The organism is Acinetobacter sp. 16 (assembly GCF_033439925.1).
Taxonomy (GTDB): domain Bacteria; phylum Pseudomonadota; class Gammaproteobacteria; order Pseudomonadales; family Moraxellaceae; genus Acinetobacter; species Acinetobacter junii.
This window is the reverse complement of sequence record NZ_CP137746.1, coordinates 57,672-288,357: the sequence shown is the minus strand read 5'-3', so window position 1 is coordinate 288,357 and position 230,686 is coordinate 57,672. Positions and strand designations below refer to the sequence as shown.

The window sequence follows — 230,686 nt, the reverse complement described above, 5'->3', positions numbered from 1 at the left end:
ATCAATTACAACAACATTATGGCAAACAACCTATTTTCTATATTTCTAAGAGTTTTTATCACATCGTTTTGATGGGGAGCTTTAACGATACGCCGCTATGGGTTCGTGATTACGAAGCTAAACCAGAATTAAAAGACGGACGAAAATGGCTATTTTGGCAACACACCCAAACTGGAAAAATTGATGGGATACCTAAAGCTGTTGATTTAAATGTGTATGCGGATTCACCACGCCAGTGGCGTATCTTCCTTGAGCAGCAAGGCATTCAAGATGGCAAATGAGTTACGCAAAATCATTCATATCGATATGGATGCTTTTTTTGCCTCAGTTGAGCTACGTGATCGTCCTGAACTTAAAGACTTACCAGTGGTCATTTCCTCACACCATCCACGCGCTGTCATTGCCGCTGCCTCCTACCCTGCTCGTGTTTTTGGTCTACGTTCTGCGATGTCGATGGGACAAGCAAAAAAGCTTTGTCCTCAAGTGGTGGTGATTGAACCTCATTTTGAGAAATATCGCGAAGTTTCAGCACAAATTCATCAAATTTTTCAGCAATACACACCACTCATCGAACCATTATCTTTAGATGAGGCTTATTTAGATGTCACTGAGAATCTAAAAAACATCCCGAGCGCTACTGAAGTTGCGACTCAAATTCGCGCAGATATTTTTGCCGTCACAGGACTAACAGCCTCCGCGGGCGTTGCACCTAATAAGTTTTTGGCTAAGATCGCATCTGATTGGAATAAACCGAATGGATTATTTGTAATCAAACCCCATCAAATCCAACATTTTATTCAAGACTTAGCACTGAATAAAATCCCAGGCGTTGGCAAAGTTACACATGAAAAATTAAATCAATTAAATTTACACACCTTGGGCGACCTACAAAAAATAGAAGAGAACGTACTCATCCATCACTTCGGAAAATACGGTAAACAACTATATTTATACGCACAAGGTATTGATCATCGTCCCGTCAAAGCAGAACGTGAACGCCAACAAATCTCGAAAGAAATTACCTTTGATGATGACTACACATTGAATCAATGTACTCATGCTTGGCAGCCTTTAGCAGAGCAAGTCTGGCGCAGTTTGCAAAAAAAACAACTGACTGCTCGTGGGGTAAACGTCAAACTCAAACTCAAAAACTTTCAAACCTTGCAGCATAGTAAGAGTTTTAAACTCCCTCTGCGCTCGCAGCAAGATTTAGAACAAGTGGTTTTGCAATTAATCGAAGAAATACATATTGATCAAAGTTTTCAGTTCCGTTTAGTCGGTGTAGGCGTTTACCAACTACAGACGCATGAGGAAGAATCTCAACTTTCCTTGTGGTAACGTTGCTTTTTTATGCAAAAGCACAATTCTCGTTCAAATTTATGTTTGCTTTTTATGCAGTTTTCAGTACTCTAAGCATCGCAGTGACATTATCCTTGTCATTTGCTCTTGCTAAAGAAATCCTCGCTTTTAGCATTTGCTCCTGTGGTTGGCGTGACGATCAAATCCGAATATTACAGGGCACTTCAAGTGTCCTTTGCTTTATTAAATAATTATAAAAATGAGTATTCCTAGTTTTCTCAACCACATCTTCCGCTAAACTAACCCAATAAAATTAGAAAATATTGATTAGTTAATCATGATGAATCAAAAACAAATTCTCTGTGTTGAAGATGAAGCTGCGATTATTCTTCCGCTACGCTATGCACTTGAGCGCGAAGGCTGGAGTGTAAGCTGGGCAAATACAGGGGCTCAAGCACTACAATATCTTTCAGAACAAGCTTTTGATTTTATTATTTTAGATGTTGGTTTACCTGATCAGAATGGTTTTGAAGTCTGCAAACAGCTACGCCAAAAATATCAAACACCTTTATTATTCCTCACTGCACGTGATGATGAAATTGATCGGGTTGTCGGTCTAGAAATCGGCGCAGATGATTATTGTACAAAACCTTTTAGTGCAAGAGAAATTGTGGCACGAATCAAAGCCATTTGGCGCAGAATGGAAATACAGGCGCAAAATATCTCATCACAACCATCAATTAGCAAAGTAGAAATACCCCTACAATCTGCAACATGGACGTGTAATCCGCAATCGCTACAGATTCAATATCATGGGCAAATACTGCACCTGACACGCTATGAATATCGTTTGTTATTTTTACTGATTCAGCATCCTGAACAAGTCTTTAGTCGACAACAACTGATGGATCATATTTGGGAACATCCTGAGCATAGCCTAGAACGTACAGTCGATACCCATATTAAAAGTTTAAGACAAAAGCTTAAACAAATTACCCCTGATGATGATCCCATTCGAACACATCGAGGGTTTGGGTATAGTTTAGTGAAGTTAGGTTAACCAATGTCCATCTTTATCCGCATTTGGTTTTTCTTTAGCTTAGTGGTTGTGCTGAGCCTGAGCTTTATTGCATACACGTTGAATCAACAGGTTAAACCAAATGTACGTCAAGTGGTCGAAGATACTCTCGCCGAGAATGCCAATATCATTGCCCAACTGATTGCAGAAGATGTGGCACAACAAAAAGTCAGTACACCTGAATTTGATCAAAAAATTCAAGCAGCATTATCACGCCAACTCAATGCCACAATTTGGCAGCATCAAAAAGATGAAATTAACCAACAACTGTATATTACAGATCAGCACGGTATTGTCATCTACGACTCCGAAGGTCAAGCCGTTGGGCAAGACTATTCTAAATGGAATGATGTTTATCTGACTTTACGCGGCAAATACGGCGCACGTTCTACTGCAACCAATCCTTATGATCGAAACAGCAGCGTGATGCATATTGCTGCACCCATTATTTACAAACAACAATTACTTGGTGTAGTTAGCATTGGTAAACCAAATCAATCCGTACAACCGTATATTGCTCGTGCAGAACGTCAACTGATTCATCAGGCGCTATGGATCGCCGCATTGAGTTTATTACTCGCAAGCATGGTGGCATATTGGTTAAGACACAGTATTGATAAGGTGCGTCGCTATGCTCAAGCACTAGCACCCGTCAATCAAGCTCCATTTTTCTATTCTGCAAAAGAGCTCAACCAAGTGACACAAGCGCTCAGTGAAATGCGAGAGAAACTCGAAGATCGTGCTTATGTCGAAAATTATGTCAATACGCTAACCCACGAGTTAAAAAGCCCACTCACGGCAATTCAAGCCAGTGCAGAACTATTACAAGATGATTTACCCTTAGCAGATCAACAACAATTTGCAGCACATATTGTTGAGCAAAGTCATCGCTTACAATCTTTAATCGAACGCATGCTACTGCTCACACGCTTAGAGAAAAATCAGCACGCCTTAGAGTTTCAAAACATTGATTTATCAAAATTAATTCGGGATTGTTTGATACAACAACAGAGTGCTCTCCAAATTAAACAAATTCAAGTAGAGCTGAATATTCCTGAATATTGCGCAATCTATGCTGATCCCTTTTGGCTTAAACAAGCAATCAATAATCTTTTAGATAACGCAAGAGACTTTTGCTCTGAACAAGGTCTTCTCGCAATTCAACTCAGGGCAAATACCATCACTATCACTGGTGGTATTGAAATACTATTATTCAATGAGGGTGAAGCCATCCCTGAATACGCTTTAAATCGTGTCTTTGAAACCTATTTTTCATTACCTCGTCCCCAAAATCAGCAACGAAGTACAGGTATTGGTCTGAGTATCGTGCAGCAGATTATCCAACAGCATCAAGGTCACGTCACCATTCAAAATATCCCTGAAAATTATTTAGATTTCTTAGAGCAACACAAATCAGGAGTACTGGTAAAAATTATACTTCATCGAAACTTCACATAAGCTTCAATTACAACTCATTTAGAACGCATATCGATTCGAGATACTTGTCATACCACAATGACAATGGAATCCACCATGCGCAGAAACTTTATTAATCTGAAAATAGGAGCGATTTTGTTCCTGATTTTGATTTTTTATATTGGTCTTTTTTTTATCTCTAACTTAGTAGATGAGCGCCAAAGCTATCAACAACAAGTGATTCAGGACATTGCAAAAGAACAAATTCGCCCACAACAAGTGATTGCACCCTATTTAAAACTTCCCTATCAAATTCAAACTACATGTACCGATGAACAAAAGAAAACTTACGATTGCACGCAAACAGCATTTATTACCTTAGGTGCAGAAACAACAGACTGGACAGCTGAATTTAAAGTTTCAGACAATACCTACAAACGTAGTATGTATAAAGCGATTAGTTATCAAAATCACATGCAAGGAAAAGGCGTATTTAAAGGCGCTACGATTGAACCTCAACACAACTATCTTTGGGATCAAGCTGAAATCATTTTTCCTATCCAAGATGCTCGCGGTCTAAACGCAAAGCCAACATTTAATATTGATGGAAAAAATTACAAATTTGACTTTTCTGAACAAAGCCAAGGACAGCATGGCTTTGATCTACTACATATCACCAGCAAGCAATATCCTGAACTGATTCAAAAATTCCAAAAAGGTTTTAGCTTTAGCCTACAATTTGATCTAGAAGGTTTAAGCGAATTTGCCTTTATCCCAACCAGTTACGAGATGACATATCAAGCTAAAGGCAATTGGGGTGATGTGAAATACGATGGTCAAAGTTTACCGTTTAAGAAACTGAGCAAAAGACAACTTTTTGAAGCGGACTGGAAAAATATTGCTTTAGGTAAACGTAATTTAGATCGTCTCTCAACCTGTGAAAATAGTCAGTGTTTTTACCAAGCTTTAAATACTCAAAGCAATCTGATCAGTGATGTTGAAGCTGCTTATGCTACTTCAAATACATCTTCAAATAACATTTCTGGTATTTCAACGCAATTTTTAGAACCCGTTAATATTTATACCCAAACTGATCGTGCCATCAAATATGGCATTATGGTGATCATTATTACCTTTGGTTGCTTCTTTTTATTCGAGGTTTTGAAGAATCTCAAAATTCATCCTGTTCAGTATGCTTTGGTTGCCATGGCACAAGGCGTGTTCTTCGTCTTATTACTATCAATCAGTGAATATTACGCTTTTTCCCTTGCCTATCTGATTGCGGCAGTTGCATGTATTGGCTTGATTACTTGGTATTTATACTTCGTCGTTCAAGGTTTTAAAGCCGCCATACTCTTCGGTGTTTTGCTCAGTGCTTTATACGGCATGATGTATCTATTACTACAATCCAGCGGAAAAACTTTCTTGTTTGGCTCCATTTTGTCTTTCATTTTAATTGCATGCGTCATGTACATCACACGCCACGTCAATTGGTATCAATCCGAACAACAAAACATATAAACGAATCGGGCAAAGTCATATCTTTGCCCAATTTTTAACAATGATGATAAGGAATAAGATCATGTATCACACGACCACTTCAGCTTTGAGCCAACTCAAACAACTGTGTCCCAACCAGAGCTCTATTGCGAGCTGTTTAAATCAACTTCGATAAGCCAAAATTCAATTTCTGAATCTAGGCAATATTATTATTTGCCCACAATCCCGCTCTATTTTGATTTTCAAACAACGTAAATTAATGGAAATAGAAACTTTTTCAGCCTAATTTAAACAAATTTACACTGCATCAGAATCGTATCAAGTACAATCTTTTCTATTGTTATTCATTCAGGTAAATCTTATGTCTGTGCAGCGTTTGCATGTCACTTCTCGTTACTGCGAAGTCGCAATTTCAGGAAATTTGGTTCATTTAGCAGGTCAATTAGCTGATGATACCAGTGTAAATGTAACTGCTCAGACACAGCAGACTTTAGATAATATCGATCGTTTACTAGCGGAAGCGGGAACAGATAAAACCCATATTTTGTCAGTGCTTATTTTTCTTAAAGACATCGAGAAAGATTATGCCGCGATGAATGCGGTTTGGGATGCATGGATTGCTGAAGGTCATCCCCCAGCACGTACCTGCGTAGAATCTAAACTCTATGCACCTGACGTACTAGTAGAAATGACCGTTACTGCTGTTCTTCCAGATTAAGACGATTTTGCAGCAAACATACTGTACTTCATCATACGTTCTGTTTGAGGCAATGAGGTAGATGAAGTTGTCATAATGGTATTTGATTCATAAGGATCAGATACCAAATCTTCACGTAATTCATGTTCTGTTGGAATACTACCGTAGCGTAGAACTTTATAACCAGCCAGCTCCAACAAACTATCTTGATAGTATTTTTGATTTAAACGATTAATTGAAGACTCATCTGCAATCTCAATCACAGCGAGAACCTGATATTGTTGATCAAGCACCACAAAATCTGCCACTAGTCCTTGATACTTACGGCGTGTATGCGCATATTTTGTTGTCAATAAAGCATCAAAAGACACGTGTGCAAGTACAGTATGACGTGGCAAAACAGCCTGTAAGCGCATAAGTGTAATTTGTTCAGAAATCGTGAGAATGCCGCGGCGTTTTAACGGGCTATCTTGACGTTGATTTTGATGCATACGCCGAAGCGCGAGTGCTGCAATTATTAGCAACCCAGCTAATGTAATGAAATAATACATTTCTAACCAATCCCTTTAGATTTTTTATAATCATTTGGCTTTATGCCATTTTTTAATCAATAACAGCGATAGCAAAGTCATTTTAGCAGTGCAACTTTAAAGTTTTTAATCGTTTTCTACTAGTCGACCAAAGTCGTAAAAGCTGTTCTGCTCTTTATTTATAATCATCATAGCTTAAATTTTCAAGTTGATATTGTCAGTATATGTTTCTATAAATTGTAGTTTTACACTTAAATTGTGATTATTTTGACATTTTCAGACAAAAAGAAAGGGAAAGCATGTTTCCCTTTCTTTTAAATATTAACGATGAGCTTTAGCCTTAGGTTTACTCTTTCCTGAAAATGGCTTTTTATCACCAGTTTCACGCGGTGGTAAACCTGTATGTTGCGTTAAGATTTGTCCTTTTTGTGGACGTTTCTGACTCGATTGAGACTGCGGACGAGACTGTTGACCACGTTTTACAGAATCACCAGCCACGGTCGAGTTTTTCTTACGAGCAGACTTATATTCACCTTCAGCCGTGCCTTGTGGCTGATAGGTTGGAATCAGATGCTGTTTCGAATTACCAATTAAATCCGAACGCCCCATTTCTTTCAGTGCTTCACGTAATAAAGGCCAGTTATTTGGATCATGGTAACGCAAGAAAGCTTTATGCAAACGACGACGTTTTTCGCCTTTCACGATATCGACATTTTCAGTATAACGCGCCACTTTAGACAATGGATTCTTGCCTGAATAATACATAGTGGTCGCAGTTGCCATTGGCGATGGATAGAAGGTTTGTACCTGATCGGCACGGAAACCATTCTTTTTCAGCCAAATCGCCAAGTTCATCATGTCGTAATCCGTTGTACCCGGATGCGCAGCGATGAAGTAAGGAATTAAATATTGTTCCTTCCCTGCTTCCTTACTAAAACGCTCAAACATTTGTTTAAAGCGGTCGTAAGTTCCGATCCCTGGTTTCATCATCTTGGATAATGGACCATGTTCGGTATGCTCAGGTGCAATTTTCAGATAGCCACCAACATGGTGCTGTACCAACTCTTTGACATATTCAGGGTTTAATACTGCGAGATCATAACGCAGACCAGAACCAATCAAAATCTTCTTCACGCCTTTGATTTCACGTGCTTTACGATAAAGCTGAACCAATGGCGCATGATCAGTGTGTAAGTTTTGACAAACACCTGGATAAACACAAGACGGTTTACGGCAGTTCTTCTCGATTTCAGGGTCATTACAATGCAAACGGTACATGTTTGCCGTTGGACCACCTAAGTCTGAGATAATGCCTGTAAATTGAGGTGCAGTATCACGGATCTTTTCAATTTCACGCAGAATTGATTCTTCAGAACGGTTTTGAATAATACGACCTTCATGTTCAGTAATCGAACAGAACGTACAACCACCAAAACAACCACGCATGATATTCACAGAGAATTTGATCATATCAAATGCAGGGAAACGCGCATTACCATAAGCTGGATGCGGTAAACGTGCATAAGGTAAATCAAAGACATAATCCATTTCTTCCGTTGTTAACGGAATTGGTGGTGGATTAATCCAAACATCACGTTCGCCATGGCGTTGTACCAATGCGCGAGCATTTCCTGGATTGGTTTCCAGATGCAAAATACGGTTGGCGTGCGCATACAGCACTTGATCATTGGCGACTTCTTCAAAAGAAGGCAAACGAATCACAGCGAGTTCACGTGGAGGTAACTTATGTTTAATCGCTTTGGATGGCGCAGGTTTTAACTGTACGATCTGCGTATCTGGATCAAGTTGATCCCCTTCACGAACGATTGGATTGGTCACAATTTCTTTTTGGAAATTTTGATATTGTGCGAGTGAGTTGCCTTTTTCTTTTTCAACTTCACAGCCATCAATATCTTCAGTCATGACATATGGATTGATAATTGGGTCTACACGACCAATCGTATCCACATCATTACTTGCGATTTCAACAAATTGTGCTTTTGATGCTTTATTGTGTTTATTAATAATAAATGCAGTACCACGAACATCAGTGATGTCATGAACTTTCTCACCTTTAGCTAAACGATGCATCACTTCAATGATTGCACGCTCACCATTTCCATACATTAATAAATCGGCTTTAGAATCCATCAAGATTGAACGGCGAACCTTGTCTGACCAATAATCATAATGAGCAATACGACGTAGGCTACCTTCAATCCCACCGAGCAATACTGGCACATCAGGAAAAGCCTCACGGCAACGCTGACAATACACCGTGGCAGCACGATCTGGACGTTTATTCGGTTCATTATTTGGCGAATAAGCATCATCTGAACGGATTTTACGATCTGCCGTATAACGGTTAATCATCGAATCCATATTGCCCGCAGTTACGCCCCACGCAATGGTTGGTTTACCTAAAACACGGAAACTTTCAACATTGGTCCAATCTGGTTGAGCAATAATACCTACACGGAAGCCTTGTGCTTCGAGCACACGCCCAATCACACCCGATACAAAAGATGGATGATCAATATAAGCGTCACCACAAACTAAAATAAAGTCACACGCATCCCAACCGAGTAGATCCATTTCTTCTCGTGACATCGGCAAAAATGGTGCGGGTTCAAAACACGACGCCCAATATTTGTCGTAATCAAACAGCGCTTTAGGCGCAGTCTGCTTGGTATAGGCAGTAGACATAGCTTGCGAATCTCGGCTAGCAGATGAAGGAGAGACATCTAAAGATGAAAGCCGATCATTTTAACATGAATTCAATTCATTTTCCCTGTTTATAAAGCATTCAAGAACAAGGAGATAACAAATTATTTGTACAAAGTTTATTCAGATTTAATAATTTAGGCTGAACGTTGTAATTTACCAAGATATAAAGCGGATACTAACCCAATCACCAAAACCACACTAACACTCAAATTAATTCCAATCCAGCCAAACTGCTCCCAAACCAATCCACCGAAGCTGCCGAGCAAACTTGAACCAATGTAATAGCAGAATAAATACAGCGAGGATGCCACTGCACGATATTGAACTGCTTGTACTGAAACCCAACTACTTGCGGTCGAATGCGCTGCAAAAAATGAAAAAGCGAAGATAATCAAACCGATCAAAATTGACCATAATGATGGAATGAGTGTAAACCACAAGCCAATCATCATCGTCATTAACATCATCGGCAGAACTTTAACTCGTCCATACTTAAAGCCCCATTGCGCGGCTTTAGGCGAACTATAAATACCTGCTAGATAAGCAATCGAAATCACACCAATCCATGCTTGTGATAAGTGAAATGGTGCTTCTAATAAATGATAGCTAATGTAGTTAAATACTGTCACTAAACAGCCCATTAAGATAAAACCTTGGGCAAATAAAATCCTTAATTTTGAATCTTTTAAGTTTTGTTCAAATGCATCCTTAAAGCGAGAAAACCGAAAGGGATACGGTTTAAAGTGCTGCGATTTGGGCAATAAAAAATAAAATAAACAAGCGATAATCAGATTTAGAAAACCAATAATATAAGTAGCAGATTGCCAAGAAATAAAATCAACTAAAACTCCCGCGATTAAACGCCCTCCCATTCCACCAATTGCCGTACCTGAAATATATAGCCCCATGGCAAAACCGATATCTTTTTGTGCGATCTCCTCTCCAATATAGGTCATTGCAACCGCTGCGACACCACTCACTGCTAAGCCAATAAAAATACGAGTAGTCAGAAAAATTTCCCAAATCGGAAATGAAGCACTAATCAGCAATAATATGGAAACAAAAAATAAGGCAAACACCATAATCCTTTTGCGTCCATAACGATCAGATATGAATCCTGTGAACAACAAACCAATCGCGAGTGCAATGGTTGAAAAAGATAAAGGGAAACTACTGTGGGTCGGTGTGACCTGAAAGAATTTTGCAAAGATTGGCATCATCGGCTGTACACAGTACAAAGATGAAAAGGAAGCAAAACCAGCAAAGAACAAAGACCATAAAATCGCGGTAAACGATTTTGAACCATATTCAATATGGGTTGGGCGTGTAACTGATTCAGACATGAGGACTCCTTCTGCCTGATCAGTATACGCTTTCAACCGAAATGAGGAATGACCATTTCGGCTAATTTTACCCGACGTTTAAAATAATGCTTTCGGCAAACGAATCTGGATAATTTCGTTGTCGTCCGCAAGTTTGGCATTACGTCCCGAAGAACCTGGGAAATTATTGTCATTCAATACAGTTAATGTCGTTCCATTTTCAATAATTACATCTTCAATCGTTTCAAATGGGAAAGCAAAGACCTGACCTGTTCCAATATCCCCTTCACGCGCTGTGCCATAGAGTAAATTTGGATTGGCAATTTTGATTAAATCCAACAAATCTTCACGCACTACCATTTGTTTAGGCTCGGTCAAAGTAACTCGTATCAGCTTTTTATACCCACCTAAATTATTTTGGCTCGCATCACGTTCGATGATGATGCCATCTTTATCACTAAACAATTGGAAATCACCGATATTGGTTGCCTTGCTATTTAAAGCGAACCAATAATATTGTCCCGTATAGCTTTTCTTCTGAATATCAAATTGAGAAATCAGAAGTTGACCTGTAGCATCATTCAGCAATGGCTTTTCCAGTAAAGGATATAGATATTTGCCATCTGGAGAAATCGCCATTCCCTCAAAGCCCCCACTGCGCTGTACCAAAGGCTCAACAAAATTGATGTTGGCTTTGTTGAATTGGTTTTGAGGGGAACGTAGTTCTTGGGCTGAATTTAAAGGATTAGGCAATCCAATTGGTGCATCCAATAAAACTCCTTCTGCTGAGAAATGTAATAAGTAAGGGCCAAACTCATCACCGATCCAATAGCTCCCATCTACTGCACGTTGCATCGACTCAGGATCAAAATCGGCACCCGTTAATAATCGTTCTGAAGTACTTCCATTCACAATTTCAAATGGAATACGTTTATTGGGATCACGTAATTGAATAAAGCTTTGGACTGAAACTTGCCCTGTACCTTTATTTTTTGTTCTGAAATCGGCTTTGATTTTATAAATACGCAATAAATAATCCGCTGAATTGTCTTGCGTACCAAAACCATTATCAGACATCGCCATATAACTACCGTCTTCATTTTTCAAAGCAGCCGAGAAACCTTGTACAGGTTGCCCTTTAAATGGTGGATAAATACCATTACCGCCACTGACAGCATTGCCAGAATCAGGTCCAATCGCATAGGTTTCTACAGGCAGCTTAGCAAAAGAAATCAAGGTCGGCTCAGTCACTTGATCTACCGATGTTTTTTGATCTTGATCATCATCATTACATGCCGTTAAAGCCAAAGCACTACAGCACAATAAAGCCAATAAAGTTTTCTTGTTCATGGTTTTATACATTTGGTAAAAATTAAGAAAAATTAGAACAAGTTTTTATGAAGCTTTGACTTCAATAAAATGACATCTTTATGGCGATGCAATCAGATGCTTTCTCCTTAAAACTCTGTTTTGTTTTAGAGTTTTGTGGGCTGATATTCACCTGCAATCGCAGCTTTTAAAAAATTCTGAAAAGTCGGACATTGCATATGATTTTCTGCGGGACATATCGCAGCATGTCTCAATCCTTCGCTAATAAAATGTAAACGTCGTGTCATTTGTTCTAATTGTTCTGCCTTATCATTCAGCATTTTCCGATCCAACTCAGGCTTTCCATCCTGCCCAAACATGCTTGCAATTTCATCCAATGAAAAGCCTGCTGCTCGACCTAATGCAATGAGAGCCAGTTGATCCAAAACTTGTTTACTGTACTGACGACGTAAGCCATGACGACCAATCGATTTGATTAACCCTTTCTGTTCATAAAAGCGCAATGTCGATGTCGTGAGCTTTGCTTTTTTTGCGACTTCACCAATATCCATAAATCCCCCTTGACTTCAAGTTGACTTGAACTTGCACAATCAATTTATCAGATTTTATTGGTAAAGGCTCAAGGTGATGAAATGAATGTGTTGGAACGATTGATCTACATTTTTGGACTTGGTATTGGTGCAACCATCATCATGGATATTTGGTTGTTGATATTAAAAATATTCAATATCCCAACGTTAAATTTTGCTTTACTTGGACGTTGGATTGGCTGGATTTTGCGTGGAAAAATCCAGCATCAATCCATTTCTCAAAGTCCAGAAATTCGACATGAATACCTACTTGGCTGGATTGCTCATTACAGTGTGGGTGTCATTTTCTCTTTCAGCTTTATTTTAATGGTAGGCCAAAATTGGTTGGCTGAACCTCAATTTCGTTCTGCACTTTCCTTTGGTGTGATCACTGTTTTGATCCCTTTCCTGATCATGCAACCCGCGATGGGTTTAGGTATCGCTGCCTCAAAAACACCTCAGCCTTTTATTAACCGCATCAAAAGCTTGATCAATCACAGTATTTTTGGGGGTGGCTTATTTCTCACCGCTGAATTATTTAATTTTTTCTAATCGAGGACGACTCCATGAAATCTATCGCAATTATCTACCATAGCCGCCAAGGTCATACTCAATTTATTGCAGAGCAAATTCAAATAGGTGCTGCACAAGTAGAGAATATTCAAATTGATTTGTTTACAGCAGAATCATTGATGGCTCATCCAGACCTCATCACCCAATATGATGGACTCATTTGGGGTAGTCCAACTTATTTAGGCGGTGTTTCAGGCACCTTCAAACAACTGATGGATCTCACAGGACCATTATGGAAAAAGCAAAGCCTAAAAGGAAAACTCGCGGCAGGATTTACGGTTTCATCACTTCCTGCTGGAGATAAACAGTCGACACTCATTTCACTTTTCACCTTTTGTATGCAACACGGTATGATATGGATTGGTAATCCTGTTCTACCTGAACAACATCAAGGTATACCTTATACTCAGGCACTCAATCGTCTTGGTTCTTGGTCAGGTTTAATGGCACAAGCTGAACATCAAAGTGCAGCCAATGCGTTTGATTTTGGTGATATTAAAACCGCCCAATTATTCGGGCAAAATTTTGCATTAAATTTAAATGCAATTCAGAGGTGATTACGTGAAGGCAGCAAGTCTTTTATTTCCATTCATATTATCTTGCATGATGTCATTTCTCATCTCAGGAATTACTACCTTTAAAGCGGTAGGTTTAATTGATAACTTCTTTTCAATGTGGATGTCAGCTTGGATTGTGGCGTGGATGTTTGCATTTCCAAGTGTATTAGTCTGTGCACCGATTGCTCAAAAGCTAGTAGCATGGATAATAAAGACAGCCAATTTGAAACATTGAGATATTCAACTATGTAAGCCACAGCCTACACGAAATCAAGTGATTAACGCATATACAACATGCCAATACTTACCTAGAATGCAAGACATAGAGACAGGATGTCTCATTTAAAATAATAAAAAGCACAGGACGTGGTCATCGACAGGAGTTGGTGATAGCACCAAATACGAAGAAGCCTCGACAGGAAGTCGAGGCTTCTTTTTTTCTAAATTAAGTCAAGCCTAAAATATAAAAACGAACGATTTTGCCTATGAACCATCATTGACCCGCAATAGGCCTCTTTTTTACTATCCGCGTGCTTTTATAGAATGGACACACTTTTTTCACGATGATAACGCGATACAGATTTTCTTTTACTCAGTTTCAAAACAAATGTCTTAAACTCAGCTTTATAGTTATTAGTGCCTACTTCATCGTTGCATGTACAACAACAAAATCACCAACAATCAACCATTCACAACAATTTTCACAAGGCATTCAAACGGCTTTTTCTGTTCATCCAACGACTGCAAATCGTGTCGCACCGATGATTCTGCAAAGCGCTGAATCTTATAATATTTCTCCACATTTACTTGCTGCACTGATTCGACAAGAATCTAGCTATATCGCCAATGCCAGATCATCAGCAGATGCTGTGGGATTGACCCAAGTACGTCCCAAGTTTTGGCAACAGACCTGTTCTGGAAATCTTTATGATGAACAGATTAATATTAATTGTGGCGCATACATTCTTGCAAAATACTATCAAGCGACTGGTGATTGGTTCAAAGCACTTGGTTATTACAATGTCGGACCAACCGGTTATAAAAGAAGCCTCTACATGCGCAATCAAGCACATCGCTACGCCAACTCAGTAAAACGCCATGAGCAAGCTTTAAAAGAAGCATTATGATTACATCATGTACGCATATACGTACATCAGTTTCGGTGATTAGCGAATATACGACTAAAGTATAAAGCTCTATCATAAGAATCATAAAGAGACAGGAAGTCTCATTCAGAACAACAAGAAGCACAGGACGTGGTCGTTGACAGGAGTTAACGGCAAGAAACCAAATATGAAAAAGCCTCGACAGGATGTCGGGGCTTTTTTTATGTCCAAACAATGCTCTTCACATGATCGTAAAATAACTATTATTGACTCATTTACATGGTGTTAATACCATCAATTCATCTTGGTACTTTTGGTTTATTATTTTGCAATTCTTATTCAATCATACTGATCAATACAGTCGTATCAATAAATTTAATAGAATGATTTTAAAAATTAGTTTGAGCATGATAGCGATCAGTATGACAGCATGCAGTAGTTTAAGCGGATCATTTGCAAACCGATCTAATCAATTGTCTTCAGGTTTGCAAAATGCTTATTCTGTTGCTCCAAATACTGCCAATCGTTTATCTCCTATGATTGTGCAAAGTGCTGAACGTTATGATGTTTCACCGACTTTACTTGCTGCACTAATTCGCCAAGAATCAAATTTTAATAGCTCAGCGCGCTCTCCTACAGGTGCGATTGGTCTAACTCAAATTATTTCTAGTTATTGGAGTACGTCTTGCCCTGGCAATTTGTATGATGAAAATACCAATATCAACTGTGGTGCTTATATTCTTTCCAGCTATTACAAATCTGCTGGAAGTTGGTCTAAAGCTGTAGCGTATTACAATGTTGGACCGACAGGCTATGAACGTAGTTTTTGGACTCGCCATAAAGCGAAGAAATATGCACGCTCAGTTAAGCGCCATGAAAAAACCTTAAAAAAAGCCTTATAATAGAAGTAATAAAAAACCATGCGCTTAGGCATGGTTTTTACTCACTCAACAATGCAATCAAGCTTCGTCAAATAAACCTTCAAATAAAACAGAAGATAAATAACGCTCACCACTATCAGGCAAAATCACCACAATGGTTTTACCGGTATTTTCAGGACGTTCTGCAATTTGAGCTGCTGCTGCTAAAGCTGCACCACTTGAGATACCAACCAAAATGCCTTCTTGAGTTGCACACTTTCTTGCCCACTCAATCGCATCAGCACTATTCACTGGTACAACCTCATCCACCAAATCCAAATCTAAGTTCTTAGGAATGAAGTTCGCTCCAATGCCTTGAATCTTATGCGGTGCGGGTGAAATGCTTTCACCATTTTTAGTTTGAGTAATGATTGGAGATTCAGCAGGTTCAACTGCGACAGAATAAATTGGCTTATTCTGAACTTGCTCAAAATAACGAGAAATGCCAGTAATTGTCCCGCCCGTGCCAACACCTGCAACTAGAATATCAACTTGCCCATTGGTTGCCTGCCAGATTTCTGGACCTGTGGTGTCAACATGAATCTGTGGATTGGCTGGATTTTCAAATTGTTGTGGTAGAAAATAAAGCTTTGGATTTTCCGTTGCTAAACGAACCGCTTCATCTACTGCACCTTTCATACCTTTAGCAGGTTCAGTTAAAACAAGATTCGCACCTAAAGCTTTTAATACTTTTCTGCGTTCTAAACTCATACTGGCTGGCATCGTCAAAGTGATTGGATAACCTTTTGCCGCTGCAACGAATGCTAATGCAATTCCTGTATTGCCACTGGTTGGTTCAACAATATGCATACCCGCTTTCAACACACCACGCTTTTCCGCATCCGCAATCAAAGCTGCACCAATACGGCACTTCACTGAGAATGCAGGATTTCGACTTTCAACTTTTGCCAATACTGTTGCGCCAGTTTTAATCAGACGATTGATACGAACCAATGGTGTATTACCAATCGCTTCAGCATTGTTTGAATATACTGCTATCCCTAAGTTTGCAGGCGTTGGAAATTGTTGATCGGTCGACATGTTATTTCCTTATTAGATTTGGAATGATTCTCAATCATTATAGGCTTGTCAGCTGAGTAGGAAAGTAGAAAACGTAGGATTTATGAAAAGTTATATTTTAATGAGCTAACTCTACTTCATCATCCACTAATATGTGTGTTGTATCACTCAACAAGATTGCTACACGGCTACAGTGAACCATAAGATGTTCCAACCATCTTTGCCGCAGCTAAGAGCTCTAAAGTATAAGTCGCAGGAATATTCTTGTTTGCAGCATCTTCTATCAGTTGTTGTCGAACAAATTCTTGTTTCTTTTTCAGCTCTTCGACTATTTCAGTTAATTCATTTACCAATGATTCAGGTAAATTTGAAAAAGGTTGCTGCAGTAAATAAGAAATATTCTGCTCCAAAACTGTGGCGAAACGCTGTGCTAAATCATAAATAATGCTTTGATTTTGAACAAATTCAATTTTAGAAACATCAGCTAAATCATTTTTAAGCACTCGAACATACACAACTAACCGTAACAAAATAATAAAGCGCTGCTGATCAATATTCGACTGTGGAATCGACATTTCTTTTAGATACTGCTCAACTTTTACAAGTGTATGATCATATTCACTTATATTTACAAGTGAAGGAATAATCTCGTTTCGGATACAACGAACCAATACACTGTACATATCTGCAATCGACTTCAATAATGCTCGTTCTACTGCTGCAATTGCCAATGCTGGAACGCTATAAAGTGACTCATCCAAATAACAGGTCGTCACAGGCTCTTGTTCAGGTAGTAAACGGATAATCAGTTGCTCAAATTTAGGTAAAAGAGGCATGAAAATACATGCTCCCAATAAGCTAAAAGCTGTATGAAATGCTGCAACTAACAATACTTCATCTAATTGATGGATCGCATCCACATGTTGATATGCCCATACAAAGATTGGAGACAAAATAAGAAAAGCAAAAATTGCCGTAACTACATTAAAAACAACATGAACCGCTGCTGTCCGCTTTGCACTTGTGGTCGCTCCCATCGCCGCGAGTACTGCTGTTGCGACGGTCCCAATGTTCTGACCGATCACTAATGCTAAAGTTTGTTCAAAATTGATTGCTTGAGTAGATAATGCTGCCAATGTCGTTGTTATTGCTGCACTTGATGACTGTAATAGAATGGTCATCAAAATGCCTATCACCACTAAAATGACCTTCATTATAAGTGTTGGCTCTGCCCAACGAGATAAATCAATAAGTTCAGCGATACCACTCATCGCATCTTGTAATATTTGAATTCCAAAGAATAGCAGGCCGAATCCAGTTAAAGTTAATCCTAAAAAAGAAACTTTTTCATTACCTAATACTTTAAGCAGAGCTCCAATTCCGATCATAGGTAAGGCGAAACTTGCAATTGAGAATTTCAATCCCAGCAGTGCAACTAACCATCCCGTACTTGTTGTCCCTATGTTCGCTCCGATAATCACTCCAATTGCATGACTAAAACTAAGAACGCCTGCACTGACAAAACCAATTGTTGCTAAAGTAGTAGCTGTAGAGGATTGTACAACTACAGTTAGACCAATCCCTGATAAAACAGCTTTAATCGGAGAATTTGTAAATCCAACTAACCATTGTCGTAGAGCTTCACCAGCGATTGCTTTTAAGCTATCCGTCATCAGAGACATGCCTAAAAGGAATAGGCCTATACCACCTAGCAACTGGATAATTACATTCAATGCTGAATTCCTTTTTTATAATTATGAATTTAACTCGATTATAAATTGAAGTAGAGATAAAACAATTGAGATTAGTTTTAAGTTTTCTTATTTCAATAAAAAACACCCCTAACCGTTAGGTTAGGGGTGTTTTAGATTTAAAAGCTGGCGATGACTTACTCTCACATGGCAAACGCCACACTACCATCAGCGCGAAGAGGTTTCACTTCTGAGTTCGGGAAGGGATCAGGTGGTTCACTCTTGCTATTGTCGCCAGCAAACTGTTGTGGTGTTTTCGGGTCTTATTCACATTAATTAATAATGTTTGCCTTACTTACGATCCAAAGAGTTATTAACGGATTAGATAATTGGTCTGTATTGTAACTAGTTTGTACACTAAATCAAGTTATGTATTGAATTTATCTTGAATACAACAACTGTTTGGGTGTTGTATAGTCAAGCCTCACGAGCAATTAGTATTGGTCAGCTTCACACGTCACCGTGCTTCCACACCCAACCTATCAACGTCCTAGTCTCGAACGGCTCTTTAGAGGAATAAATTCCTAGGGAAATCTTATCTTGAGGTAGGCTTCCCGCTTAGATGCTTTCAGCGGTTATCCCTTCCGAACATAGCTACCCGGCGATGCCACTGGCGTGACAACCGGTACACCAGAGGTTCGTCCACTCTGGTCCTCTCGTACTAGGAGCAGATCCTCTCAAATTTCCAGCGCCCACGGTAGATAGGGACCGAACTGTCTCACGACGTTCTAAACCCAGCTCGCGTACCTCTTTAAATGGCGAACAGCCATACCCTTGGGACCTGCTTCAGCCCCAGGATGAGATGAGCCGACATCGAGGTGCCAAACACCGCCGTCGATATGAACTCTTGGGCGGTATCAGCCTGTTATCCCCAGAGTACCTTTTATCCGTTGAGCGATGGCCCTTCCATACAGAACCACCGGATCACTAAGACCTACTTTCGTACCTGCTCGACTTGTGGGTCTCGCAGTTAAGCGCGCTTTTGCCTTTATACTCTACGCGTGATTTCCGACCACGCTGAGCGCACCTTCGTACTCCTCCGTTACTCTTTAGGAGGAGACCGCCCCAGTCAAACTACCCACCAGACATGGTCCTCGTCCCGGATTACGGGACAGAGTTAGAACCTCAACATTACCAGGGTGGTATTTCAAGGACGGCTCCATTGGAACTAGCGTTCCAACTTCAAAGCCTCCCACCTATCCTACACAAGTAAGGTCAAAGTTCAATGTCAAGCTGCAGTAAAGGTTCACGGGGTCTTTCCGTCTAGCCGCGGGTACACTGCATCTTCACAGCGATTTCGATTTCACTGAGCCTCTGCTGGAGACAGCGCCGCCATCATTATGCCATTCGTGCAGGTCGGAACTTACCCGACAAGGAATTTCGCTACCTTAGGACCGTTATAGTTACGGCCGCCGTTTACTGGGGCTTCGATCAAGAGCTTCGCTTACGCTAACCCCATCAATTAACCTTCCAGCACCGGGCAGGCATCACACCCTATACGTCCACTTTCGTGTTTGCAGAGTGCTATGTTTTTAATAAACAGTTGCAGCGGCCTGGTTTCTGCGGCTGCCAACCGCTCAGGGAGCAAGTCCCATCACCGTCAGCAGCGTACCTTCTCCCGAAGTTACGGTACCATTTTGCCTAGTTCCTTCAGCAGAGTTCTCTCAAGCGCTTTGGTCTACTCGACCTGACCACCTGTGTCGGTTTCGGGTACGATTCCTGTGTAACTGAAGCTTAGAGACTTTTCCTGGAAGCATGGTATCAGCCACTTCACTGTACAAGTACAGCTTGCTATCGACTCTCAGCATAGAGCACCCCGGATTTGCCTAAGATGCATGCCTACGGTCTTCCACCTGGACAACCAACGCCAGGCTGACTTAACCTTCTCCGTCCTCTCATCGCATTACACAGAAGTATTGGAATATTAACCAATTTCCCATCGACTACGCCTCTCGGCCTCGCCTTAGGGGTCGACTCACCCAGCCCCGATTAACGTTGGACTGGAACCCTTGGTCTTTCAGCGAACGGGTTTTTCACCCGTTTTGTCGTTACTCACGTCAGCATTCGCACTTCTGATACCTCCAGCATACTTCTCAATACACCTTCATCGGCTTACAGAACGCTCCCCTACCACTTGACTAATGTCAAATCCGCAGCTTCGGCACATAGTTTTAGCCCCGTTACATCTTCCGCGCAGGCCGACTCGACTAGTGAGCTATTACGCTTTCTTTAAAGGGTGGCTGCTTCTAAGCCAACCTCCTAGCTGTCTATGCCTTCCCACATCGTTTCCCACTTAACTATGATTTTGGGGCCTTAGCTGGCGGTCTGGATTGTTTTCCTCTTGACTACGGACGTTAGCACCCGCAGTCTGTCTCCCGGATAGTACTCATTGGTATTCGGAGTTTGCATCGGTTTGGTAAGTCGGGATGACCCCCTAGCCGAAACAGTGCTCTACCCCCAATGGTATTCGTCCGAGGCGCTACCTAAATAGCTTTCGGGGAGAACCAGCTATCACCAGGCTTGATTAGCCTTTCACCCCTATCCACAAGTCATCCCCTGGCTTTTCAACGACAGTGGGTTCGGTCCTCCAGTTAGTGTTACCCAACCTTCAACCTGCTCATGGATAGATCGCCTGGTTTCGGGTCTATACCCAGCAACTAAACGCCCTATTAAGACTCGATTTCTCTACGGCTCCCCTATTCGGTTAACCTCGCTACTGAATATAAGTCGCTGACCCATTATACAAAAGGTACGCAGTCACCGAACAAGTCGGCTCCCACTGCTTGTATGCATGCGGTTTCAGGATCTATTTCACTCCCCTCACAGGGGTTCTTTTCGCCTTTCCCTCACGGTACTGGTTCACTATCGGTCAGTCAGGAGTATTTAGCCTTGGAGGATGGTCCCCCCATATTCAGACAAGGTTTCACGTGCCTCGCCCTACTCGTCATCATTATGTGTGCCCTTTCGTGTACGGGAATATCACCCTCTACGTTCGCACTTCCCAGAGCGTTCCACTAAAACACACATAACTTAATGGGCTGCTCCCCGTTCGCTCGCCGCTACTAAGGGAATCTCAATTGATTTCTTTTCCTAAGGGTACTGAGATGTTTCACTTCCCCTCGTTCGCTTCATAAACCTATGTATTCAGTTTATGATACCCGCCTTATAGCGGGTGGGTTCCCCCATTCAGAAATCTCCGGATCAAAGGATATTTGCCGCCTCCCCGGAGCTTTTCGCAGGCTATCACGTCTTTCATCGCCTCTGACTGCCAAGGCATCCACCACATGCACTTAATTACTTGACTATACAACCCCAAACAGTCGTTAACACATACAAGTGAGTGTTATCGTTGCAAACTTAATTGCTACTGGTTTGTTGTCTGTGAATTTAATCACCATACAGCTTCAATCTAAATTCATATACCAAAACGCTTGATTCAGTGTTTTTGCTAGTTCTCAGATTAAATATTAATTTAACAATTACTTGTTATCTTCCTATTTAATCGAGTTTGAACAATTTATTTCAGACTCAAATTCTAATCTGTTAATGATTAACTACCGCCTCGTCAGCGAGTAGTAAACTGTGATAAATCACAGAAGTTAATAAACTCAAATCAAAATCTCTTTTGATTTATTTAGATATTTATTAATTTCTATAATTTACTCTAGCTTTGAATTAAATGTTTCATCTAATTCGTGGTGGAGACTAGGAGAGTCGAACTCCTGACCTCCTGCGTGCAAAGCAGGCGCTCTACCAACTAAGCTAAGTCCCCAGCTTTAATCATAATGAACGACATATCTTTTTATCTAGCAGCTTGTGATTATTCATCACTTCGTCAGTAGTGGTGGGTCTGACAAGACTTGAACTTGTGACCCCACGCTTATCAAGCGTGTGCTCTAACCAACTGAGCTACAGACCCTCAGATACATCTTCGAAGAACAACTTGTTGTGGATTCTTACCGGTCACCAATCTTTCGTTAAGGAGGTGATCCAGCCGCAGGTTCCCCTACGGCTACCTTGTTACGACTTCACCCCAGTCATCGGCCACACCGTGGTAAGCGTCCTCCTTGCGGTTAGACTACCTACTTCTGGTGCAACAAACTCCCATGGTGTGACGGGCGGTGTGTACAAGGCCCGGGAACGTATTCACCGCGGCATTCTGATCCGCGATTACTAGCGATTCCGACTTCATGGAGTCGAGTTGCAGACTCCAATCCGGACTACGATCGGCTTTTTGAGATTAGCATCACATCGCTGTGTAGCAACCCTTTGTACCGACCATTGTAGCACGTGTGTAGCCCTGGCCGTAAGGGCCATGATGACTTGACGTCGTCCCCGCCTTCCTCCAGTTTGTCACTGGCAGTATCCTTAAAGTTCCCATCCGAAATGCTGGCAAGTAAGGAAAAGGGTTGCGCTCGTTGCGGGACTTAACCCAACATCTCACGACACGAGCTGACGACAGCCATGCAGCACCTGTATCTAGATTCCCGAAGGCACCAATCCATCTCTGGAAAGTTTCTAGTATGTCAAGGCCAGGTAAGGTTCTTCGCGTTGCATCGAATTAAACCACATGCTCCACCGCTTGTGCGGGCCCCCGTCAATTCATTTGAGTTTTAGTCTTGCGACCGTACTCCCCAGGCGGTCTACTTATCGCGTTAGCTGCGCCACTAAAGCCTCAAAGGCCCCAACGGCTAGTAGACATCGTTTACGGCATGGACTACCAGGGTATCTAATCCTGTTTGCTCCCCATGCTTTCGTACCTCAGCGTCAGTATTAGGCCAGATGGCTGCCTTCGCCATCGGTATTCCTCCAGATCTCTACGCATTTCACCGCTACACCTGGAATTCTACCATCCTCTCCCATACTCTAGCTTCCCAGTATCGAATGCAATTCCCAAGTTAAGCTCGGGGATTTCACATCCGACTTAAAAAGCCGCCTACGCACGCTTTACGCCCAGTAAATCCGATTAACGCTCGCACCCTCTGTATTACCGCGGCTGCTGGCACAGAGTTAGCCGGTGCTTATTCTGCGAGTAACGTCCACTATCCAAGAGTATTAGTCTCAGTAGCCTCCTCCTCGCTTAAAGTGCTTTACAACCATAAGGCCTTCTTCACACACGCGGCATGGCTGGATCAGGGTTCCCCCCATTGTCCAATATTCCCCACTGCTGCCTCCCGTAGGAGTCTGGGCCGTGTCTCAGTCCCAGTGTGGCGGATCATCCTCTCAGACCCGCTACAGATCGTCGCCTTGGTAGGCCTTTACCCCACCAACTAGCTAATCCGACTTAGGCTCATCTATTAGCGCAAGGTCCGAAGATCCCCTGCTTTCTCCCGTAGGACGTATGCGGTATTAGCATTCCTTTCGGAATGTTGTCCCCCACTAATAGGCAGATTCCTAAGCATTACTCACCCGTCCGCCGCTAAGATAAGGTGCAAGCACCTCATCTCCGCTCGACTTGCATGTGTTAAGCCTGCCGCCAGCGTTCAATCTGAGCCATGATCAAACTCTTCAGTTAAAATCATTTTGCACCTTAGTTAAGACAAGGTGCTAATTCTGGCTCATCAATTTTCTGACTAAAAATTCGCTCAAATAAACTTCGAGAAATTTCTACCATTCAATCAATGAAAATTATTTCGATCGATCAACCAGTAAAAATCCACACAAGTTGTTCTTCTATTCTCTTAATGATCTTCTCGATGATTCGTCATCATCAAGCTAGGTCGGCTATATTACTCTAAATTTCTTTAAAGTCAACAGGTAATTTAGATATTTTTAAAACTTATCAACCAACCCAAGAATCCAACCATTTTAGCCAAATCCTTGTTTCTCAATAAGTTTTTATCCGCATCACCGCCGATGGATGTGCATTCTACAGCATTTCAGGAGGGTTGCAAGCGGTTTTAAAAATTTAATTATTTGGTTGTTTTATTTTTAAACTTTAACTTATCTAATCTACTGATTTATATAATTTAAAATTTATTAATTATAAGAAAAAATGAATTTTACAAACCTAAGCCTCTGTAATTTAATAATTTTATTAAAAATTTGTTTTAATTATCGACAGAAAACTAGCTCTATTTTTATATTTAGCCTGTATTTTAGACAACATCCTGAGTTAGAAAATATTTCTTAAAGTTCAATAATGCTCAAATTTAATTCATTCAAAATAAAATAACGGCTTCAATTACTTTGAAGCCATTATTTTAATCTCTCATAAAATTATTTTTGAGGGTTAGGAAGTTGTCGTTCGTACAATATTTAAGAAATAAAGATGTCGTTCATACTGATCAATAATGTCCTGAATTAAATCTTCTTGCGTCCAATCCATTACATCATAGTTTTGACCACCTTCTCGCAAAAACACTTCGGCTTGGAAATATGAAGAATCATCAATCTCAGATCGACCGAGCATAAAACTCGGTGGAAGCGTTGCATGTGATACGACTTTATAAATAAAGTTAATTTCATGCTGATGGTCAACATGTAGCTGCAAGCCCTGTTCAGTCTCTTGAATGTCAACTTCTAAATGTCGACGTTTGAATTCTCGTTGAATGCTTTCAAAGGCTTTACGAACATCATTAGCAATATAGTTTCTCACCTCTTGTTCTGTATGCGGATAATGCATAATCAATCCTAAACGTTGCTGCCAACTTCGTGGGTTGTTGATTGCGCGTGGTGTGATACGTGCCTCTTGGATAGCTCGAGTTTTGGTTACATCCAAATTCAATGCTTTTAAAAGCCCCCAACTCATCAACAACATCACAATCGTAAAAGGCAATGCACTCATAATAATGGATGACTGTAATGCGGCTAGACCACCGACGAGTAAAAGCGTAATCGCCAATAGCGCCATCAAGACAGTCCAAAATAAACGCTGCCAAGTCGGTGAGTTTTCAGTTTTTGAGGTGAGATAATCCGTCACCAATGCACCCGAATCAGCTGAGGTAACGAAAAAAAGTATAACCAAAAGCGTGGCAACAGAACTTAAAATTCCTGAGAATGGAAGATGATTTAAAAATTCGAATAATGCAACCGAAGAGTCTAACTGTACCGCCTGAATTAAATTGGTATTGCTTTCTTGCATGATGCTAAAAAGTGCCGCATTTCCTAAAAAGCCCATCCAAATAATAGTAAAGCCTGTAGGAATCAGTAATACACCAACAATAAACTCGCGAATTGTTCGTCCTCTTGATACTCTTGCAATAAACATTCCCACGAATGGAGACCATGAAATCCACCATGCCCAATAAAGGATTGTCCATCCTCCAATCCAACCATTGGGTTGATAGGCATAAAGATTAAAAGTCATCGCAAATAAATTTGAGATGTAAGAACCTGTATTTTGAATCGTGGTCTGTAACAGATAGATACTCGGCCCTGCAATAAATACAAAAGCAAGAAGGGTTAAAGCGAGAATTAGATTTAATTCAGAAAGGCGTTTCACGCCTTTATCGAGTCCTAGAAAAACAGATAAAGATGCCAAAATACTGACAAATATAATAAGTCCAACTTGGATATTTGTACTTTGTTCTATCCCAAATAAATAATGCAAACCTGAATTAATTTGCGTTACCCCAAAACCCAATGAAGTCGCGACACCAAATACAGTTCCAATCGTTGCAAAAGTATCAATACTATCGCCCAAAGGGCCATAAATCCGTTCACCGATAATAGGATAAAGTGCTGAACGTGTTTTTAAAGGCAAATTATGTCGATACGCAAAATACGCTAGAGCTAAACCCACCAAGGCATAAATTGCCCATGCATGTAATCCCCAATGAAAAAAGGTAATTCTTAATGCTTGTTGAGCTGAGGCGACACTTTCAGGATCACCACTCGGCGGACTGACATAGTGCATGACAGGTTCAGCCACACCAAAAAACATCAAACCAATCCCCATGCCTGCCGTAAATAGCATGGCAAACCACGAACCATTTTTATATTCAGGCTGGCTGTGATCAGGTCCGAGTTTGATTTTCCCACTGTCCGAACAGGCGATGTAAATCAGTAGAATAAGGAAAACGGCGACTGATAATACATAGAACCAACTAAACGAATCAGTGATCCACTGTTTCAGTTGTTGAGTTAAAAACTCAAACGAGCTTGGGGCAATTATCACAATTGCTAAGAAAATTGCGATAATAATGACTGTGCTAAAAAACACATTTGGATTCACATTCGCAAACTGCGAAGGAGTCTTGGAAGACATAATTCACCCATATTATTTTAATGATCATGACAGACCTATAGGTCAAATAAGACATTCACTTAATGTGAACAAAAGCGAGTTCAAAACAAGAAAAACTCAAACAAAAGTATATAAAACGTGAAAAATAACGCAGTTGTAATGCTGTAACAGAATTAAAGATTAATCTTGTGAATTTTTCGGTGCATGAGGAATATATTGTAGCGCGATTAATCTCGAAACAATCACTGCAAAATACATCACACCGCCAAACATCTGTAGCATGGTTAATACTCGAGCGGCTGGACTGAGTGGCATAAGATCAGATAATCCTGTGGCTGATTGCAAACTAAAACTCAAAAAGAGTAGGTCTAACCAACGTTGTAAGGCTTCAGGATGGTTTGGATTTTGAAAACTATTCGGCAAAATAATCTGACAAATACTATATAAAAAAGCGAATGCCCAAGCGATCAAAGTAAATACGGCACCAGCCGCAAATAATTCGTCTTTTGTGAGATAACGATCTGAAAACATATACCTTAGTAAACCATACGCTGCATAAAAATAGGCTAAGGCTTCAAAACTGTATGCCGTAATCTGTATTGTATGATTGTCAAAACCGACAAAGATCAAAATAGAAAATATAAATGCGCCACTGACAAAGAACAGTCCCCAAAATGCAAATACTGGGGTTTGTCGAATGACTTTTGCAATAATAAGTAAGGCTAAAACGCCTAATGACCATGTTAATGCACGATAGGCACTATCGTCATAAGTGATTGTAGCTAAAATTAATAAAGCCAATTGCACCAATAAGAGCCAAGCTGATGGCAACAATCTAAATCCATTCCAAAACTGTTTTATTGTTTGCATTACTTTTTCCATGTCCAAATTATTGTTTTTCTGAACTCATGATATGGCATCTAAATAAGAAATAATCATATTGGTGAGTTCTTGTTGTAAGCGTTGTTCTTCGATTAAAAACGTATTCTTACTGGCATAACGCATCATTGTAAATAATGTACTGTTAATAATCACAAAGGACTTATGTTTTAAAGTTTCAAAATCCCAATGCGGATAATAACGCCCAAATAAATACATCCCTATTTCTAAAAAATGCTGTTCCAAAACTTGCGCTGCATCTGAATCACTATAAGCGTGCCAGTTTTTTAAAATTTCGATGAAAAAACCTTCATCGGATTTTAGGGACTCAAAACCAAATGCAATACTCAATCTGATGATATCTTGAATCGCAGTCTGTTGTTGAAGCATCACCAGCTGTTTCAGTGCTTGTCCTAAATTTTCACTTTTTCTTAACAGCAGTTCAGAAACAATCTGATCTTTATTTTCAAAGTATTGATAAATCGAACCAACGCTTACACCTGATTTTTCTGAAATTTTTGATGTTGTGAGTTGCAGAATCCCCTGTTCGGAAATGCATTTTTGCGTACCTTCCAAAATACTTTCAACGATCATTTTGGCGCGTTGTTGTTGTGGGCGTTTTCTCATCAAGAGGCTCTGTTAAAATGCGAATTGAATGCGAATAAACATTCATATTATGCTTTGATTAAATAACAACCAAAGGTGTTTTGCAATGCTAAGCATCCCTAAACCAAGTCGTTTAGCTGCATTTGAAACTATGGTGCAGTCCAATTTAAAAACCAAAATCTTGGGTTATATGACCAATCAACATTTACAACCAAGCTATGCTGAATATTTACAACTCAACGAAGCGCTTCAAGCAGGTGATGAACCGATGGATCAAGTGATGCGATGGGTATTACAAAATCCCAAACTTCATCGAAAATACTTTGAGACGGCGTTATATGAAGGTTTAGATAAACTGCCTCATGACGTTCCTGAACTGACACAATTTTTTAGCTTAGTTGAACGAAAACCCACTTGGTATGACCAAGTCAAAATAGATAAAGCTCTGCAATTCACTTATCGATTGGGAGCAAATAATGGTCTGATTCTTAGAGATCTCTCTTTAATGGCGGGCTATATGTATCCTGGTTTTAACCAATCGCTAATCCTCACAGGTGCATTAAAAAAACAAGCAGCTACGCGCCTTGCAGAAACCACAAAATGGTGGGTTGATATCACAGAGAAAGAGGGCTTTGAACGTTATAACAAGGGCTTTTGTTCCACAATTTATGTTCGTTTCATTCATTCTTTAGTACGGCATCAACTACAAAAATCAGAAAAATGGGATGCTGAAACATGGGGCTTACCAATTAATCAATATGATCAAGCCATGACGAATATTGCCTTTAGTGGGGTTGTGCTATTAGGAATTCGAGCCTTAGGTATCTTTCCAAGTGCTGAGGAAGTCGACAGCTTTTTACACTTTTGGAAATATGCAGGTTGGTTGATGGGAATTGAGGAAAAATGGTTGGTGGATCAGGAATCTGAAGGATGGAAACTCATCTACTGGATGCAATTCGCGCATCCAAAATCGGATGCAAGTAGTATTTCACTTGGCTCAAGTCTTTCCAAAGAACCTTTTGAACGAAAATATCGTTATTTACGCTCTTTTCAACAAAAATTGGCATATAAACAACACTTAGAACTGACTCAGTTCTTTATAGGACGTAAGAAGATGAAATTGTTGGGCTTAACCCCTCAGTCAGCCTCTTGGTTTGCCTATTATTTGATTGGCCGAAACTTGGCACTTTACTCAGGTGCTAAACATATTCCACGATTGAATCAGTTTCTTGAACTTAATGGACGCCATCTGCAAAAACTTGGCTTGTCTCTTTATCGCAATCAAGCACAACAACTGGCCAGTATGCATTAGCAATTAAAAAGCCCTCAATGATGAGGGCTTTTTAATAAAGCGTAGAATCTACTTAGTGATCAGATGCACCTGAGATTCCAATACCTGTTTGTGAGCGAACAAACTGTGCGTCGAATGCTTTGCGTTCTTTTTGAGCGCGTGCTGACTTGTCTGTTACAGAGAAGAACCAGCAGCATAAGAACGATAGTGGCATAGCAAATAATGCAGGACCATTAAATGGGTTTGGTGCTGTTTCTGAGATCGCAAGCGTATCTACCCAAACTGCTTTTGATAAGATAATCAGAGTCACTGCACCAACTAAACCAACAACACCACCGATAACCGCACCACGAGTCGTTAAGCCTTTCCAGAACATTGATAAAACAAGGACTGGGAAGTTTGCACAACATGCTACAGAGAATGCTAAACCAACCATGAAGGCAACGTTTTGTTTCTCGAACAAAATCCCCAAGATCATTGCAAAGATTGCTAAGCCTAAAGTTGCAATTTTAGACATACGCAATTCTGATTGTGGAGTCGTTTTACCTTTTTTGAATACGTTTGCATAAAGGTCATGAGAAATTGCTGAAGCACCTGAGAGTGTCAAACCAGCAACAACCGCCAAGATTGTTGCGAAAGCCACTGCTGAGATGAAGCCCATGAATAGGTCACCACCCACAGCATCACTAAGGTGAACCGCAGCCATGTTGTTACCGCCGACCAACTCTAATTTTCCTGTCATAGCAGCTTTTGCAACATCAAGGAATTGAGGGTTGTTTGCAACAAACAAGATTGCACCGAAACCAATGATGAAAGTTAAAAGATAGAAGTAACCAATAAAACCAGTTGCTACAACTACAGATTTACGTGCTTCTTTTGCATCTTTAACTGTGAAGAAACGCATTAAGATATGTGGTAAACCAGCAGTACCAAACATCAAAGCAAGGCCTAATGACAGTGCATCAATTGGGTTTGCAGCGAGTTTGCCTGGCCCCATGATTTTTGCAGCTTCTTCCCAGCTCATACCATGCGCTTGGCTATAAACACCAATCGCTTGGTTAAACATATTCGTGAAACTAAATCCAACGGCTTTCATTACCATAAATGCCATGAAAGTCGCACCACTGAGTAACATCACCGCTTTGATGATTTGTACCCAAGTGGTCGCCAACATACCACCGAAGATTACGTATGCCATCATCAATAAGCCAACGATCACAACAGCGATGTTATAGTTCAGACCAAACAATAATTTGATTAACTGACCTGCACCCACCATTTGAGCAATCAAATAGAATGCAACAACAACCAATGAACTAAATGCTGCTAAGGTACGGACTGGCTTCTCATCTAAGCGGAAAGAAACCACGTCAGATAAATTGTATTTACCCAAGTTACGTAAACGCTCTGCAACTAAGAATAATACAATTGGCCAACCCACCATGAAACCAAGTGAGTAGAGTAAGCCATCAAAACCTGAACTAAAAACAAGTGCGGAAATACCCAAGAACGATGCTGCCGACATATAGTCACCCGCAATCGCCAAACCATTTTGGAAACCGCTGATACCACCGCCTGCCGTATAGAAATCACTAGCATTTGTTGTCTGTTTTGCTGCCCATTTAGTAATAAACAGCGTAAAACCCACGAAGATCATAAACATAATGATCGCGTGCCAGTTGGTTGCTTGCTGCTCTGCTGCTCCAAGGTCTGGTCCAGCGTAGGCGATTCCAGAACTCACCAAGCTTGTGAGAGCGAAGAGTTTCGCTTTTATTGACGTCCCTTTCATCTCAGTGCATTCCTTTTTTCATGTGTGATCGCCTCAACTTCCTTGAGAGCCTCTTCATTTAAACGGTCTAATTTATTGTTGGCGATATATGAATACACACCACATAACAAAAAGGACAACACGATAATGCCCAAACCAAGAGGCATCCCCCATGTTGTTACACCACCGCTAAATGAACTTGCTAGAAATTCTTTGTTGTAGCCAACTAAAAGCATAAAGCCGACGTAGATAAACAACATGATTGCTGTTAATGTCCAACTTAAAGTACGCTTCTTGCTCACCATCTCTTGAAACTTTGGATTACGTAGAATTCGTTCTACCTGTGAATCATCCATAACCGACTCCTTATTTTTGTGTCCAACCATGGACCCCTTTTCAAATGGGATTTTTCATAATTAAAGTTAACAAGATTATGCTTGACTCGTAACTTAGACTTTGGTCTCTAAATGCACATCTCAACTCATCATGCAAGCGAAGCATCGGGTATGATAAAAAATGGAATTTGAACACGTGGGCAATATGAACAGTTGGCTTATTATCGGGGTACTCGCCCTCTATATCGTGCTACTTTTCGGCTGTGCTTTCTTCGGTGAAAAACACGCTAGCCGCTTGAGTCCACGTGGTCGTATGCTGTTGTTTAGCCTAACGCTCGGCGTGTATTGTTCATCTTGGACGTTTTATGGTGCTACAGGCGCTGCTGTTCGAGAAGGTGTTATTTTCCTCCCGATTTATCTGGGTCCTTTGCTATTTATTTGGTTTGGCTACGATATTTGGAAACGGTTGGGACGTATTCGCCAATACCATGCCATTTCATCTATTGCCGATTTTGTTGCTGCTCGTTACGGTAAAAGTGGAAGTTTGGCTGCACTCGTCACGATTTTAGCAGTCATTGCTATTGTTCCTTATTTGGCATTGCAATTACGTGCTATTGCACTCAGTGCATCGGTCATTCTAGAACAAAATGCACACGTCACTACGACAACAAACAGTGTGTTAATGCTAACTGCCCTTTTGGCTATTTTGGCAATGATTTTCGGAACACGACATATTGCACACACGGAACAGCATGGCGGTTTGATGCTGGCGGTTGCCTTTGAATCCTTTGTGAAATTATTCGCCCTCCTCTGTGTTGCAGGATTTTTCTTATTGCAATCGCCTGAAAATATTAAACAAGTCAGCAACGATGTCAGTCAACATTTTCATGACTTACAACAAGTTGGCGTTCCAGAAACCTTTTGGGTGCAAACGCTACTGGCTGGTTTAGCCATGATTTGTCTGCCTCGTCAGTTCCACGTTGCAGTGGTTGAGTTACGCGATGAAAAACATATCCGTGGTGCTCGACGTTGGTTTGCAGCGTATTTGATTTTGACCATCATCGCGATTATTCCTATCGCAAGTTGGGCATTACACTCATTGCCTGAATCATTGGGCACACCTGATATTGCGGTACTCGCACTACCGCTCAGTTATCAACAAGAATGGCTTACATTACTGGCATTTCTAGGCGGATTTTCAGCATCTACAGGAATGTTATTGGTTGCATCTGTGGCACTTTCAATCATGCTTAGTAATGATTTGATCATGCCTGCACTTTGGCGATTTAAGATCATTTCTCGTCAAGATCAACAACTGCCACGTGTTTTGAAATTAACTCGTCGGATTAGTATCGTTGGTGTCATGCTGCTCGGCTTTTTGTTTTTCCATTTTTTTAATGATATCAACCAACTATCTGTTTTTGGCTTACTCGCTTTTAGTGCAGTCGCACAATTTTCACCTGCTTTGATTGGTGGTTTGTACTGGCGAGGAGCTAGTCGTCAAGGAGTATACGCGGGACTGATTGTTGGCTTTGTGATGTGGAGCTATACACTATTATTCCCAACAGTTTTACGTAGCCTTCCTGAGCATTATCAAAATTTTGCGCAACATTTATTGCTGTTTGGTCCTTTTGATATTAATAGCTTACGCCCAGAAGCATTATTGGGTTTTGAATCTTTTGTTCCATTAACACATGGTGTTTTATGGTCTTTAGGACTGAATATCGCCATGTATATTTGGGTTTCACGCTTGTACCGCCCAAGTATTGCTGAACAAATTCAGGCTGAAAGTTTCTTTTATTACGAAAGCAAACCTCTACCTTCAGCACAGACTTCAACAGATCTCAGTGATTTACATCAAAATGCCGCACGATTAAAAGTCGGTGACCTACTCGCTCTCGCGAAAAGAATTACAGGTGAAAAACCGACAATCCAAGCATTCCAGCAATTTTGTGAACAAAATCATGTGGTTTTAAATGAAAATCATGTCGCAAATGGGATGTGGTGGCGTTTTACTGAACAATATTTAGCGGGGATCATTGGTGCAGCATCGGCGCGAACTTTATTGACCACTGCTTTGATCAATAATGGTTTAGCTTTAGGTCAAGTCGCCAATATCTTAGACCAAGCCTCCCAATGGCAGCGTTTCAACCAAAACTTACTGATGACCATGATTGATCATATGACTCAAGGGGTGAGTGTGGTCGATAAAAATATGTGTTTAGTTGCATGGAACAATCAATATCTAAAACTGTTTGATTACCCTAAAGATTTAGTTTATGTCGGCTGTCCAATTGCTGATCTTATACGCTATAACGCCGAACGTGGTGAATGTGGTCCAGGACCAGTTGAGGAACATGTTCGTAAACGTATTCATTGGATGAAAGTTGGAAGTGCTCATGAATTTGAACGGATTCGTAAAGATGGTCTTGTGATTCAAATGCGTGGTAATCCAATCGAAGGTGGTGGTTTTGTCACGACTTTCGCAGATATTACGGCGTTCCGTGAAAATGAAGCTGTTTTAGAAGAAAGAGTCCGTGATCGTACCCGACAGCTTGCAGATGCATTGACAGAACAGCAATTAGCACTTGAACAAGCCGATAAAGCCAATCAATCCAAAAGTCGATTCTTGGCTGCCGCAAGCCATGACTTATTACAACCGATGCATGCGGCTCGACTGTTTAGTACTGCACTTGAGCAAAGTATTGATAATCCAGATGATCAACTCACCCTTCAACAGCTAGACCGTGCACTCTATGGTGCAGAGAGTATGTTATCCGCACTTTTAGATATTGCTCGCCTCGAAGGTGGAACCATTCAACCGAAGCGTCAAGCCTATTCATTACATGATTTGTTGAGTGATCTCGAATTGCAATTTAAATCCATCGCAGCTCAACGCAATATTCAATTCAAAGTGTATGACACTAAATTTTGGGTAGACACTGATCCACAATGGATGCGACGAATAATCCAAAATTTTGTCAGCAATGCATTACGTTATACTGCTCAAGGTCGTGTTGTAGTAGGTGTATTACGTTCAGCTCAACGTCCGAATCATATTCGAATCGGTGTGTGGGATACAGGACCTGGTATCAATGAACAACAACGCGTAAAACTTTTCCAAGAGTTTGAACGTTGTGGACATACTTCACCATGGGGTGAACAAGGACTTGGTTTAGGTCTAGCGATTGTGCAACGTATGACGAGCTTACTAGATTTCCCTGTTCAAGTTTATTCTGAGTTGGGTAAAGGTTCTTGTTTTATGATTGAAGTACCTCTAGCAGAAGCTCCAAAAATCCAAGTCGCCTCACCACAAATGACCGCCTTACAACATACGGCTTATAAAGTTTTATGTTTGGATAATGATGAAACGATTTTGGAGGGTATGCGGACTTTACTCAGCAAATGGGGTTATCAAATCTTTACTGCCACTGAACCAGCAGAAGCATTAGAGCTGATCCAACATGAAGATATTCAGGTTTGGCTAATTGATCAACATTTAAATCATGATCAACGTGGACTCGATTTTATCGAACAGCATCGCCCTGCCCACATTCCTGTTGCACTCATCACTGCGGATTCTGACCCAGAGTTACCGCAAAAACTTAAACAACAGAATATCATCTTACTGAAAAAACCACTAAAACCAGCTGGCCTGCGTTCGTGGCTTTCGGGATTAAAAATTATGCCGATGCACAAAGATTGAGTTAGAAGGGTCAAACGCCCATTAATGATCAGCGACTAGCATAATATTTTTAGATATAGGCAGAAGTGATCAACAAAAAGCATTTTGGTTGCTAAAAAATTGACCAAAATGCTCAAACAGTAGTTGACTATGGCAAAATAAACCACTTACATTAGTGAACGTTTGTACACTTACTTACAATTATATATATCATTGATTTTAATTGTTTTTATAACATAAAAATCCACATCTACAACTTTAGTCGTATTCTACTTGCTTTTTAAATCACGCATAAATTGATCAAATTGCAAGAAACCAATGCATCAATCCTTTGGTTTCTTACTCTCGCCAAAAAGGACATTGATCATGAATAGCAATACAGCCACTTCAGAGCATACCGCATTACAATTTTATCGCCAATACAGTGCAAATGCGCTACTTCCAGAACTTGACTGGCAACAAATTTTCGAACAAAGCAAGCTCAGTGAATTACACACTCGTGCATTAAACACACTGTATCAAGCTGCTGTTCCTCTAGCGCTAAAAGTGTTTCACGAACTGAATTTTGATGTTTTTGCACCAGCTGCATATCATCCACAAGGTTTAGGGCTTTTTGATAAATTAGCTCAGCAAGAAGAGAATCTAGTTAAAGCCTTGGAAAATGAATCTGCACATTTAGATCACGATACACGCCATCAAATGTGGAGCATGCTACTTCGTGGAGGTGCAGTTCTCGTCTTTAAAGCATGGTTAGGGCACGTTAAAACAGGTACACATCAACTCGATAAATCACAATTTGATGAATTGACCGATTTACTGTTTATCAAAACACGTCCTTTAGAGCTTGCACAACGACTCAAAGTCGATGCGAATGCAGACTTAGACCATGTATTCCTGATGTATGAAAATGACGTATTTTTAGATCATTTTAATAGCTTAGAAACTGCTGCTTTATTTGTAGATTTAGGGGTTTACGATGCAGCATTCTTAAGTTTAAGAGATGATCGCGTTGCAGAATATCTCAAAGCTAAAGGCTATGTGACCCAAGAACAAATTGATGACCTACAGTGTGCTTTAAATCCTTTGTATTGCGATAGTTTGATGCCAAAACAAGATTGCTTGGCTTAATTGCAAAATAAAACAAGGTGGAATTCCCACCTTGTTTTTTTATTCCTTAGAACTTCATACTCATACGCATCCAATAATTACGTCCAATATTATTGAATTGCTCATTGGCTGCATAACCAAACATCGAAGCGCCTGCTTTATTTAAATGCTCGGTGTAAGCCTTATCTAAAAGATTATCAACGCCTACCGAAACATCGACAGTATCGGTCAATTGATATGTTCCATTGATCGCCAAGGTATTAAACGCTTTACTTTCATTCATATCATAACCAACCACATTCCCTTCATTGAGACTGATACGGTCCTGTTTTGCAACGGCACGCCATAGCAATCCTAGACTATATTTTTCATCCACATAACGAAGATTCATACGCGCTTCAAAAGGTGCTATCTGTGGCAAAGCACGATCATCTGACCTATTTTCACCCCACGCATACATTGCTGAAATATCTGCTTGGAAATGATCATTAAATTGATAACCTACCCCAGCCTCTGCCCCAGCAATTGTGGCATCAACATTACGCGCAAGTGGTTTTCTTTTATCTGGTGTATTGTATTCAAGTAGGATGAAATTTTTGATTAATCCAGCATAAACTGATGCCCAAGTACTCCATGCACCATGCTCTGCTTGCAAACCGAGATCCAATTGTGCTGTGCGTTCATTGTTCAGATTGTCTAGATTATCCACCATTTTATATGTGGTTTTACCCATCATATCTGTGGAACCTACACCATGATCTGTCGTGGTGCTATACAACTCCCAAAAGTCAGGTGTGCGTTCCACATATCCCAAACCTAGATAAGTCTTTAAACCATGTCCTGGAAGACTCTTTTCCAAGCGCACAAAACCACTTGGTACAGTATCTTTACGATTTTTAGCATTTTGCAGATTGTCTATTTTGACTTGATCGACACGCGCTCCTGCTACAACTTTTTGATCTTGATCAATCGCATAAGTCCACTCACTAAATGCACCATAAGATTGAAACTTCAAGTCTTCCGCATAAGGCATGTTCATCTTCGGCATGGCATACATCACCATATCGCCACCATGCTTATTCTGTTGCGTGTCTACACCCGAAATCACGCTAAATTTGTCCCAATCGGTTGTTACTGCTAGACGTGTATTTAAGGTACGACGATCAACACGCATCGACATTTTGTTCGGTACAGTCATCTCCATACCGTGCATTTTCATCGTGGTCATCGGAGGTGTGCGTAGACTAAAATTATCCATCACATGATCGTTATAACTGTAATCAATCTGTGCTTGAAGCTTCTTAATCACCTCACTGATATTCTTTTGTTCCGCATGCAAAGCTAAACTTTCGCGTTTAAATTGCGAACCATCCATAGTACGACCTGCATATGCCGCTTCGCCATCTGCTTTACCCGCACGAAACTCTAGCCAAGAATCTTCTGAAGGCTTCCAGCCTAAGGCAAGATCGGCATTCCAGCGCTCCCAATTTGAATGAACCGTCTGACCATCACCATCTTGATAATCATTTGAGACAGAACGATTAGCATTTAATCGCGCATATTTGCTCTCATCCCCAATCGCAGCCTCTACATTATGATCGAGTCTCCCATATGAACCGATCAAGACGCTCGCTTGTCCACGATAAGGCTGATCTTTGCTCAAATTCTCTGGTTGGCGCTCAAAAATCACCGTTGCTGCAGAGCCAGGCGTTGCGTATTGAACAGTTTGTGGACCTTTCACTACCGTAATTTTGTCAAAACTTTCAGGCTGAATATATGAAGTCGGAGCATCCATTCGTTGTGGACAAGCACCTAAACTCTCACTGCCATCCACCAGCATTTTTATCCGAGAACCAAACATTCCTCTAAATGTAACATCACCATTCGTTCCGCCATTTTTGATGGCGCTAAAGCCTAAGATGCTTTGCAAATAATCAGCACCATCAGTTGCTGGTACAGGTTGTATGGGTTGTTTAGGATCAACTTCAATGACTAAACCATTATTCTGGTTCGGTTGTTGAGCAGTCACAACAATAGGTGCAAGCTTTGCTTCAACACGTTGCTGAGTCGATAAATCTTCAGAATTTGCCCAAAGTAAGCTCGAATTTGAGGCAGCAAGAATCGCAACCGTTAAGGGTTGTAATAAAAATTTAGGCTGTGCCATGAGATGTCTTCTCTTAAAACATAAATAAAACGGGCTTAGAGTTCATACAAACCCTAAGAAAAAGTGCTTTGATTTATGCGAAAACAGGTGGGGCTCGCCCTTGTGGCAATAGAAAAAGTCGTTGTAGCGCAAAATAAACATGATGAAATGTTTGCTGAAATGCGACTAAACGTACTTGAACACGAACTAAAATTTCTTTGACACCCACATCAGGCGGCAATACTAAATTGGCATATACCGTACAGTACTGACATTGATGATTGGGATCGTGATGATCGTGCGAAGATGCAGATGCGGGTGCTTGTTCGAGTTGATGTGAATGGTGATGAGCATGATGCTGTGATTGACTTTGCTCAGCTTGTACCTGAGGTAACAGTAAAGCTTTGGTAATCGTTTCACAGACTGGTGCGATTTGATATTGCTTCGGCAGTAGAGGCTGCAAAAAGACCGCAATCTGCAAACAGACTGCGGTAAATGCGAATAATAAACCGCTGCGAAACAATAATGGCATCACGAAAAACCAACGATGAGCTTAGCGCTTCACGGCAACTTTCTCTTTTTCACGCTGGCGTACTACTTTCTCAACCTTTTCACGTGCACGCTGACGTTTTAATGGCGATAAATAATCAACAAAAAGTTTGCCATTTAAGTGATCCATTTCATGTTGGATACAAACTGCGAGAAGTTCGTCAGCTTCTAACTCAAATGCTTGACCATCAAGGTTAATTGCTTCAATTTTTACACGTGACGGACGCTCAACTTTGTCGTATATTTGAGGCACAGAGAGACAGCCTTCTTCGTACGGCTGAGTCTCTTGAGTCAGTGGAGTGACTTTGGGGTTAATGAACACCATCGGTTGATTTTTCTCTTCAGAAAGGTCCATGACAATAAGCTGAATATGATGATCAACCTGAGTTGCCGCTAAACCTATACCCGGTGCCTCGTACATGGTTTCTAACATATCTGCTGCAAGCTGACGAATATCATCAGTGACTTCTTCGACTGGCTTGGCAATGGTACGAAGACGGGGATCAGGAAAACTTAAAATAGGTAATAAGGCCATACTGTTCCTCATTTATGCCATTGATCAGAAAACCAACTGAAGGGAATGCTTGATCAAAAAATTGTGTGTAAAGTCGTTATTATAGCGCAACTACACACATAATTTTTAGGAATTATGATAATGAAAAAGGTTTTAAACGGCATACACTCATTTCATGCCTTGGGGTTAAAAAAACAACTGATTGCTGTTGCCATCTGTGCAGGATTAGGCATGACGGTAAATATAACGCATGCAGCAAGCCCTAATGTTAGCCCACCCTCTGTTAAAGCTGGGGCACCACATGTCTATGTAGTGAAAAAAGGCGATACCCTTTGGGATATCTCAGGCAAGTTTTTAAGTAAACCATGGCGCTGGCCAGAAATTTGGGCAAGCAATAAACACGTTAAGAATCCTCACTGGATTTATCCAGGTGACCGCTTACTACTCTGTAGTTTGAATGGCAAACCGTTAATCGGTAAAGATGAAGGTGATGGCTGTGACGGTATTATTCGTCGTTATACAGGTGGTGGAACAACTTTACGTCCGCAAGTACGTATCGAAGCATTGAACAATAGTGTGCCAGTTATTCCATTGGCTCATATTCAACAATGGTTAGAACGTAGTTCAGTATTACCAGCGGATGCGATTGCGAATACCCCTTATATCTTAGGCACAGCTGACAATCGCGTGCTTGCAGGCAAAGGACAAAGTGTTTACGTCCGTGGTCAAGGTCTAGAAAATGGTCAGCGTTATGGCGTTTACCGTGAAGGTGAACCTTACATCGTTGTTGATGAGCAAGGCAAAAAGCAAAACCTAGGTGTTGAATTACTTCAAGTCGCATCTGGTGTTGCTGTGCGCAATGAAAACGACATTACTACGGTTGAACTGACTGATAGCTATAACGGCGAAGTTCGTCGTGGTGATCGCGTGATGCTTGAACAAGAGGCAATGTTGCCAACCTTGTTCTATCCTATCGATGCAAAACAAGTACGCGATGGCGGTAAAGTGATTCGTGTATTAGGATCGATTGGTACAGCCGCAAAAAATGGTGTTGTCACTGTTGATCGTGGTACTGCTGATGGCGTTGAAATTGGTCAAGTCTTTAGCACCTACCAAGAGGGTGAGATCGTACAAGATCCAAAAACTAAAGAGAAAGTTAAATTACCTGGACAATATGTGGGTAGCTTGATGATCTTCAAGAGTTTTGATCGTATCAGCTATGCCTACGTTTTAGAAAGTGAACTACCAATCAAGGTCGGTTCAAACATCCAACCACCACGCTTGGATGACTAAGAACAAACTATGTTGAATCAATTATCACCCCGCCACTACCATACCGTGTTGGTGTGGTATTTGGTTCAACACTCCCTATCCAGCTTTCACAAAATTCTGAAACATTTTGGGAGTTGTGAACAAGCAACACAAAGCCACCGATTCTCTGAGTGGTATCAACTCGGTTTACATGCAAACCATCTAAAACGTTTAGAAGAATTTCAAAGTACACAAGGTCAAAAACAATTTGAACAGATAGTTCAACTGATTTTGAAGCACTGTGACTTTATCGTGACGCCACACGATATTGACTATCCCAAACAACTCATACCTTATGCAGACCATCCACCCATATTATTTGGTCAAGGTCATCTTCAAGCTTTACTGCAACCGCAAATTGCATTGGTGGGGAGCCGCAAACCTAGTCCACATGGTCGCCAAGTGGCTTATGATTTTGCTTATTACCTTAGTGAGAAAGGATTTTATATTACCAGTGGTCTTGCACATGGGATTGATGAAGCTGCTCATCGCGGTGGCTTAGCACATCATCGAAGCATCGCTGTCACAGGTACGGGGTTAGATACTGTTTATCCAACTCAAAATAAACCATTGGCACAACAAATTGCTCAATCAGGTGCCATCATCACAGAGTTTCTTCCTACGACACTCCCATTACAACAACATTTTCCACGACGAAATCGGATTGTTAGTGGCTTAAGTTTAGGTGTCTTAGTGGTTGAAGCAGCACTAAAAAGTGGATCTTTGATTACGGCGAATGAAGCAGCCAATCAAGGTAAAATGGTATTTGCTATCCCTGGTCATATTTACAGTGAATACCATCAAGGCTGTCATCAACTTATTCGTGAAGGGGCTGTTTTGGTCGATCATCCTGAACAGATTATTGAAGATTTAGCATTACCTACACATTGGCAGACCCAACAACACACTAAAGATGCTGTAGAACAGCACTCAACACTTCCACCACATTTGATTAGCTTGTATCAGAATTTAGATTGGATTGGACAGGATTTAGATTTACTCAGCCAACGCTATCCAGCACCGATCTCTGAAATCACATCTCAATTAATGGAATTAGAGTTACTAGGTTTGTGCATACAACAAGGTGGTCGCTATTTACGTTGTCGTCCAATCCATTAAACTATAGCCAATCTTTTCTGTTAGTACCCTCCTAGACATGATTACAAACTCGATTGCCGAAGCCGCTGATTGTCTAAAACAAGGACAAGTCCTCGCCTATCCAACAGAAGCCGTTTGGGGTTTGGGCTGTGATCCTTTTAATCAACAAGCATTTCAAGACATTCTTGAGTTAAAACATCGTCCAGTTGAAAAAGGCGTGATTTTATTAGCTGGGCATCTAGAACAAGTAGAACATCTACTACAGAACCTAGAATCCAACCTCCGCAACCAAGTGATTGCCAGTTGGTCAAATCGTCAAGAGACCGAACGTGCCACAACATGGCTACTTCCAACCGATCAACACATCCCGACTTGGATTAAAGGACAACACTCTTTGGTTGCTGTTCGTGTAACAACACATCCTTTGTGTGTAGAGCTATGTGATTCATTTGGTGGATTTATCGTATCGACAAGCGCAAATCCCGCAGGCTTAACTCCAGCAAAAAGTTTAGAAGAAGCACAAGATTATTTTGGTTCATCTCTGCATTATCTAGATGGTAAATTAGGCTTGAGCCAAGAACCAAGTCGTATTCTCAATGCGTTAACAGGTGAAGTGATTCGCGCTTAATTACATGAATAGCAGATAAAAAAAAGCTCAGTTATATAGGGATAACTGAGCATAAAAAGGATGTGTATCATCACATCCAGAGGGTTCGCAAATTTGGTAAGCAACTCATTCATTCTAAAACGAATCATCTTGCTGTGTTGAGTATTATGGATCAATCATTCATCTTATACAAATATATTATTTATCTAACAAAAAAAGTGAAAAGCGTACCTTTTTTGTCAGTTTTAAAGATCCAATAAAAATATATTTTTATTTTTATTGATCTTTTTCAGAATCACAAATGAGGCACTCCTTTAAAATATATTTGTAAATCATATAGAAAGAATAAACAGTTAATAAAAAAATTACGTTCGTTTGTTGCTCTTTTAAGCAAAACCATCTCATTTATGCGCAACTAAGTCGTCGTTTCCAACTGTGATTGAACAACTTTTTTTGTCTTTTTTTAAGCCAAAATAATCCCTATGAGAATCATTATACCGCCAATCGAGTGAGAAATTGTCCATTGTTCAGCTAACCAAACACTGGCTATCACTGCCGTAAATACAGGCATAAGATTCATAAAAATACTGGTTCGATTTGGGCCAATCGCTTGTACTGCCACCATCCATAACAAGGGAGCAATCAAAGATGGAAACATACCAGCATAAAGCACACTCATGGCATTCTCTGCATCAATCGCATCCAAGCCTAAATATAATAAAAATGGGACGTGATATAACAATGCAAACCCTATTTGGACATATAGACTGGTCATCAAGGGTAACTGGACTTGCCATTTTTTGAGAAACACCCCATAAAATGCATAGAATCCTACCGCAATCACCATGACAGCATCTCCCCAATATCCGCCTTGAGCAAACAAACTAGAAAGCTGACCTTGGCTCATCACATAGATCAATCCAGCAAAGGACAATAAACTACCAACGATCGCAAAACGATTAGGCTTATCTTTTAAGATCAAATATGAAATAAATATAGTAAAAATGGGAACAAATGCATTGACGATGCCCATATTGGTCGCCGTCGTATAATGTGCAGCGGTATATGAAAGACCTTGATATAACACCATACCAAAAGCACTTAGCACAGCTAAACGTCCAATCAAAGGTCGAATCAAAGCACGTTGTTGCCAAACTTTGGGTAACATGAATGGCGTCAGGATAATAAAAGCGACAAACCACCGATAAAAACTAATACTGGCAGGTGAAATATAATCTGCAACATAACGAGTCACCGCAATGTTCAATGACCAAATGAAAACAGCAATGAGAGGTAAGATAAACACCCATTTTTGATATTTGCTTAGCAGACCCATCCACTTTCCCGCATTTTCTAAGTAATGCGAATATTCTGAAAGATGTCTAAATCAATTTAAATATCGTATTTCAGACATTTATATCGCTGTTTAGACATCAAATTTAGAATAAGTCCCAGCTACGCATTGCGTGTTCAACCACCTTATGCAATTGTTGAACCGTTGCACCATCTCGTGCTTGCACAGTCAATCCTTGTAAGACTGTCGCATAGAAATCTGCTATCTCTTGTAGAGAGGTAGACTGGGCAATGTCACCATTTTCTACACCCTGTTTTAAACGCTCAAGCATTTTCTGTTTGGTCTTCAGACGCCTTTCAAGAATAGTATGCTGCACTGTCTGCGCATGATCAGAACAATTCATGGTAGCAACGACAAGCATACAACCTGTAGGTTTATTGGGTTGAACCAAACGTTGTACATTGTCATAAAGAAATAATTCAAATGCGACTTTGGCAGTTTTCGCCTCTAAGAAAATCGCTTCAATTGGACATGCTTCATGAGCCAAATAGTAGTCGATACACTTATAAAAAAGTCCCACCTTATCACCAAAGCTACTGTATAAACTTGGTGCAGTTAACCCTAAAGCTTGAGTTAAATCACTCATCGATGTCGCTTCAAAGCCATGTTCCCAAAACAATAGCATGGCTTTTTGTAAGGCTTGTTGTTCATCAAAACACTTTGGGCGACCACGTTTCTTTTTAAAGCTATTATCACAAGGCATTAGGTGAGATTCATGCGTATCTTTCATAAAAGCCACAGATATTTTCATAACGATCATTATTAAATTAATTGACGCATCTATTTTTATTTTATAACGATCGTTATAAAAATTTAACCAGTATTCGAAATTTTATTGTTATGCATCTAACAATAAAGGAATTTTATATGGAAAACTCTTACTCTCCCGAATCTAGTGGCGCATCATCAACGAAAAATCAAGGGAGTTGGTATGCGATTCTCGCAGTCGCGATCGGCGCTTTTGCACTGGTGACCAGTGAATTTCTCCCTGTAGGTATACTCAACAGTGTTGCAGCTGATTTGAATATTTCTATTGGCACAGCGGGTTTGATTATCACTCTACCAGGCGTCATGGCAGCATTTGCAGCACCCCTTCTCCCGATATCAGTGAAACAACTAGATCGTCGTTATGTCTTAATTCTACTGACTGCGATCATGGTGATAGCAAATACCATTACTGCATTTGCTGAGAGTTTTAATATCCTCTTACTGAGCAGGTTAGTATTAGGAATTGCAATTGGAGGCTTTTGGGCAACAGCAATTGCTTTGAGTGGCAAACTTGCTCCTGCTCATCTGCCCATCGCTAAGGCAACCGCAGTCGTCATGGCAGGTGTAACCTTTGCAACGGTATTAGGCGTTCCTATAGGCACATGGCTCAGCGAGTTCTACGGATGACTTAGCGCATTTGGAATAACGGCGGCAATTGGCTTAATCGTCCTCTTATTACAAATCATCTTCTTACCCAAATTAAATCCTGAATCCGCTATTCACCTGCGCGATCTTCCTACGCTGTTGAGAATACCCAAAGCACGTAGTGGCATGTTGATTGTACTCTTGATTGGTTTAGCACATTTCTGTGCCTATAGTTATTTAGCCCCTTTCTTTAAAAATATCGCAGGTTTTGATGGCACCACCATTAGTTCTCTCCTGTTACTTTATGGAATTGCTGGTGTATTTGGGAATGCATTCGCAGGTTATAGTGGCAATTTAAATGTTCGCTATACACTTGCTTTTGTGAGTTTCTGCTTTGCAGTTGTGTTCTTTGGCTTCCCGATATTTGCAGTGCATGAACTGGGTGCTGTCATCCTCGCCGCACTTTGGGGTTTTGCCTTTGGAGCTTTTCCAACTTCCGCGAATATTTGGATGTTTGTTCATGCATCCAATGCTGTTGAAAAAGGAATGCCTCTATTTGTTGGCATGTTCCAAGTCATGATTGCTGTTGGCTCATTATTAGTCGGTTATGTCGTTGATCACTTCAATGAAAATATCTTAATTTATGGTGTAATTAGCTTTGTAGCTTTAGCCTTGATTAGCATTTTTACTTTAGCCAAAGGCTTAAATAATCCCAAAGTCACTTGTGAAAATTAAAAGTTGAGAATCCAAATGAAGTTTGACGGTACCCAACAATTTCCATTCTTAACTGGTATAGAGGTGCATGAATTTCTCTATCAAAAGAATGACGTTGTTAGTCCTCACTCTTCACTTTGGGGTGACTTTAATTTTAGTTTAAATGGAACACTAGAGTTTGATATTGAAGGAAAATATTATTTATCACCGCCAAGCTATGGGCTATGGCTACCACCACGCACAGAACACCAATCACTGCCTGTTGAACATGAAATTCATTATATTTGCATCCGACTTCATCCTCGTTTCGGAAATGCATTAGGCGATGTCTGCCGCTGTTTTAGTATTCAACCTTTTTTTCGCGCCTTGGTCATTCAAATTCTAGAGCAACAAAAGCAAAATCCTGCACCCGAATATCTTGAACATTTATTACAAGTGCTATTCGATCAACTAAAACAAGCTCCAGCATATACACATTATTTGCCGCAAAGCACGCATCCAACCTTAGCTCCGATTCTCGATCAACTTGCGAATCCTGAATTATTTCATATGAGCCTACAACAGATCTTACAGCACTTTACATTCAGTGAACGTCATCTGTTTCGCCTCAGCCAACAAGAGTTACAGCTATCTTTAGCAGAATGGCGCAATCGAGCTAAGATCATCTATGCGATCAATCAAATTCGCCAAGGGATGACCATTAAACAACTTGCATTTTCTCTGGGGTATCAACACAGTTCAAGTTTTATCGAATTTTTTAAGCGCTATACAGGACAAACACCTATTCAACTCAAAAATGCATCTACCTAATTCAGCTTTCTTCTTTTGCTCATTATTTGTATTGATTACTATGAATAAGATTGCACTCTGATAAATAAGCAGTTAAAACAAACAAGTCTTGTCACAACAACAAATTAGGACGTATTCCATGAGCCAATCGGTTTATCACATTCCTGTTAAGGACATCAACGGTCAGGAAGTCGACCTTGAACAATACCAAGGTAAAGTACTTTTAATCGTCAATGTCGCATCTAAATGCGGCTTAACTCCCCAATATGAAGGTTTGGAAAAACTGTACCAAGCGAAGAAAGATCAAGGTTTAGAAATCTTAGGTTTTCCAGCAAATAACTTCTTAGAGCAAGAACCTGGCAGAAATGATGAAATTCAGCAATTTTGTTCATTGAATTATGATGTTCATTTCCCTTTATTTGCAAAAATCTCCGTTGCTGGCGATGACAAACATCCACTCTATCAAACACTAACTCAAGCAATCCCTGAACGTATTGGTGAAGGTCCTTGGTGGAAAGATTTAGTTGATTATGGTTTAACGCCAAACAATCCACCTGAGGTTTTATGGAATTTTGAAAAATTCTTGGTAAATAAAAATGGTGAAATTGTGGCGCGTTTTGCACCAGATATTACAGCGGATGATGAACGCATCGTAAATGCAATTGAAGCTGAATTAGCGAAATAAAATATAAAATTAATAAAGAGAATGGTTTAACTATTCTCTTTATTAAAATAAATATTATAATTTTTTTACTTTAATTTTAATATTTACATAAATGTTGGAACGACATGTCTAAATTTCTTAATACAAGTGCAACTAATTTTTATCTAGAAGAATTAATTAAAAATGCAAAAGAACGCCTTATTCTAATTAGCCCTTTTTTAAAACTAAATGATCGTATAAAGGAACTTCTTGAAGATAAAAATCGTCTTAAAATTGATATTCGTATAATTTATGGCAAAAGTGATTTACATCCTGATGAAATTAAATGGATGCAAAAACTTGATTATGTAAGGGTGAGTTTCTGTAAGAACCTTCATGCTAAATGTTACATCAATGAATCAACTTGTATAATTTCCAGTCTAAACTTATATGAGTTTAGCCAAGTGAATAATAACGAGATGGGGATTTTGATTGAAAAAGATCATGATGAATCGGTGTTTAAAGATGCTTATGAAGAAGCCCAACGCATTATTCGAATCAGCGATGAAGTTAGAATTTCTCTTGATGAGGTGAGAGATACAGAAATAAGCCAAGAAAATAGTGAACAAGATGATTTTAGCAAATTAACAACTTCAAAACTTGCTGCCAAACATAAACTGAAAACAAATGAGCTTTTAGAAAAATTTGTAGCTAAAGGCTTTCTCATAATTAATGATAAAGGTAGGCACCAATTAACAGATGAAGGGAAAAATATTGGTGGTGAATTTAAATTTAATAGCTACGGTGGTTATTTCCTCTGGCTTGCTGATATGAGTATTTAAATTCTTGAGCTCAAGTATCTTTATTAGAAATACTTGAGCTTTTAGAGAATGAGAATACTAATTACATGATCTTAGCAATATCAAATCTCATAACTCATTTTGATGGGTTGTATCTGATACGATGGCATAGAAACTGAAGTATTAGCTTTCTGTTTGCTTAGATTTGGAAAATCATGCCCCATTTGAGTCATCTTTTTATATTGATCTAATACAGTATTCAATTGATTAAGACGTTGCTTCAACTCAATCGACATAAACTGATCTGATTGTGCTAATGCCACCCAGCCTGCTTGCACTTTGCGTTTGGGATTGTCATGTGTCAATTGTTGCTGCATCCATTCATACAACTTTACCGCTCGATGATGCGCTTCAAACTTATAGGCAAACAACAAAGTAGAAAGAGACAACTCAGGTATCTGTCCCATCAGCTTCATTTCAATTTGTCTGAGTTGGTAAGCATATAAATCAATCCGATACTTGAGTAGGTCGTGAGTAAACCATTCCGCAAAATCAATCAACAAATCCATGACTTGGTTTCTTTGCGCAATGATTTGTTGTTTCTCATGAGCCGATTTGGTTTGTTCTTTATTCTGAACACGCCAAGTTCGATAAATCGCTAGTCCCCCAACAAAAAAAGCACCGATCGAACCTGAGACAATCCCACCGATTGCTGCTCCTAAAGCCAAACCATTTTTCATAGTAGAGTTAGACGATTTGTATTGCAGAAAAGGGCGTACTGTTTGTCTAGTTTGTACTTTATTAAAATTACGATAGACAGCAAAACCCGTATTTATTAAAGGAATTGGTAAAAAATCCTCACGTCCAACGACTTGCTGTAAACTTTGTTGAGCAGTGCGTTGTACCGACTCATAACTAAGTGCTAAATCAGCAAAAACCGATGGGTATTTTTCTTGCAAATGAGCCAGCTCAATATTCACGATGATTGCAATATGTGGATAGCTCTGAGCAAATTTTTCGACTTTTTCAGTATCAAGCGTGCATTTAACCTGCATCGGTGTACCATCCACAATAAGGTCAAATCCAGCTAAATGTGAATGCTCTACAAACTCAATGCTATGTCCCTGCTGACTCAAGTTATATGCTACTTGTTGTTTAGCCAAATAAGATGATATCTGCTGCATAGCAGCATCATGATTATAATCAGGCGCTGGAATCTGTTTTAAATTATAAAATGCTTCTGGATCACCCTTTGAAGCAGTGACAAGCGCATCTAAAACCAAAGGGTTTATATGAAAATAATTCCAAATAAATCCTAAGCTATGATTTGCAGCGTTAATCCCACTAACAAATTTTAAATCTCGCCCAGTTAATATTTTCTGTAGTGCTGCATTTGCTGCTTTATGGCGATCTAAATGCATAACCACCTCTTGGTTATTGAGCAATTTAGGGGCTTGTTCAATTCTATTTTTATAATAAGGTACAACAAACTCATCAGCTGATAGCCAATGATTTAAAGAGTATCCAACAAACTTTAGCTTATGCTGAAGATGTATAAATGTTTTTGGAGACTGCACAATATGCGAGTTGAGATTCTCAGGCAATAATAAGCCTACAGCTCGTCGTGTCAGTTCATCGTGTAGTTTTTGCTGTTGAATCTGATCAAGATTTCCTAGTCGATCCAAAGCCTCAACGATATCACCATGACCATGTTCATTCGAATAATGATTACGATTTAACAGACTTTGAATGTAATCGTAGTGAATATCTTCATGCTGTGTAGGTTGTTGCTGGAAGACACGATCATAGATTTCTATAGCTGCATGCCAATTTTCCAAACGCACATACAACTTCGCAAGATTCAATTTGATTTCAACAATATCGTATTCATCACACAATTGTTTCAAAACACTCAGTTTTAATTCACCGTCTTTGCACTCTGATAACTGCAACAAAATCGTTTGAATTTCATTTGAGCTAAATTTTTCTTCTGAATATTGCAAACGAAATGCTAAACACTGCTCTAGCCATGCATTTTTTTGTGCATGGAACTTATAAACAGGAATAAAGGTCTCTGTAATTAATTGAATTAAACGTAAAGTACAATGAATATCTTCTTTGGTGGAATGACGAAAATTCCAAATCTTGGGTAAAGTAAGATTAAATATTTGTGTGTAAATATTTGCAGTTAAATCAGGTTGGGTGAGCGTTACCAGCTTCAATTGGTCTTTGACAGATAAATGATGCCCTTGTTGTTCGATGCGATCTAAACGCAACTTTAAGACATTACTCGGTAACATATACTTCCTAATTGAATTTTTATAAGATCTATTCGTTATTGCAAATATAGAAAAATCAGCAAGCTCTTACTTCCGATCACTATTGTTAAGCGAGTTGCTAGATTGTTAAATATATCCTTAATTTATGCTTCACGCACAGATTACCAAATAAAAAAAGTTTAAATAAACTAAGCATTATTTTCTTATATCTTTAAGAATATCTATTCTTGATCGTATTGCTACTGAACCTTTTTATAAAGGCAATTGTGATAATTGTCAGATTCATAAAGCCAATCCAAATAAAAAAGCCACCTGACGGTGGCTTTTTCAATCTTAAATCTACAATTACATTGCACGATTCTTGATTTTACGGATCGTTTCAAGCTGAGCAGCTGTTTCAGCCAACGCAGCAAGTGCAGCAGCAGAATCCAAATCACTCTTTTGATTTGCTAGCAATTGTTCAGCTTGTTTACGAGCTTCCATAATTGCAGCTTCATCCAAGTTGTCTGCACGGATTGCACTATCTGCAAGTACCGTAACAACATGAGGTTGAACTTCTAACACACCGCCAGATACGTAAACAATTTCTTCCGTACCATTTTCCAACTGAACACGAATCGGTCCAGGTTGGAGTAAAGTTACAAGTGGTGCATGTCCAGGTAAAATACCTAACTCACCACCCGCACCTTTTGCGATTAACATCGTAACTTGTCCAGAGTAAATAGACTCTTTAACACTTACGACATCACATTGCATAGTCGCCATGAGATGATCTCCTTAAATTAGAGTTTCTCAGCTTTAGCAATCACTTCGTCAATACCACCAACCATATAGAACGCTTGTTCTGGGATGTGATCGTATTCACCAGCTAATAGACCTTTAAAGCCACGAATAGTTTCTTTAAGCGGTACTAATTTACCAGGAGCACCAGTAAATACTTCAGCTACGTGGAATGGTTGAGAGAAGAAACGTTGGATTTTACGCGCACGGTAAACAACCAATTTATCTTCTTCAGCTAATTCATCCATACCCAAGATTGCGATAATGTCTTTAAGCTCTTTATAACGTTGCAATACGTTCTGTACAGAACGTGCAATTTCATAATGCTCTTGACCAACAACCAATGGATCTAACTGACGTGAAGTTGAGTCAAGTGGATCGATCGCTGGATAAATACCAGAAGATGCGATGTCACGGCTCAATACTACTGTTGCATCTAAGTGAGCAAACGTTGTTGCAGGTGATGGGTCAGTCAAGTCATCCGCAGGTACGTATACAGCTTGGATCGATGTGATCGAACCAGACTTAGTAGACGTAATACGCTCTTGAAGAACACCCATTTCTTCTGCAAGTGTCGGTTGGTAACCCACCGCAGATGGCATACGACCTAACAATGCTGATACTTCAGTACCCGCAAGTGTATAACGGTAGATGTTGTCGACGAATAATAATACGTCACGACCTTTACCATTTTCGTCTTTTTCATCACGGAAGTATTCAGCCATAGTCAAACCAGTTAACGCTACGCGTAAACGGTTACCTGGTGGCTCGTTCATCTGACCGTAGACCATTGCTACTTTGTCAAGAACGTTAGAATCTTTCATTTCGTGATAGAAGTCGTTACCTTCACGAGTACGCTCACCAACACCAGCAAACACAGATAAACCTGAGTGTGCTTTCGCGATGTTGTTGATCAACTCCATCATGTTAACGGTTTTACCAACACCCGCACCACCGAATAAACCAACTTTACCACCTTTCGCGAACGGGCAAAGTAAGTCAATTACTTTAATACCAGTTTCTAAAAGATCAGTAGAAGCTGCTTGTTCAGCATAAGAAGGTGCTTGACGGTGAATCGGCAAACGTTCTTCAGTCGCTACAGGACCTGCTTCATCGATAGGGCGACCCAATACGTCCATGATACGACCAAGCGTAGCAGGACCCACTGGAACAGAAATCGGTGCATTTGTACTGGTTACATTAAGGCCACGTTTAAGACCTTCTGTAGAACCCATTGCGATGGTACGAACAACACCATCGCCAAGCTGTTGCTGAACTTCTAAAGTAGTTTCAGTACCGTCAACTTGGAGAGCGTCATAGATCTTAGGAACGCTATTGCGCTCAAACTCGACGTCGATAACCGCGCCGATGATCTGAATGATACGACCGCTACTCATTGCTGTCTCCTCAATTCAAACTTAATAATGTTAAACGGCAGCGGCACCGCCAACGATCTCGGAAATTTCCTGAGTAATCGCGGCTTGACGCAGCTTGTTGTAAATGAGTTGTAGGTCTTTAATCAATTGGCCTGCGTTGTCTGTCGCTGCTTTCATTGCGACCATACGAGCAGACTGCTCACATGCAACGTTTTCAATCACACCTTGATAAACCATAGACTCGATGTAGCGAACCAACAAACCATTTAACAATTCTTCTGCTTCTGGTTCGTAGATATAGTCCCAACCATAAGTACGGTTGAGATCATCGCCTGCTTGCGCTGGTGCTAAAGGAACAAGTTGTTCTACTTTAGGCTGTTGAGTCATCGCATTGACGAAACCATTTGAAACGAGGTAGATACGATCTAATTCGCCTTTATCAAATGCATCAAGCATAACTTGTACAGAGCCAGTTAACTGCTCCAAACTCGGCGCGTCGCCAAGTTGGGTCGTTGCACCAAGCACTTTACCGCCGTAATTCTTAAAAAACGAAACCGCTTTTTGACCAATCAAAGCAAATTCAACTTCAATTGACTGCTCTTGTTGTGCTTTGACATGCTGCACAACTTTCTTGAACAAATTAATGTTCAAGCCACCTGCCAAGCCACGATCTGAAGACACCACGATATAGCCAACGCGCTTAACAGGGCGATCAACCATATAACGGTGTTTATATTCAGGATTTGCTTGAACTAAGTGAGCAATTACACGGCGCATATTATCGGCATACGGACGGCCTTGAGCCATGCGCTCTTGCGCACGACGCATTTTAGAAGCAGCTACCATTTGCATCGCGCGAGTAATTTTCTGCGTGCTTTTGATACTAGCTACTTTGGCGCGAATTTCTTTTAAATTTGCCATACGCTTAACCTAGTATTCGAAAGCTCTTTCGAGCTTCCGAAGGTTGATCCGTGAACCAAACTTAACTAAAGATAAACTTAGTAAGTTTGAGTCGCTTTGAAGCTCTCAATACCTGCTTTGAATGCTGCTTCGATGTCTTTGTTATAATCACCAGTTTCATCGATCTGTTGCATTAACGCAGCATGTTCTGAACGGAAGTAAGCAATTAACGCAGCATCAAAGTCTACGATTTTCTTCACTTCAACGTCAGCCATGTAGCCTTCGTTAGATGCATAAACAGATACAGCTTGGTCAGCAATTGAGTAAGGAGCATATTGTTTCTGCTTCATTAACTCAGTTACACGTTGACCATGCTCAAGTTGCTTACGAGTTGCTTCATCAAGATCTGAAGCGAACTGAGCAAACGCAGCCAATTCACGGTATTGTGCTAAAGCAGTACGGATACCACCAGACAATTTTTTGATGATCTTAGTTTGAGCAGAACCACCAACACGCGATACAGAGATACCCGCGTTCACAGCAGGACGAATACCCGCGTTGAATAATGATGTTTCTAAGAAGATCTGACCGTCAGTAATCGAAATTACGTTCGTTGGTACGAATGCAGATACGTCACCCGCTTGAGTTTCAATGATCGGTAACGCAGTTAAAGAACCAGTTTGACCAGTTACTGCACCGTTCGTGAACTTCTCAACATAGTCAGCTGAAACGCGCGAAGCACGCTCAAGAAGACGTGAGTGAAGATAGAATACGTCACCTGGATACGCTTCACGACCTGGTGGACGACGTAATAACAATGAAATTTGACGGTAAGCAACAGCTTGCTTAGACAAATCATCATAAATAATTAACGCATCTTCACCGCGGTCACGGAAGTATTCACCCATTGTACAGCCTGAGTACGGAGCTAAATACTGCATAGCTGCAGGATCAGCTGCCGCAGCTGCGACAACAGTTGTATACGCCATAGCGCCAGTTTCTTCTAGCTTACGTACAACGTTTGCAATTGTTGATTGTTTTTGACCAATCGCAACGTATACACATTTAATGCCAGAGTTTTTCTGAGCGATGATCGCATCGATCGCCATTGCTGTTTTACCAGTTTGACGGTCACCAATGATCAACTCACGCTGACCACGACCTACAGGGATCATGGTATCAACTGATTTATAACCAGTTTGAACAGGTTCGTCGACAGATTGACGCCAAATTACACCTGGTGCTACTTTTTCAACAGCATCAGTTAGTTTTGCATCAATAGGGCCTTTACCATCAATTGGATTACCCAAAGCGTCTACGACACGGCCAAGAAGTTCAGGACCTACCGGAACTTCTAATACACGACCTGTACAACGAGCTTTTTGACCTTCTTGAAGGCTTAGGTAGTTACCTAAAACAACGGCACCCACTGAATCCTGTTCTAGGTTCAGTGCCATACCAAATAAGCCGCCGTCGAATTCGATCATTTCACCGTACATTGCATCCGCAAGACCGTGAATACGCACGATACCGTCAGATACCATGACGATGGTACCTTCATTCTTAGCGGTCGCGCTGGTGTCCAGATCGCCGATACGCTGTTTAATGAGCGCACTGATCTCGGATGGATTCAGTTGTTGCATTGCGCTATTCCTCAATCTTTTTTAAGTTCAGTCTTTTTGCTGTTACGCAAGAAGACGAGTCCGCATTTTTTCAAGCTTGTTAAGCGCAGAGTCATCTATCACTTGGTCGCCTGCACGAATCACAACACCTGCGATTAACGCTGGATTAACGCTAACAGTCACATGTACAGTTCTGTTAAAACGTTTTTCAAGCGCATGAGCTAAAATATGCTCTTGTGTCGCATCCATTGGAAAAGCAGATTCAATCTCCACTTCCAACGTGTTGTTGTTCTGCGATTTAAGTAATTCGTATTCTGCAGCAATTTCAGGCAATAAAACTAAACGATCGTTATCTGCAAGAAGTGTCAAAAAGTTAGACACTGATTGAGATTGATCTTCACCTAAAACTTTCGCAAAAAGACCTACTTGTTCCGCAGGAGTCAGCTCAGGGCGATTTAAATAAGCGGAAAATGCTTCGTCTTGCACCGCAGCACTGAGCAGTTGTAACGCATTTGACCAAGCGTCAGTTGCATTCTGCTCAGATGCATAAGCAAATGCTGCTTTGGCGTACGGGCGTGCTAACGTCAAGAGTTCAGCCATATTTCGCCTCGCTTATAGTTTAGCAGCCAGCTGAGTCAGCATGGCATTATGAGCTTCTGCGTCAACTTGTTGGTTCAGAATTTTTTCTGCGCCAGCAACTGCCAAAGCAGCAACTTGTTGACGTAATTCTTCGCGAGCAGCATTGATGTCTTGATCAACAGTTTCTTTCGCCTGTTGACGAATACGTTCACCTTCAGCCGCAGCCTGGGTACGCGCTTCTTCTACCAATTGTGCTGCACGACGGTTCGCTTGTTCGATCAATTGAGCCGCTTGTGCTTTCGCTGCATCTAACTCTGCCTTAACTTGTGCTTGCGCATCAGCAAGGTCAGCTTTAGCTTTTTCAGCAGCGTTTAAGCCATCAGCGATTTTACGCTGACGCTCACTAATCGCATTGATTAGTGGTGGCCAAACAAACTTCATGCAGAATGCGACGAACATCGCAAATGCAATTGCTTGACCAATCAATGTGAGGTTGATATTCATTTCGCTATTCCTCAATATGTGGATTTAGGAATTAAGCTATTAACCTACAAATGGATTAGCGAAGATGAAGAACAAGCCAATACCAACACCGATCATAGGCACAGCATCAAGAAGACCCGCGATTAAGAACATACGAGTTTGAAGTTGTGGAGCCAATTCTGGTTGACGAGCAACAGCTTCTAAGAAGCGACCACCTAAAAGACCAAAACCAATCGCAGTACCTAAAGCACCGAAAGCGATCAAGATAGCAGATGCAATTGCAACTAGACCTAAAGTGAGTTCCATGAAAAATTCCTCAGAGGTTAGGTTATTACCAAATTAAACTAAAATTTAAGCCCAACCATCAGGTGATAGTTAGGCAATACCATTAATGCTTTTCGCTTGCCATGCTCAAGTAAACGATGGTCAGCATCATAAAGATAAATGCTTGCAGCGTGATTACAAGAATGTGGAAGATAGCCCAAGGCACAGATAACGCCCACTGGATCCAGAACGGTAATAACGCGATTAAGATGAAGATTAACTCACCTGCATACATGTTACCGAACAGTCGTAGAGCCAACGAAACTGGACGAGCAAGGAAAGTTACTAATTCCAAAATCAAGTTCACTGGAATCAATAACGCTTTTGCAACTGGGTTACTTGGATTAAACGGGTTAAGTGCCAACTCGCCAACGAATCCTCCAACACCTTTTTCACGGATGCTGTAGAACAAGATCAACACAAATACCGACAATGACATACCTAAAGTAATGTTCGGGTCAGTAGATGGAACAACCTTGAAATAAACGTGGTGAGGGTCCATACCAAATACACTTGCACCAATCTGTTGAGCTAGATAAGGAATCCAGTCTACAGGAATCAAGTCCATTGCGTTCATGAGGAAAATCCACACGAAAATGGTCAATGAAAGTGGAGCAATTAAACGTGATTTGCCGTGGAAAGTATCACGAACACTTGAGTCAACAAACTCAATGATCATCTCGATCGCTGATTGGAATTTAGTTGGTACACCTGCATTCGCAGCTTTCGCAACTGTCCAGAACAACAAACAGAAAATAACACCAAGTCCGATAGACCAACCCATTGAATCCAAGTGAATTGCAGTGAACCCCATCGATTGAGCTTCTTCAGCAGTCTCAGCCAATTTCCATGTACCATCAGGCATTTTGCCATAGGTCATATTGGTCAAGTGATGCTTGATATACTCGGTCGAAGTCAGGGCATGTTCTTCAGCAGCCATAAATCACACCTGGTCAATGTCAATCATTAAAAAGAAGTTAAACGAACCATGCGTACTGCAATAATCTCGTTTCTACTTCCAAAAATCTCAAAATGTGCTTTATCCACGTTTTTGTAGACGCGACGCCCAAAACGGCGCGACCCACGACATCGCTTGTACGAGGATAAATCCACTAAACAATGCAACCGGTGACAGCGGTTTAACATTGCTTAAAATTAATATAAAACCAACGATCACAATCGCAAACTTCCCAAGCATGCCTCGATACATGTTTAGCATAACTTGTTTTGATGCTCTGGCACCTGCCGTTCTGAACGACTGCCAAGCAAAATAACAGTGTGCTAACCAACAGACCAAAGCTCCAAGCGCAGCACTTAAAGCAGCAGTTGTATCTTTAATCAGCCAAGCCAATAAAGCTGCCACTGGAATCATACACGCTTGTAAGAAGACCAAAGCTTTTGCTAATCGTCGGTCAATCATGCGACTAGTTCGGCTCATTTTTTACCCACTTACAGCGTAACTGCTTGACAAGTTTTATTGATGATCGTTTCGAATCGCAGGCATTATAGAGTTACACCCCTGAACATGCAATCTTTTCTCGACTTAAGTCTGCTTTTTTCGTTACCATATTTTCTGACGATAGAGTCAACTCAATTAATTTTTTTTCATCATTTTTGCGCACTTAATACGCACTTATCGGTTTTTGAAGCCAATTTTTTCCAAGCAACCACAAAATCATCCTCCCCTCTCATGCTTTCATCTACTGATTCAAAGATAATGGGATTTAGCTTCTGATATTGGCTTGAACTTGCCGAAGTTTCAGCCAATAGGCACATTTTTGACTTTGGTCGACTATCTTTTAAGTACTTTATTTGTGCAGCTGTAGGCGCAATATGCGGATCATCAGTTAATGCTCCAGCAAACTTCAAATTCAGCGCCCGCTCTAAATATTGATAGGCATCATGATAAGACCAATATGGTTTTGCCTTATTAGTACTCTCGTATATTTGCGAAGCCTGTAGCATTTGTTGTGCAAAGTTTTTTGCATTTGACATATATTTATTTTTATTTTCTGGATTTTGCTGTGATCGCAAAGTCGCAATAAAGAAAGCAATACGAACTGCATTATTTGGTTCCAACCAAACATGACTATCCATCGTATTCGCTAAAGCTACTCCACGTAAACTACGCTGAGGAAGTATCGTTAAAATTCCTGAGTCCAATAAAGCAATCGCTTTTCGATTTTGACCTAAGAGCTTTTCTAAAGGTGCTTCATGTGCCTTGCCTAGCCATATCACTAAAGAGGCATCCTGAATCGCTTTGCGGTGAGCAGGAGTCAATTGAACATCATGTCCAGTTTGATCATTTAAAAGTAATACAGGTTCTTCAATTCCTTGTGTTACTTCCTTAGCGATCAAATAAATTGGATGTGTCGAAACCACTAAACTTTGAGTCCACCCCCATGTACTAAACATTGAAAAGAAAACAAAGATTAAAAGGCGTGACATTACAGTAGTACTCAACTTAGCGAAGCATGTTATAATATAACAAAAGTTAAAAATTGCCTATGTCTATTTTCTACCCCCTTTGTCACCATAATCATCAAGATCACGATATAGATAGTTATAGATCATTTGCATGTTATGATATGTGCAAAACAATGAGGTCAAGTTATGAGTTCTTGTTCACATGAACATGATAATGCTTTGCACGGTGTCCACGGTCATCACGATATTAAAGCAAGAATTGCGGAAGCAGAGCTTTTATGTACTGCGGTTGGCGCACGACTAACACCTTTACGCAAAGAAGTTCTTGAACTCATTCTAAATGCCTCAGCCCCTATGGGCGCCTATGATCTGCTGGCAAAAATAAAAGGTCAAGCTGATCGCCCTGCTGCACCACCGACGGTGTATCGAACATTAGATTTCCTGCTAGAGAAAGGTTTAATCCATCGTTTAACCTCAATCAATGCTTACATCCCTTGCTGCCATCCACGTGAAGGACATCAAGCTGCTTTTTTGATTTGTACAGAATGCCACTCTGTAAAAGAAGCATCTGCTCAAGGCTTAATTCAACAGTTAGATCAATTGGCGGCATCTGATCAATTTATCGCGCAACACAGCATTATTGAAATCTCTGGAAAATGTCATCAGTGCAGCACTCGTCAATAAGCCCTTCATTGATTGAACTTGAAAATATTTCGGTTCGACGAGATGAACGAGACATCCTTAGAAATGTTAATTTTGCTTTACAAGCAAAAGAAATCGTCACATTGATTGGTCCGAATGGCGCTGGTAAGTCTACGTTAATCAAAGTATTGCTTGGCATCATGCAACCCAACGCGGGCAAAGTCACTTTTGCTAAAAAGCTAAAAATGGCATATGTCCCACAAAAATTTAATCCGTCTAGCAGCCTGCCCTTACGTGTCCAAGACTTACTTGATCTAGAAGCATGTGCAAGTGATCTTCGCAAAGAAATTATTCAGGACACTGGGATTTCAAAACTACAATTATCTAAAGTTCAGCAGTTATCCGGAGGAGAACGTCAGCGTGTTCTCCTTGCTCGCGCCTTATTACGTCAACCTGATATTTTAGTTCTTGACGAACCCATGCAGGGTTTAGACATCCAATCAGAAGCCGAACTGTATGAATACGTACGTAGTCTGCCAGAGCGTTATGGTTGTGCTGTTTTAATGGTTTCTCACGATTTACAGTGGGTTATGCAAGGTACGCATCGTGTAGTTTGTCTCAATAAGCACATTTGTTGTAGCGGACTACCTGAAAGCATTCAACAGCATCCTGAGTATCAAGCAATTTTTGGAACTCAACGCATGTTTTATCAGCATCACCACAATCATTGTGGGCATAGCGATCATGTTGAATCCTGTACGCATGACCCTCGTCCACATATCCACCCTGAACCAAAGGTCTAAGCGATGATGGAATGGTTAGAGTTACTGTTACCTGCTTGGATCATGGGGACATTGCTAGTATTTCTCACAGCACCTTTAGGTTGTCTGATGCTTTGGCGCAGGATGTCATTTTTTGCAGACACTATGGCGCATGGCACATTACTCGGTGTTGCCATAGCAGGAATGCTTCAACTGCCTTTTTGGTTAGGTGTTGGTTGTTTAGCAGGACTCTTAGTCGCTATTTTATGGGTTCTACATGATTCAAGATTGCCAAATGATGCCTTATTGGCATTGTGTTCAGCGACATTACTGTGCTCAGGCCTACTTCTAATACAGCATTTACCAAGTTTAAGACCTGAACTATTAAGCTACTTATTTGGCGATCTATTGAGTATCGAATGGGCTGATTTACCTTTATTTGCGATTGTTATCGCTGCAGCATTGGTTGTTCTTTATCGCTCATGGTCCGCACAAATTCAGATTTCTATTGACCCTGACATTGCGATCAGTGAAGGTGTGAATGCTAAATGGCAGCGTCTAGTTTTTATGTTGCTTCTCGCTTTATTTACCGTGTTGGCACTTCGCGCAGTAGGCTCTCTACTGATGGGTGCTTTGCTGGTCATTCCCGCATTGAGTGCTCGCTTACTGGCTCACTCCCCTAAACAAATGGTGATTTGGGCATTTGTGCTTGCTCAATTTGGAGTAACCGTTGGATTATGGTCAAGTGCAGCATTAAATATTGCTACAGGATTAAGCATCGTTTTGTTTATGGCACTTACATTCGCAGCTATTTTCGCAACACAAAAATTTAAATCTCTTAGCGTATCTTCAGCAAAAGATTAACTCGTTTGCTGAATTGCACTCAACAATGCGGCTGCACAACCAAACATCACCGCAAAACTTCGATTTAAATATTTTTGCTGTCGAGGTGAACGCAGTAATCTCAAGATTTTTGATGCAAGTCCTGTGTATGCTGCCATCACCATCAAATCAATCACGACCATTGTAATCGCCATGATCACATATTGTATCCACTGCGGTTGGTTTAAATCTAAAAATTGCGGGAGTACAGCCAACAAAAAAACGATAGCTTTAGGATTACTCATGTTGACGATAAATCCTTTAAACACTAGTACTAAAGCAGGTGTGTTTTTCTGCTCGGTTTGAATATCAATATTTTGAGCTGGGGCAGTCCACTGAACATAAGCTAAGTATAATAAATAAATGACCCCAAACCATTTCACCACCTGAAACGCCCACGGTGTCGTCGCAAAAAGAACTCCCACACCTGCGGCTACAATCATAATTTGAATAATCAAAGCCAGCTGCAAGCCAATCGCATTCCAATAGCCATGCTTAAAGCCATAGTTTAAACCACTCGACATTGAAGCGATCGCCCCCGCCCCTGGAGAAAGACTAATCACCCAGCATGCCAACATAAAGGCGAACCAAACTTGGAAACTCATATATAAAAGAGATAAATAAAAGTGGAATTATACTGTTTTATTGCTGAAATTTTCTGCTAATTCATGAGGTAAAAAAGAATAAATAAACTATTAAACAGTTATATCATCAGGCACAATATTGTTTTTTGCTGTATTAAAAAATAATTAAGGAGATTTTAATGACTGCTCAATCTGTCATTCTTCCACTACCTTCAGATCATGCACGCTTTATCGTGCTTCGCTTAAAAGATCTTACAATTTCTGAATTAAAACAACAGATTGAAGTTCTCCTGTCAACTCGCGACCGCCTCATCACCCAACATCCAAATGATCAAATTAAAACTGCTGTTGCGTTTGGTCCTGAGTTGTGGGCACAACTCAGCACTGAAACACCAGAAGGTTTTAAACAACTCGACCCTCAAAGTGGCGCATTTAATATGCCTGTTGTACCAGCAGATGTATTTATTCATATTGCAAGTGCACGTGCTGATATTTGCTTCTCAATCAGTCAAGCTTTCTTTGCAGGTATTCAAGACAAAGTAGAAGTCTTGGATGAACGCCATTGTTTTAGATTTTTTGATGGACGTGATATGACAGGGTTTATTGACGGCACTGAAAACCCTCAATTTCCTGACGATCGTGCTGAAGCCGCGCTGCTACCTGAGCAAGCAGGCAAATTTGCGGATGGAAGTTTTATTTTTGCTCAACGTTATGTCCACGACTTAGCGAAATGGCAACAACTCAAAGTCGATACGCAAGAGCAAGTATTTGGTCGTACCAAATTAGAGTCAATTGAACTTGATGATGATGTCAAACCTGAAAACTCCCATGTTGCACGTACAGTCGTGGAGGATGATGAGGGTGAAGAAATGGAAATCCTCCGCCACAGCTTGCCATATGGTGATGGCAAAGGTGAACAAGGTTTATTTTTCGTCGCCTATACCAATGATCTAAATATTATTGATGCAATGTTACAGCGTATGTTCGGAACTGCTGGTGATGGCATTCATGATCGCCTATTACATTTCACTACAGCAGTTGATGGTGCCTATTACTTTGCGCCTAGTGATGAACTTCTAGAGGAAATATTGGCAGTTTAAAAAAAAGGAGCGTTACGCCACTACTGTCCCATAGTTTGCTCTAAATAAAAAAACCTGAGTCTAAATAGTTAAAATATGAGTGCAAACAAACACTTTAACTATAAAGGACTCAGGTTTTGTCACATCAGAATACCGTATTTCATCAATTACTCAAACCCATTCTAAGACAAGATTTTGAACGTCTGGCTAAACTGCACCACTCTGGGCAAAAATTAAGATCAGCCACCCGCTGGGATCAGTTTGTTGCCATATTGATGTCCCAACTTTCTTGTCGGCAAAGCTTAAGAGACATTCAATCCAATCTCGAATCCCAGCAGGAAAAGCTCTATCATCTTGGCGCGAAGAGAATTGCGCGAAGCACCTTAGCAAGACTCAACGAAGAACAGCCCGCCAGCCTGTATCAGCAATTGTTCACACAGCTGCTTCAGCGCTGTGAAAACTCTAAAACTGCACATAAATTTAGATTCAAGAATCCACTGTATTCACTAGATGCCAGTCATATTGATCTTTCACTGTCATTGTGCGCATGGGCAAAAGTACATGAATCCAAAGCCAGTATTAAACTCAGTGTTGGCTTAAATCACAGCAATACCATTCCTGAATTTGTAGCGCTTGGGGATGGTATTGAAAATGATATGGTGCAAGGCAGAGCATTTAAATTTCCTGCTGGCAGCATTATCGTCTTTGATAAAGGATATGTTGATTATCAATGGTTTGCTCAGTTGACACTTCAGAACGTCAGCTTTGTAACCCGGCTACGCCCAAAGACAGTTTATCAAGTTAAATCAAGCCGCAGCGTATTAGCGACTAAAGGGATTATTGCGGATGAATGTATTGAATTGAGCAGTGCGTATGCCAAGAAAAGAGGCGCACCTGAATTATTAAGACGTATAGAGTTTTATGATACAGATAAGAAAAGAACATTCGAATTTCTGAGCAACAACTTTCATCTGGCAGCATCCACCATTGCTGCAATTTATAAAGACCGCTAGAAGATTGAGTTATTCTTTAAAGCCATCAAGCAGAATTTAAAACTGAAGTCATTTCTAGGTCGAAGCCGCAATGCGATACAAACGCAAATATGGATTGCATTAATTGCCTATTTGCTGGTGAACTTCGCTAAACACATGGCACAAGAAGGATGGAGTGTTCAGCGTTTACTGAGAATTATTCAGGTCAATTTATTTGAAAGGAAACTTTTAAGGTCACTCTTTGTGCCTGATAAAAAATGGCGAAAACAAGAAGAACCTCAATTGAGGTTCTTCTTGTGATATTTGTGGGACAGCAGTGAGCGTTACGCTCCTTTTTATTTAAAACGGGATTCGTTTATATCGACGGTATTCAGGATGCCAGAAAGATTCTTCTATTTTTTGTTGCAATAAATCATCACTGATCGTTACCGCAACACCATCTTGAATCGCAGCTTTCGCCACCTCAAAAGCAATCACTTTAGACACAGCCTGAATCTCACCTAATGGAGGTAATAAGTCTGCTTGAGCATCTGCTAATAAAGGAGAGCAATCAGCCAATGCACGACTTGAAGCCATCAACATATTTTCAGTGATTCGGGTAGCTGCACAAGCGACTACACCCAAACCAATACCTGGGAAGATATAAGAATTATTGCATTGAGCAATATTGTATAGTTGACCATGATAATTCACAGGTGCAAATGGACTACCCGTTGCAATCAACGCACGTCCTTCAGTCCACTCAATTATGTCTGCAGGTACTGCTTCAACGCGAGAAGTTGGGTTTGATAAAGGCATGACTATAGGACGTTCACAATGTGCCGCCATGGTACGAATAATTTCTTCAGTGAATAAGCCTGGTTGCCCCGAGACACCAATCAATACGGTCGGTTTGACATTCTGCACAACATCTAACAAAGAAATAATATCTTCAACTTTCGCCCACTGCTCGATGACTTCCGCCTTTTGCGCTAACTTACGCTGGAAATCTAACAAGTTCGGCTGATTCTCAGTGATTAAACCAAAACGATCAACCATATATACGCGTGCACGTGCTTCAGCATCCGTCAAACCTTCTGCCATCATTTGGGCTATGATTTGTTCAGCAATACCACAACCTGCTGAGCCCGCCCCCAAAAAGGCAATTGTTTGATCTTTTAATTGTTTTCCTGCCGCTCGACTCGCTGCAATCAAACTTCCAACCGAAACGGCCGCAGTACCTTGGATATCATCATTGAAACAACAAATCTTATCGCGGTATTTTTGCAATAACGGCATAGCATTCTTTTGAGCAAAATCTTCAAACTGAATCAAAGCTTTTGGCCAACGTCGTTTAACCGCATTAATCACATGATCGATAAATTCATAATACTCATCGCCATTGATACGAGGCTGACGCCATCCCATATAAATCGGATCATTTAATAGTTGCTGATTATTGGTTCCGACATCGATTGTAATCGGCAAAGTATAGGCTGGGCTAATTCCGCCACAAGCAGTGTATAAAGACAGCTTCCCAATCGGGATACCCATCCCGCCAATCCCTTGGTCGCCTAATCCCAAGATACGCTCACCATCGGTAATCACGATCACTTTTACATTGTTTTTATTCACATTTTGTAAAATATCATCAATAAATTCACGATCAGGATATGAGATAAAAACACCACGATGACGGCGGTAAATATCTGAGAAACGCTGACATGCTTCCCCGACAGTTGGTGTATAAATAATCGGCATCATTTCTTCTAAATGATGTTCGATGAGGTGATAAAACAAGGTTTCATTGGTGTCTTGAATATTGCGTAAATAGATATGCTTATTGATGTCATCACTAAACGCACAATATTGCTGATATGAACGCTGACTCTGTTCTTCAATAGTTTCAATAATATGTGGAAGTAAACCGTGCAAATTAAAGTTGGTTCGTTCTTCTTGAGTGAACGCCGAACCTTTATTTAAAAGTGGTAATTCTAGGAGGGTATAACCTGCATATGGGATATAAAGAGGGTGTTTACTTGGATTTCCTGTTGTCATTGCCTATCTCATTTTCCAGCTTAGAGCACAAAAGCCTCTTAAAGATCACTTCATGCTCGTGGTGTCTAATAGCTTAAGGCTATTTCGTATAAAAATGACATTTTAAACAGTGATACAGTTCAGGCTTAGTATTCAATAGCGACATACAAGAGATATTTCATAATATTTTCATACAATTATAATTATGTTGTGATAATTCATAGTTATAAATAAATCTTAAGCACATAAATTTTGATGTTATCAACCATTTCATAATTAAATAATATAAAACTCTTGAACACTTGATCCAATCCACATTCATTCAAATCAGAAATTACCAATCAAACTAAAAGCTGAGATTCAATGAACCTTTCATTCACACAGGTCATTACTTAACTAAAATTATTCACTCAGCCGCCAAATGTCTCCCCTAACAGGAGCGAAATTTGCTATATTTAGCGTTTTTCCGCGACATTTATTTCGGTAACTATGAATACGGCAATACAATCAGCTCTTGATCATGCGGTGCAATCCCTTCAACAACAAGGGATACTTCCTTCAGATTGGACAAACACGAGCCATTTAACCCGTACCAAAGACCGAAGTCACGGTGACTTTGCTTCGAATATTGCGATGATTGGATCAAAAGCTGCGGGTATGAAACCTCGTGATCTTGCTGAAAAAATCCTAGCAGCACTTCCAGAAGTTGCTGATATTAGTAAAGCAGAAATTGCTGGTCCAGGATTCATTAACTTCTTTTTAAATGCTGATCAACGCTTTGCTGTGCTCGACCAAATTCAAGCACAGAAAGATCAATATGGTCGTAGCCAAGTGAACGCTGCGAAAAAAATCCAAGTTGAGTTTGTATCAGCGAACCCTACTTCTAGCCTACATGTTGGGCATGGTCGTGGCGCTGCTTACGGTATGACTGTTGCAAACTTATTAGAAGCAACAGGCGCTAAAGTTGATCGCGAATACTATGTAAATGATGCTGGTCGTCAAATGGATATTTTGGCGACTTCTACTTATTTGCGCTATTTAGAGTTAACAGGTCAAATTCTTGTTTTCCCTAAGAATGCCTACCAAGGCGACTACGTGAAAGAAATCGCACAAAGCATTATAGATAAAGATGGCGATGCACACGTTCGTCCAGTTGCAGATATCTACAAAGATGTTCCAGAAGACGTTCAATATGCAGAAGAATTAGACGCTGATGGCAACAAAGTTGTGCTCTCTGGGGATAAAGAAAAGCATATTGATGGTTTAATTGCGAATTCTCAACAGCATTTAGGTGAAGGCTATCGCGTTTTCCACCAAGCGGCTTTGCATGCCATTTTAGATGATATTAAAGACGACCTCGCAGACTTTGGTGTTACCTTTGATCAATGGTTTAGTGAAGCATCATTGGCTGATAAAATTGATGAAGCACTTGCAACGCTTGATCAGCGTGGTTTCCTATACGAAAAAGATGGCAATATCTGGTTTAAATCAACTGAATTTGGTGATGAAAAAGATCGTGTTGTGAAACGTCGTAACGGTCAAACCACTTATTTTGCATCCGACATTGCTTATCATTTGAATAAATTACAACGTGGTTATACTGACTTAATTGATATTTGGGGTTCAGACCATCATGGTTATATCTCACGTGTTAAAGCAGCAATTGACGCGATGGGCTATGACTCGAAGAAATTGACTGTACTTTTAGTTCAGTTCGTGAGTTTGTGGCGTGGCGGTGAGATGGTACAAATGTCATCTCGTTCAGGTCAGTTCGTCACATTGCGTGATCTACGTAAAGAAGTTGGTAATGATGCGGCACGCTTCTATTACGTGATGCGTAAATCTGAGCAACATATTGATTTTGACTTAGACCTCGCAGTTTCGCAAAGCAAAGACAATGCGGTGTATTACATCCAATATGCGCATGCGCGTGTAAACAGTATTGTCAATCGTGCTAAAGAAAAAGGCATTGTATTTGACGCTACGAATGCACGACAGTTTGCTGATCTATTAACCTTAGAGACAGAAACAGAAATCCTTGCAAAATTAGCAGCTTATCCTGAAATTGTTGTACGAGCTGCAAATGTTTGCGAACCACATCAAATTGGTAACTATCTCAAAGATTTGGCTGCACTATTCCATGGTTGGTATGCACAAGATGGTGTGAAATTTGTAGATGAAACAAATACCTCATTGTCTCAAGCACGCTTACTGCTCTCAACGAATGTACAGCAAGTGTTACGTAATGGTTTAGAGTTATTGGGCGTATCTGCACCAGACTCAATGTAATCTAAACAACGTTATAATTAATAGATGCAAGCAAAGTTCGCTTTGCTTGCTTTATTATTTATATCGTTTAAGTTTAAGAAATGAGAGATTCATATTCACTTTACAGAAAAAAACACTATCTTAGGTTTTATCTGATAAATAATAAGGTGAATAACGCATTATTTTTGAACATAATGCTTTGTTTATTCAATGATTCACGTTACAAATAACATAATAGGATCAAGAGGAATTTCAGGTGTTTGGAAAAACGCAACGTGGTGTATCTGAACGACCAAATAAACCCAAAAAACCACTCATACCCAAGTGGCTCGGTATGCTTGTAGCCATTTTGGCGATTCTATGTGTTGCGGTTATGTTGATGCTATGGAAACCATGGCAACCTGTACCTGCTAAAAACCAGGTGACATCAGAGCATTATCAAGAAGAAGATACCAACAAAGACTATCGCTTCTATGATCTGCTCCCTCAACAACAAGTCACGCCAATTCCTGAACAAGCTGTTCCTGAAACCAAACAGCAAGGTAATGTCGTGATTATTGAATCCCCAGCCGCAGAGACGACAAACGCTGATGCGTCAGGAGGAATTACGCCAAGTGAGCAAACAGCTCCTGCTCAAGCCACTTATATTTTACAAGTGAGAAGCTATCCAGATCCTGATAGTGCCGATGCACGACGTGCCGAAATTATTTTAAATGGTTTATCGGCAGATGTAGTCAAAACTGTTGAAAATGGTCAAACATGGTATCGTGTTTTTTCAGGACCATACGATAGCCAAGATGCCGCTTTAGCAGCACAACAAACACTTCAAAATAGTGGTATTGATTCGATTGTCATCAAACGTTGATCGGCAAAATATCAAATAGAAAAGGAACGCTTGATCGTTCCTTTTTTATTTAAAGCAAGATGATTTGAACTAGCCACACTCAGATTCTAAACTTTTCTGTTCAGCACGTTGAAATGCCGCGCGCTCTTGTATTCGCTGTACAAAGGCTTGAATATTTGGGTATTTCCCATGTAGACGTTTTTGTAACGCAATCAATGGGAACGCCATTTGAATATCAGCAAATGAAAACTCACCTGCAAAATAATCATGCTCAGACAGATATTGTTCTAAATACAGAATATGTTCTTTTACACGAGGACGAATAAAACCACCTTTTACGCCATCTGTGATTTTCTCGGCAATTGGACGAATCACCCACGGTACATGCTTACTGACATTGTTCATGACTAAAGTCATCACCAAAAGCGGCATCAAAGACCCTTCCGCATAATGCATCCAATAGTCATATTGTCTTTGATCTTTCGCTTGTTGGGGTTTGAACTGCTGAAGTCGATCATATTGTTGCTGCAAATAATCCAAAATCACTGCCGATTCAACAATCACATCACCATCATCTACCAAGATAGGTGCTTTGCCGAGAGGATGTATGTTTTTAAGGATTTCTGGTGCTGCGTAACTGGCTGACCTTTGATAAAACTCTACTTGGTAGTCCACACCAAGCTCCTCTAATGCCCACAGTATTCGAAACGAACGGGAGCATTGCAGATAATGTAAGGTAATCATTTTGTGTGCCTGCTTGTGCTACGCAACTGTTGTTTTTTATCCCTCTAACAGTTGCGTTTAGAATTATGTTTTGCCCAAGCACAATAGCACTAAAGCCTTAAAGAATCACGGTCTGAATGTCTAAACTGCGTAACAAAGTTTTAGTGACAGGTGTCTTGCTACAGACATTGAGAAGTTTTTCTTTTAGCTCTGGTGAAACAGGTTGCTTAAAGGTGACACGACGTTCAATTCGCTCCTGTTGTTCACGATTAGTATGAAAATCCACCTCAACCGTAAACTCACCTAAGTCTATTTCTTTATGTTGAGCATACATGCGCAATGTGATCATGGTACATGATGCTAGGCTAGCTGTAAGAAAATCATATGGTGCGGGACCTGTGTCATGTCCACCGAAAGATTCAGGCTTATCTGTCAAAAATTGATGCGTTCCACTAGTCACTTCCCCTTTCCACGGATCAGGTAAAGTTAGAACTTTTGCACTTGCGATAACACTCATTTTGAAGCCCTCATTTGATCAGGTAGCGTTGGTGCTTCCAAACGTTTGCCTTGATAATCTGGAATCTCACCAAAACGTGCATCATGGTTAATCCAGTCTTCACGTGCTTGCTGCAAGTCTTCCATCGTGCGTCCTACGAAGTTCCACCACAACAAAATAGGTGATTCAAAAGGTTCACCACCAATGAGAAGCACTCGATTACCAGATTTGATTTCAACTTCGATTTCCGTCAAACCTGTTTCTAAAACCACCATATTATCAGCAGTTAATTCATGTCCGTTCACACGAGCTTTGCCATCAAGCGCCATGAAAGCATATTCAAATGCTGGATTGAGTGGTATACGCGTTTTAGTATCCGCTTGAGCTGTTAGATCAACACCAACTAAAGGTGTATGTACTTGAACTGGAGAAAGAGTATTGAGGAAGTCACCGACTAAGACTGTAAATTCAACTTGATCTTTAACCACAACAGGCAGTTCTGGGTAATGCTCAAAGTTAGGCTCCATATTGCGCTTGTTATCAGGAAGAGCAATCCACAACTGTGCCGCATGCATTTGAGTTTCAGTATCAGGCGCGACCTCTGTATGAGAAATACCACGTCCAGCTGTCATTAAGTTTACTTGTTTTGGACGAATAAGCTGTTTTGAACCCAAGCTATCGGTATGCATCATGGTGCCTTCAATCATCCATGTAAAGGTTTGCAAACCAATATGAGGATGTGGCCCAACATCTAACCCATCTCCAGCTGGAAAGCTGACTGGCCCTGCATGATCTAGAAAGCACCAAGCACCAACTAAACGTTTATGACGACTCGGCAAGGCGCGCTTGATAACCGTTCCCTTGCCAATCGTCGCTGAACGAATGGTAAATTCTTGAAGCAAGCTATCAACAATTTTTTCACAATCTTCTGAATAAGAAAGTTCGCCATCTTGTGTATTGGTCATTTTTAATTTTCCTATATTTCATATATTTAATTTGGTTAGATGGTTTCTTCCAACGAAATCCCGATCAAAAATTAGAGATAAAACCTTAGATTTTACCCATGTGTAAAAAACCATTTTGATACAATCTGCACTGAATTGCCGTATGACTTTGGGGTTTCTTTCAGATAATATAATCAGAAGATACACAAAAGAAAAAGAGCGATTTTGCCCAGCAAATTTCTATAAAAAAACAGATGCTGTTGTACTTACTTATAACTTTAAGTGAATTATTTCTTCATACAACAGCGTCAATAGTGTGGAGCAGCCTATGAATAACGGGGGAGGCAGGCACACCATATTGGGGCGTAAAGAAGGCTTTGTTTCACAAGTCAGCCATCATGATACTCAACGCGTGCCTGTAGATAGTTTTATATTACCATCGCAACTTTGTGATCCCCACAATCGCGATGCAATTGCCAATGCCTTACAAGAAGATGACGCCCAGATTCCAGAAAAATTTAAACCGTGCTATTACAACTATCAGAATGTTCATCATCGTTTTTATTTGAAACAAATCAATTTATTAGGTCAACTTTGTTTCCTTTTTTATTTTTTTGCGGATTGGTTTTTATTACCGGATATCAGCTTTATTTCAGGTCTCAGCCGTGTGGTCGCAGTACTTGGCTTTGTAATTCTTAATATGTTGATGTTCAAATATTGCAAAAATATTGTCATTCTTGATCTATTACTCCCTATTTCTAGTGCGTGTGGTGCGGCCATTTGGTTTTGGTTGCTCAGTCAATCCCATAGTCCGAACGTCAATCAATATCAATATGCTTCCGTGATTTTTTTACTATTGGGTTGTCTATCCATTCACGTTCGATTCCGTCCCGCTGTTCTCACTGCCTTGTTGATTAGCATGGTGATTATTGGTGGTATCCTGTCTATCAACAACAACCAGCAAGTTATTATTTTCCTATTGGTTTATATTCCGATTTTGTTTTTTAGTTTATACGTGAGCTGGAATAACACCTTAAATGCGCGGCGTGCATTTTTACGTTCTATGCTGGAGGAATGGGATCGACACCTGCTGCGTGAACTTGCCCATACAGATGAACTCACCCAGCTGAGTAATCGTCGCCAATTTGAGTTGATTGCAGATAAGATGATTCATGCTTGGCCGCCGTATCAATCCATCTGTCTACTGATGTTTGATGTGGATTATTTTAAAAGAATTAATGACAGTTATGGCCATGATATTGGCGATCAGGTATTGCAAAAAATTGCCGAACTTGCACGTAAGGAAATGCGCCGTGCCGATGTTCTCGCGCGTTTTGGAGGCGAAGAATTTGTTGCCTTGCTTCCCGAAACGACACTGGAAGATGCCATTATGATTGCAGGGCGTCTAAGAAAAAATATCGAGTCTCACCCTGTCTGTATTGGAAATGATATCAAAATTAGTTTCACCGTTTCGGTTGGTGTGTCAAAACTAAATTCAGACAATATCAATTTACATTCACTGATCAAAGAAGCAGATATTGCGCTTTATCGTGCAAAGCAAAACGGACGCAACCAAGTGGCCAGTTTTGACCTTCCGACTATCTAGATCGGTCTAAACTATAAAAAAGGACGCAATTGCGTCCTTTTTCGGCGTAAAACTGGCAAGCAGCTTCGTTTGGTTTAAAGCGTTGCTTTAAACACGCACTCATGCTTGAAATCCCTCTGCCGCAGGCATAGCCTTTGGCGTAAAACTGGCAAGCAGCGTTGCTGCTTGAAATCCCAGTTTTACTCCCATTCAATTGTCGCAGGGGGTTTAGAAGACACATCATAAACAACGCGTGAAACATCTTTGATTTCATTCATGATACGAGTAGAGATTTTATCAACCAACTCGTATGGCAAGTGAGCGAAACGCGCTGTCATAAAGTCAACAGTCTCAACCGCACGAAGTGCAATCACCCATGCATAACGGCGACCGTCACCCACAACACCCACTGATTTCACAGGTTGGAATACCGCAAATGCTTGAGCAGTTTTGTCATACCAACCACTCGCACGAAGTTCTTGCATAAAGATGTCATCAGCAAGACGTAGAATATCTGCATATTCTTTTTTCACTTCACCCAAGATACGCACGCCTAAACCTGGACCTGGGAATGGATGACGATAAATCATGCTATGAGGTAAACCTAAAGTTGTACCTAATTTACGTACTTCATCTTTGAATAAGTCACGTAATGGCTCAACAAGATCAAAAGCTAAATCTTCTGGTAAACCACCTACGTTGTGGTGTGATTTGATAACGTGTGCTTTACCTTGTTTGCTTGCAGCAGATTCGATTACGTCAGGATAAATCGTACCTTGTGCCAAGAATTTTACGCCATCAAGTTTACGAGCTTCTTCTGCGAATACTTCGATAAACTCACGACCAATGATTTTACGTTTTTTCTCAGGATCAACTTCACCCGCTAACGCAGTCAAGAAACGCTCTTCTGCATCTGCACGGATCACACGAATACCCATGTTCTCTGCGAACATTTGCATAACTTGATCACCTTCGTTTAAACGAAGTAAACCATTATCTACAAATACACACGTTAACTGATCGCCAATCGCTTTATGCAACAATGCTGCGACTACAGATGAATCAACACCACCTGATAAACCTAAAAGAACTTTTTCATCGCCGATTTGTTTACGTAATTGTTCTACACGTAAATCAATGATGTGCTCAGGTGTCCAAAGACCACGACAACCACAAATTTTATGAACAAAGTTAGAAAGTAATTCTTCACCTTTCGCAGTGTGAGTCACTTCAGGGTGGAATTGAACGCCATAGAAACGACGTGTTTCATCACTTACAGCAGCAAAAGGACAGCTTGGTGTGCTTGCAGTAACTTGGAAACCTTCAGGAATCGCGCTTACTTTATCACCATGACTCATCCAAACATGCAGCTGGTTCTCACGATCTTGCAAGTTACCAATTAACTGGTCACGTACCAAGATATCAACTTCTGCATAACCAAATTCGTGAACTGTACCTGGCTCTACCTTTCCACCAAGTTGTTCCGACATGGTTTGTAAACCATAACAAATACCCAAAACTGGCACGCCTAATTCAAACACGATTTGAGGTGCTCGTGGGCTACCCTCTTCATGTACACTCTCAGGGCCACCTGACAAAATAATCCCGTTTGGATTAAATGCACGAATATCTTCTTCAGACATGTCAAATGCATACATTTCAGAATAGACACCCGCTTCACGTACACGACGTGCAATCAGCTGGCTATATTGAGAGCCGAAATCCAAAATAAGGATACGATCTTCAGTAATTTGAGTATTGGTCGTCATGGGATAATCATAAAGGCAAATGAATTAAGCGCCACATTCTAACATTTTTCACGCTTTGGCGCATCGCAATTCATCATCTATCTTATTTTTTAGCTTTACTTGCTAATCCCTGCTGAAATTTAAACTAAAATTTCACAACTTTTTGCCTATTTTAGAGAGTTAAATCAACAATTCTTGCCAATTCTGCTCAACACAAAGCAAAAATTGGTGCTAAGATGATGAACTGAAAAAAGCATTACCATGGAAAGGTATTCAATAGATCTCATCGTTTCCTTTTTATGTGAATGCGATGTCCTTGATAAAAGGAAAAATTAAAAGAATCTAAAGATATTGGTGTACCACCAATGTCCTAAAACATTTCATTATCATCTATGGCTTGTCTTGTCATAAGGCAACAATTAGGACTTGAAGGACCAATACAATAATGTTTCAAGAAATGATTGCAGATTTTCAACAGAATTTCTGGTTATATATTTCAATCCCTTTTATTAGTGGCATTATTGGCTATGTAACAAAAGTGATTGCGATTCAAATGATGTTCTCACCACTTGAGTTTAAGGGGTTAAGATTATTTGGTCTTCCTATTGGCTGGCAAGGTATCGTTCCTCGCAAAGCTGAAAAAATGGCAACCACTGCCGTTGAATTGATGACCTCAAAACTGATCAAACCTGAAGAAATATTTGCACGACTCGATCCGAAACGCATCGCAAAAGAAATTGAAAAACCGCTCATGGCAGCCGCTGAAGACATCACTCGTGAAGTTGCTCAGCAATACCAACCTGGTTTATGGGAAGGGATGCCAGAATTTGCTCGTCAAAAACTGATCAAACGTGTCCAAACCAAAGCACCTGAAATCGTTGAACACATCATGAGTGAAGTACAGCGTGATGTGTCTAAATACTTCGATATCAAACACATGGTGGTCAACAACCTACTCAAAGATAAACGCCTCCTCAATGAAATCTTTAAAAAAGTCGGCAAACAAGAATTTAAATTCTTTAGTAATGTCGGCTTTATTTTTGGATTCGCGATTGGTGTCGTACAAATGCTTTGTTGGATTGTGACACAAGGAAAATATCCTTGGATGCTTCCAATGTTTGGTGGTTTTGTCGGTTTCTTTAGTGACTGGATCGCATTACAAATGATGTTTAGACCTTTGTACCCGAAAAAAATCATGGGTTACACATGGCAAGGACTATTCATTAAACGTCAAAATGAAGTGGCTGCGGACTACGCTGCATTAATCTCGAAACAGTTACTCACCTCTCGTAACATGATGGAAGAGCTTTTTTCAGGGACTCACTCAGACAAGGTAATTGAACTGGTCAGCCGCCATGTAAAACAAGAAATTGATTTACAGGCAGGTATTGTTCGCCCATTGGTGGTGTACGCGATTGGCGGCGAGAAGTATCAAAGCCTGAAAGCTGAAGTTGCTGAGCGTATTTTAAAACAGCTGCCAGATACGATGCGTTATGTTGAATCTTATGCTGAAGATGCAATGAATGTTCGTAATACCTTAGTTGATCGTATGCAACGCCTCAGCCCTGAAGAATTTGAAGGTATGTTACGTCCAGCATTCAAAGAAGATGAATGGTCATTGATTATCGTCGGTGCTGTGCTCGGTTTCCTCGTCGGGGAAATGCAAATCCACTTTATGCTCTAAGATTTTTATCAAATTTAAAAGGAAGCTAAGGCTTCCTTTTTTTATTGATGTCCGTATTTCTCAATTTTGATTACTTCGATATCTGTAGGTTTATATCGATGTGTATCAACCTCACCGATTAAACGTACAGAATCACCAACACTTAAACGTGCTTGCTGCCATAAATCATCATCAATTTCTACAACAATGCTGCCACTCTGATCTTGAAATTCATAATGATCACTGTGTAAATGTTTGCTAATTTTTCCTGTGAGCGTTACACCAGTTTCATCTGCGTATTTGACGATATCCCTCACCAGCACACTATTTTGAGCTGCTTCTTTCAAAAGTACAGCATCTTGTTTCCCAGCCCATGTGTGGCTTGCAGCTATTGATAAAAGACCGATCATTAAACCTAAGCTTATTGTTCTCATTGATTCATTCCAAACAATTTAATCCTTTAATATTCAAACAAATTTCGATAAACAGTGAGATCATTTTTTGTAATAAACGGTAAATTCAAAGGATGTAAAAAAGCCCCATCAAAAGTGGGGCTTTTTTGAAACTGATTGTTTATTTTTCAATTGCGTGATCTAAGCTCAGACGACCTGCACCATAAAGCATTAAGTAAAATAATCCGCCCGCCATTGCCAAGTTTTTCATAAAGTTGATCTGTTGCATTTGATCATCTGTCCCATGGAAGATGAATGCAGTAATAATACTAAACACTCCCAAACCCAAAGCAGCTAAACGAGCTTGGAAACCAAATAACAGAGCTAAACCACCACCAAACTCAACCAAAATTGTGATCGGTAATAATGCCACTGGAACTCCCATCGACTCCATATAGCCTGCTGTAGCACCATATGCGGTCAATTTACCCCATCCAGCAATAATGAAGATATAGGCCATTAAAATACGAGCAATTAAAGTCACTGTATTTTCTACGCCAGATTGCGTTACGATATTTTTTACAACGACATTAGGATTAAACATAATCAATTCCACACTGTTTGTTTTTTAACTTAACACCAGTTTATGTATCTTCCTATTTGCAATAAACATCATATTTATTAATACATTGTTCCATTTTAAGAACAATGGTGACTAATTTAACAGCAATTCGTTATGCTTTGCATCATTAAGTAAAGTTACTAATTAATTTGCTTTTCTTACTGACATTAGACAGACGCACTGCTAGGATTTAGCTCAAATTTATAGTGTTAAAGCCTTCATGGAACTCATTGATTTTATTCTGCACGTTGACGAACACCTTTTAGAGTTTATTAAGAATTATGGTGTCTGGATTTATGCCATTCTCTTTTTGATTATTTTTGTTGAAACGGGTTTAGTGGTGATGCCTTTTCTGCCAGGCGATAGTTTGTTATTCGCGGCAGGTGCGCTAGCAGCATCAACTGGTGCAATGGATCCTTGGGTTCTCGGTGTCTTGTTATTTATCGCTGCAGTTCTTGGTGACACTGTCAATTACCATATCGGACGTTACATAGGTCCTCGTGTATTTGAAATGAACTTGCGTTTCATCAATAAACAGCACTTGTTTAAGACTCAAGAATTTTTTGAGCGTCATGGTGGAAAAACCATTATCTTCGCACGTTTTGTGCCATTTGCACGTACCTTCGCGCCATTTGTAGCTGGTACAGGCAGCATGAACTATAAATACTTCCTGACCTATAACGTGGTGGGGGCGTTATGTTGGATCGCATCATTCATTACTTTGGGTTATTTATTTGGAAATATGCCAATCGTGAAAGATAATTTTACGCACTTAATTTTCGGTATCATTATTATCAGTATCTTACCAGGTGTAATTGGTTTTCTACGTCAGAAAATGCAAAGCATTAAAGCAAAATAATGCTCTGCCCCATTGATTAAAAGAAACGAAAAATCATTGGTAAGGTACAAATAATCAATAACATAGCCGATCCTTTGTACAAGTGGTCGGCTTTGATTCCTACCAAACTACCAGCCAATAATGCACGTCCAAAGATCATCCAAAAAATTGATACGGGTATCAACACTAAGCTAAACACAGCGAAAACCAATAATGCATTTTCAACTGAGTCCCATGTTTCTCTTGGGAAAATTCCTGCTGCCAATAACAATGTTTTAGGATTCTTTAGACTCGAAACAAATAGTCGAGGAGTTTTAATTTGTTGATGATGCTGATTGTATTTTTGAAGATGTGTACTTTTCCATAAATGAAATGCTAGCCATAAAACATAGGCAACACTACAAACATGCAAAATGATGATTAAAGCAGGCCAAATTGGGTCAAAAAGATGGATAAATAACGCCCACAATCCGATCCCATAGATATAACCTAGCCACTCTACAGGTATATATGACAACGTTTTCAGCACGCCTTGTTGATGTGTTGAACTGGCTAATAAAGCATTCGTCGGCCCTGGAATGAGTAACACTGCGATCATCGCCAAAACAAAAAACCAACTATCAATCATATAGATACCAACTGACTCAACATGCTCGCCACCTTATACGAAATTCGCTGCGACAAACAAGTTTTATGGGAAAAATGAACAATTTGAAATGAAGAAAATTGAAGATAAAATCAATTAAGACATTGTTATATATATTTTTTTAATGAAACATTTTGCTAAAATTTAATTGAGCATCACCAGCGTAAACACCAGTGATGCACATATGAAGATTAAGAATTTGCACGCTGTTTGACAATAATTGGGCAACCTTTAAACTTCGCAGCCTGAACAATTGCATCTTGTTGACCCAGTACATTCGCAAGCTCAGTATTTTTGGTGTTCATCGACTGCCCCATATTGACTGAGATCGAAGGCCCAAAGCCCCAACCACCTTTACCCCAGCCACCGCCTAGTCCAACTCCCACCCCTACGCCTGTGCGCTTCGGTGTTTGTACACCATTATCGATGTAATGCTGAATACGATTGTATTCTGCTTGTAGTTGCTGACAGTTTAATGACTGATATTGCGTTGGAGATACATAAGCAGGTTTAACCGTCGATGCACATGCACCGAGAAATAAGGTTGTTGCCAAAACTGGCAACCAATATAAACGCTTCATAAGCTTCTCTTATTTTTTTGCTTCAATCTCATTGAATAAAGTGACATAAGCAAGCGTCAATTTATGTTCAGCTGCGAGATGAACCAAAGGTAAATTCTTCTGATGTGATTCTTTCATCAAAACTGATGGCGGCAGCATACTTTCAAGTACAGGCAAACCATCATCTTTCAATTGTTGAACCACTTCACGTGGTAATTTTGCTTGAGCTTGATATTGATTGACCACAATACCTTCAATCTCTAAGCGATCATTATGATCATCTTGGGTTTCGATCACATTTTCAATCAAAGTTTGTAACGCACGTTTAGAGAAAACATCACAATCAAATGGAATTAATACACGATCTGCTGCAATTAATGCGGATAAAGTAAAGAAATTGAATGCAGGTGGTGTATCAATAAAAATACGATCATAACGTGCACTAAGCGATTGAATTGAATCACGTAATTTATAAATTTTATGTTTGCTTTCTAATGCGTGTTCTAATGAACCTAGACTTGGGCTGGCAGGAATGACATCTAAATTTTCAAATGACGAACGATGTACATAACTTTCGAGCCCTTTACCACGTGGGGCTTTCAAAATAGAACCAATTGCATTACCAATCAGTCCTTTTTGTTGTGTTGTACCTAAGACATCTTCAAAGAAGTTCTCAATGTTTGGCTCTAATGCTGTTTTATCAGCAGAATATGTCGCATCTTCACCCAAAAGGTATTGGCTCGAATTTGCCTGTGGATCAAGATCAATAACCAAGGTTCTTAGACCTTGTTTAGCACTGATTGCTGCCAAATTGACTGTGATACTTGATTTTCCCACACCACCTTTTTGGTTAAATACCACACGAGTTAACATGATTTCCCTCTACAAGATTTTTTGTAAACTGCACGCAGTTTAACCTAGTGCTAAAACAATTACTAAAACAATGTCAAATCATGCAAAAACTGGCTTGATCATAACTAAGCCCAGAATACCCACTAAGGCCACTGTTCCGATCAATAAACCAGCACGACGTTGAACCAAAAGCACCGTATCATCTTTTTTATACATTTTGATCATCGAAGACCACAGTACAAAAAATAGGATGACTTTGGCATAGAACCACGGCTCGACTTGGAAGTTCTTCATATAAACCAGCACAGCACCCGTAACAATAATTAAAGTTAACGATAAATGCTGTAACCCTACGATCGCTTTACTTGAACTAGTATTTGGCTGTTGATTATCTCGCAATCCAATAAACAAAGTTGCTGCTCGAGCGACAAATACTAGAATGAGCAAACTCACCGCTGACATATGGATAATTTTGGTAATTAAATGCGCGTCCATAGTCGATTCCTAGTTTTTTGGTGCATGGGCACATTCAGGACTTGCTGGTGCTTGTCCTTGCCATTCTGAAGGGATATAAGCATGTATAGCTAAGGCGTGAATTTTCCCAGGACTCATCAATTCCGCAGCAACCGCATAAATTTTCTGGTGACGCTGTACAAGACGTAAACCTTGAAACTCTTCACTGACCACCACAACTTTAAAATGAGATTCTTTACCTGGAAAGTATCCACCATGACCTGAAGATTCATTGATAACTTCAAGATGAGTAGGGTTTAACGTGTTTAAGCGCTCAATTAACTGTTGTTCTAAGTTCATCATTCACTCTGTAAATCAGATTGAGATAGTGCATTGATTATACATAACTACTTGCATGAGGTCTGTGATGATTTCAGAGATACAAACGCAGAGTATCTGGGCAAAATAGATTAAAACTTCGCCTCTAAAGGTGAGTTTTTCGGTATTTTCAAGATAAATGCTTTTATTTTATGCAATTAAGCAAAAACTTTGCATAAAGTTGTTGACCCTTGTTTTGCTTAATGTATTATAGCTGGCACGCGGGAATAGCTCAGTTGGTAGAGCATAACCTTGCCAAGGTTGGGGTCGCGAGTTCGAGTCTCGTTTCCCGCTCCAGATTGGTTTTTTTAAGTGTAAGTTTTAGTAAAAACTGCTCAATATGCGGGAATAGCTCAGTTGGTAGAGCATAACCTTGCCAAGGTTGGGGTCGGGAGTTCGAGTCTCCTTTCCCGCTCCAAATTCAAAAAGCCCTGATCGAAAGATTGGGGCTTTTTTATTGTTGATTTAATTGATGTTTTTCTACCTAATTAAAATTATTTACTAGAGCCTATTTATAAATCTAATTACGCCCCCCTATCTTCTGTGACCAATATGTGACCATTGAGTGCCCTACCATATATAAATCACCTTAAATGATCTTAAAGTTAACCGAATGACTTATTCTTTTTAGCCTATCTTGCCCCAAAACTAAATCTAGAAAATAAAATTTTAGTTTAATTTATGAACTTATTTTCTCAAATTTGTGACCAACTACTTTTCTAAAGTGACCATCGGTGACCAAATTTTTTACCTAAAAAAGCTCATTTGTAGGTATTCATTTAAGCTTTAAGTAAATCAATTCAAATTGTCTAGGTAAATTTTAACAAACGTTCAAAATTCATATCTACTTTTGTGACCAATCACGATTTCAATGTGACCATCAGTGACCAAACTATTATTCATTAATTTGATTATTAACATTTTTTTTGAAAATCAATAAATCACCTACTTCCACATCTAATGCAATACAAATTTTATCAATTGTCTCAAAATCAATCCGTACAGATTCATCATTATAAAGTTTATGTAAAGTAGATTTATTAATTCCAGTACTTCTCACCAAATCAGCAACCTTAAGTTTCCTTTCTGCTAATAGAACTGCCAAGTTTGAAATAATCATAAAATTTCCCAGTTAAATCATAAAAAGTACTTGCAAAGACATAAAAATATGATAATTTATGTCTTAGGAATAATTTTTCCTAGTTACCTAGTAAAAAATATGAGGCTCTATTATGTCATATACCTATCTCACAGCCCAGCAACTGGCTGAAAAAATCCAGTACGACGCTCGTACTATTCGTAACCAAATGAAGGACAGCATCTTCATTGAAGGGGTTCACTACATCCGTCCTTTTGGTGGTCGCAAGATTCTTTTTGTTTGGGAACGCATTGAAACAGAAATGCTTAAATTCACTGGTTTAAGCATGGATGCTCTGCAATAAAGCTTGGGAGGTTTAATTGATGGCTACCATCCGGGAACGAAGTGGCAAACTGATTGCCGATTTTCGCTACATGGGCATCCGTTGCAGAGAAACAACCAATCTTGAAGACAATGCCTATAACCGTCGCATTTTAAAAAAACGTCTCGAACAGCTTGAGGCAGAAATCACACTGGGAACTTTTGAATACGAAAAGTACTTTCCCAAAAGTAAACGTGTCGATGAATTTAAGGAAAAAAGAAGTCAACAAATCGCTGTACAAACCAAAGTTCCTCTTTTTAAAGAGTTTACTGCGCTGTGGTTTAAGCAGAAACAGGTTGAATGGAGAACATCCTATCAACACAAGGTTTCAATTATTATTAAAAATTATTTGATTCCTGCTTTTGGTAATCAGGTTCTCTCAAAAATCAAGAAGTCAGACTTGCTGAACTTCCGTGCATCCCTCGCCAAAGTGACTCACGGAAAAGATCAGACAAGCCTGAAAGCATCGCGGATTAATCAAATCATGACGCCTTTACGTATGATACTCAATGATGCAGCTGAACGATACGACTTTGAATCGCCTTATAAAAATATTAACAATCTGAAGGAAAGCAAGATTGAAGTCACACCTTTTTCTCTGGAAGAGGTGCATAAAATTCTTAGCACGGTGCGTGAAGACTTCCGCCCCTATTACACCATTCGCTTTTTTACGGGTATGCGTACCAGTGAAATCGATGGTCTGCAATGGAAAAATATCGACTTACAGCGTCGTGAAATCCATATCAGAGAAGCGTTAGTAAATGGTGTTCTTGGTGGAACCAAAACCTATGGTTCTGACCGCACCATCCAAATGAGTGATCGGGTTTATCAAGCCTTTCTACAACAGAAAAGCTTAAATAATGGTAAATCAGAGTTCGTATTCTGCAATCGTGACGGTGGACCTCTCGATTACCGTCTGGTGAATAAACGTGTCTGGCATCCGATCTTGCGCTTTCTAGGATTGAAGCCTAGAAGAGCCTATCAAACACGTCATACCGCAGCAACACTCTGGCTGTCGGCAGGAGAGAATCCGGAATGGATCGCACGTCAATTGGGACATTCAACGACTGAAATGCTATTCCGGGTCTATAGCCGCTACATACCCAATGTTACCCGTCGTGATGGCAGTGCATTTGAAGCCATGTTGGAAAAACTAAATACAGAGGAGCTTGCACATGAATAGTAAAGCTTTCTTTGGTGGTGTTGTGGTGAGTCCTGAAGCGGATATGGTCGCTCGTGAATTAATCCATGAGCTACACATTCCCAAACTGCACAATCTGGCATTTCTACTCAAAGTTAACAAATGCTTCGATGATCATCAGGCGTTGAGACTTTGGCTACAGCGAATGCTGGATGATGGACAAGCCCATTACGATGATTTAGCCCAACAGGCCCGCATCCGGTTAATGAGCCTGGCTCCCTGATCTAATAAATATACAAGGTCATCTACTTGATGACCTTAGCCCCTCTATACCTATAAAAAGGTGAACACATGCATAAAGATATTTCAATTTGGATGCCACTATATATTGGCGACTTACAGGCGAAATTTGCACGAATGACAGCAGAACAAATTGGTGCAGCACTGCTGTTAATGATGGATTTCTGGAAAAATGGTGCTATTCCTCATGACCTGGCGACAGTATGTAGCATCACAAAATTATCGCAAAATACCAAGGCTAAAACCTTGTTGAATACGTTGTTGGCCCTGGAATTGTTTGAAATTGAATCTGAGCAGATTCATTCAAATTTTTTAACCAGTTTAAAAAGCCAGGCATTGCAAAATCAGCAAATGAAATCTGATAAAGCTAAAAATGCAGCTCAAGCACGTTGGGGAAAATCCGCAAGTAATGCTCAAGCATCAGCCAAGCAACAAAAAGTAAATGCTCAAGCAAATCATGAGCATAGCCCGAGTATTACTCAAGCCATGCTTGAACCATGCCCTTCATCTTCATCTTCATCTTCATCTTCATCTTCATCTTCATCTTCATCTTCATCTTCATCTTCAAATTTTGAAGAAAAAAATGAGGTTTTTTTAGAAAATTCCAAATGGATTTAGGAGAAGGATCATGAATACCATGCTTAAAACGCTCCAGTTGAGCGTAGAAACAACAGAAACACTTTGCCCTATCCATCATATACCCCTGATGGAAATTGCCGGTCACAGGCTCTGTAAATTGTGTGCGAAAGAAACCGTCCATCACTCACATGCAGCCTATGCAGATGAGCTGCAACAGCGATTGCTACAACAGAAAATCAAAAACTCAGGGCTCAATAAACGCTACCTGGACCGTGGCTTCAAGAATTATGTAGTTGCATGTCCTGCTCAAGACAATGCCATAAAACTATGTCAGGCTTTTGCACAGCAAATTATTTCTGACCATTATCCAAACCTGCTGCTCATTGGTACACCAGGTACAGGGAAGACTCATCTGAGTGCGTCAATCATTCGCAACATTCTGCATAACAGTACAAAATCTGCACGCTACTATACCAGTGCAGAAATTGCTCAAAAAATGATGGACACCTGGTCAGATGCTTCACGCTCTGAAAAGGAAGTTATCGAGCATTTCTCCAATTTTGATTTATTGGTGATAGATGAATATGGCCTGCATGACCGACATGAAAAACGCCTGGAGATGGTGCATAAGGTTTTATATAGTCGTTATGACAATATGAAATCTACACTGCTGATTTCCAATTTCACAATCCAAAATATGCAGCGGGATTTAGGTGTCCGATTATGGTCACGCTTACACGAGAATAATTTAATTACGATACCATGCTATTGGGAAGACAACAGGCTTCTTCCTTAAAAGAAGCAATCATAATAAAAGTGTAAAACCATCCAATATGGTTTTACACTCTAAAATCTATTAAATCATCCATTGTAAAAATAATTATATTTAAAAAAAGTTGCTTTAAAGCAACTTTTTAAATCAACTAAAAATTAATATAATGTTTGCCATATTTATAAAAATGCAATATACTTATAATATATAAAATATTAATTTCTAGGAAAAAAGATGAAATTTACTGCGAACAAATTCTTAATTCCATTAAGTCTAATTATATTACTAATAAGTTTTTTAATCATTTTATACCGACTTTCCATAAATTAGATAAAATAATTCAACATACTTAACCTGAATCTCGGATAAGGATTTTTCTTCAAAAATAAAAAGATAAACGTTATTTTAGGATTAACTTTTACAGATATTAGATTAAATTGCAGAGCTTTTTATGATCAAAATGATCGATCAGCTCAAAGATGAATGGTCTTAACTCCTTAAGCAGGATTCAGATTACTTAATTAGATCTCTTTCATAAGTCATTTTTCACTCAATTCCATATGGTAAATTCCAGCGATTAAGTTGAATCTCAGACCGAGTCTCTTACCTCTATTTCGGTAACGGTCAGCTAGAATTTTAAAGGTCTTAAGTCGACCAAATACGTGCTCAATCCCGATTCTTCTTCTGTTAATCTCTTGGTTATACATTTTAAGCTGAGGATCTAACTTACAGTGCCGTTTGGCTTTTAACGGCAATAGGCTCTTAGTGTAAAAACAGCATAAATTCCTTGATAGCCTTTATCTGCAAGGATAAAAGTCCCTTCAGGAATTTGATTTAAATTGCGTTTGAGCAACTCGAAATCATGCACTGCACCGGGACTGCTACATAAACTCAGAATTTGCTGAGTTTTATAGTGAATCATGGCCTGTACTTTAAAGGTATGCGTCTTTTTCTTGCCACTATAGCTTTTCTTCTGTTTTTTTAGGTCTTTGTATTGGAATTTCTGTGGCATCCACGATGACAACATTCCAGTCTATACCTTCACCTGCAGGTAAATTCTTCGGTAAATTGAACAGGTTTGACTGAATTAAGCAGTCTTCCACATGACGTACAATTCGCGAAGCTGTTGGCTCTGAAACACCATAGCTTGTTGCAACGTGAAATAAAGTTCGATACTCGCCCCAATAGCTCAGACACAGAAGAACCTGGTCTTCGAGACTTAGCTTGGATGGTCTACCTTTAGCAGGAACCTGCTTCTGTAATTGTTCCACCATTACATAAAAGGTTGACCATGAGATGCCTGTATATCGCCTAAACTGTGTTTCAGAAAGCTTCTTCGAATCGATGTGTTTCATCAGCAGATTATGCATTAATGCTAAAAAATCCGGGGTACAAATATTAATCAAAAAGATGATCGCTTTTTTGATTTATGAAAGAGATCTATTAACTTGAAATTTTTACGCATCTTAAATTAATAAAATCCGATTTAACCAATTTAAAACCGGATTTTTTTATCAAATAATATCACCTAATAACGTCTGTTGTGCATTATGAGGCTTTTGATCTTCTGTCGAGATGTTACGGCACCAACTACCATCACTTTGCAATAACCATGATTGCTGATTATCCATTAAATAATTTTCTAACCCTTGCTGATAAATTCTTTTTTTGAGTCCAGTATTTTCAATAGGAAAGCACACTTCAACACGTTTAAATAAATTACGCTCCATCCAGTCAGCACTAGAACAATACACACGTGTATCACCATTATTGTAAAAATAATAGACACGAGTATGCTCAAGAAAACGCCCTACAATTGAGCGAACACGAATATTTTCTGATAAGCCAATTAGGCCTGGACGTAAACAACAAATAGAACGAATGATTAATTCTACTTGTACACCTGCTTGAGAAGCCTCGGCAGAGTAAAACTTGAAGTGCGACATAAACCACCTAATTAATTTAAAGGGTTTATGGAGTATATAAAATTGTCATACCATCATCTTAACTTTGAAGATCGTACTGCATTAATGCTTGAGTCAAGAAAAGAAGGCTTTTCAGCCAGAAAATTTGCTGAACTTATTAAAAGACATCCTAGTACGATCTATCGTGAGCTTAAAAGAAATAGCATCAATGACGTTTATCAAGCTCGATATGCTTCTGATAACACTTTTGCTAGACGTAGACGTGGTCACAGAAAACTCAAAATCGATTCAATCCTCTGGAAATTTATTGTTGAAGCGATCCGTTGTTTATGGTCTCCTCAGCAAATAGCAAAGCGTTTAAAGACATTTCCTGATTTGGATCAAACAATGAATGTAAGCCATACAACGATTTATTCAACGATACGAGCATTACCCAAGGGTGAGTTGAAAAAAGACTTATTATCCTGTCTACGTCATGAAAATAAAAAGCGAAAAGCTAACGGTGAACCTAAAAAAGATTCTATATTACAGGATATTAAAACTATTCATGAGCGCCCAGCCGAAGTTCAAGAAAGAAAAATACCGGGTCATTGGGAAGCTGATTTAATTAAAGGTAAAGACAATAAAAGTTCGATAGCAACACTTATTGAACGAAATACACGGCTCTGTATCTTGGCAACATTACCTGATGCAAAGGCAGAATCAGTGCGCAAGGCTTTAACTGAAGCTCTGAAATATTTACCTGCAGAACTGCGTAAAACGTTGACCTATGACCGTGGACGCGAGATGGCAGAACATAAAATACTTGAAGAAGATTTAGGCATAGATGTATATTTCTGTGACCCACATTCACCCTGGCAAAAAGGCACATGCGAAAATATGAATGGTTTAATTAGGCAATATTTACCTAAAGGGATTGATTTAAATCAGGCAGATCAGCATTATTTAAATCAAGTTGCCATGTCACTGAATACTCGTCCTAGAAAAGCGTTAGATTGGCTTACACCATTAGAGAAATTTGCTCAGCTTGTTGATTATCATAAGACTTTTCAAACTGTCGCACCTCATGTTTGAATTCGCCCTCATATAATTTATTTATTAATTGAACTTCTGTCAGTGCATTAACCTTAATGATAATTTTTGCAGGTTTACCTTGTTTAGCAAGGGTAATTTCATTATCAATAAATACAATTAACTGGCTATGTAGAGTAAAAGGTGCATGTAGAAGTTTCTTTAACTTAACCATCTTCCCCATACCCGTCAATTCTTGAAAAATACGATGTACATCTTCACATAAGTCTTGATTTGTAGTTAATAATCCATAGTCTGTATAAATTTTAGCATTCCCTGCATGATAATTCCCTGTGCCTAAATGTGCGTAGCGCACCAATTTTTGATTTTCTCGACGCACGACCAAAATCATTTTGGCATGTGTTTTATAGCCCACAATACCATATACCACAACAGCACCGGCTTCTTGCAATACATTAGCTACAGCAATATTGGACTCTTCATCAAACCGTGCACGTAACTCGATTACTGCAGTGACTTCTTTACCATTTCTTGCTGCTTCAGCCAAAATTTGTACAATTTCCGAGTCCGCTCCACTTCGGTACAAGGTCTGTTTAATAGCTAAAACATGCGGATCTTGCGCAGCCTCACGTAATAATCGAATTACAGGTTTAAACGACTCAAAAGGATGATGCAGTAAAATATCTTCTTTCTGCATCGCACTAAAAATACTGGCAGATTTTTTAAGTATTTTTGGTATCGCAGGAGTATGAGGTTCATAACGTAAAGATGGGCGTTTAAAATCCGAAACTAATCGAGCTAAATTAACTGGCCCATCGACACGATACAATTGATGTGCATGTAAATCGAATTCTTTGAGTAGGTATTCATAAATATGTAATGGACAATTTTTATTGACCTCCAAACGTACTGCCCGACCAAAACGGCGTGAACTGAGTTCGTCTTTTAAGGCTTCCGCTAAGTCTTCAACATCTTCAGTTAACGTTAAATCTGCATTTCGGGTTACTCTAAATTGATAGCAACCCGTTGCCGTCATTCCCGGAAATAAATCAGACACATGAGTATGAATAATTGAAGAGAGCATCACATGATGCTCTTTGCCTTCGGTCAACTCATCTGGCAAACGCACCACACGTGGCAATGAACGTGGTGCAGGAACCACTGCCAAATCGATCTGACGGCCAAAGGCATCCTTACCTTCCAAAGTCACAATGAAATTAAGTGATTTGTTGACCAAGCGTGGAAAGGGATGCGCAGGATCTAAACTTATTGGTGTTAAGGCTGGTGCAACCTGTTCCTGAAAATATTTTTTGACCCAATTAGATTGTGCTTGAGTTAACTCTCCACGTCTTAAAAAGCTGATGCCTTCTTCTCTTAACTGCGGAAAAATTTGCTCATTTAAAATTTGATATTGGCGTTCAATCGCAGCATGTGCTGTCTCCGAAATTTGATGTAAAATTTCTTGTGGGGATAAACCATCAGCCGTTTGTATGTCTCGCTCTTGAACAAAATGTTCCAACATAGTTGCAACACGAATTTCAAAAAACTCATCTAAATTTCTAGAAAAAATTAATAAAAAATTCAATTTTTCTAAGAGTGGATTTAAAGGATCGACCGCTTGTTCTAAGACACGTAAATTAAAATCTAAAATTGACAACTCGCGATTAATATATCGCTCAACTTGACCATATACCGGGGGGGAGGCTTGTGTAACTACGGAATTCATATACTACCCATATTTCTTAAAAGCAATGCCATTTTTAGTTGGCTAAAAATAAATAGAATTACAAAACAAAAACTTAAATACCATTCTAAAATATTGAAAATAAATCCTAAATTTACTGAATAACCATCCAAAGTACCGCCATTAAAATCGCCATATGCAGCATTTGTGCGGGGGCAAAATATAGAAAATATTTCCCGCCACCAGTTAAAAATGGGCGAATTCAAACATGAGGTGCGACAGTTTGAAAAGTCTTATGATAATCAACAAGCTGAGCAAATTTCTCTAATGGTGTAAGCCAATCTAACGCTTTTCTAGGACGAGTATTCAGTGACATGGCAACTTGATTTAAATAATGCTGATCTGCCTGATTTAAATCAATCCCTTTAGGTAAATATTGCCTAATTAAACCATTCATATTTTCGCATGTGCCTTTTTGCCAGGGTGAATGTGGGTCACAGAAATATACATCTATGCCTAAATCTTCTTCAAGTATTTTATGTTCTGCCATCTCGCGTCCACGGTCATAGGTCAACGTTTTACGCAGTTCTGCAGGTAAATATTTCAGAGCTTCAGTTAAAGCCTTGCGCACTGATTCTGCCTTTGCATCAGGTAATGTTGCCAAGATACAGAGCCGTGTATTTCGTTCAATAAGTGTTGCTATCGAACTTTTATTGTCTTTACCTTTAATTAAATCAGCTTCCCAATGACCCGGTATTTTTCTTTCTTGAACTTCGGCTGGGCGCTCATGAATAGTTTTAATATCCTGTAATATAGAATCTTTTTTAGGTTCACCGTTAGCTTTTCGCTTTTTATTTTCATGACGTAGACAGGATAATAAGTCTTTTTTCAACTCACCCTTGGGTAATGCTCGTATCGTTGAATAAATCGTTGTATGGCTTACATTCATTGTTTGATCCAAATCAGGAAATGTCTTTAAACGCTTTGCTATTTGCTGAGGAGACCATAAACAACGGATCGCTTCAACAATAAATTTCCAGAGGATTGAATCGATTTTGAGTTTTCTGTGACCACGTCTACGTCTAGCAAAAGTGTTATCAGAAGCATATCGAGCTTGATAAACGTCATTGATGCTATTTCTTTTAAGCTCACGATAGATCGTACTAGGATGTCTTTTAATAAGTTCAGCAAATTTTCTGGCTGAAAAGCCTTCTTTTCTTGACTCAAGCATTAATGCAGTACGATCTTCAAAGTTAAGATGATGGTATGACAATTTTATATACTCCATAAACCCTTTAAATTAATTAGGTGGTTTATGTCGCACTTCAAGTTTTACTCTGCCATGCATTGATGCTTTTAGAAAATGCATGTGCAGCCAAACCAATCATCATAGCGTAGACCAACGTCATCTGCTGTGGTGTTCCTTGCATCACCACCGTTGCCATGGCGGCATGTACTTCAAATAAAGAAGCGAAGAATGCCCCAATAATCAAACCGCTATCACCCAACACTACATTCAAGCCATATACCGCTGCTTGAATCACTGTCAGTGTTACCACAATGATTAAGGCTTCCTTAATGCTGAACATACGACTGTCCATATGCGTAATATCATTTTGTGGTGTAGCCTGTTGACCCATCGTCGCTTTGGATGAATGAATTAACATCAAGGCAATGATCAAAAGCACTGCAATGCCAATACTGCAAGGCAACAATAAAACCTTAAACCAAGCAAAATTAATCCCTGCGACAATAATCAGCAGCTGTAACAGGGTCGCAATACAGGAAATTAAGCCTGCACCAGCATTAGATTTGGCTTCTGCTTTGCCTGAACGGACTTCCATGCCCAAACTGGCAATAGTTGCGGTGCTAGAAACAAAACCGGATGCCAAAGATGACAACATCAAGGCTTTATTGTTTGGCAAGAGACGTTTAGCAATATGTGCCAAGGACTGTACGCCTAAAATCATGATCAGCAGTTTTAGAATCACATATGGATTGAGTACTGTGCCCCACATTGCCTGATCCGGCATCAGTGGCAACGCAATTAAAATCAGTGCCAGTAAAAACAAACCGTCACGCAGTTCAAAATGCTGAATCCAATTGCCAGCAAAATAATGCAATGACTGCTTGCCCATTAAAATCAGACACAACACTACCGCTAACCCTGCAGCAAGCGGCACATTAAACACACATAATGCACCAATCAAATAGGTCATCAAAAATGCCAGTTCAGTGGTCGCACCAATATCCTGTTTTTGTTTAATCAGACTATAAACACAAAAAGTCGTAACCGAAAATGCACCTAAGATACCTACTGCAAGATGCAGTAAAAAACATACTGCCCCAAGCAAGGCGCAAATGGTAAATGAACGCAGTCCGGCAAAACTGGGTTCACTTTCTTTACGATTATGCTTTTCTCGTTCTAAACCGATTAATAAACCGCAGCCTAAAGCAGATGCCATGATTCTCAATAATTCTTGAAAGGATAAATCTAGTAATACAGTATTCAATGTCTTAGCCTCAGCACAGCGGAATAAAAAACCCGAGGAACCACATTCATCAAGACTCCTCTAAAAGACGCTCATACATCACATTAGAGAAACGATAGCTATGTGCAATTAAGCGATCCATCCAACGCTGTGCAGCTAATAATTCCACCCCTTTGGACGCGCTTAATTGATTTACTTCGGTATATTCCATGACTTTTTCGCGCATTTCGGCACGATGGCTACTGGTCCATTTTTTTAAGTGATTTAAATCGGCTCTAAGACTTTCAATGACTGATTGATCTGCTAACTGTTCTATATTTGAAAAGTAACTTTCTAAAATATTGCAATAATCTAGTGCTAACTGAAAAATTGCCGGCTGTGTTCGTAGCAATATGGCATTATCTAAACGCTCTAAATCATTATGTAAGACACGTACATAGACCATTACTCGCAGTAATGATAAGAATTTTTGTTTGAGTGCAGGATGCTCAGGAATCGCTATTTTTTCTAAATACTGCTCAATATGCTGAATAATCTCATTCAGCGTATTCAACTGTTGATGTCTAGGTAATGTACCGGTCTGAAAAACCATTTGTAGAATTTTAAAAATCTCAAATATGCTGAAATATACCGCCTTTTCCGCGGCCTGTACTGCAATGGCAGGTACTTGCAAACTTGCATCATCCAGACTGTCTAAAATGGCAGGATTATTACTTGGCAACCATTGGATAATTTTCTGTTCTAAAAATTTCAGACTTGGCATAAACATACATGCCCCCAACACACTGAATGCTGTATGAAACATCGCGAGCATAATCACTTGATCAATGCTGCTGAAAAATGCACTGTGTTTAATCAACCAAAGAAAAAACGGTGCTAACAGGAAAAATGCAGCAATCGCACTCACGAGATTAAAAATCACGTTCACAGCAACTGTTCGTTTGGCATTGATCGAAGCGCCAATCACCGAAATCACGGTAATGCTGACTGCACCAATATTTTGCCCAATCACCATATATAGCGCCTGCGGCAAGTCAATCGCACCACTGACTAAGGCAGCCATAGTCGCTGTAATAGATGCACTAGAGGACTGCAGCAGCATTGCCATAATGATGCCGATCAGCACCAAAACCAATTGTGACCACAAGCTGTCATAACCAAAAAAGGATAAATCTGAGTGTACAGCAAACCCCGCCATGGCTTTTTGCAAAACATCGATGCCAAAGAAAATCAGACCAAAGCCTGCAATCACAAGGCCCAATAAGGCCATTTGGCCTTTAGCGATGAGTTTAAGCAGAGCGCCTAAAGCAATCATCGGTAATGCCAACATGGAAATGGAAAATTTCATGCCCAAAAATGCCACAATCCAACCAGTACTGGTTGTGCCGATATTGGCACCAATCACCACACTCATGGCTTGCGTGAAACTGAGTACCCCTGCTCCGACAAAACCAATGGCGGCGACAATTGTTGCTGTAGATGAATGCACCAGCAATGTCATACCCAAACCTGACAGCATGGCTTTAAACGGTGTTGCCGTAAACCTTGTCAGTAACTCCTTCAAGGTCTGACCTGCAATTTCTTTAAGGCTATCAGTCAGTAACGTCATACCAATTAAAAATAGACCGACACCGCCACATAGTTCAGAGAGAATTTGAAGCACTACATTCCCCTATAAATTTCAAAAAAATTATGCTATTCAATGACATTTATTTAAATCTTGCGCCATTGAATTATTATCAAAGAATAAAAAAAAAGTAGGCAGTCTTTTAAGGGATGGACACTGCCTGCCAAAAGGAAATTGTTAAGCCATGGTATGAATGGTGTCTTTAAAGCGTTTCCACGATATATAGAAAAATACCACTGCAATACCTAACAGCCATACAAAAGATGGCCATACCACATCAAATCCAGCATTGCGGTATAAAATGGCTTGAGCTAAGGAAACAAAATGCGTCGTTGGGGCAATCATCATCACGTGCTGTACAATTTCCGGCATACTTTCACGTGGAGTTGAGCCGCCTGATAGCATTTGCATCGGAATCAATACGAGCATCATGAGCAAACCAAACTGCGGCATAGATTTAGATACAGTTGCCATGTAAATACCCATTGAAGTTGTTGCAAACAGTGTGAGTAAGGCGCCAAAGAAAAAGAGCGGCAAACTACCATCAATCGGGACATGCAATACACCCTGAATCACGACTTTTAAGCCAACAAATACTGCGATCAATACCACAAGACTCATTGACCAGACTTTGGACATCATGATTTCAAATACCGTTACTGGCATCACCATCAGATGTTCAATGGTGCCATGTTCACGCTCACGAATCAGTGCTGCCCCCGTGAGGATAATCGAAAGCATCGCCACGTTATTAATGATTTGCATCACACTGTTAAACCATATATTTTCCAGTGTCGGGTTAAAACGGGAACGTATTGCCAAATCTATCGGTAGCTGGCTAATTTCACGATTGCGAAGTACATATTCATTTACTTCAGATTGAATGATCTGCTGAATATAACCTGCGCCAGACATGGCTTGGGTCATTCGGGTTGCATCCACATTAACCTGAATTTCTGCTGCATCACCCGACAGTACATCCGACTGGAAATTACTCGGAATATTGACCGCAAAGGTAAATTCACCTGCGTCCATGCCTGCATCCATCGTGCCAAGCGTGGTGGTTTTACTGATAAAATTAGGCGGATAAAAGGCTGAAGAAATCCGTTCCGACAAGGTAGAGTGATCCTCATCCACAATCGCAATCGGTGCCATATTCAAGGTATCTTTGACCGCTGTTGATGCGGTATATACTGAGATGGTAAAGGTGTAAATAATCAGCACCAACATGGCAGGATCACGCCACAGGCTCCAAAGTTCTTTACATCCGAGCTGATAGATATTCTGTACTTTTTTGAACATCTTATTGCTCCTGTTTTTTCAGCAAGGCAATGGCTGCAAACATGATGACTGGAATCAACAGTGCCATAATCCATATAGCGTGTGTTAGGTCTGAAAAACCTAAACCTTTATTGAAAATTCCACGGCTAATATTGACCATGTGTGTTGCAGGATAAATTTCACCAAACCAACGCCCAAAACCATCTAAGGAGGTAACAGGGTTAATAATCCCTGCAAATTGCATGACAGGTACCAACGTCCCAATCATCACCAAAAACATTGACGCAATCTGACTTTTGGTCACTGTGGATGCCAATAAACCCATCCCTGTGGCAAAAATCACAAACAGAAATGCAGCAACTGTGAGGGTAAAAAAACTGCCTTTGACAGGTACATCAAATAAAGTCACGATGATCAAACACATCATAAAGTAGTTCAACATCGCCAACACGATATACGGAATCTGTTTGCCGATTAAAAATTCGCTGCGTGTCACAGGCGTGACGTATAAATTGACAATTGAACCGAGTTCTTTCTCTCGTACCACCGATAAAGCCGTCAACATGGCAGGAATCAGTAACAACAATAAAGGCATCACTGCGGGGGTCATCGCAGGTAAACTTTTAATATCAGGGTTATAGCGATAGCGCGTTTCGACATTCACTGTACTTGATGTTGCATCACCGCTTTGTTCCAACGTCTTTTGCATGAGCCAGTAAGTGTGAATCCCCTGTACATAACCTTGTACGGTTTCTGCACGTTGTGGCATTGCACCATCAATCCACACCCCGACTTGCACCTGTTCGCCACGCGCCACATCTCGAGCAAAATTAGGCGGAATTTCTATCGCTAAGGAAATTTCACCGCTACGCATTCGCCGATCGATATCGTCATAACTTTGCAACGGTGGTTTTTCAATAAAATAGCGTGACCCCGCAATACTCATGCTGTAGTTTTGACTTAAGCTCGTTTGGTCACGATCCAGCACAGCGAATTTGAGGTCTTCAACATCCATGGTGATGCCGTAGCCCATGACCAGCAGTAAAATTAATGACCCCATTAAAGCCATGGTTGCGCGAATCGGATCACGCGCCAACTCCAAAGACTCACGCCAGGCAAAACTCAATAACCGGCGCAAACTGAATTTTTTTGGCTTGGCATTCAGTTCTTTACTGCCATTTGTTTCAGCAATACTTTCCGCCAAATCATTGGGCTGATCTTTAGTGCCTGCACCAGCATCAATCAAATAACCGATAAAAGCTTCTTCAAGTGTTTCAGCATGGCGGTTTTTAATCAGCTGTGCTGGTGACGCACTGTCAAGCACCCGTCCAGCGTGCATCATTGACATTCGGTCACAGCGCAAGGCTTCATTCATAAAATGCGTTGAAATAAAGATCGTGACCCCATCATTACGCGACAAATTGATTAAATAGCGCCAGAAATTATCACGCGCAATCGGGTCAACCCCAGATGTTGGTTCATCCAGAATTAAAATTTCAGGATTATGCACCAGTGCCACTGCGAGTGATAAACGCTGACGAACCCCCAAGGGCAAATCATCAGGCAGTTTTTCTTTCACATTCTCAAGATCAAAACGCTCGAGCATCAGTTGTACACGCGGCTCAATTTGCTCTTGTGGCACATGAAATAATTTGGCATGTAAGACCAAATTCTGCACAATGGTCAGCTCGCTGTATAGGGAAAATGCCTGCGACATATAGCCGACACGGCGACGAGTTTCAATATTGTTGCCCTCTACAGGCTCACCAAACAGCCACGCCTGACCTTCTGAGGCTTCTAAAAGTCCCGTCAGCACTTTCATGGTGGTGGATTTACCACAACCATTCGAGCCTAAGAAACCAAATATTTCACCACGCTTAATTTTAAAATTAACATGATCTACCGCAGTAAAATCACCAAATTTCACTGTTAAATCTTGCGCTTCAAGAGCATAGCTTTCTGAACCGTAGTCAGGTAAAGGCGGAATCACCACAGGCTCATAGCCGAGCTTTTTTTCTTCTGGCAATAGTTGAATAAAAGCATCTTCTAAACTGTTACATTGCGTTTCAGTCAATAATTCTTGTGGTGTGCCAGTTTTTAAAATCTGCCCATCATCCATCATCGCCAGCCAGTCAAAGCCTTGTGCTTCATCCATATAAGCAGTAGCAACAATAACACTCATCTGTGGACGAACTTTGCGAATGCGGTTAATTAATTCCCAAAATTGCGCTCGCGCCAAAGGGTCAACCCCTGTGGTCGGCTCATCTAAAATCAGAAAATCGGGATCATGAATCAAAGAACAGCACAGACTTAATTTCTGCTTCATCCCACCCGATAATTTACCCGCAGGACGGTCGAGAAAATTGTACAAGCCTGTGCTTTTGGTCAGATCATCAATCCGTTTGCGTCGCTCGGCAGCATCATGCCCAAACAGACGTGCCACAAACTGTAAATTCTCTTCAACCGATAAAGTTTTATATAGGTTTTTCCCTAAACCCTGCGGCATATAGGCAATATGTGGGCAAACACGGGTACGGTGTTGTTTATCGGCAATATCACCGCCCAACACCTTTAAGCGACCTTGCTGTACAATTTTCGCCCCTGACAGCAAAGCCAATAGACTGGATTTCCCCACCCCATCTGGACCGATTAAACCGATCATGCAGCCTGCTGGTAAGGATAGCGACACTTGATTCAGTGCAACCGTTTTTCCATATTTCAGACTAACATTTTCAATTTCTGCAACAACCGATCCTTTTTCAGATTGTTGTGTCATCATTTAACTGTGTTCTCTAAAAATGTCGGCCAAGCTGCCTGATCATCAATTTTGATATATGCCACACCTGGCAAACCTGTTTTGACTTGTTCGATATATTTGTTCAATAAAGTTGGATCAATTTTCGCTTTAACACGGAACATCAGTTTTTGACGTTCGCTTTCCGTTTCCACCGATTTTGGTGTGAACTGTGCAGTATCGGCAACAAAAGACACTGTAGCTGGAATCACCACATTTTTCGCAGCATCCAATACAATACGTACTTCTGTTCCAATAGCAATTTTACCTGCAACGGTTTCAGGCAAAAAGAACGTCATATACACATCAGATAAATCAATCAGATTGAGCACACGCCCGCCCGCTGCCACCAACTCACCCGGCTGCGCGACACGGAACTGAACACGTGCTTTTAATGGTGCACGTAACTGTGCATCATCCATATCAAATTTAATCCGTTCCACCGAGGCTTTGATGGCATCGACTTGAGAATGTGCGGCTGACACTTGGCTTTTAGACGCAACAATTGCCCCTTGGGCACTTTGTACCTGTGCTTTGGCTGCGCTTAATACCGCAATGGCTTGCTGTGCTGCGGCACGTTCATCATCCAGTTGTTGCTTGGACGATGCGCCTTCTTTGGCTAAAACTTCGGTACGCGCTAAACGATTTTTAGCCGCCATCAGTTCTGTTTCACGCTGTTGTACCATGGCTTCAGCGGCGGCTTTTTCGCTGATCCGCATCGCCACTTGTGCTTCCGCTGTCGCAATCGCATCCTGGGCTTGACGCTGTTGTGCTTCCAATTCACGTAACTGGGCTTCTAAAGTCGAAATTTTAACCCGCGCCAAGATTTGACCAGGCTCGACAAAGTCACCTTCTTTAACCAAAATTTCTTCTAACTGACCAGATAGCTTACTAGATACGTTAATTTCAGTGGCTTCAATACGTCCATTGCCACTGACTAAGGCATCAGTGTCTGGCTTATTCATATTTTTCCAGATCAGATAAGCGACCAACCCTAAAACAACGATGAACCCAGCAATGGTTATTTTCTTAAAATTCATGTTTAATTACCCAATATTTTAAATTTTTTTTGCAAATGCGGTGTCACCACCCAAGGCAAAATAAAGACTGACATAGGACTGCATTAAGCTACTTTGCGTTTCAATCCATTGCTGTTCTGCACTAAGTAAATTGCGCTGTGCATCCAAAACGTCTAAATATCCCACAGCACCGTTGTCATAACGCAGTTGTGCCAGCCGTGCAGTTTCCTGGAAAGCACTGAGTCCTTGTTTCTGAATCCGTAATTGTTGATCTAAATATTTCTGTTGAACCAGTGCATCAGAGACTTCACGGAATGCGTTCTGTACCGTCTTTTCATACTCTGCCACTGCAATCTCTTTACGCACTTCTGCTAAGGTCAAATTATTTTTTAGACGACCCGCAGTAAAAATCGGCACACTGATACTTGGAGCAAACGACCAAACACTGCTGCCAGATTTAAATAAATCGTCTAAATCTGCACTGGCTGTTCCAAAACTGCCCGTCAGTGCGATACGTGGAAAAAATGCTGCGCGTGCCGCATAGATATTGGCATGCTTAGATTTAAGCATTGCTTCCGCAGCATGAATATCAGGACGGTTCAACAATAAGTCTGAAGGCAAACCCGTTTGTAGCATACTTGTTTTAAAAGTCACTTGATCTAAATCTGTTTTAGGCAAAGAAATCGGCTGTCCCACCAATTGCACTAAATAGTTTGCAGTCAGTGCACGGGATTTCTGTAATTCAGCCACTAAAGCTTGACCATTACTGAGCATTGTTTTTGCTTGCATGTATTCCACTTTAGAGCCTGCACCCACCTCAAAACGGCGCTTAAAAATTCGTACTGATTTTTCATAATTCTGTACAGAGCGCTGAGCAAAATGGATGCGTTTATCCAGTTCAGATAACGTTAAATAACTTTGAACAGTTTGCTGCATAATACTATTGCGTGCTGCACGCACATTGCTTTCAACTGCAAGAAATTGCTGCAAAGCCGCTTCATTCAAGCTGCGGATACGACCCCACAAATCCAGCTCCCATTGGTTCATGCCAAGACCCACAGAATACTGACTGGATGTCACTTCTCTACCGACATAAGATAAGTCGGCAGGCACATGACTGCGTTCCATGCTCGCAGTACCACCTATATTCGGAAAAAGTTCAGCACGTTGAATGTTATAAGCCGCTTGTGCTTCATGCATACGTAATGAAGCAATCTTTAAATCCTGATTCGCCACTAGTGCCAGATCGACAATATTAATAAGTTGTTGATCTTTGACATAATCAATCCAAGAAAGTGCTTGGTAAGAGTGCTGAGTTTGAATCGGATAATTATGAGATAAAGAAATTTTAGGCTGTTGATAAGGATCTATTTGTTGACAACCAGTAATACTGAATATAATTAAAAAACTACTATATTTTAATTGGGTAAATTGCATAATATTATTCACCCCAAAAATTAACAGAATGATACAAATGAGAATTTGAAAACATATTTTTCAAATGAATATAAACTAACTGCTTCAATCTAATTTCAATATTAAAATTAGGATCTACCATCCAGTTATGAACTAAACCCATCAATGATGTTTTAAGAAAATCATGTACCATTTCAATATCTACATTTCGTGATAATTCCTCTAGAGCTAATGCTTCTTTAAGCCATTTAATAGTGTTTTCCTCACGAATATTACGAGATTTTACCAGACATTCATTTAAAATTTTATTTTGTTCTAAACCATAAAATCTCAACCAAAAATATGCTCTATATTTTTCACGATACAAATAAAAATCATCTGAAATACTTAAAATTAATGAATTAATAGCATCTAAACCATATTTATTATTAGTTGCAATTTTAGATTTCTCATTTAACCAGTTTTCCAAATAATTTAAAACTCGAACAAGTAATTGATCCTTAGAACCATAGCGCCTAGAAACCAAACCGCGACTGTATCCTGCATTCACACCTACTGCCTCTAATGTAACTGCATTAACGCCACCTTCTGATAGAAGCTTAATAGTCTGATTCACCATCTTAAAATCAGATTCAATTGCTCTAACCTGTGTCTTTTTCTTAAAAAAAGCATTATTCAAGTTTTCTTTATGTTCTAAAACAGTTGAAATCTCAAGACTCACAACAGCCCCCATCCAAAGACATATAAAAATATTGCTATTAACAAATTTTTCTTATAAAGAATATAAACTTAAAATAAAAAAAGGTCAAAAATTAATTTTTTAATATTTTAAATACTAATAAATATTAATAAATAACAATAACTTATATTAATAACACTAATAAAAATAATAATTAAAAAAATACCGATCTTTTTAGTCGGTTTTGTTTTACTGGCACAAAAAAAAAGTTGTTGCAAAACAACTTTAATCATAAAACAATAACATTGACTACAACTGAATTTATAATTATTTTATTAAAAATTTTTTAAACGAGACTTAAAATGAATTATCAAGACCTCTCCATTAAATTAATTCAAGAACAATATAAACTCAAGAATTCTAAATCAAAAAGTATATTAGTAATAATTGGCGGAATTGAACTAACGCGAAAAAATCAATCAATCAAAAAGCTAAGTGAATTAATGGATCCTAGATATTTAAAAATTAAGGCTGAAACCCCAAATAGAGTCAAAGAAAATAAATTAATTTGGCAACCATACATAAATGACATTCCAAAAAAAGGACAAATCATGTTTTTTTATGGAAATTGGTATACTGATTTACTAGCGTCAACTATATTAAATGATGAAGAAATACAAAATAATACATTCAACGAACACTTAAAGCGTATATATGAATTTGAAAGTTACTTAAAAAATAATAATGTAGATATTATTAAAGTTTGGTTTGAAGTTTCATGGAGCAAAGTAAAAATTCGCACAAAAAATATTGATATTATTGATAAAATCCAAAGAGTTCCACGTTTTACATGGGATGATTTTCCACAAAAAAAATGGAAAACTAAAACCTTATACAATCAAATTAAAACTTTAAGAAATAGATTCACCCACGATTGGGTAATCATTAATAGTGAAAACAATATAGAAAGAAATACACAGTTTTCTCAATTAATACTTAAACATCTAAAACTACCACCTGTACAAATTAAGAATAAATTAAAATATCAGGCGGCACCTATTCCTTCAAGTTTAACTCAAATAAAAAAAAGTGAAATTAGCCACATAGAGTATAAAAAAACCATTAAACAACTAGAAAGGAAAGTCGCAGATGTTCTACGTTATTCATCACATAACGTTGTATTAGTTTTTGAAGGTATGGATGCCGCAGGTAAAGGCAGTTCAATTAAGCGCATCATTAAATTTCTAGGGCTACACGAATATAATATTCATAGTATTTCAGCACCAGAAAATTTTGAACGATTACGTCCTTATTTGTGGCGTTTTTGGAATAAGCATTCAACGAATGGGGCACTTAATATTTTTGATCGCAGCTGGTATGGACGTGTACTTGTAGAACGTGTAGAAGATTTAATTAACCCAATAGAATGGCAAAATGCTTATGAAGAAATAAATCAGTATGAAAAACAACTGTCTGATACGAATACAATTGTTATAAAATTTTGGCTAGCAATTTCAAAAGATGAACAATTACGTCGTTTTTACATGCGAAAAAATACACCTCAAAAAAACTTCAAATTAACAGAAGATGATTGGCGTAATAGAGAAAAGTGGGATGCCTACTTACAAGCAGCTTCAGATATGTTCAAATACACGAGCACAGATATTTCTCCTTGGTACATCATTGCCAATGATAGTAAATATGCTGCACGAATTGAAATTTTGCAAACTATCCTTCATAGCGTACAAAATAAAAATTTAGGTCACTTAGAAAACTTATAAGATTATATAAAGATATTTTATAATCAAATCAGGTGCCATTAGCATCTCTAAAGAATGAGTCCAAAAGCATTTGAAACAGCTTCAAAATGAGGCTGTCTCATACTGGGATAACTAGAGCTGTCCCCTATGAACTCAAAATAATAGCCCTCTAGGTAAAGAGGTCCATTTTAATTTTGAGGCTGTATTAATTTAATATTCAACTTCTTTCAGTTCTTTAGCTATTAAAAATTTTCAAGCTCCGTTTTTATCAGGCTTGAAACTATACCTCTAATGTGTAAATAAGGCTGAAAACTCGAGTGGGAGATTGATTGCTTAGAATATTTGTAACAATTTCTACCTGTTTCAATTTTTTAATTTCCTAAGTAAGAACCTCTATATCTTTAAATATACAGCATGTTATAGATTGTTATTTAGTTCTTAAAATTATATAAAAATAACAACATATTGTATATTAATTGTAAATATACACAAAATATAGGGTGAATCAACCTTGTTTAATATTTCAAAAAATTATAAGAATATTCACTTGATTATTTTTTAAACTTTTTGGGGACTCTCATTTTTATGGGAACAACTTTTGATTTTGATGAAGAATTTGGCATACCAAAAAAATTGTTGTGCAAAAATTTTAATAAAGTCCAAATCAGTGTACATCCTTATTTTTCTGGAATTTATCTTTGCTATCAAGAGGCTTTCAAAGCTTTAAAAACAGATCTAGGTATCTTGAATCCACGTCCCGAAATTCACGTCTGGAAAGATACTAATCTATCCGGTTATACCATCGCCAGTAATTTCCAATGGTTCCTATACTGGACTCAGAACGCACCCAAAGAAATTAATCTAATTATCCATTCTCTTCCCAAAGATAACAAAAAAATCGAACTATTAAAAAATGTGGCTAGTTCCGAATTTCTAAAATTTCTATCATCTACTTATTATGATCTTAATAGATTAAATCCCAAAAGGTTACATAACTTAATAAATGAATACATTTCTGCCGAGGCTATTTACAAGTTAAACAAAGAAAACTCTTTCAAACCTCACCGTACAATGAGTTTGGATCTGCTTGCCTATCTACTGTCATATACACGAAATCAGCTGAATTATCGCAATAAAGTTATAAACCGGAAAAGACAAAATGTGCTAGATCAACTGCAACAAACCAGTGAAGTTGTTCAACAGCTTTTAAACAATGTGGACTTCGTTCTCACGCCAGATCAGTTATGGAAAGCATAATGTCAGAATCTAACCCAAGCCGTCAAAATGCTGCTGATATTCCGCGGGTATCATTAAAACAGACACTGGAAAAACTCTTTGGTGACGAGCAGTTCAACCGTGCAGAACATATTCAATATATTGCTGATTTACTGACTTCACACCCCAGTGATCAATATCTGAAGGAGCTGAACCTCGATCTATTAGATTTTGATCTACAAACCAATTCTGTTGTTGCTAGACCCGCTGCCTTGGTCTCCTCTCGAAAACATACTGTTCGCGCAACACCAGTCACTTGGTATGTGAACTCAATTGCACAATTAGCAAAGTCAGAAGAAAATGCGTTAATCTGGAATATCCTGGTCTTAAAAGCAGCAGTTTACCTAATTGCACTGCCAGACATTAAACCTGAACTTTTTAAAGAGGATCACACTGAACATTTCAATACTGTAAAACGTTTATTCCAACGCTTCCGTACCGCCAATCGGATTCTAAGTTCCGAAAAAGAATATCAAAATACTCCTGAATATAGACTCCTTTGGGAAAAGTATCTTAAAGATCCCTCCCTTTCCTTAGTTGAATTTATTCGGTATTTGAATGAGGTTATTGATGAAGAACGTGATAAAGAGTCATCTAATGATTTTATGCAAAACCTGCTAAACGTGATCCGCATCACCTTTAATTATGTTTTGGAAAATAAGGCAAAAATTGCAAAAGCGAGCATCGAGACGCAACTGCAACATGAATTTTTAGACGAAGATCAGCTGATTGCAGAAAGTTCAGAAATTAAAAAAGGGCAAAAATCTAAAGCCCTCAATATAGAACAACAACTAGATGACCAAGATACACGTCAAATATTAGTAGACCCAACCATCGTTACCCCCCTTGCTGCATATTCAGAATCCAGCCAGAGCTATGTGCTGCCTCTGGTTGCCAAACATATTCAACGGAAAGAACATTTGCTGCCATACAGCAGCCTCTTTCCTAATACCACAAGCATAAGTGCCCTAATTACTGAACTATATAAAAATTACATTATTGAGATTAAAGAAGACTCTAAAGACAAGGATAAAGAAACCAAAAAAAAGAAGGCATCCTTGATCCTGATGTTGTCATTTCTGACAGGAAATAAAATCCAGGAGTGGCTACGTCTACAAAGTAAACGTGCTAAAAATTTAAACGCTCGCCAACAAATCAAGCAAAGCAATGGACAATATTATCTGAGAAGTAAATTTTCAATTTTTGAAAATAAGGATTTTGCTTATCCAGAGGGCTTGCTCAACCAAACAGTTCATCTGGACATCCCGATCCCGAATTCATTTATTGAATCTCTGCGAGACGGTGACCCCGTTACGGAAGAGGACCTTCAGCAACATTTGAAACAGCTGAGAGCCAAATTTTATATTCCAAAATTATCACTAATAAGAATTGGCTCTCTTTTACATCAGACTATTTTGCAACGCACTGGAAATAAACAGCTTGCTGACATTCTTACTGGTATTGATGCCAATAAGTCTTCTTCTACTTCTTATTGTCATCAAAATATCCTGACTTTACAGACTGAATATGTCTCAATTTTAAAAGAGCTGTGTGAGTCGTTATCCGATGACTACCAGAATATTGAATATGCTGCAGAAAAAAACTTTGGAAGCCGCAAAGCACCTACTTCAAATGTGATTCAAAATATCTTTGCCACTCTCAAATTCAGAATAATTTCACAAAAAGAAGACGACTGGATAGCAATTTTTAATCACTACAATCTGTGGATGTGGCATTTCTTGTTGCTCTTTACTGCTGCACGACCCGTCGCTGAATTTCCAGGTTTTTTAAAAAGCTTTAACCTGAAAAGAAAAATATGCATGGTTTCTGATAAGGAGGTGGGTGGGCGTCAAGGCTATGGACGTTTAATTCCACTGGGTCATTTTGTTGTACAAGAACTCCAGAAATTCATAGATTTTTTACATTATTTTAAAACTCAAATTGCTCCTAGTCAGCCAGAAATTCCACAACATATTCAACAAATTTTAGAGAGCAAGCTCCCACTATTGAATATCTTTCAGGATGGTCAATGGTACCCCTTAAGGCCTTCGATTATAAAAAAATCTAACCCTGAGTTAAGTTTGCTACATGAAAACTGGCACCGGCATACTGCCCGTGCGTTTCTCAGCCATAAAATTAGCGAAATTGAAATTTTAGCTTTATTCGGTCATGAACCGATGCAGCAAGAAGCTGCTCATCCTTATTCCAGCTTATCTATTTCACAATATTCAAGGATTGCTCATATTCTTGAACAAATGAAAGATCATTTTAATATTACCGGTATTGAACTCGATGTCCTCACTCAATAAACGTACTAAGCAAACTCGAACACTATATGCCGAAGCACGTAGAAAACAAGACCGACTCGATCAGGAAGAACAGCTTCGAGTAGATGTAGAACAGGAGCTAATTCAATACTTCCAAGAACAAGATTTGGAACAAAAAGGGCATCTTGAATCCTTATATCCAGCAATTTATGAGTTTATTAAACGCAAAGCTCCAAGCTTGGCCTGGAAAAAATATGCACATGAATTTTTTCGGTCATATATCAAGCAAATCAATTTAAATCGTCGTGAGACTTTGCCCCTACCGAATCTGACATTTGAGATGAAGCGTGATCAGCCAGTTTTTACGATGGACTGGATCGAGAAGGGACAGCAGGTTGATGAAGTTCTTGATAAGCTTTGGGACTACTGGATTCTAGCAAAAGATAGCAAGACATTTTCTGATGATGAAATCATTGGAAATATTGTTATTTCTGCCATGCTTTATTCCGGCTTAAATCAAAAAGCCTCTTTAGAGGCTTTGCTTCAACATTTAAAAGATCCGGCCAAAATTAGAAAGATCGAAAATCTGAACATTATATTTTTAGAACCGCTCTCCCCTTCCTATGGAGATCTCTTTATTGATGAAAAAACCATCCGTAAATCGCGTAATTTTATTCCTGATCAAATTACCCGCTTATGGTTAATTCATTTTAATAGCAGAAATATTCGTACAGTAAACCAGAATGTAGAAGACTATCTACAGCTTATTTTTAATAAGATTAAGTTACCATTTAATCTCAAAACTTATAAATTGTTACGCGACTACGCCAACTTTAACTGGATGCAACTCCCGAAAGTTGACATTGATCCTGCACTTTCACAATGCCTCATTGAGAATACTGCAACCTGTGGCTTATCAGAAATAGAATTTGAAAGATTTCTTCATCCAAAATTTAAATATCAGCAGGACACTCTTACTGATTCAAATGTAGAAAAATCACCATCTACTGTGAGGGAATCCTACTCTAATGATGACATTCAGCAAGCCTTGGATGATGTTATAAAGATTCACAAAGACCTTTTACAACTGATTCGTACATCACAAACTGATCAAAGTATCGATGCATTAATCATTAAATATTGCATTGAAAATACTAATAAATTTAATGAGTACAGTAAACGTGTCGCCTTATGGCTCATCAGCCTTTATAAACCAGAATTAGAACAAATTCAGTCACTGGCTGAACGTTTAAATTTTTGCACTAGCCAATTTCAAAAATCGTTTCAGCAGAATAAGCGTTTAAAAGACGGTTCGATTTACACTTATTATTCGCGTATTGCAGAGCCTTGGCTGACCCATTCTTTACAATATCTAGATAGCGAAGATGATCCTAATACAATAATCATTAATATCTACCGACAAATCATTACAAACACCCGACTTGCAGCTGAAGCCGGCGAGCCTAACTTTAAAAAATCCATTGGTCAAACTGTCAGTATGTTGAAGCGCTTCCAGAGCTTTCAACAAATAGTTTTTGAAGCTGAACCTCTCGAATTAGAGTCAATCGCTGTACAAAATAGGCCTAGAGCCCGTATTATTAGCCCTTTGACTTATCAAGCTTTCATGAACAAGTTAGATACCTTATTTTCAGGTGCTAATAGTCAAGAAAACACTTATAAGATATTAAAAATCATCTATATCTTAGCTTACCGAACCGGTATGCGTATTAATGAAATTCTGGGCTTACGTGTGCGGGATATCGAGGGCTTGAGCTGTCTATCCGTATGGATTCAGCCCTACGGCTCAAAAAAGAAAGGAAACTTACATCAACTTAAAACAGATAGTGCTGAACGCAAAGTCCCTGTGTATTGCTTATTAAAAACCGATGAATATCAAATATTTCGTAATTATGTAGTCGAGCAACGATTACTCAATCAGGAAAACTTATACCTATTCCGTAATTGGAATGAAAATAGCAAGCTGAACAAACATACGGTGACAACACCTTTTAGAATGATTATGAACGAGCTTTTTAAAACTCATGATTATTCTTTCCACTCATTTCGACACACAGCAGCGAATCACCTATCGGTTGTTCTCAACTGTAATTACGCTCCATTGGTCAAAAATCTGACGGATTATACAGAAGAAGAATATCAATCTATTCGAGCAGAATTACTCCGTCATACGCATGGTCAAAATCATTGGTTTATGATTGCCCATTTACTGGGTCACATTGACCCTACAGAAACCTTTAAAAGCTATATTCATCTTAGCTACCTGATCGCTGGGCATAAAATACTGCAATATCATCCAGACATCGATACTCAATTAGCAAAGAAGATGATGGGCTACCTACCTTCTTTCAAATTTTTAAACACAGTAAAAGATTCTGCTCCATTCAATTTTGAAAAGCATGCTGTTCATTTAAGTCAGCAGTTACTTAACGATCAAACTGACTGGTTAAAAAGTAACGTAGAAGACATTCTAGATGAGGTTTCATTTAACTCACAGCCTCATGATTTTTTTAAATATTTCGCAGGAACAAAAGAATCTAAAGTTTCATTTGCATGGTTTTTTAAGTGCCTAAATTTACTGGAAATTCATCATGATCCAGACCGGGTATCACAAGAAATGAGCTTACCTGTCGAACTGGTTAGCTATTGGTATGAAAATGCCAAACAACTGGGCCAACTCAAATCTCAAAAAAGCAACCCAAGGTTATTTGATCTCAACAACAAAAATCATCTGGATAAACCTTTGAAACCCGCCATGATAGATACCGTTGAAGAGCGCATAGCAAGAAACTATTTCTTTGAAAATATTCAAAATATCTTTGAAAAAAAGCCAGATGAAATAAAAGCGGTGCTTGAGACATTTTTAAGTCGTGTTACGGTTTGCATACCGGCATTCATTATCGATGGAATAAAATCGATCAATTGGAATCATTTTATTCCAAGGTAAAAGACCTGTTTCCCCATCAATTTTGGCATTTGCTCGGACAAGACTTGGTACAATTGCTAGATAAAAAGAAACAGCCTTTATTACTGAAGCTGGCTAAATCGAGCACAACAGAGCATCCTACGACTCAAGAAGATTATGTTCGTCTCCAGCTTTACTCAACAAAAGATACTAAAGCACTGGCCGCATTTAAATTCTGTTTACATTTAGCCTGTATTGGCAGACCTCGATCTCTTGAACTTAAAGCCGAAGGTCTAAAAATAACTACATGCTGTTAAATAATTTAACCGTTGCTTCCTTATCTAAAGCCAAATTTAATATATGTTTAGTAAAAATTAAGTTAGCAGCGTCTGAAACAGGGATAGGTCATGCATACAACATCAGAAAAAACTGCAAAACAGAAAATGATATTAGCTAAGGCAGTTTTAGCTGCTGCTGAACGACTTGGTCTTGCACAGGATCAACTAGCCTTAATACTCAGTATAGATTCGGTGAAAACTTTAACCTCTCTTGAATTAGATCCCACTTCAAAACAAGGAGAAATAGCCCTCACTTTAATCCGTATTACCACATCACTAGAGACTCTGGCGGGTGGAGATACTACCTGGATGCAGCATTTCATGAAGTCATCAAATAAATTAACTAATGGTATTCCGGTAGAACAGATTCAAAATGCTCAGGGATTGTTTTCTGTTTTACAATTGCTAGAGGGTCTTCGAGCTAAACTTTAAAGAAATTAATGCATATAAATAATTTTGTATAATATTTTGAAAATTAATTGATTTATTATATTGTAATTCTTTAATTTAAGATTTGATATTAGGACAGTAATAGCTGTGTTTTAGGAAAAATCAGTGAATAATAAGTTAAAAGAAATTGCAGTTAGATTACAGCAAATTTTAGACCAAATCACATTATTACAAAATGAATATCAAAGCCTTTATCAAGAAAAAGAAAAACTTATATCGCTTGAAGAAAAAAATAAGAATTATTTATCAGCAGAAGAAAGACTTTTATTATTTTCTCAAAGGTTTATTGGACGAACTGATACCTTTGCTTATCGTTGGGAAAATAGCAGTGGAAAATCTGGTTATTCTGTTGCTTGTGCAAATGAGTGGAAACATGGCATTTGTTACAAACCTCAAATTAAATGTTCAGACTGTAAAAGCCGTCAACTATTACCCATCACACAAGAAGTTCTTTATTCTCATTTAACTGGACAGAAAGTTATAGGCATTTACCCACTATTAGCAACAGATCAATGTAGGTTACTCGCAGTAGATTTTGATAAATCAGATTGGAAAAATTGTGTAACTGCATTTTCTGAAGCGTGCTTATCTTTAAATATACCATTTTTGGTTGAGCGCTCTCGTTCAGGTAATGGCGCACATGTTTGGATATTTTTCTCTGAACCAATTGCAGCTAAGCAAGCTCGCTTAATGGGTGCAGGTATTCTAGATAAGGCCATGGAACTTTATCCAGCTCTAGATTTTGAATCTTATGATCGTATGTTTCCAAATCAAGATCACATGCCAGCAGGCGGATTTGGAAATTTAATAGCATTACCCTTACAAAAGCACGCAAGAGCGCTAGGAAATAGTACCTTTATTGACAGTAACTTTAATGCCTTTACTGACCCATGGACTGTTTTACAACAAACTGAATTAATGAGTTCTTCTGAAGTTAATAATATTGTGAATGAACTAGGCTACAATTTCATCGAACAGAATCAAACAGATGTTGACCATGAGGCTCCATGGGTAAAAAATATTCCTAAAAAAAATCAAAAGATCGCGGGATGTCCAGACGCTATTGAATTGGTATTCGCAAATATGATTCACATTCCAATTCAGACATTACCCTCTCAATTGATAGCTCAATTAAAAAGATTAGCCACTTTCTCCAACCCTCGTTTTTTTAAAGCACAAGCAATGCGTTTTTCAACGACAGGAATTCCAAGACACATATGCTGTGCCCGCCTTGAAGGACAATATCTCAGTTTACCACGAGGATGCCTAACAGATATAATTCACTTGCTTAATCAACAAGATACTAAAATAAAACTAAAAGATCAACGTACTAAAGGCAACATATTAGTCAATATAAATCTACTTACCGAATTATCCTCTGAACAGGAAATGGCATGTAAAAAAATCCTTGAACACGATGTTGGAGTTCTACATGCACCAACGGCTTTTGGAAAAACTGTTACTGCAATCTCTATCATTGCCAAACGCCAAACAAATACACTCATTATTGTTCATAACAAAGAACTTGTTTCTCAATGGAAAGAACGATTACATTCATTTTTAGCCGATGTCGAAATTGGTACAATACAAGGTGGAAAAGCCAAACCATCTAATCAAATTGACATTGCAACATATCAAAGTCTAATCAACCGTGTAAATAATTCAATCAAACCTATCGCCTTTAATTACGGACAAATTATCGTAGATGAATGCCACCATTTATCCGCACCAAGCTATGAATTTCTTCTCAGTGAAGTCAGTCCCTACTACATTCTCGGGTTAACTGCTACACCAGAACGTCAAGATGGGCATCAACCCATTATTTTCATGCAAGCTGGTTCTATTGTATACAAAGCGAAATCCAACAATCACACCCAGCTTAAAAAATTATTAATAAAAGTAAATTATGAAGGTGAATTCCCAGAAATTTTCTTTGGTACCGAAAATAAACCACATATTTCAAAGCTGATGCAACATCTTACTGAAGATACAGAACGTAATAATGCCATTATTAAAGATGTCTCTCATTGTATTCAAAATGGTCAGATCCCGTTAATTTTAACTGAACGTAGAAAACATGCCGAAAATCTTAGAAATAAGTTGAATGATTTAGGGTATAAAACATCTATTTTACAGGGAGGTATGAGCCATACAAAAAACATAAAAGAAAAACAAAATTTAGATGATGCTCATGTTGTGATTGCCACGGGAAAATACATTGGTGAAGGTTTTGATCTTCCTCGTTTAGATACCTTGTTCTTGGCATTCCCGATTTCATGGAAAGGCACTTTGGCTCAATATGTTGGGCGTATTCATAGATCAAATGAAGGTAAATTTGAAGTTCAGGTATATGATTATGTTGATGTTAACCATCCGATATTTGTCAAAATGTTTCAGAGAAGGAGTAAAAGTTATAAAGCTCTAGGCTATATTGTAGAACAATCACACAATAATATCGTTTTATAATTTTAGATCTATTGACACTACCCCAATTTTCAATCCATAAGATAATTAAACGTAAAGCCGCTTTTAAAATTCTAAATGTGTGGGTCTCCTTGGCATCAAAATAACTGGCCATCACAAAGGATGCGGGTCCGAATGCAAATTTTAACTGTATTTTCAGAGTCATTTCAGATCACTACGTAGCTAAGGCTGTTTTGCAGATCGAAATGATAAAATCATAAATTGCTTTTCAAGAAAAAAGAAACTAATATGTTTCTTATAACACTAAAAAGCAATAAATGTGTCTACAATGAATGAGTCTTTACTTCAGCAAATCAAAAAAAGACGAACCCAATTGGGCTTAAAGCAAGTTGATATGCAATCCCGTACAGGCATTTCAAGACAGCAATACCAAAAGCTGGAAAGTCAGGGCAACCCTCGATTAGAGACCTTAGAAATTATCGCGGCAGGATTAAATGCTCAACTGATGCTCATCCCTGATGATAAGGTTCATTTGATTAGACAATTATTGAATGATGAAATTAAAGTCACTATTGAAGATCAGGATGACTTAATGACTAACCCATGGAAGGGTCTTCTCGGAGGAGAGGAACCATGAATACTGTTGCCGTCCTGAAATTAACATTACATCACGCTGTCGTTGGATACTTGGCAGGATTTCAGAGCGGAAAAAATATTCTGGTTTTTACGGATTCTTTCCGATTTGATCAGCAACGCCAGACCTTGAGCTTGCTGACTTCCCCCTTGTATCCTCAAGCAGATAAGATTTTAGAAAAGACTTATGTTACACATCAGCGCTTACACCCCTTGCTATCAAACTTGCTACCAGAAGGCGCATTACGCGAACTCATTGCACAAAGCCTTAAAGTACATATAGACAATGAATTTCAGTTATTGGCAGCTTTAGGTCATGACTTACCTGGAGCACTCATTGCGACCCCATTAGATCCAGAAGAAATTCCAGATGAAATAAAATTCAAACTGCAGATCTCGAATCCAGATCAGATTTTAAAGCAAGAGATTCGAACAGATAATAAGTTTTCCTTGGCCGGCGTCCAAATGAAGTTTTCCATGAAAGCCAAAGATGGGCGTTTTACACTAGCACAGGCAACGGAAACGACTCTACTCGGGGACTGGATTATCAAAACTCCTTCTTCCAGACATGCTTTTGTTCCGCTAAATGAATATTCTATGATGACCCTTGCCAAAACGGTCGGAATAGATGTCCCTGAGATTCGCTTGGTGGATATGGCCCTTTTACAAGACCTTCCACCATTAAATTTACCCCAAGAGCAATATGCTTTCGCAATCAAAAGATTTGATAGACAGAGTACTGCTGATACTACAGAGCTTATTCACATCGAAGATTTTGCTCAGATCTTCGGCGCATATCCACATCAGAAATACAGCACCACAAATTATGAGCAGATAGGAAAGATCATTTATCAATATTCAGATAACAAAATTCTTGATATTCAGCAATTTGCCAGCCGCTTACTCGTCAATATTTTACTCGCCAATGGAGATGCGCACTTAAAAAACTGGAGTATGATTTATCATGATAAAAGTGCACCCAGATTATCTCCCGCATACGATATATTAATGACCAGTGTATATATTGAAAATGAGCGTCATTTCGCATTAAATCTTGCCAAAAATAAAGATTGGTATTTAGCTGAGATGAAACACTTTGAACAATGGGCTGAAAAAGTCGGTGTTCCATGGCGTGTTATTGAAAAACAGCTTCACGTGATCATGGACAAAGCACGGTCAGTATGGCCAGTGCTATTACTAGACTTACCTATGATTTCTGTTCATAAAGAAAAATTAAGAGAACATTGGAAAAAATTGCATCCAGACTTTCAGATACTTACAGATGATTAGGGTAATCTGAAACCAAACTAAAATTTCTCAAACAAGTTCATCACGTCATTTTCCGTCAGTTTCGCTTCGCCCTCATGATCGGTACTTAGAATAGACTGTGCCAGTTCTGCTTTATTTTGCTGTAAGGCAAGAATTTTTTCTTCTATGCTTTTATTGGTAATCAGCTTATACACAAATACTGGCTTGTCCTGTCCAATCCGCCATGCACGATCTGAAGCTTGATCTTCAGCAGCAGGGTTCCACCATGGATCATAGTGAATGACTGTATCTGCGGCGGTTAAATTCAGACCGACCCCTCCTGCTTTCAGACTGATTAAAAATACCGGCACTTGTCCAGACTGAAATGCTGTAATGACTTCATCCCGTTTCTTGGTCTTTCCAGTCAGTTTCACATAGCCAATTTCTGCGTGATGGAGCTGCTGCTCAATCAGTTCCAACATTGAGGTAAACTGAGAGAAGATCAGAATTTTTCGCCCCTCCTCCACCATTGGAACGACCATATCCATCAACTGTTCAAGTTTGGCAGAGTGTGCCTGCCCGGTTTTCACTGAATCCAGCTTTAGTAAGCTAGGATGGCAGCACACCTGACGTAGCTTCAGTAAGGCATCTAAAATTTGAATTTGACTACGTTTAAAGCCTTTTTCTGCCACAATTTTCTGAATATTTTCCTGCATCGTGGCACGAACAGCCTCATATAACTTGGATTGCTGGTCATTCATATCAATATTGACTTCAATCGTGGTTTTTTCTGGCAACTCTTTGGCTACGTCAGTTTTCAAGCGACGTAAAATGAAGGGCTTAATCCGGTTGACCAACTTTTGTCTTAACTGCTCATCACCGCGCTTTTCAATCGGATGACGGTACTTTTTATTAAAAATTTCTTGTGAATATAAAAATCCTGGCATCAGGAAATAAAATAGTGCCCACAGCTCACCCAAATGATTTTCCATCGGGGTACCTGTTAGACACAAACGATGTCGCGCTGTTAATTGCCGTACTACCTGTGCAGCTTTGGCACGCGGATTTTTGATATTCTGCGCCTCATCCAAAATGAGTTGATGATATTCATATTGCTTTAGTTGTTCTTCATCTCTCGCTAGAAGCGGATAGGTGGTTAACACAATATCATAGTGCGGAATCTGCTCAAAATTCTGATGGCGGTCGGGCCCCTGTAGCAGCAATACCTTGAGCTCAGGGGTAAATTTCTCCGCTTCTTTGAACCAGTTATGCATCAGCGATGTGGGTGCAACAATTAAGGCGGGACTGTCCTGCAAATATCCAGCCTGCTTTTCCATGAGTAAATGGGCTAAAGTTTGTGCTGTTTTCCCCAAGCCCATATCATCTGCCAGAATCCCGCCATGCTGGGTTTCCCTTAAAAACTGTAACCAGCCTAAGCCCTGCTGCTGGTATGGACGCAACTCCCCCTGAAAACCTTGTGGTGTCGGCAGTTGTTGCTGATAGCCTTGTTTGAATTTCTGTACAAATTGCTGCAGGCGATCACTGACCTGCCATGTCATCCCAAGATTATGCTGCAATTCTAATAATTGACTCGCATCATAGCGATCAATACTGCGCTCTTCTTGCTGTAAAATGCTCTGCAGATGTAACAATACCGGCTTAATATCCCTAGCGGATAGAGCCAAATCAGGTTGATCAACTGCAGTTTTCACGGTGAAAATTTGACTGTCATGCAGATGAATAAACGTCCGCGGATCAAGTAAATCAGGATTTACTCGCACCAAAGCTACGAGCGCATCAAGCAAATTATAAGAATTACCTGCACTGTCTTGAACCGTCGCCCCGATATTGAACCAGTCCTGCTGACCTTCAGATTCAGTGATAGAAATATTTAAATTTTCGACATATTGCAGGTTAAAGGGGCTGTTTTCCAGATGCTCTATCTGCCAGCCCATCAACTCAATTTGATTGATGGGCATCAGCTGTTTGATCCAGTCTCCATAGAAAGCAAAAACCATAGAATCAAGACGTTGTTTATCCAGTTTTAATTGCTGGTCATAACTAAGATCTTTCACCCACTTCAGTGATTCGACCAACAGCTGTAAACGCTGGATTGACTGTTGTTCCTGAACGAAGTCCCGAAGCTGTCGCACCATTTTTCCATGCTGCTCACCAATAAAACTGTCACCTGATGTACCTGCTTTTATTCGCCCACCAGCATAGGAGAATTCAATTTCAGCACAAACAGACTCCTCTAATTTCCAATCAAATGTATCTAAAACACCGAAGCGTAAAATTGGCTGGGGACTACCCTCAAGGACATCAATATGCTGAATAGACTCGGGCCGAGGCAGATTTTTCACGTCTGAATATTGATGAGTCAGTTGCTCAAACTCTGGCAAGAGCATAGATGGAAGATCAGGCATCTGTAAAAAATGGTACAGAAGATTTGCCGTATATTCACCATATAACTGGCCCACCGTGTTCTGTTGAATATCCACATAACATGGTGGATGGCTTGCGAGAATCTGAATATGAGGATTTGATTTTAAATCGAGTCGAATATCACCATTGACCAATTCAATGTTTAAATGCTCTGTCTGTTTGTTTAGACCTTGTTGCCAGATCAGTTCGATGTGATAGCCTTGTTCTGACCATTGAAGTGCAGCATGGCTCTTTTTTTGCCAATAAACATCGCCACTTTGAATAAAAGATTTGAAATGCTCCAATAAAATTCCGGAGATATCAAGATTGCTTTGATAAAAGCGTTCGTCGCTGTTTATTTTGGCGTAATAATAAATCTGGTTAAATAATTGTCGTTTTTGTTCAGGTAAAGTCAGATGCTTTCTGGTGATATTTTCATATTGGGTATAATCACTTTCACCGGCAATCGAGCCGTTTTTATTGCGTCTGGCCTTCTGAACATCAACTGTCAATTTCTTTAAGCTGACCGACTGATCTAGCAGGTAAATTAAATAATTGTTTGTTTTGACAGATTGCTCTGGTTCAGTCTGTTGTAAATACCGTTTAAAATCATTCAACCAGCGCTGTGCCTGATCATCCCCCCATCGGCGTTTTGCGATTCCCTGCGGAGATTGAGATTCAGCATAACGCTGTTGAAATTCCTGGCGATATTCCTGAAAGAATAACCGCGCTAAAGCAGCAGCATGTTTACAGTTATATCCAACCGGACAAGTGCAGTCGTCATCGATTAAACGGTCTTTTTGGGGATTATAGGTAATCGCGGTATCGTAATAATCTGTCCCTTCAATTTGAGCATACATCGTGACATCATCATTTTCCTCAAAAAACTCAATTGTTTCCCTATCAATGTGCTTAGCATAGCTCAGACTACGATGAAGAGTTGCAGTACTAAAGCGAGATAGAAAATTGATCAATGACGACATGATTACCAGACACTAAAAATGTTTATACAATTATAACGGACAAAGCTGTCATTTCAGAACAGTAGCCGAACTGCTCAACCTGAGCACAGATTCGACTCACTCAATAGGAATATTGTGAATAAAGACAATCAAATTCGAGAAGTTAAACAGTTCATTGAGATCGAAAATATCCTGATAGAAAGTGATCATTTCTTCACAACAGTTAATTTTAAACCAAATGGGGTCAAAAGTTTTAGCATTGTTTCTATGTGTGATTCATAGAGATCATTTCAATTTAGCGATCTCTAGATCCATCTTGTAATTGGCATGTTGAATCCGTTCATTTGAGGGGTTGTATTGCTTCTGGACTTCATCTGAGAAAGGAGTTTCTTCACATAATTCAAAGTACCTCTCCATCGGTGTTTTACCTTTCAACGCTGAATGTGGTCTCATCCAGTTATAGTAATGCTGCCATTCGGCTAGCTTGTCTTGGATATCCTCAGAATTGATATCTACAGTAGCGTAGAACTCAGATTTATCAGTTTTTTGTGAACGCTCTACCTTGCCATTCAGATGAGGTGAACCTGGTTTATTTGGCCTAAATTTGATTCCATGCTGCATCATTTTTTTCTGTACTTTTTCAGCAAAGAATTCCCGCCCACGATCGGTCTGTATTCGCTGTATGGGAAAAGGCATTTCTTCAATTACGCAGTCTAAAAAGTCGAGAGTATTCGCTGCTGTTCGGCGTTTATATATCCTTAAAACGCGATATCGTGTGCAGTCATCGATAGATGTGTACTGATATAGTCCTGGACCCAGTTTACAGGTATCCATTTGAATTCTATCGCCTGGTAATGGGCGTTCATAACGAATGAAATCTGCTTTACGACGGAATTTTTTAATCGGTTTGACTTGATGGGTGGATAGTACTTTATGGATAGTCGCTAAGGACAACGAGACTCCGTGCAGCCTCATCAATTCTGTTTGCAAACGTCGAGCACCAAAATTTCTAGCTGAGCGCATTTCTAATATTAAGGCTTTTAGCTCAGCATTGATTTTAGTATTTGGCGATTTTAAGGGACGTCTACTCTGGCTACTTAATCCATCAATACCTTGCTCAGAATATCGTTTCCACCACTTGCGTAACGTTGGTCTAGAAATGCCACATCTCCGACAAACTAGGCCAGCATCATTAGTCTCTTCAAATAATTTAACTCATACGAGTCTTTGTTGAATTTCTCTGTTCATAGACACCCATTATATTGAAATAATGTCTATGAATAAAATACTTAAATAAAAATTCTCCGACAAGCTCAGTACGGTTAATTTTTATCCAAATGAGTTTTCAAAATTATGCTTCATCCATAATCCATTCTTTAAAAAGAGCATCCTCGATTTCATAAGTACCATTTTCTGGTTTAAAAATAATTTGTTTTTTTGATAAAGAACGTAGGGCCGATTGAATGAACCGTACCGCAATGTTATCTACACCAATGGAATCAGCCAGATGTTGTCTAAATTGACTACTATAAAGTTCAACTTGTGATTCCGCTATGGCTTTTAAAATTAGCTGTTCTAATAACTTAAACTCTCCCCATAATCCCGAAAAGTCACGATGCCCCATTGTATCGGCTATAAGCTGTTCCTTGGCAAAATCTATAGCCAGCATTGGGTTTAAGGCTAAACGCTCCACTAATGATCTTGCTAGTTGAGGACTTTGCTTCATATCTAAAAAAGCGTGCCATAAAATTTCTTTATTCAAACTACGTCCTGTTGTCTGATTAAATACATCTGCCAGATGATCTGTAAATGCTTTTGTTAGATTTGGAAAAGGTAAATTCTGTCCATAATGAAAAAAGGGAGCACTACTCACAGAAAACATTTGTCTCAGGCCTTCTCGACTTGAACCAGTAAAAACTACCTTTATTGTTTCTTTATGCATATCTAAAGCGGTACGTAAACTGGCAATCGTGGTTTTATATTTTGAACTAGCTAAAGCCTGAATCTCATCAAGTAACAGTAAAATAGGTTTCCCCTGCTGAGCCAGTTTAGTAATGCTAGACAAAATACTGGAATTCACTTGTCCTTGTAGAAGTGTCACTTCAGCTTTTACCCCTGCCACCTCTGTACTTAAAGAACCAATATTTTTAATCCAATGTGTGGCTTTCCCCATTAAGCCATTTTGTTTTGAAAACTCATCAAGAGCTTTTACAAACTGCCCTTCACTATGCAGGCCTGCATCGGCTTTGTTGCACAAAGATTTGAAAGGCAAAGCGCCCCTAATTGAGCCAAATTTAAGGCGTAACTTGGGTAAGTGGTCGACCTAATTCCGTAAATCTGTTGAGGACTGCTACACGTGCATGAACCTCATTGACTTGGCTATCAAAGCTCCTTGCACTGAGTTTATCTCCTAATAATTTGATGCAGTGCATTTTAGTCTCAACCAAACTTCGGCGATGATAGCCTGACCATTTTTTCCATAGTGTCCTACCTAAACGTTTAATTGTTCGAAGTAATTCATTTCGCTCTAGCGAGCTACTCTTTGTATCTTTCCATGGTTTCGCATTTTTTCTAGGTGGAATCACCGCATGTGCTTGCCGATCTGCAATGACCTGACGGCATTGCTTGGTGTCATAAGCTCCATCGGTATAAACAGAGTCAATCTGCTCATCTTGTGGAATCTGATTAAGTAAATCACCAAGCACCTGTGAATCACAGACATTATTGGTTGTGAGCTGAATAGCGCGTATTTGTAGGGTTTTGGCATCTATACCAATATGTAGTTTACGCCATTGGCGACGATATTCAGCTCCATGTTTCTTGCGTTTCCATTCGCCCTCACCTAGAAACTTCATCCCTGTAGAGTCTACGAGTAGATGCAGCCCATCGCTACTTTTTTGGTAGCTGATTGCAATATCAATATGCTTTTGTCTTCTACAAAGCGTACTGTAATCTGGTGCGGTCCAATTTAATCCGCAAAGTTTAATCAGACTTTGCACAAAGCCAGTGACCATACGTAAAGATAGACGGAATAAGGATTTAATCATTAAGCAGCATTGGATGGCTGCGTCGGAGTAGGTTTGATTTCGCCCTTGTTTGCCTTTTGATGGAGCATACCATTGCGTAGCAGGATCAAACCAAAGGGCAATATTTCCGCGATTAATGAGTGCTCGGTTATATGCGGGCCAATTGGTTGTGCGGTAGATTTTGTGTGTAGGCTTCTTCATTTGAAAATTATATCGCTGAAAAAGCCTTTACAGATAGGTTTGTGCAACAAAGCCTTAAATATATCCAAAAAAGTAATGGAGAAATAGCTCCAATTTCTATCTTTTAGTCAGCTTATTCTTTACTCATTTTACTATTTTGGTTGTTGTTAAAATATTGCTTCCGTCTTCTAGAATTATGCTTCCAACTTTTTGCAACTTTATAGACATAAGCAGGTAAATCATCCCATTCTTCAGGCAAGCCCGTACCTCGTGCAACACGAAGTTTTAAAGGATAGTTCTTATATTCAATCAAATGAAGAAAATAAAAACTACGCTCTTGAAGTGTACTGAACTTTTTATGATACACATTTCTCAGATGAGGGTATCGTTGTCGTATACCGTCATTAGGGTGAGTATTTTCAGGTTGTAGGTACTGAAATTTCAGCTTTTTCATATTGCCTCCTAGGTCACATTACCTAGAAGGGGTCCTCTGCGTAGTAGTTCATTGTTTTAAACCTATGACTTATCGTTGATTGATTGTTTTTTAACGCATGCTCTAAGCTGCCAATCCTTCTCTTTATTTAAAATAATAACTGATGGTCGTATCTTTATGATCTCCCCAACCTGTCGAGATATTTGTCAATTCAACACCATTTTTCTTGTAGCTTTTTACCAGGTATAAATAAGTACGTGGTGGAGAAACTTCATTGGTTCGTACTTTCTCAATCAAAATGAAAGTCTTGTCATCTAACCATTTTACTCTTAATGGTAATGGATCTTGGCATTGCCCTATTTCTGCATACATTGCAGCATCTTTTCCATTCTTGGAAAAGGACAAGCCTGCACATTCTACATCGGGTAAATCTAAGACCAATCGTTTACCAACTAAGCTTTCTTTTACGCCTGCACTAGCCAAGGTTGAAAGACTTAAACATAATCCTGCAATTATTAATTTTTTCATTTGAATAGACTCTTAATTTAGTTGTTAAAACACATTGTCAATAAAGCCACACTGTAAGATGTGTTGTGATGGATTTACTGGATTGTCATAAAGGCTAATAAAAGCAATCATGTCATTCGGATCAGATACATCTCTTTTATAGGGCTGGCTATAGATATAAATTTGTTTGGGGGTGTAGACCTTTTGATTGTTGAAAACCTCTCCATCAAAGACCTTTAAATGTGGATATTGCTGAAAGACTTTGTGGGTCTTGCTTCTGTTTTGATCATCATGCATTGAAGCTTTATCCCATTGCTGTTTAAAGCTTTTCAATTGTTGTCCGCTATAGCGACTAAATTGAATCTTTAATCCATCCTCAATCTTTTGTTTGGTGTTATTAATGTCATCAGCACGATAGATTGCAGTTTTTGCCCCTGCAACACTGACGTGTACTAAGGTTTCAATCCTTTTGATGGGATTGCTTTTGCTATTGGGTAAATAAACTTCGGTTTCAGGACAATCTTCACAGAAATTTTCATCATCAGGATCATTGATGACGCTGCTCTTTTGTTTGCGGTACTGCTGTTGAAATTGTTGCTGTAATGAGGTGATTCCAGATGGCCATTTCATTTCGGTGCCCATCAAGGCTAAGTGGTTACTCAAAGATTGTTCTTTCTTGGCCCAATCCAGACAAGTTAAGCCCTGCTCTAAGGTGAATGGCTTAGATGTAGACAGGGGTTGAGCCGTCACAGTCTGCATGATCAACAAGGTCATGCTGCTGATCAGTAGAGGTTTAAATCGAAATTTCATTTTAATGATCCTCGCATCTCCTACGGGCTTTGGCTACCCGCAAGAAGTGCTCGTGTAAAATACTTATTTATTTTTAATCGTTTAACATCAGTTATTGATAATGATCCGCTGATAGTAGCTGACGGATTTCACTGGCCATTTGTGGACTACGCCAAGGAAATAGGACTTTTAGACTGTAATTCGGTTTGAATGGATCTCGTGTGCCAATATTGACTTGAAACTCTCGTTTCATCGGTGTGCGATGAACTTGTTGATTGACATGTGTTCCCATCATTGGATTGCTGATCACAGTGGTCGTGGTTCTAAAATTATCTTCAACTAAGTTGTAGTGTCCAACGGAAGTGATGTAATCAAAGGGATATTTCACGAGGCGTTGATCTGGCTGATCAAACAGAATAATGGTTTTATCTTGGCTGTTGATCCAAACACCACGGTTTTGGTAGTTAAAAGTTTCTCCTTGACGCTTGAGTTGTTCAGTCATCCCGTCAAAGTAGGTATTTCCATATTCATAAAGGTAGTAAAGGATCACAAACCAGAACAGGTCAAAGCCAAAGAAGATGTAACCGAAAGCACCAAAAGAGAAGATTTTGGCAACGATGAGAAAGATCACGATGGGTAAGACCACACATTTTATAAAGAGCTTAGATTTTTGTGGACGGTGTTCAATAGGTATGATTTTGGGTTTGCTTAATTCAGTCATGGTTGTTTCCCGCATGTTCAATGCAATGCACAATCACCAGCAGATATAAAAAGGTTTATTTTTTATAGGCGTGACTTAGCCATCCACCGTTGGATTGTTCTTGTAAAAATGTTGTTTGAATACAGACGAATAATAATAAATTAGCCGTATCGCCCTCGTTGCAAAGCACAACAAGGTTGAACATGGGGTGAGTCGCAAATTAGAAAAGATTGGTACAGCATGAGAAACTCCTTGAATCTTAAGAAGTTCTGCCATATCACTGCTAAATAATGGTGGCAGAACAAAAGAGGGTTAGCAGACTGGGATCCAAGGAACCAGCACACCCGAAGGTGTCCCCCTTCTGTCCTACCATAAAGATAAAAGGGGGACGAGAAGGTCCACGAAAAATAGACAAGCTATTTTCCGTACTGGATCAACGGTCTGCTAAAACCGACTGGCAATGTGTGCCCGCAATCGCATAATAAAATTAAGAAGATATAGAGTCAATCGGCTTTGTTGTATAAAGATTTTAAAGAAATAGCTTTCCTAAGTTGCTCAAATTTAAGTGACAACTTGGGTTTGAGGTCGACCTAATTCTGTAAATTTATTTAAGGCATGAGTAGTACTACTACGCAAGGTGCATGAATTTCATTGACCTGACTATCAAAACTTCTTGCACTGAGTTTACCGCCCAATAATTTGATGCAATGCATCTTAGTTTCAACCAAACTGCACCGATGATAGCTAGGCCATTTTTGCTAAGCGTTCTTCCTAGAGGTTTGACAGTTTTCAATAGTTCATTTTTTCTAAAGATCCCAATTTCCTATCATTCCATGACCTTGCATTTTTTCTTGGAGGAATTTCCGCATGTGCATGACGATCTGAAATCACGTGTCTGCACAATTTCGTATCATATGCTCCATCGGTATAGACAGAATCAATGAGTTCATCAGATGAGATTTGATTTAGCAGATCACCCAAGACTTGTGAATCACTTATATTATTTGTTGTGAGCTGTATAGCTCGTATTTGCAAGGTTTAGCATCTATACCAATATGCATTTTACGCCATTGCCAACGATATTCAGGCTGATGTTTCTTGCGTTTCCATTCGCCTTCGCCTAAAAACTTTAGGCCAGTTAAGTCTACTAATAGATGTAGTCCTTCATGACTTTTTTGATAGCTGATCGCAATATTAATCTGCTTTTGTCGTCTGCAAAGTGTGGAATAATCCGGTGCTGTCTAATTTAACTCACTGAGTTGAATAATGCTTTGCACAAAGCCTGTGACCATACGCAAAAAAGTCGAAAGATAAATTTGATCATCAAACAGCACTGAATTGCTGTATCAGAATAGGTTTGATTTCTTGCATGTTTAGCTTGTGGCTGAGCATACCATTGAGTCTGGGGATCGAACCAAATTGAAATATTTCCTCGCTTGATTAAAGCTTGGTTATAAGACAATTCGTTGTGCGATAGATTTTGGATTCAGGTTTCTTCATTTGGAAATGATATTGCTGATGAAACCTTTTAGAATAGCTTTGTTCAACAAAGCCAATTTAAACTGATAAACATTATATATTTACAAGATATTTATATAATACACTTTCAACAGGATTTTTATTTTTAAATCGATATTAACAAAAAAAGCAGGACTGGCACCTATTTAAATTAAAACTTCTTGTACGCCACAATGTACCTCAGCCGAAATTTAATTGTAATTTTTTGTATTAAAAATGGCTTTGTTGCATAAATAAATTTCATCCCCATACATGTTAGATGAATACAGAATCAAAAAGCCGATACAAAACAACGAACTGGTCTGAGTACAATCAGGCTTTACGTCAACGGGGTGCTTTCACCATTTGGTTTGATCCCCAAATGCAATGGTCTGCAACACCTACTGGAAAAAAAGGACGGCAACCTACCTACACTGATATAGCAATTCAATTTGCCCTGACGATACGAAACCTGTTCCAACTGGCTTTACGCCAAACACAAGGTTTCATTCAAAGCCTTTTGCAAATGGCTCACCTCGACTGGAATGTTCCAGACTTCTCAACATTGAGTCGGCGAGCAGATAAGCTCCAGCCACTTCTACATAAATCAGCAAAAAATCCACAGGAAGACTTGCATATTTTAGTTGATAGCACAGGGATCAAAGTTACAGGTGATGGGGAATGGGTGCGTAAAAAACATGGCGTAAACCAACATCGACAATGGCTGAAATTACATCTTGCGACAGATGCAAACAGTGGAGAAATACAAGCGGTTGAAGTCACGACCTGCCAATATGGTGATGCTGAAATGCTCCAACCTCTTTTAGATCAAATTGATGAACCCATTGCATCTGTCACGGCTGATGGTGCTTATGACACAGTGAATTGTTATGATGCGATTTTGAAACGGCAAGCAAATGTAATTATCCCTCCTCGTTCCAATGCTGCTTTATGGGCGGAAAATGAAATTGGTAAAGCAAGGAATCATGCAGTACAAGGCTGTTGGGACAAGGGTCAAAAGCAGTGGAAACGAGATATTGGTTATCATCGACGATCCCGAATAGAGGCTAAAATGTTTGCCTTGAAACGACTTGGACAAGGTGTATCTAGTCGATGCTTTAATCGTCAGGTGGTTGACTTGCAAATAAGAGTCGATATTTTGAATAAATTTACTCAACTTGGTACAGCTAAAACGGTGGCTGTTGCATAAATATCTGAAGATTAGAACAACTCTACCTTTCGTCTATTTGTGCAACAAAGCCATTAAAAATGACTCGGAACTCAAACAATTTTTAGGCTATCTGCCTAATTTTTAAAAAATAATCTCAATTAGAATAAATATTTATTCTATTTTTATCAACAACTTAATGTGATACTTTTAAAACTGGTTAGCAGACTGGGATCACTGAAGGATACTAAAAGGCATCCTTCTTTTTTTCCCTAATAATTAATATTTACTGAATCTTAAAGACTTTAGTTTTAGAGATTCAGTTAGTAACACAACCTAAAACATTATTATTTTTCGATGGTTATTACTAATGAAACTACTAAGCAAATTTTTTAGTGTGTATTTGAACAATATAAATGTAAACAATAAATACTTTAATTTTAGAGATTTTAAGGAAAATAAAAAACCTTTGATTTAACAGAATAATTTTAAAAAAAACTTATCAGTATTTAGATCTGATCTAAACTTTCTGCGAGACAATAAAATATGTCAAAATCAAAAAAGGGGATTCAAAATTACCGTGTAGCTGTAAAAAATCTGCACTTAAAGTGTTATCCAAAATGTATGCATGCATATCAAATATGGATAGCTTTATTCCTCCAATTGAGTGATAAACAACAGAACTACCATCTTGATTTAGCTTTTAAACAGAATATCGACATTCCACTCATTACCACTAACACACTGGGTCACTATTTTTTTAGTAGTCATTTCAGCTGGATCTATGCCTATTTTTACAACAAGAATAAAAATGAATTTACGTTTAGAGCTTATGAGAAAAATAATTCCTACGAATTCACAATCCAGGCTTTAAGCGAAGTAATGGCCTTACTGTGTTCCGGATTACATCACTCAATTCATGGCTTAGATATCATCGCGCATTGGCTAAATGAACAATACTTAGCCGCACATCTTCAGGAAGTTTTCGGACAGGAAGTTTTAACTATCAATCATCTAAGAGAATTATCAGGGCTATCTAAATCCCAAAGTCCAGTAAGTTCTATTTCAAATTATGCTGGTCCACTTTCATTAGAAAAAATTCTGGCTGGAATATCATCATGAACGGATATAGTTACTTAGAAGATACTCAAGAATTAAAACTTGAGTCGTTTCGAAATTTCTATCGAGCACTGGCAGAAGTAAAGCTAGAAAGTTTTCAAAATTCAATCAAACTCAATGACTTCATCAAACCTACTGAAATCGTTGAGCTTAACAATATTATAAATCAACAGCTTGCAGAAAAATCAATCAGTGAGTATCCACTAGTTCACTATCTTATCGCAGTCATTAACACCCCTTCGGCATATCAAGCTAATGCCCTAAAATGGGCTATTTTCAATACTCAATGTATTGAATTGCTTGATAGCAAAGAACATGCAACCACCGTAGCTAATCTTTGTATGCGCTTTCGTTTAGCCAGCACAAAGCGAGAATACCACTGGCTTTATAACTTCTTACCAGCTCTTCCCATAGAGTGGAAGGATTTATATGAGTTTTTAAATTTAGCTGAAACGGAGAATAAAAAGCTACTTGAGCGCTCCACACCAAATTTAACCACGAAGCAAATTGGACAACTAGCAGATATTCGCGTTATTTATACCTATGCGCATACGCAAGCAGATCGTCAAAAAAGACATCGAGAAAGCCGTCCAAGCACCCAAGAAACCCTTCAAACTGATGTTAGAAAGGCATCAAAAATAACGCTCGACGATGAAATAACCTATCAAACTCATTTTGAACGTTGCGAGGCAAAATTGCCTATTGAAGAGACAATGCAGGAAACTGTCGAAGATCATAATTTCGAATTTAATGCTTTAGAACAACACTCCATTACAGCTCAAATCAATAATCTCAAGAACAGAGTTCTGCATAAATACAAAAATGAGTTAATGAACAAACCAAACCCTAGAGTTTTCGATTTGCCTACGGCACGATATATTATGGGTATTTTATTTGAACAAGCAGAAAATTCTCCAATTCATGCTTTGCTTTTGTTTTCAGCCCTTAGTTTCACGCATTATGAAGAGCTGCTAGTATTCCGAACACGTTTCTTGCTAAGCTCAAAAAGTAAAGAAATCCGCTTCAGTCATGAAAACTGTTTTTTTCGTCAAAGTATTGATAGCTCTAAATTTAAAGATACATTTTTAAAAGAATACATGCTCAATATCGGCAATTCTTTTACCATTCCCTTACCCAAAGTTTATTTGACGCAGATACTTCAGCTAAAAAAGTGGGATAAAGCCGATATTTCTTCAGAGGTACAAGAATATATACGTAGAATCAACAATGATCTTACTTTTCCTTTAACAACTCAAAATCTTCCTCGTTTAATCAGTGACATTACATTGAATGAACTAGGATATGAGTTAGAAAGTAAATTATTCGCTGGGGAGAATGTTAACAACTACACTCCATGCCATTATTTTTCAACAAAAATTATTGATATCTTAGATATTTATATTCAAACACTTGATCTGGTTGGTCCTCAGCTTGACACTGGATATATTGAGGAATTTAAATCCCCTATTACGTTTGGCAGTCAGCAAGTACCTGATCTTCCATTTGTCCAGTCCTTTTTTTACCAGCTTGACCATCAAGTTCGGAATAATCCAAATCCCTTTCAGACCTTAAATCATTATTCACTCTGGCTGTGGCATGTTTGTATGCTCATCACGTCGGCACGACCAAGCGAATCTTTCCCACCCAATCTAGATTATATTGACCTCGACAATCAATTGATGGCTGTTGCAGATAAAGAGCAGCGTTATTCGGGCACCATTGGGCGATATCTACCGTTTAATGATTATCTTCGTGATGAAATACAGTATTACCTAAAATATTTAAAACACTTTCTCTCCCTCACTAAAGCTTATCTACCTCAAGAAAAAGTACAAGCAATTCATGAGGTCCTTGATGGCAAGCGTCTCTTACTCTTATTTTATGACTCAAAAGAATATATCAGAAATCTGGAACTCTCTGATATTCAAAAATACTGTACAGAAATAGCCTTACAACGTAATTGGACCCGTCATTTTACTCGTTATTTTTTTGCCCAATACTGTAATGAAGATGTAGTTAAGGGCATCTTTGGTCACGATGAGCCCATGCAAGAACTGTTTGACCGCTATTCAGCTTTTCAGACAACGGATTACGATCAAATTAGAGCAGCACAAGACAAGTTGGTCAAAACCTTAGTGCTTAAAAGCATGTCAAATTTCACGGGAATAATGATTACATGAGCAAACATCCTCACTCGCTCAAACGATTAAAGAAACATAGAGATAGAAAAGCGTTTCTTCTGCAATTATTTAGCGAAAAATGCTCAGAGATGACACCTGAAAATTATCCTGAAGTTTATCGACAAATTGATGATCGACTTTTAGAGCACTGTAAATCCTATATCCGAAGCTACCAAATAGCACGTATAGAATTTGCTAAATATATCAGGCGCTTTAATCTTTTATCGAATCAACACTATCCGGTGCCTGCCGCACCCGTGAGGCACGAAAGGACTCTGCCGCAACAAAATATTGAAACCTTAAAACATGGTAAAAAAGTTACTCAATTTGCCCAAAATATGATTGCTTACTGGACAAAACATAATGACTTCAGTCCAACCCAATCACTTGGCTTCTGTTTGATCAGTTCAATATTATTCAATGGCATTTATAACCATACCGAACTGCAAAAGTTTTTAAAAATCATTTTAAAAACAAAGAAATTTCAAAGTTTTTTAAACCTGAATCATATGGTTACACTCGAAATCCCGAACCGACATTTCGGTAATCAGCGTATAAATGACCCTGATTTTTCAGTCAGCTATACAAAAACGTTTGTGCTACACGACATTGTGAAATGCTGGATCTACAGACTAAAACATCAAAAATTTGATTTATTTTCAGATATCGAAGATGCAGAACATCTGATTAACGCTTGTATTATTGAATGCTTCCCTGAAGAGAAGGTGCGTTGTAAAGACCTGTTAAAATACGGTTTTTACTATACACAGTTCCTGAAAAACAGCGGACTGGATCAAATGTCCATTTGTATCTTAAAAAATGAAATTTACAGTTCCAGTCCTCTCGAAAAACAATTAGAAGCTTATTTTATTCAGCCTGAACCCACGCCTACCCATACGATTCAGAATGTTTGTGAAAACCCTCGGGACCAGTCTACGATCACTATTGCGTTAGATGTAGCCGATATTTTAGTAAAGATACGTCAAGCTATTCGTGCAGAAGGCCATAGCGATCAACTCATAAAGTTATATTCCGGAGAACAATCTCCTGCCTTGGAACGTTTACTGTTGTGGACCATTCTGCGCTCAAAATTAACGGAGCCAGAACTGGACGATCTCAATAATATTATTCAGCAGCAGCAACGATTTAAGCGCAAGCTTATACGCGCAGATTTTCAGCCAATTAAACAAAGCTCTCTAAAAACCATGTTTTCACAGTTTGCAGTCGATTGGCTGCAGGCAACGCAAGACAAAGATATTTCATCATTTTCAGATGCTGATTTTGAAGATCTATATGGGGAAATGCTTCTATTAAAGAAAGAAACGACTCAAGCGACTTTACAAAAACGTCTACAGGAGTTTCATCACAAACAGACCTTATTTTTTAATGCACCCACTGTTGATCTGGATAATTTAATCCAGGTAAAAATCTGCAGAACCGCATTGATATCGCCCCATATTTTTCACCACATGCTAGAGCAGCTCGAAAATACTCAAGATATTTCGATTCAGGATAAAAATATATTTAAACTGATTTTTATTCTGGGGTTCAGAGTCGGACTACGGATCAATGAAACATTAAATATCTTTGTACGTGATTTATTTATTAGTGAAGATGCTGTGATGCTCACCATTCGCAACAATCGCAATAAAAATCAAAAAAGCTACTCTGCTTACCGCAAGATTCCTCTACATCATCTACTTAAAGCCGATGAATTACATGCATTTAAAACATATAGTCAGAATAGAAAACGCCTGCTAAAAGAACAAAGAAAATCAGTTACTCAACCGCTATTTTTAAAACAGTCCCTAGAAGAGACTCATGAAAATGAAATCAATGCTCTGTTGAAACAATTGATCCATTCAGCTTTCGGAGAGCACAATTTTACTTACCATAGTCTGCGTCATTCAGCCTTTAATCATCTCTATCTGGTTTTAAAACACTCACCGCTTGCTGATGCATTTACAGACTATACGCCAAATGATCAACTACGCATCCGTTATGCATTGCTGCGAAACAAAAATACTCAGCAAACCTGGTATGCGCTTTCTCATTTTGCCGGGCACCTAACACCTGAAACCACTTGTTCAAGCTATCTGCATTTGATGCATCTGGCGATCAGTTATCAGCTGAATCAAATGCACAGCCCACTTCCTAAAGAAGCCTATTTTAATATTCTGAAACATGATGATGCTATTAAATATCCTGTTCAGCAACGGGCGATCAAACAGTTTTTATTTGATCAACTCACTAAAGACCGTTACAGGCAACATGATCATCAATATCAACTAGGGCAACAGAAATCGCCTGATTCGCTGATGCTAGGAGCACATGACTCAGAAATGACTTTTGAGTTGTTGCATCACATTCTTGCAGTAAAAAAAGAAGAAGATCTTCTGTTACCTGAAGCCATTCCTTTGCAAATCGCACAAAAATTACGTGCCAGAGCTCTGCATTTGAAAACTTCCTGTGTAAACCAAAAAAAATCTTCCCGACTATTTACCACGGACTTTTCAAGGAAAGCTCCCGATGCATTAGTCACCATGTTACCGACCAATCAAGAAGAAAAACAGATCATCCATCATGTTCAGGAACGCTTCATAACTGTACATACTCAATATGAAAAACAGCTCAATACGATCTACTCAATTTATCTTGAAAAAGTTCAGCCCAATTCAGCCCAGTTAATTTTTGAACTGAATGAAAAACGGCAACTGAAGAAACTTCTTTCTTTTATTCATAGCTTATTTCCCAAAAAATATCTTCATTTAGAACTCTCTCAGCAGAGCAAGACAGAGCTCAAAAACACATTACAGGATTTAGCATTACGGACAGAAAATTTTAGCCTGAATGAGGAGGAAGAGCGAATCAAGTTCTCTTTCAAGTATAAAGATGCAAAAGCACTTGGAGTATTCAAGTTACTGATGTATCTCATGATAGTTTCTCATCTTTAGTGCAAATTATTGGATAAGTTTGCCACGCATTCTTATTCGTGGTTTACCAGTCATTCCTGTAATGATTTAATATGGACTTCCAAGCGTGAGTGATTAAATTAATCATCTTAAAGAGCAATAACTGTTTGTCCCACTAGCCAAATAATGTCTGTCCAAGTTAGCACAAAATTTAATGATCATTTAAACAAGAATTTGCAGTATTGATTTACAATTCGAAGTGAATAAAAAAGCATAAATTGCCGCAGCACAATGAAATTGAAGAAATATTTTCAGAATATGATGAATAAGTTGTGAATCGGTACCCAATAAGGTATCAGAAAAGATAAACCCCTGCCCATAACCTCATTGCTCCAAACCACTTGTGCCAGATATTCCAGATTAACCTGATAGCAAATACCGGTTCCTCGCGACAACAGGCGAAACTGATTGAGCTTAAAGCAAGTTGTTAGGCTCTATTAGATTGTAAATGTCTAATTAGACTTCTTTAATCTAATAAGATCTAATCAGGCCAATTAAGCACCCTCCTTACCGATCAAATGGCTTATTTTATAAATCCATTATTTTGTGTTTTAATAGATATATATATAGATATAAGACCCAATATTATGGATTTAAAATTTAAAAAACCTGAAGAGGTTGTTACTTTATTATGTGAAAGGCTTCGCAAAGAACGACTTTATCTGGAAATGACTCAGGCAGACGTCGCTACACGTGCTGGTATTAGTGTGAATACAGTATCTAATCTGGAAGCTGGTCGAAATGTTTCATTTGAAAATTTAGTACGCGTTGCCATGGTATTGGGCCGATTAAAAGAAGTAGAGGAACTCTTCAAACCTCATTTAAACAGTGTAAATGACATTCTCCGCTATGAGAGCAATACGGCTCGCCAACGTATCAAAAGGAAATAAGTCCATGCTCAAAAAACTTAATGTTTACTACAATGGATGGGGTGAATATTGGCTTTGGGGCACACTGGTCTCCTCAACCGCAATCACAGGTCGGCCATTAATCGCCTTTGAATACAGTGCAGAAGCGATCAGTAAAGGTTTAGAACTTTCCTCTTACCTACTTCCATTAAAAGGTGACCCATTAAGAACGAACTTTCCTGCACATCAAATGGGATTGCCAAGTCCTATATATGATGCCTTACCCGATGGTTGGGGCATGCTACTTATGGATCGCTTATTTAAAAAAAATGGATTCAATCCTGCACGGATTGGGCCATTAGAAAGACTCACGTATATTAATACACATGCGATGGGGGCATTATCCTTTGAACCTTCAGCACCTGAGTTAGCATTAACTAAAAATATTCCACTGATTAAACTCGCTCAAGAAGTTCAGGAAGTTCTCAAAGGAGAAGGTGCAGAATTTTTACAGCATTTATTAATTATGGGTGGATCTCCGCAAGGTGCAAGGCCAAAAGCACTCGTCTATCGTGATCCTGTCACCAACGAATTCTCAACAGTTAGCTCACATCAACATGAAGCATGGCTGATCAAATTTCCCGCTCAGCAAGAGCATCCTGAAGTTTGTGCAATTGAAGCTGTTTATGCAGAATGTTTACGTCATTGTGATATTGATACCCCTGATACTCAATATTTTACTCTTCCGAATGGATTAACCGCATTTGCATCAAAAAGATTTGACCGCCATGATGGTATGCGTATCCCTATGCAAAGTTTAGCTGCCTTCACCGGAGCTGATTTTAAATCACCAGGGAGTTTAGACTACAGTAACTTTCTTCGCGCTGCACACTTTTGCACCAATGATGTTCGCGAAAAAGCAATTGCATTCAAGCGAGCTGTTTTCAATGTAGTCTTCAATAATCGAGATGATCATTGCAAAAACTTTTCATTTCTGATGTCCCATAATGGGCAATGGAAACTCGCTCCTGCCTATGATGTTACTTTCTGTGAAGGACCAGGTGGATATCATCAAATGGATATCATGGGTGAGGCACTGGATATTCCTCGACAAGCTCTTGTAAAACTTGGTACTCAGGAAGCGGAACTTTCTGCCCAAGAAGTCGATGAAATTATTAGTTCGATTTGTAAGGTTGCAATCCGATTCAGCAATATCGCTCATGATCTATTACCTGGACAAATTCAAGCAGAGACTCTCCAAATGATCCAAAATAGGATTGAGCATAATATTCATTTATTGAATTGAATATAAAACATTTTCATGAGGATTAAGAATCATTATATTAAATCATATAATATTGTTATTTCTCATGAAAATCAGTATCAAAAAATAGGTGACTTTTACAAACTAAAATGTCTAAAATAAAGTGACCAAAATACCCTTAAATGATCTAAATTACTAAAAATTTTACTCCACCAAAAAACATATACTATTAATTAAATCATATACTTATAATTAGAGTCATTTAATGGAATAAATCTCGGTGACCTTGCCAAGGTTGGGGTCGCGAGTTCGAGTCTCGTTTCCCGCTCCAAATTTAAAAAGCCCTAGTCGAAAGATTAGGGCTTTTTTCTTATCTATAGATTTTGCAAACTAGGATTGTTCAGTAATCTTCGTTTTTAAATCTAGCTCATTTGATTGCTGATAAGTTTCAGCAATTCGGTCACGCGGCATAAAAGTTGTTGCAATAATTGCTATCATCGCCATCGAACCAATATAAATCATAATCAAATATGGATTGCCACCACCGACACTCAACAACTTGGTTGCAATCAACGGTGCAATACCACCACCCAATACACCAGCCAACTGCACTGAAATCGAGATACCACTATAGCGAATCTCGGCAGGGAACTGACGCGCGAATAATTGTGCTTGCGGCGCATACATAATCGGGAACACCACACCAATTGCCAATACAATCGCAGTCCACACCAGTACAGGGTCTTTGGTATTGAGCATACTAAAGAATGGATAGCTAAATACTGCCAACACGCATAAGCCAAAAATAAACATATTGCGTTGACCAACCCGATCGGACAGATGTCCACACAATGGGGTCATAAATAGAATGACTGCTGCACCACAAATGGTAGCGAACAAAATCTCTTGTCGAGGGATTCCAAGTTGGGTCGTGGTATAAGCCAAAGTAAATGTTGATGCAATATAAAACCATGCGTTTTCAGCAGCACGTGCCACAATAATCGTAATCAACTGTTTTGGATGTTGTTTGAAGACCTGTAACGCAGGAACTTTAATATTCTCAGCTTGCTCTTTGACTTTTTCAAAGTCAGGTGACTCAGGTACTTTGACACGGATATACCAACCTACAGCCAGTAATACGATACTTGCGAGGAAAGGGATACGCCAGCCCCAACTAAACAGTGCTTGTTCAGGCAGTAAGGACACCAATCCTAGAGCAATTGAGGCCAGCATTAAACCGCCACCTGTACTGGCTTGAGGCAAACTACCCCAAAATCCTTTTTTACCTTCAGGTGCATGTTCAACAGCCATGAGCACAGCCCCGCCCCACTCTCCACCCATTGCCATACCTTGGATAAAACGCAAGATCACCAAGCAAATCGCAGCCCAATAGCCAATTGATTCATAAGTAGGCAACAGCCCAATCAATACAGTGGGAATACCCATCAGCATCAAAGTCAGTAACAACATGGACTTACGACCAATCTTGTCGCCGAAATGTCCAAACACTAAACCACCTAAAGGTCGTCCGATGAAGCCTACTGCATAGGTACCAAATGCTGCGAGTACGCCTGTCAGGGGATCAAGATTAGGGAAAAATAATTTATTGAAAATCAGTGCCGCCGCTGCACCATAGATAAAAAAGTCATACCATTCGATAGTGGTACCCACCATACTGGAGATACCCGCCAAACGATGTGATGACTTTTTAGGATGTGAACCGTTTCCATGTAATGTTTGCATCTTCATTTTCCTTTCTTGGAAATTTTTATTCTGAATTTTTATGCTGATGATCATGCTTGATCAAAAGTCTACGTCCTGCTTGTGTTTCTCCTTTGTGATAACAATCGGATGAGCCGTACTTAGCTCAGCTTTTCTAATATTTGCTCTAGTTCAGGATTGGCTTGTTGCCATTGCGGTTGTTTGTCTTTATCGACAATCAGTGCACGCACGCCTTCAATAAAGTCTCCATGCTCAAACCAAATATCCTGCAAATCACGTTCTAGTTGCATACATTGCTGCAAGGAAAGCCCACGTCCAAGATGTTGTAGTTTCAAGCTGGTTTGTTTTGCTACGAATGAGCGTTGTTGCAGTAGATGCAGTAATTTGCTTGCCCATGCTTTTAACTGCTCATCTTGTTCATTTTCAAGACTTTGCTCAATCTCATCCAAATGTTGAAAACCGAAATGTTTACGAATCGCTTCAGCATACTGTTTCAATTCACTTTCTGCTGGGCGGGTGATAAAGCAACTCACAATATGTTCAATGTTTTGTTGACTTAAATCGTCTTCTGCAACCAATGCATCTTGCAAGGCTTGCAGTCTTTCGCTCGGTACATGGTAGTCAATCAAATCCAAATAAAGGGCATCACTGCTACTGATTTGCTCACCTGTAATCGCCATATACACGCCTATGTCATCCAAGCGCGATAGGAAATGAGTAGCGCCGACATCTGGGAAAAAACCAATCGCTGTTTCAGGCATGGCAAAGCGTGATTTTTCACTACTCACAATGATGTGGCAGGCTTGCGCTAAGCCAAAACCACCACCAAGCACATAACCATCGAGCAGAACGATGACAGGTTTTTGGTACTCACGTATGGTGGTGAGCATCTTATATTCGGCACTAAAATAACCCTGATGATCTGTCGTGCCCAGTTTATAACTGTCATACAGATAGCGAATATCGCCTCCTGCACAAAAGGCTTTCGGGCTGTTCGATTTGATTAAAATCGCTTGGATAGCAGCATCATCTCGCCAAAGCTCAAGTTGGGCTTGAATCCCCTCAATCATCGCTAGTGATAATGCATTCAGATGTGTCACTCGATCTAAGGTGATCATGCCTAGACCACCTTGTTGCTCAATCATTAAGTGATTTTCTTTGTTCATTTTGTTGATCTCTTATTGATTTTTAAAATTTGCCTGCCGCTTTTCTACAAATGCTTGCATGCCTTCTTTTTGGTCCGCAGTGGCAAAAATAGAATGGAACATGCGTCGTTCAAATCGTAATCCTTCGGTCAAATTGACTTCGAAAGCTCGATTAATAGTTTCTTTCAGCATCATGTTTGCGGTCAGAGAACGTGTCGCAATTTGTTCAGCGGCTTGTAGGGTTTGTTCGAGTAGGTCTTCTTTGTTGAATACACGTGCAACCAAACCACTTAACTCAGCTTCTACTGCACCCATTTGTCGTGCGGTGAGGCACATTTCCATGGCTTTGGCTTTACCAATGGCATGAGTTAAACGTTGTGTTCCACCAATTCCTGGAATTACGCCCAAAGTCACTTCCGGTAAGCCGAACTTGGCATTCTCAGCGCAGTAGATAAAGTCACACATCAGTGCCAATTCACAACCACCACCCAAAGCATAGCCACTCACCGCAGCAATCAAAGGTTTACGGCGTTGGGCAATACGATCAGCAAGATGGAAAAAATCATCAAAATAAATATCAGGAAAATTTAGCTGTGCCATTTCCTTAATATCCGCGCCGGCTGCAAAAGCTTTTTCCGAACCTGCCAATACGATACAACCAATCTCACGATCCTTTTCCAGTTGGTCGAGGGCTTGATTCACTTCACTGATCAATTCACTGTTTAGCGCATTTAAAGCTTTAGGACGATTAAGAGTAATTAACCCAACACCATTACGCTTTTCCAATAAAATAGTTTGCCACTGCATCATTCAATCCTTGTTTGAGTTTTATAGACTACGTGCGATCACTAAACGTTGAATATCGCTAGTACCTTCATAAATCTGACAAATTCGTGCATCACGATAAATTCGCTCGATTGGAAAATCTTTCAGATAGCCATAACCACCAAAGACCTGTAAGGCACTTGAACAAACACGCTCTGACATTTCAGAAGCAAATAATTTGGCCATCGATGCTTCATTCAAACAAGGCTGACCCGCTTCTTTGAGACGTGCAGCATAATGAACCAGTTGTCGTGCAGCTTCGATCTCTGTTGCCATACTGGCAAGGCGGAAGGCAATCGCTTGATGCTCGAAAATTGGTTTACCAAATGTCAGACGTTCTTTGGCATAGTGCGTGGCTTCTTCTAAAGCTGCACGCGCCAAACCCACTGCTTGTGCTGCAATCCCGATACGACCACCTTCTAAATTAGCAAGTGCAATTTTCAGACCCTCGCCTTCTTTACCCAACATCAAACTTTTATGCACACGTACATCGGTCAAAGCAATCTGACAGGTATCCGAAGCATGTAAACCTAACTTTTCTTCGACACGAATGACCTCATATCCGGGTGTATCACGTGGCACGAGAAAGGCACTAATACCCTTTTTACCTGCGCTTGGGTCAGTCACGGCAAAGACGATAATCACCCCTGCATTATGACCGGAAGTAATAAACTGCTTTGCACCATTGAGAATATAATCATCACCATCTTTAACCGCGCGAGTTTTGATAGCTCCAGCATCCGAACCGGTATGAGGTTCGGTTAAAGCAAAGGCTCCGATCATTTCACCTTGGGCTAAGGGCTTTAAAAAGCGTTCTTTTTGCTCGTCATTACCAAACTTTAAAATAGGTACACAGCCCACCGAATTATGCACGCTCATAATAGTCGAGGTCGCACCATCTGCTGCTGCAACTTCTTCGAGTGCCAATACATAGGCCAAATTTCCCGTATCTGACCCACCCCATTGCTCTGGGACGAGCATCCCCATAAAACCAAGCTGCCCCATCTGCGCTAACGCAGCTTTGGGAAAGGTGCCATCTCGATCCCAATCACTGGCATTCGGTTTGATTTGTTCTTGGGCGAAACTTTTCGCCATATCACGAATTAACAATTGTTCTTCGGTAAATTGCATTATTATTTCCCTTACCCTGCTTTTGCTTGTTGCTTAGCAATTTCCTGATTACGCAATAAAAAACGTTGGATTTTACCACTCGGCGTCTTCGGCAACTCGGTGACAAACTCCACTAGACGTGGATATGCATGCGCAGAAAGACGTTTTTTCACAAATTGGCTTAATTCTTCTGCCAAAGCAACCGTAGACTGCACGCCTGCCGCTAAAATAACAAAGGCTTTAACCAGTTCGGTACGATCTGGATCAGGCACACCAATTACCGCAGCTTCAATCACCGCATCATGTTCAAGCAAAGCACTTTCAACATCAAATGGGCCGATACGATAACCAGATGTGGTGATCACATCATCGCTACGCCCTACAAAACTCATACTGCCATCACTATGTAACTCAGCGGTATCGCCTGTTAAGTAATAATTGCCAACAAAAGGTGATTTACGGCTTTCTTTATAACCACCAAACCACATCATTGGTGACTGGCTGATATCCACCGCTAAAATTCCAGCGGTGTCTGGCGGAAGCTCTTCGCCTTGTTCATTGACCACGGCAACCCGATAACCCGGACTTGGAAAACCTGCTGTACCTGCACGTATTTCATGGCTTAAACCGTGATGGTTACACACCACCATACCGACTTCAGTTTGTCCATAATGGTCATAAATCGGTGCATCTAAAACTTGTTTGAACCAGCGAATCACTTCTGGATTCAGTGGCTCACCTGCACTGCTGACCACACGGAACTGACCTTTTAACGGCGCCATTTGTGCTGGATCAGCCGCCATCATCATACGATAAGCCGTTGGTGCACCTGCCAAATTGGTGATTTGATAATCCTTGACAATTTGACACAAACTATCCGTACTAAATCCACCCTCGTAGAACAACGTCGCATGTCCCAAGAATAACGGCCCCGTAATCGCATAGTACAAACCATAGGCCCAACCCGGATCAGCAATATTCCAAAAAGCATCATCTTCAGTTAAGCCAATCGCATCTTGCATATAGCGACCAAATGCAATCAAGGCTTTTAGTGGAACTTCGAGCGGTTTTGCAGGTCCAGTAGTACCTGAGGTAAACATCAATAAGAATGGATCATGCAAATTACGCATGACTAATTCACATTGATCAAACTGCTGATTCAGCTCCTGCCAAAAATTAAAATCGCTGGCTTTGAGCACTGAACCTTCTGTATCAGCAACGGTCACGATAGCTGGACATTGTTCAACTTCATCGAGCTTGCTGCGATTGCCCACATCCGTGACGACTAATTTGCTTTGTGCAAGTTGAATACGATGCTCAATCGCTTTCGGCCCAAAAGCAGTAAACAGCGGTTGATATACGGCTCCAATTCGCCATGCGGCTAAAATCGTCACGATCAGTTCAGGCGTTCGTGGTAATAAACCCGAAATACGATCACCTGCCTGTACACCTTGTGATTTTAGAAAATTAGCAAATTGACTGGACCACTGTTTGAATTGCGCAAAGGTATATTGTTCCTTACGCCCATCTTTGCCTTGCCAGTACAAAGCAACTTTTTCACCGTCTACATGTCGGTCACAACACTCAAAGCATGCATTGAGTGCATCCAACGAACCTGACAACATTTGTTGAGCCGTATTTTCAAAATCAAATGCGTTTGCCACATCTTTATAATTCAACATCTCTATTCCCTCAGTCTGGATTTGTAGTTATTTACGACAGAGTTGCATTTATTGGTTTACAAGCCATCCAATGGCTTGATGTTTAAACTTGGTCTGGTAGGTATTGCTGGATAATGCTGGAGAAATCCAAATGCGCATTTCCACGCATACACATCTGCTGATACATCTGCTGTACCATGCCACCTAACAAAATAGGCTGTTTGACCTGACCTGCTGCCTCGACTGCCAGACCTAAATCTTTCAGCATCAGTTGTGTCGCAAAACCATCTTGATAGCCACGTGAAGCAGGCGCATTTTCATTGATATGTGGCCATGGATTACAAATCTCTGAACTCCAGCAACGACCACTTGAGGTGTTCACCACACCCGCCAATGCTTGTGGGTCGATCCCCAATTTGGCACCCAATGCCATGCCCTCTGCCACAGCAGCCATCGAGATTCCAAGAATTAAGTTATTGCAAATCTTGGCAATTTGTCCTGCGCCAACCTCGCCACAATGAATGACATTCTTGCCCATGTGGCTGAGCACAGGTTTGACTTCCTCAAAGGTCTGATCATTGGCACCCACCATAAAAGTGAGAGTACCTGCTTGCGCGCCAATGGTGCCACCCGACACAGGCGCATCACAGATGTGAATATTTTTAGTTTGCGCAAGCGCAGCGATATCTTTGATGGTCTGCGGGTCAATGGTACTGCTATCAATACACAATGCCCCTGCCTTCAAGACTTCCAACACGCCCTCCTCACCGAGGTAAACCTCTTTGACATGCTTAGCTGCTGGTAACATGGTGATCACCACATCTGCTTGTTGGGCTGCTGCTTGTGGACTGTCGCAGACCACACCACCCGCTTCAGCAAAGTGCTGATTCGCCACTTCACTGAGATCATAACCATAGACTGTAAGTCCTGCTTTGAGCAGGTTATGGGCCATTCTGCCACCCATATTTCCAAGACCGATAAAGGCGATATTCATCCCTGATTCCCCCTTAACGTAAACTAATGGTGGTATTTACACCGCCAACTTCATGGCTATCTTCAAACCAACGACTAGTAATGGTTTTGGTTTGTGTATAGAACTGTACCCCTTGCTTACCATAAGGACCTAAATCACCTAGTTTTGAACCACGCGAACCTGTAAAGCTAAAGAATGGCACTGGCACAGGAATTGGAATATTGATCCCCACTTGACCAATATCAATTAAGTTTTGGAAGGTACGTGCTGTCGCACCACTTTGAGTAAAGAGTCCAACACCATTACCAAATGGATTGGCATTGATCAGCTCAATCGCTTCTTCCAAAGTATCAACAGAAATAATTGCCAATACAGGACCAAAGATTTCTTCTTTATAGATACGCATGTCTGTGGTCACGCCATTAAAAATGGTCGCTCCAACAAAGTTACCAGACTCATAACCTTTAACTTGCACATCACGACCATCGAGTAACAGCTCTGCGCCTTGCTCGACACCACTATTGATCAAATCAATCACACGCGCTTTGGCACGTTGAGAAATGACAGGTCCGATATCTGTATTCGGCTCATGTCCTGCATTAACTTTCAAGGTTTTGGCTTTTTCAACCAACTCTTGAACCCATTGCTTACTTTCACCCACCATCACAGCAACTGAAAGTGCCATGCAACGCTGTCCTGCAGCACCAAAAGCCGCACCGACTAAAGCATTGAGGGTTTGTTCTTTGTTGGCATCAGGCATCACCACCACATGGTTTTTCGCCCCCATCATCGATTGCACACGTTTGCCATGTTGCCCTGCGAGGTTATACACATGCGTACCCACCGCAGTTGAACCGACAAAGGAAATCGCTTTAATGTGTGGATGTGTACAGAGACGATCGACTACTTCTTTGCCACCATGAACCACATTCAACACACCAGCAGGTACACCTGCTTGAATCGCAAGTTCGACCAACATCATCGTGGTTAATGGGTCTTGTTCAGAGGGTTTGAGTACGAAGGTATTGCCACAAACAATCGCCATCGGGAACATCCACAATGGAATCATGGCTGGGAAATTAAATGGAGTGATGCCCGCACAAACACCCAATGGTTGTTGCAAAGTATAGGTATCAACACCACGTGCTACGCCTTCGATGTACTCGCCCATTTGCAAAGTACCGACAGAACAAGCGTGCTCAACCACTTCTAAGCCACGCTGGATATCACCTTCTGCATCGGCTAAGGTTTTGCCTTGCTCAGCAGTCAGTACTTTCGCGATCTCTTTCATGTTGGCACGAATCAAGTCTTGTAGCTTCAGCATAATGCGCATACGTGCTTGAATCGGTGTTTGACGCCAAGTGGCAAAAGCATCTTGTGCAGCTTGAATCGCTGCATCCACTTCCTGCACTGTTGCAAAAGGTACGCGACCGATGACTTCCTGTGTCGCAGGATTGACGATATCTTGCCAGTGTTGGGTTTCAGACTCGATCAACTGTCCATTAATGAGTAGCTTAGCTGTGTCCAGCTCGATTTTCTGGATTGTATTCATAACCTCTCCATAGGCCTATTTTTATTGTGTTCAGATGTTCGAAAATAGCGATTCGTCGTATTTTCTTTTTTTAACATTTGTTTGAGACTAGCAAAGAATGCTTTGACCACCAACGCAAATTCATGCACGATTGATGTGCAAATATGCACAGGGATGACAATAACAATGAAAGTGGATTGGGATCATCTACAGTTTTTTCTGGTTTTAGCGAGAACCAAAACCTTGACCAATGCAGCACGCATTATTGGCGTGGAACACAGTACCGTAGCTCGACGGATTCAAGCATTGGAGCTGGCTTTAGGCATGACTTTGTTCAAGCGTGAAGCATCAGGTTATGAACTAACGATGGAAGGATTAGCTCTTGTTCCGCTGGTTGAACAAATGGAACAGGCCTTTCTTCAGATTGAGAAACCGCATCAACCTTTGCAAGGTCGTGTGCGAATTGGCACACCTGAAGGATTTGGTACCGCATTTCTTGCACGACTATTAGCAGAATTTTCGATTCACTATCCTCAACTCACGATTGACCTGATTCCTGTGCCGAAGATGATTAAACTCTCGCATCGTGAAGCGGATATTGTGGTGTCTATTGATCGACCAACGTCTGGACCTTATATCATCACGCGACTGTCAGATTACACATTAAAGATTTATGGCAGCCAAAACTATCTGTCTCAACATCCACCAATTCGTGGATTAGAGGATTTAACCCAACATCGTTTTGTTAATTATATTGATGATTTGGTCTATAGCCCTGAGCTGTATTGTCTAGAACGTTTACCCTTAAAACTCACTGCAAATTTTCGCAGTAGCAGTATTTTGGCACAGCAAATCGCAGTAAGTGCAGGTGCTGGATTAGCAATTTTGCCAAAATTTTTAGCCCATGATAAACCTGAACTTCAGGATGTTTTAGCTGAACAAGTACGTTTTAATCATACTTTCTGGATGCTTACCTTTGTAGATTTACAGCATGAGCCACGGATTAAACTGGTCTGGGATTATTTACGTAAACAGGCAGATAAATATCAGCATTTATTGGTTGATTAATACTTCTCGGCGTAGATATAAAAAGAGCCGATCTAGTTAGATCAGCTCTTTTTATGGGAGATGCAAATGAATCGATTAAGCCAATTCACGTCCAAGTTTACGCATACGTGGTTTGTATAATACTTGATAGGTCACCGCTAAAATCACCACCCACAACGGACTCACATACAGCGCTTTTAGCGTGTCAGGTTCGAGTGTCAAAATCACCAAAGTGAACAACAAGAATGCGATCACCACATAAGACATGAACACGCCGCCTGGCATTTTAAATTTAGACTGTTCATGTAACTCTGGACGTAATTTGCGATAGCGAATGTAGCAGACCATAATCAAGCTCCATACGCTAATAAACAGGATCACACAAAGCGAACTTGCCAAAGTAAAGGCTTCCATGGTGTTCGGGACAAAATACTGAAGCACAGCTCCACCCATGATAAATACACATGAGAAGATCAGACCATTTGCTGGCACTGCACTTTTGGATAAGCGACTAAATGAATTCGGCGCCTGACCATCTTTTGACAGACCAAACAACATACGACTGGTAGAAAAAACACCACTGTTCATCGACGACATCACCGAAGACAACACTACTAAATTCATGATGATCGCTGAGGTCACAATCCCCGCATTCAGGAATAACTCAACGAATGGACTTTTATCTGCGCGAATTTGATCCCACGGTGTCACAGCCATCACCACCAATAAAGCTAAGACATAGAACAAAATAATACGAATCGGAATCGCATTAATCGCTTTGGGAAGATTCTTATGTGGGTCTTTGGTTTCTGCCGCCGTGGTTCCAATCAGCTCCACTCCGACAAAGGCAAAAACGGCAATTTGGAAACCAGCCAAGAAGCCATCAACACCTTTCGGGAACATACCACCATGCGACCAAATATTATTGAGTGAAGCCACTGTGCCATGAGATGCGGTAAAGTGACTAAAAATCATATAGCCCCCAACCCCAATCAAACCAATAATCGCCAAGATTTTAATCAGTGCAAACCAGAACTCGACTTCACCAAACAATTTGACCGTAAGTAAATTCAACGCCAAAACGAATAATACGCGGCCCGCACTAATCAGCGCCTGTCCTATTGGAGTAAAGGTCGTTTCATCAGGCAGCCAAAAACCAAGATAATTAATCACGGCAGCTAAGTCCGCAATACCGACCAAGACCCAACCTAACCAATAGGTCCAACCCAAATAATATCCGGCCCACGGTCCAATCAGATCGTGTGCCATATCGACGAAAGATTTGTACTGTAAATTGGCAAGCAATAATTCACCGAGTGCTCGCATCAAAAAGAAGAACATGCCACCAATAATCATGTAAATAAACAAGATTGATGGACCAGCAAGGGAGATGGTTTTTCCTGAACCCATGAACAGTCCAGTCCCAATCGCGCCACCAATAGCAATCAATTGCAAATGGCGATTGGAAAGTTTTCGTTGTAAGTCTTGAGGTGCATCATCACCTGAAGACTGATTATGTATCACCGTCATAAAAAAGTTCCTTTTTACTACTTCCTAAAATGAATCGGTCGCTAATTTATGAGCTTAACCAGCTGTCCTTTATAAATGACACATTCATTTTGACTGCAAGAAAATACGTATTTGCCTTACTTTTATCTATGACAAATACGTTAATTTTCTTCTTTTTTAATCTCATTTAAACAAAAATAAAGCGATTCGCTTTATTTTTGTGCTGCAATCACTGCAATTTCAATTAACCAATTTGGATTGACCAAATCAGCTTGAATCGTAGCGCGTGATGGCGCCACACAGTCTTTTAACCAATCAACATAGATCGCATTGACCTTAGGAAAATCAGCTAGGTCTTTCAGAAAAAGCTGTACCGAAAGTAAACGTGATTTATCGCTATTTGCGGAGGCTAACAATTGCTCGATCGTTGCCAATACATCACGCGTTTGTCCTTCGATATCTAAATCAGGATTTTTAGGCACTTGTCCTGATAGATACACCACCTGATTAAAAACCGTGACTGCACTCATCACTTCGGTGCTATTGATTTTCTGGATATCTGAATGTGACATGATGACTTCCTTAGTCTTGAGTGATAAATGGAACTCGTGCAGTTACGCCGCACATAAGTTCATAGCCAACTGTGCCTGAGGCTGCTGCAACATCATCAATAGAGAGTATTTGTCCTGTTTTTGATGTTCCCCAAAGCACAACTTCACTGCCAATTTCAGCATTCGGAACTGGCGTTAGATAGACTGCCAACATATCCATACTGACTCGCCCAATGGTTCGGGTACGGATTCCATTGACTAACACGGGCGTGCCTGTAGGAGAGGTACGCTGATAACCATCTGCATAACCACACGCGACAATACCAATCGTCATCGCATGTGCAGCTACGAAACTTGAACCATAACCTACACTTTCATTAGCATTTAGCTGTTGGATCGCGATCAATTTACTGCGCAAACTCATGGTCGGCGCAAGTCCCCAATCTTGGATACTATGCTTCGGATAATCGGGAGAGCTACCATACAGCATGATGCCGCCACGGACATAATCGGAGTGTACTTGCGAGGGATATCTGAGAATGGCAGCACTATTACTCACCGATCTTTCGCCAGGTAAGTCCTGAATGGTGCTTTCAAATTCTGCGAGTTGATATTCAACCCCAGCTTGACCAAAACGTTCGCCATCAGCATCAGAGAAATGCGTCATATGGGTGATGTTGGAAACATTATTGAGGCGTTGCAGATGTTGCCAGATTTTTCGGTATTGTTGAGGCTTGAAACCTAGACGGTTCATGCCACTGTTCATTTTTAAGAAAATATCAAACTGGGCTGGATAGATATGCTGCTGTATCCATTCGACTTGATGCTCGCTATGTACCGTGAAACTCAACTGATATTCAGCACAGTCAAATAAATCCTGTGGCGAAAAAATTCCTTCCAGCAATAGGATTGGACCTGTCCAACCTAATGCACGCAAACGTTTCGCTTCATCTATATCAAGTAAAGCGAAGCCGTCCGCAGTTTTTAAAGCATCGTAAACTCGTTCGATTCCATGTCCATAGGCATTGGCTTTGACCACTGCAAACACCTTGCTGTCTGGAACAGAAGTTCTCACGACCTCAAGATTTTGGCGCAAAGCCTGAGTATGGATGACCGCAGTAATTGGGCGAGGCATAATCAACTTCCTTGTATAATCAAATTATGCCGCGTGTGAATAACGCTGGATCGATAAGCCATCCGTAATAATCTCGGTACGATGATTCATCACCAAATCACTAATCAATTTGCCTGAACCACATGCCATGGTCCAACCTAAAGTGCCATGACCAGTATTCAAGAATAGGTTCTTATATTTGGTAGCACCAATAATCGGAGTGCTGTCTGGTGTCATTGGACGTAGACCTGTCCAGAATGATGCTTGTTGTAAGTCACCACCTGGGAATAAGTCTTGGGTAACCATTTCCAAAGTTGCACGACGATCATCATTCAAGCCCAAGTTAAAGCCACTTAATTCCGCCATACCACCCACACGGATACGTTGGTCGAAACGTGTAATCGCGACTTTATATGTCTCATCTAAAACCGTTGATTGCGGAGCAAATTTTGGTTCAACAATTGGAATCGTCAATGAATAACCTTTCACTGGATAAACTGGCAGATTCAATTGCAATGGTTTTAAGAAATCGCGTGAATAACTACCAAAGGCAAGTACGAAACGATCAGCCGTTAAAATCGCACCATTGACCATCACACCTTTGATTTCGTCACCTTCTACGATCAGTTGCTCAACATTTTGATCGAATTTGAATTCGACACCTAAGTCTTGCGCTACTTTCGCCAAGGCATTGGTGAATAAATAACAATCACCCGTTTCATCATTCGGCAAATGTAAACCACCGACTAATTTATCTGTGTGTGCCAATGCTGGTTCTACACTGCCCAGTTCTTGAGCATTGAGTAAATTAAAATCAACACCACATTCTTCCAGTACTTGGATGTCACGTTGCACTGCTTCAAGCTGCGCTTCATTACGAAATACCTGTAAGGTACCTTTGGAACGATTTTCGTAATGAATACCTGTTTCACTTCTGAGTTGACGCAAACAATCACGACTGTATTCCGCCACACGCATCATGCGTTCTTTGTTGACCGCATAACTTTGTGGATTACAGTTTTTCAGCATCTGTGCCATCCACTGAAGCTGCCACATGCTGCCATCTATATTAATGGCAAGTGGTGCATGATGCTGGAACATCCATTTTACTGCTTTGAATGGAATCCCTGGTGCAGCCCAAGGTGTTGAATATCCTGGCGAGATTTGCCCAGCATTACCAAAACTGGTTTCTTTTGCTGGACCAGACTGACGATCAAGTACAGTCACTTGGGCACCTTGTTGCGCAAGATAGTAAGCACTTGCTACACCAATAACACCACTTCCTAAAACGATGACGCGCATAATAGGTCCCTCTCGCTCACTAGTTTATTTAACTAGTATATTTTTGCTTCAATAGTTTTTTTGACTGTTTTTATTGCTATAATCTAGGTAATTTAATGTTTTTATCGCGGAAAAATTAAAATAAAAGGGAATAATCTATGCGTAAATTAGACCGTATTGATCGCCTGATTTTAGACATTCTGCAACGTGAAGGGCGTATCGCAATTAGTGAGTTGGCTTCACGTGTGAACTTATCTACCACGCCTTGCTCAGAACGCGTCAAACGATTGGAACGTGAAGGTATTATTATGGGCTACTACGCTCGGCTTAATCCTGCGCATGTTGATCGTAGCCTGTTGGTGTTTTTAGAAATCAAACTATCTGCAAAATCAGGCGATGTATTTGATCAGGTGGCACGCGATTTAGTGGATATCCCTGAGGTTTTAGAATGTCATCTGATATCAGGTGAGTTTGATTATTTAGTCAAAGCACGACTCAAAGAAATGAGTGCTTATCGACGCTTATTGGGTGATTTACTGAAAAAACTGCCTGCTTCGGCATCATCCCATAGTTATGTGGTGATGGAAGAAGTCAAAGAAAGTCTTTACTTAGATGTGAGTAAATAAAATTAGATGTCGTAGGATGCACCATTAAAAATATTTCAGCCTGCAAACGCAGGCTGAATATCTATCATTATTCGTCTTCATCATCATAGATATAGCTCATACAACCCCATCCGTCGTATTCACCATCAAACTCTTGCGCAATCCGCGTCATCCACTCTTCTAAATCAGCAATATCTTCATATTCCAACATCATATTGACGTGAATATTTAACACCCACAAATCCGATCCATCTGAATGCAATTCTTCTTGATACAGTGAAATTTTTTGCTCTTGATGCAACAGATGCAATGCACACTTTTCTGCTTGTTCTTGCTTTTCAAATACAATTGAAAATTCGACTTCATGCGGTTCACTTAGGTCATTGCCATCTTCAACCATTTGCCAAAGCACATTACCATTGTCATTATCAGGAAATTGCTCGTAATCACGTGTCATTTGAATATCCTTTGTTGTCGTTTCAGTTTAATTATTTGGCTATAGATTAACCTATTTTTATGTCAGTTTTTAGACGCATGAAGATCATTATTGTAGTGAAAGCATAAATGATCTTCATGTCGATCTTCGATAGCTATACGGTCAACTCGATGGATAGAACAACTTGATCGATACAACGGATTCCATTTTCATAAATCGGCTCAGGATAGTGTTTAAATACATCTCGCTCAATGTATGACATACGAAAACCACACTTCTGATACAGAGCCAACTGATCAAAACTTGAATTGCCTGTTTTAATCAAAACAGTGCTGACCGAAGATTGCCATGCATTTTCTATCGCATGTTTAATCAATGATTTGGCTAGACCAAAACCTCGATGCTCTTTGGTGACGGCTAAATTGATAATTTCCGCTTCATCCCCGCGTTGTAATAAACATAATTCTGCAATTACATCCCGACGATCATTGGAAATCACAAAGATTTTTACTTCTGATAGATAAGCTAAAACATGCTGCCAATCTGGATCGGCTTCAAGTAGTAATTTTTTTAATTGCGCTTGAGTCAAAGTCGGCAAACCAGCCCACTTTAACTCGTTGATACACGAATACATAGTTAAGAACGTTATTCCTTGTTTTATTTTTTTCGCAAGAGTAGATAACTAAACTTCTGTTCATTTCCCGCTGGGGTGATATGAACTTCTTTCCCCTCTTCCACCACATCAAATGCAGATTGTCCAAAGAAATGTATCAGCTCTTGTGTGCTGTAGCGTTGCACAGGCAAACCACTACACTTCAATGCTCCATCTTCTGCAAAGGTTGAGATCACTAGATAACCACCTGATTTCAGCGCAGCAGTTACTTTTTGCAAATAACGCTGCTGATCGTTGTGCTCTGTCAAAAAATGAAAAACTGCCCGATCATGCCAAAGATCAAATTGGTGATCTGCAAACTCAACCTCGACTATATTCGCAATAAGCCATGTCACTTTGTTGGCAAGTTCTCCCAAGCGTACCTGACTTTTTTGTAACGCAGCCTCTGCCAAATCTAAAACTGTGATGTGTTTAAAGCCTTGTTCTAAAAGCTGATCAACTAAAACTGAGGCGCCTCCCCCAACGTCTATGATTTCTGCCTCAGGGTGGAGTTGCGCTTTTTGGATCAATCGCAAGGAGGTCGAAGCCTGAGCTTGGAACCAACTGACTTCTTTAGGATCTTTGGTGGAATAGATGGTTTGCCAATGCTGGGTTAATGGTTGACTCATCGGGCATCTCACAAAACATTATATGTTTTTATAATCTATTATAAATCCATCCACATGTCTAGCTTAGCTACACTTATTTCACCTTAGCTTACATTTTAAAATGGAATCACCGATTTAATTTCAACGAGATGTTGTTGTAAAGGATGCTGAAAAGACAAGAATGCAGCATGTAATGCCATACGTTTTAAATGAAATTTGGCAGGCTCAGGATGATAAAGTTTATCGCCCATGATTGGATGTCCAATATGCATCATGTGCACACGAAGTTGGTGTGAGCGACCTGTAACGGGTTCTAGTCGCACACGACTTTGATCAGTTTCAACATCGTAATCCATCAATTGAAACAGTGTCTTGGCTTGCTTACCCAACTCGAAATGTACGATTTGACGTGGACGATTTTCCCAATCTGTAATCAATGGGACATCGACACTGCCTTCAGCCTGAATTGCACCTTGTACCAAGGCCTCATAATATTTTTTGACGGTACGCGCTTGAAACATTTTACTCACGGCGACCTCTGCATCACGATGCTTAGCAAACATCAGTAAACCTGAAGTGGCCATATCTAAACGGTGCGTTACTTTAGCCGTTGGATGGAGATCCAATACACGCAAATACGCGCTGTCATGATGTTCTGGTAATCGCCCCATCACGGACAATAAGCCCGCAGGTTTATTGACCACGACCAAATCCTCATCTTCGTACATGATCTCAAGAGGTTCTTGGGGAGGTTGGTAAATAAAATGATCGTTTAAAGGCATAGGAAGCAAACAGATTGAATCAAGCGAGCAGATTATAACGACAACGAATAGAAAATCGACCCATTCAAAAAAATCACAACCAGCGGATCGCTATTTTTTATCTTTGGTTTATCTATAATAAAAACCCCGAATAAAATGTCTTTATTCAGGTTTTATTTGATTGAGTTCAGGAAAATTAAAAGTTAAGACGCTGTCTTCATCGGTTTATTTAAGCTGTCACGATAAAGTGCTTCTAACTCCTCAACCTCGCCATTCATAAACGCGATGAGATATTCTTTGGCACGGTTCAGTGTCAGGTGATTAAAAGAAATCGTATCTTTGGCTTTGCGGGTGACCAATCCAAATACATCCTTTCTCGAAATCAGAACAGGAATATCACTATCCAATTTAAATTCCAGTTGCTGGGATTGAGCATAGGCATCCAAAATGATACGGACACTTTGTCCTGTATATTCATTCGTTACCATAAAACTGGTGTTTGTACCATCCAGTTGTAACTGACGGACCATTTGTTGTCGCCATCCCATTTCATCAAACTTACGAATGATCGTCTCTGCGTCAAACATACCCAAATGAGCAGCATCATTTTTGTTGGTTTGATGGGGATAACGTATTTTCAGATCGAACTCATTCATTATTTTTCTGACCTATTCCAGTATGATCATATTTTGATTTTTCGCTTTTAATGGCATTATATCACTTTGTTTTTTAATATAAAAATCTCGACTTCTATTCATATTTTTTGAATTTAAAGATGTGTTTCACATTCGAATTTGCTTTTATTGATCTAGTATTTATTATTTTTAATGTTTTCGTCATATTCTGTTTAGATTAATTTTTTAGGGTATCAAGGGAAAACATGTTGTTTACTTCAACACCTATGACTTTGTAAGCCATAACCTTTGCCTATAAACTTTTGATCTATAGCGTCCTAAGCCGAATCGAGACCTTTTGGGTTCGTACACACTTGCTTTATAAGCCTCGGTGCATGCTACTCTTTTCGATCCCTTTCACACCCTTGAGACATAGTTTAGGCAGATCGGGATGGGATTGTTTTCCTAAAAAATGGTATTTTTCGCCACAAATGAAATAGTTTTGCGTAACAGATTCTAAAATCAGAATTATTTCCCATTTAAACAAAAAATAACTGATTTAAATTCCGATATATTCAAATTTACATGTGTATTTTTTCATGAGCTTATAAAATTTAAGCCCAAATCACCATAATCGCAGCCACGATCACCAACCACAATCCCAAATGATCAGTTCTCGCCAATTTTTCCTTAAAGAAAAATGCAGAGATCAATAAACTAAATAAAATCTCGACCTGACCCAGTGTTTTCACGATTGCCACGGTTTGCATACTCATCGCACTAAACCACCCCAATGAAGCAAGAAAACTACAGACACTCACTTTGAAAGTCAGTCCAAGACGATGCCACATTTTGTATAAAGTCTGACGACTGAAAATACCAAGATATAGCAACAATATAATGCACTGAAAACTAATCAAGCTACACAGCACCCATGCGGCACGATGTAGAAATGGCAACATGCTCAACTCTAAACTTGCTTCACGCACCAACAATGAGGTGATGGCAAAACACAAACCACTGCCTAAACCGATCATCAATGTTTTCATTGAAAGTTCAGTATGTTGTCGGCCTTTACTCAGTAAAAATACCGCGACTGCACCAATTGAAACACCCACCCAGCCCCATGCTGTTAAATGCTCTTGTAAAAACAGCACACCGACCAATGCCGCTAAAATAGCTTCACTTTTGGCGAGACCGACCCCGATGGCATAATTCTTTTGTTGAAATAATTTGACCATTAAAGCCGTTGCATAGATTTGGCTAATCCCTGCGATCACCACATAAAACCAAAATTTATTAGAAAAACTGACTTCAACACTGACAGGCTGCTGAGCATAAAGAATGACGATATAACTAAAAGCAAAGATCGGTGCAAATAGAAAGCGTGCCAATGTCGTGCCATAAACATCGACTGTGGTGCTGAGTTGTTTTTGAAATGCATTGCGCCACGCCTGCATAAAAGCAGCCATCAAGGTAAATAAAATCCAAGTAAACGCCATCATCAACCATGCACACTCAAAATGTGGGTGTAATTTACTCGCTTGAAGATGATTTTTCGAGCTTTGATTGAGAAAAATACTGTCATTGCAACTCTGAAGCGATGGTCAAGATCACCATGCCATCGTTGTTTGTTGAATGAGAAGCTAGCTTTGGTTTACTTCAACTGTTTTTGCCAAGGAAACTTTTTCAGGCGATGTCTCACACGATACATCAGTCCGCCATGAAGATTGCCGACATGCCATGCTAATTTTGAAGTCAGCGTCATGTCAGGAATCCAATAACTAGATGCTAAAGGTTCGACAGGTTTAGGTTCAGCCAATTCAATTTCTGCGGCGATATAGCCCTCTCCATCCGCTAAACTCATACGTGCTAAGACATTTCCAGCAGCATCACAAATTTGCGTTTCGCCCACCATTTCAGTTAACCATTTGACATAAGGTAACAACGGCATATCACTCAAGACTTCGCCGACATGCGCGGCATGCACTACGGGAATACCTGTTAAGCGTGCCATTTGCGCAGGTAGTGCTTCACTTTGTTGTTTATAAATTTCATGTTCACGACGCATCCAAGTACCCAACAATCCATACCAATTGATCGGCATCGAATACCAACACATTCCACCTAAAATCAACTGTGCATGTTGTTCTCGAACACGCTTGGCGGTACGAAACCTTGCCCACTCCCAACCTGAGAGCAATGCAACCTTACAGTTCAAGCTACTTGAATCCACAATTCCATCATCCGAACCACCGCGATAGAAATTTTGCTCCCATGCGGTTGGAATATCTTTGTCATGCAGATGATAATCGCCATTCCGCTCCACCATGACATAAGTACCATAGGTATGCCCGTCACGAATTGCCACGAAGCCCCCTGTGATCACCACATTCAATTGCTTGGCTAAGCGAATTAGAAGCTGTAAGGGCTGACCCTGTAATGGTTGTGGTGTCAAGAAAGCTTGTGGTGAATAGACATTTGGAGAAGTCATCGACTCAGGAAGTACGATCACATCAGGCGAATGCTCTTGATATGCCGCTAAAATCAATTGTTCGAGTTTTTTTAAATTTGCTTCAACCTGTCCTAACTGCAATGCAGGCTGAATGGCGACGATTTTCATATCTGTAATTCTTCTGAGTGTTCATGAAAATCTTAGCATCGAATTTTAGAAATACTTTGACCGAACTCTTTCAATGCTTAGTTTATTTTTCGTTAGCGTCATCGCTGATAAAAATCGTATTGGCTTTCAACATCGACGGCGCAAAATCCACCATACGACGTAAAGTTCGGGTGAAATGGGCTTGATCTGAAAAGCCTGATTCAACTGCTATCTCAATCAAAGTTTTGCCCTGCATCCACAACTTGATGGCATAGCGAATACGCAACCACAAGATATATTGCCGCATAGATAGTCCGAGTTGCTGACTAAACAGATGCATCAAGCGTGACTCTGATAGCCCAACCTGTAACGCAACATCTGCGATGGTTGGAATTTGATGGGGCACACAGCGTTTGATGTATTCACAAGCGAGTTGAACCCGTTGATCCCATGGTAAAGCCAATAATGGCTGAGGATTGAGTACCAATAACACATCCATCAGCAATTGCTTTACTTGTTCTAAGCAGAGTTGAGCACTCATCAATTGCTGAAACTGTTTTTGAAAAGATTGAAGTCGATCAGCAGATAATGAATTAAATGTCTGCCCATTCAGTAAAGGATGTAGATAAGCATAAAGCACATGATCAGGATCGATCAGAATTGCAATATAAGGTTGATTCTGTGAATCGGTACTGTGGCTAATATTGGGTGCCATCACTACAACTTCATGATAGTTCGTAGGCTGATCTTCAACAGCCAATGCAAAAGCAGTGCCCAAACCAATTTGTAATAGTGCTGGAAAATGCGCGTGTGCTTTATTCAAATGATCTTGAGTCACATACACAATCACGCCATCCCACGCATAGACCAAGCTTTTATGCGGTGTGATCGAGTCTAATTCCATGTGTTGAGATAGCATATTCGTTCAAGACCATTTCGGGTGGAGTGTTCAAAATGAAGACGACTTTAAACGAAAGGAATAGTCGTATGTCTCACAATACTCAAGAACTGATGAAAAACAATACTGTGCAGTTGGAAGCCAGTGAAGTTCGTTATAAAACCCTTGCTGAATTTTATCCTTTTTATCTTTCGCAACATGAAAATGCGACTTGTCGTCGCCTGCATTTCGTGGGGACAAGCTGTGTAATTGGTATTGCTGCTGCATCTGTTGCAACTGGAAATGCCAAATTACTTTGGGCTTTGCCTGTAGTCGGATATGGCTTTGCTTGGGTGGGTCATTTCTTTTATGAGCATAATAAACCTGCAACCTTTAAGCAGCCATTCTTTAGCCTCGCTTGCGATTTTATTATGTATAAAGATATCTTATTCAAACGTGTGAAGTGGTAATACACACAGGAAACTTAGGTTATAAAATTAGGTCTAAGTTTCCTGATTGTACTGAATTTAAAAACTCACGATGTTGAATGACTGATCTTTTCTTGTTTTTTTTGGCTCACCCAACGTGCGACCACAATCACGAGAATAATCACAAATACAGTAATCACAACAGGCATCACAAATGCCAAGATCGACAAGACAATCGAGCCAATCAACTCACCTGTTGCCACTACAAAATTCCCCAATCCACCAGTAGTTGCAGTTGAAACCCCACGTGCAGCTACCGTGCTCATTTGCACCACACCTGCTGTTCCGCCGCCCACGATCAGCGCGGCTGCCAACGTCGCAAACTGTGACATTTCTCCACTACTGACCGCCATCGTACTGAGTGTACCTGCCACTACAGCAGCAGGCGTAGCGATGGTATCCAAAAGATTATCGACCCACGGCACATAGTAAGCTGCGATTTCACAGATGGTTGCAAATCCAAGTGCCGCGCATACGGCAGGGATCGCTAACCATTCAAAGCCTTTGGCAGGTTCATACCAACCCATCAGGGTTGCAATGCTCATCACCAATAAAGGAACAAAGACACGAAAACCACAGGCTGCGCTTAATCCTACGCCGATACAAAGTCCTAAAATTGTTTCCATCTGGGTTTTCCTTATTTTTGTCAGATATCGCTATCTTGTTATTTCATATTTTACAGTAACAAAAAAGCCCTATCGAGTGACAGGGCTTTCATCAAAACAGTGGGTAACTGTTTGGTGTTTGCGGCTTAGGCATTCTTACTGTTGAATTGATTGCCAAGGCATTTGGTACACGGAGGTAAACGATCAGTACCAATTTCTAAATAGGTGCGATGTCCGCATTGGACACAAAAATAGAAGCCAGTTCCAGGTCTTTCGCCAGCAGTAACCATCTTTGTTCTCCATAGATTTTAGAAATGGTTCATATACTATAGCGTGATAGTTTTGATTATTTATTGACCTTTCTGACGAATAGTGATGGCGATTTGGCTAAATACTGAAAACTCCCAATATCAAGTAATACTATACTTATCTTTTCGTAAGCAAAATGCTGGTATTGTACCTTCTAGTACCTCTAAGATTTGTTTGTTAATAATCTTATTTTCTATACCACCACACATAAAATTAAACTTATAACCATTTTGCTTATCCAAAGAAACATTTATAACTTGCTCTGAATCCGCTACTACAGCTAAATTTGGATTATGAGTGACAATAATGATTTGACGTTTTTTCTTCGCTAATTTAATAAATGGCACCAGAACTTTAGCGACACTATTATTATCTAAATTATCTTCAGGTTGATCTATAATTAATGGTATATCTTCCTTATCTAGAACAAGATAAAAGACTAATAATAATGCACCTTTTTCACCTGGTGATAACTGATCTAAACTTTTACCATGATTCTGTAAATCATAATAAGCATCTAAAAATTGCAAACTAAAAATATAGTTATAAAGGTCAGAACGATTATTAGTAACAGAACCTATATAAACTGCTTTCTTATCACCAACTCTCATATCACATTCAAGATATTTAATAAATTTATTTAAGAAGTTAAGAGTGCTTTCGAGATCATTCCAATCAGTTTGGTTAATTAAGTCATCCTGTAAAATCCTGCTTCCATCGTCACCACCATAGAAACTACCAACTTTATTCTGACGAATATTACTTAATATTTTTTTCTTGAAATCAGAATCACAACCAAATTTACTAGCAATATTTAGATCAGATACTTCAGAAGCTAAAAGTTGCTCGTCAATTCCTTTTTTAACTTCGTCATAAATAGCTTTAATTTCTGATTTTTTAGAGTAGATTTCTTTAACAGTTTCTAGCCTAATATTTCTTTCTTTGAATAAATCATCGTATAAGTTATTTTCAATGTAATTAAGTTTATGCTCGAGATAAACCAATGAATCAACTTCATCTAAAGAACCTATAAGCTCTTTGCTTCTAGCTTCCCACGCACTTACTGCATCAAGATAAAGTTGATAATTTTTTTGCTCACCAGTAAATTCTGAAGTAATTGAATCTATCAAATTTTGATACTTCTTAATTTTAAATCTAGAACTATTCTGATTAGACTCATCTAATAGCTCTGTATCTTTCTGAATACTAGATTCAATTTCATGAATCTTACTTTTGAGCAAATTTTCATCAAATGTGATTTTAATGAGAGTTTCTTTTTCTATTTGAAGTTCATTAATAAGTTGTGAATTTTGAATCAAATAGTCTTCCAACTCTTTTATTTTATTATTTACTTCTCTAAGTAAGTTTACAGCATTCAACTTTAAACGGTTATTTTGTCCTAATCTATCTTCATAACTTTTACTTAGCTCAACTTGCTTATCTCTTTCTTTTTCATAATGTAAACGATCTTTTTGTTTTTGCTCATCTTCTGGCGATTTAACTTTCAAACTAGGATCAAGAACTTCAATAGGTTTATTTTGATTATGCACTTCTATTTCTTGAGTCTTTATCTTTATTTTACTCTTTAAAATTTCTACAAAATCTGGATCTCCCATATCTTCCAGATTAATAATTTTACCATTTGAAATTTTTAATTTTTCAACTATTGAGTCCATTTCTGAATCAATCGCTTTCTTCTTTAACGAAATTAAATCTTTGAAATTTTCTGAACCTACTTTTTTCTCTCTTGGAACATATTGATAAACAACTTTTTCTATTTCCTGCCTAAAAGCTTCAACTTTACCAATCTCATTACATACTTTTTCAAAATAACTTTGTGGTAAATATCTAACTAAACTTTGCTGTGTAGAATCAATAGCATGATTTAGTTGTCTATACTCTGTTGTTGAATTACTAAGAAATTCAATAGAAGCCTTAAATCTATCTGCAAAACCTTTCTTCTTAAATTTATCTTTATGTAAGAACAGATATTCGTCGCTATGCTCAGCATCTGCACAAAGAGCAAGAATATCTGATATAGCACTTTTTCCATTTCCTTTATGTCCAATGATGGTAACTAGCTCACTATTTAAAGGTATATCTACGTTATCAAACCAAATATTGTTTGCATCATATACGCCATCTAGTGAAACTTTTAATCGGCTTATATACTTAGTTTTGTTTTCTCTTGTTCTTTTTAGAATTTCAGGTTCTTTACCAATATAAAATCTTTCTGTTGGTTCATTAAGAGCATACTTTAATCCATTAAAACTCGGCTCACCTTTAATCCAAAGTTTTTGTTTTATTTCATATTTTCTAATGTTGTGGTTATCAGAACAAATAATCATTGGTATAGTTTTTTTAATGAATGGAAAAACACTTTTAACATATCCCTCTTGATCTTCTTCTTTACCTAACTCATATATATCTACTGCATGAGCAATTTCCGTTTTTTGTGCTCTAGCATGGGGTAAAGAATTTGTAATATTCTCTACTGATGAATGCTTTTCACCAGCATGGATCGTTACTATACCGCCTAGCTCTTTAACAAGTTTAATAGTGTCATCAAGATTGCAATAAACTTCATTTACACGCTTACTTTCTGAATCAATTTTATTAATTGGCGTTCTATGCTTAATCTGTCCCCATACATGTTCTAAGTTACATGTTTCAGAAAAAATTCCAATAAAATGAATAGGATCTTTACCTCTGGAATCAGATAAAAATTCGATACCAGGCAGTACTGTAATATTCTCTTTTTGAGCTAATAAAGAAAGATCACGAATTCTTTCAATATCAATGAGATGATGATCTGTTACTGCAACAACTTTTACATTATTATTTTTTAAATTATTGATAATTTCCTCATTAGTTACATCTTTATGTTTATAGTCATATGAACTGGGTGTATGAAAATGTAAGTCCCAGATATGCCATTCAGAACCTTTTGAAATAATAGTCATTATAATTTTCCTAAAGTATAAAAAAACCCCACTTTAAAGTAGGGCTTTTTTTAAACAATATCAATTACTTTTAGCTAAAGTATTAAGCCACTTGACCTTCTAAAAAGTCTTGCGCAAAACGCTGAAGTACACCGCCCGCTTCATATACAGAAACTTCTTCTTCTGTATCTAAACGGCAAGTTACCGGCACTTCAAGAATTTCTTCTTTACCATCAGCAGTTGAACGTTCAATCACTAAAGTCAAAGTCGAACGCGGTGAGATATTACCAATCACGCTATAAAGCTCAGTACCATCTAACTTCAACGTCTTACGGTTCACACCTGGTTTAAACTCAAGCGGTAACACACCCATACCCACTAAGTTAGTACGGTGAATACGCTCAAAACCTTCAGCCACGATCGCTTCAACACCTGCAAGACGAACACCTTTCGCTGCCCAGTCACGGCTTGAACCTTGACCATAATCCGCACCCGCTACAATGATCAACGGTTGCTTACGGTTCATGTAAGTTTCAATCGCTTCCCACATACGCATCACTTCGCCTTCAGGCTCTACACGCGCTTTTGAACCTTGTTTAATCGTGCCGTCTGAACGAACCACCATTTCATTAAACAATTTCGGGTTGGCAAATGTTGCACGTTGTGCTGTCAAATGGTCACCACGGTGTGTCGCATATGAGTTGAAGTCTTCTTCAGGTACGCCCATTTTGTGTAGGTATTCACCCGCAGCCGAATCCATCATGATCGCATTTGAAGGCGATAAATGGTCAGTCGTGATGTTATCACCCAAAATTGCAAGCGGACGCATGTTGGTCAACGTACGTGGTGCAGCCAACGCTCCTTCCCAATACGGCGGACGACGGATGTAAGTACTCATAGGACGCCAGTCGTAAAGTGGGCTTTCCGCTTGCTCAACTTCACCGAGGTCAAACATAGGAATGTAGACTTTACGGAATTGTTCAGGCTTCACAGCTTCTTTTACCAGTGCATCGATTTCAGCATCAGATGGCCAGATATGTTTCAGGTAAATTGGATTACCGTCTTTGTCTGTACCCAATGAATCTTTTTCGATGTCAAAACGAATTGTCCCTGCAATCGCATACGCGACAACAAGTGGAGGCGATGCCAAGAACGCTTGTTTTGCATATGGATGGATACGACCATCGAAGTTACGGTTACCCGAAAGTACCGCTGTCGCATACAAATCACGGTCAATGATTTCTTGTTGAATCACTGGATCAAGCGCACCTGACATCCCGTTACAGGTTGTACATGCATACGCCACGATACCAAAACCAAGTTTCTCTAGGTCTTTGAGTACGCCAGCTTCTTCTAAATACAGCGCAGCCGCTTTAGAGCCTGGTGCGAATGAAGATTTCACCCAAGGCTTACGTACTAGGCCCAGTTCATTGGCTTTACGTGCCAATAGACCCGCCGCCACCGTGTTACGTGGGTTTGAGGTATTGGTACAAGACGTGATCGCAGCAATGATGATCGCGCCATCAGGCATTAAACCATCCGTACGGTTTTCAACAACGCCAGCAATACCTTTTTCTTTCAAATCAGCAGTAGATACACGTGCATGTGGGTTTGATGGACCTGCAATGTTACGAGTGACTGTTGAAAGATCGAAACGAAGTACACGTGGGTACTGCGCTTTGGTCATATCCGATGCCCAAAGACCGATTTCTTTTGCATATTGCTCAACCAATGCCACTTGAGCATCTTCACGACCTGTCAGGCGTAAATAATCAATGGTGTTTTGGTCGATGTAGAACATCGCAGCCGTTGCACCGTATTCAGGTGTCATGTTCGAGATGGTTGCACGGTCACCAATCGACATGGTGTCTGCGCCTTCACCGAAGAACTCAAGGTATGCACCAACCACACGTTCTTTACGTAAGAATTCAGTGAGTGCCAATACGATATCAGTCGCTGTGATGCCTGCTTGACGCTGACCGACAAGCTCAACACCGATAATGTCTGGAAGACGCATCCAAGATGCACGACCCAACATCACGTTTTCAGCTTCTAAACCACCCACACCCACTGAGATCACACCAAGTGCATCGGTATGTGGGGTATGTGAATCTGTACCTACGCATGTGTCTGGGAACGCTAAGCCATCCCGGTTTTGGATCACTGGAGACATTTTCTCCAAGTTGATCTGGTGCATGATACCGTTGCCCGCAGGGATTACGTCGACATTTTTAAATGCGGTTTTGGTCCACTCAATAAAGTGGAAACGGTCTTCGTTGCGACGATCTTCAATTGCACGGTTTTTCTCAAACGCGTCAGGATCAAAGCCACCAAATTCCACTGCCAAAGAGTGATCTACGATCAACTGGGTTGGTACCACTGGATTGACTTTAGATGGGTCACCACCTTTTTCAGCAATCGCATCACGCAAGCCCGCAAGATCAACGAGTGCTGTTTGACCTAAGATGTCATGACAGACCACGCGCGCAGGATACCAAGGAAAATCCAAGTCCTGACGGCGTTCAATCAATTGCTTTAAATAATCAGTTAAGTTTTCTGCATCAGCTTTACGTACAAGCTGCTCTGCCAACACTTTAGATGTGTATGGCAAAGTTTCATATGCGCCTGGCTGAATATCTTCAACGGCTTGACGCACGTCATAGTATTCAAGCTGGGTATTGCCATTCTGATTTGGCAGCGGTTTACGGTATTGATTTGTCATTAACCACGCTCCGCCAATGGTTTAAATTCTAAGTTTTCAGGGCCAGTATAGTTCGCGCTTGGACGAATGATCTTGCCGTCTTGACGTTGTTCAATCACATGTGCTGACCAACCTGCTGTACGTGCAATCACGAATAATGGAGTGAACATTGCTGTTGGAACACCCATCAAGTGATAGCTCACCGCGCTGAACCAATCGAGGTTCGGGAACATGTTCTTCACTTCTTTCATCACTGCTTCTAAACGTTCAGCAATGAGGTACATTTTGGTGTTCTCTTGAGCATCAGCAAGATCACGCGCCACTTTCTTGATCACTTCGTTACGTGGATCAGAGATGGTATAAACAGGGTGACCAAAACCAATGATCACTTCTTTTTTCTCTACACGGCTACGGATGTCTGCTTCTGCTTCATCAGCGTTGTCATATCGCTGTTGAATCACAAATGCAACTTCGTTGGCACCACCATGTTTTGGACCACGCAACGCACCAATACCACCTGTAATTGCTGAGTACATGTCTGAACCTGTACCTGCAACAACACGTGAAGTAAATGTAGAAGCGTTGAATTCATGCTCAGCATACAGAATCAAAGACGTATGCATGGCTTGAATCCATTCTTCAGATGGCGCTTCACCATGAAGTAAATGGAGGAAATGCGCAGCGATTGAGTCATCATTCGTTTCAACTTCGATACGACGACCGTTGTTGCTGAAGTGGTACCAATACAACAACATTGAACCCAAGCTTGCCATCAATTTATCAGCGATATCTTTCGCACCTGCTTCATTGTGGTCTTCATGTTCAGGCGTTAAACAACCTAGAACTGAAACGCCTGTACGCATCACGTCCATTGGGTGTGCAGATGGCGGTAACTGCTCAAGTGCAGTTTTCAATGCTGCTGGTAAGCCACGCAATGCTTTTAATTTTGCTTTATAGGCTTTCAACTCAGCTTTGTTTGGCAGTTTGCCATGTACAAGCAAGTGCGCAACTTCTTCAAATTCGCTACCCACTGCAAGGTCAAGAATGTCATAACCACGATAGTGCAAGTCATTACCACTACGACCCACTGTACAAAGTGCTGTGTTACCTGCAACTTGACCACTTAACGCAACTGATTTTTTTGGCTTGAAGCCTGTTGGAGTTTCATTACTGCTCATAAGATTGTCCTTTTCTGTTCTTTCTATGTGAATTATGAGTTCTAAAATCCCACTTGCGGAGCTACAACCGCTCCTCACCTCCCTTTCCAAAGGGAGGGAAGTCCCCCTTTGAAAAAGGGGGATTTAGGGGGATTCCTTATTTTGCTTTTTCAAATGACGCATCAAGATACTGTTCAAACGCATGGTAGTTAATGCGTTCATACAATTCTTGACGGGTTTGCATGGTGTCAACAACGTTCTTCTGTGTGCCTTCTTGACGCAAAGTCACATACACATTTTCCGCTGCTTTATTCATCGCACGGAATGCTGAAAGTGGGTACAACGCAATGCTCACATCCGCAGAAGCCAATTCTTCAGTCGTGAATAATGGTGTAGAACCAAATTCAGTAATGTTCGCTAATACTGGAACTTTGGTCAGATCAGCAAATTGCTTATACATTGCCAGTTCAGTGATCGCTTCAGGGAATAACATATCCGCACCTGCTTCAATGTAAGCACCTGCACGGTCAATTGCTGCTTGTAAACCTTCAACTGCAAGTGCATCAGTACGCGCCATGATCACAAAGTTTTCATCAGTACGCGCATCAACCGCAGCTTTAATACGATCCACCATTTCTTGTTGGGTCACGATTGCTTTGTTTGGACGGTGTCCACAACGCTTTGCACCCACTTGGTCTTCGATGTGCATCGCTGCTGCACCGAACTTAATCATTGATTTAGTAGTACGTGCAATGTTGAATGCTGAAGCACCAAAACCAGTATCCACATCAACCAATAATGGGAGATCACAGACATCCGTAATACGGCGTACATCCGTCAATACATCATCAAGGTTACTAATCCCTAAATCAGGTAAACCTAACGAACCTGCGGCAACACCACCACCTGACAAATAAATTGCTTTATAGCCTGCACGTTTTGCTAACAATGCATGATTGGCGTTGATCGCACCAACCACTTGTAATGGTTTTTCATTTGCGACCGCGTCGCGGAATAGCTGACCAGCAGATTTAGCCATGTTGATGTTCTCCTTGGGTTTGCAGCAATGTTTGCTCAACAATTTTGTAAGATGCATTGATGTGACGGTGCATCAGCATTTCGGCAAGTTCACCGTCACCTTCTGCGATCGCATCTAAAATGCGGATATGTTCGTCCCAAGCTTTGCTCGGTCGATTTGGGGTGTTTGAAAACTGAATTCGGTACATACGGATGAGGTGATACAGCTCATCACATAACATTTTTTCTAAGGTTTTATTGCCACTGCTTTTGATAATGCAATAATGGAAATCGTCTTGACCTTCTTGTAGGTAATAACCCTTACCTGCTTTAAAATTTTCATCTTCAGCATGCATTCGCAACACATCACGCAATGCCAAAATTTGTTTTTTATCAATGTGCTGTGCAGCCAGCTTACAAGCTAAGCCTTCAAGTGAAGCACGAATTTGGTAAAGTTCTTTAAATTGTTGTAGAGAAAGGGAAACAACTCGTGCGCCCACATGTGCGGTACGCTCAACCAATCGCTGGCCTTCTAGACGATGAATTGCCTCACGCAATGGGCCACGACTAATCCCGTAAATACGTGCTAACTCAGGCTCAGAAATTTTACTGCCCGCAGGAATTTGTCCTAATACAATCGCCGATTGAATTTGCTTAAATACGTGTTCCGTCAGAGTAATACTCTGACTCGTGCTGATGGCTTGAGGAACAAGGGTATCTTGCATATTGTCGACAATCTCTACAGTTTTGATGATTTTATAACGGGATAATAGAAATAATGCAATAGGATTGTCGACAATAAAATAGACCTGTGCAGTCAGTCAGACATTCTATCCATTCTGATTAGAATCATTCAAAACCGTCATAAAAACCATGATAAGTATAAATAAAACAAATGTTTATGATTTTATTGCAATTGATCTACGCTCAATTTTGTATATCTTTGAACTCTTTGATATTGCTTATGCTACGACTATGGTATGACAGCTTGATTGTAGACAATCTTTATAATCGAGTGCTTTGCTACAAATTTTTGTAAGTAAATAATAGGGTCTGTTGATATTTCAGCCATGCATTGCGTTATCGGCTAAAACAACATAAACAAGGCATGAAACGCAGGCAATGGCCTTCCCTTGTCAAGTTTCATAACGCAGTTTAGGGAGGTTTTAGCCATAACCCTACGGGACAGGAACATTTTTTGCCGTTACTATGTTATGTTTCGCTCATTTAGAATAACTAAATTTCGCAAAACATGCCTTGTACCGTCTAAAAAATGTTCTCTGTCGCAAGCATCTGTGAAATGTCAACAGACCCTACACTAGAAATGTAAATAACAGCGTGCTTCATCATCGCTTTATTGGTACATTATTGGGCATCTGGAGCAGCGCTCCACAAGACACATCCATGCACCTTGTTGAATAAAAGGACATTGTTAATGTTTCAACATATCCCACCTTATGCAGGCGACCCGATTCTCTCTTTAATGGAACAGTTTAATGCTGATCCACGCGCTGAAAAGGTTAATCTAAGTATTGGTTTGTACTATAACGAAGACAGTATCGTTCCACAGCTCGAAACTATTATCGAAGCTCAAAAACGTATTGCACCTAAAAATACTCAAACCAAACTTTATCTACCAATGGAAGGTTTTAAACCTTACCGTGAAGCGATTCAAGCGTTATTGTTTGGTGCAAATAGCCCTGCAATTCAACAAGGTCGTGTTGCTACTATCCAAACGCTTGGTGGTTCAGGTGCATTAAAAGTTGGTGCAGATTTCTTAAAAACTTATTTCCCAAATTCAGAAGTTTGGGTGAGCCAACCAACGTGGGATAACCATGTTGCGATTTTCAACGGTGCTGGCATCAAGAGCAACTACTATCCATATTTCGATGCTGAAACACGTGGCGTTGATTTTGATGGCATGTTGTCTACATTAAAAACTTTGCCAGAGCAAAGCATCGTATTGTTACACCCTTGCTGCCATAACCCGACAGGTGCTGATCTAAATCCAGCACAGTGGGATCAAGTCATTGCAGTATTAAAAGAGCGTAACTTGATTCCATTCCTCGACATCGCTTATCAAGGCTTTGGCGATAGCATGGAACAAGATGCTTATGCAATTCGCGCTTTAGACCAAGCTGGTTTGAACTTTATCGTAAGCAACTCGTTCTCTAAAATCTTCTCACTTTATGGTGAGCGTGTTGGTGGTTTAACTTTCGTATGTGACGATGCTGAAGCAGCAAAATGCACATTCGGTCAGTTAAAAGCAACGGTACGTCGTATCTACTCAAGCCCACCAACAACTGGTGCATGGTTGGTTGATCAGGTGCTCAATGATGCTGATCTGAATCAACAATGGCAAAACGAAGTTAAAGAGATGCGCGAACGTATTATCAAAATGCGTAGCATCTTAAAAGATGAGTTGACTAAAGCACTTCCTGACCGTGACTTTAGCTACCTTGTAAACCAAAAAGGTATGTTTAGCTACACAGGTTTGACAGGCGAGCAAGTCGACACCTTACGTGAAGAATATGCAATTTACCTTGTTCGCAGTGGTCGTATCTGCGTTGCAGGTTTAAATATGAATAATATTTATAAAGTTGCAAAAGCGATGGCAGAAGTTTTAGCAAAATCAGCTTAAAATCCCCTTGCGGAGCTATAATCGCTCCTCATCTCCCTTTTAAAAGGGGGACTTTATGCATCAAAAAAGGTTGTTTCACGTGAAACAACCTTTTTTATTTTTACAAAACCAGCGTCATTAAAACTAAAATTTATCCGACAACTAGAGCCAAGAATAAATGTGCTAAATGATTAAATCTGTATCATTCAATGTTCAATCTAGCTCAGTCTTTGTATACTGCAACACATGAATAAACAACAAACAGCACCTTTAGATATGACTCAACTGACCTGCTTTAAAGCCTACGATATTCGCGGAAAACTAGGCACTGAACTCAATGAAGAAATCGCCTATAAAATTGGTCGTGCTTATGGGCAAATTTATCAACCAAAAACAGTTGTGATTGGTGCCGATGTTCGTCTAACCAGTGAAAGCCTTAAACAAGCAACCATTCAGGGTTTAAATGATGCAGGCGTAAATGTTCTTGATCTGGGTATGACAGGTACAGAAGAAGTTTACTTTGGCGCATTCCATTTAGATGTCCAAGGTGGTATTGAAGTAACGGCCAGCCATAACCCTATGGATTACAATGGGATGAAACTGGTTCGCGAGAACTCACGACCAATTAGTGCGGATACAGGTTTAAAAGAGATTCAAGCGCTTGCTGAATCAGGCAACTTTATCGACGCGACTCAAAAGGGGCTTGTAGAAAAATACAATATCCTACCTGAATTTGTAGATCACCTCATGACCTACATTGACCCGACTAAGATTCGCCCAATGAAACTTGTCACCAATGCAGGTAATGGTGCAGCAGGGCATATGATTGATGCGATAGAAGAAAAATTTAAAGCATTAAATATCCCAGTCGAGTTCATCAAGATCCACCATGAAGCTGATGGCAATTTCCCAAATGGAATCCCTAACCCTATTTTAATCGAAAACCGTGATAGTACCAGCCAAGCAGTACTTAAGCATGGTGCAGATATGGGGATTGCTTGGGATGGGGACTTTGACCGTTGTTTCTTGTTTGATGAAAAAGGCCAATTCATTGAAGGTTATTATATTGTTGGCCTCTTAGCACAAGCCTTTCTACTCAAACAAGCAGGTGAAAAGATTGTGCATGACCCTCGTTTAACCTGGAATACATTAGATATTGTTGAGAAACATCAAGGGATCGTCGTCCAATCTAAATCAGGCCATGCATTCATTAAAGATGTAATGCGTGAGCACAATGCTGTATATGGTGGTGAAATGAGTGCCCACCATTACTTCCGTGATTTTGCTTACTGTGATAGTGGAATGATTCCGTGGTTATTGGCTGTTTCTGTACTATCTGAAACAGGTCAATCTTTATCTTCATTGGTTGAGGATATGATTGCAAAATTCCCGTGCTCAGGTGAAATTAACTTCAAAGTTGCCGATACACAAGTCACCATTCAAAAGATCTTTGATCATTTTGCTGACCAAAATCCAGTAATTGATCAAACTGATGGCGTGAGTTTAGATTTTGGTATTTGGCGCCTAAATGTACGGGCTTCAAATACTGAACCACTATTACGCTTAAACATTGAAAGTGATGCAAGTAAAAACCCTGAACCAATACAAGTCTATGTCGATCAGTTGACCCAACTTATCCAAGCTTAAGCAATATTTAGCCTCAAATAAAAAACCATTCAAACGATTTAACATCGTTTGAATGGTTCATGTATAGATACGTTTTTTAAGAAAGTCTTTTTAACTTAGTAAAATAAAGAGCGATCCAAAGGAATTTCAACCCCTAAAGACACGCCGCTATCTCCACCATACACGTCAGAGTCACTGACCCAACCACTTAATTTCAACGGCGTATTCGGACGAAGATAATGTGTCCACGTTAAATCCAGAGCTTTGATTTCATCTTTTTGTGGAAAAGCATGATTGATTTCAAGTCCTGACTGATTCACTTTTGCCAACAAGATGCGACCATTTAAACGATTCATTTTATCGAAACGAATATCCCCACCTAAACTATACATCTGACCATCACCGCCCATAGCGTGACCTAAAGGGAATCCATGTTGGTAGTAACCATCTGTATAGTTATGATGATTATATGAATAACCCCAAACATCACCATTGGTACGTGTATCTGCCCATTCAGTATAAAGCTGGAACGGCATATTCTTCACTTGTGAGGAATAATCGAGTCCTGCCAAATACATTTTCCGAGATGGCAGTAAACCTGATTCATCTTCACCGACAAACTGCCCATACAAACTCAATGGAACTTTAAACCATTGTTGTAGATTTAAACGCGCATCTAGGCCTGCAATTTGGTTTGAGGCATTCCCCTCTCCAGTACACCCACTATCATCACATTCGTTATCTTTACCAATAAAAGCATTCCAATAGGCTTTGAAACTATCAGGTTGACCTTGACCATCTATTTGGAATGTACGTGATGCACCCAATTCAAGATAAGGTAAAGGTTGGGCTGTTAAACGCATTCCCAAGAGATTTGTATTTGGCACGGCCTCATAATCATCTAATCGGCCAGCAAAAACTTGATACTGCCAAGGGCCAATCCAAGACAGCCATTTCGTTTCAAATGCCTTTTGCTCAGCGCGTTGCATTGTAAAACCGTATACTGGACGACTTGCATCCCCTCGAATTAGACTACCATCATGTCCAGGCCCCCAATAGGTCGGAATCTGCCCTGCAATCAACCATTGATTCCACAACTTTCCAGCTAAATATGACCCTTCAACATTCACATCATGCCCATTATCAATAATAGGGTCTTTTTCAGCATTAATACGCAGTCTTGCATCCCATTGCGCCCCACCAGCATTGAACTCAACAGCCGCTTGGTATTGTGATTTTTGTTCATCTGCAAAATGTTGCGGTACATTTTGGGGATCAGATTCAGCATATAAACTGGCTTTGGCCGTTGTATTTTCCGCACTTAAAGCAGCTTGCACGGAATCCAAGACTTGCTGCTGAACTTGATTATCAATCTTTGCATTAGATAAAGCACGTTGTATTTCATCACCACTTAAAGGCCATGTAGACGTGCTAATTTGAATCACACCTTGTTGATTTAACCAATTTAAATCAGTTCGTAAGTCTTCATTATTTAAAACAATTCCTTGTGCAATTGCTGGCAAAGAAAGTGCAGATAAAACCGCAAGTGACAAAAATCTAATACTTTGATATCTCATAAATATTCTTCATCTAAGTTCATTTTTAAAAAACATCATAGCGATGTTTTTTAAAATAAGGGAATAAATACATGATTGTTTGCACAATCCATACACAATTTGATTTTAAATTCAAACGGGCATGATATTCAGTGTTTTGCATGACTAAAGCTCTATCGCATTAGCCATATATTCTTAGATGAATCTCAAAGCTGAGATTTAACTCTTATGAAACCCATTTGGATTCTGCTTTTGCCAATTCCAACTGTCCGCCAACATATCAGCCAAGCCATATTGTGGCTGCCAACCCAATTCTGCGACTGCACGGGCATTATCGGCAAATGACGTTGCTACATCTCCCTCGCGGCGCGGTACATATTCAAATGGAATCTCAACACCATTCACCTTCTCAAAGGTATCTCGAATTTGTTTAACCGAAATCCCATTGCCTGTGCCGATATTCCAAGCGCGGCATCCTTGTGCATTTAAACGATTATTTAAGGCACATAAATGTGCATTGGCCAAATCGACCACATGGATATAATCACGTACACCCGTACCATCTAGCGTGTCATAATCATTGCCAAAGATTGCTAATTTTTCACGGCGACCAACTGCCACTTGAGTGACATAAGGCATTAAGTTATTCGGAATCCCTTGTGGGTCTTCACCTATCTGACCACTCTGATGTGCGCCCACCGGGTTAAAATAACGCAGCAATGCAATCGACCAACGCTCATCTGTAGCCGAGAGTTTTTCCAACAACTGCTCAACAATCAGTTTGGTATAGCCATAGTTATTGCTTGGCATACCTGTAGGCATGTCTTCATTTAATGGCGATACATTGGCTTCATCATAAACCGTCGCAGATGAACTAAACACCAGCTTAAACACTTGTGCACGTTCCATGGCTTTGACCAAACTAATCGAACCCGAAATATTATTTTCAAAATATTTTAGCGGCTCTTTCTGACTTTCACCCACGGCTTTTAAACCTGCAAAATGGATGACCGCATCAATCTGATGCTGTGCAAAGATCTGATCTAAGATCTGCGCATCGCGAATATCACCTTGGATAAAAGTTAAACTTTTATTTGCTAAAGCTTGAACTCTCGATAATGACACTTCAGAGCTGTTTGATAAATTATCCAATACAACAACTTCATGTTGAGCATTCAATAATTCCAAACAAGTATGTGAACCAATATAACCAGCCCCACCGGTGACTAATATTTTTGCCATTTTATTTTCCAAGTAAAATATCTAATAGACCACGGGTAGAGCTATCAAAATCAACATAATCTTTTTCTGTACCAGTCAAAATTGGAAGTACTTGATTCGCAATTTGTTTACCTTTTTCAACACCCCATTGGTCAAAAGCATTGATATTCCACAGTACAGATTGCACAAATACTTTATGTTCATACAACGCAACCAACATACCTAAGGTATAAGGATTAAGCTCTTTGAGCAAAATGGTTGTATTAGGCTGATTACCTTCATATTTTTGATAATTCTCTAGACCCGCCACCTCTTCAGCATCAAGTGCCTGATTACCAAAGGCCAATAGTCGAGACTGAGCCAAACAATTTGATAACGCTAAATGGTGTTGATTAATCAATGCATTGGCATTTTTTACATAGGTAAATTGGTTAGCGGCATAACGATTCACTGGCGCAATAAACTCACAGCTTACTTTATGTGCACCTTGGTGTAACAACTGATAAAAAGCATGTTGTGCATTTGGACCCACTTCACCCCAAACAATAGGGCAAGTATCCAACTCAACTTTCTGACCATTACGCTGAATCGACTTCCCATTCGACTCCATCTCAAGCTGTTGTAGATATGCCGAAAAATACTTTAAACGACCATCATAAGGCAAAATAGCCTGAGTCTGAATTTCTAGGAAGTTATGATTCCATATTCCCAAAACAGCCATAAGAACAGGAATATTTTGGCGCAAAGGAGCATTTTGAAAATGCTCATCAATTGCATGAGCACCTGCAAGTAAACGTTTAAAGCCTTGTACACCAATATTTAATGCTATCGGCAACCCAATACATGACCATAAAGAGTAACGCCCACCAACCCAGTCCCAGAGCAAAAACTGATTTTGGTGTGCTATACCCCATTCTGTCATTTTTTCAGGCTTAGTCGATACCCCAATAAAATGATGCTGATCCACCGCTTCTGATTGGCCCAATTGCTTTTCAAGCCATTGACGTGCAGTTTGTGCATTATAGAGTGTATCAATTGTTCCAAAGGATTTGGATGAAATAATAAACAATGTCGTTTCTGGACGTAACTGATGCAACAGATCTGAAAGTTGAGTGCCATCCATCGTTGACACGAAATGCACCGTCAGAGGCTTAATCGTATTAACTTTAAAATCAGACAAAGCATGACTCACCATCAATGGCCCTAGATCAGACCCACCCACACCAATATTGACCACATCTTGTATAACTTCACCCGTTGCACCACGGTACTGACCCGCGTGAATTTTCTCAACCAATGCATACATTCGCTCTAATTGCTCATGTACTTTCCCAGCTAATTTAGGGTGTTGCTCATCATGTTTCGGTAAACGAAGCGCCCAATGCATAGCTGCACGTTGCTCTGTATAATTAATTTCTTCTTCTGAAAATAAACGTTTCGTCCATGTAGAGAGATCACGAACTTGTGCAAAGTCAATCAATGCGCTTATTACGGACTCATCAACACGATGCTTACTAAAATCAAAAGTGATTTCATCATATTGAACAGAAAAATGCTTAAATCTTTGGTCATCTTCGGCAAAAAAAGTATTTAAGTGCTTCTGGCCAATGGTTTTACTTAAGTGTTGTAAATGTTCAAGTGTTGTTGCTAGCGTTTTTTTAGGAAAAATAGTTAAATTTATCATTATCTTCCTACTCCCATATATGCAAAACCCTGACTTTTAACATAATCAGGTTGATAAATATTACGTCCATCCAAAATCAAAGGATGGGCTAATTTAAGTTTTAATTGCGTATAATCAAGTGACCAATATTGCTTCCATGCAGTTAGAACACATAAACCGTGTGCCTGATTCACCGCGTCATACTGATCTTCACATAAAATTAAATTATCACGTTCACCATAAATTGTGTGTATTTCTTCTAAGGCTTGTGGATCATGCAAACGAACAGTCACACCTTGCGCCCACAGTGCAGCAAGCATCGGATGAATAGGTGAGAAACTGGTACTTGAGGTATGTTGCTTAAAAGCAGCCCCCCAAATCGCAATCGTTTTTCCAGCTAAATTTCCATGAAAATAATTCCACAACTTGCGAAAAAGAAACTCTTTTTGTTGCTCATTGATATCCCAAACTTGTCCCAACAGCTGACTTTTTGTTCCAGTATTACTGATGGTATTTGATAGAGTCAAAATATCATGTGAAAAGTTTTCACCACCAAAACCTGCACCTGAATATAAATACGATTCACCTATCCGACTGTCTGCTGCCATTCCATCTCGAACATGGGCAATATCAATACCCAACTTTTCAGCAACATCTGCCAAATCATTCATATAACTGATACGAGTCGCCAACATGCCTGAAATACTGAGTTTGGTAAATTCAGCATCTAAAACAGGCATAAATAAATATTGTTGCTGGCGTGGGAATAAAGGTCGCAACATTTCCTCTAAGTCACCCTGTGCTTGTTGGTCAGCACAGCCAATAATCACTTTAGAGGCACTCGTCACACTTTTAAAAGCTTGACCTTCCTGAATAATATCAGGGAAATAAACCCAATGATCTTTTGTTAATACGGCTTTTAATTTTTCTGTACCATTAAGACCAAAAGTAGAGGCATTAATCATCAATTTAGGATGAATAATCGTGCGCATTTTTAATTTCTGTACAACATCAAGTGCCTCAGCCTCTTGAGTTGGATTGAAACTAAAAAAATACGCATCAATATCCAAGGGAAGAGCCGCAAAATTACAATAACTTAGAAAACCACTTTGATATTGTTTTTCTAAAGCATGAACAACATCTTGATCTCTAAGATTGAATAGCGCTGTATGGTCTTGTAAATCATTACAAATAAAGACCTGATGTCCACTCTCTGCAAGTAATGATGAGATAACACCCGCATACAGTGTTGTACCAAACATTGCGATTTTCATGGCCCATCCCTCTTTTTTTTATAACTCTAACTCTTTAATCAGTGCTTTAAACTCATCACCTAACTTGGGATGGTCAACACCATAATGTAAAACTGCTTTCAAATAGCCAATTTTGCTACCACAGTCGAACGTTCGTCCTTTCATGCGATATGCTTCAACAGGCTTTGATTGCTGTAGCATTGCAATCGCATCTGTCAATTGAATTTCATTCCCAGCACCTTTCGGTGTTTGTTCTAATAAAGTCATAATCTGTGCAGGCAATACATAACGCCCAACAACTGACAAATTAGAAGGAGCCATACCTATTGCAGGTTTCTCTACAATTCCTTGCATGACATAACTTTCGCCTTCAGCAGGAATTTCAGCAACATCGACAATACCATATTGATCAACCAAACTATCAGGGACAGCTTCAACCATAATTTGGGCTGCGTTTGACTTAGTATAACGCTCAATCATTAAGCTTAAATCGTTGCGCGTATCACTATCTTTAACCAAGACATCAGGCAGGAGCACAGCAAAATCATCATCACCAACAATAGATTTAGCACAAAGAACAGCATGGCCAAGCCCTAAAGGTTGTGGTTGGCGTACACTAACAACACTTACACTTGCAGGTAAAATGTCGGTAATTTCTTTAAGTAAATCAAACTTCTTTTTTTGTTCTAATGTCGTTTCTAATTCAAAGTTACGATCAAAGTAGTTTTCTATAGATGCTTTCGATGAATGTGTGACTAAAATGATTTGCTCAATCCCAGCAGCTACTGCTTCTTTGATAACATACTCAATTGCCGGGCGGTCTACCACCGTAACCATTTCTTTAGGAATCGCTTTACTTGCAGGCAAGAATCGGGTACCTAGTCCAGCCACAGGAAGAATCGCTTTTTTAATCATCGAAGATACACTTTTTTATCAAAAAATTATTTATTAACACTACACTATTTTTTATTTCAAAATGTTTAAAAATAGTGCAAACAACCCAAAGTTTCTATAAACGTATCAAATATTGAAAACACAAATATTTAATATGCAGCTTTATTAATGAAACCCTTAAACACCGTTAAAAATATAATTTTAATATCCAATAGAAGACTCCAAGTTCGGATGTATTCCAAGTCACATTCAACACGCTTTTCCATCTTATCCAGAGTATCTGTTTCCCCACGCCACCCACGAATCTGTGCTAAGCCCGTAATACCAGGTTTCACTTTATGTCTAAGCATGTAGCCCGTAATTAGTTTGCGATATTCTTCATTGTGCGCTGCTGCATGTGGACGCGGACCTACAACAGACATACTGCCTAATAAAACGTTAAAAAATTGCGGTAGTTCATCTAAAGATGTCCGTCTTAAAAAACCACCTATTGGGGTCAACCGAGGGTCATTTTTAATGGCCTGAGTTACTTTAGTTCCATTTTCCATGACATTCATACTTCTAAATTTGTAAACTAAAATCGGCTTTCCATTTAAACCATAACGCGTCTGCTTAAAGAAAACTGGACCTTTAGATGTTAATTTAATAGCAATTGAAATGCCAATTAAAATTGGAGAAATCAACAATAAAATAACCAGTGAAAAACAAATATCTTCAATGCGCTTCAATAAAGTATTAATACCTGTTAAACGAGTATCTATAATTGGAATAATCGGCGTACCATTAATATCCTCAACACGCGAGTATAAAAAGTCATGCGAGAACAACTCAGGAATAATAACTGTTGAACATGTAGTATCTGCTAAAGACTTGATAACTTGATCCGCTTGTTCAATATTATCTTGATTGATCACAACATAAACCTTATTAATTTTTTGTTTGTCAACAATCTCCATCGCATCATCAAGTCCACCAGAATAAACAAAGCGGTCATAGTCCTGTCTAAATGAGAACACACCTATTGGGTTAAAACCTGTCCATTCGGAGTCTTTTAAATCTTGAAAAAGCTTAAGTGCTTTATCAGAATCACCGAGGATAAGCACATCATTAGCGCGAATAAAATACTTAAAAAACAATGCATAAGATAAACGTATAGCAATACGCAGCACAGACATGATGAAAACCACACTCAAAAAGTAGGTGAATATCACTTGTGCATTCATCTTGCCTAAAAAGAGTAAAATAGGACCAATTAAAGCGACACTAAAAAAAACATTTTTCAAACAAAAAATAAGTTCATTAAATAGACTAACGCCACGCCATGAGCGATAAAAATCGGTTAAGCCACCAATGAGCTGAAATAAACTAACTACACTCAAAAACATTAAAAGCGTTCTATTATCTATAGGCATATTATTTATTTTAGAAATAAAATAAAAGCCCAAATAAATTGCTACAACATCACAAAAACGTTGTAATATTGACACATATGATGCGTGTAACCTTGAAGCCATTTTTTGCCTATTAAGAATTGTTATCAGACTTATTAAAAGCTAAATCTTTATAAAGAATAACTTTTTTGGATATTCTTCATCAATAAAAATATCCTAACCCTATAATTAAAATGGAATAAAATATATTATTATTGTAGCAATAATTCAAGTTTTATCTATAATTGTTTAATCTAAGTAAAAATTCATCACTATTTTGTTGTTTTTACAAAACAATATTCGATTTTTCTTAGAAAAACCATATAAATAGCACATGAAACACAAATAAGAGATTTTCAATGATACCTGTAATTTTATCTGGTGGTTCTGGTTCACGACTTTGGCCGTTGTCTCGCTCAAGCTATCCAAAACAATTTTTACCAATCACAAACGAAAGAACATTATTCGAACTTACTCTAGATCGTATTTCAAACCTAAATGCATCTTTAATTAACTTTCAAAATCCTATCATTGTAACCAATGAAAATCATCGCTTTATTGTTGCTGAACAACTTCGCCAACAAAAAATGACAGCTAAAATTGTGTTAGAGCCTGTTGCAAGGAACACAGCTCCCGCAATTGCAGCCGCTGCAGAATTTGCGCTGTCTTATGGTGAAGACCCCATTCTCCTCATTCTTGCCGCCGACCATGTTATTCAAGATCAAGAGGCATTTAATCAGGCCATTAAAGTTGGCTTAGCAACTGCCGAAGCTGGAAAAATGGTTACTTTTGGTATCGTGCCCAATTCACCAGAAACAGGTTATGGTTATATTAAAGTAGCAGATTCTATTCACACGGCGGGGAAACCTCAAGCTTTCAACATAGAAGGTTTCGTCGAAAAACCGAATTTAGTGACTGCACAACAGTATCTAGCTGATGGCTCTTTTCTCTGGAATAGTGGCATGTTTATGTTTAAAGCATCTGTTTATCTAAAAGAATTAGAAAAGTTCAATCCAGCTATTGCTAGCAATGCGAAAAAATCAGTGAATGAAAGCAAAATTGACCTCGATTTTGTCCGTTTAGGTCAAACAAGTTTTGAACAATGCCCTGAAGACTCCATAGATTACGCTGTTATGGAAAAAACAGATAAAGCTGTTGTCATTCCTTTAAATGCCAATTGGAATGATGTTGGAGCTTGGAAAAGCGTATGGGAGGTCAGCAAAAAAGATGCTTTAGGCAATGCATTACGCGGCGATACCATCATCCACGATACTCAAAATTCACTGGTATACGCTGAAAGTCGTTTAGTGGGTGTTTTAGGTCTAGAAGATATTGTCGTCATTGAAACATCTGATGCCGTACTTGTCGCACATAAAAATAAAGTTCAAGATATTAAGAAAATTGTAGAAATATTAAAAGCACAGCAAAGGACTGAGGTCGACTTACATAGAAAAGTATATCGACCATGGGGTAATTACGATTCCATAGACAGTGGTGACCGTTATCAAGTCAAATGTATTGTTGTTAACCCAGGGCAGAAACTTTCACTACAACAGCATCATCATCGTGCAGAACATTGGATTGTTGTCAATGGGACTGCAAAAATTCATAAAGGCAAGGAATCATTCCTTCTTACAGAAAATGAATCTGTATATATTCCTTTGGGAGAAATTCATGCACTGGAAAACCCAGGAAAAATTCCTCTCGAACTAATTGAAGTACAATCTGGTTCATATCTTGGAGAAGATGATATTGTCCGATTCGAAGACTTATATGGTAGATGTTAAATTTTATACGCCTAGCAACTGCTAGGCGTATTTTTATAAAGTGCTCATTTCCTCTTGCTTCATTTGCCATTTACTATGTACATAAATTTCTAGCTCTTGCTCAAATCGCTGATTTGAAAATTTCAAAGCATTAGTACGACAATTTTCTGGTAAATACAAATTCTCATTTTTTTCAAAATACTCAACCGCAGTAATTACGCTTGGGACATCTTGCTTTTGAAAAAAAGTTCCTGTCGGATGCAATCCAACCTCACAATTCACTGTTTCAAGTGCCCCACCTTTACCAAAAGCAATCACGGGTGTGCCGCATGCTTGAGACTCAACAGGTGTAATACCAAAATCTTCTTCCGCTGCAAATACAAAGGCTTTAGCGCGCTGCATATGATCTTGCATCACGCTGTTCGGTTGATACCCTAAAATTTCGATATTAGATGTCGCTTTAGACTTGATTTTTTGCATATCTGGGCCATCCCCAATCACGACCAATTTTTTATTGGGCATATGAGAAAAAGCTTCAACAATTAGATCAATTTTCTTATAAGGCACCATACGTGAAGCGGTAAAGTAAAAATCATCTTTGTTTTCACGTAGTGTAAAACGATCTGTATCTACAGGTGGATAAATCACATCTGCATCGCGGCCATATACCTTATGAATACGACGCGCAATAAATTTAGAGTTTGCAACAAAGTGATCTACCCCATTGGCGGTGCGGTAGTCCCACATCCGAATTTTGTGTAATAACCAACGTACAATAATGGCTTTTATGCCCTTGGTGAGCCCCAACTCACGTAAATACTGATGCTGTAAGTCCCATGCATAGCGTATAGGCGAGTGAACATAGCTAATGTGCAGTTGGTCGGGCCCCGTAAGCACACCTTTGGCTACTGCATGGCTACTCGATAAAATCACATCGTAGGCAGAGACATCTAACTGCTCAATGGCTAAAGGCATAAATGGAAGATAATTGCGGTATTTTGTTTCAGCTTTAGGAAATTTTTGAATAAATGTTGTTTGGGCGTGTTTACCTAAAAAATGCTGTCGACTTTCATCGCTTAAAAAATCAATCACAGCAAATAGATCTGATTTTGGGAAAACTTTTAATATTTCAGTCATTACGCGCTCAGCACCCGCATAGGTGACAAGCCAATCTGCAACTAAAGCTGTTTTTGGTTCTGTTATCATAGGAAGCTCTTACTCATCCATAATTTTGTAAAAAAATTGAATTTTTGAAGTTAGCAAGTATATACCATTTATATTCCGATAGGATTTCATTATAATTCGAGGTAATTAAAATCTCGTTTAATAAAATTGTATGTTAAATCAACAAAATAAAGTAATTTTCGATACACGTTGGTTTGGAGAGCATGGTATCGGGCGTTTTGCGACAGAAGTTTATGACGAAGATTTCTTTCAGCCAATAAAATTAAAAGGCAACCCTGTATCAATTTTTGATGTTATTAAGCTTACTATATATTTGTTTTTTAACAAAAACTTCTTTTTTTCACCTGGTTTTAATGCACCTTTTTTCTTTTTACATCGAACAGCAATTACTATCCATGATCTCAACCATATAGATGTAGATGCCAATACATCCTTTTTAAAGAAACTCTATTACAACATTGTTCTTAAGAGGGCATGTAGAAAAGCTGCACTGATATTTACCGTCTCTGAGTTTTCAAAAGGCAGAATTGTAGACTGGTCGGGTATCAATCCAGATAAGGTGAAAGTAGTGTATAACGGTGTATCGAGTGCTTTTCATCAAGATGTGCAGCCCTACCTACCGGGTTTTCCGTATATTTTCATAGTGGGTAATCGAAAGCTACATAAAAATGAAGACCGAGCTTTAAGAGCTTTTGCACAGGCAAATATAGATAAAAATATCTATGTTTTATTTTCGGGTAAACCTTCTGATCAATTAGTAAATACAGCGAAGGAGCTTCAAATTGAAGATCGAGTTAAGTTTCTCGGACGATTAAGTGAAGATGAACTAGCATCAACCTACAAAGGCGCACTCTGCCTACTTTTTCCATCACTTTATGAAGGTTTTGGGCTTCCTGTAATTGAAGCGATGGCATGTGGAACACCTGTAATCACGTCGAATACGACTTCATTGATAGAAATTGCTAATAATAGTTGTGAACTGGTAGATCCCAAAAGAATTGAACACATTAGTAAAGCGATAGAAAAAATTCTGTATAATACTGAACTTCAAAAAAGATACATAACTTATGGCCTTAAAAATATTGAGATATATAATTGGTACTATATAAAAAATAATTTAGTAAAATATTTAAAGGCGGTAATAAATTAAAATTCTGATTAATTATTTCTTATAGCTTTGTTGTATAAAGCCTTCAGATAACTCTAGTCCAGTTTAATCGTATGAGTTCATAATTTAAATTTTTTCCTTTATTTTGATGGATGATTAGGGTCTGTTGACATTTACTGTTCATAATTACCCCTATAAAGGTAGCCATAAAAATATACAGGCTAAAGCAACAGAACTTTGATAATTTCTTTTGAGCTTGTCATATCGAGTAGCTATTCCTCTAAATTGCTTTAATCTACAAAACATATTTTCAACTAAATGCCTGATTTTATATAAATACCAGTCCATATGGTCATTGTTCGATTGGCTATTTGTTTTCTTTGGTATATTCGCTTTAGTCCCTGTTTTCCTGATCTGTTCACGCAGTGGTTCTGAATCATAGCCTTTATCTGCACATACCACTTTTGTCTCTTTTAAATCTAATGTTGATATTAAATCAGGTGCAACTTTAACATCATGTGTGGTTCCATCGGTAATCATGAAATCAATAGGATTGCCATGTGCATCAACAATCAAATGTATTTTTGAGGAGTTTCCTCCTACACTTTTAGAAATAGATTGATTCGCTATGCCGGCAGAATGTTGATGAGCACGTACATGAGAGCCATCAATAAAAATCCACTCCATATCGGGGCATGAGGCTAGTAATTTGAATAATCTAAGTAACTTACCGCTGCTTGACCAACGATTAAAACGTTTGAAAATAGAGTTTGAATGACCAAAACAACAAGGAATATCTCGCCACGGACAGCCTGTTCTAATTCTATAGAGAATAGCTTCAATAAAATTGCGTAAATTTGAGTTGTGGTGAATGGATAAATTACGCAGAATAACTTTCAACTTTTGCCAGTGTTGATCTGTCAGCATGGTACGAGGCATAGCGAATAGTAAAATTGGGTTTGGCGATTTGATTTTACTACTTCGCTATTTTTTTAAGCTAAAAGTGTCAACACACCCTAGTTTTGTGGTACATGCCTATTTATAACAGCTTATTCAATAATATAATTTCCAAATGAATAAACTTATATAGCTAAACAAATTCCACAAGATGAACAGATTGACTCCGTATATACCGATGGTGCTTATGATACCAAGAAATGTCGGCAGGTGATTTCGGATCAGCAAGCCTATACTGTCATTCCGCCGAGAAAGAATCCGAAGCCTTGGAAAGATATACCCATTCGCTACAAAGAAATGAATTACTTCGAACAGTTAAGCATTTAGGTAGGGCGATATGGAAAAAATGATGTGACTATCATCGGAGAAGTTTGGTTGAAACCAAAATGCATTGCATTAAGTTATTAGGCGATAGAATCAGTATTAGGAATTTTGACAGTCCAGTCAACAAGATTCATGCACGTGTGGCAGTCTTAAATAAATTTACTGAATTAGACCAACCTCACACCCGAGTTGTGCCTTGAATTTGATAGTTAGAGGGAAACTCGCCTCTGAAATGTTTGTGCAACAAAGCCCAACAGGGCTTATTGCTCTAGTCATCTTATCTTTCAAGATAATTAATTATCCAAGATTCATATTATTATTTCCAATAATAAAGATTTTGCTTTTGATTATTTCCAATTTTTCTCTTAAGAAAAAAAGAAAGAAAAGAAAAGAGAATACTTCCTCGAATTAAAAACCTAAATTTCAGTATCACAAAAAATACCTTTAATATATTTTCATCTTTTAAAGAAAGATATGCTTTAAATAATTGAATTTCTTTGTCTTGAAATCTACTATAATTTTCATTATAAAATGATTTTATTGCAATATAATGATGATAATCTATCACAAAGGGCTTAGAAGTAATATAATTATAAGCCTTAGATAAAAAAGAACCATAAAAATTAGTAGTAACAGCTTTCTCATGTCTTCTATATAGCATTAAATCCATATTTAAATATTTAACTTTTCCAAAAGAGAATGCTAATAACGAAAGATAATGATCATGCATAACGATTTCAGAAGGTACTTCTAAAACTAAATTAATTAATTTTTTATTAATAATCATAGAACAGCCTTGTAACCCTCCATTATTTAATAAAAATTCATTTAATGATTTAGGCTCATTTAAATTTATAAAACCAGTAACTTTATTTATATTTTGATTAAAAGAAACCCCTTTAGCTAACCCAATACAAGGTAATTTTTTTTCATCTTTAATAAAGTTGTAAAGTTGAAATACTTTGTTATCAAACCAAATATCATCTTGATCACACAACATAATAAATTCAGCAGATGAGTTTTTTATTCCATTTAAAAATGTCAATGCACACCCTAAATTTCTTTTATTTTGATAAAAATGGATACGACTATCAATCTTTATAAACTTATTTATAATATCGACAGTTCCATCAGTTGAACAATCATCATAGATATGTAATGACCAATTTTTATGAGTTTGACTTATCAAAGAGAGCAATTGAGCCTCTAAATATTTTTCACCGTTATATGTTGCCATAACTATATCAATCATCAAAAAACTCCAAATCCACTATTAATCCATTTATTTAAAACTAAAAAATCAAAACTTGATTGAGATGAAAAAAAGAAAGCATATGAAGAGAAAGCAAAAGTAGTTATTATCAAGCAAAATAAGGCTTTAAAATTCTTCCAACCAGTATCAAATTTTTTACAAATATCTATTAAAATAAAGAAATATGCTATCTCAATAAATCTAAAAGCAGCAATTTGACTATTGCTCAAAAGATAAGATATAAAAAAGATATAATAAAACAAAGATAAATAATAAAAAATAGTCCTATTATTTCTTCTCAAAATAAATAATGAAAATAAAATGGATATTGAGTATGGATGCAACAAATAGTATATAGATGGATAGTTACCTTCACCATATTTCAATTCTATCAAAGAATTAATATATACTACAGTTAGTAGTATAGATAAATAAAAGAGACAGCCAAAATAAAATCGATACTTTGGATGAATTTTTAATTCAAATAAGTCTCTATATATCAATAAAAAAATAGCAGGAATAATAGAGTAGTGTGTTAATAAACTGACAATTAGTAGAAAATATTTTATAAAATTTTTATACCTTAAAGTTGTTGCATACAAAAAAAGCCCAAGACTAAAAGAAATTCGTATTTGAGTTAAGTCATGAAACCAATATAAGAATAAAAAATAAGAAATTAAAAAGAGATAAATACCTCTAATTTTATTATAAAATTTATAAACAGATATAAACTTTAAAGTTAGGCCAAAAGCAGAAAAAAACAATAACATCCATTCATAATTAGCACCAAAATAATGTAATACTTTTGAAACCAATATATAAGTTGGTTCCATTTCTTGAAAAAAATATGAAGTATCAAATTTTATAGAATTAAATACTCTTATATAGTTTGAGTCATCTGAATCAAAACCCCGTGGTTTTAAAGTAGAAAAAGATGCCATAAAAAAAACTATATATATCAATAGCGTAAAATATAAATATTTTACGCTGTGACTATTTTTCATCAACACTACTACCTTTATTAAAACCGCTACTACCAACCACACTATTTATATCATAATTTCCTTTTTCTAAATATTTGTTAATATAATCCCTTATATCACTTGTAAACTTAATTAATTTAGGATTATATACCTTTCTTTTATCCTTAAAAAGCAAATTTCTAGCAATAAACCAACCATTTGCACAAAATTTGTAATTATAATAATGCCCTGTACTTTTTGAATTTAAGTACACTATATCATATTTTTTCTTTGATTTAACAATTTCAGCTGCTACATAAATCATCAAATAATCAGTATTTGGAATTTTTTGTATAATATCTTTTTTATTAAAATAATCTTTATAATATAAGTATGGATTACTACTAGTCACACATAATTCAAACTCCAAAAACCAATCATTAATAAAGTCATTATTTTTTTTAGCCGCTATAAACCAACTTTCACAAACTGGATTATTTTGATCTAATGTACAAAGATCAGTATAAAATAGTAATGTTGAAAAATTTTTAATGTTTTTCTCTACCCAAAATAAATCTTGCAACAAAAAAACACTTGCATCCATCCAAACACCACCATATTTTCTTAGTAGTGCTAATCTGATATAGTCAGACAATGTTGCTTGAGTTAATTCATAATTTATTTTTGATAAATCAACATATTCAATTACATTTTTTCTATTAAGAATTGTTATATCATAATCTGGACATAATTTTCTCACTTGAGAAATACACCTTTCTACCAAAAAATTCCTTTCGGCAGAATCCCAATAAATCCAGATTATCTTAGGAAATGAATTATTACTTAGTTTATTGTTTTCATTTTGATATACCCATTTTTCCTGCTGACTATAACCAAAAATAGATCTGTACCAACAAAGTACAAACCAATATATTGGAGCGACAACAGTTCTTAGTAATTTAATTTTTTTCATTTTTAACTCAAGAAATAAAACTAACATTTTTATATCTAATTTTGAGATTTTTTTTATGCATTTCAATATATACATTCAATAATCTTTCAGATATAAAACCATAAACTCTACGTTGATATGCATCATAATCATCTAAATCTAGAACATTCTTCAACTCAAACAATATATTAAATAACCATTCACAATAACCATTTACAAAATCTTTATGAGCTATAAACATATTGTAATGACTCATACCAGACTTACTATTAGATACCATATCAAAAATCTTTAAATATTCTGGAAATTTATGACAAATTATACCTCTTAAAACATCCCAATGTAGAGATATATGATTTTTCTTGTAATGATCTTGTATTGATAATTTAGAAAAAAATCGTCTCAGTAGAAATATATTCATTATACCTTCTTTATAATACCTAACTTTTTTAGGTATTATAATTTCATTTCTGGATAAAGATTCGATATTATTTACATCTAAAAAATATCTTCTATAATGAACTAGTCCCAAAATATCTGCATTGCTATTTTTCCACATCCAATACAAAGCGGTCAACTCACAAAAATTCGGATTCAGATTAGAAATATTATCTCCTGTATTATCTCCAATAATACCTAAATCCAAATCTGTTAAAGCTTTTCCAACATGAATTGGAATATAACCCTCTATTCTAGGAAAGTTATACTCTTTATGTGTAGCAATATATATTTCTGTTTTCATCATTAAACAACCATTTCATTATGATAAAAGCTTTTTAATTTATCATTATTTCTAATATTCAACAGTATTTTACTTACCAAATATAATGCTTCTTTAATAGTGACATCCATATCCATATAGCGATACGTTCCAAGCCGTCCAGCAAAAGTCACATTTTTTTCTTTTCCAGCTAAAGCAATATATTTTTCTAATAAAAATTTGTCGTTTACTAATCGTATCGGATAGTAAGGAATATCATTTTCACCGCAAGCTCTACTAAATTCTTTAAAGTATATTGTGCTGTTGTATGTTTCCCATGGAGTAAAGTATTTATGTTCAGAAATACGCGTGTAAGGCACTGTTTCATCACCATAATTCATTACAGCTGTGCCTTGAAAGTCACCTTCTGTAATATGCTTTTCAAAGTCAAGTGTACGATATCCTAATCGCCCTTCTGAATATTCAAACCACTGATCAAGTTGTCCAGTCCAAATCACATGGTCATACTGTTCAAGTAGTTTCTTATTAAAGCTTGTATTCAATTGAATCTCTATTTGCTCATGAGTAATAATAGACTCAACAATAGGTGTGTAACCATCTTTTGGGATACCCTGATACTTATGTGAAAAATAATTATCATCATAGTTAAAACGTACTGGTAAACGTTTTAAAATACTTGCTGGCAGCTCAGTTGGGTCGCAGCCCCATTGTTTCTTGGTATATCCTTTAAAGAATGCTTCATACAAATCTTTGCCTACAAATTTTAAAGCTTGCTGCTCAAAATTTTGTGGCTCTTTAATCGATTGATCTGCAATACTTGAAATCCATTCTTTTGCTTGAGTCGGATTAAAACTTTTTTTGTAAAACTGATTAATCGTATGTAAATTAATAGGTAACGAATAGACTTGATTTTGATAATTTGTTTTTACACGATTAATGTATGGCATGAAAGTACCATGTTTATTGATGTATTCCCATACTTGCTCATCACTAGTATGAAAGATATGTGGACCATACACATGCTCCATCACATTAGTTTGTTCATCTCGCTTTGTAAAGCAATTACCAGCAATATGTGAACGTTGATCTATAATTTTAACATGATGCCCCGCTTCAGCGAGTTCTCGTCCAACAACCGCGCCAGTAAAACCTGCGCCTACAATTAAAAAATTCATATTTGATCCTAATGGGTTTTAATTGCATTAACTGCTTCTAAAAAAGCTTTTTTAGAAAACATCTCTAAATAAAATAGGTTATAACCTTTTAATCTAAGACAGTAGTATTGATATCCTGTTATCAATATCTCGCTAATGACCAATATAATAGCAGATGTCATTCCAGCGCCATACGGTAATATTAAAATTGTAAGTAAAACACTTAAAACAGCAACATATAGTTGATTTTTAAAGAATAAGTGATCCATCCCCAAGTTAACCATCAACAACACGCCAAAGACAGTACTATAAAGAATTAAAATTAAAGTAAAGCTAAGTATCCATAAAATTGGAATTGCATCAAGAAATTGTGACCCGAATAGAAGATGAAGCATAAACGGCCCCACTATAATCGCTCCAATAAACAAAAGAATCGCCATAAAATTAAAAATTGGCATCAATTTTTTGACAAAAAGAATTCCCTCATCAACATTCTCAGATATTTTTTGCGAGACAATTGGATAGATAAGCTGTGTTATTGGCATAATTGCAAATACTTTCGCGATATCAATCAATTTCATCGCAGAACTATAGAGCCCAACATCCCGATTACTACAATAAATTCCAAGTAATAGCGTACTAGTGGATGTATAAAAACTGATTACAACTGAAGAGAAAAACAACATTTTCCCTTCTTTCAAAAAACTAATAACTTCTTTTAATCTAACTTTTAAAATTTTAATTTCGTATTTTTTTACACATATAAAAAATAGGATAATATTCGTAAAAAAGATAACACTATATAAAATTATAGCATAAAGAAGATAATCTTCTTTCTCTTTTATGAAAAGTAGAATACATACAACACTTGTAATCTTAAGTAATACATTAACAATCGCAACTAATTTCAAATCTTGCTTATATTGAAAAATCCAATTTTTATCAAAAAAAGCACCTAGTACTGCTATATACGAAATACATGTTAAAAACCAGTTATACTTAAGATCTGGTATAAATAATAGTGCAATTAGTAAGAAAGGTAATGTTAGGACGAGTAAAAGAAGTTGGCTCTTAAAAACCAAGCTAAATGTGAGACTCAAGTCATTAAGTTGATTTTGCTTTCGGATAGCTGTTAATGAAAAAGAATAATTCACCAATAAAATAAGATAAGATATATACGAAAATATATAGCTTATCAGTCCAATTTTTTCTACACCTAATGCTCTAGAAACCAAAGGAATTGTAATAATAGGTAAGGCATAGTTTAATATTTGAACTACACCTAAATAAGAAAAATTTTTCAGAATTTTATTTGTTTTCATAGAAGATTAAAACAACGCAGCATCTGTTAATCTACTTGCATTTTCATCTTTCTCAGTTAGCTTTAATGACGTTCCTTCTTCAACAGGCCAATCAATCGCAAGATCTGGATCATTCCATACAATACTTCTTTCACACTCTTTAGAGTAATAATCTGTGGTTTTATATAAAAACTGAGTATTATCTTCGAGTGCAATAAAGCCATGTGCAAAACCAGCAGGAATCCAAAACTGTTTGTGATTATCGCCTGTAAGCTCAAGCCCTACCCATTCACCAAATGTTGGGGAGTTTTCACGGATATCTACTGCTACATCCCACGCTCGGCCCTGTACTACACGCACTAGCTTCCCTTGCGCATGCGGATTAAGCTGATAATGCAAACCGCGCAATACGCCTTTTTGTGAAAACGAGTGATTATCTTGTACAAATTGTGGCACATCTAAATCACGCTCAGTAAGCGCCTGCTCAAAGTTTTTTTGGTTAAAACTTTCCATAAACCAGCCACGGTCATCACCAAATACACGCGGCTCTAAAATGAGTAAACCATTGATTTTAGTTTCAATAATATTCATTACGACAATATCCAGTGTAGTCTATATGCAAGGCATCATGTTGATTTAGATAATGACTTGATTACATTTATTTTGAATGTTCTTGATGCAATTTTAACAAGTACTGACCATATCCAGTTTTCTTAAAAAATTCACCACGTGCTTTAAGTTGGTTTAAATCGATCCAGCCATTGTTAAAAGAAATCTCTTCTAAACTGGCAACTTTTAAACCCTGACGATGCTCAATGGTTTGTACAAACTGACTCGCTTCAATCAGTGAATCATGTGTACCTGTATCTAGCCATGCAAAACCTCGGCCAAGTACTTCTACATTTAGTGCTTGTTGCTGTAAATAAATATTATTTACGTCGGTAATTTCAAGCTCCCCGCGATGTGATGGTTTAATATTTTTGGCAATCTCAACCACCGAATTGTCGTAAAAATACAAACCCGTCACTGCATAATTCGATTTTGGCTGCTCTGGTTTTTCTTCAATACTTAAAGCTTTACCCGATGCATCAAAATCGACCACACCAAAACGCTCTGGATCACTCACATAGTAGCCAAATACTGTTGCACCCGTCTGTTGCTCGGCTGCACGCTTGAGCTGCTGCCCAAAACTTTGACCGTAAAAAATATTGTCACCCAAAATTAGGGTGACATTATCTTGACCAATAAACTCTTCGCCCAAAATAAATGCTTGAGCAAGCCCATCAGGAGACGGTTGAACTTTGTAAGAGAGTTTGATTCCAAGCGCCTCACCTGTTCCTAAAAGTTTTTCAAAATTTGGTAAGTCTTCTGGGGTAGATATGATTAAAATTTCACTAATCCCTGCCAGCATAAGCACAGACAGTGGATAATAAATCATGGGTTTGTCATAAATTGGGAGTAGCTGTTTTGACGTTCCCATAGTAATTGGATACAAACGTGTGCCTGACCCACCCGCAAGAATAATGCCTTTGCGTTTTATTTGACTCATGGAAGAAGTTCCTCTAATACTTGTGCTACACCTTGCTGCCAATGTGGCAGGTGTAATTTAAAATTTTGTTGTAACTTATCTGTATTTAAACGTGAATTTAAAGGGCGCTTTGCTGGTGTTGGGTAAGCTTGTGTTTCTATGGGATTCACTTGTTTTAAGATCAACGGTTGATTATGTTCACGTGCCTGCGCAAACACAAATTGAGCATAGTCATACCATGTTGTTTCGCCTGTAGGCGCTAAATGGTAATGACCGTGCAACAGTATTTTTTGTTCATCCGACTGTAAAGTATAATAGCGAATAGCTTGAGCCGTGACATCTGCAATCAGTGCTGCTCCAGTAGGTACACCAACTTGATCTTGGATGATATTCAGCTCTTCTTTCATTTGCGCCAATTTGAGCATGGTCTTAATGAAATTATTTCCTCGCGCCGCATAGACCCAACAGGTACGGAAATTTAGAAATGAAACTCCGCTTTGCTCTAAAGCAAGCTCACCGTCTCGTTTAGTTTGACCATACAAATTAACTGGGGCAGTTTGGTCATCCTCTTTCCATGCCAAAACACCTGTGCCATCAAACACATAGTCTGTTGAATAATGGATCAACAATGCACTATGCTTTTGACATTCCTCAGCCAAATGTTTAACCGCTAAAGCATTGATAAGATGTGCCTGTTCAGCATCAGATTCAGCCTTATCTACAGCGGTATAAGCGGTTGCATTCACGACGATATCTGGGCGAATTTGTTCAAAGGCTTTTGAGATTTCTGCAAAGTTTGCAACATCACCACACCAACCCTCAGGGTTTGCTTGACGATCTAAAGCAATCACCTCTCCAAGTGGTTGGAGTGCACGCTGTAACTCCCACCCCACTTGGCCATTTTTTCCTAACAACAGTATTTTCATAGTATTACGCAACTTAATTTGTTTCTTCTGCAACCTGATACTGTTGATTGATCCAATTTTGATATTCACCACTTTGGATATGTTGAACCCACGCTTGGTTATTCAAATACCACTCAACGGTTTTTCTTAAACCCGTTTCAAAACTTTCTTCAGGCACCCAACCAAGGTCTTTTTGAATTTTGCTTGCATCAATTGCATAGCGTAAATCGTGACCAGGGCGATCTGTCACATAAGTGATGAGGTCTTCATAACGTGCTAAACCTTCAGGTTTGTTTGGAGCAAGCTCTTCTAAAAGTTCGCAAATTGCTTTTACCACATCAATATTTTTTTGCTCGTTGTGACCGCCAATGTTGTAAGTTTCACCCACTGCTGCTTCTGTGACTACTTTATAAAGTGCGCGGGCATGATCTTCTACATACAACCAGTCACGAATTTGTGTACCGTTTCCATATACAGGTAGCGGCTTACCCGCCAGTGCATTTAAAATTACCAGCGGAATGAGTTTTTCAGGGAAATGGAACGGCCCATAGTTGTTTGAACAATTGGTCAGTACAACTGGTAAGCCGTACGTGCGGTACCATGCTCTAACCAAGTGATCCGAACTGGCTTTGCTGGCAGAGTAAGGTGAACTTGGAGCATAAGGTGTTGTTTCTAAAAACAGATCTTCTGTACCTTCTAAATCGCCATACACTTCATCTGTTGAAATATGATGAAATCGAAATGCTTGTTTTTTATTTTGATCTAGTTGATTCCAGTAATGGCGTGCTGCCTCAAGTAGTTGGTAGGTACCAATAATATTGGTTTCAATAAACGCCGCAGGGCCAGTAATTGAACGGTCGACATGCGATTCAGCAGCTAAATGCATCACAGCATCGGGTTGGAAATTTTCAAATAATTCATCTAAAGCAGCACGATCACAGATGTCAGTTTGAGAAAATGTGTATCGCGGATTTTTAGCAATACGTGCTAAAGATTCTAAATTTCCTGCATAGGTGAGTTTGTCGACATTTAATACTTCGTTTTCTGTATTTTCAATAACATGACGAACAACGGCTGAACCAATAAAACCAGCACCGCCTGTTACCAATAATTTCATACTTTTCCTATGTTTTTTGAATTCTCATGAATTAAAGTAAATAAGTTTTACTTTTTCAAAGAGACCGTGATTAGATCACGTATTACAGTTTATCCAATATTTTACCTTGGCTTTAATGTTAATAATATTAAAAAGCCAAATCACTTTAATTAAATAATACAAGATAGTCTATTCAAATATACAAAATCCTCATCAAAACTCTACTTCTAAAGGGAATTATCGTCTACAATTCTTTCAAATTTAGATTTTAAGTTAAAATGAATTACAAGCAAAGGGTTACATTGTGACATTTAAGAACACCCCCCTTATACTCTCTTTTCTAGTTTTCAGCCTTTCTGGCTGCGCTATGACTTCTGGTTTACAAACCTATGACCTACCAGACCAAGGTTACTATAAAACTGATCAAGGTGCTGAAGTCTCCGTTGTTCAATTAACACAATCTAATCTTCCGAAATCAGATAATAATCTGACGCAAAATGATACTGTAAACATTTCAGCTTTATTCAATAAAAATCATGTGCAATATAGACTTAGCGCAGGTGATGTACTGTCTATACAATTGTGGGCTTATCCTGAAATTACTCCACCAATTCAAGATGCAACAAACATAAAAGCTGTAGGTTATCCTATCGACACTAATGGATATATTTATTTACCTTTGATAGGAAAAATACGAGCTGCTGGACAAACGCTTCCTCAGTTTAATCAGTCTCTTCGTTCTGAATATTCTCGTTTTCTAAAAACACCTGATGTTGTAGCGCGGGTTTTGTCCTATGAAGGCAAGCGCTATTTTGTAAATGGACAGGTGCTTAAAAGTGGCCAATATACTTTAAACGATCAGCCGATTAGTATTTATACAGCCCTTAGTATGGCTGGTGGTGTAAATACAGAAACAGGAGACAACACTTCCATTCAACTTATACGTAATGGTAAGACCTTCAATCTGAATACATTAAGTTTAGAAAAGAAAGGCTTTTCATTACATAATTTACTCATACAACCAAATGATACGATTTATGTAAATACTAAACAAAATCAAAAACTTTATGTTATGGGTGAGTCCAGTCGCAGCCAAGCAATAGCGCTTCGAGATCAAGGCATGACGCTTAGTGATGTCCTCGGTGAAAGTGAAGGAATTAATCCTACTTCTGCAAGTGCAGCTCGTATCTATGTAATGCGTACTGACTTGAACAAAAAATCATCTACAATTTATCATCTTAATTTAAGTAGTTTCGGTAATTTAGCGCTAGCCAATCAATTTGAAATGAAGAAAAACGATATTGTATATATCGATGCAACTGGCTTAACACGCTGGCAACGAGTCATGAATCAAATTATTCCTTTCTCAAGTACCCTCTATACTTTTGATCAATTGGGTAAATAAAGATGCAAATTCGTAATATTTTAGTAATTTGCGTTGGGAATATCTGTCGTAGCCCTATGGCCGAGTATTTTCTCAAACAAAATCATCCAAATATTGACATAGAGTCTGCAGGAATCTCTGGTTTGGTTGGTCATTCTGCTGACGATAAAGCAATCAAATGTATGGATAGTTTTAACATTGATATGCGTCAACATATTGCAAAAAAGTTGAATGCAGATCACATAAAGAAAGCTGATTTGATACTTGTAATGAGTCAAAATCAACAAAAGCATCTTGAGCAAACATGGCCTTTTTCTAAGGGTAAGGTATTCAGATTAGGACATTGGCAAGGTAAAAATGTACCGGATCCTTATCAGCATGATCAAGATTTTTTTAATGAAACTTGTTTGAATATACAGTCATATGTATCTGACTGGAAATCACATATTTAATTTTACGTAGTTGCATAAACATGAGCCAAAACCAAAACCTCAACGACGATACAATTGATTTAAAAGAGTTATTTTTCTCTTTAATATCGCAATGGAAAATCATTGCGCTGTGTATTATTTTAAGCTTAATTTGTGCAGTATTATTTCTACGAACTACACCTGAAATTTACTCAGTTGATGCCTTAGTTCAAGTTGAAGATAGTAAAGGCGCTGCTTCTGCAGCATTATTGGGTAGCTTAGGAGATATTCCTGGTATTTCCGGTCAAAAGTCTTTAGCTGATGCTGAAAAAGAAGTCTTAAATTCTCGTATGGTTTTAGGCAAGGTGATAAGCAATCTAAATTTGGATATTCAACTAAAAGATAGTCAGGATGGTTTAATTCATCGTTTACTTTCAAATAAGCAACCACTAATAGAATATTCAAGTCAGGGAGTCTTTTTTTCTAAGCAAAACAAATCTTTTCATATCAAAAAATTAATTGTTCCTCATTATTATTTAGATAAACCTCTTGAATTACAGTTTCAAAAAGATCATAAATTCACCCTTAGTTATAAAGATAATATCATTTTTAATGGTACAACTGGAAAAGAAAGTGCTTTAAATGATGCTAAAGGTCAATGGTATGTTTATATCAATTCTTCTCAACCTTTTGAGCAAACATTTACTATAAGAAAGTTATCTTTACCAACAGCTGTTGATGCTATTAAAAAAAGTTATGCTGTAGCTGAAAAAGGAAAAATGACAGGGGTTCTAGGGTTAAGTTATCAAGGAACAAACCCACAGCATATTACTCAAGTTCTGAATAGTATTTTGGTAGTTTATCATGAACAAAATATTGAAAGAAAAACATTGGAATCAAAGCAAACTTTAAGTTTTCTAGATAAACAATTGCCTGAACTTCGTCAGCAGTTAGAAGATTCTGAAAGAAAGTTTAACCAATTTCGTGAGCAGAATAACACTGTTGATGTTACTCAAGAATCTGAATTATTCTTAAAACAAAACATCCAATTAGAAACAATGAAAACAGAGCTTGAACAAAAGCAAGCTGAAATGTCCGCAAAATATACTAATGATCATCCATTAATGCGGGAAATTAATGCTCAATTAGAAACTGTCAATAAAAAAATTGTAGAGTTAAACTCGACTTTGAAGCGTCTACCTGAATTACAACGCCAATACTTACAGCTTTATCGCGATGTTCAAGTAAATACATCTCTCTACACGAACTTATTAAATAGTTATCAACAACTTCGTGTTGCAAAAGCTGGTGAGATTGGGAATGTTCGTGTGGTTGATACTGCTGTTGAACCAATCAAACCAATCAAACCCAAAAAGCTAATTGTGCTTATTCTATCTATTTTTGTTGGTGGATTTATCGGTGTATTAATTGCACTTGCTCGCAATATGCTTCGTTCAGGTATCAAAGATTCATCTCAAATTGAAAATGAATTTGACTTACCTGTATATGCAACAGTACCTCGCTCCCCTGTTCAAGAAACTCGTATGAGTATTTTGAAAAAGAAAAAGAGTATTCCAATTTTAGCAGTGAAACAAAGTGACGATATTGCAATTGAAAGTCTGCGCAGTATTCGTACAGCGATTCATTTTGCATTAGCTAATGCAAAAAATAATATTATTACAATTTCTGGTCCTGCTCCAGAAATTGGAAAATCATTCATTTCTACAAACTTAGCAACTATCTTTGCTCAGAGCGGGAAGAGAATTCTTTTAATTGATGCTGATTTGCGTCGTGGTTACATGCATAAGTATTTTAACTTGGATGTGAAACCTGGCTTAGCTGATTTAATTAGCAATCAAGCTAATGTACAACAAGTAATTCATCAAACTAGCGTTGAAAACTTGGATATGATCACACGAGGCAAGAGTCCAGCATCCCCTTCAGAGCTGTTAAGCACTTCATATTTTGGTGAGCTACTAGAGCAATTGCGTACTCAATACGACCATATTATTATTGACACACCACCTGTATTAGCTGTTACTGATGGCATTATTATTTCTCAATACAGTGGTGTAAATTTAGTTGTTGCCCGTTATGCTAAAACACAAATGAAAGAGCTAGAATTGACATTGAATCGTTTCGAGCAAGCCAATGTTAAAGTCAATGGTTTCATTCTTAATGACATCCAACAAACAGTTGGTGCGGGTTATGGCTATAGCTATGCATATGCTTATACTGCACATAAGGATGATAAAGAAGATTAAAATTTTCATCCTAGAACGAAAAAACCGAGTACATTAGTACTCGGTTTTTTCGTTCTTTGGTTAAGCTAAATCGCTAAGAGTTGTTTAGGATAATATGCAACTCAATAGTTTTTATAAATTAATTGATTTGAATTTCACTATTACGGCGATACCCATCTACATAATACTCAAGTTGAAGTAATGCCCAATCAATATCCTGAGCAACAGCAGTCATTTGACTAAATCTTGTAAAAACGTCTTGTATTTCATGTAATGGATAAAATTTTTCAAAAGAACGTAAAATACGACGATGCTCAGTATATTCCGTATTTTCTTGGTCAATCAAAAGTTCTTCATAAAGTTTTTCACCAGGTCGTAAGCCAGTATATTGAATTTCAATATCCCCATCACCTGTAGGTGTTTCTCGAACTGTTAGACCACTCAAAGCAATCATTTGTCGAGCCAAATCCTGAATCCTTACCGATTCACCCATATCAAGTAGAAAGACATCTCCGCCTTGCCCTAAAGCTCCTGCTTGGATGACTAGTTGCGCAGCCTCTGGGATAGTCATAAAGTATCGTGTTACATCTGGGTGTGTTACTGTAACGGGACCACCTTTAGCAATTTGCTGCTTAAATAATGGTACTACAGAACCAGATGAACCCAGTACGTTACCAAAGCGAACAATACTAATTTGTGTAGATTTCTGAGTTTCAGCCATTGCTTGGCAATACAACTCTGCCATACGTTTCGACGCACCCATTACATTGGTTGGGCGTACGGCTTTGTCAGTTGAAATCAGGACAAAAGTTTCTACTCCTTTTGCAACCGCTGCATTTAAACAACTAGCTGTACCAACTGCATTATTTTTTAGCCCTGCGATCGGATTGCATTCAACTAAAGGTACATGTTTATAGGCAGCTGCATGATAAATTGTTTGAATTTGGTATTGCTCTATAATTCGCTCAAGCTTGTGCTGTTCTTGAACACTGCCTAATATTGGTACTATTGGGCAACTTGCAAGCGAATTGAGTTCCTTTTCCACACTATACAATGCAAACTCAGTTAATTCGAATAGAACTAAGAGCTTTGGTTGATTCTTAATGATTTGACGACAAAGTTCAGAGCCAATCGATCCACCAGCACCAGTCACCATGACCACTTTGCCACTAATATTTTTAGCTAATAATTCCGAAATAGGCGGTACTGGGTCTCGACCTAATAAGTCGATAATATCGACTTCCCTAATATCATTAATTTGAATATCTCCATTGACTAATTTAGTCAAATCTGGAAATTCAGTAATTTTTAAATGTGCTGGCTCTAATTGCTGAATAATATGTGCTTTCTTTTCGCGACCTACGGATGGTAATGCCAATAATACTTCTGCTACATGACGTTGCTTTAGACGACCCAATGCTTTTTTTAATGAATAAACTTTTAGACCACCGAGCATCTGACCTTGTAGAGATGGCGAGTCATCAATAAAAAAAACAGGAAGATGATTATCTGATCGAAATAAAGCTGCTGCAATTTGCTGACCTGCGTAGCCTGCACCATAAATTGCAATACGTTTCTGTTGATGTGCTACACCTAATGCATTATTCACTACAAAACGAATTAAAGCACGGCTGCACCATACCCAAGCAAACATCATGAAACCGAACATGATCGGAATAGACATTGGAATAAAAGCTGGTGTGGCAGTTTTCATCGCATATAAAGCAATCATCATGCAACATACAGCCAATGCCAACTTGACAATAAATGCTTCGTTAAAGGCTCGAACAATAAAACGATATATACCTAATCCCCAAAACAAAGTAATCGCAATTAGATCAAGATATATCCACCAAAAATCTAACCCTGACATAGCTTCGACATCAAAATTGAGCAAACGAATGACATAACACAGCCAAAATAAAATTGGTAACGCAATAATATCCAATAGCACTAAAAATGCTTGTTTGAATGGACGTGGAGCGGTATCAAGTTGTTCAATAATTTGTTTCACAAGGTATCTTCTGGGCAAAGGGGTACAAAATACGAGTCATTTGAGGATAAACGATGCTATCACATCATTTATCACATTTTTGGGACATCCCCTATTCAATCATTTGCTGTACTTTTTGAATTGCTTCTAACATTGTATTCATATTTTCATCACTCAGCGTGGGATGTACAAGAAACATTAAACTGGTTTCACCTAGTTTCTGTGCATTGACTAAACGCTGCTGCGGACGCCAAGGGGTATCATCAAAGGCATGTTCCAAATACACTTCTGAACATGAACCACTAAAACATGGCACATTTAAAGAATTTAATTCATGCATAATACGGTCACGCGACCAGCCTTCAGGTAATGCATCAGTATTCACCTGAACGTAACATTTATAATAAGCGTGTTGATAATCTACCGAAGGTTCATGGACTGTAAAGTAAGGAGACTTCTTAAATACATCAAAAAGTTGTTGAGCATTTTCATAACGCTTTTGCGTCCATTCAGACATACGGCGTAATTGAATACGACCGATGACTGCTTGCATTTCCATCATTCGCCAATTGGTTCCAAATGAATCATGCAACCAACGGAATCCTGGTGGATGCTGTTTATGGTAGATGCTGTCGTAATTCTTACCATGATCTTTGTAAGACCACATCTTTTTCCAAAGTTGCTCATCATGGGTAGTAACCATGCCACCTTCACCACCTGTAGTCATGATTTTATCTTGGCAAAATGACCATGCACCAATATGTCCGATCGAACCTGCTGCTCGACCTTTATACATCGCGCCATGTGCTTGCGCACAATCTTCAATGACATAAATGCCTTTTTCTTCAGCCAATTGCATGATGGGATCCATGTCACACATCCAACCTGCCAAATGCACACAGATAATCGCTTTGGTATTATCTGTCAAAACCGCTTCAATGGTACGGCGTGAAATGTTTTGAGAATCCAGCTCTACATCAGCAAAAATAGGATTTGCACCTGCTGTGACAATCGAACTAGCAGATGCCAAAAAGGTACGAGAAGTGACAATCACATCATCGCCCGCGCCAATGCCTAAAGCCTTTAACGCCACATCTAATGCCACAGTTCCATTGGCCAGTGCAACCGCAAACGGTGTGCCGACATAATGTGCAAATTCTTTTTCAAATTCACGACATTCTTGTCCTGTCCAATAATTAACTCGATTCGACAATAAAACCTGCTGTACCGCGTTTGCCTCTTCGGGCGTAAAACTTGGCCAAGGTTCAAATGCGGTATTTAACATTTTGTTCTTCCAAATAATTCGTTTATCAACTATTTCTTCTGCATAATTCGTGCAGGATTACCAACAACGGTCACCCCTGCTGGGACACTTTTAGTCACTACAGCCCCCATACCTACCACAGCACCTTGACCAATAACGAGGGGTTGATTAGGCGTTCCCTGCTTAATCACAGCTCCAGCACCAATGTAAGCATGGTCATGAATATGGATATTACCATTGCATTTGACGCCTGGTGCAAAAGTCACATAATCCCCAATCAAACAGTCATGCTCTACATAGCTGTATAAATTGGCATGGAAACACTTACCAATACAAATGTTAGATGTCACTGTAACAAATGGACTTAATGCTGAACCTTCACCTAGGTCAACTTCATCCATGAGTACCACATTGTCTGCACAAATAGACCACATTTTGATCTCATCTTGCTGCAATTGTAGAGCAATTTTTTCTCGAATTCGGCTGTTCGCGATTGCAATAACCACATGTTTAGAGCTCGCTTGCAACTGCTGAAATGATGCATAATTTACAGCAGGATGACCATTCCATACTGTTGGCTGATCAAAACGATCATCAATAAAATAGAGTTCTGCGGTTAATCCATCACGCTGTAATTGCTGTCTCGCAACAGGCATTAAACTTCGCCCACACCCCGATGCGCCATAAATTGCATAAATAGGTTTAGTCATGATGCTTACCTGACTCCGAACCCATAAATTTCGACATGGTCGCTTCTCCTTCAGCATGAATACCATCACGAATGAGAACTTTTTTAACCGTTTTCAGCATAATTTTAATATCTAACCACAGCGATTGATGGTCAACATACCATGTATCAAGCTTAAACTTCTGTTCCCAGCTAATAGCATTACGGCCATTCACTTGTGCATAACCCGTAATGCCTGGTCGAACCTCATGTCGTCTGGCCTGTTCAGCATTATACAATGGTAAATATTCCATCAATAACGGTCGAGGTCCTACTATGCTCATTTCCCCTTTCAACACATTCCAAAGCTCAGGCAATTCATCCAAACTGGTGGAGCGCAGTAGTTTTCCAAAAGCGGTTAGACGTTCACTATCGGGTAATGCCTCACCTTGGGCATTATAAGCATCTTTCATGGTTCGGAATTTAATCATTTTAAAGGGTAGACCATGTAAACCAGGACGTTCTTGCTGAAATAAAACAGGTGAGCCTAGATTCTTACGAACCAGTAATGCAACCATAATTAAAATAGGTGAAAGTAAGATAAGCGCTAATAAAGCAATCACGATGTCTAATAAGCGTTTAATCATGTTTTGCTCCAGTCACCCATTGTACAAACTGCTGTGACAAAGCCACGCGATTAAACTGCGTCTTAGCAACATTTTGTCCATTTTGTCCCATACGCTTCAGTTGATCACGATCTGACGCAGCTTTCTCTAGCGCATTCGCAAAGGCCTTCGGCTGATCGGGAGGCACAGCAAAACCGCAATGCTCTTTTTCAATCAATTCCGCCAACCATCCTGGATAATTATTCAATACAGGTAATGCAGCTGCAATATAGTCGAAGAATTTATTGGGCGATGTTCCATAATAAAAGGCTGGAACATTGGCTAAAATTTGCATACCAATATCGGCGCCTGCCATTAATGCCGCCAGTTGTTGCTTATTTACAGGATCATGAAAAATAATATTATTCAATTCTAAGCGATGCGCCTGTTGTTGTAAGGCTGGTTTCTGCATACCGTCACCGACCAACACCAATTTAATATCATCCCGTCCACGTTGTTTTAATTCACTTGCCACAGCAATCACTGCTTCTAAACCATTGGCTAGACCATGTGTACCTGTAAAAATCGCCATCAAATCACCGCGATTGACTCCTTCTGGTCGCCATACCTCAATCGGCTGATCGAAAATATCCAAATCACATCCATTGGGAATTGAGGCCACACGCTCAGGCTGAATACCACGACCAATAATGCCATCCACAATCCCTGGTGACAGTCCAATTAAACGATCGGCTGAATGGTAAGACAACCATTCGAGCATAGACATCATCATCAAAATGATGGGATTCTTAATCACTCCCATAGCTTTAGGTAATTCTGGCCATAAATCACGCACCTCAAATACAAAGGTTTTACGACGTAGCCATTTTGCAAAAATACCAGGAATACCTGCTGTGAGCGGTGTGGTTGTGGCAAAAACCACATCGTAAGGTTCGGTGAGTGCCACGCGAATCGACTTAAATGCGAAACTTAAGAATATAAGTACGCGTTTAAGAAAGGACAAAGCATTAGAATAAGGCAATTCAAATTCAATAATATCGATGCCATCAACTATGCCACGACGCACACCCTTTTCAAAAGGCTGGCTTAATCCAGTTTGCCCTGCACCAAAAGAACCACACACCATAGTGACCTGATGTCCTTGACGTAATAGAGCTTGTGCCATGGCATATGAACGAATACCAGTCGATCCCTTTGGCGTTGAAAAATGCTGATGGAAATAGAGAATTTTCATGTCAAATCTTTGATAATGGTCACAATGGTAGTGGGCTGTGTCACAGTGATCTCGAGCACAGGTAATGGATTTTTTTGATAATAGTTACGAGATTCTTCGCCTTGTATTAAATGCATTTGCGCATTCTGAGGTCGTTCAAGCTGCAACATGATTTGACCATTGCTTACTCCGTCTGGCGTGAGTACCCAATGATCAGGCTGTAGTCTCCAACGTAAGATGGCTTGACGCTTAAAGTCAGAGACACGATCAATAACCCTAATAGAATGACGAGTTAAAATAATCTCACGTTCATGTTGTCCACCCCAAGCGTCTTGATAGCCACAACGCCAATGATCTTTTGCATAGTGAAGATTTTTGGGTTTCAGCCAATCACCAAATAAAAAACGACTCAAACGTGGCATTTGCAGATGATCATCAAACTGTACGGTATTGTGACTGGCTGTTCCTGAAAAATAGTCCAAATCTTCTAGGGTAGAGTTATAGCTATAGGTTCCCCCATCACGTAACAGGTTTTCTCCGTGCCACCATACATCCAGATGCAAACTATCGCATTGACTCGGTCTAAAGTGAAAGATCGGTAGTTTAAATGCCAAAAAAAAGGGTCCGATTGTAGCGGTCATTAAGCCACTGTCCTGAAAAAACTGTTGCTTACTCGGCAATTCAAAGGCCTGATTTTGCATTTTTTCTAAGGCAAAAAATACCAATACCTGATCATAGGTGCCCGCAGTTTGATAGTAACTGTGTCCCACAAATAGCGTGCTAGCTAGCTGTACACTTGGTCGAAAATCCGCATAATCGGTTGCCGATACTACCAACAACCGTGCACCATCATTCGCACCTAAATTGGGAGCATTCCCATGTACTTGTGTTAACACATGAAGCCAATCTGTTGCACGTTGTAATTGCTGTTGTAATCGTATGGAAAAGGTCTTATCGTCAAACTGTCGACGAACAATCTCGGCTAGACAATAAGAATCAAGCATTACACGATGATAATTGACTGAATATTGACTAAAACCACCATCTGCCATAATCAAGCATTTGGCCCGATTTTCTAACCAATAACGCCCTGTATCTTGCCATTGCTTGGCTTGTGATGATGGTCGAAAATGATTGAGAAAAACTCCACCTATATACAGTGCGGTGGCTTCAGAGGTACCATGATTATTGTTTTGGGCTATCGCATAATCTATGGTGGGGGAAATTCGTTGCAAGTGAACGTGTATTAAGTCCAGTAATTGAATTTGTGGATCAGCCCGATTTGGTAAACCAAGATAGGCAGCTATCAGGTGCATAACACGAATCGATGCTTCCTGACCACATTTCCAGTTCGGCCCAAAATAAGCTGGATTATTGCAACACCAATCATTCAGCCAACAATCCAGCTCAAGTAAGGCCAGACCATCTTGCTGTTTGCGCTCTCGCACGACAAAGTCAAGCACCCATTGCATGCGAGAAATTTCCCAAATTCCTTTAATGTCACCGATCTGTTCATCAAAGTCGGGAATTTGATACCAAGGTAAATGTGTATCTTTAAATTGACGATGGCTAAACCGATTATAAAACCAATTAGGTATATCCGTTACTGTGGCACCCGATTCTTCATTTGGTCGTGGCGAAGAAAAAAAATTGCCTCGAGGCAACTGTGCTGTCAATTTTTGCACAGAATTCAACCCAATTCTTACACTCAAGCGATATTTCAATACACGAAATAGACTCATAAAGCCTAATGCCCATGCCGTCTTTGCCTTGAGTTGGAGTTGACTCATGTTTGTGCTCGTAATATTTCAGCAACTTGTAAAGTCACACGTGCGACTTCAAAGATTTCATCAGCAGGGATGGGTGTCGGTTGCCCTTGTCGAATACTTTCCACAAATGCTGCCGCACATGCCTCTTGACCTTTATCTTGACGCCACAGATTCATTTTATTGAATCCAGGCCAGCCAAAACCTTTCAGTTTTCTAAAGTTATCGAGCTGTAAAACACGCCCTGCTGTAAAGACTTCTATGCGTTCTTTTGGAAAACTGGATGCACCATTCGCCAAATAAAAAATCGTACCAAATGATCCATCTTCAAAACCAAACGTCATTGAGGCTTTGTCTTCTAGAACCTGCACAGCATCGGTTTCACCCATACGACGAGCCTGAATCGATACAATTTTCGAACCTGCAAGAAAACGCATCAAGTCAATAAAATGGCACGCTTCACCAATAATGCGACCACCACCTATTTGTAAATCTTGTGTCCAATGGTCTGCAGGAATCGCCCCTGCATTCATAGTCATAATAAAACTTTTTGGCTCTTTTACTGTGTCAAGCAAGGCCTTCATTTTTTGCACTTGCGGTGCAAAACGACGATTAAAACCTACCATAACACGGCTATAACGATCGGTTGTACTTTGCTGTTGATACAATTGTTCAATGCGATCAATTTCATCGACATGTAACGCCAACGGTTTTTCTACAAAAACGTGTTTACCTGCAGCAAGCACTTTCTCCACCATCGATGCATGACTATTATGCCGTGTCACAATCGCAATCGTATTGATTTCTGGATGTTGTAACATGGCGTTCAGATCTGTCGATGCTTCGGCAAATCCTGTTTTACTACCATGAATGACGCCATTAATTCCGCCAGCAGTCACAATGGTATGAAGTTGTGCGGAAGCTTTCTTAAATGCGGGAATCAAAATACGTGAGGCATAATTACCAGCTCCAATAAAACCAACTACAGCATTCTCTGGTTCAACCTGTATCGGTTTCAACACCACATTTTGTCCAAGACGTGAGGCAATTGCTGAAGGATATTTGAGTAAAATACCCAACCCTGCCTGATCTTCGGTCAGCACATTGTAAGCCTGTGGCGCATCTTCAAAATCAAATCGGTGGGTAATTAAAGGATCAACATTTAAGGTACCTGCAGCCAACATATCCAAAACAGCGACAAAGTTGCGTTGTTCTGTCCAACGTACAAATCCAAGTGGATAATCATGCCCTTTATCTTCATATTCGGCATCGTAGCGACCAGGCCCATAAGAACATGAAACTTGGAAACTCAGTTCTTTTTCATAAAAGTCAGCACGGTTCAACTCTAAACCTGTCACACCCACTAAAATAATGCGTCCGCGTTTTCGACTCATCCGTGCGGCCTGAGTTACTGGGTCACTAACTTTAGTCGAGGCAGTAATAATCACGCCATCAATCCCTAAACCACGACTAAATGCCAACCCTGTTGCAACAGGGTCTTCTCCACGCCCAGGGTTGCACACTTCGGCACCAAATTGCTTCGCCAATTCCAGCTTGCTTTGGTCAAAATCAATCGCCAGTACACGACAACCATTTGCACGGAGCATTTGAATGGTTAATAAACCAATCAGTCCTGCACCAGTGACGACAAAGCACTCCCCCAAGGTCGGTTCAGCAAGGCGAATTCCTTGTAGGCCGATACTGGCAACAACTGCAAAAGCGGCCGCTTCATCGGAGACTTGATCTGGAATTTTCGCGCAGAGATTTTTTGGCACTTTCACCACATCGGCATGAGGACCATTCGATACGACACGATCACCCACTTTCAGCCCGTCGACACCATGCCCAATTTCATGAATCACGCCAACATTGCAATAACCTAAAGCCAAAGGTTGTGCCAATTTTGATTTCACTGCGTCATAGGTTGTCAATAAACCATCGGTCTGCACTTTTTCAAGAACCATTTTGACTTTTTCAGGTTGCTGACGTGCTTTATCAATTAAAGACGCTTTCCCAAATCCCACCAACATTCGTTCGGTGCCTGCGGAAATCAACGATGTAGTCGTCGCAATCAGCACATGTCCTGATGTGCATTGGGGTGCAGGTGCTTCCGTCACCGTTGTTCCACCATTCGCCATGTCTTGAAGAATTTGACGCATTCACATCACCTTAGAAAAAGAAAATCCCACTTGAAGTGCAAGCCATGCAGCCTCAAACACCAATAAAACCACTTAGCACACGTGAGTTTTATTTTACCCCAGCCGAGAATAATTGCATGTATCAGCAGCAACTGATTTTTTGTATTTAAAGCAAAATTCAACTCATCGCCCTATTCGTATTCACGCATACAATTTTTTGATCCATAACATCACCTGCTGACGCCCCCATGCCACCTGTTTCAGTTGCTGTTGTTGCAGATGAGAAATATCCGACTGCAGGGATAATACACTGTCTTGAAAAGCCTGTTGAATGGAGGTTACATAGACATCATCAATCACCACACAGGGAAAGTGATCTGTAATGCTTTGATAAGCAGACAGTTTCGCCAAAATGAGTAAACACCCACAAGACAGGGCTTCTAAAATTGATGAAGATAACTGATCGCTCTTGGGTAAAGACAAGGCAACATCCGCTGCACACAAATAACCTGACAATTGCGCCTGATCAATAAAACCATCAATTAACTGGATATTATTATCACCTTGAATATGTGATTTCACTTTAGCCAAATATTGCGCATCAAAATCTCCTGCCAAGAGCAGCAGTCGATAGCCCTGACGACCTCGTGCAAACTGTTGAAAAGCCTCCACCACATCCAGTGTACGATACAGCGGCGTAATTCGGCGGTTATAAATCCACACCGTGTCCTGTTCAGAGATGCCTAACTGTTGGCGAACAATTGAACGTTTTTCAGTGGATACACGAAATACCGAAGAAACTCCGAGACTAAAGGTCATTACACGTGATGCTGGTACTGAAAAGTGTTGCGTCAAAGTGTCTTGCATATATTGTGAAGATGCAGTGATTTTTTCTGCAGCATGTAAGGTCCGTCGAATCAAAAATCGATAGATTATGCTTTTTTGCGGTGCAGAAAAAATCTCACTCCCATAGGTGGTCAGCAGATATTTTCGACCACTTAAATATGCACTCAAACCATAACCTGAAGTATTATGCGCATGTAATTGCAAAGCTTTCGGCACAAACAGTCGCAACCATAATCCCAACAGGATATAGGCCACAATACTGCCTAAAGCACCAAAGCGAAGTAAACCATTAAACTTGGTCGTCACCTGTTCTGGTGGGAAAAAGCTATTCTTATGAATGCTATAGATGTGATAAGGAGAACCTAATTCATCGAGATATTCCACCCAATGTCTGACATGCGGACTGCTGGCATTGGCTACATAACTAATGGGTGGGGTCTGCATCGCCATGATTAAATTTCACACTCGCTGAGGTTGACGGCAAAAAAATAGCAATACACTACCTGCATAAGCCAAGAGAATGGCCAATGCAGAAAAGTAAATCTGTGTTGGCAATATCGCTTGCAAACTTAAAGCGATTGTCGCCCAGCATAACGCATTTAATGCTAAACGACTAAATTTCCCCATAGCCACATGTTGTTGAATGTACATCGCCTGTAACGCAGATAAGGGCACCGCACACTGTAACAATACAAAGGTGAGTATCGTAGATGCCTCTAAGGCAAAATGATATAGATAGAATACAGGAACCAATGCTATAGCCGAGCAGAATACCCAAAACATCGAGATCCACAGATAAATGGTTTTCTGTTGACCCGCCGCCTGTTGTTGTTTGACCAATTTCGGCACAAATACCGCACCGAGCACACTCGGAATAAAAATACCGATTTGAAAGAACTGGAAACTTAAAGAAAATACTGCGGCATCATATGCGGAATAGTCAACATTCACCGCTTTCATCAACGCGTAAAGACCAAAAAGCGTGATAAAACCAAATAGAGCCGCTTTAATTGATTGTTCTAGACATTGCTTTAGAACCGTTTTATCCAGCAGTTGCGACAAACCAGTCCCTAAAGTATAAGGCCGAAAGCCAACGTGATAGAATACCAGTGCATTCAACAACATAAACACCAGTGCATAAATCGTAATGATCTCACTCGCAGCGGTTTTACCCAAAAATACACTGGCCATCCAAGCAATGATGAATGCCAAAATGTAGCTCAATAAAGCAAATAACCCTAATGCCTTATATTTTTGTTGATAAGACCATAAGGATTGAATCATGGCAAAACACACACTGCCTGTCGTAAAAAATACAGCTGCAGCAGTGAGTAGACCATTTGAGCGCAGACTTTGCGTATCTCCTCCCCACAACATGGTCGCAAAAGGTAACAGAAACAAACTCAATACGAGGAGTAATATGCTGGTTGCGAGCGTCATTTGTATATGTTGCTCGGGCTGTGAATAAGCGCCTGCCCGTAAAATTTGAGGTCCCCCTCCTAAAGAGGGAAATGCGCCAAATACAGCACTCAGGCTCAGCATTAATACAAAACTGGCGAGTGCCGCATGTCCAAAATACCATGCCAAATACAGACTAAAGAGTAATTGTAAGAATCGTGCAGACCCTACACCGACCACCATAATCACATGAGGGTTCATGGCTACTTAGACCAATGGTGTGAATGGGAAATATACGCTTGTTTTTCTGCTTGGGTGAATCGTTCAGCAATCTTTTTTGCAGGAACGCCCCCCACAATACTAAACGGCTCAACCGATTTATTTACCACACTCCCTGCGGCAATGATTGCGCCTTGCCCAATCTCGACACCTTTTAAAATGGTGACATTGGCACCCACCCAGACATCATTTCCAATTTTTATTTTCGCTTGACGCTGTTGATTGTCTTTGACAAAAAACATCGGTTGAGTGGTGTCCTTAAATTCATGATCACCGCCCAATATGGTGACATTCGGACCAAACATCACATAAGAACCAATCTCAATTTCGCCAGAGAACCAAGCGCGATTGGCAATAAAAACATGATGCCCCAAAGTAATGGTGGAATAACTCAATACCGAGCCTAAGGGACTAAATAGGACATGCTCACCTGCACTACGAAATTTTTGCAAATAACCATACATCAAGACTCGGTTACATGCCCTAAAACAAAAGTTGTGCAGATAGGCTAAACCACGCGCAAGGATTCGTATCATCTATTCAACTCAAATGACTAAATCGAAAGCTTTTGCACCAAAGTCAATCGACTTAAATTCACGGTGTTTGACCAATAATACACGAATGTCCGCCTGCTCAGCCTCGATTAAATCCACCAAAGGAATGTCTTGATACTGATTCACATTCAAATTCGGCTCTACAGCAACCACCTGACAACCACTGTGTTTGAACAAATGTAAACTAATATCCAAGGCAGGGCTTTCACGCAAGTCATCTATATCCGCTTTAAACGCAAGACCATAACAAGCCAGCTTAATATCTTGAATGGTTTTACTCGGATGTTGTTGTAAATAATCGGCAATTTTAATCTTGACCTGATCAATCACCCAGTGAGGTTTACTGTCATTCACTTCACGGGCTGTACGAATTAAACGAGCTTGCTCTGGTGTTTTAGACACAATAAACCATGGGTCAACTGCAATACAGTGTCCACCAACACCCGGACCAGGCTGCAAAATATTGACGCGTGGATGGCGATTGGCCAATTGAATTAATTCAGCCACATGGATGTCTAACTTATCGCAAATGATTGAAAGTTCATTGGCAAAAGCAATATTAATATCACGAAATGAATTCTCTGTCAGCTTACACATTTCCGCAGTCCGTGCATTGGTTTCAATGCACTCCCCTTTGACAAAGGTTCGATACAATTCAATCGCAGCTTTTGAGCATCGAGGCGTCATCCCCCCAATAATACGATCATTACTGATCAACTCTTGTAATACTTTACCTGGTAAGACGCGCTCGGGACAATGGGCAATCAAAACATCAGCAGCCTCTCCAGCCTGTTGAGGAAACGTTAAATCTGGTCGAGCAGCACTGAGCCATGCTTCCATTTCTTCGGTCGCACCTACAGGTGAGGTAGATTCTAAAATCACCAAATTGCCTGCATTTAAATAAGGTGCTAGAGCCTTTGCTGCAGATTCAATATACGCTAAATCAGGCGCATGATCATCTTTAAAGGGTGTCGGCACCGCAACAATATAGGCATCAGCTGCACAAGGCTCCGTTTGCGCCGAAAGTTGTCCCTGTGCAACCACATCACGGACTAAAGCAGCCAAATCTGGCTCTACAATATGCACTTTACCTTGGTTAATAATATCTACAGCATGCTGATTAACATCGACCCCTGTCACTTTTAAACCATGTGCAGCAAACGTCGCCGCAGTGGGTAATCCAATATAACCCAAGCCCACAACACAAAGATGTTTAAAAGAATGCTTCATATACCCAACTTAATGATTTAAATCACTTAAAAATTTTAAATTACAATGCGTGCTGTCGAAGAAAATCAATAATTTTCTGACAAGCTGTACCATCCCCATAGGGATTATGTGCTCCAGCCATACCATGATATATAGCTGGGTCATCCAACAATGCAGAGACATTTTGCACAATTTGTGCTTTATCTGTCCCAACTAATTTCACTGTGCCTGCTTCAACTGCTTCTGGTCGCTCTGTTGTGTCTCTCATTACCAATACTGGTTTGCCTAAGGAAGGTGCTTCTTCTTGAATGCCCCCAGAGTCAGTCATAATGAGATCGCAACGATTCATCAAATACACAAAAGGTAGATAGTCTTGCGGTGCAATTAAAAAGATATTTGGAATATTGGACAATAACTGTTGTACAGGTTGTTGTACATTCGGATTTAAATGTACAGGATACACAATTTGTAAATCTGGATATTTCTCTGCAAGTTCAGCCAATGCTGAACAAATATTGAGAAAACCTTGGCCAAAATTCTCCCGACGATGCCCGGTCACTAAAAGTAATTTTTTTGTTGAATCCAGAAAGGTAAAAGTATGTTGAAATTCTTCAATCAGGGCTTGATCATGTTCAACTTTCTCTTTGACTTGGAGTAAGGCATCAATCACGGTATTACCCGTAATGACAATGCATTCAGGTTGCACATTTTCTTTGATTAAATTTTGATAGGACGATTGTGTCGGCGCAAAATGATAATTGGCTAAAACGCCTGTTAACTGTCGATTAGCTTCTTCTGGCCAAGGTGAATAGAGATCACCTGTACGTAGACCCGCTTCAACATGACCTACTTTAATTTTATGGTAGTATGCAGCCAAAGATGCTGCAAATGTCGTCGCTGTATCACCATGGACTAAAACCAGATCTGGTTGCCACTCTAAAAAGACCTGCTCAAGCCCTTTTAAAACACCCGCTGTCACGTCCGACAATGTCTGACCTTGCCTCATCAGATTTAAGTCATAATCGGGATTCAGTTGAAATAGTGCTAAGACTTGGTCCAGCATTTCTCGGTGCTGACCTGTCACACAGACTTTACATTCAAAGTCATTCTGCTGCTGAAGATGCAATGCAAGTGGTGCCATTTTGATTGCTTCTGGACGTGTACCGAAAACCAATAAGACTTTTTTCACGACATATATCCTGTTTTCAGCCCTAAGTGACAAGCGAGAGAACTATCTAAGAAAATTCAATCTGTAGATAGTTTGAATATTAGAGTTTGATATAATATCAGACTTTGATTTAGCACTAAATCCATTCTCAAACTGTACTGCAAAGAAGCACTAAAAAAATCACGCTTTTATTTTGATTCTTCAGATATCACATATATAAAGAGTATGTTCACAAATACATAAGAAACGTAGCAAAAATTCACTCGATTTTAAGATCAATGATTCTATGCTTTAACTCAACCATGCTAAGATCAATGGCATCAATTTTATGCAAAAAATGATTTGGACATCTCATGAGTAAAGCTTTACCTCTGATTGCTGCAGTTGTGTTAGGCGGTGCGGCCCTAGTACCTGTTTATTATGCGACACAAAATCCAACCACTGAGTTTGGCACGAAAGCTGATAAAAATGCAGCACCTGTTGCTAAGATCAGCTATGCTCTCGGTTATGAAGTTGCAAAACAAACTCCACCAGAGCTTGAAACGAATGCATTTATTACAGGTTTTCGTGATGCACATGCTCAAAAACCTGCAGCATACTCTGAGGAAGAATTACAAGCAGCATATGTAGAATTCCAAAAAGAGATGCAACAAAAGCAACAAGACGAAACCAAAAAAGTTGAGGCAAGCAACTCAAGTTTCTTAGCTGAAAATGCTAAAAAAGAAGGTGTTCAAACAACAGCATCTGGCTTGCAATACAAAATCACCAAAGAAGGAACTGGCAAACAACCTGTTGCAACTTCTGTCGTTAAAGTACATTACAAAGGTCAATTAACTGACGGTAAAGTATTTGACAGCTCATACGATCGTGGTGAACCAATTGAGTTTCCATTAAATCAAGTCATTCCTGGCTGGACTGAAGGTCTACAACTCATGAAAGAAGGCAGTAAGGCAACGCTTTATATCCCTGCTAACTTAGGCTACGGTGAACAAGGCGTGCCAGGCTCTATCCCGCCAAATAGTACTTTGATTTTTGATGTCGAATTAATCGCTGTAAAATAATGATATAGGGAGAGCTTGTGCTCTCCTTTATTTTGGAAGAAAGAATGAAAAAACTTACACTTACTCTCATAACATTGATGATTGGAACGGTTCAAGCAGCTCCTATCACCCTAAAAAGTCCACAAAAAGATCAATTGGGTTATAGCTACGGTTATTTAATGGGGAAAGGAAATACAGAAACACTCAAAGACTTAAACATCGAAACCTTTGTGCTAGGGCTTGAAGATGCAATTAAGGGAAAACCAGCAACACTCAGTGATGAGCAAATGGCGACTGTTCTCAACCAATATAAAAAGCGACTTGAAGCCAAACAATTAGTTGAATTCCAAGAGCAGGCAGAAAAAAATGCTCAAGAAGGAAAAAACTTTCTAGCAGAGAATGCTAAAAAACCAGATATCATCACAACAAAATTAGGTTTACAGTATCAAATTCTTCAACAAGGTGCTGGTAAATCGCCAAAATTAACATCGACAGTAAAAGTTAATTACGAAGGTCGATTAATTGATGGAACTGTGTTTGATAGTTCGATTGCTCGTAACCACCCTGTTGAATTTAAACTGAATCAAGTCATTTCTGGCTGGACTGAAGGTGTCCAAACGATGAAAGAAGGTGGCAAAAGTCGTTTCTTTGTGCCATCTAACTTAGCATATGGTGACGTGGGTGCTGGAGATGCAATTGGACCGAACAGCACACTTATTTTTGATATTGAATTACTCGAAGTGAAATAGTAATAAACCCTCCTTGTTGGAGGGTTTATCTTTTTAATGTTTCAAATGTCTTGGGCGAAAACCCGTGATTAGTAAACCAATAACATAAGCAGCGACACCCAATACACACAAGCCAACAACTTCTGCGATTCGCAACCACTGAGCGATATCACCTTGGTACCATGTTAAAGCATATGCAAGAGCAGCAATCATGGTTATGTTGGCCACTAAAAATTGGAAACCTAGCTTTTTCCAATGCGCCCCAAAACGATAGATATTTCGTTTGTGTAAATAAAAATACAGCATTCCAGCATTGACTAAAGCAGAGCCCGACGAAGCGAGTGCTAAAGCCATATGCTCAGCATGCCAATCAATTAATTTAAAGAATCCAATAAATACAACGTTTAAAATCGCATTTGCAGCAACTGCCATGAGACCAACACGAACTGGTGTTTTGGTATCCTGCTGTGCATAAAAACCCGGTGCAAACACTTTAATCAACATAAATGAAATTACACCCGCACTCATACATTGCAATGCAAGTGCCGTCATATGTGTATCTTCTAAAGTAAATTCGCCACGTTGGAATAAAGCTTGAATAATCGGTGTCGATAACATGAATAATGCAATACTTGCAGGAATACCGACCAACATAATGATCTTAGCAGCCCAATCAATCATGCTTTTAAATTTAGCTTGATCTTGCTCAGCGTGACGCGCAGATAGTGAAGGCAAAATAACTGTCCCGATCGCAACGCCAATGAGACCTAATGGCAGTTCAGTCATTCGTTCAGCACTGTATAACCACGACACTGAACCATCTTGCATGAACGATGCCCAAATCGTATTTAACAGTAAATTAATTTGTGTCACTGAAACACCGAATAATGCAGGCAACATTAGTTTTAAGATACGATCAACACCCTCATGCTTAAAATCAACTTTAGGTGGAATAAGTAAGTTCTTTTTCCAAAGCTCAGGGATTTGTATCGCTAACTGTAAAACACCTGCAACCACGACAGCCCAACCCAATGCCATAATGGGTTCTGCCATAAAAGGTGTTAACCACCATGCTCCTGCAATCATCGCAATGTTCAAAAGCACAGGTGAAAATGCTGGCGATGCAAATGAGCCATAGCTATTTAAGATACTACTCGCAAAAGCCGTCAACGACATGAACATTAAATAAGGAATCGTGAGGCGGAACATATCCACCGCTAAATCAAATTTCTCTGGATCGTTATGAAATCCTGGTGCATACAAATAAATAATCGCTGGTGCGGCAACCATCGCCACAAAAGTTAGTAATGACATAGCCGTCAGCAAACAACCAAACACTCGGCTAATCAGAATCTGCACTTCTGCATGTGTTTTACTAGTTTTATATTCGGTTAAAACAGGAATGAAAGCTTGAGAAAAAGCCCCTTCCGCAAATAAGCGTCGAAAAAAGTTTGGAATACGAAAGGCAACAACGAAAGTATCGAAATCTTTACCCGCACCAAATACATTTAATAGCACGATATCACGCACTAATCCCAAAACTCGAGATAACATCGTCATTGCACTGACAATAATAGTCGATCGCCACAATGCCATCGCATTCACCTACGGCTTATCTTTAAAAAGCGTTATTGTAATGAAACTCAAAATAGATTTCGTTGTGAAATCATAAATTGGCGGATATTTTTTAAGTTAATTTGGCTTGTGATAGCGCTTTTCGGAATCTTTGCCAATCAAAATAAGGACCTGGATCTGTTTTCCGCATTGGTGCAATATCAGAATGCCCCGCGATATGATTCTGAATTTTTGGATAGCTTTTAGCTAGCATCAGTACAACATCAACCAATGCTTGATACTGTGCGTCCTCGAAAGGAAGATCATCGCTGCCTTCCAACTCAATGCCGATCGAATAATCATTACATTCTTTGTGTGCTAGATAACTCGAACGTCCTGCATGCCACGAACGATCATTGAAATTTACAAATTGAATCACTTCACCAGTGCGCAAAATCAATAGATGTGCGGATACTTGCATGCCTTCAATAGTCTGAAAATAAGGATGAGTATTCCAATCTAACTTATTTTGAAAGAATTGCTGGATATAACCACCACCAAATTGAGAGGGTGGCAAACTGATGTTATGAATAACAATCAGTTGAATGTCAGCATCCATTGGACGTGCATTAAAATTTGGTGATGGAAGTTGCGTCGCACCATCTAATACACCATTTCGAATTTGCGCAAATCTAGAACGTTGCATGGTTTATCAAATCGGCAATTTAATCTTTATCTTTGCCATTTTGACATGCTTTATGCGCAATAATCGAGATGAAATGCTTATTTTTTATGTTGAGGGTGCTAATATAACGCACTAGTTTTTTGGTCAACCTATACTGGAAATAGTATGAGCATTCCTCAATCTTTGCTTGAACAATCGATTCAAATTAACATTCAACAAGCATTACAGGAAGATATTGGGGACGGTGATATCACCGCAATGCTCACACCAGAAGATGAGCAAGCTACAGCAACGATTATCACTCGTGAAGACATGGTATTGGCTGGTCAACCTTGGGTTAACGCCTTAATCAAAGCTTATGATAAAAATGTTCAAATCACGTGGTTAAAGCAAGAAGGTGAACTTGTTCAAGCCAATCAAGCTTTTCTAAAATTGGCAGGTTCAGCCCGTAGCTTACTGACTGTTGAGCGCCCTGCTTTGAATTTTGTGCAAACCCTTTCGGCTGTGGCGACCAAAACGGCAAATTACGTCAAACAATTGGATGGTTTAAACACTAAACTTTTGGATACACGCAAAACCTTACCAGGCTTACGCATCGCTCAAAAATATGCAGTGGCAATCGGTGGTGGTCAAAATCATCGTCTAGGTTTATTTGACGCTTTCCTAATTAAAGAAAATCACATTATGGCAGCGGGTGGTATTGCCCAAGCCATTACCAAAGCACATCAAATCGCACCAGGTAAACCAGTAGAAGTAGAAGTAGAGACTTGGGACGAGTTGAATCAAGCACTCGAAGCTGGAGCTGATATCGTGATGTTAGATAATTTCAGCCAGCAACAAATGATTGATGCAGTGAAGCATGTGGCTGGACGGTGTAAGTTAGAAGCCTCAGGCAATATTACTATTGAGAACTTACGCGAAGTTGCCACAACTGGCGTAGATTATATTTCAATGGGTGTACTGACTAAGGATGTGAGAGCTGTAGATTTATCTATGCGTTTTAATGCTTAAGCATCATCTACATCTTTTGTTTCCTTCTGAGTCGAAGTGTCACTAGAGACTTCGACTTTTTCATTCCAAGCTGACTTAGCTTGTGTCGAATCAGTAGAGCGTGGATCAACAGCCATCAAAACAAAAGTCACTGCTGTTAAAAAAACGAGAAATACTTGAACCATTATTCCCCCTCCTTGTTATTTTCAATTTACGCAAGCGTACCAAACTAAGATGAGCTAAATAAGCGGGTATTGTTACCGTTTGAAAATTTATAATGCGTCTATGTAGAGATAGATATTCATTGATCATGTTTATTTTTATGTCGCTTAGAGATACATTGACCCATAAACTATTTTAAATCATAAAAAATGGAATCTATTTTCGAAACCTTCTTTACTTTGCTTTTTCAAATCATCCGCTTTTTTCTGCATATCATTTTTGAAGTGATTATCGAAGGCTTAATTCGTGGCACTGGATATTGTGTTGTATCTGCTTATCGATTGAGACGTCACGTTGATATTGAGAGCACTGAGGTTTTTATTGTTGGCTTTATTACATGGGGCATGGTTATCTTTTTGGCTATTTATTTTTTCCTTCTGATCTAATCTTAAATAAAAAAAGGCGGTCTAAAAAAAACAGACCGCCCGCACTATCAACTGGAACTTACCAACCGAGTGCTTGCTGTTGCTTTTGAATCAACTCTGAGATTCCTTTTTCTGCAAGCTCTAACATGGCATTACACTGCTGGCGTGTGAACGGTTTGTCTTCTGCCGTCCCTTGAATTTCAATAAATTCACCTGCTTGTGTCATCACCACGTTTAAATCCGTTTGGCAATTTGAATCTTCTTCGTAGCATAAATCTAGTAGGACTTCGTCTTGATACATTCCGACTGATATCGCTGCCACTAAACCTTTTAATGGGTCATGTTTAATTTTCTTGTTGCTCAGCAATACATTCATTGCATCTACCAATGCAACCGCTGCACCTGTGATTGCCGCAGTACGTGTACCGCCATCCGCTTGGATCACATCACAGTCAATCGTAATCGTGTTTTCGCCCAACTTCTTCAAGTCCACCATCGCACGAAGACTACGACCGATTAATCGTTGAATCTCTTGAGTACGACCCGTTTGCTTACCACGTGCTGCCTCACGATCACTACGCGTGTGCGTTGAGCGTGGCAACATGCCATATTCCGCAGTTACCCAACCTTGTCCCTGACCTTTCAAGAAACGAGGTACTGAATTATCAATGCTTGCTGTACACAACACTTTGGTATGGCCAAATTCAACCAAAACTGAACCTTCAGCGTATCGGGTATAATTACGCGTAATCTTTACGTCACGTAACTGGTCTAATGCTCTTTGGTCAATACGCATAATAATTCCTTAAAACGATAGCACAACTATAATTGCACCATAGTATATCTCAATTACACGTACTTTCCCTTTTGCTTGTTGGTAAAGAGCATCGCTTAATGACTCAAACAATGCTCTATCTTAATTAAGCAGCTTTACCAAACATGCTTTTCACTGCGTCAACAAAGCTATGTTTGATCGCCACCAAACGGTCTACCACATTGTCAGGCAAAGAGTGAATCGCCAGACGTTTATATACACTCACAATTTGAGATCCAAACGGCGCTGTATTGTACTGTTGACCAAACTCTGCACAGACTGCACGTACTTTAGGAGCCATCTCTTGATAGCGGTTGGCAGGTACATCTGGGAACAAGTGATGTTCGATTTGATGACTCAAGTTACCACTTAAGAAATGCATGATTTTACCACCAGTAAAGTTTGCTGAACCACGAATCTGACGCAAGTACCACTCTGCTTTGGTTTCATTATCAATATTGTCAGTGATAATTTCAGAGTCTTCTGTGAAGTGACCACAATAAATCACGGTCGATGCCCAGTAGTTACGGATCAGATTGGCAACAAAGTTACCCGCTAATACTGGCAAGAACATTGGGCCAGCGATCAATGGGAACAATACATAATCTTTACCGAACTGACGTACCATCTTTTTACGTAGATTTTTGGATTCTACATACACTTCTTTCCAAGTTTTGGTGCCATCAAATAATACTTTTTCCATCTCTAGACGTTGTAAAGCCAATAGCCATTCAAAACCCGTAGATAATACAAAACCCGTTGGTACGTTAAACAAAAAGCGAGGTTCCCACTTTTGCTCACGACTCATACGCATCACGCCATAACCACTAATGTCATGATCCATGCCGTACACATTGGTATAAGTATGATGCTTATAGTTATGGGTATATTTCCAATCTTCACCCGTACACACCGTATCCCAGTCGTAGGTTGCACCATTAAGCGTTGGATCATTTAACCAGTCGAACTGACCATGCATCACATTATGACCAAGTTCCATATTTTCAACGATTTTAGATACGCCTAGCATAACGGTACCTAATAACCATACAGGTGGAATCCAACCACCAAACATCAACATGCCGCGTGACGCAATTTCGGTGTAGCGTACAAAGTTACGTACTTTATAAATATAATCAGAATCTTCTTTGCCAATTTTAGCCATGGTTTCAGTACGGATGGCTTCAATCTTACGGCCAAACTCTTGTACTTCTTCTGGTGTTAATGCACGGCTTGTATTACCGCCAAATTTGATTGGAGGAATCGTTTTAGTCGGATTTACTGTCATCATGTTCATAATATTATTCTCTATCTGGTCAATATGAATTAAAGGTCAATCTCAACGGGACTCACTGCTTCACTCACACACAACTTAATTTGCACATTGTTTTGGTTATCGATTTCACCTGTAAGTAGATTTTTCACTGCACCACTAACCTTGGTACAAACACAGGTATTACAAATCCCCATACGACAACCAAAAGATGGTTTCAAACCTGCAGCTTCAGCACTGGCCAATAGGTTGCCACGGCCTTCAAACTCTTGCATACTGCGGCGGAAATTGACTGGTTGGATTTGAGCATCCACATCCATCGTCACTGGCAAGAAGCTTTCTTGCGTTAAACGGTCTAACCAACCACGTTTCGCCCAGATTTGACGTGTCGCTTTCATCAACCCTGGAGCAGCACACACATAGGTTTGACGTTGAGCAGCATCAGCACACAAACGATCCAAAGTTTCTTCATCAAAATAAGCAGGTTGTTCAGCACTATCGACAATAATGTGTAGCTTAAAATGCGCATATTCTGCTGCCAGTGTTTCCAATTCAGTACGGAACGCTGGATCACGTGAGTAATAAATCAACGTTACAGGTTGATTTGAACGTGCTAAAGCCTGTTTCGCAATCGGAATAATCGGCGTAATACCACTACCTGCAGATACCAAAAGAATTGGTTGTTTACCTTCTTCTGTATCAAAGTCTTTTAGCGTAAATTCGCCCATCGCCTGAGTAATTTCAATCACATCACCAGCACGTGCGCTGTTGGCTAAATAGTTAGATACACGACCTTGTTTTTTTATACCCAATACCAATTTGTCGTGACTTGGTGAACTCACCAAGCTATACGCTCGTTGATGCAGCACACCATCAATACGAACCGTGACCATTACAAATTGACCAGGCTGATAGGTTGTAAATTTATTGTTACTGCTTAAAGTGACCTTGATCATTTCATCTGCAATAGGCTCAATCGCTTCGATTTTTGCCATAATGCGGCGCAAAGTCCACATCGGGTTAACTTTTGCAAGGATAAAATCAACAAAATCTTCACGAACCCAATGCGGTTGATAATTTAACTTAGCGTTCATACGTTCCTCGTTTTGTATCTGGCTATTTATATTGAGTGAACAAATGTTCATGTAGTGAACATGTGTACACTATATTAATTTGTGTTCACTGAGTCAACACTTGTTCACTAATTTTTGGTTATTTTTAATACTTTTTTATAAATCGCTAAAATGACGAGAAAAAATAATGGATTAATCAACAAATCTAGCCCTAACAAAACATGTTTCTATTCTCGCTTGGCAACTTCACTTCTTAACAGGCATTAAATGGTTATGAGAACAAAGAAAGTATTGGTATAAATTCTATTTGCAGCCTAGCTGCTCATTTTCTTGCTAGGCTTTAGACACTTCTCAGGACAAAGTTGCTTTGTTTAATCCTCGCTCAGGGCTAAAAAAATCATGTTTTTTTTGCTAGACTCTGCTGTATGAATTCAATGGATCTTTTTCATGTCGATTAGAGATGAACGAAAACAACAGAGCCGACAAGCTCTGCTTGATGCAGCACTCCATCTCAGTACTTCTGGACGCTCATTTAGTAGTATCAGTTTGCGTGAAGTGGCTCGCGAAGTTGGTTTAGTACCAACGGCGTTTTATCGTCATTTCCAAGACATGGAAGCGTTAGGGCAAGAACTCGTTGATCAAGTTTCTTTGCATCTCAAAAGCCTGATTCATCAACTGGGGCAAAGTTATTTACAACACAGCGGGTCTGCCAAAACACGAACCAGCATTGAGTTGTTTGTCCAAGCAGTAAATCATAGCCCTCAACAGTGGCAATTTATGATCGCTGAACGTTGGGGTGGTTCTGAAACAGTACGAATTGCGATTGCCCGTGAAATCGAATTTTTGATTGAAGATCTTGCCATTGACCTGTGCAAACTCGAAACCTTCAAACATATTAAAGAAGCCAAAGACCTCCAAGTCTTATCAACGATTTTGATTAATATGTCCTTTACATGGGCGATGACATGGATCAACTTACCCAAACAGTTCACGATTGATCATTTGTTAGAACAGCAAAATTTATTTATCGATAATGCAGCGACTCAAGTGCGCTTACTATTTCGTGGGATCTCAAACTGGGAACCTCAAAACGCTTGATTATATCAATATGAAAGGTTGATATATAAAAGCATTGCTAAGCGTTATGATGCATTAGACAATAGCGCGATGCCGTTTAGAACACTATGAGGAGCTTAAAAGCATCATGAATCCTGATCGTCATACTCAGTTCTTAATACGTAAAGAAAAAATTTTGCAGGTTGCGGAAAAGCTATTATTAGAAAACAACCAAGAAATGACCCTCGATGAACTGGTTGCCGAACTGGATATCGCAAAAGGCACCTTATATAAGCATTTCCGTAGCAAAAATGAGTTGTTACTTGAACTGATCATTCAAAATGAAAAAGAAATTCTCAAGATTTCAGATCAGTACAATACAGATTTCAAAGAATATGCCCCTCGTTATATGCTGCATCATTTAACGGCGCCGAGTCGTACGATTCTTTTACATCAGTTAGAAGAACATCTGACCATGACGGAGTCGAAACTCAAACATTTGTTTGATGAACTATACGCTGTTCGCCAACAACGTATTGTTTCACTCAAAGACATGACTGAAAAATATTTAAAATCACAGAACTACGATATGTCGATTCGAGACTATTTATCTTATATCTGGTCTCTTACTTATGGCGCAGCGTTATTATTGAACTCAAGCTATTACCAGCGTTCAATAGGCTCTCGCCAAAAACTGATTAATCTCTATGTCAGCCAAGCGCTATCTTTACCTACTCAAACAGTACAGATCGATCTAAAAGAATTTCAGCTCGATGAAAACGCTTAAATAAAAAAAGGACTGTCATCACAGTCCTTTTTTTATGATCCAAGCATGCCAATTATTTAGCTTTACGCTCTTTCTCAAGTAGGAAGTCAACGACTTGAGTCACTTTAGCATCTTCACCTTGCACCACATATTTGCCATTTACTACAACTGCTGGAACACCCGTCAACTGATATTGTTGAGCTAATTTGTTAGATTCAGCAATTTTTGCAGTAATAGGGAATGAATTGAACATACTGTTAAATTTCTGTTCTGGCACACCATAACGTGCAAAGAATTTTGCTTGAGAAGCTTGGTCAAAGATTTGTTGACCACCTTCATGAATCGCATGGAACAATGGAATATGGGTTTTCTTACGTACGCCAAGCGCTTCAGAAACGTAGTAACCACGTGCGCCCTGCTCCCATACTTTATTCATCGCAGCAGGTGTACGTAAGAAATAAACATCACTTGGAATCTTCTTTAACCACGTTTGCATATGTGGCTCAAGTTTGAAGCAATGTGGACATCCGTACCAAAAGAATTCACGTACTTCGAGTTTGCCTGCTGGTGCAGCGGTCTTCACTGGATTCGCAACCACCGTATAATCTTTACCAGCAACAAAATTAGCCGCCATAGCATTCATTGAAAACGCCATTGCAACCGCACTTAAACCACCTAATACTAACTTTTTCATTGAGTTTGCTTTTCCTCTAAGCATTTTTCGTAAGTTTATATGCTAAATATAAATCAAACACGATCAATTCGTTTTGCTTCTGTGAAGTTTTTTATAGGATTTATCGCTTTTTTTTCAAGAATCGCTACACTAGACCTAGATCATTATGCCAATAAATAGAGGTGACACCATGTCGCAATTGAATGTTGACCCACAAGAAATCGCAAAATTTGAAGCATTGGCTGCCAAATGGTGGGATCAACATTCTGAATTCCGCCCTCTCCATCAAATTAACCCATTACGTTTAAACTGGATTGATGAGCGTGTAGGTGGATTGGCAGGCAAGAAAGTTTTGGATGTCGGTTGCGGTGGTGGCATCCTCGCAGAAAGCATGGCACGTCGTGGTGCAGATGTTCTCGGTATTGATATGGGCGAAGCCCCACTCGCTGTCGGTCGTCTACACGCACAACAAGAAAATGTACAAAACATTGAATATCGCCAAATCCCTGTTGAGCAGCTTGCTCTAGAGCAAGCAGGTCAATACGATGTTGTCACATGCATGGAAATGATGGAGCACGTGCCTGATCCAGCTTCGATTGTAAAAGCATGTCAAAGTTTGGTGAAACCAGGCGGTCATGTATTCTTTTCAACGATCAACCGTAATCCTAAATCGTATTTGTTTGCGATCATTGGCGCTGAGTACGTGTTACGTTTACTACCAAAAGGCACGCACGATTATCATAAATTCATTCGCCCATCTGAAATGGCGCATGATATTCGCAACGCTGGTCTTAGCTTAAAAGAAATGATTGGTCTTCACTATAATCCAATCACCAAACACTATTGGTTAGCCCCAAATGTCGATGTGAATTATATGGTTCATACTACAAATACAGGTGCCTAATGAAAGCGGTATTATTCGATCTTGATGGAACGCTCATAGACACTGCGGCTGACTTTATTCGCATTATTCAACAGATGTGTCGTGATGAGCAACGTCCAGTTGTTGATGCAGAGTTAATTCGAACTCAAGTGTCAGAAGGCGCTCGAGCCATGGTGAAATTGGTCTATCCAGAGTTAGACGTGACTGATCCTGTGTTTCTCGCTCATCGCCAACGCTTTTTAGATGTATATGGTGAAAATATCGTTGTTGATACAGACCTTTTTAATGGTATGTACCCTTTACTCGAAGAGCTAGAAGCAAAACAAATTCCATGGGGTATCGTAACCAACAAACCACGTGGTCTGAGTGAGTCACTGCTTAAAGAGTTAAATCTCAGCTCACGTTGTTCAGTCTTGGTTTGCCCCGAAGATGTTCGAAATACCAAACCAGATCCTGAACCGATGTATTTGGCAGCAAAACAACTTCAAATCGCTGCCGAAGAAATCATCTATGTTGGTGATCATCCTCGTGATATCGATGCAGGTCGCAATGCGAGTATGTATACGATTTTGGCAGCGTATGGTTATTTACCAATTGAATCTCGTGATGACCTTGATGCGTGGAATGCAGATGCGATTATCCAAACAGTTCCGGAATTACATGAATTGCTCAAACAGAAAATCACTGTTTTGTCAGAAAATCAGCGTATGATGGGTTAAACATTAAAGATAATTATAGGAGGCATAACAATGAAATATTCAGAATATCAACCTCGTCCTGATCTATTAAAAGACCGCATTATTCTGATTACAGGTGCGGGTGATGGAATTGGGCGTGCGGCTGCTATTAGTTATGCCTTGCATGGCGCTACCGTCGTATTACATGGTCGCACACTGAATAAGCTTGAAGTTATTTATGATGAAATTGAGGGCTTAGGTGCACCTCAACCTGCAATTTTACCTTTACAGCTGTCTACCGCATCAAGCCATGACTATGAGCTATTGGTCGACACACTCGAGCAACAGTTTGGTCGTTTAGACGGTATTTTACATAATGCAGGCATGTTAGGTGATCGCGTAGAATTAGCACATTATCCTGTAGATGTTTGGGATGATGTTATGGCCGTTAATCTAAGAGCGCCTTTTGCATTAACTCAAGCATTATTACCTTTACTCGAAAAGTCTGATCGCGCTTCAGTTGTATTTACCAGTTCAAGTGTAGGTCGAGAAGCTCGTGCATTGTGGGGAGCTTACTCCGTTTCAAAAGTCGCGATTGAAGCGATGAGTAAAATTTTTGCAGCTGAAAACACTTATCCGAATATTCGATTCAACTGCATCAATCCTGGTGGGACGCGAACAGCCATGCGAGCAAAAGCCTATCCTGAAGAGGATCCGAAGGTTTTACCAACACCAGATAACATCATGCCTGCCTATTTATATTTGATGGGTGATGACAGTTTAGAAATGAATGGTCAAAGCATAGATGCTCAAAGCTAGAATGATAAAAATTCTAATGGATGAGTGAAAGAGGCTGCTGAAGGAATCTTCATAGTTTTAAACGAATCATGAATTGATCTTCACAGTTTCTCTGCATTTTTAAGTTACAGTTTTCACATGAGAGACATCCGAAGTCACTAAGGTGCATCATGAAAAAAATTTTCATTATCTTTGTTTTAGGTTCAACCGCTGTATTAAGTAGTATGAACAGCATCGCAGGTCCACACTTTGATCGCGGAGAAGACTCGCGAGGTGGTTGGCAAGGTCGTGGTTTAGATAACTCGGATAATGAAAATCGTATGCGTGAACGTCGTATGCGCGAAGAACGTGGTGTTGAACGTTTGAAACAACATCGTTGGCAAGCAGGTTATGTAATGCCTCAACATTATCGAGGTAATGGTTATAAAGTCGATTATAAACAAAATAATCTTCCGAAACCGGGTCGAAATGAACAATGGTATAAAATCAATAATGACTACATTCTAGTCAATTCCGATGATAATAGTATTATTCGTATTGTCGGTTTCTAAGCCTTTGAAACCTCAGTTGAGCAATTTAAATTCGCTACAACAGTACTAAGAGATTTATCTTTTGCTTTTTTTGGTTAGAATCAAATAAATTGCAGTAAATCTGAGATCGACATGGCGAACCAAATCACTGAAACTTCAAATAGTACAGCGCAAGATTATGTACATTGGTTTCGCCATTCAGCACCTTATATCAATGCTCATCGTGATAAAACATTCGTCCTGATGTTTGGCGGTGAAGCGGTTCAACATGATAATTTCCAGCATATCATCCACGATATTGCCTTACTGCACTCGTTAGGTATTCGTCTGATCCTAGTACATGGTGCACGTCCTCAAATTAATCAAAATTTGCTTGAACGCAAAATTAAAACACCTTTTCATCAAAATCGTCGTGTAACGACACGCGAGTCTTTACGCGGCGTTATGAATGCTGTCGGTTCGATTCGCTTAGAAATCGAAGCACTCCTGTCTATGGGCCTTGCGAACTCACCAATGTACGGCGCCCGTATTGATGTTGTATCGGGTAATTTTGTCACCGCAAAACCTTATGGTATTCGTGATGGTATCGATTTCCAACTGACAGGTGATGTACGTTCAATCGATACAGATGCTATTCAGCGTCATTTAGATAATCACAATATTGTATTGCTAGGACCGACAGGCTACTCCACCACAGGTGAGGTGTTTAATTTACTGGCTGAGGAGGTTGCAACCAAAACTGCAACTGCGATTAAAGCCGATAAACTCATTTTCTTGGGTGAAAAACAAGGTTTAATGAATCAAAAACAGCACTTGCTTCGTGAACTAAGCCCTCGTCAACTTGAACCTTATATTCAACAGTTCCAAGCAAATAATCCTGAATTTTCATTACATTTAAAACAAGCTCAACAAGCCTCTTTATCAGGGGTACATCGTGTACATTTAATTTCTTATGCTTATGATGGCGCATTGATCGAGGAGTTATTCACTCGTGATGGTATAGGTACCATGATTACCGATGCACATTATGAAGAAGTTCGAATTGCCAATATCCATGATGTTGGTGGTCTCATTAATCTACTTCGTCCACTCGAACAAGAAGGTATTTTGGTTTATCGCTCTCGGGAACGTCTTGAGAGTGAGATTGAACAATTTGCAGTGATTGAACGAGATGGCATGATCTTGGCTTGCGCTGCATTGTATCCAATACCTGCACAGGACGATGAAATTCGTTCAGCGGAAATTGCCTGTGTTGCAGTCGATTCTAGCTATCGAAAATCCAATCGTGGCAGCCAAATTCTGCAATTTTTGGAAAGCAAAGCCAAACAGCAAGGTATACAACAATTATTCGTTCTCACCACTCGAACAGGTCATTGGTTTTTAGAGCAAGGATTTCTTCCTGCCACTGTGGATGACTTACCGAATGCTCGCCAAGCGCTCTATAATTATCAAAGAAATTCACTTGTGTTTAAAAAGGCATTAAACTAATTCCAGTACGTGAAGATATTTTTATTTCTGATAAAGATATCTTCTAATCGCTCAATACTGTGATTATTGTTTTAATTTAATTTGATCTAAAACCTTAAAGAAAATTTAAAAGATATAATAAACATTAGCTTAGGTGAGATTTTTTAATTCTTTCATTATTCAATAAATCACTAAACTTATTCTTTTTTCTATTTTGCACTTTTACTGATAACTAAAGCCTGATTATTTATTTTTTCTGCAATAAAAAGCATTCTAGTTTAGTTGCTCACTTATTTAGATCTTTTTGGATTTACGGGGAGCACAACCACTATGAACATTTCAATCCATTCTTCATGGCTAAAATACACACTTCTTGCTGCAAGTCTTAGCAGCTTATTGGGTATTTCTGGTTGTGCTAAAAAACCTGAACAGCAAGCAGAAACAAAACAAGAAACCACAACATTAAACATCGGCTTCCAGAAATATGGCATCTTGCCGATTGTCAAAGCAAAAGGTGAATTAGAAAAAAGTCTTGCTGCTCAGGGTGTGAATATTAAATGGGTCGAGTTTCCAGCGGGTCCTCAACTCTTAGAAGGTTTAAATGTTGGGAGCGTAGTATTTGGTGAAGCAGGTGAAGCACCACCTATCTTTGCTCAAACAGCGAACCCTAACTTAGTTTACGTTGCAAACCAACCACCTGCACCTACTGCTGAAGCTCTGATTGTGCAGAAAAATTCACCGATTCAATCAATACAAGATTTGAAGGGTAAACGTGTTGCTTTAAACAAAGGTTCAAACGTTCATTATCTTTTATTAAAACTGCTTGAAGCGCATAACCTTACGCTCAATGACATTCAACCCGTTTATCTCCCTCCTTCTGATGCACGTGCTGCGTTTGAAAAAGGTGCCGTCGATGCTTGGGTAATTTGGGATCCATTCTTCTCTGCTGCAGAACATCAAATCCAAGCTCGAGTAATTGCGAACGGTGAACATCTGGTCAGTAATCATCAATTCTATTTGGCTGATCGTAAGTTTGCTGAATCCAATCCTGCAGTTTTGGAAACTCTAGTTGCCACTCTGAATCAAACAACTGACTGGGTCAAAGCACATCCTGATGACGCAGCTAAATTACTCGAAAAACCGACAGGGCTGGAATTTGCGGTTTTAAAAACATCAATCTCTCGTATGGGTTTCGGCGTTCAACCAATCTCTGAAAAAGTCGCTAAAGAACAACAATACGTTGCTGATGCATTTTTTGCGCAAAAACTTATTCCAAAGCAGCTTGTCATCCAAGATGCCATTCTAAAAAACGATGTTAAATAATTGGAGATTTCGATGAAGGTGTTTTCTAAAGTTTCAATTTTGGGTGTATTGATCGCGGCAGCGACAATCGGAGGCTGTCAAAAAATCGAACAGCCGTCGGCAGATACTGCGAGCTCTACTGAAAATAGCGCAGTAAAAACACTTTCTATCGGCTTCCAAAAATCTTCGCTGAATCTACTGGTCGCAAGACAACAGAAATTATTCGAGCAAGCCTTTCCAAATGCCAAAATTGAATGGCGTGAATTTCCTGCAGGTCCACAATTACTTGAAGCATTGGCTGTTGGTGCTGTCGATTTTGGTTCTGTTGGAAATACACCACCTATTTTTGCTCAAGCAGCTGCCAAGCCATTAACTTATGTGGCTTATGAAGTTGTCGCACCTACTGCACAAGCCATATTGGTTCACCCCAATAGCCAAATCAATACACTACAAGATTTGAAAGGTAAACGAATTGCTGTGCAAAGAGGTTCTAGTGCACATGAGCTGCTCGCTAAGACCTTACAGAAAGCTCAATTGTCTTGGCAAGATATCGAACCCATTTGGTTACCGCCCTCTGATGCACGTGCTGCATTTGACAAAAAAGCGGTAGATGCTTGGGCAATTTGGGAACCTTATTTGGGCACTGCAGAATTACAGGGTCATACCAAAACGTTGATTGACGGGCGATCTTTCCCAACCACTTATTCTTTTTATATTGGCAACCCAAATTTCATCCAGAAGCATCCTCAAGCTGTACAGAAAGTCATAAATGCGATCAATGATGCAGATCACTGGATCGTAAAACACCAAGATCAAGCCTTAAAAATCTATGCAGGCAGTACAGGCTTAGATAGTCAAGTTGCTCAACGTGTTTTAGACAAAAGACCAAAACCTTCGCCTGTTCGTCCTCTCACAACAGAGGTAATTCTCCACCAACAAGAGATTGCCGATTTATTTCAACAAGAGCAATTGATCCCTGTGCAAATTGACGTTCAGCGCAGCGTTTGGTCTACCAAATAAATGCTTATTTTACTTTCATAAGGAACATCGACATGAATATTTTTTGGTTTATTCCCACTCACGGTGACAGTCGTTATTTAGGCACCAGCAAGGGTGCTCGTCAGGTCGATCATGCTTATATGAAACAGATTGCGGTTGCTGTAGATAATCTTGGCTATGCAGGAGTATTAATTCCAACTGGTCGCTCTTGTGAAGACCCTTGGATCACCGCAGCAAGCCTCATCGATGCCACAAAACAGCTTAAATTTTTAGTCGCACTTCGACCAGGAATCACGACGCCTGCACTCGCTGCACGAATGGCTGCCACATTTGATCGCTTAACAAATGGTCGTATTTTATTGAATCTTGTGACTGGTGGTGATGAGCAAGAACTCAAAGGTGATGGCTTATATGAAGACCATAGTACGCGTTATCAAACGGCATCTGAATATGTAAAAATTTGGCGTGAAATCCTAAGCCGATCACATACTGGTGAGTCATTCACGTTTCATGGTGAGCGCTTAAGCGTTGACGATGCCAAACTTTTGTACCCACCTGTGCAAAAACCTTATCCTCCCCTTTGGTTTGGCGGCTCATCAGAAGATGCTACTGAACTTGCGGCGGAACAAGTGGATACCTATTTAACATGGGGTGAACCACCAGCTGCTGTAAAAGACAAAATCGAATATTTAAAAGCTAAGGCTGCGGCAAAGGGTCGTAGCTTGAATTATGGAATCCGTTTACACGTGATAGTACGCGAGACTAACCAACAAGCCTGGGCAGCAGCCGATGAGTTAATTCAATATTTAGATGATGAGACTATTGCAGCAGCGCAGAAAAAATTTGCACAAATGGACTCTGT

The 230,686-nt window shown here is 39.3% G+C and carries 193 protein-coding genes, 4 tRNA genes, 3 rRNA genes and 12 pseudogenes (2 of these 212 only partly in view); 79 read left to right on the top strand and 133 right to left on the bottom strand.

Annotation, left to right across the window (positions count from 1 at the left end; all coding sequences use genetic code 11):
* The 7 genes and pseudogenes from R2H34_RS01340 to R2H34_RS01310 all read left to right on the top strand — a co-directional run.
* On the top strand, positions 1-281 hold the end of the coding sequence (locus R2H34_RS01340; protein WP_087540745.1) for a GH25 family lysozyme. The gene continues 481 nt to the left of window position 1, outside the view; 281 of the gene's 762 nt are visible here — the last part of the coding sequence; its start codon lies beyond the left edge, outside the window; it ends in the stop codon at positions 279-281.
* Positions 271-1,338 (top strand): DNA polymerase IV, encoded by a 1,068-nt coding sequence (gene dinB / locus R2H34_RS01335; RefSeq protein ID WP_318342385.1) that lies wholly within the window; start codon positions 271-273, stop codon positions 1,336-1,338. The genes R2H34_RS01340 and dinB overlap by 11 nt, the downstream gene beginning before the upstream one ends.
* 298 nt (positions 1,339-1,636) lie before the next feature.
* The gene (gene creB / locus R2H34_RS01330) at positions 1,637-2,359 is read left to right on the top strand and encodes a two-component system response regulator CreB (protein ID WP_087540742.1); all 723 of its coding nucleotides are present in this window, start codon (positions 1,637-1,639) and stop codon (positions 2,357-2,359) included.
* A 42-nt stretch (positions 2,360-2,401) separates the two neighbouring features.
* Complete coding sequence (creC, locus tag R2H34_RS01325; protein WP_235620018.1) at positions 2,402-3,835, top strand: two-component system sensor histidine kinase CreC; 1,434 nt, start codon at positions 2,402-2,404, stop codon at positions 3,833-3,835.
* 75 nt (positions 3,836-3,910) lie between these two features.
* Positions 3,911-5,314 (top strand): cell envelope integrity protein CreD, encoded by a 1,404-nt coding sequence (gene creD / locus R2H34_RS01320; protein WP_004958405.1) that lies wholly within the window; start codon positions 3,911-3,913, stop codon positions 5,312-5,314.
* Positions 5,315-5,375: 61 nt separating this feature from the next.
* Positions 5,376-5,579, top strand: a pseudogene (locus R2H34_RS01315) (hypothetical protein).
* A 75-nt stretch (positions 5,580-5,654) separates the two neighbouring features.
* A complete protein-coding gene (locus R2H34_RS01310; protein ID WP_004958403.1) occupies positions 5,655-6,011 on the top strand; it encodes a RidA family protein in 357 nt (118 codons plus the stop codon).
* On the opposite strand, the gene R2H34_RS01305 is transcribed toward R2H34_RS01310, so the two are convergent.
* From R2H34_RS01305 to R2H34_RS01285, 5 genes are all read right to left on the bottom strand, one after another.
* Positions 6,008-6,541, bottom strand: a complete 534-nt coding sequence (locus tag R2H34_RS01305; RefSeq protein WP_004917136.1) for a DUF2726 domain-containing protein — start codon at positions 6,539-6,541, stop codon at positions 6,008-6,010. The two genes, R2H34_RS01310 and R2H34_RS01305, sit on opposite strands and share 4 nt — an antisense overlap.
* A gap of 300 nt (positions 6,542-6,841) precedes the next feature.
* Positions 6,842-9,226 (bottom strand): YgiQ family radical SAM protein, encoded by a 2,385-nt coding sequence (locus R2H34_RS01300; RefSeq protein WP_004958398.1) that lies wholly within the window; start codon positions 9,224-9,226, stop codon positions 6,842-6,844.
* A 155-nt stretch (positions 9,227-9,381) separates the two neighbouring features.
* On the bottom strand, positions 9,382-10,590 hold the full coding sequence (locus R2H34_RS01295; protein WP_151711476.1) for an MFS transporter: 1,209 nt from the start codon (positions 10,588-10,590) through the stop codon (positions 9,382-9,384).
* Positions 10,591-10,668: 78 nt separating this feature from the next.
* Positions 10,669-11,919, bottom strand: a complete 1,251-nt coding sequence (locus R2H34_RS01290; protein ID WP_167543090.1) for an esterase-like activity of phytase family protein — start codon at positions 11,917-11,919, stop codon at positions 10,669-10,671.
* Positions 11,920-12,044: 125 nt separating this feature from the next.
* Positions 12,045-12,449, bottom strand: a complete 405-nt coding sequence (locus tag R2H34_RS01285) for a helix-turn-helix domain-containing protein (protein WP_042892297.1) — start codon at positions 12,447-12,449, stop codon at positions 12,045-12,047.
* Between the two features lie 81 nt (positions 12,450-12,530).
* On the opposite strand from R2H34_RS01285, the gene R2H34_RS01280 reads away from it, so the two are divergent.
* The 5 genes from R2H34_RS01280 (at position 12,531) to R2H34_RS01260 (ending at position 15,605) form a co-directional block, all read left to right on the top strand.
* Positions 12,531-13,019 (top strand): DUF2938 domain-containing protein, encoded by a 489-nt coding sequence (locus tag R2H34_RS01280; RefSeq protein WP_075696862.1) that lies wholly within the window; start codon positions 12,531-12,533, stop codon positions 13,017-13,019.
* Between the two features lie 14 nt (positions 13,020-13,033).
* Positions 13,034-13,597, top strand: a complete 564-nt coding sequence (locus R2H34_RS01275) for a flavodoxin family protein (protein WP_042892292.1) — start codon at positions 13,034-13,036, stop codon at positions 13,595-13,597.
* A 4-nt stretch (positions 13,598-13,601) separates the two neighbouring features.
* The gene (locus R2H34_RS01270) at positions 13,602-13,832 is read left to right on the top strand and encodes a DUF2798 domain-containing protein (protein ID WP_004917151.1); all 231 of its coding nucleotides are present in this window, start codon (positions 13,602-13,604) and stop codon (positions 13,830-13,832) included.
* Between the two features lie 328 nt (positions 13,833-14,160).
* The gene (locus R2H34_RS01265; protein WP_004917154.1) at positions 14,161-14,724 is read left to right on the top strand and encodes a lytic transglycosylase domain-containing protein; all 564 of its coding nucleotides are present in this window, start codon (positions 14,161-14,163) and stop codon (positions 14,722-14,724) included.
* Positions 14,725-15,086: 362 nt separating this feature from the next.
* Positions 15,087-15,605, top strand: a complete 519-nt coding sequence (locus R2H34_RS01260; protein WP_042893722.1) for a lytic transglycosylase domain-containing protein — start codon at positions 15,087-15,089, stop codon at positions 15,603-15,605.
* Between the two features lie 57 nt (positions 15,606-15,662).
* On the opposite strand, the gene cysK is transcribed toward R2H34_RS01260, so the two are convergent.
* The 10 genes and pseudogenes from cysK to R2H34_RS01210 form a co-directional block, all read right to left on the bottom strand.
* Positions 15,663-16,664 (bottom strand): cysteine synthase A, encoded by a 1,002-nt coding sequence (gene cysK, locus R2H34_RS01255; RefSeq protein WP_075695879.1) that lies wholly within the window; start codon positions 16,662-16,664, stop codon positions 15,663-15,665.
* 97 nt (positions 16,665-16,761) lie between these two features.
* A pseudogene (locus tag R2H34_RS01250) lies at positions 16,762-18,316 on the bottom strand (Na/Pi cotransporter family protein).
* A gap of 202 nt (positions 18,317-18,518) precedes the next feature.
* A 5S ribosomal RNA gene (rrf, locus tag R2H34_RS01245) occupies positions 18,519-18,633 on the bottom strand.
* A 174-nt stretch (positions 18,634-18,807) separates the two neighbouring features.
* A 23S ribosomal RNA gene (locus R2H34_RS01240) occupies positions 18,808-21,698 on the bottom strand.
* 392 nt (positions 21,699-22,090) lie between these two features.
* Positions 22,091-22,166, bottom strand: a tRNA-Ala gene (locus tag R2H34_RS01235).
* Between the two features lie 70 nt (positions 22,167-22,236).
* Positions 22,237-22,313 (bottom strand) — tRNA-Ile (locus tag R2H34_RS01230).
* Positions 22,314-22,372: 59 nt separating this feature from the next.
* Positions 22,373-23,909 (bottom strand): 16S ribosomal RNA (locus R2H34_RS01225).
* The 16S, 23S and 5S rRNA genes sit together here with 2 tRNA genes alongside, the layout of an rRNA operon.
* Before the next feature lie 717 nt (positions 23,910-24,626).
* Positions 24,627-26,603, bottom strand: coding sequence for a BCCT family transporter (locus R2H34_RS01220; protein WP_075695880.1), 1,977 nt, complete (start codon positions 26,601-26,603; stop codon positions 24,627-24,629).
* A gap of 159 nt (positions 26,604-26,762) precedes the next feature.
* Positions 26,763-27,452 carry an ion channel gene (locus R2H34_RS01215; protein ID WP_004956532.1) on the bottom strand — a complete coding sequence of 230 codons (690 nt, stop codon included), beginning with the start codon at positions 27,450-27,452 and terminating at the stop codon, positions 26,763-26,765.
* A gap of 36 nt (positions 27,453-27,488) precedes the next feature.
* Positions 27,489-28,088, bottom strand: a complete 600-nt coding sequence (locus R2H34_RS01210) for a TetR/AcrR family transcriptional regulator (protein WP_042892173.1) — start codon at positions 28,086-28,088, stop codon at positions 27,489-27,491.
* An 85-nt stretch (positions 28,089-28,173) separates the two neighbouring features.
* On the opposite strand from R2H34_RS01210, the gene R2H34_RS01205 reads away from it, so the two are divergent.
* The gene (locus tag R2H34_RS01205; protein WP_042892174.1) at positions 28,174-29,379 is read left to right on the top strand and encodes an oxygenase MpaB family protein; all 1,206 of its coding nucleotides are present in this window, start codon (positions 28,174-28,176) and stop codon (positions 29,377-29,379) included.
* A gap of 52 nt (positions 29,380-29,431) precedes the next feature.
* On the opposite strand, the gene R2H34_RS01200 is transcribed toward R2H34_RS01205, so the two are convergent.
* Complete coding sequence (locus R2H34_RS01200) at positions 29,432-31,147, bottom strand: cation acetate symporter (protein ID WP_004905491.1); 1,716 nt, start codon at positions 31,145-31,147, stop codon at positions 29,432-29,434.
* Positions 31,144-31,482: a DUF485 domain-containing protein gene (locus R2H34_RS01195; RefSeq protein WP_151730450.1), complete on the bottom strand. Its 339-nt coding sequence runs from the start codon at positions 31,480-31,482 to the stop codon at positions 31,144-31,146. The genes R2H34_RS01200 and R2H34_RS01195 overlap by 4 nt, the downstream gene beginning before the upstream one ends.
* A gap of 184 nt (positions 31,483-31,666) precedes the next feature.
* On the opposite strand from R2H34_RS01195, the gene R2H34_RS01190 reads away from it, so the two are divergent.
* A complete protein-coding gene (locus tag R2H34_RS01190; RefSeq protein WP_171494161.1) occupies positions 31,667-35,167 on the top strand; it encodes a PAS domain-containing hybrid sensor histidine kinase/response regulator in 3,501 nt (1,166 codons plus the stop codon).
* A gap of 345 nt (positions 35,168-35,512) precedes the next feature.
* The gene (locus tag R2H34_RS01185) at positions 35,513-36,274 is read left to right on the top strand and encodes a hypothetical protein (RefSeq protein WP_004956542.1); all 762 of its coding nucleotides are present in this window, start codon (positions 35,513-35,515) and stop codon (positions 36,272-36,274) included.
* 46 nt (positions 36,275-36,320) lie between these two features.
* On the opposite strand, the gene R2H34_RS01180 is transcribed toward R2H34_RS01185, so the two are convergent.
* The 3 genes from R2H34_RS01180 to def form a co-directional block, all read right to left on the bottom strand.
* Positions 36,321-38,417, bottom strand: coding sequence for a TonB-dependent copper receptor (locus tag R2H34_RS01180; protein ID WP_075695883.1), 2,097 nt, complete (start codon positions 38,415-38,417; stop codon positions 36,321-36,323).
* A 73-nt stretch (positions 38,418-38,490) separates the two neighbouring features.
* Positions 38,491-38,928 carry a DUF2946 family protein gene (locus R2H34_RS01175; protein ID WP_004967052.1) on the bottom strand — a complete coding sequence of 146 codons (438 nt, stop codon included), beginning with the start codon at positions 38,926-38,928 and terminating at the stop codon, positions 38,491-38,493.
* A 21-nt stretch (positions 38,929-38,949) separates the two neighbouring features.
* Entirely contained in the window at positions 38,950-39,480 is a 531-nt protein-coding gene (gene def / locus R2H34_RS01170; protein WP_004905508.1) for a peptide deformylase, read from the bottom strand.
* A gap of 120 nt (positions 39,481-39,600) precedes the next feature.
* Here def and R2H34_RS01165 point away from each other — a divergent pair, with 120 nt between their 5' ends.
* Genes R2H34_RS01165 through R2H34_RS01155 form a run of 3 tightly spaced genes read left to right on the top strand, consistent with a single transcriptional unit; the run spans position 39,601 to position 42,496 of the window.
* Positions 39,601-40,752, top strand: coding sequence for a LysM peptidoglycan-binding domain-containing protein (locus R2H34_RS01165; protein WP_004905510.1), 1,152 nt, complete (start codon positions 39,601-39,603; stop codon positions 40,750-40,752).
* 9 nt (positions 40,753-40,761) lie between these two features.
* Positions 40,762-41,889, top strand: coding sequence for a DNA-processing protein DprA (gene dprA / locus R2H34_RS01160; RefSeq protein WP_075695884.1), 1,128 nt, complete (start codon positions 40,762-40,764; stop codon positions 41,887-41,889).
* Between the two features lie 37 nt (positions 41,890-41,926).
* The gene (locus tag R2H34_RS01155) at positions 41,927-42,496 is read left to right on the top strand and encodes a Sua5/YciO/YrdC/YwlC family protein (RefSeq protein ID WP_042892180.1); all 570 of its coding nucleotides are present in this window, start codon (positions 41,927-41,929) and stop codon (positions 42,494-42,496) included.
* 442 nt (positions 42,497-42,938) lie between these two features.
* Here R2H34_RS01155 and R2H34_RS01150 read toward each other — a convergent pair whose 3' ends face one another.
* Positions 42,939-43,811, bottom strand: coding sequence for a DMT family transporter (locus R2H34_RS01150; RefSeq protein ID WP_087540627.1), 873 nt, complete (start codon positions 43,809-43,811; stop codon positions 42,939-42,941).
* A gap of 103 nt (positions 43,812-43,914) precedes the next feature.
* Positions 43,915-44,580 (bottom strand): TetR/AcrR family transcriptional regulator, encoded by a 666-nt coding sequence (locus tag R2H34_RS01145; RefSeq protein WP_171488079.1) that lies wholly within the window; start codon positions 44,578-44,580, stop codon positions 43,915-43,917.
* Between the two features lie 116 nt (positions 44,581-44,696).
* On the opposite strand from R2H34_RS01145, the pseudogene R2H34_RS01140 reads away from it, so the two are divergent.
* The 4 genes and pseudogenes from R2H34_RS01140 (at position 44,697) to R2H34_RS01125 (ending at position 48,170) form a co-directional block, all read left to right on the top strand.
* Positions 44,697-45,917, top strand: a pseudogene (locus R2H34_RS01140) (MFS transporter).
* 15 nt (positions 45,918-45,932) lie between these two features.
* Positions 45,933-46,706, top strand: coding sequence for a helix-turn-helix transcriptional regulator (locus R2H34_RS01135; protein WP_087540624.1), 774 nt, complete (start codon positions 45,933-45,935; stop codon positions 46,704-46,706).
* A 118-nt stretch (positions 46,707-46,824) separates the two neighbouring features.
* Positions 46,825-47,370, top strand: a complete 546-nt coding sequence (locus tag R2H34_RS01130) for a glutathione peroxidase (RefSeq protein ID WP_087540622.1) — start codon at positions 46,825-46,827, stop codon at positions 47,368-47,370.
* Between the two features lie 104 nt (positions 47,371-47,474).
* A complete protein-coding gene (locus tag R2H34_RS01125; protein ID WP_004905534.1) occupies positions 47,475-48,170 on the top strand; it encodes a phospholipase D family protein in 696 nt (231 codons plus the stop codon).
* Between the two features lie 80 nt (positions 48,171-48,250).
* Here R2H34_RS01125 and R2H34_RS01120 read toward each other — a convergent pair whose 3' ends face one another.
* The 11 genes from R2H34_RS01120 to R2H34_RS01070 all read right to left on the bottom strand — a co-directional run bounded on the left by R2H34_RS01120 (position 48,251) and on the right by R2H34_RS01070 (position 58,919).
* A complete protein-coding gene (locus R2H34_RS01120; protein ID WP_087540620.1) occupies positions 48,251-50,428 on the bottom strand; it encodes a hypothetical protein in 2,178 nt (725 codons plus the stop codon).
* A 324-nt stretch (positions 50,429-50,752) separates the two neighbouring features.
* Positions 50,753-51,172 (bottom strand): F0F1 ATP synthase subunit epsilon, encoded by a 420-nt coding sequence (locus tag R2H34_RS01115; protein ID WP_004905537.1) that lies wholly within the window; start codon positions 51,170-51,172, stop codon positions 50,753-50,755.
* 17 nt (positions 51,173-51,189) lie between these two features.
* A complete protein-coding gene (gene atpD / locus R2H34_RS01110; protein ID WP_004798063.1) occupies positions 51,190-52,584 on the bottom strand; it encodes a F0F1 ATP synthase subunit beta in 1,395 nt (464 codons plus the stop codon).
* Between the two features lie 30 nt (positions 52,585-52,614).
* A complete protein-coding gene (atpG, locus tag R2H34_RS01105; RefSeq protein ID WP_004905540.1) occupies positions 52,615-53,484 on the bottom strand; it encodes a F0F1 ATP synthase subunit gamma in 870 nt (289 codons plus the stop codon).
* Positions 53,485-53,561: 77 nt separating this feature from the next.
* Complete coding sequence (gene atpA / locus R2H34_RS01100) at positions 53,562-55,106, bottom strand: F0F1 ATP synthase subunit alpha (protein WP_004777723.1); 1,545 nt, start codon at positions 55,104-55,106, stop codon at positions 53,562-53,564.
* A gap of 42 nt (positions 55,107-55,148) precedes the next feature.
* Complete coding sequence (locus R2H34_RS01095; protein ID WP_004905545.1) at positions 55,149-55,685, bottom strand: F0F1 ATP synthase subunit delta; 537 nt, start codon at positions 55,683-55,685, stop codon at positions 55,149-55,151.
* A gap of 12 nt (positions 55,686-55,697) precedes the next feature.
* Entirely contained in the window at positions 55,698-56,168 is a 471-nt protein-coding gene (locus tag R2H34_RS01090) for a F0F1 ATP synthase subunit B (protein WP_004905548.1), read from the bottom strand.
* A gap of 39 nt (positions 56,169-56,207) precedes the next feature.
* Positions 56,208-56,453, bottom strand: a complete 246-nt coding sequence (atpE, locus tag R2H34_RS01085) for a F0F1 ATP synthase subunit C (RefSeq protein WP_000424060.1) — start codon at positions 56,451-56,453, stop codon at positions 56,208-56,210.
* 82 nt (positions 56,454-56,535) lie between these two features.
* Complete coding sequence (gene atpB, locus R2H34_RS01080; RefSeq protein ID WP_004905552.1) at positions 56,536-57,411, bottom strand: F0F1 ATP synthase subunit A; 876 nt, start codon at positions 57,409-57,411, stop codon at positions 56,536-56,538.
* Between the two features lie 99 nt (positions 57,412-57,510).
* Positions 57,511-57,909, bottom strand: a complete 399-nt coding sequence (locus R2H34_RS01075) for an ATP synthase subunit I (RefSeq protein ID WP_004956567.1) — start codon at positions 57,907-57,909, stop codon at positions 57,511-57,513.
* Between the two features lie 170 nt (positions 57,910-58,079).
* The gene (locus tag R2H34_RS01070; RefSeq protein WP_004967039.1) at positions 58,080-58,919 is read right to left on the bottom strand and encodes a metal ABC transporter substrate-binding protein; all 840 of its coding nucleotides are present in this window, start codon (positions 58,917-58,919) and stop codon (positions 58,080-58,082) included.
* Between the two features lie 165 nt (positions 58,920-59,084).
* Here R2H34_RS01070 and R2H34_RS01065 point away from each other — a divergent pair, with 165 nt between their 5' ends.
* Genes R2H34_RS01065 through znuB form a run of 3 tightly spaced genes read left to right on the top strand, consistent with a single transcriptional unit; the run spans position 59,085 to position 61,165 of the window.
* On the top strand, positions 59,085-59,582 hold the full coding sequence (locus tag R2H34_RS01065) for a transcriptional repressor (protein WP_004905556.1): 498 nt from the start codon (positions 59,085-59,087) through the stop codon (positions 59,580-59,582).
* Positions 59,555-60,343: a zinc ABC transporter ATP-binding protein ZnuC gene (gene znuC, locus R2H34_RS01060; protein WP_004967038.1), complete on the top strand. Its 789-nt coding sequence runs from the start codon at positions 59,555-59,557 to the stop codon at positions 60,341-60,343. Before R2H34_RS01065 ends, znuC begins: the two co-directional genes overlap by 28 nt.
* Before the next feature lie 3 nt (positions 60,344-60,346).
* The gene (znuB, locus tag R2H34_RS01055) at positions 60,347-61,165 is read left to right on the top strand and encodes a zinc ABC transporter permease subunit ZnuB (RefSeq protein WP_004967037.1); all 819 of its coding nucleotides are present in this window, start codon (positions 60,347-60,349) and stop codon (positions 61,163-61,165) included.
* Here the strand turns inward: znuB and R2H34_RS01050 are convergent.
* Positions 61,162-61,788, bottom strand: a complete 627-nt coding sequence (locus tag R2H34_RS01050; RefSeq protein ID WP_004905561.1) for a LysE family transporter — start codon at positions 61,786-61,788, stop codon at positions 61,162-61,164. The genes znuB and R2H34_RS01050 overlap by 4 nt on opposite strands.
* A 158-nt stretch (positions 61,789-61,946) precedes the next feature.
* Between R2H34_RS01050 and R2H34_RS01045 the strand changes: the two genes are divergently transcribed.
* Positions 61,947-62,867, top strand: coding sequence for a Dyp-type peroxidase (locus tag R2H34_RS01045; RefSeq protein ID WP_087540618.1), 921 nt, complete (start codon positions 61,947-61,949; stop codon positions 62,865-62,867).
* A gap of 116 nt (positions 62,868-62,983) precedes the next feature.
* Positions 62,984-64,138, top strand: a pseudogene (locus tag R2H34_RS01040) (IS4 family transposase).
* 39 nt (positions 64,139-64,177) lie between these two features.
* On the opposite strand, the gene R2H34_RS01035 reads toward R2H34_RS01040, so the two are convergent.
* The gene (locus tag R2H34_RS01035; RefSeq protein WP_004956579.1) at positions 64,178-65,875 is read right to left on the bottom strand and encodes an NAD-dependent malic enzyme; all 1,698 of its coding nucleotides are present in this window, start codon (positions 65,873-65,875) and stop codon (positions 64,178-64,180) included.
* A gap of 468 nt (positions 65,876-66,343) precedes the next feature.
* Between R2H34_RS01035 and argS the strand changes: the two genes are divergently transcribed.
* Complete coding sequence (gene argS / locus R2H34_RS01030) at positions 66,344-68,143, top strand: arginine--tRNA ligase (RefSeq protein WP_005403940.1); 1,800 nt, start codon at positions 66,344-66,346, stop codon at positions 68,141-68,143.
* A 235-nt stretch (positions 68,144-68,378) separates the two neighbouring features.
* On the top strand, positions 68,379-68,987 hold the full coding sequence (locus R2H34_RS01025; protein ID WP_004905581.1) for an SPOR domain-containing protein: 609 nt from the start codon (positions 68,379-68,381) through the stop codon (positions 68,985-68,987).
* 69 nt (positions 68,988-69,056) lie between these two features.
* Here the strand turns inward: R2H34_RS01025 and R2H34_RS01020 are convergent, their stop codons facing one another.
* The 3 genes from R2H34_RS01020 to R2H34_RS01010 form a co-directional block, all read right to left on the bottom strand.
* Positions 69,057-69,710, bottom strand: coding sequence for a glutathione S-transferase family protein (locus R2H34_RS01020; RefSeq protein ID WP_004905585.1), 654 nt, complete (start codon positions 69,708-69,710; stop codon positions 69,057-69,059).
* A 97-nt stretch (positions 69,711-69,807) separates the two neighbouring features.
* Entirely contained in the window at positions 69,808-70,206 is a 399-nt protein-coding gene (locus R2H34_RS01015; RefSeq protein ID WP_087540515.1) for an OsmC family protein, read from the bottom strand.
* Positions 70,203-71,150: a pirin family protein gene (locus tag R2H34_RS01010; protein WP_087540513.1), complete on the bottom strand. Its 948-nt coding sequence runs from the start codon at positions 71,148-71,150 to the stop codon at positions 70,203-70,205. The genes R2H34_RS01015 and R2H34_RS01010 overlap by 4 nt, the downstream gene beginning before the upstream one ends.
* A gap of 307 nt (positions 71,151-71,457) precedes the next feature.
* Between R2H34_RS01010 and R2H34_RS01005 the strand changes: the two genes are divergently transcribed.
* Positions 71,458-72,735, top strand: coding sequence for a GGDEF domain-containing protein (locus tag R2H34_RS01005; RefSeq protein WP_087540512.1), 1,278 nt, complete (start codon positions 71,458-71,460; stop codon positions 72,733-72,735).
* 179 nt (positions 72,736-72,914) lie between these two features.
* On the opposite strand, the gene guaA is transcribed toward R2H34_RS01005, so the two are convergent.
* Entirely contained in the window at positions 72,915-74,483 is a 1,569-nt protein-coding gene (guaA, locus tag R2H34_RS01000; RefSeq protein WP_004905594.1) for a glutamine-hydrolyzing GMP synthase, read from the bottom strand.
* Positions 74,484-74,919: 436 nt separating this feature from the next.
* On the opposite strand from guaA, the gene R2H34_RS00995 reads away from it, so the two are divergent.
* Positions 74,920-76,146, top strand: a complete 1,227-nt coding sequence (locus tag R2H34_RS00995) for a DUF445 family protein (RefSeq protein ID WP_171053841.1) — start codon at positions 74,920-74,922, stop codon at positions 76,144-76,146.
* Between the two features lie 41 nt (positions 76,147-76,187).
* Here R2H34_RS00995 and R2H34_RS00990 read toward each other — a convergent pair whose 3' ends face one another.
* Together R2H34_RS00990 and R2H34_RS00985 are read right to left on the bottom strand one after the other, a co-directional pair.
* Complete coding sequence (locus R2H34_RS00990; protein WP_087540510.1) at positions 76,188-76,559, bottom strand: NirD/YgiW/YdeI family stress tolerance protein; 372 nt, start codon at positions 76,557-76,559, stop codon at positions 76,188-76,190.
* A gap of 139 nt (positions 76,560-76,698) precedes the next feature.
* Entirely contained in the window at positions 76,699-77,121 is a 423-nt protein-coding gene (locus R2H34_RS00985; RefSeq protein ID WP_087540509.1) for a DoxX family protein, read from the bottom strand.
* Positions 77,122-77,359: 238 nt separating this feature from the next.
* On the opposite strand from R2H34_RS00985, the gene R2H34_RS00980 reads away from it, so the two are divergent.
* Positions 77,360-77,998, top strand: coding sequence for a DedA family protein (locus R2H34_RS00980; protein ID WP_087540507.1), 639 nt, complete (start codon positions 77,360-77,362; stop codon positions 77,996-77,998).
* 16 nt (positions 77,999-78,014) lie between these two features.
* On the opposite strand, the gene R2H34_RS00975 is transcribed toward R2H34_RS00980, so the two are convergent.
* The 5 genes from R2H34_RS00975 to R2H34_RS00955 form a co-directional block, all read right to left on the bottom strand.
* Positions 78,015-78,605 (bottom strand): LysE family translocator, encoded by a 591-nt coding sequence (locus R2H34_RS00975; RefSeq protein ID WP_087540505.1) that lies wholly within the window; start codon positions 78,603-78,605, stop codon positions 78,015-78,017.
* A 209-nt stretch (positions 78,606-78,814) separates the two neighbouring features.
* Positions 78,815-79,204, bottom strand: a complete 390-nt coding sequence (locus R2H34_RS00970) for a hypothetical protein (protein ID WP_004956592.1) — start codon at positions 79,202-79,204, stop codon at positions 78,815-78,817.
* A 9-nt stretch (positions 79,205-79,213) separates the two neighbouring features.
* Complete coding sequence (locus R2H34_RS00965; RefSeq protein WP_004905614.1) at positions 79,214-80,056, bottom strand: ParA family protein; 843 nt, start codon at positions 80,054-80,056, stop codon at positions 79,214-79,216.
* A 78-nt stretch (positions 80,057-80,134) separates the two neighbouring features.
* Positions 80,135-80,530, bottom strand: coding sequence for a SirB2 family protein (locus R2H34_RS00960; protein WP_004905615.1), 396 nt, complete (start codon positions 80,528-80,530; stop codon positions 80,135-80,137).
* Between the two features lie 9 nt (positions 80,531-80,539).
* A complete protein-coding gene (locus R2H34_RS00955) occupies positions 80,540-80,848 on the bottom strand; it encodes a BolA family protein (RefSeq protein WP_004905618.1) in 309 nt (102 codons plus the stop codon).
* A 239-nt stretch (positions 80,849-81,087) separates the two neighbouring features.
* Between R2H34_RS00955 and R2H34_RS00950 the strand changes: the two genes are divergently transcribed.
* Both R2H34_RS00950 and R2H34_RS00945 read left to right on the top strand, forming a co-directional pair.
* Positions 81,088-81,163, top strand: a tRNA-Gly gene (locus R2H34_RS00950).
* Between the two features lie 45 nt (positions 81,164-81,208).
* Positions 81,209-81,284: transfer RNA gene (locus R2H34_RS00945), tRNA-Gly, on the top strand.
* A gap of 477 nt (positions 81,285-81,761) precedes the next feature.
* On the opposite strand, the gene R2H34_RS00940 is transcribed toward R2H34_RS00945, so the two are convergent.
* Entirely contained in the window at positions 81,762-81,986 is a 225-nt protein-coding gene (locus R2H34_RS00940; protein WP_087540503.1) for a helix-turn-helix domain-containing protein, read from the bottom strand.
* Between the two features lie 112 nt (positions 81,987-82,098).
* On the opposite strand from R2H34_RS00940, the gene R2H34_RS00935 reads away from it, so the two are divergent.
* The 5 genes from R2H34_RS00935 (at position 82,099) to R2H34_RS00915 (ending at position 85,142) form a co-directional block, all read left to right on the top strand.
* Positions 82,099-82,308 (top strand): hypothetical protein, encoded by a 210-nt coding sequence (locus R2H34_RS00935; protein ID WP_004858367.1) that lies wholly within the window; start codon positions 82,099-82,101, stop codon positions 82,306-82,308.
* A gap of 19 nt (positions 82,309-82,327) precedes the next feature.
* On the top strand, positions 82,328-83,509 hold the full coding sequence (locus R2H34_RS00930; RefSeq protein ID WP_039047371.1) for a site-specific integrase: 1,182 nt from the start codon (positions 82,328-82,330) through the stop codon (positions 83,507-83,509).
* The gene (locus tag R2H34_RS00925) at positions 83,502-83,750 is read left to right on the top strand and encodes a hypothetical protein (protein ID WP_004858371.1); all 249 of its coding nucleotides are present in this window, start codon (positions 83,502-83,504) and stop codon (positions 83,748-83,750) included. Before R2H34_RS00930 ends, R2H34_RS00925 begins: the two co-directional genes overlap by 8 nt.
* Positions 83,751-83,818: 68 nt before the next feature.
* On the top strand, positions 83,819-84,385 hold the full coding sequence (locus tag R2H34_RS00920; protein WP_318342384.1) for a DUF1376 domain-containing protein: 567 nt from the start codon (positions 83,819-83,821) through the stop codon (positions 84,383-84,385).
* Between the two features lie 10 nt (positions 84,386-84,395).
* Entirely contained in the window at positions 84,396-85,142 is a 747-nt protein-coding gene (locus tag R2H34_RS00915; RefSeq protein WP_039047369.1) for an ATP-binding protein, read from the top strand.
* A gap of 515 nt (positions 85,143-85,657) precedes the next feature.
* Here R2H34_RS00915 and R2H34_RS00910 read toward each other — a convergent pair.
* The 4 genes and pseudogenes from R2H34_RS00910 to R2H34_RS00895 form a co-directional block, all read right to left on the bottom strand.
* Positions 85,658-85,825, bottom strand: coding sequence for a transposase (locus R2H34_RS00910; protein ID WP_252149998.1), 168 nt, complete (start codon positions 85,823-85,825; stop codon positions 85,658-85,660).
* 38 nt (positions 85,826-85,863) lie between these two features.
* Positions 85,864-86,130 (bottom strand): transposase, encoded by a 267-nt coding sequence (locus tag R2H34_RS00905; protein ID WP_005137618.1) that lies wholly within the window; start codon positions 86,128-86,130, stop codon positions 85,864-85,866.
* Complete coding sequence (locus tag R2H34_RS00900) at positions 86,078-86,473, bottom strand: transposase family protein (RefSeq protein ID WP_079270859.1); 396 nt, start codon at positions 86,471-86,473, stop codon at positions 86,078-86,080. Before R2H34_RS00900 ends, R2H34_RS00905 begins: the two co-directional genes overlap by 53 nt.
* A gap of 159 nt (positions 86,474-86,632) precedes the next feature.
* Positions 86,633-87,037 (bottom strand): annotated as a pseudogene (locus R2H34_RS00895) (RNA degradosome polyphosphate kinase); the annotation flags it as partial.
* 111 nt (positions 87,038-87,148) lie between these two features.
* Here R2H34_RS00895 and R2H34_RS00890 point away from each other — a divergent pair.
* The gene (locus R2H34_RS00890; protein ID WP_014538385.1) at positions 87,149-88,117 is read left to right on the top strand and encodes an IS30 family transposase; all 969 of its coding nucleotides are present in this window, start codon (positions 87,149-87,151) and stop codon (positions 88,115-88,117) included.
* Between the two features lie 7 nt (positions 88,118-88,124).
* On the opposite strand, the pseudogene ppk1 reads toward R2H34_RS00890, so the two are convergent.
* The 9 genes and pseudogenes from ppk1 to R2H34_RS00845 all read right to left on the bottom strand — a co-directional run.
* Positions 88,125-89,801: pseudogene (gene ppk1, locus R2H34_RS00885) on the bottom strand (polyphosphate kinase 1); the annotation flags it as partial.
* 220 nt (positions 89,802-90,021) lie between these two features.
* Entirely contained in the window at positions 90,022-90,990 is a 969-nt protein-coding gene (locus tag R2H34_RS00880; protein ID WP_014538385.1) for an IS30 family transposase, read from the bottom strand.
* A gap of 94 nt (positions 90,991-91,084) precedes the next feature.
* A complete protein-coding gene (locus tag R2H34_RS00875) occupies positions 91,085-92,272 on the bottom strand; it encodes an MgtC/SapB family protein (protein ID WP_412176805.1) in 1,188 nt (395 codons plus the stop codon).
* A 49-nt stretch (positions 92,273-92,321) separates the two neighbouring features.
* On the bottom strand, positions 92,322-93,914 hold the full coding sequence (locus R2H34_RS00870) for a Na/Pi cotransporter family protein (protein WP_039047366.1): 1,593 nt from the start codon (positions 93,912-93,914) through the stop codon (positions 92,322-92,324).
* A 141-nt stretch (positions 93,915-94,055) separates the two neighbouring features.
* The gene (locus R2H34_RS00865; RefSeq protein WP_004985737.1) at positions 94,056-95,180 is read right to left on the bottom strand and encodes an ABC transporter permease; all 1,125 of its coding nucleotides are present in this window, start codon (positions 95,178-95,180) and stop codon (positions 94,056-94,058) included.
* 1 nt (position 95,181) lies between these two features.
* On the bottom strand, positions 95,182-97,938 hold the full coding sequence (gene rbbA / locus R2H34_RS00860; protein ID WP_039047365.1) for a ribosome-associated ATPase/putative transporter RbbA: 2,757 nt from the start codon (positions 97,936-97,938) through the stop codon (positions 95,182-95,184).
* Entirely contained in the window at positions 97,935-98,993 is a 1,059-nt protein-coding gene (locus R2H34_RS00855; RefSeq protein ID WP_004907097.1) for an HlyD family secretion protein, read from the bottom strand. The genes rbbA and R2H34_RS00855 overlap by 4 nt, the downstream gene beginning before the upstream one ends.
* 18 nt (positions 98,994-99,011) lie before the next feature.
* Positions 99,012-100,409: an efflux transporter outer membrane subunit gene (locus R2H34_RS00850; RefSeq protein ID WP_039047364.1), complete on the bottom strand. Its 1,398-nt coding sequence runs from the start codon at positions 100,407-100,409 to the stop codon at positions 99,012-99,014.
* A 4-nt stretch (positions 100,410-100,413) separates the two neighbouring features.
* On the bottom strand, positions 100,414-101,109 hold the full coding sequence (locus R2H34_RS00845) for a TetR/AcrR family transcriptional regulator (protein ID WP_005137634.1): 696 nt from the start codon (positions 101,107-101,109) through the stop codon (positions 100,414-100,416).
* A gap of 320 nt (positions 101,110-101,429) precedes the next feature.
* Here R2H34_RS00845 and R2H34_RS00840 point away from each other — a divergent pair, with 320 nt between their 5' ends.
* The 8 genes and pseudogenes from R2H34_RS00840 to R2H34_RS00805 all read left to right on the top strand — a co-directional run bounded on the left by R2H34_RS00840 (position 101,430) and on the right by R2H34_RS00805 (position 114,427).
* The gene (locus tag R2H34_RS00840) at positions 101,430-102,848 is read left to right on the top strand and encodes a phosphate--AMP phosphotransferase (protein WP_039047363.1); all 1,419 of its coding nucleotides are present in this window, start codon (positions 101,430-101,432) and stop codon (positions 102,846-102,848) included.
* 564 nt (positions 102,849-103,412) lie between these two features.
* Complete coding sequence (locus R2H34_RS00835; RefSeq protein WP_039047362.1) at positions 103,413-104,084, top strand: hypothetical protein; 672 nt, start codon at positions 103,413-103,415, stop codon at positions 104,082-104,084.
* Positions 104,084-106,411 carry a hypothetical protein gene (locus R2H34_RS00830; protein WP_318342383.1) on the top strand — a complete coding sequence of 776 codons (2,328 nt, stop codon included), beginning with the start codon at positions 104,084-104,086 and terminating at the stop codon, positions 106,409-106,411. The genes R2H34_RS00835 and R2H34_RS00830 overlap by 1 nt, the downstream gene beginning before the upstream one ends.
* Positions 106,395-109,609 (top strand): annotated as a pseudogene (locus R2H34_RS00825) (tyrosine-type recombinase/integrase). Before R2H34_RS00830 ends, R2H34_RS00825 begins: the two are co-directional and overlap by 17 nt.
* A gap of 90 nt (positions 109,610-109,699) precedes the next feature.
* Entirely contained in the window at positions 109,700-110,062 is a 363-nt protein-coding gene (locus tag R2H34_RS00820; protein ID WP_000557620.1) for an antitoxin Xre/MbcA/ParS toxin-binding domain-containing protein, read from the top strand.
* A 123-nt stretch (positions 110,063-110,185) separates the two neighbouring features.
* Complete coding sequence (locus R2H34_RS00815; RefSeq protein WP_001060549.1) at positions 110,186-112,546, top strand: TOTE conflict system archaeo-eukaryotic primase domain-containing protein; 2,361 nt, start codon at positions 110,186-110,188, stop codon at positions 112,544-112,546.
* Between the two features lie 286 nt (positions 112,547-112,832).
* Positions 112,833-113,141 carry a helix-turn-helix transcriptional regulator gene (locus tag R2H34_RS00810; protein WP_001005874.1) on the top strand — a complete coding sequence of 103 codons (309 nt, stop codon included), beginning with the start codon at positions 112,833-112,835 and terminating at the stop codon, positions 113,139-113,141.
* The gene (locus R2H34_RS00805) at positions 113,138-114,427 is read left to right on the top strand and encodes a type II toxin-antitoxin system HipA family toxin (protein ID WP_016164863.1); all 1,290 of its coding nucleotides are present in this window, start codon (positions 113,138-113,140) and stop codon (positions 114,425-114,427) included. Before R2H34_RS00810 ends, R2H34_RS00805 begins: the two co-directional genes overlap by 4 nt.
* A gap of 17 nt (positions 114,428-114,444) precedes the next feature.
* Here R2H34_RS00805 and R2H34_RS00800 read toward each other — a convergent pair whose 3' ends face one another.
* The 9 genes and pseudogenes from R2H34_RS00800 to R2H34_RS00760 all read right to left on the bottom strand — a co-directional run bounded on the left by R2H34_RS00800 (position 114,445) and on the right by R2H34_RS00760 (position 124,906).
* Positions 114,445-117,792, bottom strand: a complete 3,348-nt coding sequence (locus R2H34_RS00800; RefSeq protein ID WP_039047361.1) for a DEAD/DEAH box helicase — start codon at positions 117,790-117,792, stop codon at positions 114,445-114,447.
* A gap of 264 nt (positions 117,793-118,056) precedes the next feature.
* Positions 118,057-119,019, bottom strand: a pseudogene (locus tag R2H34_RS00795) (IS481 family transposase).
* Positions 119,020-119,122: 103 nt separating this feature from the next.
* Positions 119,123-120,043, bottom strand: coding sequence for a hypothetical protein (locus tag R2H34_RS00790; protein ID WP_016164865.1), 921 nt, complete (start codon positions 120,041-120,043; stop codon positions 119,123-119,125).
* 22 nt (positions 120,044-120,065) lie between these two features.
* A complete protein-coding gene (locus tag R2H34_RS00785) occupies positions 120,066-120,998 on the bottom strand; it encodes an IS5 family transposase (RefSeq protein WP_005064486.1) in 933 nt (310 codons plus the stop codon).
* Between the two features lie 112 nt (positions 120,999-121,110).
* Positions 121,111-121,431: a hypothetical protein gene (locus R2H34_RS00780; protein ID WP_000734101.1), complete on the bottom strand. Its 321-nt coding sequence runs from the start codon at positions 121,429-121,431 to the stop codon at positions 121,111-121,113.
* 123 nt (positions 121,432-121,554) lie between these two features.
* Positions 121,555-121,938, bottom strand: coding sequence for a hypothetical protein (locus R2H34_RS00775; RefSeq protein WP_000733361.1), 384 nt, complete (start codon positions 121,936-121,938; stop codon positions 121,555-121,557).
* A 24-nt stretch (positions 121,939-121,962) separates the two neighbouring features.
* Positions 121,963-122,727, bottom strand: coding sequence for a hypothetical protein (locus R2H34_RS00770; RefSeq protein ID WP_000672051.1), 765 nt, complete (start codon positions 122,725-122,727; stop codon positions 121,963-121,965).
* 91 nt (positions 122,728-122,818) lie between these two features.
* A complete protein-coding gene (locus R2H34_RS00765) occupies positions 122,819-123,427 on the bottom strand; it encodes a hypothetical protein (RefSeq protein WP_002159601.1) in 609 nt (202 codons plus the stop codon).
* A gap of 540 nt (positions 123,428-123,967) precedes the next feature.
* Positions 123,968-124,906, bottom strand: a pseudogene (locus R2H34_RS00760) (IS5 family transposase).
* Between the two features lie 277 nt (positions 124,907-125,183).
* On the opposite strand from R2H34_RS00760, the gene R2H34_RS00755 reads away from it, so the two are divergent.
* The 4 genes from R2H34_RS00755 (at position 125,184) to R2H34_RS00740 (ending at position 132,324) form a co-directional block, all read left to right on the top strand.
* Positions 125,184-126,113 (top strand): IS5-like element ISAba10 family transposase, encoded by a 930-nt coding sequence (locus R2H34_RS00755; protein WP_004763228.1) that lies wholly within the window; start codon positions 125,184-125,186, stop codon positions 126,111-126,113.
* Between the two features lie 582 nt (positions 126,114-126,695).
* On the top strand, positions 126,696-127,193 hold the full coding sequence (locus R2H34_RS00750) for a hypothetical protein (protein WP_000543471.1): 498 nt from the start codon (positions 126,696-126,698) through the stop codon (positions 127,191-127,193).
* Positions 127,190-129,370: a hypothetical protein gene (locus R2H34_RS00745; protein WP_087539450.1), complete on the top strand. Its 2,181-nt coding sequence runs from the start codon at positions 127,190-127,192 to the stop codon at positions 129,368-129,370. The genes R2H34_RS00750 and R2H34_RS00745 overlap by 4 nt, the downstream gene beginning before the upstream one ends.
* Positions 129,367-132,324, top strand: a complete 2,958-nt coding sequence (locus tag R2H34_RS00740; RefSeq protein WP_318342382.1) for a site-specific integrase — start codon at positions 129,367-129,369, stop codon at positions 132,322-132,324. The genes R2H34_RS00745 and R2H34_RS00740 overlap by 4 nt, the downstream gene beginning before the upstream one ends.
* Before the next feature lie 291 nt (positions 132,325-132,615).
* Here R2H34_RS00740 and R2H34_RS17855 read toward each other — a convergent pair.
* A pseudogene (locus tag R2H34_RS17855) lies at positions 132,616-132,752 on the bottom strand (hypothetical protein); the annotation flags it as partial.
* Positions 132,753-132,929: 177 nt separating this feature from the next.
* Here R2H34_RS17855 and R2H34_RS00735 point away from each other — a divergent pair.
* Together R2H34_RS00735 and R2H34_RS00730 are read left to right on the top strand one after the other, a co-directional pair.
* A complete protein-coding gene (locus tag R2H34_RS00735; RefSeq protein ID WP_087539453.1) occupies positions 132,930-133,232 on the top strand; it encodes a helix-turn-helix transcriptional regulator in 303 nt (100 codons plus the stop codon).
* Between the two features lie 4 nt (positions 133,233-133,236).
* Positions 133,237-134,496 (top strand): type II toxin-antitoxin system HipA family toxin, encoded by a 1,260-nt coding sequence (locus R2H34_RS00730; protein WP_100834160.1) that lies wholly within the window; start codon positions 133,237-133,239, stop codon positions 134,494-134,496.
* Between the two features lie 348 nt (positions 134,497-134,844).
* On the opposite strand, the gene R2H34_RS00725 is transcribed toward R2H34_RS00730, so the two are convergent.
* The 7 genes from R2H34_RS00725 to R2H34_RS00695 all read right to left on the bottom strand — a co-directional run bounded on the left by R2H34_RS00725 (position 134,845) and on the right by R2H34_RS00695 (position 143,442).
* Positions 134,845-136,197 carry an MFS transporter gene (locus R2H34_RS00725; protein ID WP_039047595.1) on the bottom strand — a complete coding sequence of 451 codons (1,353 nt, stop codon included), beginning with the start codon at positions 136,195-136,197 and terminating at the stop codon, positions 134,845-134,847.
* A gap of 119 nt (positions 136,198-136,316) precedes the next feature.
* Positions 136,317-137,342 (bottom strand): enoyl-CoA hydratase/isomerase family protein, encoded by a 1,026-nt coding sequence (locus tag R2H34_RS00720; RefSeq protein ID WP_039047596.1) that lies wholly within the window; start codon positions 137,340-137,342, stop codon positions 136,317-136,319.
* 12 nt (positions 137,343-137,354) lie between these two features.
* Positions 137,355-138,128, bottom strand: coding sequence for an enoyl-CoA hydratase (locus tag R2H34_RS00715; RefSeq protein ID WP_004956737.1), 774 nt, complete (start codon positions 138,126-138,128; stop codon positions 137,355-137,357).
* 21 nt (positions 138,129-138,149) lie between these two features.
* Entirely contained in the window at positions 138,150-139,277 is a 1,128-nt protein-coding gene (locus tag R2H34_RS00710; protein ID WP_087539457.1) for an acyl-CoA dehydrogenase family protein, read from the bottom strand.
* An 11-nt stretch (positions 139,278-139,288) separates the two neighbouring features.
* Complete coding sequence (locus R2H34_RS00705; protein ID WP_039047598.1) at positions 139,289-140,938, bottom strand: AMP-binding protein; 1,650 nt, start codon at positions 140,936-140,938, stop codon at positions 139,289-139,291.
* Between the two features lie 82 nt (positions 140,939-141,020).
* Complete coding sequence (gene mmsB / locus R2H34_RS00700; protein WP_075316400.1) at positions 141,021-141,911, bottom strand: 3-hydroxyisobutyrate dehydrogenase; 891 nt, start codon at positions 141,909-141,911, stop codon at positions 141,021-141,023.
* A gap of 13 nt (positions 141,912-141,924) precedes the next feature.
* Positions 141,925-143,442, bottom strand: a complete 1,518-nt coding sequence (locus R2H34_RS00695; RefSeq protein WP_004967003.1) for a CoA-acylating methylmalonate-semialdehyde dehydrogenase — start codon at positions 143,440-143,442, stop codon at positions 141,925-141,927.
* 165 nt (positions 143,443-143,607) lie between these two features.
* Here R2H34_RS00695 and R2H34_RS00690 point away from each other — a divergent pair, with 165 nt between their 5' ends.
* Positions 143,608-144,489 carry a LysR family transcriptional regulator gene (locus R2H34_RS00690; protein WP_004967001.1) on the top strand — a complete coding sequence of 294 codons (882 nt, stop codon included), beginning with the start codon at positions 143,608-143,610 and terminating at the stop codon, positions 144,487-144,489.
* A 75-nt stretch (positions 144,490-144,564) separates the two neighbouring features.
* Here the strand turns inward: R2H34_RS00690 and R2H34_RS00685 are convergent, their stop codons facing one another.
* The 4 genes from R2H34_RS00685 to R2H34_RS00670 all read right to left on the bottom strand — a co-directional run bounded on the left by R2H34_RS00685 (position 144,565) and on the right by R2H34_RS00670 (position 148,944).
* Complete coding sequence (locus R2H34_RS00685; RefSeq protein WP_151831162.1) at positions 144,565-145,998, bottom strand: amino acid permease; 1,434 nt, start codon at positions 145,996-145,998, stop codon at positions 144,565-144,567.
* A 191-nt stretch (positions 145,999-146,189) separates the two neighbouring features.
* Positions 146,190-146,549, bottom strand: a complete 360-nt coding sequence (locus R2H34_RS00680) for a RidA family protein (protein WP_004956761.1) — start codon at positions 146,547-146,549, stop codon at positions 146,190-146,192.
* Between the two features lie 10 nt (positions 146,550-146,559).
* Positions 146,560-147,663 (bottom strand): alanine racemase, encoded by a 1,104-nt coding sequence (alr, locus tag R2H34_RS00675; RefSeq protein ID WP_087539459.1) that lies wholly within the window; start codon positions 147,661-147,663, stop codon positions 146,560-146,562.
* A gap of 24 nt (positions 147,664-147,687) precedes the next feature.
* The gene (locus R2H34_RS00670; protein ID WP_042892541.1) at positions 147,688-148,944 is read right to left on the bottom strand and encodes a D-amino acid dehydrogenase; all 1,257 of its coding nucleotides are present in this window, start codon (positions 148,942-148,944) and stop codon (positions 147,688-147,690) included.
* A 137-nt stretch (positions 148,945-149,081) separates the two neighbouring features.
* On the opposite strand from R2H34_RS00670, the gene R2H34_RS00665 reads away from it, so the two are divergent.
* The gene (locus R2H34_RS00665) at positions 149,082-149,549 is read left to right on the top strand and encodes an Lrp/AsnC ligand binding domain-containing protein (protein ID WP_004665270.1); all 468 of its coding nucleotides are present in this window, start codon (positions 149,082-149,084) and stop codon (positions 149,547-149,549) included.
* A 67-nt stretch (positions 149,550-149,616) separates the two neighbouring features.
* On the opposite strand, the gene R2H34_RS00660 is transcribed toward R2H34_RS00665, so the two are convergent.
* The 8 genes from R2H34_RS00660 to R2H34_RS00625 form a co-directional block, all read right to left on the bottom strand.
* On the bottom strand, positions 149,617-149,985 hold the full coding sequence (locus R2H34_RS00660) for a ribonuclease E inhibitor RraB (protein WP_004907196.1): 369 nt from the start codon (positions 149,983-149,985) through the stop codon (positions 149,617-149,619).
* Positions 149,986-150,118: 133 nt separating this feature from the next.
* Positions 150,119-150,598: a GNAT family N-acetyltransferase gene (locus R2H34_RS00655; protein ID WP_004956768.1), complete on the bottom strand. Its 480-nt coding sequence runs from the start codon at positions 150,596-150,598 to the stop codon at positions 150,119-150,121.
* Positions 150,599-150,621: 23 nt separating this feature from the next.
* Positions 150,622-151,245, bottom strand: coding sequence for a class I SAM-dependent methyltransferase (locus R2H34_RS00650; protein ID WP_004956771.1), 624 nt, complete (start codon positions 151,243-151,245; stop codon positions 150,622-150,624).
* Positions 151,246-151,340: 95 nt separating this feature from the next.
* Positions 151,341-152,006: a pseudouridine synthase gene (locus R2H34_RS00645; protein ID WP_004956772.1), complete on the bottom strand. Its 666-nt coding sequence runs from the start codon at positions 152,004-152,006 to the stop codon at positions 151,341-151,343.
* Positions 152,007-152,188: 182 nt separating this feature from the next.
* Positions 152,189-152,641 carry a hypothetical protein gene (locus R2H34_RS00640; RefSeq protein ID WP_318342381.1) on the bottom strand — a complete coding sequence of 151 codons (453 nt, stop codon included), beginning with the start codon at positions 152,639-152,641 and terminating at the stop codon, positions 152,189-152,191.
* 572 nt (positions 152,642-153,213) lie between these two features.
* Positions 153,214-154,101 (bottom strand): DMT family transporter, encoded by an 888-nt coding sequence (locus R2H34_RS00635; RefSeq protein ID WP_318342557.1) that lies wholly within the window; start codon positions 154,099-154,101, stop codon positions 153,214-153,216.
* A gap of 155 nt (positions 154,102-154,256) precedes the next feature.
* Entirely contained in the window at positions 154,257-155,222 is a 966-nt protein-coding gene (locus R2H34_RS00630; protein WP_151831232.1) for a carbon-nitrogen hydrolase family protein, read from the bottom strand.
* Between the two features lie 82 nt (positions 155,223-155,304).
* On the bottom strand, positions 155,305-156,120 hold the full coding sequence (locus R2H34_RS00625) for an AraC family transcriptional regulator (RefSeq protein ID WP_318342380.1): 816 nt from the start codon (positions 156,118-156,120) through the stop codon (positions 155,305-155,307).
* A 68-nt stretch (positions 156,121-156,188) separates the two neighbouring features.
* Between R2H34_RS00625 and R2H34_RS00620 the strand changes: the two genes are divergently transcribed.
* Positions 156,189-156,548 carry a DUF962 domain-containing protein gene (locus R2H34_RS00620; protein WP_151711210.1) on the top strand — a complete coding sequence of 120 codons (360 nt, stop codon included), beginning with the start codon at positions 156,189-156,191 and terminating at the stop codon, positions 156,546-156,548.
* Positions 156,549-156,613: 65 nt separating this feature from the next.
* Here R2H34_RS00620 and R2H34_RS00615 read toward each other — a convergent pair whose 3' ends face one another.
* From R2H34_RS00615 to R2H34_RS00585, 7 genes are all read right to left on the bottom strand, one after another.
* On the bottom strand, positions 156,614-157,192 hold the full coding sequence (locus R2H34_RS00615; protein WP_318342379.1) for a DUF4126 domain-containing protein: 579 nt from the start codon (positions 157,190-157,192) through the stop codon (positions 156,614-156,616).
* Positions 157,193-157,317: 125 nt separating this feature from the next.
* Complete coding sequence (locus R2H34_RS00610) at positions 157,318-157,461, bottom strand: zinc ribbon-containing protein (RefSeq protein WP_004665293.1); 144 nt, start codon at positions 157,459-157,461, stop codon at positions 157,318-157,320.
* Positions 157,462-157,581: 120 nt separating this feature from the next.
* Positions 157,582-160,443 (bottom strand): TrlF family AAA-like ATPase, encoded by a 2,862-nt coding sequence (locus R2H34_RS00605; RefSeq protein ID WP_151711206.1) that lies wholly within the window; start codon positions 160,441-160,443, stop codon positions 157,582-157,584.
* Positions 160,444-160,525: 82 nt separating this feature from the next.
* Positions 160,526-163,144: a Fe/S-dependent 2-methylisocitrate dehydratase AcnD gene (acnD, locus tag R2H34_RS00600; protein WP_318342378.1), complete on the bottom strand. Its 2,619-nt coding sequence runs from the start codon at positions 163,142-163,144 to the stop codon at positions 160,526-160,528.
* Positions 163,144-164,301: a 2-methylcitrate synthase gene (gene prpC, locus R2H34_RS00595; RefSeq protein WP_004907222.1), complete on the bottom strand. Its 1,158-nt coding sequence runs from the start codon at positions 164,299-164,301 to the stop codon at positions 163,144-163,146. The genes acnD and prpC overlap by 1 nt, the downstream gene beginning before the upstream one ends.
* Before the next feature lie 136 nt (positions 164,302-164,437).
* On the bottom strand, positions 164,438-165,319 hold the full coding sequence (gene prpB, locus R2H34_RS00590) for a methylisocitrate lyase (RefSeq protein ID WP_151730805.1): 882 nt from the start codon (positions 165,317-165,319) through the stop codon (positions 164,438-164,440).
* A complete protein-coding gene (locus R2H34_RS00585) occupies positions 165,312-166,022 on the bottom strand; it encodes a GntR family transcriptional regulator (RefSeq protein WP_004956801.1) in 711 nt (236 codons plus the stop codon). Before R2H34_RS00585 ends, prpB begins: the two co-directional genes overlap by 8 nt.
* Before the next feature lie 710 nt (positions 166,023-166,732).
* Here R2H34_RS00585 and R2H34_RS00580 point away from each other — a divergent pair.
* Together R2H34_RS00580 and R2H34_RS00575 are read left to right on the top strand one after the other, a co-directional pair.
* Positions 166,733-167,938 (top strand): aromatic amino acid transaminase, encoded by a 1,206-nt coding sequence (locus R2H34_RS00580; RefSeq protein WP_075695924.1) that lies wholly within the window; start codon positions 166,733-166,735, stop codon positions 167,936-167,938.
* Positions 167,939-168,193: 255 nt separating this feature from the next.
* Positions 168,194-169,564 (top strand): phosphomannomutase CpsG, encoded by a 1,371-nt coding sequence (locus tag R2H34_RS00575; RefSeq protein WP_318342556.1) that lies wholly within the window; start codon positions 168,194-168,196, stop codon positions 169,562-169,564.
* A gap of 95 nt (positions 169,565-169,659) precedes the next feature.
* Here R2H34_RS00575 and R2H34_RS00570 read toward each other — a convergent pair whose 3' ends face one another.
* The 6 genes from R2H34_RS00570 to R2H34_RS00545 form a co-directional block, all read right to left on the bottom strand.
* Complete coding sequence (locus R2H34_RS00570; RefSeq protein ID WP_171494543.1) at positions 169,660-171,126, bottom strand: capsule assembly Wzi family protein; 1,467 nt, start codon at positions 171,124-171,126, stop codon at positions 169,660-169,662.
* A 192-nt stretch (positions 171,127-171,318) separates the two neighbouring features.
* Positions 171,319-172,341, bottom strand: coding sequence for a UDP-glucose 4-epimerase GalE (galE, locus tag R2H34_RS00565; protein WP_179988843.1), 1,023 nt, complete (start codon positions 172,339-172,341; stop codon positions 171,319-171,321).
* Position 172,342: 1 nt separating this feature from the next.
* Entirely contained in the window at positions 172,343-174,004 is a 1,662-nt protein-coding gene (pgi, locus tag R2H34_RS00560) for a glucose-6-phosphate isomerase (protein ID WP_318342377.1), read from the bottom strand.
* Positions 174,004-175,257 (bottom strand): UDP binding domain-containing protein, encoded by a 1,254-nt coding sequence (locus R2H34_RS00555; RefSeq protein WP_004684259.1) that lies wholly within the window; start codon positions 175,255-175,257, stop codon positions 174,004-174,006. Before R2H34_RS00555 ends, pgi begins: the two co-directional genes overlap by 1 nt.
* 18 nt (positions 175,258-175,275) lie before the next feature.
* Complete coding sequence (galU, locus tag R2H34_RS00550; RefSeq protein ID WP_111810675.1) at positions 175,276-176,151, bottom strand: UTP--glucose-1-phosphate uridylyltransferase GalU; 876 nt, start codon at positions 176,149-176,151, stop codon at positions 175,276-175,278.
* 128 nt (positions 176,152-176,279) lie between these two features.
* Positions 176,280-177,617, bottom strand: coding sequence for an undecaprenyl-phosphate glucose phosphotransferase (locus R2H34_RS00545; protein ID WP_278189336.1), 1,338 nt, complete (start codon positions 177,615-177,617; stop codon positions 176,280-176,282).
* A 302-nt stretch (positions 177,618-177,919) separates the two neighbouring features.
* On the opposite strand from R2H34_RS00545, the gene R2H34_RS00540 reads away from it, so the two are divergent.
* Positions 177,920-179,347 carry a mannose-1-phosphate guanylyltransferase/mannose-6-phosphate isomerase gene (locus tag R2H34_RS00540; protein WP_004684252.1) on the top strand — a complete coding sequence of 476 codons (1,428 nt, stop codon included), beginning with the start codon at positions 177,920-177,922 and terminating at the stop codon, positions 179,345-179,347.
* 33 nt (positions 179,348-179,380) lie between these two features.
* Here R2H34_RS00540 and R2H34_RS00535 read toward each other — a convergent pair whose 3' ends face one another.
* Positions 179,381-180,532: a glycosyltransferase family 4 protein gene (locus R2H34_RS00535; protein WP_004684251.1), complete on the bottom strand. Its 1,152-nt coding sequence runs from the start codon at positions 180,530-180,532 to the stop codon at positions 179,381-179,383.
* A gap of 130 nt (positions 180,533-180,662) precedes the next feature.
* On the opposite strand from R2H34_RS00535, the gene R2H34_RS00530 reads away from it, so the two are divergent.
* Complete coding sequence (locus tag R2H34_RS00530) at positions 180,663-181,661, top strand: glycosyltransferase family 4 protein (protein WP_004684249.1); 999 nt, start codon at positions 180,663-180,665, stop codon at positions 181,659-181,661.
* Positions 181,662-181,811: 150 nt separating this feature from the next.
* Here R2H34_RS00530 and R2H34_RS00525 read toward each other — a convergent pair whose 3' ends face one another.
* Positions 181,812-182,558, bottom strand: a complete 747-nt coding sequence (locus R2H34_RS00525; RefSeq protein WP_004645384.1) for an IS5-like element ISAba31 family transposase — start codon at positions 182,556-182,558, stop codon at positions 181,812-181,814.
* A 156-nt stretch (positions 182,559-182,714) separates the two neighbouring features.
* Between R2H34_RS00525 and R2H34_RS00520 the strand changes: the two are divergent.
* A pseudogene (locus R2H34_RS00520) lies at positions 182,715-183,100 on the top strand (transposase); the annotation flags it as partial.
* A 116-nt stretch (positions 183,101-183,216) separates the two neighbouring features.
* Here R2H34_RS00520 and R2H34_RS00515 read toward each other — a convergent pair.
* From R2H34_RS00515 to rfbB, 10 genes are all read right to left on the bottom strand, one after another.
* Positions 183,217-184,152 carry a glycosyltransferase gene (locus R2H34_RS00515; RefSeq protein ID WP_318342376.1) on the bottom strand — a complete coding sequence of 312 codons (936 nt, stop codon included), beginning with the start codon at positions 184,150-184,152 and terminating at the stop codon, positions 183,217-183,219.
* A complete protein-coding gene (locus tag R2H34_RS00510) occupies positions 184,152-185,093 on the bottom strand; it encodes an EpsG family protein (RefSeq protein ID WP_318342375.1) in 942 nt (313 codons plus the stop codon). The genes R2H34_RS00515 and R2H34_RS00510 overlap by 1 nt, the downstream gene beginning before the upstream one ends.
* 52 nt (positions 185,094-185,145) lie before the next feature.
* Positions 185,146-186,087: a capsular polysaccharide synthesis protein gene (locus tag R2H34_RS00505; protein WP_318342374.1), complete on the bottom strand. Its 942-nt coding sequence runs from the start codon at positions 186,085-186,087 to the stop codon at positions 185,146-185,148.
* A 7-nt stretch (positions 186,088-186,094) separates the two neighbouring features.
* Positions 186,095-186,811: a DUF4422 domain-containing protein gene (locus tag R2H34_RS00500; protein WP_004684244.1), complete on the bottom strand. Its 717-nt coding sequence runs from the start codon at positions 186,809-186,811 to the stop codon at positions 186,095-186,097.
* The gene (glf, locus tag R2H34_RS00495) at positions 186,811-187,962 is read right to left on the bottom strand and encodes a UDP-galactopyranose mutase (RefSeq protein ID WP_004684243.1); all 1,152 of its coding nucleotides are present in this window, start codon (positions 187,960-187,962) and stop codon (positions 186,811-186,813) included. The genes R2H34_RS00500 and glf overlap by 1 nt, the downstream gene beginning before the upstream one ends.
* Before the next feature lie 8 nt (positions 187,963-187,970).
* Complete coding sequence (locus R2H34_RS00490) at positions 187,971-189,263, bottom strand: oligosaccharide flippase family protein (protein WP_318342373.1); 1,293 nt, start codon at positions 189,261-189,263, stop codon at positions 187,971-187,973.
* Between the two features lie 6 nt (positions 189,264-189,269).
* Positions 189,270-189,833 (bottom strand): dTDP-4-dehydrorhamnose 3,5-epimerase, encoded by a 564-nt coding sequence (rfbC, locus tag R2H34_RS00485; RefSeq protein ID WP_004988766.1) that lies wholly within the window; start codon positions 189,831-189,833, stop codon positions 189,270-189,272.
* Between the two features lie 67 nt (positions 189,834-189,900).
* Complete coding sequence (gene rfbA / locus R2H34_RS00480; RefSeq protein WP_279697355.1) at positions 189,901-190,791, bottom strand: glucose-1-phosphate thymidylyltransferase RfbA; 891 nt, start codon at positions 190,789-190,791, stop codon at positions 189,901-189,903.
* Positions 190,788-191,696 carry a dTDP-4-dehydrorhamnose reductase gene (gene rfbD / locus R2H34_RS00475; RefSeq protein WP_042891495.1) on the bottom strand — a complete coding sequence of 303 codons (909 nt, stop codon included), beginning with the start codon at positions 191,694-191,696 and terminating at the stop codon, positions 190,788-190,790. The genes rfbA and rfbD overlap by 4 nt, the downstream gene beginning before the upstream one ends.
* Positions 191,697-191,709: 13 nt before the next feature.
* On the bottom strand, positions 191,710-192,792 hold the full coding sequence (gene rfbB / locus R2H34_RS00470; protein ID WP_318342372.1) for a dTDP-glucose 4,6-dehydratase: 1,083 nt from the start codon (positions 192,790-192,792) through the stop codon (positions 191,710-191,712).
* Positions 192,793-193,075: 283 nt separating this feature from the next.
* Between rfbB and R2H34_RS00465 the strand changes: the two genes are divergently transcribed.
* Genes R2H34_RS00465 through R2H34_RS00455 form a run of 3 tightly spaced genes read left to right on the top strand, consistent with a single transcriptional unit; the run spans position 193,076 to position 196,829 of the window.
* Positions 193,076-194,176 (top strand): polysaccharide biosynthesis/export family protein, encoded by a 1,101-nt coding sequence (locus R2H34_RS00465; protein WP_042891491.1) that lies wholly within the window; start codon positions 193,076-193,078, stop codon positions 194,174-194,176.
* Between the two features lie 2 nt (positions 194,177-194,178).
* A complete protein-coding gene (locus tag R2H34_RS00460) occupies positions 194,179-194,607 on the top strand; it encodes a low molecular weight protein-tyrosine-phosphatase (RefSeq protein WP_042891488.1) in 429 nt (142 codons plus the stop codon).
* A 20-nt stretch (positions 194,608-194,627) separates the two neighbouring features.
* Entirely contained in the window at positions 194,628-196,829 is a 2,202-nt protein-coding gene (locus R2H34_RS00455) for a polysaccharide biosynthesis tyrosine autokinase (protein ID WP_042891487.1), read from the top strand.
* Positions 196,830-196,947: 118 nt separating this feature from the next.
* On the opposite strand, the pseudogene R2H34_RS00450 reads toward R2H34_RS00455, so the two are convergent.
* The 12 genes and pseudogenes from R2H34_RS00450 to wecB all read right to left on the bottom strand — a co-directional run.
* A pseudogene (locus tag R2H34_RS00450) lies at positions 196,948-198,615 on the bottom strand (polysaccharide biosynthesis protein); the annotation flags it as partial.
* 298 nt (positions 198,616-198,913) lie between these two features.
* Entirely contained in the window at positions 198,914-200,086 is a 1,173-nt protein-coding gene (locus tag R2H34_RS00445; protein WP_318342370.1) for a DegT/DnrJ/EryC1/StrS aminotransferase family protein, read from the bottom strand.
* A 29-nt stretch (positions 200,087-200,115) separates the two neighbouring features.
* Complete coding sequence (locus R2H34_RS00440) at positions 200,116-200,775, bottom strand: acetyltransferase (protein WP_087539503.1); 660 nt, start codon at positions 200,773-200,775, stop codon at positions 200,116-200,118.
* Entirely contained in the window at positions 200,768-201,379 is a 612-nt protein-coding gene (locus R2H34_RS00435; RefSeq protein ID WP_004966949.1) for a sugar transferase, read from the bottom strand. Before R2H34_RS00435 ends, R2H34_RS00440 begins: the two co-directional genes overlap by 8 nt.
* A complete protein-coding gene (locus R2H34_RS00430; RefSeq protein ID WP_318342369.1) occupies positions 201,372-202,592 on the bottom strand; it encodes a glycosyltransferase family 4 protein in 1,221 nt (406 codons plus the stop codon). Before R2H34_RS00430 ends, R2H34_RS00435 begins: the two co-directional genes overlap by 8 nt.
* Complete coding sequence (locus R2H34_RS00425; RefSeq protein WP_005403838.1) at positions 202,589-204,361, bottom strand: heparinase II/III family protein; 1,773 nt, start codon at positions 204,359-204,361, stop codon at positions 202,589-202,591. Before R2H34_RS00425 ends, R2H34_RS00430 begins: the two co-directional genes overlap by 4 nt.
* A complete protein-coding gene (locus tag R2H34_RS00420; RefSeq protein ID WP_087539505.1) occupies positions 204,358-206,496 on the bottom strand; it encodes a bi-domain-containing oxidoreductase in 2,139 nt (712 codons plus the stop codon). The genes R2H34_RS00425 and R2H34_RS00420 overlap by 4 nt, the downstream gene beginning before the upstream one ends.
* Before the next feature lie 180 nt (positions 206,497-206,676).
* Positions 206,677-207,771 (bottom strand): glycosyltransferase family 4 protein, encoded by a 1,095-nt coding sequence (locus R2H34_RS00415; protein ID WP_087539506.1) that lies wholly within the window; start codon positions 207,769-207,771, stop codon positions 206,677-206,679.
* Between the two features lie 9 nt (positions 207,772-207,780).
* Positions 207,781-208,980, bottom strand: a complete 1,200-nt coding sequence (locus R2H34_RS00410) for a hypothetical protein (RefSeq protein ID WP_318342368.1) — start codon at positions 208,978-208,980, stop codon at positions 207,781-207,783.
* A 2-nt stretch (positions 208,981-208,982) separates the two neighbouring features.
* Positions 208,983-209,534 carry an acyltransferase gene (locus R2H34_RS00405; protein ID WP_318342367.1) on the bottom strand — a complete coding sequence of 184 codons (552 nt, stop codon included), beginning with the start codon at positions 209,532-209,534 and terminating at the stop codon, positions 208,983-208,985.
* A gap of 9 nt (positions 209,535-209,543) precedes the next feature.
* Entirely contained in the window at positions 209,544-210,782 is a 1,239-nt protein-coding gene (gene wecC, locus R2H34_RS00400; protein WP_087539510.1) for a UDP-N-acetyl-D-mannosamine dehydrogenase, read from the bottom strand.
* Between the two features lie 40 nt (positions 210,783-210,822).
* Positions 210,823-211,950 carry a non-hydrolyzing UDP-N-acetylglucosamine 2-epimerase gene (wecB, locus tag R2H34_RS00395; RefSeq protein WP_125318364.1) on the bottom strand — a complete coding sequence of 376 codons (1,128 nt, stop codon included), beginning with the start codon at positions 211,948-211,950 and terminating at the stop codon, positions 210,823-210,825.
* Positions 211,951-212,282: 332 nt separating this feature from the next.
* Here wecB and R2H34_RS00390 point away from each other — a divergent pair, with 332 nt between their 5' ends.
* Together R2H34_RS00390 and R2H34_RS00385 are read left to right on the top strand one after the other, a co-directional pair.
* Positions 212,283-212,990, top strand: a complete 708-nt coding sequence (locus R2H34_RS00390) for an FKBP-type peptidyl-prolyl cis-trans isomerase (RefSeq protein ID WP_151707821.1) — start codon at positions 212,283-212,285, stop codon at positions 212,988-212,990.
* Positions 212,991-213,034: 44 nt separating this feature from the next.
* Positions 213,035-213,718 carry an FKBP-type peptidyl-prolyl cis-trans isomerase gene (locus R2H34_RS00385; RefSeq protein WP_318342366.1) on the top strand — a complete coding sequence of 228 codons (684 nt, stop codon included), beginning with the start codon at positions 213,035-213,037 and terminating at the stop codon, positions 213,716-213,718.
* Between the two features lie 33 nt (positions 213,719-213,751).
* Here R2H34_RS00385 and murJ read toward each other — a convergent pair whose 3' ends face one another.
* A complete protein-coding gene (gene murJ / locus R2H34_RS00380; RefSeq protein WP_171293815.1) occupies positions 213,752-215,302 on the bottom strand; it encodes a murein biosynthesis integral membrane protein MurJ in 1,551 nt (516 codons plus the stop codon).
* 82 nt (positions 215,303-215,384) lie between these two features.
* Complete coding sequence (gene ampD / locus R2H34_RS00375) at positions 215,385-215,957, bottom strand: 1,6-anhydro-N-acetylmuramyl-L-alanine amidase AmpD (RefSeq protein ID WP_151723019.1); 573 nt, start codon at positions 215,955-215,957, stop codon at positions 215,385-215,387.
* Positions 215,958-216,101: 144 nt separating this feature from the next.
* On the opposite strand from ampD, the gene nadC reads away from it, so the two are divergent.
* Positions 216,102-216,947: a carboxylating nicotinate-nucleotide diphosphorylase gene (nadC, locus tag R2H34_RS00370; protein ID WP_004966924.1), complete on the top strand. Its 846-nt coding sequence runs from the start codon at positions 216,102-216,104 to the stop codon at positions 216,945-216,947.
* Here nadC and R2H34_RS00365 read toward each other — a convergent pair.
* Positions 216,944-217,111 carry a hypothetical protein gene (locus tag R2H34_RS00365; RefSeq protein ID WP_168154921.1) on the bottom strand — a complete coding sequence of 56 codons (168 nt, stop codon included), beginning with the start codon at positions 217,109-217,111 and terminating at the stop codon, positions 216,944-216,946. The two genes, nadC and R2H34_RS00365, sit on opposite strands and share 4 nt — an antisense overlap.
* 186 nt (positions 217,112-217,297) lie before the next feature.
* Between R2H34_RS00365 and R2H34_RS00360 the strand changes: the two genes are divergently transcribed.
* Entirely contained in the window at positions 217,298-217,534 is a 237-nt protein-coding gene (locus tag R2H34_RS00360) for a hypothetical protein (protein ID WP_004966920.1), read from the top strand.
* 58 nt (positions 217,535-217,592) lie between these two features.
* On the opposite strand, the gene rph is transcribed toward R2H34_RS00360, so the two are convergent.
* The 3 genes from rph to R2H34_RS00345 all read right to left on the bottom strand — a co-directional run bounded on the left by rph (position 217,593) and on the right by R2H34_RS00345 (position 220,694).
* Complete coding sequence (rph, locus tag R2H34_RS00355; RefSeq protein ID WP_004907303.1) at positions 217,593-218,309, bottom strand: ribonuclease PH; 717 nt, start codon at positions 218,307-218,309, stop codon at positions 217,593-217,595.
* A 124-nt stretch (positions 218,310-218,433) separates the two neighbouring features.
* Entirely contained in the window at positions 218,434-219,624 is a 1,191-nt protein-coding gene (locus R2H34_RS00350) for a fatty acid desaturase family protein (RefSeq protein ID WP_004966919.1), read from the bottom strand.
* A 29-nt stretch (positions 219,625-219,653) separates the two neighbouring features.
* Positions 219,654-220,694 (bottom strand): ferredoxin reductase, encoded by a 1,041-nt coding sequence (locus tag R2H34_RS00345; protein WP_151730498.1) that lies wholly within the window; start codon positions 220,692-220,694, stop codon positions 219,654-219,656.
* A 426-nt stretch (positions 220,695-221,120) separates the two neighbouring features.
* On the opposite strand from R2H34_RS00345, the gene R2H34_RS00340 reads away from it, so the two are divergent.
* Both R2H34_RS00340 and R2H34_RS00335 read left to right on the top strand, forming a co-directional pair.
* A complete protein-coding gene (locus tag R2H34_RS00340; RefSeq protein WP_004956897.1) occupies positions 221,121-221,771 on the top strand; it encodes a TetR family transcriptional regulator in 651 nt (216 codons plus the stop codon).
* A 106-nt stretch (positions 221,772-221,877) separates the two neighbouring features.
* A complete protein-coding gene (locus R2H34_RS00335) occupies positions 221,878-222,516 on the top strand; it encodes a TetR/AcrR family transcriptional regulator (RefSeq protein ID WP_004907310.1) in 639 nt (212 codons plus the stop codon).
* Positions 222,517-222,568: 52 nt separating this feature from the next.
* Here R2H34_RS00335 and R2H34_RS00330 read toward each other — a convergent pair whose 3' ends face one another.
* Positions 222,569-223,189, bottom strand: coding sequence for a thiol:disulfide interchange protein DsbA/DsbL (locus tag R2H34_RS00330; protein WP_004907312.1), 621 nt, complete (start codon positions 223,187-223,189; stop codon positions 222,569-222,571).
* 169 nt (positions 223,190-223,358) lie between these two features.
* Here R2H34_RS00330 and ubiG point away from each other — a divergent pair, with 169 nt between their 5' ends.
* From ubiG to ssuD, 8 genes are all read left to right on the top strand, one after another.
* A complete protein-coding gene (gene ubiG / locus R2H34_RS00325; protein WP_004907314.1) occupies positions 223,359-224,072 on the top strand; it encodes a bifunctional 2-polyprenyl-6-hydroxyphenol methylase/3-demethylubiquinol 3-O-methyltransferase UbiG in 714 nt (237 codons plus the stop codon).
* Entirely contained in the window at positions 224,072-224,770 is a 699-nt protein-coding gene (locus tag R2H34_RS00320; protein WP_075695949.1) for an HAD family hydrolase, read from the top strand. The genes ubiG and R2H34_RS00320 overlap by 1 nt, the downstream gene beginning before the upstream one ends.
* Before the next feature lie 30 nt (positions 224,771-224,800).
* Positions 224,801-225,547: a YciK family oxidoreductase gene (locus tag R2H34_RS00315; protein WP_075695950.1), complete on the top strand. Its 747-nt coding sequence runs from the start codon at positions 224,801-224,803 to the stop codon at positions 225,545-225,547.
* Positions 225,548-225,696: 149 nt separating this feature from the next.
* Positions 225,697-226,077, top strand: coding sequence for an RcnB family protein (locus R2H34_RS00310; protein WP_004907321.1), 381 nt, complete (start codon positions 225,697-225,699; stop codon positions 226,075-226,077).
* Positions 226,078-226,188: 111 nt separating this feature from the next.
* Complete coding sequence (gene argA / locus R2H34_RS00305; protein WP_075695951.1) at positions 226,189-227,544, top strand: amino-acid N-acetyltransferase; 1,356 nt, start codon at positions 226,189-226,191, stop codon at positions 227,542-227,544.
* A 309-nt stretch (positions 227,545-227,853) separates the two neighbouring features.
* A complete protein-coding gene (locus R2H34_RS00300; protein ID WP_282896492.1) occupies positions 227,854-228,846 on the top strand; it encodes a sulfonate ABC transporter substrate-binding protein in 993 nt (330 codons plus the stop codon).
* Positions 228,847-228,858: 12 nt separating this feature from the next.
* Positions 228,859-229,845: an aliphatic sulfonate ABC transporter substrate-binding protein gene (locus R2H34_RS00295; protein ID WP_318342365.1), complete on the top strand. Its 987-nt coding sequence runs from the start codon at positions 228,859-228,861 to the stop codon at positions 229,843-229,845.
* A gap of 32 nt (positions 229,846-229,877) precedes the next feature.
* Positions 229,878-230,686: the 5' portion of an FMNH2-dependent alkanesulfonate monooxygenase gene (gene ssuD / locus R2H34_RS00290; protein WP_318342364.1), read on the top strand. 367 nt of this gene lie beyond the right edge of the window; 809 of the gene's 1,176 nt are visible here — the first part of the coding sequence; the start codon lies at positions 229,878-229,880; its stop codon lies beyond the right edge, outside the window.

What these genes read in the sequence shown, in the direction of transcription:
- dinB (WP_318342385.1), top strand. Translation starts at nt 271, where the DNA reads ATGGCAAATGAGTTACGCAAAATCATTCATATCGATATGGATGCTTTT.
- creB (WP_087540742.1), top strand. Translation starts at nt 1,637, where the DNA reads ATGATGAATCAAAAACAAATTCTCTGTGTTGAAGATGAAGCTGCGATT.
- creD (WP_004958405.1), top strand. Translation starts at nt 3,911, where the DNA reads ATGCGCAGAAACTTTATTAATCTGAAAATAGGAGCGATTTTGTTCCTG.
- R2H34_RS01310 (WP_004958403.1), top strand. Translation starts at nt 5,655, where the DNA reads ATGTCTGTGCAGCGTTTGCATGTCACTTCTCGTTACTGCGAAGTCGCA.
- R2H34_RS01305 (WP_004917136.1), bottom strand. Translation starts at nt 6,541, where the DNA reads ATGTATTATTTCATTACATTAGCTGGGTTGCTAATAATTGCAGCACTC.
- R2H34_RS01300 (WP_004958398.1), bottom strand. Translation starts at nt 9,226, where the DNA reads ATGTCTACTGCCTATACCAAGCAGACTGCGCCTAAAGCGCTGTTTGAT.
- R2H34_RS01295 (WP_151711476.1), bottom strand. Translation starts at nt 10,590, where the DNA reads ATGTCTGAATCAGTTACACGCCCAACCCATATTGAATATGGTTCAAAA.
- R2H34_RS01290 (WP_167543090.1), bottom strand. Translation starts at nt 11,919, where the DNA reads ATGAACAAGAAAACTTTATTGGCTTTATTGTGCTGTAGTGCTTTGGCT.
- R2H34_RS01285 (WP_042892297.1), bottom strand. Translation starts at nt 12,449, where the DNA reads ATGGATATTGGTGAAGTCGCAAAAAAAGCAAAGCTCACGACATCGACA.
- R2H34_RS01280 (WP_075696862.1), top strand. Translation starts at nt 12,531, where the DNA reads ATGAATGTGTTGGAACGATTGATCTACATTTTTGGACTTGGTATTGGT.
- R2H34_RS01275 (WP_042892292.1), top strand. Translation starts at nt 13,034, where the DNA reads ATGAAATCTATCGCAATTATCTACCATAGCCGCCAAGGTCATACTCAA.
- R2H34_RS01265 (WP_004917154.1), top strand. Translation starts at nt 14,161, where the DNA reads ATGATAACGCGATACAGATTTTCTTTTACTCAGTTTCAAAACAAATGT.
- R2H34_RS01260 (WP_042893722.1), top strand. Translation starts at nt 15,087, where the DNA reads ATGATTTTAAAAATTAGTTTGAGCATGATAGCGATCAGTATGACAGCA.
- cysK (WP_075695879.1), bottom strand. Translation starts at nt 16,664, where the DNA reads ATGTCGACCGATCAACAATTTCCAACGCCTGCAAACTTAGGGATAGCA.
- R2H34_RS01220 (WP_075695880.1), bottom strand. Translation starts at nt 26,603, where the DNA reads ATGTCTTCCAAGACTCCTTCGCAGTTTGCGAATGTGAATCCAAATGTG.
- R2H34_RS01215 (WP_004956532.1), bottom strand. Translation starts at nt 27,452, where the DNA reads ATGCAAACAATAAAACAGTTTTGGAATGGATTTAGATTGTTGCCATCA.
- R2H34_RS01210 (WP_042892173.1), bottom strand. Translation starts at nt 28,088, where the DNA reads ATGAGAAAACGCCCACAACAACAACGCGCCAAAATGATCGTTGAAAGT.
- R2H34_RS01205 (WP_042892174.1), top strand. Translation starts at nt 28,174, where the DNA reads ATGCTAAGCATCCCTAAACCAAGTCGTTTAGCTGCATTTGAAACTATG.
- R2H34_RS01200 (WP_004905491.1), bottom strand. Translation starts at nt 31,147, where the DNA reads ATGAAAGGGACGTCAATAAAAGCGAAACTCTTCGCTCTCACAAGCTTG.
- R2H34_RS01195 (WP_151730450.1), bottom strand. Translation starts at nt 31,482, where the DNA reads ATGGATGATTCACAGGTAGAACGAATTCTACGTAATCCAAAGTTTCAA.
- R2H34_RS01190 (WP_171494161.1), top strand. Translation starts at nt 31,667, where the DNA reads ATGAACAGTTGGCTTATTATCGGGGTACTCGCCCTCTATATCGTGCTA.
- R2H34_RS01185 (WP_004956542.1), top strand. Translation starts at nt 35,513, where the DNA reads ATGAATAGCAATACAGCCACTTCAGAGCATACCGCATTACAATTTTAT.
- R2H34_RS01180 (WP_075695883.1), bottom strand. Translation starts at nt 38,417, where the DNA reads ATGGCACAGCCTAAATTTTTATTACAACCCTTAACGGTTGCGATTCTT.
- R2H34_RS01175 (WP_004967052.1), bottom strand. Translation starts at nt 38,928, where the DNA reads ATGCCATTATTGTTTCGCAGCGGTTTATTATTCGCATTTACCGCAGTC.
- def (WP_004905508.1), bottom strand. Translation starts at nt 39,480, where the DNA reads ATGGCCTTATTACCTATTTTAAGTTTTCCTGATCCCCGTCTTCGTACC.
- R2H34_RS01165 (WP_004905510.1), top strand. Translation starts at nt 39,601, where the DNA reads ATGAAAAAGGTTTTAAACGGCATACACTCATTTCATGCCTTGGGGTTA.
- dprA (WP_075695884.1), top strand. Translation starts at nt 40,762, where the DNA reads ATGTTGAATCAATTATCACCCCGCCACTACCATACCGTGTTGGTGTGG.
- R2H34_RS01155 (WP_042892180.1), top strand. Translation starts at nt 41,927, where the DNA reads ATGATTACAAACTCGATTGCCGAAGCCGCTGATTGTCTAAAACAAGGA.
- R2H34_RS01150 (WP_087540627.1), bottom strand. Translation starts at nt 43,811, where the DNA reads ATGGGTCTGCTAAGCAAATATCAAAAATGGGTGTTTATCTTACCTCTC.
- R2H34_RS01145 (WP_171488079.1), bottom strand. Translation starts at nt 44,580, where the DNA reads ATGAAAATATCTGTGGCTTTTATGAAAGATACGCATGAATCTCACCTA.
- R2H34_RS01135 (WP_087540624.1), top strand. Translation starts at nt 45,933, where the DNA reads ATGAAGTTTGACGGTACCCAACAATTTCCATTCTTAACTGGTATAGAG.
- R2H34_RS01130 (WP_087540622.1), top strand. Translation starts at nt 46,825, where the DNA reads ATGAGCCAATCGGTTTATCACATTCCTGTTAAGGACATCAACGGTCAG.
- R2H34_RS01125 (WP_004905534.1), top strand. Translation starts at nt 47,475, where the DNA reads ATGTCTAAATTTCTTAATACAAGTGCAACTAATTTTTATCTAGAAGAA.
- R2H34_RS01120 (WP_087540620.1), bottom strand. Translation starts at nt 50,428, where the DNA reads ATGTTACCGAGTAATGTCTTAAAGTTGCGTTTAGATCGCATCGAACAA.
- R2H34_RS01115 (WP_004905537.1), bottom strand. Translation starts at nt 51,172, where the DNA reads ATGGCGACTATGCAATGTGATGTCGTAAGTGTTAAAGAGTCTATTTAC.
- atpD (WP_004798063.1), bottom strand. Translation starts at nt 52,584, where the DNA reads ATGAGTAGCGGTCGTATCATTCAGATCATCGGCGCGGTTATCGACGTC.
- atpG (WP_004905540.1), bottom strand. Translation starts at nt 53,484, where the DNA reads ATGGCAAATTTAAAAGAAATTCGCGCCAAAGTAGCTAGTATCAAAAGC.
- atpA (WP_004777723.1), bottom strand. Translation starts at nt 55,106, where the DNA reads ATGCAACAACTGAATCCATCCGAGATCAGTGCGCTCATTAAACAGCGT.
- R2H34_RS01095 (WP_004905545.1), bottom strand. Translation starts at nt 55,685, where the DNA reads ATGGCTGAACTCTTGACGTTAGCACGCCCGTACGCCAAAGCAGCATTT.
- R2H34_RS01090 (WP_004905548.1), bottom strand. Translation starts at nt 56,168, where the DNA reads ATGAATATCAACCTCACATTGATTGGTCAAGCAATTGCATTTGCGATG.
- atpE (WP_000424060.1), bottom strand. Translation starts at nt 56,453, where the DNA reads ATGGAACTCACTTTAGGTCTAGTTGCAATTGCATCTGCTATCTTGATC.
- atpB (WP_004905552.1), bottom strand. Translation starts at nt 57,411, where the DNA reads ATGGCTGCTGAAGAACATGCCCTGACTTCGACCGAGTATATCAAGCAT.
- R2H34_RS01075 (WP_004956567.1), bottom strand. Translation starts at nt 57,909, where the DNA reads ATGAGCCGAACTAGTCGCATGATTGACCGACGATTAGCAAAAGCTTTG.
- R2H34_RS01070 (WP_004967039.1), bottom strand. Translation starts at nt 58,919, where the DNA reads ATGTCACGCCTTTTAATCTTTGTTTTCTTTTCAATGTTTAGTACATGG.
- R2H34_RS01065 (WP_004905556.1), top strand. Translation starts at nt 59,085, where the DNA reads ATGAGTTCTTGTTCACATGAACATGATAATGCTTTGCACGGTGTCCAC.
- znuC (WP_004967038.1), top strand. Translation starts at nt 59,555, where the DNA reads ATGTCATCAGTGCAGCACTCGTCAATAAGCCCTTCATTGATTGAACTT.
- znuB (WP_004967037.1), top strand. Translation starts at nt 60,347, where the DNA reads ATGATGGAATGGTTAGAGTTACTGTTACCTGCTTGGATCATGGGGACA.
- R2H34_RS01050 (WP_004905561.1), bottom strand. Translation starts at nt 61,788, where the DNA reads ATGAGTTTCCAAGTTTGGTTCGCCTTTATGTTGGCATGCTGGGTGATT.
- R2H34_RS01045 (WP_087540618.1), top strand. Translation starts at nt 61,947, where the DNA reads ATGACTGCTCAATCTGTCATTCTTCCACTACCTTCAGATCATGCACGC.
- R2H34_RS01035 (WP_004956579.1), bottom strand. Translation starts at nt 65,875, where the DNA reads ATGACAACAGGAAATCCAAGTAAACACCCTCTTTATATCCCATATGCA.
- argS (WP_005403940.1), top strand. Translation starts at nt 66,344, where the DNA reads ATGAATACGGCAATACAATCAGCTCTTGATCATGCGGTGCAATCCCTT.
- R2H34_RS01020 (WP_004905585.1), bottom strand. Translation starts at nt 69,710, where the DNA reads ATGATTACCTTACATTATCTGCAATGCTCCCGTTCGTTTCGAATACTG.
- R2H34_RS01015 (WP_087540515.1), bottom strand. Translation starts at nt 70,206, where the DNA reads ATGAGTGTTATCGCAAGTGCAAAAGTTCTAACTTTACCTGATCCGTGG.
- R2H34_RS01010 (WP_087540513.1), bottom strand. Translation starts at nt 71,150, where the DNA reads ATGACCAATACACAAGATGGCGAACTTTCTTATTCAGAAGATTGTGAA.
- R2H34_RS01005 (WP_087540512.1), top strand. Translation starts at nt 71,458, where the DNA reads ATGAATAACGGGGGAGGCAGGCACACCATATTGGGGCGTAAAGAAGGC.
- guaA (WP_004905594.1), bottom strand. Translation starts at nt 74,483, where the DNA reads ATGACGACCAATACTCAAATTACTGAAGATCGTATCCTTATTTTGGAT.
- R2H34_RS00995 (WP_171053841.1), top strand. Translation starts at nt 74,920, where the DNA reads ATGATTGCAGATTTTCAACAGAATTTCTGGTTATATATTTCAATCCCT.
- R2H34_RS00990 (WP_087540510.1), bottom strand. Translation starts at nt 76,559, where the DNA reads ATGAGAACAATAAGCTTAGGTTTAATGATCGGTCTTTTATCAATAGCT.
- R2H34_RS00985 (WP_087540509.1), bottom strand. Translation starts at nt 77,121, where the DNA reads ATGTTTAATCCTAATGTCGTTGTAAAAAATATCGTAACGCAATCTGGC.
- R2H34_RS00980 (WP_087540507.1), top strand. Translation starts at nt 77,360, where the DNA reads ATGGAACTCATTGATTTTATTCTGCACGTTGACGAACACCTTTTAGAG.
- R2H34_RS00975 (WP_087540505.1), bottom strand. Translation starts at nt 78,605, where the DNA reads ATGATTGATAGTTGGTTTTTTGTTTTGGCGATGATCGCAGTGTTACTC.
- R2H34_RS00970 (WP_004956592.1), bottom strand. Translation starts at nt 79,204, where the DNA reads ATGAAGCGTTTATATTGGTTGCCAGTTTTGGCAACAACCTTATTTCTC.
- R2H34_RS00965 (WP_004905614.1), bottom strand. Translation starts at nt 80,056, where the DNA reads ATGTTAACTCGTGTGGTATTTAACCAAAAAGGTGGTGTGGGAAAATCA.
- R2H34_RS00960 (WP_004905615.1), bottom strand. Translation starts at nt 80,530, where the DNA reads ATGGACGCGCATTTAATTACCAAAATTATCCATATGTCAGCGGTGAGT.
- R2H34_RS00955 (WP_004905618.1), bottom strand. Translation starts at nt 80,848, where the DNA reads ATGAACTTAGAACAACAGTTAATTGAGCGCTTAAACACGTTAAACCCT.
- R2H34_RS00940 (WP_087540503.1), bottom strand. Translation starts at nt 81,986, where the DNA reads ATGATTATTTCAAACTTGGCAGTTCTATTAGCAGAAAGGAAACTTAAG.
- R2H34_RS00935 (WP_004858367.1), top strand. Translation starts at nt 82,099, where the DNA reads ATGTCATATACCTATCTCACAGCCCAGCAACTGGCTGAAAAAATCCAG.
- R2H34_RS00930 (WP_039047371.1), top strand. Translation starts at nt 82,328, where the DNA reads ATGGCTACCATCCGGGAACGAAGTGGCAAACTGATTGCCGATTTTCGC.
- R2H34_RS00925 (WP_004858371.1), top strand. Translation starts at nt 83,502, where the DNA reads ATGAATAGTAAAGCTTTCTTTGGTGGTGTTGTGGTGAGTCCTGAAGCG.
- R2H34_RS00920 (WP_318342384.1), top strand. Translation starts at nt 83,819, where the DNA reads ATGCATAAAGATATTTCAATTTGGATGCCACTATATATTGGCGACTTA.
- R2H34_RS00915 (WP_039047369.1), top strand. Translation starts at nt 84,396, where the DNA reads ATGAATACCATGCTTAAAACGCTCCAGTTGAGCGTAGAAACAACAGAA.
- R2H34_RS00910 (WP_252149998.1), bottom strand. Translation starts at nt 85,825, where the DNA reads ATGTATAACCAAGAGATTAACAGAAGAAGAATCGGGATTGAGCACGTA.
- R2H34_RS00905 (WP_005137618.1), bottom strand. Translation starts at nt 86,130, where the DNA reads ATGCCACAGAAATTCCAATACAAAGACCTAAAAAAACAGAAGAAAAGC.
- R2H34_RS00900 (WP_079270859.1), bottom strand. Translation starts at nt 86,473, where the DNA reads ATGAAACACATCGATTCGAAGAAGCTTTCTGAAACACAGTTTAGGCGA.
- R2H34_RS00890 (WP_014538385.1), top strand. Translation starts at nt 87,149, where the DNA reads ATGCTTGAGTCAAGAAAAGAAGGCTTTTCAGCCAGAAAATTTGCTGAA.
- R2H34_RS00880 (WP_014538385.1), bottom strand. Translation starts at nt 90,990, where the DNA reads ATGCTTGAGTCAAGAAAAGAAGGCTTTTCAGCCAGAAAATTTGCTGAA.
- R2H34_RS00865 (WP_004985737.1), bottom strand. Translation starts at nt 95,180, where the DNA reads ATGTTCAAAAAAGTACAGAATATCTATCAGCTCGGATGTAAAGAACTT.
- rbbA (WP_039047365.1), bottom strand. Translation starts at nt 97,938, where the DNA reads ATGATGACACAACAATCTGAAAAAGGATCGGTTGTTGCAGAAATTGAA.
- R2H34_RS00855 (WP_004907097.1), bottom strand. Translation starts at nt 98,993, where the DNA reads ATGAATTTTAAGAAAATAACCATTGCTGGGTTCATCGTTGTTTTAGGG.
- R2H34_RS00850 (WP_039047364.1), bottom strand. Translation starts at nt 100,409, where the DNA reads ATGCAATTTACCCAATTAAAATATAGTAGTTTTTTAATTATATTCAGT.
- R2H34_RS00840 (WP_039047363.1), top strand. Translation starts at nt 101,430, where the DNA reads ATGAATTATCAAGACCTCTCCATTAAATTAATTCAAGAACAATATAAA.
- R2H34_RS00835 (WP_039047362.1), top strand. Translation starts at nt 103,413, where the DNA reads ATGGGAACAACTTTTGATTTTGATGAAGAATTTGGCATACCAAAAAAA.
- R2H34_RS00830 (WP_318342383.1), top strand. Translation starts at nt 104,084, where the DNA reads ATGTCAGAATCTAACCCAAGCCGTCAAAATGCTGCTGATATTCCGCGG.
- R2H34_RS00820 (WP_000557620.1), top strand. Translation starts at nt 109,700, where the DNA reads ATGCATACAACATCAGAAAAAACTGCAAAACAGAAAATGATATTAGCT.
- R2H34_RS00810 (WP_001005874.1), top strand. Translation starts at nt 112,833, where the DNA reads ATGAATGAGTCTTTACTTCAGCAAATCAAAAAAAGACGAACCCAATTG.
- R2H34_RS00805 (WP_016164863.1), top strand. Translation starts at nt 113,138, where the DNA reads ATGAATACTGTTGCCGTCCTGAAATTAACATTACATCACGCTGTCGTT.
- R2H34_RS00800 (WP_039047361.1), bottom strand. Translation starts at nt 117,792, where the DNA reads ATGTCGTCATTGATCAATTTTCTATCTCGCTTTAGTACTGCAACTCTT.
- R2H34_RS00785 (WP_005064486.1), bottom strand. Translation starts at nt 120,998, where the DNA reads ATGAAGAAGCCTACACACAAAATCTACCGCACAACCAATTGGCCCGCA.
- R2H34_RS00780 (WP_000734101.1), bottom strand. Translation starts at nt 121,431, where the DNA reads ATGAAAAAGCTGAAATTTCAGTACCTACAACCTGAAAATACTCACCCT.
- R2H34_RS00775 (WP_000733361.1), bottom strand. Translation starts at nt 121,938, where the DNA reads ATGAAAAAATTAATAATTGCAGGATTATGTTTAAGTCTTTCAACCTTG.
- R2H34_RS00770 (WP_000672051.1), bottom strand. Translation starts at nt 122,727, where the DNA reads ATGAAATTTCGATTTAAACCTCTACTGATCAGCAGCATGACCTTGTTG.
- R2H34_RS00765 (WP_002159601.1), bottom strand. Translation starts at nt 123,427, where the DNA reads ATGACTGAATTAAGCAAACCCAAAATCATACCTATTGAACACCGTCCA.
- R2H34_RS00755 (WP_004763228.1), top strand. Translation starts at nt 125,184, where the DNA reads ATGAATACAGAATCAAAAAGCCGATACAAAACAACGAACTGGTCTGAG.
- R2H34_RS00750 (WP_000543471.1), top strand. Translation starts at nt 126,696, where the DNA reads ATGCATGCATATCAAATATGGATAGCTTTATTCCTCCAATTGAGTGAT.
- R2H34_RS00745 (WP_087539450.1), top strand. Translation starts at nt 127,190, where the DNA reads ATGAACGGATATAGTTACTTAGAAGATACTCAAGAATTAAAACTTGAG.
- R2H34_RS00740 (WP_318342382.1), top strand. Translation starts at nt 129,367, where the DNA reads ATGAGCAAACATCCTCACTCGCTCAAACGATTAAAGAAACATAGAGAT.
- R2H34_RS00735 (WP_087539453.1), top strand. Translation starts at nt 132,930, where the DNA reads ATGGATTTAAAATTTAAAAAACCTGAAGAGGTTGTTACTTTATTATGT.
- R2H34_RS00730 (WP_100834160.1), top strand. Translation starts at nt 133,237, where the DNA reads ATGCTCAAAAAACTTAATGTTTACTACAATGGATGGGGTGAATATTGG.
- R2H34_RS00725 (WP_039047595.1), bottom strand. Translation starts at nt 136,197, where the DNA reads ATGCAAACATTACATGGAAACGGTTCACATCCTAAAAAGTCATCACAT.
- R2H34_RS00720 (WP_039047596.1), bottom strand. Translation starts at nt 137,342, where the DNA reads ATGAACAAAGAAAATCACTTAATGATTGAGCAACAAGGTGGTCTAGGC.
- R2H34_RS00715 (WP_004956737.1), bottom strand. Translation starts at nt 138,128, where the DNA reads ATGCAGTGGCAAACTATTTTATTGGAAAAGCGTAATGGTGTTGGGTTA.
- R2H34_RS00710 (WP_087539457.1), bottom strand. Translation starts at nt 139,277, where the DNA reads ATGCAATTTACCGAAGAACAATTGTTAATTCGTGATATGGCGAAAAGT.
- R2H34_RS00705 (WP_039047598.1), bottom strand. Translation starts at nt 140,938, where the DNA reads ATGTTGAATTATAAAGATGTGGCAAACGCATTTGATTTTGAAAATACG.
- mmsB (WP_075316400.1), bottom strand. Translation starts at nt 141,911, where the DNA reads ATGAATATCGCCTTTATCGGTCTTGGAAATATGGGTGGCAGAATGGCC.
- R2H34_RS00695 (WP_004967003.1), bottom strand. Translation starts at nt 143,442, where the DNA reads ATGAATACAATCCAGAAAATCGAGCTGGACACAGCTAAGCTACTCATT.
- R2H34_RS00690 (WP_004967001.1), top strand. Translation starts at nt 143,608, where the DNA reads ATGAAAGTGGATTGGGATCATCTACAGTTTTTTCTGGTTTTAGCGAGA.
- R2H34_RS00685 (WP_151831162.1), bottom strand. Translation starts at nt 145,998, where the DNA reads ATGACGGTGATACATAATCAGTCTTCAGGTGATGATGCACCTCAAGAC.
- R2H34_RS00680 (WP_004956761.1), bottom strand. Translation starts at nt 146,549, where the DNA reads ATGTCACATTCAGATATCCAGAAAATCAATAGCACCGAAGTGATGAGT.
- alr (WP_087539459.1), bottom strand. Translation starts at nt 147,663, where the DNA reads ATGCCTCGCCCAATTACTGCGGTCATCCATACTCAGGCTTTGCGCCAA.
- R2H34_RS00670 (WP_042892541.1), bottom strand. Translation starts at nt 148,944, where the DNA reads ATGCGCGTCATCGTTTTAGGAAGTGGTGTTATTGGTGTAGCAAGTGCT.
- R2H34_RS00665 (WP_004665270.1), top strand. Translation starts at nt 149,082, where the DNA reads ATGCGTAAATTAGACCGTATTGATCGCCTGATTTTAGACATTCTGCAA.
- R2H34_RS00660 (WP_004907196.1), bottom strand. Translation starts at nt 149,985, where the DNA reads ATGACACGTGATTACGAGCAATTTCCTGATAATGACAATGGTAATGTG.
- R2H34_RS00655 (WP_004956768.1), bottom strand. Translation starts at nt 150,598, where the DNA reads ATGTATTCGTGTATCAACGAGTTAAAGTGGGCTGGTTTGCCGACTTTG.
- R2H34_RS00650 (WP_004956771.1), bottom strand. Translation starts at nt 151,245, where the DNA reads ATGAGTCAACCATTAACCCAGCATTGGCAAACCATCTATTCCACCAAA.
- R2H34_RS00645 (WP_004956772.1), bottom strand. Translation starts at nt 152,006, where the DNA reads ATGCCTTTAAACGATCATTTTATTTACCAACCTCCCCAAGAACCTCTT.
- R2H34_RS00640 (WP_318342381.1), bottom strand. Translation starts at nt 152,641, where the DNA reads ATGAATGAGTTCGATCTGAAAATACGTTATCCCCATCAAACCAACAAA.
- R2H34_RS00635 (WP_318342557.1), bottom strand. Translation starts at nt 154,101, where the DNA reads ATGGCGTTTACTTGGATTTTATTTACCTTGATGGCTGCTTTTATGCAG.
- R2H34_RS00630 (WP_151831232.1), bottom strand. Translation starts at nt 155,222, where the DNA reads ATGAAAATCGTCGCCATTCAGCCTGCATTGCAGTTAGGACAGGTTGAA.
- R2H34_RS00625 (WP_318342380.1), bottom strand. Translation starts at nt 156,120, where the DNA reads ATGCTATCTCAACACATGGAATTAGACTCGATCACACCGCATAAAAGC.
- R2H34_RS00620 (WP_151711210.1), top strand. Translation starts at nt 156,189, where the DNA reads ATGTCTCACAATACTCAAGAACTGATGAAAAACAATACTGTGCAGTTG.
- R2H34_RS00615 (WP_318342379.1), bottom strand. Translation starts at nt 157,192, where the DNA reads ATGGAAACAATTTTAGGACTTTGTATCGGCGTAGGATTAAGCGCAGCC.
- R2H34_RS00610 (WP_004665293.1), bottom strand. Translation starts at nt 157,461, where the DNA reads ATGGTTACTGCTGGCGAAAGACCTGGAACTGGCTTCTATTTTTGTGTC.
- R2H34_RS00605 (WP_151711206.1), bottom strand. Translation starts at nt 160,443, where the DNA reads ATGACTATTATTTCAAAAGGTTCTGAATGGCATATCTGGGACTTACAT.
- acnD (WP_318342378.1), bottom strand. Translation starts at nt 163,144, where the DNA reads ATGACAAATCAATACCGTAAACCGCTGCCAAATCAGAATGGCAATACC.
- prpC (WP_004907222.1), bottom strand. Translation starts at nt 164,301, where the DNA reads ATGAGCAGTAATGAAACTCCAACAGGCTTCAAGCCAAAAAAATCAGTT.
- prpB (WP_151730805.1), bottom strand. Translation starts at nt 165,319, where the DNA reads ATGGCTAAATCTGCTGGTCAGCTATTCCGCGACGCGGTCGCAAATGAA.
- R2H34_RS00585 (WP_004956801.1), bottom strand. Translation starts at nt 166,022, where the DNA reads ATGCAAGATACCCTTGTTCCTCAAGCCATCAGCACGAGTCAGAGTATT.
- R2H34_RS00580 (WP_075695924.1), top strand. Translation starts at nt 166,733, where the DNA reads ATGTTTCAACATATCCCACCTTATGCAGGCGACCCGATTCTCTCTTTA.
- R2H34_RS00575 (WP_318342556.1), top strand. Translation starts at nt 168,194, where the DNA reads ATGACTCAACTGACCTGCTTTAAAGCCTACGATATTCGCGGAAAACTA.
- galE (WP_179988843.1), bottom strand. Translation starts at nt 172,341, where the DNA reads ATGGCAAAAATATTAGTCACCGGTGGGGCTGGTTATATTGGTTCACAT.
- pgi (WP_318342377.1), bottom strand. Translation starts at nt 174,004, where the DNA reads ATGATAAATTTAACTATTTTTCCTAAAAAAACGCTAGCAACAACACTT.
- R2H34_RS00555 (WP_004684259.1), bottom strand. Translation starts at nt 175,257, where the DNA reads ATGAAAATCGCAATGTTTGGTACAACACTGTATGCGGGTGTTATCTCA.
- galU (WP_111810675.1), bottom strand. Translation starts at nt 176,151, where the DNA reads ATGATTAAAAAAGCGATTCTTCCTGTGGCTGGACTAGGTACCCGATTC.
- R2H34_RS00540 (WP_004684252.1), top strand. Translation starts at nt 177,920, where the DNA reads ATGATACCTGTAATTTTATCTGGTGGTTCTGGTTCACGACTTTGGCCG.
- R2H34_RS00535 (WP_004684251.1), bottom strand. Translation starts at nt 180,532, where the DNA reads ATGATAACAGAACCAAAAACAGCTTTAGTTGCAGATTGGCTTGTCACC.
- R2H34_RS00530 (WP_004684249.1), top strand. Translation starts at nt 180,663, where the DNA reads ATGTTAAATCAACAAAATAAAGTAATTTTCGATACACGTTGGTTTGGA.
- R2H34_RS00525 (WP_004645384.1), bottom strand. Translation starts at nt 182,558, where the DNA reads ATGCCTCGTACCATGCTGACAGATCAACACTGGCAAAAGTTGAAAGTT.
- R2H34_RS00515 (WP_318342376.1), bottom strand. Translation starts at nt 184,152, where the DNA reads ATGATTGATATAGTTATGGCAACATATAACGGTGAAAAATATTTAGAG.
- R2H34_RS00510 (WP_318342375.1), bottom strand. Translation starts at nt 185,093, where the DNA reads ATGGCATCTTTTTCTACTTTAAAACCACGGGGTTTTGATTCAGATGAC.
- R2H34_RS00505 (WP_318342374.1), bottom strand. Translation starts at nt 186,087, where the DNA reads ATGAAAAAAATTAAATTACTAAGAACTGTTGTCGCTCCAATATATTGG.
- R2H34_RS00500 (WP_004684244.1), bottom strand. Translation starts at nt 186,811, where the DNA reads ATGATGAAAACAGAAATATATATTGCTACACATAAAGAGTATAACTTT.
- glf (WP_004684243.1), bottom strand. Translation starts at nt 187,962, where the DNA reads ATGAATTTTTTAATTGTAGGCGCAGGTTTTACTGGCGCGGTTGTTGGA.
- R2H34_RS00490 (WP_318342373.1), bottom strand. Translation starts at nt 189,263, where the DNA reads ATGAAAACAAATAAAATTCTGAAAAATTTTTCTTATTTAGGTGTAGTT.
- rfbC (WP_004988766.1), bottom strand. Translation starts at nt 189,833, where the DNA reads ATGAATATTATTGAAACTAAAATCAATGGTTTACTCATTTTAGAGCCG.
- rfbA (WP_279697355.1), bottom strand. Translation starts at nt 190,791, where the DNA reads ATGAGTCAAATAAAACGCAAAGGCATTATTCTTGCGGGTGGGTCAGGC.
- rfbD (WP_042891495.1), bottom strand. Translation starts at nt 191,696, where the DNA reads ATGAAAATACTGTTGTTAGGAAAAAATGGCCAAGTGGGGTGGGAGTTA.
- rfbB (WP_318342372.1), bottom strand. Translation starts at nt 192,792, where the DNA reads ATGAAATTATTGGTAACAGGCGGTGCTGGTTTTATTGGTTCAGCCGTT.
- R2H34_RS00460 (WP_042891488.1), top strand. Translation starts at nt 194,179, where the DNA reads ATGCAAATTCGTAATATTTTAGTAATTTGCGTTGGGAATATCTGTCGT.
- R2H34_RS00455 (WP_042891487.1), top strand. Translation starts at nt 194,628, where the DNA reads ATGAGCCAAAACCAAAACCTCAACGACGATACAATTGATTTAAAAGAG.
- R2H34_RS00445 (WP_318342370.1), bottom strand. Translation starts at nt 200,086, where the DNA reads ATGTTAAATACCGCATTTGAACCTTGGCCAAGTTTTACGCCCGAAGAG.
- R2H34_RS00440 (WP_087539503.1), bottom strand. Translation starts at nt 200,775, where the DNA reads ATGACTAAACCTATTTATGCAATTTATGGCGCATCGGGGTGTGGGCGA.
- R2H34_RS00435 (WP_004966949.1), bottom strand. Translation starts at nt 201,379, where the DNA reads ATGATTAAACGCTTATTAGACATCGTGATTGCTTTATTAGCGCTTATC.
- R2H34_RS00430 (WP_318342369.1), bottom strand. Translation starts at nt 202,592, where the DNA reads ATGAAAATTCTCTATTTCCATCAGCATTTTTCAACGCCAAAGGGATCG.
- R2H34_RS00425 (WP_005403838.1), bottom strand. Translation starts at nt 204,361, where the DNA reads ATGAGTCAACTCCAACTCAAGGCAAAGACGGCATGGGCATTAGGCTTT.
- R2H34_RS00420 (WP_087539505.1), bottom strand. Translation starts at nt 206,496, where the DNA reads ATGCGTCAAATTCTTCAAGACATGGCGAATGGTGGAACAACGGTGACG.
- R2H34_RS00415 (WP_087539506.1), bottom strand. Translation starts at nt 207,771, where the DNA reads ATGGCGATGCAGACCCCACCCATTAGTTATGTAGCCAATGCCAGCAGT.
- R2H34_RS00410 (WP_318342368.1), bottom strand. Translation starts at nt 208,980, where the DNA reads ATGAACCCTCATGTGATTATGGTGGTCGGTGTAGGGTCTGCACGATTC.
- R2H34_RS00405 (WP_318342367.1), bottom strand. Translation starts at nt 209,534, where the DNA reads ATGATACGAATCCTTGCGCGTGGTTTAGCCTATCTGCACAACTTTTGT.
- wecC (WP_087539510.1), bottom strand. Translation starts at nt 210,782, where the DNA reads ATGAAGCATTCTTTTAAACATCTTTGTGTTGTGGGCTTGGGTTATATT.
- R2H34_RS00390 (WP_151707821.1), top strand. Translation starts at nt 212,283, where the DNA reads ATGAGTAAAGCTTTACCTCTGATTGCTGCAGTTGTGTTAGGCGGTGCG.
- R2H34_RS00385 (WP_318342366.1), top strand. Translation starts at nt 213,035, where the DNA reads ATGAAAAAACTTACACTTACTCTCATAACATTGATGATTGGAACGGTT.
- ampD (WP_151723019.1), bottom strand. Translation starts at nt 215,957, where the DNA reads ATGCAACGTTCTAGATTTGCGCAAATTCGAAATGGTGTATTAGATGGT.
- nadC (WP_004966924.1), top strand. Translation starts at nt 216,102, where the DNA reads ATGAGCATTCCTCAATCTTTGCTTGAACAATCGATTCAAATTAACATT.
- R2H34_RS00365 (WP_168154921.1), bottom strand. Translation starts at nt 217,111, where the DNA reads ATGGTTCAAGTATTTCTCGTTTTTTTAACAGCAGTGACTTTTGTTTTG.
- R2H34_RS00360 (WP_004966920.1), top strand. Translation starts at nt 217,298, where the DNA reads ATGGAATCTATTTTCGAAACCTTCTTTACTTTGCTTTTTCAAATCATC.
- rph (WP_004907303.1), bottom strand. Translation starts at nt 218,309, where the DNA reads ATGCGTATTGACCAAAGAGCATTAGACCAGTTACGTGACGTAAAGATT.
- R2H34_RS00350 (WP_004966919.1), bottom strand. Translation starts at nt 219,624, where the DNA reads ATGAACATGATGACAGTAAATCCGACTAAAACGATTCCTCCAATCAAA.
- R2H34_RS00345 (WP_151730498.1), bottom strand. Translation starts at nt 220,694, where the DNA reads ATGAACGCTAAGTTAAATTATCAACCGCATTGGGTTCGTGAAGATTTT.
- R2H34_RS00340 (WP_004956897.1), top strand. Translation starts at nt 221,121, where the DNA reads ATGTCGATTAGAGATGAACGAAAACAACAGAGCCGACAAGCTCTGCTT.
- R2H34_RS00335 (WP_004907310.1), top strand. Translation starts at nt 221,878, where the DNA reads ATGAATCCTGATCGTCATACTCAGTTCTTAATACGTAAAGAAAAAATT.
- R2H34_RS00330 (WP_004907312.1), bottom strand. Translation starts at nt 223,189, where the DNA reads ATGAAAAAGTTAGTATTAGGTGGTTTAAGTGCGGTTGCAATGGCGTTT.
- ubiG (WP_004907314.1), top strand. Translation starts at nt 223,359, where the DNA reads ATGTCGCAATTGAATGTTGACCCACAAGAAATCGCAAAATTTGAAGCA.
- R2H34_RS00320 (WP_075695949.1), top strand. Translation starts at nt 224,072, where the DNA reads ATGAAAGCGGTATTATTCGATCTTGATGGAACGCTCATAGACACTGCG.
- R2H34_RS00315 (WP_075695950.1), top strand. Translation starts at nt 224,801, where the DNA reads ATGAAATATTCAGAATATCAACCTCGTCCTGATCTATTAAAAGACCGC.
- R2H34_RS00310 (WP_004907321.1), top strand. Translation starts at nt 225,697, where the DNA reads ATGAAAAAAATTTTCATTATCTTTGTTTTAGGTTCAACCGCTGTATTA.
- argA (WP_075695951.1), top strand. Translation starts at nt 226,189, where the DNA reads ATGGCGAACCAAATCACTGAAACTTCAAATAGTACAGCGCAAGATTAT.
- R2H34_RS00300 (WP_282896492.1), top strand. Translation starts at nt 227,854, where the DNA reads ATGAACATTTCAATCCATTCTTCATGGCTAAAATACACACTTCTTGCT.
- R2H34_RS00295 (WP_318342365.1), top strand. Translation starts at nt 228,859, where the DNA reads ATGAAGGTGTTTTCTAAAGTTTCAATTTTGGGTGTATTGATCGCGGCA.